The sequence below is a fragment of the Bradyrhizobium sp. USDA 4454 genome (genome assembly GCF_054822705.1).
Genome location: NZ_JBTRCN010000001.1, coordinates 2158597 through 2386155, shown reverse-complemented (window position 1 = coordinate 2386155; position 227559 = coordinate 2158597). Strand labels below are relative to the sequence as shown.

Genomic DNA, 227559 nt, shown 5'->3' with positions numbered 1-227559 from the left:
CGTCCATCTTGGGGCCCGGCAACACCAGCTTGGCGCCGACCATAGGGGCCGCATGCGTGAACCCCCACGCTCCATTCGCATGAAACATTGGGGTCATCGGCAGAATGGTATCGCGCGCGGTAAAGCCCATCGAATACGCGCCGGTAATGGACAGGCAATGTAGGATGTCAGAACGGTGCGAGTATAACACCCCCTTCGGATTGCCCGTCGTTCCCGATGTATAGAACAGCGATGAGGCGGACAATTCATCGAACACCGGCCACTCAAGCTCCTCCTGGCCAGCGTCGATGAAATCCTCATAACAAAGCAGGGACGGCAGCGTCGACGTCTTCGGCATGTCCGCGCGTGCGACCATCAACACGACAGCATCGAGGGTCGGCAGCCCCGGCGCAATCGTCTCGACCAATGGCAGGAAGCTGGCATCCAGGAACAAGACCTTATCCGCCGCATGATTGACAATGTAGGAGATCTGCGCCGGAGCAAGCCGCGGATTGATTGCATGCCACACTGAACCAAGGCCGGTGACACCGTGCTCCAGCTCGAAATGACGAAACGTGTTCCACGCCAGAGTGGCTACGCGGTCGCCCGGGCAAACGCCATGGCGCCGTAGCGCGTCAGCGAGCTTCCTTGTCCGCCGCGCCGCTTCACCGTAGCCGTAACGGTGGATGGGTCCCTCCACCGTTCGCGAAACGATCTCCGTATCCGCGTGATACCGATCAGCAAATTTCAGTAGTGAGGAAATGAGAAGCGGCTGATTCTGCATCAAACCTTTCACGATATCCCTCCTTCGGCTTGCTCGTGGAGCTCAACTAATCAGAAGACGCATCCAATGGTTCGCTGAACAGATCCCACTCCGTTCCAGTCCAACGCTGCAGACGCAACTGGGTATAGTTCATGTTGACCGCTTCGGAGGTGTTGATCTTGATACCGGGCAAAATAGTCGGCAGCTCTACGTCCCGGAAATGCTTCGCCTGCTTGATGATGTTTTCTCGGGACAGGTCATCTCCGCACTGCCGGATAAGCTTCTCGAGCAGCATGCCCTGCGTGTAACCAAACAGGTAGTTGTTCTCGGTGATGTCAACACCAGGCATGTATTTTTCGATGAACGCGAGATAGTTCTTCATGCCCTCGTCAGTCGCCCATCGCGCATCTACGGGGTCCTTGGTGACTGTCCCGACGACAACGCCGGTCGAGACGTCAAGGCCAGCCGGCTTCAGCGAAGCACCGACCGAACTCGAAGGATAGTTCAGAACTATTAGCGGCTTCCAATTGATCTCATGAGCTTTCCGTATCGCCTGGGCGGCAAATTTCGGCGTCCCGGCAACCAGAAGAGCGCCAGCGCCTGAGCTCTTGAGGCTGACAATCTGCGAGTCCACGGTCGGTTCGGAAATCTCGTAGGAGACCGCAATGACTTTCTTGTCGAAATCGCTTCCCATGAACTGCCTGAAGGCATTCACGTAATCTTTTCCGAGATCGTCATTCTGGAAGAGAATCGCGTATTTTGCATCGGGAAGCGCTTTGGTCAGATACTTCGCGTAGATCTTGCCTTCGGTTTCGAAGCTCACGAGACTTGTGGTCGTCAGCGGAAAGTTTGCGACTTCCGTAAACTTGCTCGAGCCCGAAACAATACCGATAGCCGGCACCCCCTTGCTCTTGAGGTACTTGGCGGTCGCCGTATTCCCCGGCGTCCCAAGCTGGCTGAACATGAATGCTACTTCGTCGCTCTCGACAAGCTTGCGCGCGTGCTCGACCGCCTTTGGCGGGCTGTAGGCATCGTCATACGCGATGTAATTGATCTTCCGCCCGCTGATTCCGCCGCGATCATTGACTGATTGCACGTAGGCCAGGATACCCCGTCCGACCAGGCCGATCGCCGACGCGGGCCCGCTGAACGGGAATATGCCACCAACCCTGATTTCCTTCGCTGTTACGCCCGGGGTTTCGGCAGCAAGCGACGATGTCACCAACGCAACAGTGAGCGCACATGCAGCAGCAAATGTCCTGAGCATCGAGTTTCCTCCGCCTTGTGATCTGGTGGCACCGCCCCTGGCGTTGGCATGAAACCTACAGTTCTATTTTTGAACTTGTCAAGTTATCCATAGCCCGTAAAGTCTTACTTTTGGTTGGCCAAAATCGTCACTTTCCCTATGTTCACGCTCATTTCTAAACTCAGTGACGACCTTTCCTGCAGGAATCGTGGCCCGTAAATTTACATTCTTTTTTTGAACTTACCGGCGCGAATGCCATCTTTGCAGGCACTAACGTGAGCCAAACTCGGCCTTCCCATCGTGTTTCAGGACAGTCACGATGGCTGCAGCCAACAGAGGCAGCACGGACAAGAACAGCAATCCTGCGACTGCACTCCCGGTCCCTTCCTTGATCCAACCAATCAGGTAAGGTCCGCCAAATCCGGCCAGGCTTCCGATGGAATTGATGAGCGCAAGCCCTCCTGCGGCAGCCGCTCCGGTCAGCAGCGCTGAGGGGAGCGTCCAGAAAAGGCCAAACGCTGCAAATCCCGCCATCGACGCGACGATGAGAGCAAACATCGTGACGACAAGGCTGCCGCCATAGGCCGATACGGCCAAACCTCCCGCTGAAACGAGAAGTGCCAGGACGATGTGCCAAATCCGTTCACGCTTGCGGTCAGACCTCGCTCCCCAGAAGATCATCGCAAGTCCACCGAAGGCGAACGGCAACGCGGTCACAAAGCCGGTCTGCAGGTTGGAAAGGCCAAAGCCCTTGACGATCTGCGGTAGCCAGAACTGGACACCATAAAGCCCGGCCAGGAGGCCGAAATAAACCAACCCCAATGCGATGACTCGGGGCGAGCGAAGCGCCTGACCCAAAGAGTATTTGTGAGTGGTTTCGACCGACGCACGCTCATTTGCCAGCCGCCCCTCGAGCCAAGCCTTTTGCTGCGGCGAGAGCCATCCTGCGTCTGCCGGTCGATCGTCGAGATAGAGCAATGACACGATCCCGATGGCAACGGAGGGGATACCTTCCGTGATGAAGAGCCATTGCCAGCCCTTGAGGCCCAGGAAGCCATTCAGTTCGAGCAGCAAGCCGCAGAGTGGACCGCCGATGGCCGCCGAGAGCGGCGCACCAAGGATGAAGGACGACATCACCCTTGCCCGATATTCAGCCGGGAACCAGTAAGTGAGGTAGAGAATAATTCCAGGAAAAAAGCCCGCTTCCGCGAGTCCGAGCAGAAACCGGGTCACGTAGAAGCTCGTTGGCCCGGTCACAAATGCCATGCCGGCGGAGATGATACCCCACAGGATCATGATACGCGCAATCCAGCGCCTCGCTCCGAACCGATGGAGCGCCAGATTGCTCGGAATCTCCAGAATGAAGTAGCCGAAAAAGAAGATGCCCGCACCCCAGGCGTATACAAGCGGCGAGAACGAGAGATCGGCATTCATCGTCAGCGCCGCAAAGCTGACATTCACCCGGTCAAGCACACAGAAGAAGTACGCGATGACCAGAATAGGGATCAGTCGATACGAAATCTTCGCGATCGTCGCCTGCTCGGTATCCGCAGCTCCTGAAGACAGGCGCGCGTAGTCGTTAATTGCCCCGCTCACGTTACCCCCCAATTTCGCTTAGATTTATGTTTTGTGCATCAAACGGAACGACGGGTTCTGCCCGTCAGTCCCGGAAGTTATGACCGGCCTCGTCTAGTTGCCGGACGAGCGCGGCGTAGGTGTCCTCACCAAATCCGCTTGCCTTGTCGAACCCTTTTGCAACCGCCGACTGGGCTTGTCGAGCGGTCTTGGCCAATACGCTTTCCGCCAAAGGACGCAGCTCCGTCCCCATCCTCATCGTGTTGACCTGCACTTCGCAGGCGCGTTGCAACTGATACATACGAAAGAAGGCGGCTGCGGCGGTCTCTCCGCATGTGAGAAGACCGTGGTGACGCAGTATCATGTAGTTCTTGTCTCCGAGCGAGCTTACCAGCCGCTCGCGCTCACCAAGATCGATCGAGATGCCTTCGAAATCGTGATAGGCGACCTGGCCGTGAAGCTGTGCGCCGTAGAAATTATGCGGGGATAGTCCATCTTGCGAGCAAGCCACCGTCACACCTTCGGTCGTATGCGTATGCACGATGAAATGAGCATCCTCGCGTGCCATGTGGATCGCCGAATGGATGGTGAAACCAGGCGCGTTGACGCGAGCGTTGCTACCGTCAGCGACCCGACCGTCGACGTCAATTTTGACGAGGTTCGACGCCGTGATCTCGCTGTACATCAGGCCGAACTGGTTGATGAGAAAACGCCGTTCCGGCCCTTCGACACGCGCTGTGATGTGATTGTAGATGAGTTCCGTCCAGCCGAACATGTGGCAGATGCGATAGAACGCTGCGAGGTCCACGCGCGCCTTGTGTTCGGCTGGCAATTGGTCGAACGCGACGGAGGCTCTCGTAAGTTGGGTGGCATGGTTGGTCATGATCCGCTCCCTTGCGTCTTCGTCAGTCCAGAAAATCTGGCTGCTCTTTCAGGACCCGTGCATACAAGGACTGAAATTGGAACCAGCCACTGAACGGCGTGCCGACGATCCCGAAGGCCTGCTCCGCCGCCTGTTCCGAGATCATCTTGAGCGGCTGCCCAGTCCGTGCCGCGGCGGCTTCTGCGAGGAGCTGAACCTGACAGGATCGCTCCATGGTGATGAACCACCACGCTGCTTCATCCACGGTCGCGCCAACGGTCAGCAAACCATGATTCTGCAGGATCGCCGCCTTTCGAGACCCAAGCGATTCCGCGATCCGCTGCCCTTCATCGAGTTCGAGCGCGACGCCGCCGTAGTCATCGTAAAGCGCATGATCATTGTAGAAGGCGCAAACATCCTGCGAGATCGGATCAAGCGTGCGGCCCAACGCCGCAAACGCGCGTCCGTAGGTGGAATGCGCATGCGCGGCGCCGACCGAGTCCGGCCGAGCAGCATGAACCCGCGAGTGGATCGCAAAGGCGGCGGCGTTCACCGGGCGTCCCCCTTCCACGACCTTTCCGGTGTGGTCGACTCTGATGAGATCGGACACCTTGATGAGGCTGAAATGCAATCCGAAGGGATTGACCCAGAAAGTATCCGTAAACTCTGGATCGCGCGCCGTGATGTGCCCGACGACACCCTCGTCGAAGCCGAACTTCGAGAACAAGCGAAATGCGCCCGCCAACCGCTGCTTGCGATGGATACGCTCCTCGCTCACGGATGCGAAGACCGGTGGCTGCGGCAGCCCCGTGTACATTTTCTTTGCATCGGCAGTGACGGCCTCGTTCCTCTGAATCACGTTCATCTTTTGCTCCCTTGAGTGCTGGTGGTGATTTACCTGAAAGGATTTTCGCGCGCGCTCGCTCGGTTAGCGTTGGCGCCTGCCGGATAGAACACTCACGATCGTTTCACGACGATGATTTTGCGACCGCAGACGGCCTGCGGCATCAACTTGGTGCCATCCTCCCTTCATGCAACTGCATGGTCTGCCTGATATCTTGCGATCGGCTGCGTTGCTTGTTTCGATCTTTGATGCGAGCATGAAGAGGCGTCCAAGACGCGGCAATTGAATTCCATTGAGGCCAGCTGAACAGAATTCACATGCAACGCCTTCGATCATCGCTGCCACCACTTTCCACGCTTCGCGCCTTTGAAGCCGCTGTCCGGCTCGGCACCTTCAAGGCTGCCGCAGAGGATTTGCGCCTCACACAATCGGCGATCAGTCACCAGATTCACGCGCTGGAAACGCACTTTCGGCGCAAGCTGTTTCTTCGCGTCGGAAACAAGCTGCTATTGACGAAAGACGGCGAGGCGTACGGCGCCTCCATACAGAAAGCATTTTCGGAAATGAGCCGTGCCGGGGAAGGACTGCTTGGCAAGAGCGGGAGCGACATTGTGCGTGTGAGCGCATCGCCCAGTTTCGCTGCCTTTGCGGCTCTGCCGCACATTGAGAAGCTGAAGAGCATGAACGGCTCTCTTGATGTACGGCTAGAAGCTCGAAATACAAACGTCGATTTCGGTGCCGAGAGCATCGATGCCGCAATCCAAGTAGGTCCTCCCTCAGATCGCCAATTGAGCGGCCACCGCATATTCCGCTCTAGGCTCGCTCCATTGGCTCACCCCGAGCTCTGTGATCGGCACGGGCCGATCAAAACGGAACACGATATCGCTAGATTGCCGTTAATCGAGCTCAACAATATTCCCGGGCTCTGGACACACTGGTTTAGACGGGTCGATCCTTCAATCGGCGTACCTGACCTTGTTCTGTCCAGCGATAGCCTACTCGCGGCACTTCAAATGGCGGAGTCCGGCGTGGGTGCCGTACTGGCGCCGCTGCCGCTGGTTGCGCCCCTTGTGTCTTCCAAGCGCCTGAAAATGCTCGTCAAACCGCGGACGTTGCCGGAAGCACCCGATTTTCACCTTGTCTATCGAGCTGAGGACGCGACGACGGCTCGCATCAAATCGATCAAGCGGTGGATTGAGGAGGTCGCTGCGACGCTCGAGCGTCAGTCCGTTTCGTGCGATCGAGCTTGAAACCTTGGCGGGCGGCATGACGGCTTGCGGCTCGATCGCGACGTTTGCCGTTTGCGGAAGGCCGTGGGCTTGACGCCTCGGGCAACCTTTCTGCATGATGGTCGTCATGTCACCAGTTGCGGAATGGCGGCGATGCGATCAATTGACACCGGAACGGACGAACTGCTGTGCGGAATCGATGATCGAGTGGCGGTCATCACCCTAAATCGTCCAGCCGCCCGGAACTCGTTATCCGATCAGCTGACGCCGGCTCTGCGCCGCATGATCAAGGAGTGCGGTGATGACGACACCGTCGGATCCATCCTGATCACCGGTGCCGGCACCGCATTTTGTTCCGGTGGTGACGTGAAGGGCATGGGCAACAGCGCGCCAAAAGCGGATGTCTCCTTCGAAGATCGCGTCGCTAATCTTCGAGTTCGGCAGCGCACACTGACTGGCGCGCTCATCGCCGTACGCAAGCCGACGATTGCGGCTCTCCCCGGACCCGCGGCCGGCGCAGGTATGGCTATTGCTCTCGCTTGCGATATCCGGATCGCGGCAGGGTCGGCCATCATGTCGACAGGGTATGCCCGCATCGGGCTCACGGGAGACTATGGTATTGCCTGGCTCCTGACCCGCCTTGTGGGGCCGGCACGTGCGCGCGAACTGATGTTCTTGTCGGAACGGCTCGACGCAAAACGATGCGAGACCCTCGGTCTCTTCAACATGGTGGTGGCAGACGGTGAACTTCGCAAGGCAGCTCATGAGCTTGCTCGACAGCTCGCTCATGGTCCAACATCCGCCTTTGGCCGGATGAAGGATAATCTCGACTACGCTATGAACTCGGACTTCCTGAGCTCAATGGACCACGAAGCGGAGAACATGGTACTGGCGGCGCGGACGAATGATCACAGAGAAGCTGTTCGCGCGTTTGTAGAGAAGCGCAAGCCTACATTCTCCGGCACCTGACGCAGGTCAGCCTAACTTCCAAAAACTCTTAAGGCCGATAGCTAAAGCGAGGTGGCCCCAGCTCCGCAGCGAGCTTTGACGACGCAATCCCGAGCCATTCAATCAGACGGGCACGTGTCTCGCGTGGATGGATGATGTCGTGCACGGAAAACGCTTCCGCCTGCCGAAACGGAGATTGCAGGGAGGCGAATTGATCCTCCAGTTCAGCCCGCTTAGCCGCGGCGTCGGGCGCCGACTCGATCTCGCGTTTGAATGCAATCGCTACACCGCCCTCAACGGGTAGGGCGCCGCTTTCTGCCGATGGCCAGGACAACTGATATGTTCCGGATGGCCGGTGCGCATAAGCCCCAAGGCCCATCGCTTTGCGGATCACTACCGACGCCCAAGGGACGGTAGACAGAGCGACGGCCGCAAGCGCTGCGGCGCCATACCGAATCGTTGCTGCGGCTTCCGCCTCGGGGCCAATCATGAAGCCAGGCTCGTCGACGAGTGTAACGACCGGCAGATGAAAAAGCTGGCACAGGTCGACGAAACGCCGAAGCTTCTGTGCGCCTGCTGCCGTCAGCGACCCCGCGTTTTGACGCGCGTCGTTAGCAAAAACGCCGACGGACTGGCCCGCCAACCGAGCAAATCCGGTGACCTGCCCGGGGCCGAAACGGCGGCCCATTTCAAAGAACGACAGATGATCGAATATCCCCTCGATGATTTTTCGTACATCGTAGGTGCGACGGCGGTTAGCAGGGACGATGCTCTCGAGACCTTCGCTCGCTTTTGCGGATGGCTCCTGCGACGGCAGCTTCGGCGCCAACTCCCAGACATTTTGGGGCAAGTATGAGAGAAATCTACGAATGGTATCGAAGGCGGCCTGCTCGTCCTCGACGATATCGTCGACGAGTCCGCTGCGTGCGTGGACATCCGGCCCACCGAGTTCTTCCTTGGTGAGTTTGATTCCAAGTGCGCGCTCCACCAACGCCGGACCGCCGGACATGATCTGCGATGAACGTGTCATCAGAGTATAGTGCGAGCCAGCAAGTCGGCCAGCCGGGAGACCGGCGACGGCGCCGACTGCGGCACTGACGACCGGCACCGTGCCGAGACAGCGGGCGATCGATTCAAATCGGTTCGCAGCGTAAACAGGCTCTGGAAGCGTGCGCGCGTTCTTTCCCCCGCTGCCTGTGATGCTGGCACCGGAGCCTTCATGCAGCCTCACCAACGGCAGCCGATAGTGCAGGGCCAGCTCCTCAGTGTAGATGCTCTTGCGTAGGCCGGCCGGATTTGGCGATCCTGCCCCCATCGTAAAGTCTTCACCGCCAACGACGCAGTGACGATTGTTGATGCGCCCGACGCCGAGCACAAAGTTCGCCGGTGTGAAAACGAGCTTGCCCTTCTCGTCGACTTCGCCGGCTCCTGCGATCGGGCCAACTTCGCTAAAGGAGCCGGGGTCGACAACACCGAGGACGCGCTCCCGAATTGTGAGCTTGCCCCTGTCATGCTGCCTGCGAACCGCTTCCTCTCCACCCTGCAGCTTGGCAAGGCGGCGCCGTTCATCGATTTCTGCCGCCCTCTCCTGCCATGGCACATCACGCGTCATGGGAGCCTTCCTCCGAGGCAATTTCGATTGAAAGGACCGGATCGCCCTCGGAAACCATCACATCCGGCTGGCAGAACGCGCCGACAACGACCCCACTGACAGGGCTGGTCAACGGGATTTCCATCTTCATGGCTTCGACCACCGCGACTTCCTGCCCGGCCTCGACCTTGTCGCCAACACCAACGCCCATGCTGACAATTCGGCCTGAGAGTTCAGCGACAATTCTAGTCTCTACCATAAGCGTCGACCTTAGTCAGTTTCGAAATAGAACTAACAGCTTGGGTCACTGCTGTCAAAGCCGAACCCGAAGTGCTCTATTGCCAATGCGTATCGATGCCGCGAGCTTCTTCAACAGCATGCGAGCAGGCTCGAGACGGCGGTAGTGGCGCCGCGTGTCCGCTGTCCTGTCGCCCCATGCCTCATGCGTCCGCTCCGTTCTGGAACAGCGAGGTAAGCCGTTGCCTCGCTTTCCTGTCGAGAGTTATATTTGCCGGCAAATCAACTGTCCGAACCAGAGATGCGCTCAAAACGCTCTATTCCCCGAACGAATGACTATCACCATGGCGATTTGCGCAACGCTCTCATTGCCGCGGGCCGGCGAGCGCTCCAGGATGTCAGCCCTCAAGACCTTAGCCTGCGGTATCTCGCAAGGGTCGTTGGCGTCTCAGAGGCTGCACCGTCGCGCCATTTTGCCGGAATAGACGCCCTCCTTGCTGCGATTGCAGCTGGCGGTTTCAGGGAACTGGCGGCGCTGCGCGTCGGCATCCAAGGCTCAGGCGACGATGTGATGTCGAAGGCGTATCGGATGATGCGCGTCTATGTCGAATTCGCCAGGCGCCACAAAGGACTGTTCGGACTTATGATCGGTCCACGGATCGTGTCGCGCACCGCTCATCCGGAGCTCTCCGCGGAGGCGAGCAAATCGTTCCAGCTATTCGCGGAGGCAATCGAAGTGCTAGCGATTGAAAATGGCTGGAAGCCAGATCAACTTAACCTGATAGCCCATGCCGCGTGGAGCATGGAGCATGGTCTCGCAACGCTGACCATCTCGGACCGCGTTCCACGCGCCGATAGGCCGATATCGGTCGAGCCGATGATAGACTTCGCGATCGCGGCATTCCTTGGTGCTGTTACGGCTGGCCCCACTCACCTCAACGCGGTGCTAACCCAACTACCCAAACCGGTCGAACGGACGAAACTTGAGACGAAGCCCGAGCTCGCTTTGCGCTCCCAAGACGAGCGAATGATTTCTTCGACCAAGGCCTCTCCGAAAGGGCACCGGTCCTGATTGGCATGCGGCTAAGGTGACGACCGAACCTAACCGTTGCGCGAAGTTCGCGACGCCGGCGACTGACATGGTGCAGTTCGACGTCGCAAACCGTCACTGGGCTTTGACCCGATCAGACCGAAGTGCTTTGAGACGCCAAAGGCAAAGCTCGGATACGGTACGGATATTTACTCGATTTGGGCCTCCGTCGGCCGTCTCATCCACCTCTCTTGCTAGCCGTGGTCACTGCCTTTGACCACCGGCCACGAGCATGTTCGCCGCGACGCATTGATCGATCTGCTCTCGCGTAAATCCTAGCTGACTGAGAATGTCCGCGTTGTGCTCGCCCTGGAAAGCAGGCGGTGACGTTTCGTCCGGGACGCTCTCGGAGAAATGCCAGGGATGTCCTGGCAAGCGGTACACTCCGCCCGCCCGATCCGGGACCTCGCGGATCGCTCCCCAGTACTGGGCCCATTCGGTTTCAGAGAGCTCCTTCAGGGAGCGAACGACACCGACCGCGATCTTGGCCTCGTCGAGCTGTGCATCCAGAGACTCGAGATCCGGAAATCCATTGATCCAAGACTGGATGATGGCGTGTAGAGCGTCATAATTTGCCCGGCGTCGCTCAGCCGTACAAAAGCGTTCGTCTTGCGCCAGATCGGGGCGACGCATGGCGCGTAGATAGTTCGGGAATGTCATGCTCCCGACGATGCTTTGAGCCGCAACAAAACGTTGACCGGTGGGTCCGACAAACTGCGGCCCGTCGGTGGCTCCCAGAACAGCTGGCTCTGCCCCCGTGTCGGCCTCGACGAGGTCGACATGCGCCCGCTCATTTACCGCCAACAGCACCGCCGCCATGGCAATATCGATGGACTGTCCCCGGCCTGTCCGCTCCCGATGCTGCAGCGCCGCCAGAACGGCGATCACACCCTGCATCCCGGCATACACGTCAGCGTGGGACAATGGATCGGCAAGCGTGCGCCCAAGATCGCCTCCGAAGTGCCGCTGGGTATTTTGCGTAAAGCCGGACTCGGCTTGGACCGTTGGCGCGTAGGCCATACGAGACTTCCAGGGTCCACCTTGCCCATAGCCGGTGATCGAGACATAGATGAGCCGCTGATTGGTTTTTGACAGCTCGTTGTAGTCGAGTCCAAAGAATCGCAGCGTTTCAGCGCGAAAGTTCTCGACCACAATGTCGGCTTCGTCGCACAGCTTTCGGACGATATCGACCGCCCCGGGCACGTTGAGATCGATGCTGAGATTGCGTTTGCCGATGTTCTGTTGGGCATAGTAGCCCGACATACCGTCCTTAAACGGAAAGGCCGCACGAGACACGTCCGGACGCGGCGGCTCAATCTTGATCACGTCCGCGCCAAGGTCAGCCAGCGTGCGCGCACACAGCGGCCCCGCCAGAACACGCGAGAAGTCGACGACCTTAAGTCCTTGCAAGGGTCCGGGCATGTCACTTCCCCTCGAACACAGCGAACCCAGGACCCTTCGTGCGGAACGAGTCGAGGCCTGTACGCAGGTCTTGCGACGCCCAGATGGGCTTTTGGATTTCCCACATCATCTGGTCCGCAGCATCGACGCCTTGGTTTGTCGCAACGCTGACAAGACGTTTAGTGGCTGCGTGCGCAACGGTGGGCCCATGAGCCAACTCCTGAGCGATGGTCAGGGCCGTGCTCTCGAGCTGGTCATCGGGAACGACACGATTAATCAATCCCCATCGTTCAAGCGTTGCGGCGTCGTAGCGATGGCCAAGCAAAGCCATTTCCTTCGCGCGCACGGCACCGACACGCTGCACTTGGCGTTGAATGCCGCCGAGGAGCGGATGCACGCCAAGAGCAACTTCGACAGAACCAAGCTTGGCCGACGCAGCAACAACGGAGATGTCACATGCCAAGACCAGTTCGAGCCCGCCACCAAGGCAAGCTCCGTGAACAGCGGCCACGATCGGCACCGGGAGTTGCTCGAAGCCACGCAGCAAGATCAGAGGATCCATCGCCGCACGCCCTTCATTAGCGATCCGCTCGTCCCACAAACTGACGTCGGCACCGGCGCAAAAATGTCGAAGTCCGCTCTTGAGCAAAATCGCGCGACTGCCCGCTTCCACCGCTCCTTCGAATGCGGTCAGGAGCGCGCGGTACAACGTCGGGCCACTGAGGTTATACGGGCGATGAACCATCGTCACGACGGCAACATTGCCGTGACGCTCGACGGCCACGATCTTATCATCCGCCTGACCGCTCTGATGTCCTTCCGCTTCCATCTAGAATGCTCCCAATTTCTGATCACCAATCATGTCGGCTCGTCGTTGTAGTGAACGAACAGCACATGCTATCGAGCTCAGGCCACCGCTCTTGGCGCGGCACCGAGCCGCATGCGATTCTGGCTTTTTGATCATTCCAACCTGATGTCCCGCGCCGAGACGACGTCCTTCCATCGCTCGGCATCCCTGCGAATTATCCCAGCAAAAGCCTCGGGGCTGCTCGTCCTTGATTCAGCACCAAGATCGACCAAACGGGCCATATCCGGATTTTTTGCTGCCCGGCTGATGCTCTCGCCGACCGTCGAAATGACCTCGCTAGGAACTCCTCGACGCGCGAAGAATCCCCACCATCCCGGAAAGGAAAGCTCGCTGACGCCCAGCTCTCCGAACGTCGGTACATCTGGGTACGTTTTCACACGATCGGATCCCACCGACGCAATAGCCTTGACTGCGCCGGCACTCACCAGTGGGAGCGCGGCAACAGCATCTGCAAACAGCGCCTGGACGTGGCCGCCGACGAGATCGTTAAGCGCCGGCGCAGAACCCCTGTAAGGTACGTGCTGAACTTGAATCTTCGCGGATTGGCTCAATACTTCTTGCTGCAAATGAGAGATGCTGCCAGTGCCGTAGGACCCGAATGAGATCGAACCGGGCGCGGCCCTCGCGCGCTCCACGAACTGTTGATACGTCTCAGCCCCCAGGATCGGCGACACGACGAGAACACTTGATCCTATCGCGGCCAAACTCACCGGTTGAAAGTCTTTGAATGGATCGTACGGCACCCGAAACAGCTGTTGGAGCGCGTTGGACGAATTGTCGAAAAGTAGCGTCGATCCATCGGTGGGCCCATTGAGCAGCGCCTGGTAAGCCGGAATCGATCTACCACCCGGCTTGTTGACGACAATCACCGGCACATGAAGGATTGCTGCGATGGCGCTCGCGTACAATCGCGCAATCGCGTCCGTGCCGCCGCCGGCGGCGTACGGTACATAGATTTCAATCTGTTTGGGCGCCCAAGCTCCGCGAGCCGAAAGCCCACCTGATGGCGCAAGCCCCACGAAAGTCGCCGATCCAAAGATCAGTTGCCGCCTACTGAGCATTTTCGATCCCTGATGCTTGCAAGAACGTGCCGGCCGTCAGCCTTCGGAGGCGGGGCTCTTCGACGATCCGGTCAACTTAAGTTCTCAGTGTTAACATGTCAATACTTGTGACCGGCTGCGAGGTATTGGCTTGGGACTGCATGTACTTGAGACCGCACGAAGAGATTGGATAGTCTTGGATTATCGAGGCCGGAAAACGGATCGCGATCGAGGTCGCCATCCATCGCAGTGCACTATTGGCCCGTGAGGACCCCCAAATACTTGTTCAACGTACTGCGATAGTGTGGCGCGGGTTGCGCATTGCCAAGATTGGGTGCCATCGCTCTTCGCGCCGACAAATACGCCTCCCAAAGGGCCTCATCGTGAAGCGAGGGCAAACTGACCGTTTCACGCCGGTCGAAGCCGACCAATGCGGCGTCGACCAGTCCTCAACTCCCATGGCAACGGGAATCTCGTCAACAGTGCGGCCGGAGCGCTCCCAAATCCCGGCCCGTGTCGCGGCCGGCAAGACGGCTTGCAGGTAGATTCCCTTTGGTCCCAACTCCACATTAAGCGCCTCGGACATAGCGAAGACGAAGGCCTTGGTCGCACCGTATAAGCCCAACTGAACTTCCGGCGCCAACCCGGCAACGGAACCTATATTGATAATCGCTCCCTCGCCTCGCTTTAAGAAACTGAGGAATTACAGCTCCCGTGAGTCGAGTGACGGCGGTGACATTGAGGTCAATCAACTTCTCCCACGCGTTCAAGTCTGCCGTCATATACGTCCCATGCGTCACCGCGCCGGCGTTGTTGATCAAGACGCCGATCTTGGATCCCATGACAATCTGTTCTCGACAATCCCGCGATCCTCATTCTTCGTGAGATCCGCCTGAAAAACGTCCACCTGCACTGCGGTTTCGGACCGGAGGCGACTGGCGAGCGTGTTCAGCCGATCCAAATCGCGCGCAACGAGAACGAGTGCGTATCCCCGTCGTGCGAAGCGGTCAGCGTAAGCGGCTCCGATGCCAGTAGAAGCGCCGGCGATAAGTACGGTCCTGCCTCTTGGCATCTAATTTCTCCCAATTCAGCCTTGTGCGCACACCGCAGTCGTTAGAGGCAACGCGCGATCCCCACCTGAGAGCGAGTTCTCCGCCGATCGCATGAGCGTGACGTTCAGACCGATGCTGAATGGCTCGCGAGAATTTCGGGGCAACCAGGGTACACTAAGAATCAATTTTCACGCGGTATCGACAAGCGGGATGCACACCGTGCGCGACGAGACGCTTGATGCTTGATCGCATCAAGCGGCTGCACCATCGTGTTACGGTCGGCGATACGCAGCGTCGGTCTCCATGTCCGGCTTCACGGTCTGCTGTCGTCCGAGCTACTCTGGAAAGGGACAAATCAATCCCGACAAGGTGCCGAAGTCGATAAGAGGATGCCCAACCTTCTGACTGCTTCCTCGAAGCTCGATCCGGTCCCCGTCAAGCAAATAGCCACGTGTTGAACCGTCTGTCAGCTGAATCTTGCTGGTACCGCCTTTGGTCAATTCGACCAGACAGCCGGCGCTGTCATCGGTTGCCCCGGAAACAGTCCCGGAACCATAAAGGTCTGCGACCCTTACCGACGCTCCATTGGCGGTAAGGTGCGCAAGTTGCTGGGCTCCGTCCCAGTACATCTCCTTGAAATTTGTTCGGCTTATCGTTTGAGGCGCGAGCTTTTGCTCCCGCATGGCAGCCGTCTCAATCGCAATCTCGAGCGAGATATCAAACGAGTACTTGCCGTCATGATCTAGATAATTAACGGTCGGCCGTTCATACTCAGGATCCCGTTCGACACGATACTCCTTCAGCGCCTCGAGCGGGACGACCCAGCTTCCCATTTGCGTACAAAACGACTTTGCGAGGAATGGACCGAGCGGAGTGCTCTCCCACCGCTGCAGATCTCGCGCGCTCCAGTCGTTGAGCAGAACGAGACCAAAGACGTAGTCTTCAAATTCGGAAACCTGCACCGGCCGCCCGCGATCTGAGGCGCGGCCGATCACAAACCCTACTTCCAATTCAATATCGAGCGCCTGGGTCGCTGTATAAATTGCCCCTTCGGGGGTCGATATTTGCCCCTTGGGACGAAATATGGGCTGGTCCGTGCCGACAATCGTCCCCGTCCGGCTATGGTAGCCAACCGGCATCGACTTCCAGTTGGGATGCAGTTCGCCGCGCAAAAGTTGCATCGTGCGCACCGCATGGTGGTAGCTAGAATAGAAGTCGACGAAATCGCCGGGCGCGACCGGATTCACATTCTTCAAGGTGCTACGATCGAGCAGACACAGCTCCACAGTAGCGCGCTCGCTGCCTTCGACTGACGATAGCAGCTGGCTGATCCTGGCGCGGACCGCCTTGTGCTTCTTGGCGCCGAGCGTCAGAAACGAGTTGAGCGTTCTCTGCGACCACACTCCCGCCGAAATGTCGAGGCCGTCGAGTACTCCGCGTCGCGCAATTTCCGCGAGATCGAGCGCGTATGCACCGATTGCCACACAGACTCGAAAATCGTTCAGTCCGACTTGGGCGATACCATAAGGTAGGTTCGCCAGGGAAAAACCAGAGTCATCGGCACCCGGAACCCATGATCGTCCTGTCATGACAGCCTCTCCTCACATTGCTCTTAAGAAAACGATCGCTTATGCTCGCCGGCTCTACGTGAAGCTCCGATCGGCCGCGCCGTTTCCCCAAAAACTCGTCGAAATCCCCGTGAGCAGGACATTGACGCGTTTGCGCCAAGAACCGTCCTCTCAAGTAGCCAGGCCATCGACTTTTTTTTGCGAGAAGCCAAACGTGAGCCGGCGGAGCGGCAGGACCCAAATCAGGCCCCGCCCGTTTGCGCAGAGGGAACGACCAGCGCGCCAGCGGCGACCAGCTTGTTGACCTCCTCGTTGGTGAATCCAAGCTCCGCGCACACTTCGCGATTGTGTTCGCCACGCAGAGCCGGATCACCAATCGGGGTGAGCTCATCCTCTGAGAAATGCCAAGGGCGGCCCGGCAGGCGGTAGGTACCGCCGTTACGGTCGGACACTTCCTGCACGCCACCCCAGTAAGTGGACCACTCGCTTGTTGCCAAGTCTCCCAGGGAGCGAATCTCCCCCATCGCGATCTTTGCTTCATCGAACTGGGCATCAAGCGCGGCCATGTCGGCGAAGGTCAGCATCCAGGTCTGGATGATCTCATGCAGCGCACTCAGGTTAGCTTTCCGCATCGCGGCCGTCGCAAACCGCGGATCGTCGGCCAGATCCGCCCGGCGCATCGCGCGCAAGTAGTTCGGGAAAGTCAAGGACCAGACCATGCTGGTCGCAACGGTGAACCTCTCTCCTCCCGGCCCGTTGAAGAAGGGACATTCGGTCGCTCCGAGGATTGCGGGTTCATCGCCAAGATCGAAATCACCAAGGTCAATGTGTGCACGCTCGTTGATCGCGATCAAGGTCGCCGCCATCGCCACGTCGATATATTGCCCCCTGCCCGACTTTTCGCGACTTTGCAGGGCCGCGAGGATCGCGATAGTCGCCTGCAATCCAGTATAAACGTCCGCGTGCGAGAGGCTGTCCGTCTGCTCGAAACCGAGATTCTCGCCATAGTGCCGCAGGCTGTTCGATGTAAACCCGCTCTCCGCCTGGACGGTCGGAGCATAGGCCATCCGGCTACGCCACGGCCCTCCTTGTCCATAGCCCGTGATGGAGGCGTAGATGACTCGTGGATTGCGCGCCGCGATCGTTTCGTAGTCAAGTCCGAACGACGCCAGTGTACCCGCCCGGAAATTCTCGACAATCACGTCAGCCGTATCACATAGTCGTAGCGCAATTTCACGGCCTTCAGCTACGTTCAAATCAATGCTGATGTTGCGCTTGCCGGAATTCTGTTGGGCATAGTAGCCGGACATGCCCTGCTTGGATGGATGCGCAAACCGGGAAACGTCCGGCCTAGGCGGCTCGATTTTGATCACCTCAGCACCGAGGTCCAAGAGAGTCCGCGCACAGAGCGGTCCCGCCAGCACGCGTGAAAAGTCGACAACACGAATTTTTGACAAAGGCCCGGTCATGTCTCAGCGCCCCTTGAATTTGGCAAGACCAGGGCCATTCTGCCGGAACGACGCCAGTCCAGTCTTGAGATCCTCTGACGCCCAGATCGGCTCCTGCAACTTGTCCATCGCCTCGTCGGCCGCCCGCACCCCTTCGTTAGCAGCAATGTACGCGACATACTTTGTCGCCGCGTGAGCGACCGTCGGGCCATTGGCCAATTCTTCGGCAATCGTCATTGTTGTCTTCTCGAGCGCCTCATCGGGCACCACGTGGTTGATCAACCCCCAGCGCTCGAGCGTGACCGCATCGTATCGTCGACCGAGCATCGACATCTCCTTGGCTCGCGCGATACCGACCCGCTGCACCTGCCGCTGGATGCCGCCCATCAGCGGATGAAGACCAAGCGCAGACTCTACCGAACCAATCTTCGCGGAACTCGCTGCAATAATGTAATCGCAGACTAGCGCGAGCTCTACGCCGCCCCCGAGACACACACCGTGAACGCTTGCAACGATTGGAATGGGCAGGAGCTCCACCTCCTTGAGGAAATCGACTCTCGACCAGCCGTCAGGACTTGCGGTCCCACTGCTGCCTTGCTGCAGGCGAGCTCCGAAGAGGGTCAGGTCGGCACCAGCCGAGAAGTGGCGCAACCCGCTTCTCAACACGATTGCTCGACTTCCTGCCTTCTGGGCGTCTTTGAGCGCCGCCTGGAGCGGGATCATCAGAGTCGGCCCGATCAAATTGTAGGGCTTGTAAACCATCGTAATGACCGTGACCGGTCCACGCTGCTCCGTGATAATGGGCGTCTCATCGGCCATTGGGCCCTCCTCTGGAGTTTTGCAGGCTTGTTCATAACGTCCCGCTGCGGACGGGCTCTCCTGCAACTTCCCAAGACCTAGCACGTGAGTTGCAATTTGCAAGCCACAAAGTTTGCCGGCGTTTGGGCGATTTCAGACATCTCGCAGTCTCCCGAGCACTGAGCAAGCCGCCAACCCCAAGTGAAGATTTCTCGGCGGAACAACATCACCGACGATCCAATCAACGCCTGATGCGTTCTCGAGCGATTCATCATTGAGGTGTGTCGGTCAGCAGTCTCACTCTCTCTCCCGAAAAAGGGACCGGCTGCCATGGCAGCCGGTCCAAGTGATCCAAGCCGAGGAGGAACGTCATGTCTCGTCTTGGACGGGAGATCAGATCACTGAGTCCTCTTTGCCCTGCCGATCATCAACGGAAACGGTCGGTATTTTTCGTCAGTGCATGTGCAGTCCGCCATGCGCTGGGTGCACATGTCATGAAGCAAGCTCGAGCAGCGCGCGCTTCGTCTCCGTCTTGATCAGACTCGCCCGGTATGCGGCGGGCGCATAATGGTCAGACAGGCATTCGGTGCTCTCACTCAACAAGCGTACGGCTTTTTCGACATTATCTCGAGTGAGCGCCTTTCCAATCAAGACGTCCGTTGCCGCACGGCCTTCGAAGGCATGGCTTGCGGCGCCGGTGATACCGATAGATGCATCCGCAACCCGCCCGCCGCTGAGATAGAGGCCGACGGCGATCCCCAGAACGGCATATCCGCTCGCGGGGTGACGAATTTTTCGGTAAGTAAACCGCATGCCGGCCAACGGTCGCGGAACGACGATCGCGGTCAGCATTTCGGTTGGCTTGAGCGCGGTCGAGAACATATCCACGAAGAAATCGCGGGCCGCCACGTGCCTTATGCCATTGCCCACCAGCTCGAGTTCGGCTTTCAGCGCAATCACTACTGCCGGCCAGTCGGCCGCCGGATCTGCATTGGCGAGCGAGCCGCCGATCGTGCCGCGGTTGCGCACCTGCGGATCGGCAATGCGATTGGCAGCCCGCGAGAATAGCGGCACAGCCTCGCGAAGCTCATTGGAGGCGAGGAGCTCGGCGTGCCGAGTTAGCGCGCCGATCCGAACAACCCGATCGCCGATCTCGATTCCTCGAAGCTCGGCAATACCGCCGATATCAACCAGGCGAGCGGGAGTAGCCAGCCTGAGCTTCAGAGCTGGAATCAGCGTATGGCCACCAGCCAGCAACTTGGTACCATCCGGGTCTCCGTGCAGGAGATCAATCGCCTCCGCGAGCGAGCTAGCACGGATGTAGTCGAAGCCCGCCGGAATCATTGACGCACTCCTTTGCGCGCGCTCTGCACCGCGGCCCAAATGCGGGGCGGCGTCAGCGGCATATCGAGATGGGTGATGCCCAAGGGCGAGAGGGCGTCGAGTACGGCGTGGACCATGCAGGGCGGGGCGCCGATCGCGCCGCTCTCGCCCACACCCTTGACGCCAATCGGATTGGTGGGCGAAGACGTTTCTTGGAACAGAGACGTGACGTTCGGTACATGCTCTGCGCGCGGAACCGCGTAGTCGAGCAGCGAACCGGTCAGAAGCTGGCCGCTGTCTTGTTCGTAGCTGACCCCTTCATAGAGGGCTTGGGCAATGCCCTGCACCACTCCCCCATGAATCTGGCCCGCGGCCAGCCGCGGATTGACCAGCGTGCCCGAGTCGTCGACCGCGACGTAGTCGAGGATATCGACGATCCCTGTCTCCGGATCGACCTCGACATAGGCGAGATGGACGCCAGAGGGCGACCCCATGCCTACGGGATCGTAGAACTCTGTTTCGTCCAGACCCGGCGCCAGGCCCTCGGGAAGCTGATGGCCGACATAGGCCATGCGCGCCACTGTTGCAAAGGTAACCGGTGCGATATCAGTACCCGGAATGCTGAAAACGCCGGCGGAGTAGGCAATGTCCTTTTCGTCGGCCTCCAGCATGCCAGCCGCGATTTTCTTTGCCTTGTCGACAATACGCTTCGAGCAGACGTAAACGCTCGATCCGCCCACAGCCATCGATCGCGAATTAAAGGTGCCATGGCCGGCTTGCACCTGTCGTGTGTCGCCTTGCACAACATCGATGTTCTCGATCGGGATCTGCAGCATGTCGGCCGCGATCTGCGACAGCGACGTCAGGTGGCCGTGCCCCTGGCTCATCGAACCCGAATAAATCGTGGCGCGTCCACTGGAGTCGATTGCGACCCGCGCACTTTCCCATCCGCCACGATCGAAGCCACTCCTCGCCAGCCATCGCGAAGGCGCTACCGCGCACATATGGGTATAAGCCGCAAGGCCGATGCCGCGGTAGACGCCGTCGCGGCGCAGGGTCTCGCATTCCTTGCGACGCCCTTCATAGTCGAACGCCGCGAGCGCCCGATCGAGCAGGCCCTGATAGTTGCCGCTGTCGAACAGCGTGGCCATGCTGCCATAAGGCCGATAGGGGAAGTCGGAAGGCTGGATGAAGTTTTTTCGTCTTATCTCGACCTGATCCATCCCGAGATGACGCGCGACCGCATCGATGGCCCGCTCGGCGATGTAGGTGCCCTCAGGGCGACCATATCCGCGGTAGGCGTCCACTGGCACAGTATTGGTAATAACGGCGCGCGAGGTCGCCTCGTAGTTTGGAATCTTGTAGCTCCCGGTACCGTAGTTCACCGTGTTCACGGTCGGTCCGCCGGTCGCCATGTTCGAAAGATATGCGCCAACGTTGCCGAGCGTATCGACCTTCATGCCCAGAATCGTGCCGTCATTCCGAATCGCGATCTCGATGGTCTCAACATGTGCACGACCGTGGCTGGTCGACTGGTGGCTCTCCGAGCGGCTCTCCCACCATTTCACGGGGACACCAAGCTCGCGGGCCAGGTAGGGGCAGAGGAGATCTTCCGGATAGAGGTGCATCTTTGCGCCGAAGCCGCCTCCAATATCGGGGGCAACGACACGCAGGCGATGTTCAGGGATACTGAGCGTCTCGGCAATCCAGCGTCGGTGCATGTGCGGCACCTGGCTGCCGATGTAGACCGTCAACGTTCCGTCGGCTTCCGGATCGGCAATGATCGACCGCGTCTCCAAGCATGTCGGAATCAGACGGTTATTGACGACGCGCAGGCGAATGACCTGATCGGCCTCGGCCGCTGCCTTCGGATAGTCTCCCCCGCCGACTTTGTAGATGGTCGTAACGTTGCCTGGCACGTTGTCGTGGAGCTGAGGCGCTCCGTGGCAGACCGCCGCCTCCTCTCCGGTCACCGCGGGCAACACTCCGTAATCAATCTCGATCAGGCCTGCGGCGTCATAGGCTTCGGCCAACGTCTCCGCCACGACCAGAGCCACGCACTCGCCGACGAAGCGAACACGATCGATAGCGACGACGGACCGATATGGCACCTTCGAGCCAGGAAGGACCCAGTTCGGCACAATCGGGCCGACCTTCCCGTCAAGATCCCGGCCCGATAGGATCAGACGGACGCCGGGCGCGACCCTTGCCGCTTCAAAGTCGACGCTCTTGATATCTGCATGTGCGTGCGGGGAACGCACGACCACCATGTGAAGCATTCCCGGCAGCCTGATGTCGTCGACGTATCGGCCCTTGCCGGTCAGCAGCTTGACATCCTCGCGACGCTTCAAGGGCTGGCCGACATAACGGAGCAGGGTCGCGTTATTCATGACTGTGTCTCTTTCGCGACGAGGGATTCGACGGCTCGCACAATGTTATGGTAACCGGTGCACCGGCAGATGTTCCCGGCGAGGCCATGCCTGATGTCCCGCTCGCTTGGATCGGAATGGTCCTTGAGCAACTGACGTACGCTCATCACCATCCCAGGCGTGCAGAAACCGCACTGCAGGGCGTGATGCTCGTGGAACGCGGCCTGCACTGGGTGCAACCTGCCGCCGGGCTCGGCAAGACCCTCGATCGTCGTGATCGACGAACCATCGGCCATTACTGCCAGCACCGTGCAGGATTTCACGGCACATCCATCGAGCTCGATCGTACAGGCGCCACACTGCGAGGTGTCGCAGCCGACATGTGTGCCAGTGAGACGAAGGTCTTCCCGGATCAAGTGGACCAGCAGCTTCCGCGCCTCAACTGTCGCCGTCCTGTGCGCACCGTTGACCGTGAGCGTCACAGCGTGATTCTTCTCTGCTTCGCGCATGCGCTCTCCTTGCTAGCAATGCTCAAGTGTCGCGCGTCCAGTCACAACCGACCGTGAGCTGCGACGGCCCGGACAAGCGTCTTCCTCATTTACTCTAATTATGAGAGTAAATAGATTGCAAGTGGTTTGTCGAATTGCCGCGCTAAATCGCCAAAGGCTTGCAAAAGCAACAGCGCCGGCAATTGCCTTGCTCGCACCGATAAGGACGGGGTTCGCGCGCGACAACAGACGGATGCCAAGACTAGGAAAATGAAACCAGCCCGCTTGCCCGCGGGCAGGCAGCACCGAGGAGATTGCGAAATCCTGCTCAAGCTGCCCGTTATTGCATGGTGATCAGACACGCCGCGAAACGCACCAACGATGCAAACGCGCATCCGTCGCGCACGGCTTGCCGAGCCGCCGACCAGTCGTCCGCTGCTAGGAAACTATACTCGGGGTTCGTGGCCTCGCCGGCGCCGAACCCGAATTCCCAACCATCGTCGCTGGCCTTGACTTTTAGTGTAATTACACCTATATTGCGCACATGGAAAGAGTGAAACTAAGCGCTGCAGAGTTCTCAGCCGCTTGTGTATGCCTCGGCGTGCAACGAGCCGCACGGAGCATCGCGCGACGCTATGATGAAGCGTTACGATCGACGGGCCTTACTTCGGGACAGTTCACTATCTTGTCGTCCCTCCTCAGGGACGAGCCAACCCCGATCGGTTCGCTTGCCGATGCGCTTGGGCTCGATCGGACAACCTTGAATCGCAATCTTCGGCCCCTCGAGTCGGAACATCTCGTATCGACCGTGCCGGATCCGGCGGATGGCCGCGTACGCCGCATTATATTGACCTCGGCGGGACGCAAACGGGTCGAAGCGGCAATTCCGCTGTGGCGGAGCGTTCAATCCGATAGCAACGACCGCCTCGGCAAAACTGGATGGCAGACCCTGAGGCCCCCTTCTTAGCCGTCTAGGTTAAGGATTGCCTTGAAGCCCTGGGTTCGTAGCCACACACTTTTCAGTGTAACTACACATATCGGAGAAGCAACATGCAAAGGATGACAAGAACAGTCGACTTAAAACTCGGAACCATTACCCTGATCGTCTCTCTGGCGACGTGGGGACTTGCGGTTGCCGCTACTGCATACGCTGGGCTCTTTCAAACCATGACGCCCATCTATTATGGTCCGCTGGTCGCGGTCGGCATTGTGACTCCCTTTGCAATCTACGCCCTGACGCCGGCAGTACGACGGTACTTCGAAAACGTCGGCGTCTATCCTCTTACCGTTTTGCACACTTGGCGCATCCCCGCCTCGCTCTTGTTCTTCTGGTACGGCTTCCAAAACCAGCTCCCACCCGCGTTCTGGATTCTGGCCGGTGTTGGTGACTTCCTGGCTGGCGCGAAGGCATTGCCGTTGCTGAAGGGCCCAGCGAACGATGACACCTATTTCCGGATCCATCGTTTCGGCTTCGCCGATTTCGTCGTGGCAGTCGGAACCGGGCTCCTTTTTACCGTCCTCAATGATCCGCGAATGGTGACAATCCGCGAGCTACCGATGGTCCTCATCCCCCTTTACGGCGTCGGCATATCGGGGGCATCCCATCTCATCGCTTTCGACTTGCTCCGCCGGCGGCGCAACGCGGCGGCTCAAGATCAAGCGGTAAGGATTCATGCAGCCGAGTAGTCGCACATTCGATCGTCGAAACTTGCTGGTCAAGGGCAGAGCAATCGCTCTGCCCTTTGCTTTGAGCTTGGCAGCTCAATTGAGGCCGGACCAGACTGCATGACTGGCTGCACTTTCGCTTCGAACATAGTGACTGTGAAGCGGATAGCCTCGCCTTGAACACCGCCGCGCCTGATGTTCTGACCCTGCCCAGGTCTACAACTCAAACCTCACCGCCAACCATCGATAATCCCCTGCTCCTGTAAGAGGACACAAATGTCGAAGTAACCATCGATGAGACGAGTTGTCGCGCAGCAATAAACTATTGTCGCCCTGTCTTTGGCTTGCATTATGCAAGTGAACGGCGTAGAGGCGTTATTAGTACTCTCACCAGAGGAGGAACGATTGCGCACGACAACAATCAAGATTGCGCCGCTCGCGTTGGGAATCATTTGGTTGGTCGGAAGTTGGGACGCGGGCTTGGCCGCGGAGAAGAAGTATGACCCCGGTGCATCCGACACCGAGATCAAGATCGGCAACATTATGCCCTACAGCGGCCCCGCTTCCACCTGGGGAGAGATGGGGAAGATCGAGTCAGCCTATTTTGAAAAGATCAACGCTGAAGGCGGGGTCAACGGTCGCAAAATCAAATTCATTAGCTATGACGATGCCTACAGCCCGCCAAAAACCGTGGAGCAGGCGCGTCGACTGGTCGAAAACGATCAGATTCTGTTGCTCTTCAGCCCATTCGGTGTTCCAACCAACACCGCAATACACAAATACATGAACGGCAAGAAGATTCCGCAGCTGTTTATCGGCGGTGGCGGCTCGAAGTGGAACGATCCCAAGAAGTTTCCGTGGACGATGGGGTTTCAGCCATCCTTCGTGGACGAGGGCAAAGCCTATGCACGGTACGTGGCGAACGCTCATCCGGATGGCAAGATTGCAGTACTTTACCAACACGATGATTATGGCAAGGACGTCTTAGCTGGATTGAAGCTTGGGCTCGGCGCCAAGGCGACGATGATTGTTGCCGAAGCAAGTTACGAAGTAACCGAGCCAACGATTGACTCGCAGGTCGTAAGGCTGAAGGCGAGCGGCGCAGACATTTTCATGAATTTTGCCGGACCCAAGTTTGCCGCGCAGGCAATTCGAAAAATTGCCGAACTCAACTGGAAGCCGGTGCATATCGTCAATATCCCCTCTTCTCAAATTGGCAGTGTCATGAAGCCGGCCGGGCTCGAAATTTCGCAGGGGCTTATCAGTGGCGGATTCGTCAAAGACGCCACCGATCCCGGCATGGCAGATGACCAGGGAGTAAAGAACTATCTGGCCTTCATCAAGCAATACTACCCGGGTGCCGACGTGACCGCAGGAACAAACGCGCTGGGTTATATCCTGGCACAGGTCATGGTTCACGTCCTGAAAGCAGCAGGTGATGACCTTACGCGTGAGAACATCATGCGTGAGGCTGCCAACATCAAGGATCTCGAAGTCGACATGCTGCTGCCTGGCATCAAGGTCAACACACGACCGGATGAATTTGCGCCCGTGAGATCCGTTCAACTCCGGAAACTCGTCGGCGACCGCTGGGTGCCCTTTGGACCGGTGATCGAAGCTGTCGATGAAAAGTGACGCCTGAACTGATAGATGGCCTTCGGAAAGGCCACCGTGATAGCTTGTACGGGTGAATCGGCGTTAGCATCTAGCCGAGGCACTTAGAACGGTGCTAAATGAGCGAGCCCAGTCAGCCTAGGCGACACCACGACAACAGAGGGCGCTGCGAGATCGAATATGGAGCGGAATGACAAGGCCAACAAGCTATGCTCGGTCGCGCGTGCCATGGAGGTGGTCGGAGACCGATGGTCTATTCTGCTGCTCCGCGAAGCCTACTATGGCGTGACAAGATTTGACGAATTCCAGCTCTACATTGGCGTCGCCACGAATATCCTAAGCACGCGGCTGAAAAAGTTTGTTGATCTTGGCGTCATGGAGCGCAAGGGATTGCCTGAACATTCGCGGCGCTACGAGTACGTGTTGACCGACATGGGGCGCGATTTCTTCCGAACCTATCTCGCTTTAAAGAAATGGGGCGACGATTGGCTGACTGATGGAGCGGGACCGCAAGTCGTGTTTCAAGATCGAAGCGGAAAGGAGGTCGTCAGTCCCGGCGTATTGGACGCGCACGGCAAGCCATTGCAACTGGAGGATATCGAAGTCGTCGCCGGCCCCGACGCTGTCGCATTCAACCGCAAGAGGTTCGGTAAGGGCGTTCCTCTCGGTGGCGGCAAGATTGACGCCGCCGGAGCCGCGGTCACACGGACTCAAAGTCCATCGACGCGAAGAAAAGCCTAGTCGGAAAAGCGGATTCGGTCGCTCGGGTTACGCCTGGCAGCGTTCCATCAGTTGGGAACGTGTACCGCTCCTGAGTGGTTCAGCTTCCCTTACTGGCTTTGTTTGTCCAATCCCTCGCTTAGCATGGCGCTTCGAATCGATGCAAGTGCCGCTAAGCCCGCGCATTTGGGGTCCCCACGCGCATTCATGCGACGTGATCCATAGCCTCCCGCCCTAACTTCCAGACGAAGTAGCAAAATCGCAGCGACGGCCGGCGGAGCGCTATCGCAATGCGTGGCTTACAACGTCGCGCGGTCTTCTAGTCCGCAGCTTGCGGCCCCGCAGTTCGACGTCCTTCACCGGGACCCACACGTCGAACATCGCGCCGGCATCGCCCATCTCGTTCGACGTGACCGCTTATGGTCCGGAAGGACCATGAGGTCTTCGAAAACTTACTTCGTCGAGACCAACTTTAGACCGGGCAAACTATCGGTTCGACTGGAAGCCGACATCGCTTCACACTTTTTTCAACTTGCAAATTGCAAGTTATATGGTAAAGTCAGCATCAGAGAACCCGCTCGGCAATCAAACGGTTCGGAAAAGACCACTCATGGGAGGCCCTTGCTGGCCTTGAACAAAAGGGCGGATGCAAGGTGACGCCGAATTCGCAGGCAAAATTGACGCGATTGTCTTGGCAGTGCGGATAAGCGTTTGTCGGGCGAGCCATCGCCAATGATGACGGCCCCCGCAGCACACTCAGCCTCGCTCCGAACGCGCGATAAGCGTGGAAGTCCAAAGGGACTGGCCCGATGCGAACGCGCGCACTGCTGATCTAGGTGGAAATTTACCAGGCCGCGGGCAAAATCGAAGAGGCTGATTTGCATCCGAAAATACTTGAAATTCGAGATCTGACGGTCCAGTTCGGGGGAGTGGTCGCGCTAGACGGCGTGAGCTTCGACATGGACCCAGCAACGATACTAGGACTCATCGGTCCTAACGGCGCCGGAAAGACTACTCTCTTCAACTGCCTCAGCCGTCTTTACAATCCAGACTCCGGAGACGTTTTATTCCAGCAGACTTCAATCCTCCAAATGGCATCCCACCGCATGGTGGAGGCCGGCATTGGACGGACATTTCAGAACCTCGCGCTCTTCGGCAGTCTCTCGGTGATAGACAATGTGCGGATCGGCACTCATTCGCGCTTTAGCGGCAGCTTCCTGAGTGATGCTTTCTATTTTCCGTCCACCGGTCGCAATGAGAAGTCCGCGGAACGGATTGCCCGAGAGGTCATCGATTATCTTGGGCTGGGACCCGTTGCGAAGCGACGCGTTTCTGACCTTCCCTTTGGAACGCAGAAACGTGTCGAACTCGCCCGCTCCCTCGCGAGCAATCCAAAGCTACTCTTGCTCGACGAACCCGCCTGTGGCCTCAACCATGAGGAAGTACAAGAATTGTCCTCGGTGATCCTCCAAATCCGGCGTGACCGGGGCATTGCCATCCTTCTCGTCGAACATCACATGGCCCTGGTGATGTCGATATCCGACAAGGTCGTAGCGCTGAACTTCGGGAAGAAGATCGGCGAAGGCACACCAGCCGAAATACGTTCTCATCCTGAAGTGATCGCCGCCTATCTTGGAGCAGAAGCGCCATGACGAAGCTGCTGCACATCAGAGAATTGAAGGCATTCTACGGTAGCACGGCCGCTCTGCATGGCATTTCGTTCGACGTGCAACAAGGGAGTGTAACCGCACTGCTGGGCGCTAATGGGGCCGGCAAGACCACCACGCTCCGTGCAATTTCCGGAATGGTCAAGCGTTCCGGAGAGATCGTGCTTGAAGAGCGGTCGCTCATGGACGCCCAGACCGAAGACATTGCTCGGCTCGGAGTCGCACACGTACCCAGCGGGCGCGGCACCTTCGAGAAGCAGAGCGTCGAAAACAATTTGAAGCTCGGTGCGATCTCGCGTCATGACAAGGGCGGCATCGCCGCAGACATCGAGATGGTCTACGGCTACTTTCCGATTCTGAAGCAACGACGGAACCAGCAGGCTGGCCTTCTGTCCGGTGGCCAGCAGCAAATGCTGGCAGTAGGACGCGCACTTATGCTGAGGCCGAAGTTGCTGCTGCTTGACGAGCCATCTTTTGGCATTGCACCAATCGTCGTAAGGGAGATCTTCGAAATTTTTAGGCGCCTGAATCGGGAATTGCGCACGAGTATCCTGCTCGTCGAGCAGAACGCGTCGATTGCACTGCAATTGGCCGATCACGCCTATCTGATTGAAACCGGGCGAATTGTATTCTCCGGGACCTCGGCTGATATCCGCAACAACGAGCAGCTGCGTCGCTCCTATCTCGGCCACTAGGATTCAACCATGGAATTGCTCAGACAACAGATAGCAACGGGTATCGCAACTGGCGCCATTTATGCGCTCCTGGCCCTCGCTCTCGTCATGATCTATCAGGCGATCGGCCATATAAACTTCGCTCAGGGCGAAATGGCCACGTTCTCGACGTTCGTCGCCTGGCAGTTGATGCAGTGGGAACTTCCATATTGGACGGCGGTTACCGGAGCGGTGGTCATTTCGTTCGGTGGCGGCATCTTGGTCAACCGCCTCGTCTTCAAGCCGGTTCGTTCCGCGCCGGTCCTGACCCAGATCGTCATGTTCGTTGGCGTTCTCGCGGTGCTCAACAGCGCTGCTGGCTTTATTTGGGATTTCTCGAGCAAATCGTTCCCTCCTCCGTTTGGCGTCGGCCCGCTCCTGGGAACTCGCATTTTGAGCACGCATCAAGCGACGATTCTCGGCGCGACGTTTCTGCTGTTGGTGTCGCTTTACATGTTCTTTCGTTACACGCGCGTCGGCTTAGCGATGCAATCGGCCACTGAAAACCCGGCCTCAGCCAAGCTTGTCGGAATACGCGTCGAGCGGATGATCGCACTCGGGTGGGGAATGGCCGCCGCGATCGGTGCCTTGGCCGGAATGCTAATCGCTCCCGTTGTTTTCCTCGAGCCCAACATGATGCTTGGCATGTTGCTCTATGGATTTGCCGCCGCCGTTCTGGGAGGCTTGTCGAGCCCGGGCGGCGCAGTGCTGGGTGGGTTCATCGTCGGGATCATTGAAAACCTAGCCGGAACTTATGTCCCAGCTGTCGGAGGTGAATTGAAGCTGACCATCGCCCTCGTCATCATTATCGGGGTCTTGGCATTCAGACCGGCCGGCCTTTTCGGCGCGACGCACACGGAACGGGTCTGAGCATGGTCGAACTCGATACAACCTCGAGCCTCCCCCGTACGCCGCTCGCTCTTTCAGCCGATCGGCGTCGCAATCGGCTAGTTGCCGTCGCTATTGCGACGCTTACCGCTTCGATCGCTCTGCCGTTTGTCCTCGGCCAGTTCTTCATCTTCCAGGTAACGATGGTCTTGATTTATGCCATCGCTATTCTCGGGTTGAACCTGTTGACCTGGCTTCAATGGTCAGCTTTCTCTCGGACACGGGGCTTTCTATGCGATCGGTGCCTACACGGCGGCGATTCTGATGGGTAGCTACGACGTCGCCTATTTCTGGACGCTTCCCGTAGCGGCGGTCGTCTGCTTTGTGTTCGGTTTCCTGTTTGGTCTACCGGCATTACGGCTCGACCGCTCCTATCTGGCGCTCGCAACGTTTGCATTGTCTGTCGCTACGCCACAGATTCTGAAGTTCTCGCTGCTGGAGCACTGGACCGGCGGGGTACAGGGCTTGGTGATAAACAAGCCGGATGCTCCGTTCAACCTGCCATTGTCTCAGGATCAGTGGCTCTATTTCTTTACCCTAGCGGTCACGACCCTCATGTACGTTTTCGCAATCAACCTGATCCGAACCCGGAGCGGGCGCGCGATTATGGCAATCCGCGACAATCCGTTGGCGGCTCGTTCCATGGGGATCAACAATTCGATTTATAAGGCCTCAACATTCGGCGTTAGCGGACTTTACACAGGAGTCGCGGGTGCGCTGGGCGCAATAGTCGTTCAGTTCGTAGCTCCAGACAGCTTCACGGTCAGTTTGTCGATAGCGCTTCTGGTCGGGCTGGTCGTTGGAGGAGTCGGATGGCTACCGGGAGCGTTCTTCGGCGCAGGATTCATTCTCTTCGTGCCAAACGCTGCAGACCAGATCTCGAAGGGACTCTCGGGTGCTGCCTACGGTCTGATGTTGATTGTTTTGATGCTCGTCATGCCTGGCGGCTTTGCAGGAGCGATCCGGCTCGCCTCCTTAGCTTTGAAAAAAGCGTCCGGCATAGGTGCGTTTAAAGCTAAAAAGGCCGCAGGTGTGCCCCCTATGACAAATGCTTGATGCAACCGCGCTTGGTTCGAACGGGCGTTCCGGATTTTCGATTCGCATACTTGCAGCTCTTTCAGGATGTCATCATTATGCTCACCCTGATAGGCGGGCGTGCCGGGTCGCGGCAACTGCGACTGGCTGAAGATCCATGGATTACCCGGCATACGCGCCGTGCCGCCGTCGCGATCATCGACGTCTACGATCGCATTTCAGTCCCTGACCCAATTGGACTTTGCGAACTCGTTGACGGTTCGTACACGGCCGACGGCGAGACCCGCTTCGCTTACCTGCGCCTGGAATTGTTCGAGGCTGTCGAAAGTTGCACGCGGCGCCCGTGCCTCCGCCAAGAGTGGCGCCAGATTTTGACGACGCAGCTGGCGGTAGCGTAGCGGGGATCAGTTAAAAGGTCGCTTCGGCGCATCATCGCACAATAGCGGGTAAACATTGGTGGATAAATTGGACTTCCTGTAATAGTGAGCCTCGCACCATCGGCCATCTCGAACATGTGAGATTCGTTGGCCGAAAGCGCAATCGTTCGCCGTCGTTGTCGATCTCACGACAGCAAGGCCCCAGCGCGCTCGTTGACTGACGGCATTGTGGCGGCCATCGACACGTCGATATGCTGGCCTTCACCGGTTCGGTTGCGGTGTTGTAGGGCAGCCAGTACAGTGATGACACCCTGCAACCCCGTATACAGGTCTGCGTGGCTTGAGGAATCGCCACGCGGCTCAGTCAGTGCTTCACCGAAGTGATCCTGAACGATTGCGGTCAAGCCGGTCTCAGCCTGTCCGGTCGGTCCGAAGGCCGGACGGTTTCGCCAAGAATTGGTCTGGCGGTATCCGCTAAGGGAGACGTAGATGATTCCAGGATTGATTGCCCTGACATCCTCATAGCCGAAGTGGAAGCACGCAAGTGTTCCGGGCCGGAAATTCTCGACGATGGACATTGGCGTCGCGGCAAAGCTGAGTAACAATCTCACGCGCTTCCGCATAACTCAGATCGAGGCTGAGATTTTCTCTTTCCGGCATTCTGCTGCACATAATAGAGGCCGATGCCATTGACGCAAGGCAGGCCGACACGCAAGAGAATATGCGAATGGATCAGGTCGTAGAACGTGTCGGTTTTGCGGACGCTGCCAGGTTTCGCAAAGCCTTTAGAAAGTGGACGAACCGCTCCCCGGCCGATTTCCGCCAGTCGAATTGCTAAAGCGGCACCAGTGCCTCAATCAGCCAAAAGAGCGAGTACGACGTGGACAGCAACAGCAGAGCTGCCAACATGGTCAGAAACTGCCCCTGCCGCACTTCGTTCGAGTCTAGCCCTGGCGAAGCAAGGACCCCGTAGATGAGCGCAGTACGACATTCCATGGTGTCCCCCGATATTTAATGGTTTGCTCCGGCGATTGAGAGATCTGCGGATTCAATTCTGCCAGCGCATGATCCGAATGAGCGACAGCCCCCCGCCTGCTCTCGCGTCGGATTTTGGCTAGGCAACGCAACGTGAAGATGTCGCGCGATCAGCGACTCGCGTCTGATGCGCTAATCTATGCCTCCACCAAAGGCACAGCGCGCTGACAGAGGCGTCCTCAGGCGATTGGAAGCAACCGTAGTCCCAAATGCCGCAAAGGGGTGGTCTAACCGCCCCTTTGCTACATCCAGAGCGCGCCGACTGCCCAGTGCTCACTTGCTTGCGTGTTCGGGCTTATTTCCAAGCCATTGCATGAACTCGGCGACATGCTGATACCAAAGATCGGGGCGGGTCATTGTGTAGTGGCCAGGCGACCTCGCCGTTCCGGGCTGAACCACGTACCGGCCGTGTTCGAGCTGAGGCACCGTCTTTTGGAGCACTTGCAGAATGTCGGGATTGAATTCGTCGTCCGAAAAATTGAGCGCAAAGAGTTTCGTCTTGATTTTGGAGAGCTCAGGTTCAGGATCGTAGCTGAACGACGATTTGAGAGAATAGAGTATGTTGTTAGCGTCGACATGCTCGGCCGCAACAAGATTGGTCGCAAGGAATTTGTCTGCGCCAGCGCCGTCGGGAATCGCCTGCTGGAGACTTGATGCGCTATCAATCATCAGCCTCAGCACGCTGTAGCCCAGAATCCAGCTGCGCGGTGCTTGCGTATACTCCCCGTTTTTCCATTCTGGATCTGATCGAATTGAGTCGATCACCATGCGTCGCCACAGGAGGTTACGACCAGATACCTTGATCGGCAACGAAACGATCGGCATGACACCGTCCATCATGTCCGGATACGCTTCAGCCCATTGCCACGCGTTCATCCCTCCCATGGACAAGCCAACAATGGCATGCAGATGCTTGAGGCCTAGCGTCTCGGTCACCACCTTGTGCTGCAGGTCGACGATATCGCCATAATCGTAGTTGGGAAATTTGGCCTTCAGGCCGTCACTCGGCTGGCTCGATTGTCCGTGACCCACGCTGTCGGGAACGATGAGGTAGTAGCGGCTCGAGTCGAGCGGACGGCCCGGATCGAACAAAGCTTTCGCAAAAGTTGGGCTCACGAGCGCGCGACTGTCCGCCCCCGTCCAATGAAGAACGAGGACGGCATTATCGACTTCGCCCTTGTCATTACGGTGGGGCTTACCGAGAGTCGCATAGTGAATTTTCAGGCGGTCCAGCTTCTCTCCGTTGCGAAATTTGTAATTGTCAAACCAAGCATCGGCCTGCACAGCAGCCGTGTTGCTCCCTTGGTCCCAGGGTGCACTCTGGGTGTTACCGGCTGCTGACGTCGGTGACGGCTGTGACTGGGCGAATGCGCCAGGAGCCATCGATCCGGTCAGAAGAAACCCGAGTAGAACGCCGGTCGCGGCGCGAACATACTGAGACTTCATGCTAATTCCTCTTTGGTTGGTGATGACTTGGGATGTCTTCTCGCGCTTTTCTGATCGACGCCGCCGTGGCTGGCGCCGCGGGCCTCTTCGAAGGCAAAACTTCTGATCTGCACTCCTCCCTCAAACTTGACGACACGCCCGTAACGGACAGCAGATGCGAAAAGCACGCGCGATCGGTCTGCCCCCGTGACAACGGCCACACTCCCTGCTTCACTCACGATCTACCCCGCCGAGGGTTGCCCGCGCAGCACGTAACTACTATTATAAGAGTTATCAAGCCCGCAGGTTTAGCCAGATCGCTTCGGCCGCGAGACGGCCGAACCCGATGCAGTGATGGATCTCAGCAAAATGCGATCAAAGAGCTTTGAAGGAATGACGTGCTCGATGGCGAGCGTTATGGGTGCAATGGGTGACCGGTGGGGCGCGCTGATCATGCGCGATCTCTTTCTCGGACTCACCCGCTATGACGAACTACATCGTTCGACGGAAGCGACCCACGCAACGCTATCCGACCGCCTCAAGGCATTGGAGCAGAACGGTTTAATCGAGAGACGGCTTTATCAGTCGCGTCCCGATCGGTACGAGTATCTCCTCACAGCACGAGGCAGGGACATCGGCCTTGTTGTGCTGGCAATGATCCAGGTTGGCGATAAGTGGAATCTGGCAGAGCTCGACGGCCCGCCGCTTCGCATCGTCGATGGCAATACCGGGCACCGGGTCAGAGTCGCGCTCGTTGACGCCAAGACGGGCGAGCAGGTCAATCCCAAAAACGTGATGTTCGAAATCGGTCCCGGTGCGGACGATCTCACCAAATGGCGCACGACGCGGCGAACGAGAGAGACAGGTCCTGACAAGCCACGCGCTGCTGGTCGGCGCACGACTACATCAGCGTCGCAAAGGCGCTCACACGGCTAGGCCGTCTACAGATTGCTCGGCCGCGATTTATACGCCGTCGGCCATGGTCAAGACCGCAGTCTGGATGGCGCTCGAGCTGAAAGACGGGGGCCTTCACGGCTGCTCGCGCCTGATGCCAAGGGAGGCTGCATCTGCCGCAGCATCCGAAGCGGCATGCGTCGGCGAGTTAAGCTCGCGCGGTGAGAACGTCGCACTCAGGGCCGAGCATCGGCCTCCTCCCGCGGTGATCTCGAAGGACCTTGTCAGCCGCGAACGGCATCGAAAGATCACACGAGTTAACTTGCAAATACCAGCCGTTGGTTGATAGTGAGTTGTTTTTTAGTAGTTACTATCTCTATCAAAGCAACGACAAAACCTTCTAGCTGACGGGCCAAAGAGATGGGATCATGGAAGCCTTGGAGTGCGGGTCTCGTCGCGATACTCGCGGCGGCGGGATATGCCTGGCGCACAGGTATCATTGCATTGGACGGCAAAGCAGGTGGCGGAGCCATCACGCCGGCGTCGCGGCCAGTGCCGGTGACGACTGGCCTAGTTCGCGAAGATGACTTTGCGCTCTCTCGCACCGGCCTCGGCACCGTCCAGGCGTTCAATACAGTAACCGTGAGAGTTCGGGTCGACGGAGAACTCCAAAAGATTGCGTTCCAGGAAGGCCAGGATGTGCAGGTCGGCGATGTTCTCGCCGAGATTGATCCTCGGCCTTATCAGGCACAACTCAAGCAGGCGGAGGCCGACAAGGCGCGCGACGAAGCTCTGCTCGCCAACGCCAGACTCGATTTGGATCGGTACAGTTCGCTCGTCGTCAAGGAGTTTGCGACACGACAAAGTGTCGATACCCAGAAGGCGCTGGTCGCACAATATGAGGCTTCGATCGCTCGCGACCGGGCCGTGATCGATAACGCTCAGGTACAGCTTGGTTATACGACGATCGTTTCTCCGCTCAGGGGACGCACCGGCATACGTCTGATTGATCAGGGCAACATTGTGCATGCAACCGATGCAACCGGCTTAGTCGTCATTACCCAGATATCGCCCATCAGCGTCATCTTCACGTTGCCGCAACAATATCTGCCCGAGGTGCTCGAGGCGAGCCGCCGGCAGACGTTGACCGTCTCGGCTTATGCCCAGGATGACCGCACCAAGCTTTCGGACGGACAGCTCACGCTGATTGACAATCAAATCGATCAGGCAACAGGCACGATGCGGCTGAAAGCAACCTTCGAGAATCAAAATGGTGCGCTTTGGCCCGGCCAGTTCGTAAGCTCGCGGCTGACGGTTGGCTCCGGGCGCGGCGCGGTCGTTCCGGATTCCGCGGTGCAGTCGGGACCGAACGGAAACTATGTCTTCGTCGTCAAACAGGACTCGACGGTCGACCTGCGGCCTATTCGCGTGGCGGCAAGCCGCAACGGTCAGGCGCTCATTGCCGAGGGCATCAAGCCCGGCGAGACGGTCGTGACGGACGGGCAATATAGGCTTCGGCCTGGCAGCCATGTGATTTCAGGGGGACCGACGGCGGGTCAGCGAACGGCGTCAACGGCACAGGGGCGGGAATGATGAATATCTCAGGACCGTTCATCAAACGACCGGTTGCGACTGCGCTCATGATGACCGGCCTTGCGCTGGTCGGGCTGGTAGCCTACCTGCTGCTGCCCGTCGCGCCGTTACCTCAGGTGGATTTTCCGACCATCCAGGTCACAGCGCAATTGCCGGGCACGAGCCCTGAGACCATGGCTTCATCGGTAGCCAGCCCCCTCGAGCGGCAACTGGCACAAATGTCAGGCGTCGCTCAGCTCACCTCGATCAGTGGAATCGGCATTTCTTTGATCTCGATCCAGTTCGAGCTTTCGCGCAACATCGACGCGGCGGGTCAGGACGTTCAGGCTGCGATCAATGCCGCGGCGGGTCAACTTCCGAAAAACCTGCCAAGCCCGCCGACCTATCGCAAAACGAATCCCTCGGATCCGCCGGTCATGGTCCTGGCTCTGACGTCCGACAGCCTCCCGCTCACAACCGTCAACGACTATTCCGATAACATCTTTGCGCAGCAGCTGTCACTGGTCGATGGCGTGGGAACCGTGTTGATCGCCGGTGCGCAGAAGCCAGCAGTGCGCGTCGAAGCAAACCCGATCGAGCTCGCGGGCCGCGGACTCAGCCTCGAAGACGTCAGATCCGCCATCGCCTCCGCGACTCTCAACGCCCCGAAAGGAACGCTTAACGGCGACCGCCAAGGCTATACGCTGGAAAACAATGACCAGCTACTGAGCGCGGCCAGCTATCGTCCTGTAATTGTCGCATGGCGCAACGGGTCCGCCGTGCGGGTCGGAGACGTCGCTACAGTGGTCGACGGCGCCGAGGATATCCGCGGATCCGGCACCTACAATGATAAGCGGGCGATCATCCTGATCGTGCAGCGGCAGCCCGGCGCAAACGTCATCGACACCGTCGAACATATCAAGGCGGCTATTCCACGCCTCAAGGCGTCGATCCCGGCGGCAATCGACGTGAGCATCGTCACCGATCGTACTCAGACAATCCGCGCATCGGTTGAGGACGTTCAATTTACCCTGATGCTGACCATCGCGCTGGTCGTGATGGTCATCTTTCTGTTTCTCAGGAACGTGTGGGCCACGGTTATTCCTGGGATCACCGTGCCTCTATCCCTGATCGGCACGTTCGCCGTGATGTACCTGGTCGGATACAGCCTGGATAATCTCTCACTTATGGCGCTTACGATCGCAACAGGTTTCGTCGTCGACGACGCCATCGTGATGGTGGAAAACGTCGCTCGCTATCTCGAGCAAGGACACTCACCGCTCGAAGCAGCTCTCAAGGGTTCACGCGAGATAGGATTCACAATTATCTCAATCAGTCTGTCTCTAATCGCCGTCTTCCTCCCCATCTTGCTTATGGGCGGCATCATCGGTCGCCTGTTTCGCGAATTCGCCGTGACCGTCAGTGTTGCGATCCTGGTGTCGACAGTTGTCTCATTGACGCTGACACCAATGATGTGTGCGCAATTGCTGCGCAATGAAAGGGACGAGAAGCATGGTCGTCTCTATCGGCTAAGCGAAAAAGTCTTTGACGCGGCGCTGGCGGCGTATGAGGCGGGCTTGCGCTGGGTTCTCCGTCACCGAGCAATCACGCTGGGCTCGACAATCGTCACCATAATGCTCACTTGCTACCTTTACGTGGTGATTCCGAAGGGATTCTTTCCGCAGCAAGATACCGGTCTCATCGTTGCGGTATCGGAATCCTCGCAAGATGTCTCATATGCCGCCATGAACGAACGCCAAGCGGCGCTGGTCCGTATTGTCCTGGAAGATCCGGGTGTAGATGGCGTCATCTCGGCCGTCGGTGTCGGCGGCGTAAACCAGACCATAAATAATGGCCGCATGTTCATTAATCTCAAACCGCGCGATCTCCGTGACGCCAGTGCAAACCAGATCATCGACCGCTTGCGGCCGAAGCTGGCTCAGGTGAAGGGAATCCTGCTGTTCATGCAAGCTTCTCAAGACATCAATGTCGGTGGCCGCGCGAGCCGGACGCAGTACCAGTTCACACTACAGGACAGCGACCTTGACGAACTCGATCATTGGGCTCCTGAACTTTTGCGCGCCCTTCAACACATTCCATTGCTACGTGACGTCGCGACTGATCAGCAAATCGCCGGGCCTACGCTTCGACTGGAGATCAACCGCGACACTGCATCTCGGCTCGGTGTCGCAACACAGGCGATAGACGATACGCTTTACGACGCGTTTGGGCAGCGCAAGATTGCGCAATTTTTTACCCAGCAAAACAGTTACTGGGTAGTCCTTGAGGTGGACCCTCGTTTCCAACTCGACCCCAATGCGCTCGACCTGATATACGTGCCATCGGCAACCGGGAAACAGGTACCTTTGAGTGCTCTGGTCGAACAGCGGCGCACGGTGCGATCGCTTTCAGTCAGCCACCAAGGCCAGTTTCCGGCAATCACCCTCTCCTTCAATCTCGCCGCTGGCGTTGCTTTGGGAGAGGCTGTTGAGGCGATAGAGAAGGTGAAACGCGACCTCGGGGCACCGGCAACATTAATCAGCACCTTCCAAGGCAACGCCCAGGCCTTTCAGGACTCGCTCCGTACCCAACCGTTGCTGATCCTGGCCGCCCTGATCGCGGTGTACATCATCCTCGGGGCCCTCTATGAGAGCCTGATTCACCCGATTACAATTCTGTCGACCATTCCGTCCGCTGGCGTCGGCGCGCTTCTGATTCTGATGGCTTTCAACTATGAGCTCAGCGTCATTGCCTTGATCGGAATCATTCTGCTGATCGGCATCGTCAAGAAGAACGCGATTATGATGATAGACTTCGCCATCCAGGCCGAAAAGGCCGAAGCGATTTCTCCTGAAACCGCAATCTATCAGGCTGCGGTGAAGCGTTTCCGTCCCATCATGATGACGACATTTGCCGCCCTATTTGGCGCGATACCCCTGGCGCTCGGTCATGGTACCGGTTCAGAAATCCGTCAACCGCTCGGCTACGCGATCGTCGGCGGGCTGCTCCTGTCGCAATTCCTGACGCTCTATACGACCCCAGTCGTCTACCTCTATCTTCACCGATTCACACGCAGAAGGACGTCAGGGCGCGCCGAGCTCGCCGGGCAACTGACGATTGCCGCCGAATGATCCTCGCCAGTGGCGGAAGACGGTGCAGACCGCGGTTGTGGCCGTCCGTTCGTGCCTATTGAAAGGCCGCAGATGCGTTCTCCCCCGCCGCAGCCGAAGTGCGAGCCCCCACAAAGCGGATTACGCTGATTTCGCTCTCCCGACCGGCCGGCGTTTTAGTGCCTCTGTCGCCTGGCCGAGCAGCCTGAAGCATTCCTCATGCTGCAAGCCTTTGTTGAGTCCAGCGCCGAGATGGCGAACGCCCCAGCGGGCAAGCGCCAATACAGCCACGCCGAGTTCACGTCCTTGATCCGTCAGCTCATAGGCAGCTCGGGGAGGGTGATCAGAGTAGAACTGCCGACGCACCAAGCCGTGGGCCTCGAGTGTCTTGAGGCGGCTTGAAAGCACGTTAGGAGCAATCCCGGGAAGACGCTCCTGAAAGTCCTGAAAGCGCATGGCGCCGGCGAGGAGGTCGCGCACCAGCAGCAACGTCCACCGAGAACCGACGATGTCGAGCGTTCGAGCAATGGGACACGATTGGCCGAGGCTAGTCTTTGCCATCTCGAGCTTTCTTCCTTCAGCGATGCTAGTAACTTGCCAGCGAATAGCTCCTACATAAGCCAATTCAGCTTCGCTAGAAAGGGCTGCAGAGCAGGGAAGCCCAAGGCACCCAGGCCGGAGCGACGCGCTCATTCGCCTACTCTGCTCGGGTTCCCGATTGCGTAGTTGAACGGGCCCCGCGACCTTGCCCGCGTTTGCCCCCAAAGCTGACGTTGTCGATCCTTGGCGGAGACGAAGCCCGCATCGATCGTAGTCTGGGAGGATTTGCGGCCGCGCGCTGCGCTTTCGACGGCGTTCAACGAAGCCCCGAGCCGGGTGTGACCGCGACCGAGACGGCTTCGTGATGGGCGAAGGTGCAGGCATCCTTGTCATTGAGGGTCTCGAACACGCCCTCAAACGCGGCGCAATGCCTCTCGCCGAGATCGTGGGCTATGGCACGACGGCGGACGCCCGTCACATCACCTCTGGGCCCGAAGATGGAAATGGCGCCAAGCGGGCAATGAAGACAGCGTTGCGTCAGGCAGAGCTGCAGTCCAGTGACGTGCAGCATCTTAAGGCCCATTCGACATCAACGCCGGTTGGCGACATTTCAGAGCTAGAAGCGATCAAGGCTGTCTTTGGCCGCGAACCAAGTCAGCAACGGGGCATTTGCTCGGAGCGGCTGGCGGCCTTGAGGCGATCTTGCACAGTCCCGGCGCTGCGCGATCAGATACCGCCGACACTCAACCTGGACAACCGCGCCCCCGCGGCGCAAGGCGTTGACCTCGCGGGGAGCGTTTCGCGTCAGATAGCCATTGAATATGGCATGTCCAATGGCTTTGGATTTGGGGGCGTTAATGCCAGCATTATCTTTCGACGCTGGACGTGAGACAGCCCCGCCAGCTACTGATCATTTTCGACTGGAATCCAAACCCCGCGACCGGTCTATTCTTCTGAGCGGGCCTTAACATATCGATTGATGAGATTCTCAATCGTTTCCTGGGTTCTCGACCAAGCGGGCGTGGCTTTCTCAAGCCTACTTTTACCGCGCTTGTTCAATTTCAGGACCTTTTCTCGCGCGTCGCCCCTGCGCGAAGTTACATCAATCCATCCCGCTTCGATGAGCAACTTGACGTTTCGCGACACTGTCGTTTGATCCAAGGCGAGCTCGTCGGCTAGTTCCCTCACCGTTGCTTTGCCGAGGCGAGCAAGCTCCCTCAGCGTCGAGAACTGAGTGATACGTAGTTGCTGAGGGCGAAGCGCTTCGTCGTATACTTTCGTGAAAAGGTTTGAAGCCCTCCGCAACTGCGTACAATAACAATCTGTATACATTTTCTTCATGAGAAGTCCTTGGCGGGCATGCGCCTTCTGGACAGCCGTCTGGCGCAACCGCGCAACATGCGGAGGCAACCCCATCCGCCAGCTCATAGCTGGCACACATTCGTTCGGCTATGTGAAAACAGCAACGTCCCGACTGCCTCCGCGTCAGCATGCCATGCTCACTCGATGGCATCCAGAAGCCAATTGCAAGATCTGGAAGCTCATTGGAGGCTTTACCGTGCGTTTAAGCGCAGCAAAATGGGAGGTGTGCGGCGTGCCTTCGCCGTCGCGTGGCTCCAAACGCTCGCTATCAGCAACTCTGCGCCCCGTTAGCCGGAGCGATTACCACCGTTCGTCTACGGCGCGGACCGCGTTCACATTTCATCATCACTTGACCGCTGCAGCATTGAGCTATCAAGCCTCCTATTGCCGCGCCGAAGATATTCCGATCTGGATCTTTGAAGGCTCGAGTTGCGTTTCAAGGAGCGCAACCCGACGCTCAAGATCGCTGCGTGGATCAAAGTTCAGTGCTTCATCAAACCTCAGAATGCCTTGCCATAGCCGCCGAAGGAAGCTCGCGTCCTGCGACGCTTGAGTCTTACTCGAATTTGCCATCTGCTTTCCCTTCGATTCTGGGCGAACGCCCCGGGCTCAATATTTCTGGGACTATGCCCGGCTTGTAGTTCTGCCCAGAGACTCTCGCGATCAAAACTCCTCGCCTCTATTATGTTTGGACTACTGCGGACTTCACTTCGCTCCCAAGGCCGCGACGCAGCAGGTCAAACGCCATGATGTGGCTCGCACCCGAAATGCCGACGCCATAGAACGGGATTAGCGCCATCGGCAGCGTCTCGATGCCAGACATGCGCGGGTCGTCGAGAAGAAAGAACGTCAACCCCGTGCCGACTGCCACGATGAAATCAGCGAACCCAAAGATGTGAAACGCCAGGTACCGATTGCGGGTCTTAGGCAGCAACATAACTCCGAGGGCCATCAGCCCCGCGATGAGGTCACCCCACCCAGCATTCCGAACGAAGGTTTCGGGGAGGAGATTCAGTGCCCCGTACCAGAAAAACACCAGCGCGGCCGCTATGCGCCAGACATGAAACGCTGTGAGCGACTGCAAACCGATCGCTTCAATGTAACCGCGGAAAGCACTCGATGTTGCATAGACAATCACAGGCACCACGACGCCCAAGGCAATAACGGCGGCGAGGATGACCGGGTAGACGCCTTGATAAACTCCAGTCTCGGCGGCGACGATGACGGCCAACCCCCAGACGACCAACACACTAAGCAGGGCGACCTTCGCCCGGCGTTGGCGGATCTCAATCTCCCGATCCATGCTACCTCTCTCCATTTTATGTGTAGTTACACTTTGTCAAAGTGCGCGGTCCGTCGCTGAGGAGTGACATCATGATGTTCCATCTGTGTGCACCACCTTCGATGCCTTGGTACGGAACCGATACCGATTGGACCGCGACCGCGACGGTCACTTAGCTCTTATAATAAGAGTTGCTACTCAAAAGCGCAAGTGGCATGTTGGCTCGATGGCGGAGGAAGCGTGAGCCTCGATCACCCGTCGGAGGTACGACCAGCAACCTAGCCGATAGCGAGGAATAACTTGACAGTTTGTTCTAACGGTTCGAGCACGATCCGGACTTCCGAAAATGACTCGGAGTCTCCTGGATCAACAGCCCGATGAGCATGGATAGCAGCTGGGCATTTTGAATGATCCGGCCGGTAGCGCTCGTTGCCAAGCGTTTAGCCAAAAGGTAAGTAGCGCCGACGGCTCACGGCACGCTGATGACAGCGCCTGAAAGACGCCGGGCCATCGTTACCACGTCTGTGAAAATCACCGTCGTACCTCACCTCCTTTGACAGCTTCGCGACGATTATATCGGAGATATCGAGGTCTTTTAATCAGCTCCACTTATGGCAAGCACAGTCCGTCATACCCGCCGGAACGAGCAAAGCGGACGCAGTGCGCAGCTCAGCCTTTCTTCACGTGACAACTGGGGCAGCCGGCCGCGCGCGCCTCAGCAACTGGCGAAGCGAAAGTGCATGCAAGACGAAGGAACTGGGGACGGTGAAGGCTGGAATGATGGCTGAGGGATAGGTGAAATTTGTCAGGTTGGGATGATCGAGGGCAAGACGCTGAAGCGGCCCAGGCGATGTAAGGGCGCCTAAGGTGACTGCCAGTATCAGGTCTCCGATACCGAAGAGATTCCAAAGCAGGGCTGCCCGCGCGCTGCCCGGCCGGCCACTGGCCAACGACGCGGCCACCGGAAGAGCCATCAGTCCCGTGATGACGTCACCGGTGCCGGCAGGCAACGCGAAGGCGCCCGGCACGGCTCCCGACGCCCAACCCACTAAGAAAGTAGCACCGACCACTCGATAGAACTGAATGCCGATCAGCCAGGTGAGAGGCATGGCATCGAGCAGCGTCCCGATCCGGCGTGAACGCCATAACAGCGTGACAGCAATCGAAGTCGGAACGACAATCATCAGGAGCAGCAACGGAATTGGAACTGCGCCAGGTCGAAGCAGGCCGTTGGCCACAATCACCCATGCACTCGCATGCCAAAGCGTTAGCGGGACTGCGATCGCCAGCCAGGCCTGCATCCGCTCCGCCCCGGTCAGGGACGTGCGGGCAAGTCCTGCCCAGGCTCCGCCAAGTAGCAAGAGATGTACCACGATACGCGCGATGATGAGGGACAGACCCGAGCGCTGAAATTCCGGCGCAGCGATAATGGCCACGAGCCAGAGACTCGCGGCGACTGCACTGCCGGCAAATGCGAGCATTGGGCTGTTGCTGGACATACCGGTGTTGTTTGGCGTCACTGTCAGACCTTCTTGTTGGTCGAAATCGATCATTTGTTGTCACGGCAAACCCCGTACCGATCAGGTCCGGTAGCCGCGCTGGTTAGACGCAGAAGAATCGCCGCGGCGCGCATCTATTACTCTTATAACAAGAGTCAATGGCAAGCTTGTCAATTGATTTGTGCGCTGGGGAATAGATATAGCCTGCGCCCTCATTCGACCGGCGATGCTTCGGCCCCGCAGCGTGCCCCGTCGGTGACGGCGGCGTGTCTGCTCTCCACTTCGGAGGGAATTTGGACGGGATTCGATCGGTGAGGTGTACGGCGCTGGCGCTTGAGTTCAAGACGAGAATACGAGGATTAGAATCAATTAGCGATGGGCAGCTCGATTGGTCGCTCTAGAAGCGCCGGCGCAGCTCTGGGCACCGTATTCAAGCGACATTCATTGTTTTCAAGAACCACATTGAATTCGGCATTGTATGAACCTAGTATAGCTCTTATTATCAGAGCCTCTAGGTACGCTAGGCCCTGACTGCGATCGGCGTCAACGGCATGACGGTGAGTGAGGGGAAGGACTATGGCCGCCAGACATTAAACTGATCTCGCAAAGGAAAGGGGTCATGCGCTCGAAGAGTTTCGAGGGAATGGTATGCCCGATCGTTGGCGTCATGGCGGCGATCGGCGACCGGTGGGGCTTGCTAATTCTGCGCGACCTCGTCTTCGGTCTCAGCCAATACGAGGATTTCCGACAATCGTCCGGCGTGACAACGCAACACTAAGTGACCGGCTGAAACACCTGGAAGCCAATGGCCTCATTGAACGACGGCGCTATCAGGTAAATCCCGAACGATTTGAATACTCTTTGACTAAGAGGGGCTGGCAGATCGCGCCTGCAATGCCCGTCCTCGCTCAGATCGGGGACAGTCTTGACGTCTCGGGCGCTTCAGGGCCGCCATTGAGATTTGTGAATCAACGAACCGGTGCCGACGCAGGCTGGAGTTTTATCGATCTCGACACAGGTGAACAGTTGAAAGCCTTGGACATTGCCATCAAAGAAGGTCCCGGCGCAGACGATCTCGTCCGTTGGCGGTTGTCCCGCGCCGAGAGCCGAGAAAAAACGACGAGTAGTCATCTCTTGAATGCCGCACCCAATCTGCCCTCCCGGACCAGGTCCTAGCGATGCAACTGCTCCCTGACGCGCTCGAGGATCTCCTTCGACAACGGACTACCCGACGTAATGCGCGCCAGTGTCATCGCACCGATCATCGTGGACAGCGCGCCGATTGCGTCTCCCCGCGCCTTCGAACTTACTTCGCCTGACGCGAGGACAGTCAAGAGCTCCTCGAGAGCCGCGGTCGCTGCCGCTTTGGTCTCATCGCCCGAGCGAGCCAATTCGCTCCCTAGCGCGGCGAAGGGACAAATCGGAGTTGGCGCGTCGCGATGGGCGGTAGATAGATAGACGTCAACTGCGGCATTGATGCTCCCCTTCGCCATATTCCGCGTGATCGCGGCGATAATCTTGTCGCCGGCGTTGGAGAGTGCCTCGGCGACGAGTTGCTCCTTATTGCGAAAATGTCGGTAGAAGCCGCCGTGCGTGAGCCCAGCGGCCTGCATTACGTCAGCCAGACTTGTTTCCGCGATTCCCGTTCTTCGGATGTAGTCCGCGGCTGTTGCCACGATCCCTTCCCTGGTCTCTGCCGCTTCCTTTTTCGACTTTCTCAACGATTCAACCCCTGCCCGTCACGGCCGGCAAAGGCCTTGACAGCTTAGATTACAATCGACATCTAATAGATTAGATGTCACTTGACACCTAAAAGTTAGCGCAAAGCGAGTTGCCGTCAATAGGAGGCACCTTTGCGGCCGCTTTAATGCTCCCCATGGAGCGCCAGGGAAGACTAGGCATGAAACAACGAATCCTTGTTACCGGGGCCACCGGCGAGACCGGCCGCTACACAACCGAAGCCTTGATTAAATTGGGCTTCCCGGTTCGTGCGCTCGTGCATAAAGTCGATGAACGTTCGGAAAAACTCCAGGCGACTGGCGCCGAGGTCATCGTCGGAGATCTGCTGGATTTTAATTCAGTTCGCGATGCATTGAAGGGCGTAAAGCGAGCCTATTTCGTCTTTCCGATCAGGCCGGGGCTGATCGACGCCACGGCGTATTTCGCTCAAGCCTCCAAGGAAGCGGAACTCGATGGCATCGTCAACATGTCTCAGATATCGGCCCGCGAAAACTCGAAGAGCCAAGCAGCGCGTGACCACTGGATCGCAGAACGGGTTTTCGATTGGTCCGGCATTCCGGTCAGCCATATCCGGCCGACCTTCTTCGCGCAGTGGCTTACCTATCCCCACAACCGCAAGCACATTCTGGAACGCGGCGCCATCAGCCAGCCGCTCGGCAATGGACGGCACGCCCCCATCGCCGCCGAGGACCAAGCGCGCTTTATTTCCGCAATCCTCGCCGATCCAAAGCCGCACATGGGCAAGACTTACCCGCTGTTTGGACCGGTCGAAATGGATCAAGCCAGCATCGCGGCGACCGTCAGTGAAGTAATTGGACGACCGGTCACCTATGATCCGATTTCAATCGATACCTATCGCCAACGGCTCGAGGCGACGGGGATGATGCCAGCCTTTCTGATTCAGCATCTCTGCGCGGTAGCGCAAGATTATCAGGATGGCATCTTTGCTGGCAGCGACGAAGCTATTGCGCAGGTGACCGGCAAACCGCCCATGACGGTTCAGGAGTTCGTGACTTCCCATATAAGCCTCTTCAACCACAAACCAGGGTAAGAGGCGGCCGATGACGCCGTCAGTGGAATATCTGTTTCGACGGCGAATTGCTATCAGCGGCCAAGGCAATGCTTTATTTCGGAGATCGCCTTGCCCTCCGACAACAATTGGTCGACGGCTTCGGCATCGCATTTAACCTCTTCGTGCGATTTGCATTCACCCCTTCGTCCCTTCAAGCTCACTCGTCCACGATCGCTACGGCCCTGGTCCAGCCATCTCGCCGTTCGTCGTCACCTCCGACGCGTTACGGCCTTTCCGCGTCGGGGCCGCCAAGCGGCCTATAGCGCGCTCATATTTTTCTATTTGAAAGTTCACCCGTACGCTTCAAGTCCGCTTACTTACCTCCGTCGGCAATCTGCACTAACATAGTGATCCCTCACCGCCGGATTCGATCGACCAATAAGGCCCGACGATGCCCATCCTTGATTTTAGCGAATGCAATTGTTTCGCAACCCGCAAGGCCGCGCGACGCCTTACCCAGCTCTATGATACCAAACTTTCCCCCTGTGGCATCAAATCCACGCAACTGATGTTGCTGGCAACGATCGATCGCAAAAGCGATCTCACAGTAAACGATCTCGCGGCGGCTATGGTACTGGATCGCACTACGACTGGTAAAAATTTGAAACCGATGGAGCGCGATGGTTATTTGAGGTCTACCGTCTGCAAGAGCGATAGAAGGAGCCGTACAGTAGCCCTTACCGCCAAGGGCAAGGCACTGCTGACGCGTGCCTATCCTTTGTGGAAATCAGCCCACGAAGAATTTGAGCGAGTGCACGGGTCTGCCTTCGTACTCCGCTACCAACAGATGCTTCGGGAAGTCACCGAAGCATAAGCCCACTAGCGTATACAGACTTCACAGAAGTCGATTTGTGAAATAGGAGCATCTGCTCTTTTCTTTCGAGCGTGGGCGGATTATGGTTTGTTAGACGTATTGGGATGCGGGCGAAAGGAGATCGACCATGGACGTGCAGGATTTTATTAGAGATCAAATTCGCGAGAACAAGGTCGTGCTATTCATGAAGGGAACGCCGTCGTTTCCACAGTGCGGTTTCTCGTCACAGGTCGTACAAATCCTCGATCATCTCGATGCGACCTACACAACCTTTAATGTCTATGACTCGGATGAACTGCGGCAAGGCATTAAGCGATATTCAAACTGGCCTACGATTCCGCAGCTCTATGTGCGTGGCGAGTTCGTCGGCGGATGCGACATTGTGCGCGAAATGTTTGAGGCGGGCGAACTTCAGCAGTTGATCGGCGCAGTTGCCGAAGAGCAGCCTGCGGCCGGCTAACATGACGCGTTATCCAGCCCGATTACGTTTGGTCAACTGAGGACGACTAAGCGCGGCGTCTTTGCATATGCGCTTGTTTCAGTGATACGCGGCAAGAACAGCGCCATCAATCGCTCGGACCGAAATGCTCCGATAATTCACTATGACCGAATCGGCTTGCGCGACCGCTTAGTTAGCGTACTTGCGGCCGCTGGTTATGCTAACGGTCAAATTGACCCGAAGGACCTTGCGGCACTGGACCAGTTTCACTCGCGCGGCTTGGAAGCGACGGTCGATCTCGCTAACGAGCTCGCTCTCGATGCCAATACTGCGGTAATCGATATCGGTTCGGGGTTGGGCGGACCTTCACGCTATCTCGCACATCGATTTGGCTGCAAGGTTCTTGGGATAGATATCAGCGCCTCTTTCGTTGAAGCCGCCACTTACCTCGCATCCCGAACGAACCTGAGCGATCGCGTTTCGTTTCAATTGGGAAATGCGCTTTCACTTTCCTTCCCTGATCGCTTTTTCGACGTCGCCTGGACCCAACATGTCGCAAAGAATATCCGCGACCGCGAACGGTTCTACTCCGAGGCCTTTCGGGTACTCCAGCCCGGCGGCCAGTTCGCGATTTATGACGTAGTAGCCGGAAGCGCTGGTCCCCTTATATTTCCTGTTCCTTGGTCGGCTTCGGAGGAGGGAAGCTTTCTGCTGTCTTCGGACGCGATCAGGCAGTGCTTGATCGGGTGGCTTCACAATCCAAAACTGGAACGATCGAAGCGAAGCCAGCCTGGCGTGGTTCAAAAAGCGCGCCGTCGCCGTGCAGCGCAACGCCCTCGACCACAAATCGACACTTGGGCTTGATATCGTGATGGGAGCGGAGTTTCCGGTCATGTCAGCCAACCTTCTACAGAACTTGGAAGATGGCCGCGCAGGCTTGATCGAGACCGTACTGCGCCGACCGTGATCAATCGCCATGCTGCGTAGGCCGCTCAGTTAGCTATTATCCAGATTGCAGCGGCCGTAGGCGCTGCGCCTGCCCGAGGTCAAGTCCCGCCTCTCCGCCGCTCTCGGCCGGATGGAATTCAGGCAATTAATCGCTTACCTGTCAGCACAGCCCGAGCGAGCGTCTTCTGAAAATTGCTGTGATATGGCAGGATTGGAGGCTATCCTTCCAGCTTATGGAAGAGGATCTGATGGATCGCTTGGATGCGATGTCGACCTTCCTGGCCGTGGTCGAAGCCGGCAGCCTCTCCGATGCAGCAAGGCGGCTGGGAACTCCGCTTGCGACGGTCAGCCGCAAGGTCTCCGAGCTGGAAACACACTTGCACACGAAGTTGTTTAACCGGTCGAGCCGCAGGCTGGTGCTCACCGGAGCAGGCAGCTCCTATCTTACAGCATGCAAGCGCATCCTCGCAGACATTAGTGAAGCCGAACGCGCTGCTTCTGGCGAGTACACGGCGCCGACTGGCGAACTGACCGTGACAGCTCCCGTCGGACTTGGACGCACTCACCTCATCCCAATCCTAGCGGAATTCCTCAAGGCCTATCCGGATATCAAGGCCAGCTTGATCCTTACCGATCGAGTATCAAGCCTATTTCAGGAGCAGATCGACGTTGGACTCCGCGTTGGCCCGCTACCGGACTCCGGCCTGATTGCGATACGAATCGGCACAACGCGTCGTGTGGTTTGTGCCAGTCCTGCCTATCTAGCCGCTCGCGGAACACCTCGCTCGCCGGAGGATCTGACCGCACATGACTGCATCAACTATGCAGGCATCTCCTCGCCCGACGTTTGGACATTCGTCAGAAACAACGTGACGGTTGCCGTGCCGGTTCACGCGCGGCTTCTGGTCGGCACCGCTGAGGCGGCCCGCGACGCAGCGTGTGCAGGTGTCGGAATTACTATCGCTTTTGCGTACCACTTCCAGGCAGCCCTGGAGCGCGGAGCCTTAACAACCCTTCTAGACGAGTTTGAGCCAGCATCCAGACCGGTTAATCTCGTATACACAGCCGACCGGTTTCTGCCAATCAAAGTGCGCGCTTTCCTCGACTTCGCAGCACCGCGGTTAAAGCGAGTCTTCGCGCAGTAGAGAACGCGTTACGCGCTTTTCCCCGATGCAGGTCAACTAAGCGCCTGGGCCATCCTATCCGCCGACCACACAACGCCATCCTGCCAGACGCTGCCTCATCCACTCGGCAAGTTGGGCGCACTCACGAGGCAGGCCCCATGCAGACGTCAGCGAAGTTTGAACTGGTGACGGTCTGCTCGTAGCAACTCGCGGGAGAGGAGAGACTGCAGAGCATCGCGATAGTCCTGATCACGACATTGCCTAGTCGCTGTGGTGGGCACTGGCACCGCTGGCGACATGGTTTGCCCGTACGTTGTGCCGATGCTCAACTAACTGGTCGTCCTGCGGGAAAATGCTGTCGTAAATTGCACGAGCTTCTTGGATCAAACGGATCCGTTCGCGTTCAGCCTTTGGAACAAAGCGGACAATCTCACCCATATTCACCTCCAAAATTGATATGCCGCTTGGGACAAGCGTCGCTTAACGCAAATGGGATGAAAGACCTGCCTCACCAGGAGGCGAAATTGAAAGGAACCTTTCCAAACTGTGGAAGGCTCGAAGGGTGTGCCGTCGATGCTCGATGCCCGGCGTAAAAGGTCGAGACTTGGTGCGCGGACAGCAGCTCTAGCTCCGGCGCGCCGGAGCGCAATCGCGCTTCAGTCAGCGCTCGCTCTTATCGGGATTGCAGCGATTTTAGCGCGGCCACGATGGCGTCGGGCTCGAGCCGGTTGCGATACTCGACGTCGATCGAGGCAAGTGCAACGCAGCCGTCTGGCGCGACAACGTAAGTCGCAGGCACCGGTACCTCCCAGGTCCCGTCGCCATTGACGACTTCCATGGACAAGCCGTTCGATCGGAGTGCCGCCTTCAGCTCCTCGGGCTGCGCCCAGACGAGGCCGAAATCGCGAGCCACCTTGTTTCCGCGATCGCTCAAAACAGGGAACGTCAAAGCGTTCTTTTCAGCTGTGGATAGTGAAGCATCCGGTAACTGTGGCGAGATCGCGACAAGCTCCGCTCCGAGGGAGTGGATTTGCGGGAGGATGGTCTGATAGGCTCGAAGCTGAAGATTACAGTAGACGCACCAGCCGCCGCGATAGAATGTCAAAACGACCGGTCCGGCGGATAGCAGGTTCTTCAGGCCGACGCCCTTCCCCGTTTGATCCGGCAGCTCGAAGCCGGGCGCCCGCATTCCGAGACCCACGGCGTTTTCCATCGCAAAGGTTTCGCGCAACTCCTCGATCTTTCTCGCGTAGAGCGCCGCCCTGCCAGCCGGGGCTGTGCGCTCGAACTGCGCCTTCAATGCATCGAGTTCGTGCTGCAATCCCATTCGCGTTCCTCTAACTCAGGCTGGCAACCCTTCAAATGAGGCGAACCGCGCGCGGTCGAGCACGCCACTTATTTTAGTTCATTCGTTCTAAAATACGAGAGGCAGGCCGGTTGTCAAGGGCGCCTGGGCGCCGGCGAAGGCATGCCAACCACCTCACGCACTTCGATCTTGTCGAAGGGACTGGACAATGGGTCCAGCAGGAGAAGCCCGATCAGGCAATGAATTGTTCCTGCGGTTTCCGCGCGACACGCACGACGAGAGTGCCGGCCTCGCCTGATCGACGGATCGCCCCCCCGGGATCGGCTTGTCTCCGACCCGGGGAGTTCATATGATTGCCGAGGATAGAGAATTTACGTTTGCGAGAGGAAAAGGCGGTGGCGAGACCCCGAGAATTCGACGAGGAGGTCGTTCTGGACGCCGCCATGAATCAGTTTTGGTCCCATGGATATGAGAGGACGTCTGTACGCGACCTTGCGGATCAAATGGGCATCACCGCCGCTAGCCTGTACAACGCGTTTGGCGACAAACGATCATTGTACGTGCTCTCCTTGAAGTACTACCTCGAACGGCGCTCGCGCGAGCGAACAAAGATTTTCGATCGCAGCCCGGCGGTCGATGCGATCGAATCGTACTTTCGCGACGTGGTACGAACGTCAGTCGGCGATAAATCTCAGCGTGGATGCATGCTCGTCAACGCCGCCCTGGAGACGGTACCGGATGACACGGAGTTTCAGGACCTCGTTGCAAGAGAGTTCTCTTCGATCGAATCATCCTTCTTCAGGTGCGTGAAGGCCGGCCAGGCCGATAAGTCGCTGCGCAGCGATATCAAGGCTGTGGAAGCCGCAAAAATGCTTTTGAGCGTGTTGCTGGGACTTCGCGTGCTGGCGCGTACCCGGCCGCACCGATCGATTGTGGAGGCGGCGGCTCGGTCGGCCGTCGACGCCATTCGCGCCTAATCCAGCAACTCGACGCCGACCCGCGGTCGTCTTTGTCTGCGCGGCTTAGCGCAGTTCTCGCAATTGACGGGCTTTCGGCTTGCATATTTTAGTTCGATCGCTCTAGAATGATGGCAACTGGTCTTGGCAATAGGCTTCGGCGTCCCGCGACGCCAGCATGACTGGCTGCCGCAAGGTCAACCGGAGGTCCAAAGCGCATGTCAGAACAACCGTTGCCGAAACAATACGTCGAGGTTCTGGGAAGGACGATGGCCTACTACGCAGGGGGGGAAGGACTCCCGATTCTCTTTTTGCATGGCAATCCCACATCCTCATATCTTTGGCGCGACGTGATCCCGGAACTCGAGGGTTATGGACGTCTCATCGCGCCCGATTTCATTGGTATGGGCGATTCTGATAAGCTGCCTGATGTGCGTCCCGATACCTATACTTTTGCCACCCACCAGGCTCATCTCGATGCCTTCATTGAAGCGGTGATAGGACCTCAGACAAAAATATTGCTTATCGTTCACGATTGGGGATCCGCGCTGGGCTTCCATTGGGCAAATCGGCACCGTGATAAGGTGCAAGGCGTCGTGTACATGGAGGGAATTGTCAGACCGTTCGCGGACTGGAGCGAATGGCCTGAGTCGGTCGTGACGACATTTCAGGGCTTCCGTTCGCCGGAAGGCGAGGAGATGATTCTCGATCGCAACTCGTTTGTCGAACAAGTGCTTCCCGGCGCGGTGCTGCGCAAGCTTTCGGAAACCGAGATGGCGCAATACAGAAAGCCATTTGCGAACAGAGCTGACCGCTGGCCGACGCTCACGTGGCCCCGACAGATTCCGATTGCCGGTGAGCCGGAAGATGTGACCGCTCTTGTGGAGGCTTATTCCAGCTGGATGGCAGATAACAATCTGCCGAAACTCTTTATCAACGCGGAGCCGGGCGCCATCCTTACCGGCGCCGTGCGAGAATTCTGTCGTTGTTGGAAAAATCAGTTGGAACTGACAGTTCCGGGGAGGCATTTCATCCAGGAAGATTCGGGGACGACGATAGGAAAGATGATTAGAAGCTGGATCAGCGCCAATTTACATTCGCTCACATGGTGAAGTCCGCAATGAAAGGCATCAAAGCGCTGGCTGTTGATACCGGGGGCACCGTGTTTGACTGGCACACGACAGCCTAGCGAAAGCCCTGAGCAGCGCGGCCGCCAGGATCAACGTGCCCGTCGATTGCCATGCGGCTGCCAATGATTGGCGACGGCGCTCCCTCGAGCGCGTTGCGGGGGCCGAACATCTGCACCAGAGCATGGCGCGTCGAAGGAGAATCCGTGCCTCAAACCGCGCGGTTTGTTTTCGCGCTGGCGAGATAGGCCGGCCTGGTGGTTGTCCGTTCGAGATACGGGACCGCGCTATCGCAGATTGCTACCCCATAGTCGATCGCCCACGTAAGGCATGTTGTGAGGAGGATGTCTGCCGTCGTGAATTGGTCCCCCATGAGATAGCTTCGTCCATCGCGCAATGCGACATCAACGTTTCGAAGCTGCCCGCGGAAGTACTCACCGGCTTGCTGCACGACTTCCGGCGCATGACCGTAGATGTGCGACAGTCCCTTCACCGTTCCATGCCGTCGCATTACGTATAGGCTGGTCGAATCGAGCTCGGTGACTATGAAGAAGCACCACTCCAACCACTTCGCATAATCGTCGGAATTCAGCGGCATTAGCGGATTCGCGCTGGTCCCGTAGCGACGTGCGAGATAGGCAACGATCGCGGCGCTTTCGCCGATTGTGAGATCCTTGTCCTGGAGTAGAGGAATTTTCTGTCGCGGACTAAGTGCTGTGAATTCGGCGGTCTTGGTTTCGCCCGTGCGCGGTTGGATGGGGCGCATCTCATATTCGAGCCCAAGTTCATGGAGCGCCCAATGCGGACGAATCGTGCGAGACGTGCCGACACCCCACAGGATGATGTTTGGATCCATCTCACCAGGCCTCCACGCTTGGCCGCAGGTCAAGTTCGTGAGTCCACCCGTCGCGGCTCTGCTGTGTGGCGAACCAATAGGCCTCAGCGATCGAGGATGTCCTCGTCAGGCTGTCAGGCTTGATGGCCGCGAGATCCACGCCCGCGGCCTTCATCCGTTCGTGGATGGCCACACTATCGACGCCCGCGTCGATAATGAGGTGCATGACGTGAACGCCTTTCGGCCCAAGTTCACGCGCCATGGCCTGCGCCACCGCTCGCAACCCGAATTTGGCCGCCGAGAACGCGGCAAAGCCCTTGCCGCCGCGCAAACTGGCCGTCGCGCCGGTGAACAGGATCGTGCCGCGCCCACGCGGGACCATATGGCGTGCGGCTTCCCGGCCGACGAGAAATCCGGCGTAGCAGGCGAGCTCCCAGGCCCTGGTAAAGAGCTTCTCGGTGGTTTCGAGCAGCGGCTTGTTCACGTTTGATCCGGCATTGAACAGGCAGACCTCGATCGGTCCCACCTCCTTCTCCACCTTCGCGAACAGTCCTTGCACAGCCTCCTCACTGCGCGCATCGACCGAAAAGGCGTGGAAGTCACAGCCCTCGTTCCTGAGCTCTTCGCCGAGTTGACCCGACTTTGTGGCATCCCGCCTCGCGACGCACACGATGAAGCCGCCCAGCGCGAACCGCTTTGCGACCGCAGCTCCGATTGCGTCGCCCGCGCCTACCAGCAATGCAACTTTTTTCGACTCAGGCATGTTCGCTCTCCTTTATGACAGCAACCCGCACAGCCTTGTCTGCGATCATTTTTTCGATCTCCGCATCGGAATATGCGAGTTCGCAAAGCACCTCGCGGCTGTGTTCGCCGATCCGCGGCGCCGGCCCGCCGATCGCGGACTGATTCAGGGCGAACTGGGCCGCTGGCTTCGGCTGCCGAACGCGGCCGACGCCCGGTTGTTCGAATTCTGTAATGATGCCTCTGGCGACGACCTGTTCGTTCTCTATGATTTCCGACCGGCGCAAGATCGGCGCGCACGGCACGTCAGCCGCGTCAAGTCGCTCGAGCCAGTCCGCCGTGGTGCGCTGGCCGACATATTCCTGCATCTTGTTGATGCGTGCGGTTGCGTTCAACGAGCGAGCGGTAGGTGTCGCAAAGCGTTCGTCCTTGACGAGTTCCGGATCGCCCGAGGCCTTGCAGAACCCTTGCCACTCCGAATCCGAGATCGTGCCGCAAGTCAAGAAGCCGTCGAGCGTCTTGAAGACCAGATCGGGCCGGTCGTTGGGGTCGGCAACGGTTTGCTCCTTACCGACGACAGTGTACTGCATCATCCCCTCGGGCCAAAGGTAGGAGATCATGACATCCAGCATGGCGACGTGGATGTGATCCCCAAGCCCGGACTTTTCCCGCGCATACAGAGCAGCGGCCACGGCCTGCGCGGTCATCACTGCCGTCGTCTTGTCGCAGACGATTGTGCGGATCATCTGCGGCCGATTGGTCACCGGCTGCGACTGAATGTCTGCGAAGCCTGACAGACCCTGAACGATCGGGTCATAGACGCGCTTCTTGACGTAAGGGCCGTGGTCTCCAACCCCGCTGATCGACACGTAGATCAAGCGGGGGTGGCGCTTCCGCAGTTCGTCGACTCCGAAGCCTAGCCGCTCCATCGTTCCAGGGCGGAAGTTCTGCACGAGTACATCCGCTTGAGCGACCAGCCGCGCGAGGATATCCCGCCCGGCATCGGACTTGACGTCGACGGAGAGAGAGCGCTTGCCTCGATTGGAGGAGATGAACAACGCGGAGAATTCGCCCGCCCTGTCAATGGTCGCCCGGCTGCGGCGGGTGATGTCGCCTCCGATCGGCTCGATTTTCAGGACATCGGCTCCCTGATCCGCGAGGAACATCGTCGCAAATGGCCCGGATACCACCCCGGTCAGGTCCAGCACACGAACGCCGTTCAGTGGTCCCGGCATTGAACTCTCCTTTGGTTTCAGAACTCTGTAAGTGTCTTGAATTGTCAAATGCTCAGATACGTGCGGCGCATGGCTTCATCGGAATCCAGCGCCGACATCGTTCCGGCGAATTGAACGCATCCCTGGCTCAGAACGTAGGCCCGGTGAGCGAGCCGCACAGCGAGCCGATAGTTCTGCTCGACCAGCAGAATGGGCGTGCCCTCGTCCCTGATCAGTTCAAGGACGTCCGCCAGATGGTCCACGATCACGGGCGCCAATCCTTCGCTCGGCTCGTCCAGGATAAGAAGATCGGGGCCGGAAAGAAGTGCGCGTCCGATCGCCAGCATCTGTTGCTCGCCGCCTGACAACTGCCCGCCAAGACTGCTGCGCCGTTCCGCGAGCCGCGGAAAGAGCCCGTAGACATAATCCGCCGTCTTTCTAGATTGGCGACCACGCGACGCCCTCACCGCAATGCCGAGGTGCTCATCAACGGTTACCGACGGAAAGATGCCGCGATCTTCCGGAACATAGGCGATGCCTGCCCGAGCGACCCGATAGGTCGGCAATCGCTCGATCCGGCGATCGCGGAAGACCACCTTGCCCTTGCGCGACGGAACAAGGCCGACTATGGCCTTCAGTGTCGTGCTTTTCCCTGCCCCATTGCGGCCGAGAAGCGCCACGCATTCGCGCGAGCTGACGTTGAGCGAAACTCCCTGGACCACATGACTGTCGCCGTAATAAGCATGGAGGTCCTCAACCTTTAACATGGCGGTGCCCCAGGTAAGCCTCGATGACCGCGGAATCCTCCTGAATGTCGCGACGCGTTCCTGTGGCCAGCACTTTGCCGTAGCTGAGCACGGTGATGATGTCGCAGGTCGCGAATACGACATCCATGTCGTGCTCGACCAGCAGGATCGTCAGATCCTTCGGGAGTCTATTGATGAGATCGATTAGCCGGGCCCGTTCTTGCGGCGAAGTTCCGGCCGCGGGTTCGTCCATGAGGAGGATTTTCGGATCCGCACACAGCGCCAGCGCCACCTCGAGCTGCCGCTTTTGCCCGTACGAAAGATCCGTGACCGGTACGTCGAGGATGTCGATCAAGTGCATCCGTTCTGCGGCCTGCCTGGCCTTCTCGAACAGATCGCCGAATTCTCCCTTCGAACGCCAGAAGACGCGGCGGCGAGGATCAAAGGCCTGGCAGGCGACTCTTAGATTCTCCATGACGGTCAGACCTTCGAGCAGCATGTTGCGCTGGAACGAGCGTGCAATGCCGGAGTGGGTTACTTTCTCCGGATCGGTTGCGACGGCCTGCCCGTCAACCAGCACCTCACCGCTGGTCGGTGTCAGCCAGCCGGTGATCAGGTTGAGGAAGGTGGTTTTTCCGGCGCCGTTCGGCCCGATCACGGCGCGCCGTTGCCCAGGCGGCACCGTCACGTTGAGGTTCGAGATGACATCGAGCCCGCCAAACGCCTTGTGCAGATTTCTGACCTCGAGCGTGCTCATGCCTTGCTCCGAAAGGCCGATTTGAATGCCTCAACCACGCCGTTACGAAAGAACGCGACCACCAACATGAAGAAAATGCCGAAGAACAGCATGTACTCAGTGGTAAGGACACTCAGCCCCTGCTTCGCCAGGACGAAGACGGTCGCGCCGACTAGCGGACCAGCCACTGTCGTCGTGCTGCCGATAATGACCATCAGGACACCCTCGCCGCTCAATTGCCAGCTCATCGAGTCCGGATTGATGAAGTAGGTGTATTGAGACTGAAGGATGCCAGCGACGGCGCAGGTGACAGCCGCAACGACGAACGCGCCGACCTTGTAGCTGCTCACCGTGTACCCCATGGCTGCCGCGCGTCTTTCGTTTTCGCGGATGGCGGCCAGGACGCTGCCGAACGGCGAATCCACGATCCGCCACACGGCCGCGACGGCAAGAACGGTGACCACGAGAATGTAATAGTAGAAAACCACCGAGCTATCAGCGTTCAAGCCGAGGAAGCCAAGATCGGGCCGCGGGATGCCCGACATTCCGTCCGAACCGTTGGTCAACCGGAGCTTGATCGCAGCACCGTAGAACATCTGCGAAAACGCAAGCGTAATGAGCAGGAATTCGACGCCGCGGGTGCGCGTGCAGACGACGCCAATTCCAGTTGCCAGCATCGCAACCAGAACCAAGGTCGCAGGGACAGACAGCCACAGTGGCAGCCCCAGCACTGTCGTCCCGATTCCGATGCCGTAGCCTCCGAGACCCAGGAACATTCCCTGCCCCAAGGAGACGAGCCCGGTGGTACCGACGAGCAGATTTATTCCTGAAGCAAATATTCCCGCGATCATGATCTCGATCGCTAGCGTTGTGGCGTAGGGGGTTGACAGCCAAGGAAGCGCCAGCGCCCCCAGAGCAGCCGAAGCGGCCAGCACGAGCGTGGCACGACGGACCTGGACCACGGGAGAGATCTTGTCCGACGCCGTCGTTTGAGCGATCGTGACCTCGTCGCTCATGCCACGCGCTCCACGCTACGGAACATGCCCTGCGGACGGACGATCATGACGCCAATCAGAAGGACGTAGATCGCAAACATCTCGACCTCAGGTAGGTATGCCTGCGACATCGCATTCGTCATCCCGACGATGAGCGACGCATAGAAGGAGCCTCTGAGATTGCCCAGACCGCCAACCACCACAACGACAAAAGTCTCGACGACGATGGTGATACCCATTTGCGAATAGACGCTCGTGAGCGGCGCAGCTATGACGCCGGCCAAGCCGGCCAGTGCGGCTCCAAGGCCGAAAACTGCCGCAAACAGCGCGTTGATGTTCACTCCCAACGCCGTCACCATGGCGCGGTCGTCGACGCCGGCGCGTAGTGTCGCCCCGAGCAGCGTTCGGTCGAAGACGAAGGTCAACCCGGTGGCTACCGCGAGGCCGACGCTGATGATGAATAGCCGGTACACCGGGTAGGATATGCCGAGCAGACTGACGTGGCCCGCCAGCACTGGCGGCGTCGGTACGGCCAGGAAAGCGGACCCGAACAACCATTCAACGGCTCCAGCCGTCGCGAAAAGCAAGCCGAACGTAAGCAGTGCGAGATCAAGATGGGTGGATCGACCACGTTCGGCGAGGGGCTGCAACAGCATCGACTGGAGGACAGCGCCCAGCACAAGCGGCAACAGTGGACCCACCAGCAATGCGAGCCAGAATGAGCCTGTGGCACTTGCAACGACGACGCCGCAATAGGCGCCAAGCGTGAAAAATGCGCCGTGTGCGAGGTTCAGGATGTTCATCAGCCCGAAAATCAAGGTGAGGCCCGCGGCAAGAAGGTACACCAGCATGCTGAGCTGCAGACCATTCAGTACCTGTGTGAGGAAAACCTGCATCTGACTGCGCTTTCACTGAAGCCGGTTCAGAAGGACTTCGTGCATCCCGGCAAATCTTCGGCGCCCGCAAATTCGTCCAGGTACGTTGGCAGGAGATTGCCTGCCGGATCCTTCTTGATCTTCACCACGTAGACTTTCTCAAGCAGCGCGCTATTGGTCGCATTGAAGCGGACCTTTCCCCGTGGTGAGTCGAAGACCAGGCCTCGCATGGTCGCGATGAACTGAGCTTTGTCCGCCGGCATCCTGCCGCCCAGCTTCTCCAGGGTGAGCATGATGGCTTTTCCGTTGTCGTAGCCGAGTTCGGCATTGACTTCAGGATCCTGCTTGAACATCTCGCGGTATCTCGCGACGAACTTTTCGTTCGCCTCGGTCTTGGCGGTTGGCAGGTAGGTGGTGATGAATTGCGGCCCCATGATCAGGTCGCCGAGGGCCGACCAGTTGAGCTGGTCGTATATCCAGTGGTCTCCCACCAGCGGGAGCTTCTCGCGCAAGCCGAAGTCGGCATGTTGCTTGACCAGTTGGACGGCTTCAGCACCGGCGTAGAACGAGTAGATGATTTGCGCGCCCGAATTGCTCGCCTGGGTCAGCGCTGCGCCCCAATCCTTGGTCTTCTGGAAGGGTGTCCAGATTTCCTGAACGACCTTGCCGCCAGCCTCTTGGAACCCACGCTTGAACGCGTCCAGGAAGGAATGTCCGGCGGAGTAATCGGGGCCCATGATAACGGCAGTGTGGATGCCGTGGGTCGCCCAGTACTTGCCCGAATTATACTGAAACCCGTTGGCGCTGAACGATGTGCGGGCCACATACGGGCTGCAGAATTTGGCGGTGATCTCGTCCGCGAAAGTGTTCGCGAGAACCAGCGGCACGCCGGCCTTATCGGCCAACCCCGAAACTGCGATGCCGACGCTTGAGCTGACCACACCCGCTATCAGGTCGACCTTCTCAAGTTGAACCAGGCGATTGAACTGCTGAACGCCCACGTTCGGTGTCAATTCGTCGTCGGCCCGGACCACTTCAATGCGTCGACCACCGGCGCTGTTTCCGTATTCCGCGAGAGCGACCTGGAAGCCTCGGTCAATGCCCTCACTTGGAACCGCATAAACCCCCTTGTACGGAAGCAGGAGGCCGATCTTCAGGGGAGGCAGATCTTCGGCGTGCGCGACCTGCGTCCCCGTGCCGGCGGCAAAAAGCATTGCAGCCGCCAAAATTTTCGTGCGCTTCATCCGTGTCCTCCCGCAGCTCATCTGCCGTGGCGCCCGCCTTCCGCGGATGGGCTGCCACGCCAGAGCTGCTCTACAAGGACACGTGATGCAATACTTCCGTCAGAACGCCGGCATTTGCGAAAAAGCGCCGCAAAGCGACCTGGTGCCTCAGGACAGCTGGCTACGGCGAAATGCCGACGGGGTCATTCCGGTTGCGCGTCGGAAGCTGGTAGAAAAGTGCTGCGAATGGCTGAAACCGGATGCACCGGCAATACTCGTAAGATCTGCGTCCGAGCCTGTCAGCCGCTGTTTGGCGTCCTCGATTCGCAGATTGAGCACGTGACGGTGCGGCGTCGTTCCCGTGCTGACCTGGAAGGCTCGCAGGAAGTGGCGCCTGCTCAACCCGGCAACACCGCTCAAATCGTCCAGCGAAATGGGCTCCGCAAGACGAACTTTGATGTACTCATCCAGTTGTGTCAGAACCCGCGTTGTCAGGCCGCCACGCGACACGATCCTTTCCGGGCCGGCGATCTGGGTGACCCGCGCTAAATGGGCCAGGGCCTGTGCACCCCATCCCTCGGCAAAGAGCTCAAACACATTGTCCGGCGCTAAAGCTTCGCGGCGAAGTTCTTCCAGGCCCTTGGTCAACTGTTCGTGGGCGAAGCCGACCAGCGGACGGTCGATGTTGGCCTTGAGGCGGCCACGCACGAACGCCGGATCGAGAAACACGACGACGTAGTCGAGCGACGGGCCGACATTCCATTGACCTTGGATCTCCATACCGGCTGGAAAGAGCGCGAGATTGGCTCTTTCGCTGAAACGATGGGCGGCATTGCAGCCGTCGATCATACCCCGGAGATTTTCGGCGCCGCGTCGAAACCAGAACAGCGTAACCTCGGGCTGTCGGAAGTGCCACTCCATCCTGGGCCGGCAAACCCGACGCAGAACCTCGATTCTCATCGCATCTGTGGCGGTGATCTTCGACGAAACGAGATCACCTCCCACCATCCGAACGAATGAATTGGAAGCATGAAGCGCGGTCATGCCTTCCTCCCTTCGGCGTCCTTCTTCGGGATCGCTATAGCGACATCAGTTCCAATATAGAATGCACGAAATCACAAACTAATCCAGTGATTTATCGCAATCAACCGGCAATTTGCCATTTCAGACGGACCCCCTCTGACAAATTTGTCTCGTTCCGGCCCTTTTGGCTCGTACACGAATTCAGGGATGGCAGCGCGAGGGTGGCCTGGTCGAGGAAGAAAAAGTCGTGCTCCAGCAGTGGATCGCCTATGGTGATACGACGAGACTCGTTGAATTCGCCGAGGAGATGGCTCGTCTTCGTGTCCGTCTGATTGCGGCGGTCGGCGCGGTGCCTGTGCATAGCGAGAGCTGACCGATTGTATATTCGGTGGCCGCGGAGCCGGCCGGTGTTGACCTTGCTGGCCCTGCAGGCGGTCTTCGAAGCAGAGCATCACCAGCCCCAACTGATAAGGTAATGCCTGCCTTATCAGTTGGCGAACTGGCTCCTTTTGTGACTCAAAGCTTCTTAGTCCGCCAGTTGAAGCCATCCGTTGTTGACCAAATGCAACGACCTAAACGCCGGCAAATCAAACTATTACTTGTTATCGACGCCGACAGGCCTTCGAAACCATTGCCATCGTGCGCGCGGTGGCCCCCTAGCCAGCACGCGTTGCCGGTCTAGTCACCTAGTAGCGACGCGGTGTATTGAACATTTCGATCACCTATCTTGAGCTGGAACGACCGGTCAGTTTGTACCCTGCTCAGCGATGGTTCTAGCGTTCTCGGCGACGAGAGGCGCGTCGGTAACTTTGGCCGGACCGTCGATGCAACGATAAGCAAACCACCGGGCGGAACCGATGAAGCTGTTCTGCCGCGGCAAGGTCTTGAGGCGCGCCGAGTAGTTGGGGCGCGCCGTGCTTTTGTTTGCATGAGTTTTTCGTCGCGACCTTGCTGACCTAGCACTTTCAAGTGCGTACGCTGCTCATCATTAGCCCGCACGGCGATCACCACATATTCCTTGCTTGGGATGAGTTCTCGCGATGTCAAACCCGCGGCAACACATATCTCGCTTCCAATCATAAGATCCTGTGAGGAACCCTCGTAACTAGCTTAATGAAGGATCTGGTCACGTCGTCCAAGTCATATCGCACAGCTGGCTTTCGCATGCTTGCTCCTAGGTTAGAGAAAACACGTTACCTCAGCATTTGAGAGGGGCGACCTTGACGTCCTTCAGGCGCCCGAATCCGCAGCGGCCTTTGCTGGACAACGACGCACTTCAACGAACATCGGCACCGAGTTCACAGAACGAACGATCGCGCTCAATAGATCGACTCAAAAGGACCAGAGACGCAGAGGATCGTCCGACTGAGCAGTGATCGAACTTTTTGTACCTTAGTCCCGCATTCGAAACAGCGCCGATTCACATTTGACGTGAACGCCGAAGCCTACCAATGAAGCGCGCTCCGGGTCAGAGGTCGACAGAATGAGTGATCCGCATTAAGTCAGGTCTGAATCGATAGGCCAGCCCGATTTGGCCCGCTTCTGACCGTGGTCTCGATGTAACGCAATCATTTTTCTCGACTGATAAGCTTTTGCCTAAAAGCTTATCAGTCACGCCTTGGCTTGGCGGCTCCCACTGCATAACTGAGGCGGGAGCTTACCCCTTGAGGAGGAATCTGCCGACGGATCATTAGGGAAGCGCACCTTCTCGTGGGCAGCTGAATTTGTCTCGAACTCCCGCTGGTCGAGACCGAGCAGCGGGTTGGCCTTTGCCGCAGCGATGTAAAGCTAGGCCTTCGAACCCAGGGTCTTCAATACAGCCAGACATTCGGATGTCATCGCCTTCATAATATCGCGAACAGGCCGTTCAGCCTTGATGCTCCCAACAATTTGCCCTGACATGTAACCCATGTAATCCACTGCGTTGGCCCGTTCGAGCCGTTTAAGCGCGGGTGCCACGAGTAACTTTTGTGCTGCCAGCGGCAGTGGCTCTGGCGCGTCGGGCGCGTCCCATGCGTCTGTCCATTTGCTTCGCAAACCACGCAGCGGCTTTCCGGTGTCGTACTTGCGCTGGATCGCGTCCTGCGAGCGTGCCGCGATGAAGCGCTTGCGCATATCCGGAGACAGCTCGCTCTCCGGAGAGCCGAGCCATATCGTGCCACACCACACGCCCTCGGCTCCCAAGGCGAAGGCGGCTGCGAGATGACGGCCGCTGCCGACACCACCCGCAGCAAGCACCGGGATCGGAGCAACTGCTTCGACGACCTCCGGCCAAAGCACCATCGAGGAGATCGTGCCGGTGTGCCCTCCCGCCTCGCTTCCCTGCGCCACGATCAGATCGACGCCCGCCTGCACATGCTTGAGCGCATGCTCGGCGCTACCGGCCATCGCGCCGACCTTGATGCCGCGGCTGTGCAGCCTATCGACGACATAAGCCGGGGGCGCGCCCATCGCGCTCAGCACGAACTTCGCCTGCGGATGGCGAACGACGATCTCCAAAACCTCAAGAACGCCCTCTTCGGTGTGTCCGTGGCCAGGCGCCTTCTCCCGAAGCATTTCCGCTTCAACCTCAGGCGGCAGCGGAGGAATCCCGGCGTCATGCAGAACTTTCTCGACGAAATCCAGATGTGCCTTCGGCAGCGCCTTGAGGCGCTCGGACATTGGCGTGACCTGCCCGACCTTGTTGGCGAACAGGACGTCGATGCAATAGGGGCGACCGCCCGTCTTCTCGTCCATGTCGGTGAGGATGCGTTCGAGCTCGTCCGGCTGATAGTAGCTGGCTGCTAGCGCACCCATGCCACCGGCATTTGTCACCTCGATCGCGACCTCCGGCTTGTGTGTGAAGCCGAAGATCGGGACCTCAATCCCGAACATTTCAGTAATGCGGTTGTGCATCTGCACTCCAGGTGCTCGCGTTGCGGGCTTTGCTCAGGTCTGGCCAAACCTGGGCTTGCGCTTTTCCTTGAACGACATCGTCGCCTCCTTGTGGTCCGCAGTCTCGAACGTCACCTGTTCCAGCGCCATCGATGCCTCCAGCAGCATGTTCACCCGATCCTTCACGATCTGGTTGATCGACAACTTGGTCCAGCGGATCGCCCAGGTCGGCCCGTTGGCGAGTTCGACCGCGATCGCACGAGCCTTCGCGAGTACTTCCGCACGCGGAACGACGTGATTCACCAACCCGATCCGCTCGGCCTCCACGCCCTTCAGCAGTGTGCCGCGGATCAGAAACTCCTTGGCCTTGTTGATGCCGACCAGCAGCGGCCAGATCACCGTGCCGCCGTCGCCGGCGACCAGGCCGACGCGCGAGACGTGGGTATCGCCGATCCGGGCGTCCTCGGCCATGACGGTGACGTCGCAGAGCAACGCGTGCGTCGCCGCAAGGCCGATGGCGTCGCCGTTAATGGCCGCGACGATCGGCTTGTCCAGCTCGAGCTGGCGCGTCACGCCGCGACGGCTGATCATGGGGTCGTGGACCTCACCCTCTTCAAGCACGTCACCGCCGGGCCGTTCGGACATCGCCTTGACGTCCCCACCGACGCTAAAGAACTCCCCGGCGCCGGTCAGCACCACCGCATTGACAGCGTGATCGTCGGCAAGGTCGTCCCAAATCGTCCGCAACTCGCGGATGAGCTTCTGATTGATGGCGTTGCGCGCCTGCGGGCGGTTCAAGGTCACGGTCGCCACCTTGTCGGCGACCTCTACTGTGAGGCATTCGTATTTGGCGTAATGGTTCATGATAATCATCTCCAATCAGGATGTGTATTTGTTGAGCGCTCACGTGGTGGCTTTCTAGCTGCCGTGGCGTCGTTCCGGTTACAGCGCTCGCGCAATCAGTTCCTTCATGACCTCGTTGGAGCCGCCCCAGATCTTTTGAATGCGGCCGTCGCTCCACATCCTCGCGATCGGGTACTCCAGCATGTAACCATAGCCACCGTGCAGCTGCATGCAGTTGTCGATGATCTCGCACTGCTTCTCGGTCGCCCACCATTTCGCCATCGCTGCGGTCTCTGCATCGAGCGTTCCAGCTATCAGCCGGTCAATGCAGGTCTCGACGAAGATGCGCGTGACGGACGCGGCGGTTTTGGCTTCGGCAAGTACCATCCGCGTGTTCTGGAACTCGATCAGACGCTTGCCGAACACCTCCCGCTCCTTCACATAGGCAACGGTTTCAGCTAGCGCCGCTTCGCTCAAAGCGAGGGCCTGCATCGCGATGTTGATGCGCTCCTTGGCGAGTTGCTCCATCAGCTGATAGAAGCCGCGTCCCTCGACTGCCCCAAGCAGATTGTCGACGGGCACGCGCGCATCATCGAAGAAAAGCTCGGCGGTGTCCTGGGCCTTCAGGCCAACCTTGTCGAGCCGGCGTCCGCGCCGGAACCCGGCCGTCCTCCCGGTTTCGATGACCAGGAGGCTGAAGCCGCGAACGCCCTTGCCGTCGGCCGTATCGGTCTTGACGGCGAGACAGATCAGATCCGCCGTGTGGCCGTGCGTGATAAAGGTCTTCTGCCCGTTGACGACATACTCGTTGCCCTCCCGGCGGGCATGGGTCCTGATCGCCCTGACATCGGATCCAGCGCCCGGCTCGCTCATTGCGAGCGCCGCGACCAGATCGCCGCTCGCCATGCGCGGCAGCCATCGGCGCTTCTGCTCCTCGGTGCCATACTGCGTGAGATACGGCGCTAGGATCACATTTTGCAGCGGGATGCTGAAATCGGGAAACGCGATCCGCGCCAACTCCTCTATGATAACGGCCTCGTGCCGGAAGTCGCCACCGCCGCCCCCATACTCCTCCGGCGAACTGGCGCAAAGCAGGCCGAGCGCGCCTGCCCTGCGCCATAGATCGCGGTCAATGTATCCTCTCGCGCGCCAGACGTCGGCATTCGGTGCGACTTGCTCCGCGAGGAAGCGGCGAACAGTCGCACGAAGCAAATCAAGTTCAGCAGTGTCAGGCGTCGCGGTCATGCGCTTCGATCCGGGATCATTGACTGGCGAGCGGGCAGCCGCCTTGATCAAGCGGCCGTACCGCTTTGTCGGCGGGGATCACGGCAATCTGCTTGTAATAATCCCAGGCCCCCTTCGACTCCTTCGGTGACTTCACCTCGAAGAGGTAGAGATCGCGGAGTACGCGGCCATCGGCGCGCAGTCTGGCATTGTGGGACATGAAGTCGTTGATAGGCGTCTCCCGCATCTTCGCCATCACCTTGTCGGGATCCTTGGATCCGACGGCTTTGACCGCTTTTAGATAGTGATTGACGACGCTGTAGGCGCCGGCCTGCACTTGCGTCGGCATTGCCTTCATTCGCTCGTAGAACCGCTTGGCGAATCCCCGGGTCTCGTCGTTCTGATCCCAGTAGAACGCTTCGGCGACGATGATGCCCTGGGAATCCTTTAGACCGACGCCGTGGATTGCGTCGATTGTCGCCATAAGCGCAGCAAGACGCTGGCCCTGTGACTTCAGGCCGAACTCCTCACCCTGCTTGAGAACGGTGGCGAGATCGGCGCCCGCTTCGACGACGCCGATCACTTTCGCCTTGGAGGCCTGCGCCTGCAGCAGGAACGACGAAAAGTCCGTCGCGCCTGTCGGCGTCCGCACTGAGCCGACCACCGTACCGCCACCGGCCTTGACTGCCGCTGACGCGTCGCCTTCAAGGCTCGCGCCGAAAACGGTGTCGTTGGTCAGGAAGAACCATGAGTTCTCGCCGCGGCTGACGAGCCCGCTGGTCGGCCCATGCCCCAGCGAATAGGTGTCGTAGGTCCACTGCGCCACGTAAGGCGAGCATTTCGTGCCGGTTAGTTCCGAACTTGCCGCCGCATTGAACAGCGCGAGCTTCTTTTTGGTCCTGGTCATGTCGGCGATCGCCAAGGCAAGGCCGGAGAACGGCACGTCGATGATCGTGTCGACGTTCTCCTCGTCGTACCACTTCCGCGCGATCGTAACGCCGACGTCGACCTTGAGCTGGAAATCCGCCGAGACGATCTCGACCGGCTTGCCGAGTACAAGCCCGGCATCCTCAGCTGCGAGCTTTGCCGCCTCGACGCTGCCACGCCCGCCGGCAGCGGAATAAACCGACGACTGGTCGCCGAGAACGCCGATCTTGACAGGTGTATCTTCGATGGCCTGCGCGGCCGTCGGCCCTGCGACCAGCAACGCGATGACCCCGATCCCGGTCCACCTCCAAAGCATGCTCACCTCCCCGCTGTTGTTTGATTATTGGGCTTACAGCGCTATGATGGCATAATTTGTCGGACGTTCAACAAAATTATTGTTGCGTTCTTGCTGCACCGCCTTAGGATCGTTCTGGAACTAAAAGAAGCGTGCAAGTCGCTCGACACGGCCTGCTGCGATGGAACGCGCAAGTCGCGCGCTCCATCGATCGACCGCGGCCAGTTGCGGCCTGGTCGGGCTCAACCGGCGGGTCGAACTCGCCTGCAGTGGCCTGGGAGAAAGACGACAGGTGGCCGAAACGATCTTCGAAGCATTTTGCGCGAGTACTGCCGCAGCGCCGGACAACGCCTTCATCTGCGTGCCGGTCGGCACCTCCTTCGCCCCTGATGGAATTGAGTGGACCTATCAGGAGGTCATGCAGCGCGTGGCGAGCTTCACCGAGTGGTACAGGCGCGCCGGATACGGGCTCGGGCATCGCGTCGCTTTGCTCGTCGAGAACAGGCCTGACTATTTTCTTCATTTGCTTGCGCTTAATGCTGTGGGAGCGAGCGTGGTGCCGGTTAATCCCGATCACCGGCACGCCGAACTGCTCTACCAGATGCGGCATAGTGGCGTGGTCCTCGCGCTCGCCCTTCCCCATCACATCGAGCGGCTGGCTGCGGTTGCGGCCGAATTGGCGGGCCAATTCGTCGTCCTCGCCGTGGACAACTTGCCGGAACGGCTGGCCTCGCCGGCACGTCCGGCTGCCGTCGGCACGCTCGATCGAAATACTGAGGCAGGGATCTTCTATACATCCGGCACGACTGGCCGCCCGAAAGGCTGCCTGACCACAAACGACTATTGGCTCTCCGCCGGGGAATGGTTCCTTACTCTCGCAGGAAGTGGTGGCCGCTTTTCGAGCGCACCAGGTCATGATCGCCTGTTCAACCCGATGCCGGTCTTTCACGTCCACGCCGGCGTGGTCGCCCTGATGCCGATGCTGCTGTCGCAGGGATGCGTAATTCGCCCCGAGTATTTTTCTGCGAAACGCTGGTGGAACGAGGTATCAACCAGCCGGGCTACCATTGTGCATTATATCGGAGCTGTCCCACAGGCCCTGGTCGCATTGGACAGGTCGGCGGACGAACGTGCGCATAGTGTCCGATTTGGCTTCGGCGCGGGAATGGAGCCCGCCATTCACCGGGAATTCGAGGAGCGCTTTGGCATTCCTCATCTCGAGGTCTGGGGCATGACCGAGGTTGGACGCTGGACGGCCAACGATCAGGACCCGCGCCCAATCGGCGTTCGGGCAATCGGGCGCGCAGTTGGTCCACTCGAGGCAAGGGTCGTCGACGAATATGACAGCGTCGTTGCGGCAGGAGCGGAAGGCGAGCTCGTCGTCCGGCTGGCCGGCGATAATCCCCGCAAAGGCTTCTTTGCCGGTTATCTCCATGACCAGGCCGCAACAGAGGCCGGCTGGAGCGGAGGCTGGTGGCATTCGGGCGACATTGTTCGTCAGGACGAACACGGGATCATCTATTTCGTCGATCGACGTAAAAACATGATCCGGCGCTCCGGCGAAAATATTGCTGCCACCGAAGTGGAGACCGTACTTTGCCGGCATCCCGCGGTTGATCAGGTTGCGATTCTGGCTGTCCCTGATGAAAGGGCCGGAGAAGAGATCTTTGCCTGTGTCGTCCCGGCCGCGGACCGTACGGGCAACGACGAGCTTGCACACGACATTGCCAACTATTGCCGGGAGCAGCTCGCTTTCTACAAGGCTCCTGGATGGATTCTATTTGTCGATCGAATGCCCGTCACCGCCACGCAAAAGATCAACAAGGCGCAAATCTTCGCACTCGGCCTGGATCCACGGACCCTCACCGGCGCGATCGACCTGCGCGGAACGAAGAAGCGTGGCTAGCGACAGGTTCCTGAGATTGCCGCTTTTCTTGACGGAAAGAATGCGTCGAGAAGGTCGTGACAAGCTGCTTCCCCCTCCGCGGCGGATATCGTCTTTGGGTCGGCAGCCCAGCCGGACCAGAGACCTTCGGTCAGCTGAGTGAGTGTGATCGCAAGACGGTCGGGATTGATTTTGGCGCCCCGGGCATTCGCGGCGCGCTGCATAAGACTAGCCAAGCCACGGCGATAAGGCCGGTTCAGCTTGTGATAAATCTCGGCAAGATCAGGAGACCAACGCGACGTGCTGGCTAAAGCAACCCAGACCAAGACCCTTTCTGGCGTGAACACAGGCGCGCGAAAACTCGCACTGACGATGGCATGCAAGCGGTCCAGAGGATCCCGACCGGCGGCCTCCGCCGCAGCTCTCGTCGCCTGCTCAAAATCCTTGGCCACCTCCCCTACCGCGTGAAGCAACAACGCGTCCTTCCCTGGAAAATAGTGCCCGATCAGACCGCGCGAAAAACCTGCCGCCTCGCAGATGGTTGCCACGGTCACGTCCTTGTAGCCGCGCTCCGCGATCGCCTTCATGACCGCGATCACGAACTCCTGTCGCTTTGCTTCCTGATCGGACGACCCCACCGGGCGTCCCCGCGCCCGTTTTTCCGCCTTCTGCACGCACCGATCTCCTCTTTCGGGTTGACCGCGCACACTAAACCATCGATTTTATTTGGATGTCCATTCAATTTCGAATGCGACCATTCTGCGAGCACTTCGCGCGCTGGCCAGAGCACATTCAAGAAGACGACTGCCCCCTCCTCTACCGGTTACGAGAATGTACTTCGCGGCGGTCGAGGACTCTCATGAATCGGATCCACTATTGGCGTGACGTCACAGCTCTACCTCCGGCTGGCCACTGATGAAGTGAAGCCCATCACGTCGTGATGGGCTAGGTACTCGGTTGGTCGCGAGGTGCTGGAATATGCCGGCTACAGTACAGTACTGTTAACCAGTACTCGTGTTGAGCATCAAACGACAACCCGGCTATCAGTGGCGAACTGGATAGGTCTTGTATGAAACTTTATCAGTCGGCGACCCGACTCCATTTCGCACGATGAGCTCGCCGGCGAGAAATTGGACTGCCAGAGGTTCAAATCCTGGGACGCGCAACAGCTGCCCATGCAGACTTGCGCCGATTGTAATCTCATTGAAATTGTAGAGACTCAGGTTGGGCACCGGTCGGATCTCCCTCCAACATCGGACTTTTCATCTGTAATCGGCGAGCCCTCGGTGCTAGCAACCGGCGCGGTTGTGATGGTGATCCGAGGCTTCTGGGCGCCAACTCGTCGACGCCATCTGATGTTCAGTGCTGACGGACCTCTTGGGCCGTGGTTGTCATTGAGCGAAACGCGCGCGAGAACGTCGTGACCAGGCTGGCCGCCGCGCGCCAATAGTAGCCGAAGTTCAGCGGCCCAACGCGATCGCAGGGGTTGCGTAAGTCATCGCGGCCGCGCAGGATCGGATCCTGCAGCATTTCCATATCGGTGAAGGATTGCACACCGATCAGCCGCTGGCGGCAGACGTAGTTCTGCCGTTGATCATCTGATATGAGGACGAGCGGGTCGATGTCCCACAAGCGCGCGGTGTGGTCGTCCGATGCGGTGACGATGCGTGACCCGTCCGGGCTGAAAACCGCGCTGATCACCCGCCCCGTATGCCCTGACAGCGTGGCGAGCAGTTCGCCAGTCTTGCCGTTCCATAAGCGCGCCGTATGGTCGTAGGATGCTGTGACGATGCGCGACCCATCTGGGCTGAAAGCGGCGCTGTTCATGCGCTCGCCGCGCTCCGACAGCGTGGCGAGCGGCTCGCCGGTCTTGCCGTCCGATAAACACGCGGTGCCGCCGTCGGATGCGGTGACAATGCGCGACCCATCGGGACTGAAGACCGCCATAATCAAGCTGTAGTTCACCAAGATGCCCTGCGCCGACGGCGTGGCCTGCCCCGACAGCGTGGCAAGCATTTTGCCGGTCTTTCCATCCCATAAGCGCGCTGTCGCATCCGAGGATGCGGTGACGACACGCGACCCGTCGGGGTCGAAGGCCGCGCTGCGTACAGGACCCGAATGCCCCGACAGCGTGGCGAGCGGTTCACCAGTCTTGCCGTTCCATAAGCGCGCAGTGTGGTCGTGGGATGCGGTGACGATGCGCAACCCATCGGGGCTGAAGGCCGCGCCGACTACAGAATCCGTATGCCCCAACAGCATGGCCAGCGCCGCGCCGGTCTTGCCGTCCCAGAGGCGCGCGGTATTGTCGGCGGATGCGGTAACGATACGCGCCCCATCTCGGCTGAAGGCCGCACTATGGACGATGCCCGTATGCCCAGACAGCGTGGCCAGCGTTGCGCCGGTCTTGGCATCCCACAAGCGGGCAGTATTGTCGTCGGATGCGGTGAGGACGCGCGACCCGTCGGGGCTGAACACCGCGCTGGTGACGCTGTGCGCATGGCCGGACAAGGCCAATTGAAAGAAACAAAACGTGGCGCCGAAATAAGACAGGTCAACTTGTAGCTCGCCCGATCGAAAAGCGAGAGGAGAGGCCCCTTTGCTCGCCGGCAGGCCAGCCTCGGCCAACCGCAGGGCGCGATCGCAGAAACCCTGTTCAAACGCCTTCCCCGCGGCACTGGCAAATACCGCCGCTTCCCTTTGCGACGTCTGGTAGGACTCCCACATCGCACCGGCGAGGATTGCCATCACCGCGACAAAGGCAACCGTCAGAGCCCGGCGTGCACGGCGCAGGTTGCGCCGTTCTCTCGCCAACCGAACCTGTTCAGCCTTTCGCTCGGCATTCTCGCGTTGTCGGCAGGCCGCGATATAGTCAATTTCGGTCGAAGCCGCATAATGGGCGAAGTCCGCTCGCTGGGTGTAATGTTCCGCGTCCTCCAGCCGTCCGCCAGAATGGTTGAGCCATACAGGATCCTTAGCGTTCGCCGCCCAATCGCGCGCGGCCCGCCGGACGCCGTCGAGGGTAGTCAACGCGGCAGAATCCTCCTCGAGCCAGCCTTGCAGCAAACCCCATTGGCGCAGCAGCGCTTCGTGCGCGGGTTCGATCGTGACTTGGCCGGTGTCCCGCGCCACGTCGGTGGCGAGCAGATGCTGTTCCTTCAACAAGTCGATGAGCGGCCGCGCCTCCTCCGGAATCTCGAAGAGCCGCGCAACGCGCCGGCGCGGGCTGTTGGTATCGTGATCAATGCCGGCCAGCCACGGAATAAAGCCCCGCCGCAACAACGCGAGGCGGACGCGTCGGTCGCGCGGAATCTTGGCATCATTGTCGGCGGTGGCCATGGCACGTTCGACAGCAGCTTCGATCGACCCCTTGATGCGCCCAAGCGCGTCATAATCGGCAAGGGTCAGCCGTCCTCCTACGCCATATTCAAGGAAGAGCCGCTCCATCGTAAAGGAGAGAAGCGGCAGCGCGTCACGGCCACCGCCGGATTCGATGTCAACAAGGAGGGCCTGCGTGAGCGCCGGATCGATTGTGAGGACGTGCGCACTGTCGCGCATCCGCGCAGCGGGTCCCTCGATCACGGTTTGATAGGCGCCGCGTGGCATCGGCGGCAGATCCACAATTATGGGAGCGATACCTTCGAGGTGCCTGGCGTTTTGTAGCTGCTCGTAGGAATCGGAGCGGATCGCAATAAGCATCAAGATATCTGGCGCAGCCGCGAAGAGCAGATGGCGGCAGAGGCGAATCAGGTTGTCGGCCTCCTCAAAGCCCTCCGCGAGAAAGAGCTCCTCGCCTTGGTCGATCGGTAGCACAACGACCGGCGGTCTCTCGCTAGGCTCATGCAGAACTCGTGACGCAGCGGCGCCTTGCGCTGACCGCAACAAGCCGCAGACCGCCGACGGCCCGCTGTCGATCGCCGCCCTGATTTCGGCGCGGGGGAGAGGAACACCGCTCGCTCGCAATGCGCCTTCCAACGCTCGCAGCAATCCGGTTTCACCTGTGATCGCCGCTCGCTGCGGCCTGACCACCGGCAATGGCAGAAAACTACGATCATCACGTTGCAATCGTGGCAGAACCCCGGCCCGCAGGAAGGACGATTTGCCGGCGCCGGAGGCGCCAAGGATGACCAAAAGCCGCGGCGAAGCAGCATCGCGAAGCCCACGCAGCCGGTCCAGCACCTCCACAATCTTCGCGTCGCGGCCAAAGAATATACCGGCATCCTCCGCCTCCAGCGGAGACAGCCCTCGATATGGAGGTCGATCGAGATCATGTTCCGGAGGCCAGGCGAAGAACCTTGGATCTAGACCGGCTCGCTGCAATCCGTTCTTGAGCCGCGTCAGACCTTCCGCCGAGAAGGTGACATGCGCCTCCTGTCCGCTAACCGGCAACGTTGTGCGCAGCATGATGTGATCGCGCCCCGCCGAGAGTTGGACCGACTGCCATGTGCTTCTCAAGTTAGCTGGCAGATCTGCGAGCGGGATCTCTTCGATCAAGACTCCAAATAGACGCTTGTTGAGGCGGTACGCCAGATTGAACTCTTTCAGGCACCAATCGGAATCGAGCCATGCCCGTGAGACTAGAAACAACACTGCCTCGCAGCGACTGGCTGCTTGATTGAGCGCACGCTCCCACCGCTCGCCGGTGGCGATGCCGCGTTCGGAATCAGCGTCGAAAAAAATGTCATCCCAGCCTTCGCCAGCGAGCCAGTCGCGGAGCGCAGCGGCCTCGGCGTTATTCTTGCTCGAATGGCTGAGAAAAATGCGCGACAAGCCGACAGTCCTGAAAACATCCCTCAGGCAGAACTTTATAGGACGCGCGCCCTGTTAGCCAGTCGCGGGGCAGCGCCGCCGTGCCGTTCGGATTTTGCCCGTCCTAACCGGAACGCCGGCATCTGTCTTGAGACTAAGAGCGAGCACAATCTGGATCCATGTCGAATGGGTCAACAGTAAACGGCATCGATCGTTCCGCCACCGCTAGACTGATAAGGTTTGTGCAATTTCCTTATCAGTCGCAAACTGACTCCATTTTGTATGCAAGCTTATCAGCTGTACCAAAAACCGAAGAAGGAAACAGCTTTGTAGGATAAGTGCGCGCAACTATCGATGAGCGCCACAAATATCCCCTTCTAACCGTAGCTCCGCCGAACCTGGCGATAGAAATCGAAAGACAGCAAAGATCCACTACTACTGCTCGGAGTCGCTGCATATCCAAAGCCCGGTCTTTGGATCAAAATGACAGTATCGCTTCGGCGCACCGCTTCTCGTGTCAAAACTGACCATCACCATCTTGCGCTTCTCGTCGCTGCTCAGCCCCCGCAAGGGATGTCGCTTCTCGGTTCGCTTGGTAAAGCCAAGCCGCTTTGCGGCTTGGGGGCTTCGTGGGATTGGATGGGAGTTCCGGGACTTAGGCATCGAATTGCTCCTCCGATCAACGCCAGTCTCACTTCAGCGATTGGCTAACTGCGAGTCCAATCTGTGCGGCAAGATGCGCATTCTCTGCCGAAGTTGAGAGCTCTAGGCTCCGTGCCGTCCTGATCGGCTTGCCGGCATGACTAACCGCAACCTTCGGTTTTGCACTATCCGCTAATGGACCGAACGTTATCGTCAAATCCTGCGTCCGGTCTCGTCCTGCTGTCAGAAACGATCCTGCATTGTTCGCTGTGAATTCGACAAGCTTCCACGCAGGCGTGGCGCTGCCGTTCGATACAATTTCGAACTTGACTTCGTGTTGAATCACGTTCGTGGGGTTCTTGCTGCGTTGATACGCAATGATGTTGGTCGTGTTGGGCAGCAAAGCGGCGTGCAGCCAATCGTAGAGTTTCAAATCGCTAACCACGAACAAGCTTGCTTTGGGTAGATCATCCGTAATGCACGTCAGCTTCGTCGAATTGTAAGCGTCCGCCAGCTCTTGCACCGTGAAGAACATGTTTAGTTTGTCGGTTCGCGTCGCGGTGTTGGAGAGAGTGCCTCCAAATCCCGCCGTAAACGACTGAGAATTGCTCCAATTCTTTATGAAAGAAACCCCCGGGGCCACGCCAGAATTCTCGGCAATATTCAAATTCAATGTAACCTGAACGCCCCAGGTCTGCTCGAACCAATCGAGATGCTGGACAGGAGGTGGCGGCGGAGCCACGCTGCTTGAAATGAAGACCGTGTCCCGGTGCCGGTCTTCCCAAAGCACTCTTTGAACAGCGCGCCGAAGTTCGCAGACCACCTGAGCTGAAATCTGCTCAACCTTGTCGGCGGCATCGTTGGGTGTACCCCAGAATTCTTGAATGTCCGGCACGATTGTGCCGCACCCAGAAACAGCAATTCCGACCAATGCCAAAATCGAACAATTGCTAAGCAGCGATTTCGCAAACATTGAACGCCCCCGTTCAAAAGTCGCAAATGCATTTAGTATCCCCGTCGAGATAACTACGTTGGAACGTAGCCCACAATACCCAGCGTTGCATGATTCAAGAATTAAACCTATATGTTGCATAGAAGTTACATTCAGGCGACAAAATGGCGCTCTCTTCGCGGCCACTAATTGCATTCTTCGGCAAGTCGGATCGAAACACGGCCGGTCTTATTCAAGAGCCGCTCTTGATCGAGGCGCCGGACAACGACAAACATAGCCTCAGCATACGCTGAACGAACGCGCGTCTTTGTAAGAGTTGGGAGCTCCTCCTCGCCCTTCAGGTGCTCAGATTCTTGCGCGCTATCAAATCGAGGAGCGCATTGCGGTCTCGATCTGAGCCGTCCTGATCCCTGTCACCTTCTCTGGCAAAGCCGCTCCATCTCCTCAAAATCTAGCAGCCGCTCTTATTCGATCAGGTAATTGCCGGCGCCGCCGGCACACGTCGCTCGACCTTCTGTAACATCCACCAAGCGCGAACAATCCTTCTCAACACCACCCCAAACGCGAGGACAGCCGTCGCCATGATCCCTACTCTTGCAAGAGCACCGAGGTTCACGGCTTTCCACGCAAGCAACACGACTGTCGAGAGCGGTAACACGATGACCGAGGCCCAGAAGAGGGCCATCGACCAAGCCTCCCGCGAGAGCCCCACCCAGGCAACATCCCACGCCTTGTCACCGGGGACGACCCTTGAGCAGAAGTCTTGCAACACCGCACAAACATAAAACGTTAGCATAAAGATCAACGAGGTGCCGACGTAAGCCAATTCATTCGGCGGAAACTTTAAGAACGACACGTCGATTTTGTCAGCCGACCGGACGCTCTCCTCCTGGAAATGATCGCGCAGGTTCTCGAGCGGCACATCCGACAAATGCCGCGTCCGTTCAGCAAGATCCGGAAAAGCTGCATCAAAATTGCCTATCGTGAGCGCGCGAAGCTCCGACGTGTCTTTCAGTTCCTTCAAAAGGTTGACATCCGTTTTTTCGATCAAGCTCGGAAAGACGTAAGATTCCATCATCATCCAGCGCATTTCGCCGTGATCGGACGGCAAAGCGATCGGCGAGCCGAAATCAACAAAATACGACTTGTCTTGCTTCGCGCCGACGAGCGCCGCAACCGCGCCCTGCCGACCCGTCGCTAGGAGGTCCTGCCGCAGATACCAGTTCAACTGTCTCCCAGAATAACTACCGGTCGGGACGCCCACGCGCGTGAACGTCAGCGGTTTGCCACCGTTCAACGTAATCGCCTGCGGCTCTGGGTGATTGCGGGCGCCAACGCGCCAACCGTCATAAATTTCCAAGGGTTTAGCGACTTGCGTCACATCCTTCAAGGCATCGAAGATCACCCGCGCATGCTTCACGTCTGCAAAATCGAGCGGCGCCAGCTCTTTGTCGAAAAGCGGCTTAGCACCACGTGTCACCGGTGACCCGTCGCTTCGAATATATTGAATCGACGACACGAACCTGAAATGCGTTGGCGCCTCGCCGTTCACCGTGCCGTCTGCTTCACCGAACATCAGCCTGTCGACGCCGCTGACGTCATGAATCCATTGCCCTGCCTTCCAGTTATCCCTTAGCTGCAGCAGCGCGTTGAGTTGAACGTAGGCGCGCCCGGCCGAAGATGGCTCCTGCGACCACAACGCTATAATCGAGATGACGCATGTCAAAACGAGCGTCAGGTGGGCCAACCGCAGGTGCTCAACGAAATTCACGGTGTCCGGCTTGTGTTCATCCGCCATGTTCAACCAAATTGCTTTGGCTCTAAGCAAACCAATAAAATCAACCTTGACGTGTCATAGACGGTTCTGCACTATCTTGCAACGAATGATGTTGCCGCAAACTATGTAGATTTCGAAGGCTACGGCCTGCTGATGGTGGCGACACTTGAACGTCTGCGCCCGTCGATAACGCGAAGGTCGTTCTCGTCCCTCGCAACTGATAAGGTTTGCGACCAAACCTTATCAGTCACGTGTTGGCTGCCTGCGAACACCGTTCTACGCGGTAACGCAACCGGCCAGTGTAGTGCTGTCTCAGAAAGCTATCTCTGCTCGGCTCATGGAGCGCTCGGTGGGTTCGTCAGCCGGCCCAGAACAATCAGCTCACTATCTGACGTTCAGATCCGGCTTGCCTTCAAAGTACGTCGGTTCCTCGCCATCTTTGATCGTGAGTCCTCGACTCCGAAGATACGCGTCACCCAACAACTTAGCTATTTCCTTGATATCTGCGAACACACCGAACTCAGCTCCGCACGCCTTGCATGACGCAATGGATTGATCAGTATGATTATCTGGAAGACTAATCACACCCCCTCCGCATTTCTTGCACCTGAAATCGCAGTTGAATCGCCATGCCGTCGTCCCAGGTTGTTGGATTGCTTCCTTGATTTGAATTGCGACTCGCTCTGAAATGCTTTCTAGCGCCGGCGACAAATTCGGCTGAATTTCAACCGGCGTCGCCGGGGAAGTTGAGGCCGCGAGTGCACGACGAAAGTCAGCAATGGCGTCGGCAAAAGACGCGGCAGCCTGTGCATTTGAGAACATGTAGGCTTCTGACAAGCCTGTCGCACTTTTCAAATTCAGCTGGGCATATAGGACCACCGGTATTTCAGCGTTGTCAGCGTACCGCCGGTCGGGACTGCCGTCCTTGTTCGTATATTGCCAGGTCGAGCCGATCTGCTTTGTATCGGAAGGAATTCTCTCCGTTTCATGGAAACGCACTGGGACGAACGTAAGTTCGACGTCCTGCAAGTCGACCAAAGCAAAGTTCCGATCTGTTTGATAAACGGCTACGAAGCCGGGATACACGAATAGATCGGCGCCATTTGCGTTCTGTAACCGCATGGCGACATACTCGGAATGGATGATTGGCAATTCTGACGTACCGAGCTCAATTGGGCTACGCTCAACGATCTCTGTCGCAACCGACCGTTCTTGGCCGCGGCCCTTCGCTCTATAAGCCGTAATGTCCCACTTTCGCTCCGATTTGGACAAGCCGACGAAAGCCTCACTCGCTCTGGTCCAGGCTGCGTGCGCAGCTCCAGGCAAACTGAACTCGGTGTTAAGCCATAACGTATCCCGCTTCTGCTCCGATTGATCCTTGCGCTGGCCGGCGTCTTGGACTCGCTTATTACTTTCGACGATGTCACGCGCGGCTTGCTCGATCTCTTTCTCGGCTACCGCAATTGCTCCACCCCTGAGAGCGCGAAACCACGACGCCTCCAGGCTCGCAACCCGCAGCTCTGCTCTATCGTGCCGATCTCGAGCCTCAATCGCAGCCCTTTCGGCATTCTCAAGCGACGAAATGGCTTCGTTTAGATCACGCTCAGACGCATCGCGCTGATGTTGTGCGGTTAGAACTAACTCGCGGAACGCCAACAGTCCCGGCGTTGTAATACTCCCCACCGCGTCAGACTGAATGGCCCTCATGTCGGGACGTTCAGCAGGCGCTGGGTGTATCAACTGTTCAGATGGAGCAGAGAGATCGGGTGCTTCGATCGAGTTGCCGGTCCGCGGACCAGACGTTAATGGTTGCCGATACGAAATGCCCGTTCCCGGGATGCCGAGGTTGACCGTTGGTCCGCCACGGCCGCCTAACGTGAGACCTACTCCGGGCACGCCGATCGTTGTCGAAATGCCCGATCCACTGAAATTCAAGCGAACTCCAGGCAGAATGGACATTCGTCTCGTAAACCGGAATGACACGGCTCCCTCCCGTTGCTTGCAAACGCATAGGTCACCCGCGGCACCAAATGCGTGCCGCACAAAAACAGCTCTTGGTTCTCCTCATCCCTCGGAAAGTCCGAACCGGGACAAGGGATCCTAGTATTTAGGAACGCGGTGCGTTCGACAGTCAAAGGGACCGTCCGAGCCGGAGCCCTTTATGGTGGCGTTATAATATCGTCCCATCGACGGCGCCGCTAAGAATGCCTCGAAGGTCGCCGCAGGCAATCTCGCAATACGGGTAGTACACCGACCTTAGTTGCACCACCATGAACTGCTGGGATTGGTCGTAGCAAGCCCGATTGATGAAGCTGCTCCGCGAGACCGCGGTGCAGGCGAAGGGCGCAAGATCCAGCTTGCCGTAATACTTTACATCGATGGTTTCCGCCGCCGCCCAGGTGACGCCAGCGAGAGAAGCGACGATGAGGACGGCAATCCGAAACATGCAGGATATCTACCTCGGGCCAGGACTGCGGGGTTAAAGCTAGGGATGTTTCTCAGTTTTCGAAGCACGATCTTCCGCGGCAATTGCTTCCTTTTCACACATGTAGGCACCGCGCTTCGTAGTGCCGTAGCTTCTCGACCCCGCGAAGTGATAGACTTTCGACGGCAGGTTGACCCACACGACAGTGTCGGACGGACAACGAGCTTTTGCGGAAGCCTCGTCGGCAAACTGCCCGGCTTCCAGCGTTGCATTGTCTCTAGGAGCCGATGGTTGCTGCGCGGGAGACGGAGTGGGTGACGCAGTAGGCGTGGGTGCTGGCCTCTGCTGCGCAGGAGTTGGCGCGGCTTGCGTCGCGGTCGGCGTAGACCGGCTCGGCGGGGGCGCAGCAGGCGCTGGCGTTGGTTCAGGAGCGGTCGCGGTCGGCATGGTTGCGCCAGCCCTGCACTGATCAACGTAGGCCCTTTCCGTGACGCCACGGGCTTGCATGCCCGCCTTGTCGGCTCGCCATTCAGCAATGCATTCCTTAGCGGTCTTCTGGGACAGCGAGTTGCTCGTGGACGGCGCCGCAGGCGCTTGAGGGGTCGCAGCCGTCGGCCTAGGCGGAGGCGCGGACGCTGCTGGCGCCGCACCTGTCCGGCACTGTTCGACGTAGGCTTTCTGGGTCACGCCGCGGGCTTGCATGCCGGCCTTATCCGCGCGCCACTCGGCGATACAGTCTTTCGCGGACTTTGATCCGGCCGCCGCAGCGCGCCCGAGCGCCGGTGACGGCGTCTCTGTCGGTCTAGCAGCCGGCGCAGCGGCGGTTGGCTCTGCCCCGGCCTTGCATTGCTCAACGTAGGATTTCTCAGTTACGCCCCGGGCTTGCATGCCAGCCTTGTCGGCCCGCCACTCCGCGGTGCATTCCTTTGCAGACTTTGCGAGAGCCGGCGCAGTCGAGACGCAGCAAACAAGTACAACCGCTGTGAGGAAACCATTATCGATTTTCATACTCGTTCCCCAGTTCTGTAACCGCTAGTCGGCGAAGGAGGCCAATGGTTGAGAAGTAACCGCGCGTATGCCCCGGCTGAACCGCGGACGCCCGGTCGTGAAGAAGCCGCTGCAGGTACGCTTCTCGTCGCATCGGCCACATTCTTCGACAAAGCCATTCTTCCAGTCCGAAATCGACTGGAGTGCATATGGCCAGACTGACCTTGGAAGGAGACATTTCGGCAGGTTGTAGATCGATACGTTGACGCCGGCGGCACTCAGATGATCGACCGCCTTGGCAATCTCGTCACCATAGTCCACCGGATCTATCCAGAGCATGGCATCGTTTGCTATCGCAAAGCCCGTATTCTCAAGACCCATCAGGGCGACGTGATCGACGAACGGCAGATTGCGGGCAAGCCACCGGCTCGTGTCCTCAATAATTGGCGCGGTCAATGCATGCAGGACGACGCGGATTTCGACCCGTTGGCCCCGGTCCTTCAACTTCAGAATGCCTAGAATTGTTTGGTCGAACGCCCCTTTTGCCTGCACGACATGATCATGGACATGATCGACCGAGGCATAGACCGGAATGGCCGCCGTTAGGTTCGGATGGCCGATATCTCTCCAGGCATCGACAATCTGCGAGTCGGCGAACGCCCGACCGTTGGTCAGTACCTGGATGGCAGTCCTCGGGAGCCTGTCACGGCATTCCTTCAGAACAGCAATGAAATCTTCCCAATCCGACAGGGTCTCGCCGCCGGTGAACGTCAGCGCATGGGTCGCCGGGTCAATGAGTGAAATACTGTTCTTGATTTCACCGAGAATCCACCGGTCATCGACGTCTTTCGGCGGTTGCGAGCACATCAGGCAATAATTGTTGCACCGTTCTGTGACTAGGAGCGAATTGTGCGCCGAACTTCGCCGAAACAGGGTGCGAAATTTTCGCGACGCGTGATCGAACCCGATGACGTCGCCGTCCGCGAGATAGTCATATTTCTGCGAGACCGCTACCGACCGCCCTTTGAACCTCTCAGGTAGGTCGATCGATGCATCGGAAATCACAAAGATAGACGCCCAATCGGCCTCTGTTGCACGCAAGACTTCTTCCGGCGTTTTGACGAGCGCTAAGTCCGTCAAACAGCGTTCGGCGGTGCTATCGATCGAGCGGAGCCTGAGGACAGAACGTGGCTTGTCCGGGGAGAATCCAACGCTCTGCGATGCTGTGCCATAAAGAGGAAGCGTCATGCGGCGGCCCATCGTCGCAAGATGGCAGCATCTTCTGGAGAGCTTTCCAGAATATCCAGCAGCAGGCCCATGATGCCTTTTTGCCGTTCGCAGAACGACGATAGAGGCTTGATCCCCAGGGCGTCTCCCTGTGTGGCGTGATGATAGACCGGGTCCGCCCCGCAGTGGCTCTCATACACGCAAGTCGAACATTCGGGCGCACACTGCGTGAGCGAAGACGATATCGCCGCAATCAGCTTGTCCGACAGGATGAGCGAAGCGTAGCTGTCCTGATCGACGTGACCTAGTCGGAACGCCTCGTCGCCGGTCTCGGCAAGCATCCTGCCTTCGTCCGACGCGAAGACACTGCCATCATAGTTGTAAACTAGTGCACCAAGACCGGCGCCAGCTGGACTTCGCAAGTCGACGTAACCGATTGGGCGGTCCGAGAGCATCCGCGTGAGGAGTAGCGCAGCGTAGAACTCTCGGAACGGAGTGCCCTTCCGATTGATCTCAAGAACCCGGCGCAATCCGCGCTCGTAGAAGGCCAGCCACTTCTGCGCGTCATACTTGGCGAACTGCTTCGTCTTGATGGCAAAGCCAAACGGAGAAAGCGGGCGCAGGAAGATGCCATCGAGCCCCAATTGGAGATACTCGTCGATGATTTCATCAACGCGGTTGAGGCTCGCCTCCGTGGTGGTCATCAGGGCCCCGACGCCCTCGAGACCCAAGACCTCTCTGGCCCGCCGGATTCCCGCAACAGCCAGTTCATGACTGTTTCCGCCAGGCCTAGGACGGTTCTTGTTGTGCAGATCGGCGGGACCGTCGAGGGAGGTCGAGAGCAAGACGTTGTTCGCCTTGCAAAACTCGAGAACGGCATCGTCCAACAACGCCAAATTAGACGCGATGACGAAATCTAGCTTCTTGCCTGATCGCTGCTTCGCGGCCGCAACGATTCTCTTGATCAGCGGAAAATTGAGAAGCGGCTCCCCACCCTGAAATTCGATCTTGATGCGAGCTGCAGGACTGGCGAAAGCAATGTCCAACGCCCGCATTGCGGTTTGATCGCTCATGTCGAAGCGCGAGCGGTCGGTACTTTGACGCGAAACCTGACAGTAGGGACAAGAGTGTTCGCACCGCAGCGTCACAACGAAAATATGCAGCGGCGTCATCTGCTGCAGGAACGACATTCGGCTTCTAAGCCGAGCCGCCAAGAGCTGCCGCTGCGCCTGCTGGTTCGTTCCGGTAATCAGGTGAGACGCATAAGCCTTTTCGTAGAGCCCATCGCCTGGTCGAACTTCAAGGTCGACCAGCCTGTTGAGCTCTTCTTCCGTCAGGCGGACGAAATCGCCAACCATGTTAGCAACGAGATATTGATTTGCCCCCGTGCGCTCGAAATTGAACGGCAACAACGAAAGATCTTCGGTTGCCGCGCTGAAGCTTTCAGGAGGTAGAAACCGCGCCATGGTGCTCCGGCAGGATCTTATCCGGCGTCGTTGTTTTGGTTAGCAGCGAGTGCGCCGAACGCTAACGCGAGGATGACGTTCCGAACGCCTGCTGTTTTCTCGGCAACACGAGCCCGCAAATTCTCGTCGGCTACAAGATATAGAAACCGCTCTCGCAGTTCGTCAGAACTGAGCACGGCTCCCTTTTTCGAATCCGAAGAAGCCAGGTGGCAAACATAACGGTCGCCCAGCCGGTCAACCTGGCAAGTCGCCGTTCCGATCAGACGATAGATAGCTGCATCCAAAGCACCCAGGCTTTGGATGCTTGAATCAAACTCGACAACTACCTCCACCCTAGGCGCTGCAGGGAGCTTAGCGGCTGGAGACATGGGACGCATGGGAAGCATGCGATGCGTGAGAAGCATGCTGCGCAACCACGGTGCCGTCGGCCTGCTTCGTCATCACGAACCCGAGCAGGTCTTCACCTACCTGGTAGTGCCCGTTGGGCTTGAGCTTGGCGGCGGTGTTCTCGGCAACCGCCGCGCTTATATCGTCGACAACTGTTTTCGCCTCAGCGCCCTGAACCGGAATCCCGGTCAGCGATGCAAGCGCAGCGCCCAGCGAAAGCACAATCTTTGATTTCTCAGCCACGTACCCCCCCAATATTGAATTTGCTCAATGAACAGGCATTACTACAACCTCGGAGGGTACGAAGTCCACAGCTCTATTGTCCAGAAATATCTTTTTGGATTAGTCAAAAGTCGCAGGGGCTCGGACCGAAGCTCCCTCGCCAAGCCAGATCTGTGAGCAATCGGGCCGCCGATCAGATCACGAGCACGCCGGCTTTGTCGAGCAAACTCGCCCGGCAGCGCAGTCGAAGCTATAACGTTAAGCTGAAACCGTCGCTTTGACTGTTACGGATGAGCAATGGACAACTTATTTGAAGTGACAATGGGACGTCGGTCTCTTCGGTGGGACGCGATTTGGCGCGTGGTAAGTTGGCTGCTGACGCCAGATGAGGGACACGGTTGCGGGTCGTCCATATTGCGTCCCTTTAGCGAATTTGCCTTCGGTGAAGCAGCGGCCGAGTGCTGGTTACGCTGTGAATACAGACTGCAGCACTTACATCCGCAAAATGGCAAGGAAAAGTGGCCCGATTTGGTGGCACTTATACCATCGCGAGAAAGCACCAAGTTCGTCGCAATAATGGATGACGTTGCGCTGCCTCGTCAGCGGGCAGTCGAAAAATTCGAAAACCTCAAAACGTACTACGCTCTCGGGAAGAGGGAATTTCCTTCCGCGGAAGTAAGAGTGATCGTCGTGACGAATACAAACGACCCCATCCGCATAAGAAAGTCGTGCGACGTTCTTGATCAAGGGCTGCCTGCAGCTGTCTGCCCTGACTGGTGGATCGCGCTTCCGCTAGGTACTTTAGGTGATTGGGTGAGTAATGCTCTTTCGGTTGAGCCGCCGCCCTCGACTAAGAACGCGCTACTATTGCAGGATTTCGTGTCTTGGACGAAGTCGTTGTCCTCTTAGCTTATATTCCTGGCCGGTAGTGTAGTCGCGTGGGAAGCGCATCGAACACATTGAGAACCGAATTATTACAAGCGCGGGACACCTATATCTGTTGATTTGACAAAGGAATTGCCTAGATGAGCGACCATGCTTTGGCGGGAAGCCAGCGTTGGCTACAGATTGCGGTGAACAACAAGCCTGACATTTTGGAAAGCGCGTTGCGGCTAAGTGGTGCCATTGGCCCCACTACTTCAGTTGTTTGGGCATCTCCTCTGCGAGACGACGACTTTCGCGAATACCGCGATATGACCGCCATCACCAAGGCGGGGATTGCCGCCCTCAACATGCCGCTCGCAGAGTTCTGGCCTGCGCGCGGACCGGTTTGGGATGCGGTTGGCGCTACCACCGACCAGATGCCAGTTTTTGTTGAAGCTAAGGCCCATATTCCGGAAGCTGCTTCGCCTGGATCGAAGGCGACACCACAATCATTCAAGCTAATCGAGAACAGCCTTGGTGAAGCGAGGAAGTTTTATGCGCCCAACGCTAAGGCAATCTGGACGAACCTGTTCTACCAATATGCCAATCGGCTCGCGCACCACTATTTTCTGACCCAACTCAACGGCCTTTCAAGCAGGCTTGTATTTCTATACTTCGTGAATGCTGAAGATATGTTGGGGCCGCCGTCTGAACAGGAATGGCACGGCGCTATTCGGCTCATCCACGCGGCTCTCGGGCTACCTAAGGACCTGCGGTCACGCGGCGTTTTTGACGCGTTTGTGGATGTGAAGCGGCTCCGGGATGATACGCAGAGCAAGTAGCCGACGGGCAAGTAACAGTGGCCGGGATGCCATTCCGCCGTGCTAGAAGCCGACTTCGCCGCAGACTTACTCCGTCTGCGACCAAAGCTCATCAGCTAGCTGAGCTCAGGAGAACCGGGATCAAAATAGTCCATGCAGGTCGCCGAAGCTGGCCTTTAATGCATGACTTTCACGGCCCCCTCCAATCTACTGGTTTTCATTTATCAACACCATGCAGCCATGTTTTCGACTCGACGTCTGGCAAATGCGGTCGTCGTAACGGTGGCGTCATCATTATCGGCAACGGCATAATCGAGTCGCCTCCGACGATCAGTGCTTCGCCGTCCCGCAGATTTGCGAGGAAAACAGCGGCAGAACCATCGAGGACGCCGCTCGCATTCACGACGACGGCCTGGTCACGCTCGTTGATCAGACGATGAACGACAAACATGCCTACTTGGCTCAGAACATCTTCGGGAATGTCTCGTGGACGTTGGGTCGCCAACAGACATGTGAGTCCATATTTGCGTCCTTCCTTTGCAATCAGACCAAACGCGTCGAGCTGAACCTTGTTGACGTCATCGCCCACTGTCTTGCTCAGGAACTGATGCGCCTCGTCCAGCGCGACCACAAGCGGCGTCTTATTGAAGGCGCCGTCTCGGGCCATACCGAGAAGGTGCCTGCCAATCGCATTCACGACAAGTTCACGGGTGTGATGCTCGAACGCCAAATACTGCAAGGAGATGCGAAGAACCGACGTGCTGTCGTCCGCCATGAAGGACCTAATAACGTCCGTAAGGTCTTCCATGTAAGCGGGCGGCGAGAATATCGGCGCGAGATGGGGAGAAATGACTGCGCTTTCCACGCGCATGCAAAGCGTGACGCACCCGCTATGAGAAAAGTCGTGGACTGCACCGTAGTGCATTTTACTTGAGCCCATCGGAAGGACGCATTCATTGAGTATTTGCCGGCTCAATTTGGTGATGTCATAATTTGCGGAGGGCTCACGGATTGCAGTGTCGTGCTTCAACAACGCCCTGTTGATGGGTTGCTTCGCTGCGTTCAACTTGATCAGGTAGCCGTCCGCATCCGCCAGCGTCGGTTCGATCTGAACAAGTTTTAGACTGGTAAGCGCGTCTCTCAGTTTCGGCGCCTGCACGCCCGGACTGGGTTGAAGGATCGCAAAAACATCGATCTCACTGAGATGCCGGTAGGGGAATGAAACAAAGCGGCGGAGATCGTCGGCGCCGCTTCTCTGGCCGCCCAGATGGACGTGCTGCGCCATGTCACCCAAGGAGTGATACTCGCCAGTAGGATCGAGCAGAATAACTTTGCCCTTGCGCACAGATATCTGCTCAATGAGCCGCGCCGTCGACCAGCTTTTCCCGCCTCCCGTCGATCCCAGCACGGCACAGTGCCTGCCGAACAGCGAGGCCGGCGATAGCGCGATGCCCGTCTCAGGAGCGCCGCGCAGATGTCCGACGACGATGGGATCCGCGGCTTTGCCCTGCGTCGCAGCGATCACGAACCGCATGAAGTCCGGATGAGCCAGATAGACATAGTCGCCGATACGAGGCACTTCCGCGATGCCGCGGCTCGATTTCGAGAAATTCAGGTCAACGGAGCCTAGCAGCCTGACGACACCGATAGGGTTAGCGACTTCATCGCCTTCCTTCCGCTCTGGCTCAACGCTGAGGCGGTCTCGATCTGGCAGCTGAATCTCGACGATTCGTCCAATAACAGCCGCCGCATAGGATTCGATAACGACGAACTCGCCCACCTGACCGCGCGTAACTCGATGTCCGGCATATTGCGAGGGCGCTACTTCGGTTGCAAAGGGCAGATTGACGCGCACAATCGCCGGCGAGACGAGCGAGACAGAACCCAGATAGCGCGAACGCTCGAACGGATTGGCAAAGCTATTTGCCAAGGGACGCCCCCATTCTCCGGACGCGCTCATTGTGGCGTTCGAGCTCTGTTTCAGCCATCGCATCGGGAATGACCGTGATCAGATCTTCAAACTTCGCAGCGACGAGCGCAATGCGGCCATCGCCGCTATCGATGAGCTCGCTGAAGGCCTGAATGTATTTGTTTCCGCCAGCGGCACTCAGTGACTCAGCGTTGGGATCGGCGATGACGATATTCAAAGCGAGATTGCCTTTGAACGCGCCAAGTATCGGCTCGGCAATATGCTTGTCATTGAATCCGAAGCCAGCGATCAGGAGCGTTGTATTCGGCGCTCTAACGGCAGCCTGAAACGTGCCCATCATTTCGATGTAGGGCTGGCTGAACGCCATCTCGTATTTCGTCGATTGCGGATAGATCAGAAGTGGCGCTTTGGTTCCGATTTTCTTGATAATTTGCCCAGTGTTCTTGTCGAACTCCCAGTCGATAGATCCATGAAGCTTGTGGAGGTGGAATAGGTTCTCAATAAAATCCGATTTTTCCTCGCCCGTCGTCCTGCGCACGACGTCGAACGCGAACTGCGAGGAATCGAAGATAGCCTCGCTCGCAAAGGCAAAGCCGTCCACGACGACGAATGCGGACTTTTGCGCAGCCTGCTCGAAGCAACGGTCATAGTTTGTCGTGAACAGCTTGACGCGTGACCGCCGCGCCGATCGCCGGGCAACGCGTCTTAAAAACGCCTCGTGTTTGGACAAATCGGTGTCGCTGGACAGAAAGTCAACCTTGTCTCTGATGACGCCTTCGGCAACAGCCAACAGATCCGATATTTCCGTTGCTTGCGAACCAAGCAGAAAGTCCGAAGCGACTTTTGCGCGTGAAAGTATGTATTCAAGGTCGCTGTTATCCGAGGGCACATTGGAGAGCGCCAAAAAATGAGACCACCGGCCGCCAGCCGCTTTGTACTTCGTGTCGGCGACATCAAGATCGTCGAACGCCTTCTTTGTGTGAGTAAGAAGGTCGCCCATGGTCGGCGCCAGCCTGCGGGTGCCATCGGTCACGCAAAGCGACGTTCCAAGGCCAGCGAGAATAACTAGATTCTGCGCGCGCACAGCACCGGACATCACGCGTCGAACGTCGGCTAGTCCAGGGTCTTGATCGGTCGGGTTCGTTGCAGAGACATCTATTTCAATCCAGGCGCTTCCCGTCTGGATACTCTTGATCTTCATCATCTGCCCTGGGGGACCCTACAATTTTGCTTGCCGCTAAGACGACAGCTTCAATCTGGAACTGCAACAACGGCGTAACACAATCGCCTGTCATACGGAAGAAGTTGGTACCGTTCTTGTTGCTCAATGCGCTCGCTTTTCGAAGAACCCATGCGTTTGCTGGTATAGCTCGCTTATGCATTGCTGCACTGACTGCGGTGAGACCGGTCAGGCTTGTTTTTTTCCTATCAGCCGCAGCCCGGGCTTCTCGGCAAATCTTGCCCGTACGCATGCTTTCTGGGGATGACACCGCGTGGCCGTTGACCTAGGTACGACCTTCAGTCACAATGGAACGAATAGTGAACAGGATTTCCAGTATGAGCGGCCACGTCCATGAGCCCCATATCGTTTGCCCCAAGTGCAGCAATCAGATTGCGCTGACGAAGTCTATCGCGGCTCCCCTACTCGAGGCTCAGCGACGCGGATTTGAAGAGAAGCTCATTGCGCGGGAGGCCGAGTTCAATCGCAAGGCGGACGAGCTGAGACAGCAACAGGACGAGCTTGCCAAGGCACGAGAGAGCATCGACGAGCAGATCAATCGGCGTCTTGAGGTCGAGCGGAAGCAGGTTGTCGCGGCCGAGGCCAAGAAGGCTCGGGAGCAGGTCGCAGACGATCTGAGTGCGATCAAGCAACGACTTGCGGAAAGCGAGCAGCTCCTAGAAGCGCGCAATGCTAAGCTGGCCGAGGCTCAGCAGGCTCAGGCCGAAGCCCTCCGTAAGCAGCGGGATTTAGACGAAAAAGCGCGCGAGCTGGAGGTCACCATTGAGAAGCGCGTCCAAGCTAGCCAAGCCGAGCTGGTCGCAAAAGCGCGCCAAGATGCAACCAGCGAGCTAAAGTCTCAAGTTTCGCAAAAGGACGCCCAGATCGAATCGCTGGGGAGGACCGTTGAGGAACTGAAGCGCAAGCTCGAACAAGGTTCGCAACAGACTCAGGGCGAAGCCTTTGAGCTCGAGCTTGAGAGCCTTCTCAGAGCCAAATTCCCGCTCGACTTAATTGAGCCCGTCGCAAAGGGCGAGACAGGCGGCGACATAGTTCACACGGTGAATGGTCAGATCGGTGCGGCAGCTGGCATAATTCTCTGGGAGCTCAAGAACACTAAGAATTGGTCGGACGCGTGGCTTCCAAAGCTCCGCGACAACAAACGAGCGGCCAAGGCCGACGTAGCGCTCATTATCTCTACCGCGTTGCCTAAAGGCGTTGAATCCTTTGACCTGGTTGACGGGGTTTACGTGGCCCATCCGCGATGTGCAGTGCCGGTCGCCCTCACGTTACGCCAAGGTCTTTTAGAGGTCGCCAGCGCACGCACAACGCAGGCCGGTCAGCAGTCTAAGGCCGAGCAGGTCTATCAATATCTGACCGGTTCCCGATTCAAGCAGCGAATTGAAGCTATCGTCGAGCGCTTCAAAGACATGCGAGAAGATATCGATAAAGAGCGCAAGTTCATGGTGAAGGCCTGGGCCAAGCGAGAGGCCCAAGTCGGCGCCATGATCGAGTCGACGGTGGGCATGGTGGGCGATCTGCACGGTATTATGGGTCAAGCAATGCCTGAGATCGTCTCGATTGACGAGCCTCCGATGCTGGAGGGTAGAGCCGCTTAGGCGGACCGATCGCAACTCTGGGCGGATTTAGATCTAGCTATTGCGTTCCTCAAGGGTCGCACCTTGTGCGGCTCGAAGAGGTGAACCTTTAAGTCTTACGAAATCCTATTAGCCCGCGAACTAACACCACTCTCCTTGTTTGCGCCTGCGGCCCGGACACGGCGTTGCGCTCCGAACTTTTCGGTCGACCGGATGACGGAGCAATACCGAACCAGGTTTGCATACTCATTTTGACAGTCGATTCGAAACTATGATTACGCTCGAATCGCGCGACCCGAGCTTGTGACGGTCGATGATGCTGCTGTTCGGCAGTCTGGCTCTGTGTCGGCATCCTCCTGGTACGTGAGCTGGCCAAATACGATCAATCATCAAAGATGGATCTCGCTCGTACGAAACTGATAAGCTTTCTCTCAAAAGCTTACTAGTTGCCGCTTACTTCAAGCTGATTGCACGAAGAAACTTCGGCCATTATCGAAAGTGCTCGCGTCGCCTAAAGCAATCACGCTTGTATAGATCTATTCGACCGCGCTCCGTCGTACCATCAGGGCGTTGGCGTTCGACAACGCGCTCAAATACGTAGTCGTTAAACTGGTGACTGGCCGATGCCGGATCGGGGACTGGTGCATTGATCACCTCGCACAGCTCTCGCAAGAACATCGAGTAATTCGAACGCTCTTGACCACCCTCACGATCAGACCATCGTTGTACAAAGGCTTCAGCCGCACCGGCAGACCGTTGCTATCGACCACCGCATGAATTTTGCTCGTTAGGCCACCGCGGGACCATCCCATCGATTGGCGTTGGTTCCTTGTGATGCAGGCCCCGTGCTGATGCACGCGGACAATGGAAGTGTCTATCATCTGAACAGCGGCGTCATGGGCAGCGGCAAGCGCGTCGATGATGCGGCCCCAAACGCCAGCTCGGCGCCAACGGACGAAGCGGTTGTAGCAGGTGGTGTACGGACCAAACATGTCGGGCAGATCGCGCCAAGGTGCTCCAGAGCGCAACACCCAGAAGATGCCATTGAGGACACGACGGTCATTTACCCGAGGAACGCCACGCGGCTTGTTCGGCAGCATAGGCTTTATGGCAAACCATTCATGATCAGCGAGTTCGTAGCGCATGATTCGAGCCCCTCAGTTTGGAAGCTTGAATCACAGCAATCGGGCCCGACGCAACGCTTCTTGGAGCCTAACTTAGGGGATCACGACGCACGTACGACGGCCTAGTGTTGACGGTTTTAACGTCGAGACCCGCTGCCGTGGCAAACGAAGTGACGATTGCGTCGAGTTCGTTGCGCGAGATCAGGTCGTTGATCCTTTCAAAACCCGTGGGTGCGCGTTCTTCGGCGAGCTGCAGGGCCGCTTCCGGCCCGAGGTTTCTGTTGCGCAAGATGAGGTCATTCATCGTGGGCCGGCGCTCGGCATCGTAGCGCGCCAGCGCCCCGGCGACATCTACGGTTTCGATCAACGCCCTGGTCAGCGCCCGCCCATCGAGGATGGCCTGCGAACCAGCCTGGCTGCCGATCGGCTGCATCGGATGGGCCGCATCGCCCAGCAGCGTCACACGGCCAAAGCTCCACTCCGAAACCGGATCGCGATCGACCAGCGGGAACTCATAGATGCTGGGTGACCGCTCGATCAGCGTCGGCAGATCGAGCCAGGGAAACCGCCAGTCGCCGTAGGAGGCGAGCACCTCTTCCTTTTCGACTTGCCGATTCCAATCCTCCCGCGGCGGCACCTCATTAGCCACCGTCATCTGGCAGATCCAGTTGGTTAGCAACTTGCCGTCCGCGGCCTTGCCGATTGGGTAGACGACGATGCGTCGATGGGAGTGCCCGGCGATAACCATGGTCCGGCCGTCGAGGAAAGGCTCGGCTTCGATCGCCGCGCGCCACAAGATTTGCTGCGCGAAGCGGGGCTCGCCCTCGGCCGGATAGAGCTGGCGCCGCACCGCCGAGTGGATGCCGTCGGCCCCGACCAGGATATCGGCCTCATCTGTCAATTCCGATCCGCGATCGCGATCGGTAAAGCGGACCGCGACCTTGTCGCCGCGCTGCTCGAATTTCGAAAACTTCAGTCCGGTTCTGATATTGCTGGCTCCGATGCGCTCGCCCACGGCCCGGAGCAGAAGGAGCTGCAGCTGTCCGCGATGGATAGAAAATTGCGGCCACCGGTATCCGGCGGCTATCCCTCGAGGCTCGCTGTGAATCAGCTGTCCGAACTTGTTGTAGAGGTTGAGTCGCTGTGTGGCAATGCCAACGGCCGAAAGCATTTCGCCAAGTCCAAGCTCGGTCAGCTCGCGCACCGCAGTCGGTTGCAGGTTGATGCCGACGCCAAGCGGCGAGGGATCGCGCACGGCCTCGTAGACTCGAACCGCTATTCCAGCCTGATGCAGGCTGAGCGCAAGGCTCAGCCCGCCGATGCCGCCGCCGGCGACAATGACTTGCAGTTGCTTCATTTCACCGCCGCCACGCGGGGATCACGGACGTTGCGGAAGGTGTCGAACTCGACATTGCGCAACTCGCCATCGACCTTCTCGACCTTACGGATATAGATGTTGTGCACTACTTCGCCGCTGTTCCGATCAATCGACATCTCTCCGCGCGGGCTCTCCCAGCTCATGCCCCTCATCGCCGCAACCAGCATCTTGCCGTCGGCCGAGCCGCCGGTCTTCTTCAACGCCTCATAGACGAGATGCATGCCGTCATAGCCGGAGACCGCCATGAAGTTAGCACGCTCCTTGGTTTCCCGCTGATAGGCCTCAGTGAACGCCTTGTTCAGAGCGGAGGCGTGCGCGGCCGAGTAGAAGTGAGCGGTGACGGTGCCCAGCATGGCATCGCCCATGTTCTGCAAGGCCTCATCGTCGGTGAGATCGCCGGGCCCGACCAGCGTGATGCCGGCCTTATCGAGGCCACGTTCGACGAATTGTCTTGCGAAGACCGCGGCTTGAGTCGAAGGGATGAATACGAATAGGGTCTGTGGCGAGGCTTCCTTGACGCGCTGCAGGAAGGGCGCGAAGTCGGGGCTGCGCAGCGGCACGCGAATCGCTTCCGCGACCTGGCCGCCGGCGGCCTTGTAATTGTTGGTGAAGGTCTCTTCCGCCTCGAGGCCGGGCGCAAACTCGGTCACCAGCGTAACGGCCTTGGTCAGCCCTTTCTTCACCGCCCAGTCCGCCATGATTGCGGAAGATTGCGCTAACGTGCAGCTCGTCCGCACATAGAAGGGCGACTTCTCGACGACCGCCGTCGTGCTTGAAAGCATGATCACCGCCGGTTTCTGCGCTTCTGACAACAACGCGGCGCTCGGCATGAGGTCGGCCGTCAGGCCGCCGCCGATGACGTCGACCTTGTCGTTGACGACGAGCTCCTGGATCAGGCGCTTGCCGGTCTCGCCGGAGGAGGCGTCGTCTCTGACGATCAGCTCGATCCGCTTGCCGGCCACCGTGTCGCCATGCTGCTTGATGTAGAGGCGGGCGCCCGCAATCACCTGCTGGCCTGCCGCCGCGAGCGGGCCGGTCATCGGCATAACCATGCCGATCTTGATGGTGTCCTCCGCGGCCGCGCTAGCCGCGGCGGCCATTGAAATAGCGAGAACGGCAGCTCCGAGCACGCACTTTCCAGGCATCGTTATGCCTCCATGAAGCATCGGCCTCTTTGAATCGGGCGGATCGCAGGTTGAAATCCTGCCGCGATGCGCTGTAGCTTGGAAGTCGAACTTTTGGACATCCGTGTAGCCCGTGGACTAAGGGGGCTGAAATGGACTGGTCGGACCGGATCGGCCGCCGAATCAGGCTGCGCGATCTTCATGTCGTCCTTGCCGTGGCGGAGGCGGGCAGCATGGCCAAGGCTTCGCAAAAGCTCGCGATCTCCCACCCTGTCGTATCCAAGACGATCTCCGATCTCGAACATACGCTTGGCGTAAAATTGTTCGATCGCACATCGCATGGGGTCGATCTGACCGCCTATGGCGAGGCGCTGCTCAAATGCGGCGTGAATGTTTTCGACGAGATGCGGCAGGGCCTCAAGCAGATCGAATTCCTCACCGATCCCTCGTCCGGCGAGCTCTCGGTCGGCTGTCCCGAAATTATGAATGCCAGCATCATGCCGGCGATCACAGAACGCTTGCTGGGGCAACATCCCGGCGTGCAGCTGCGGGTCATCCATGCCGACATCGCGCTGGCGCAATTCAATCTCTTGCGCGAGCGCAAGGTGGATCTTCTGATCGGCCGGATGCCGGAGCCGTTCGTCGAGGACGATCTGGTTTCCGATCCGCTGCTGGAAGAGCCGTTTGTCGCGGTGGCAGGGACGAACAGCCCTTGGGCGCGCCGGCGTCGCGTCGAGCTGGTCGACCTGATGGGGGAATCCTGGGTGCTTCCGCCGCACGACAGTACGCCGGGCGCGATCATCTCGGGGCTGTTTGCGGCCAGCGGATTGAAGCCGCCGCGGCACGCAGTCGCGACGCTTTCTATCCAACTGACCACCTCGCTAATCGCGACCGGCAAGTTCGTCGGCATCCTGCCGAACTCCGTGGCCCGTTTCAGCGCGGCGCGCGTGGGGTTGAAGATCCTGCCGACATGTATTCCGGCCACGCGTTATTCGATCGCGATCATCACGATGAAGAACCGCAGCCCGGGGCCGTTAGCGAAGCTCTTCGTTGAACATGCGGCAGCTGTGGCGAAATCGATGTCGCTGTAGTGCCGAGCCGGTGGTCTTGCGGTCAGAGGCGGACAGCTATCTATTGGTTACTAAGGTCGGCCATTGGCCCATCGCGACATATTGCGCGAACTCAGCCGCTACTGGATCGAAGCGGGCATCGCGTTCGTTCCGTCACGGCGCTGAATTTATGGATACACGGCCTCGTTCTCATGAGGTTAAGCAGGCGTGCCTGATTGAAGCACCGCCTAGAGAACGCCTAGCGCCGCGGCGCTGTCCCGGTCGGCTTGCTTTTGTCGGACAATCGCGAGCTGTTGGCTGCACACAGCAAAATCGCTGGTGTCAGTGCGGATACCGAACTTTTCGCAGAATGCCACGTTTTCAGCAGTTATCTCGCGATCAAGTTGGATTTTTGCCCTGGCGCGCATCGCGGGTGCGGCGACAAGAGCGGCGTACGCACCGAACGCCAGCAGCACCACAATGAATACTGAAAATAGTTGTCGCGGATCTACCCTATCCTTATTGCCGATAGCCTTAGCCTTGACATCGGTCATCGTGGAGTTCCTCTCAAATGGCTTTCAGGACGAAATATTCGCAGTACGGTTTTTTCGTCCCTAAGGACCTAGCCCTATGCGCCAGCGCCCGTTGAGGTTGTTCAAGGTTACGCAGGCATTACGAACTTCCGTAGGCCCGGGCGGGGCATGCTGCTGAGTTAATCCGCGCTTCCTTTGGAATCGGCCGAGCTAACGTAACCGATCGTCGAGTGCGACCTCTGCCTCAATCACGTTAAAATGGCCGGCCGGATAGGTTGCCTTATGGACGAACCCGCTTTGGTAAAGCAGTTGAATGTATTGCTTCTCTGTTCTTTCACGTCCTCCTGGGCCGCGAAGCATATTGAGATCGCTCAAGGCGCACATTTTGTGACCGCCATCAACGCTCGGGATTTCCGGCATCAATCGTTCAACAAGCAACAATGATCCCGCTATTGGCAGGGCCTTGCGGCAATTGCCGAGGATGGTCACGCTCAACTCATCGTTCCAATCATGGATGATGCTCTTCATGATGATGGCATCGCCGATTGGCGGGATCGCGTTGAAGAAATCGCCGGCCAGGAATTTGACGCGATCGCCAACGGCCAGTCCCTTCAAGTGATTGGCCGCCGGCTCGGCGCATCGCGGAAGGTCAAAGATAGTGCCGCAAATGTGCGGATGTTGTATCGCAACGGCTCCCAGAAGCTCGCCTGTGCCCCCACCAATATCCATGAGATGGGCAATCTTGCCAAAATCGTATGCTTGAATGATTGCCGGCGTCACAATACGAGTGATGTCCACCATAGCAGTGTTGAACATCTGAACCTTTTTTGGATCGCGCGCCATCAGATCGAAGCTGTTTTCGACTCCAAGGAGCTGTGCGGAAGTCCTTCCTGTCATGATCGTTTGCAACAGGCCGGTCCATACTTGCGCCAGAAGGTGTCCTTCGAAGATGGTCCACCCCTTCAACGACGGCTCGGCTGTACCATCGAGCAAAGCTCCCAATTCGGTCAATGCATATCGACCCTCCCCGCAAGCAGCACAAATGCCAATTGTCGTGAGTGCCGTGAGCAATCGACTGAGCGCGTCCTTGTTCGCCCCAGTCCGTTCGGCGAGTTCACCAGCGGTTCGCGGTCCGTCGCGCAGAAATTCCGCGAGGCCCAGTTTCGCCGCGACATAGATGATTGCTGTGACACGGTGTGATTGGATAAGGTCCAACAGTTTCCCGTGAGCCGCGGTCATTGCCATGAACTGATCCTTCCAATGAACTACGTGCTTCACGACGGTCCTTGCAAAGTGCCGTAGTTGGCAGGACCAGCAACTGTCAGTCGCCACCGATCTCATCGAGCAACAGCCATCTCGAGCCGTCGAAGCGTGCCATCCTGGCTTTTTTCCATCCAATCCGCGCCGATGGAGAGATGTTGATCGTAACGCCAGGCAGGAACATCGGTAGTTGCAACCCGCGGATGTTGGTCGCCTGATGGATGAGATTCTCGCGAGAGAGATCGTCACCGCAATTCGTCAGTACCTCGACGATCATCTGAGCGGTCGCGTATGCGAAAACCGAATTATCGATATCCTCGTTCGGTGCCCACTCCTTCATGAAGGCGCGAAATTCTTTCATGCCAGTATCGGCGTCCCAGGCCGTGTCTTCCGGCGACTTCAGCCAGAGCGCCGTGACCGCGCCGGTTGATGCGGCAAGACCTGCCGGACGGAGAACCGAGGAAATGCTGCTGACTCCGGACAGCAGTACGTGTTGGACCTTCCACCCAAGCTCGTGCGCCTTGCGGATCGCTTGCGCTGCGAATTTTGGATTGGATGCATGAAACAACGTATCGGCGCCAGAGGCCTTGAGTACCACGATTTGTGAATCGATCGACGGCTCCATGACATCGTAGGCGGCCTCTCCAACGATCATAGTCGAAGCTCTCGATCCCAGAGCAGCCCTGAAGCCAGCCAGAATGCCCTTTCCAAAATCGTCATTCTGATAGATTACGGCAATCTTTGCGCTAGGCTTGGCTCTCAGCAAATACTCTGCGTAAAGCCCGCTCTCGACTGGCTGTGGCATCATGAATGTGGTTGTCCATGGCAAGTTTGTCGGGTCGTCGAGTTTCGGAGTACTTGCTAGGAGAAGGATTTGGGGGACTGCCTTGCTGTTGAGATATTTCGCAACCGCGAGGCTGGTGGGCGTTCCAAACGACCCAACAATCGCAAGAACGCCATCGCCCTCCACAAGTCGCCGCGTCTGCTCCACTGTCTTTGGCGGCGAGAAATGGTCGTCGAGGGACACAAGGGTCACTTTGCGACCGTTGATGCCGCCGGACGCATTGATCATTCTCAAGTACGCCGCTTCGACCCGGCCAAAACTGCTCAGATTCGAGAGAGGTCCGCTGTACGGTATCGTTTGGCCGATCCTGATCTCGGTATCGGTGACGCCTGGACCGTATCGCTTGTCTGCCCCCTCAACCGAGGAAATGCTGAAAATTGAAACACTTAGCGCGACAAAAATAGCCGGACGAATCATGGAGGGCTGCCCTGCATTGACTGCGTTTGGCGGATCGCTTGTCGGATAGGTTTTGCTCTCCCGCGCCGCAGGATGATGCTGTACGATTGCCGCTGCGTCACGAAATTCGGCCGATATTTGGCCGATATTTTCCGAAATGGCTCCGCGAGGCGCTCTTGTTCAAGTCATCGCAGCCTTCGATTGTTGTTGGCGACCGGACGGTCGACTTGGCCCGCGAACTGGTGCTCGACGGACGCGGCGACATCGTGCCGTTGCGTCCTCAAGCTTGGTCGGTGCTGCGGCTCCTCGCGCAACGCGTCGGGCGCCTGGTGCCCAAGAGCGAGATATTGGATGACGTCTGGCCGGACTGCGAGGTCACGGAAGATTCTCTCGTCCAGGCCATCGGCGACATCAGACAAGCGCTGGGAGACGCGGGCCGATTGGCCCTAAGAACATTGCCCCGTCGCGGCTACATGCTGGTCGTACATGAGGAGCCGATCGACAACTCGGTTTCATCCAGCGTTGCGACTTCGTCGAGCCCGGACAATATTGGAGAACCGTCAGCTTCATCTTCGATTTCACGCTTGTCTATCGTTGTTCTCCCGTTCGCAAATATTGGCGGCGATCCTCAGCAAGAGTATTTCGTCGACGGCGTGACCGACAGTCTGACCACCGACCTGTCGCGCATCGCCGGCGCGATCGTCATCGGCCGCAGCACCGCGTTCACCTTCAAGGGAAAAGCGGTGGACGTTAGGGAGATCGGCCGTGAGTTGAATGTCCGTTATGTGCTCGAAGGGTCGGTGCAACGCGGCGGCAACCGCTTTCGCCTGAACGTCCAGTTGACCGACACGGAAACTGGCACCCAGCTATGGGCCGAGCGCTTCGACAAGGCGGCTGCTGACTTGCTGGACATGCAGGATGAGATTGTATCCCGGTTGGCTAACGAGTTGAACGCCGAACTCATCAAAGCCGAAGCGCGACGCGCAGAACGGTCGCCTCGGCCAGACGCCATGGATTTATACTTTCAGGGCAGGGCCATCCTGAACACAGGAATAACCCCTGCGGCTATGGCGCGAGCGAGAGATTTCTTCGTGCGCGCCCTAGCTCTTGATCCCGACAATATTGAAGCAGCGGTTGCCGCGGCTCACGTCGATTTAGCGATGGGTTCAGCCTTCATGACCGATGACGGGCCCGCGCACTTCGGGGCCGCGGAGAGCGCGTTGAACAGCGTGTTGTTGCGTGCGCCCAATCACGCTAGAGCCCACATGCTCCTCGGCGCGGTTCAAATTCGGACAAACCGCGCTGCCAAGGGGATCGCTGAATGTCGGCGGGCGCTAGCGCTCGATCGGAATTTGGCCGATGCACATGGGTTCATCGGGCTTGGAAAGCATGCGCTGGAGCGCGTCGAGGAAGTCGAAGGGCATATTCAAGAGGCGCTGCGATTGTCCCCGCGCGATGCGCGTGCCTTTCTTTGGTTCATGTTTGTCGGGATGGCCAAGTTGACGACCAGCGCAGACCTTGAGGCACTCGATTGGCTTCGCCGGAGCATTGAGGCCAATCCCAATCACGCGCTCTCCCACTTTCACTTGGCTGGCGCGTTGGCCATGATGGGGGAGCTCAAGGAAGCACGATCGAGTGCCGGAGCTGGACTGGCACTTGATCCCAGCTTCACCATTCGTCGATACCGTATCAGCGTCTTCCTGTCCGACAATCCGGCATGGCTTGCCAAGCGAGAGCGGTTCTACGAGGGGATGCGCTTGGCCGGCGTGCCGGAGCAGTAACGCCTTCGCCGCGTAAAATCGGCTTTCAGTGGAACATCGCCGGACGGCCGGAACTGGGTGATCGCGACATGTTGTGCTGCTGCACAAATTTGTTGGTTATCCAGCATCGCACCTCGTCGCTGGATTTATAGGTACACGCCCTAGGCCGGTACAGGGGAACGTTGAAAGATCTTGGGGTTCCAGTCGTACGAAAGCGACTTCTGTTGTGGAAGATCGGAAGCGAGCGCGATATTCGGCGCAGCGATCGCAAGGTTGGGGCGGGTCGCGAATTCGGCCACGTTCGCACCAGCCTTCGTTGGATGTTGCTTCGAGACTTGCCGCACTTGAGGGCAGCTATAAGAATTTCTCTCGGCCCTTCGCTCTGATCTCGGTCTCCAGTTGATGATCGAGCTTGTCGAGGCTTCGCCTCAGAACCTCGACTTCGTGCGAGTCGAGCGCAGCCATGAGCTTACGCTCGACGCGAACAACGAATTTCTCAATTTCCTTGTAAACCTTGCGGCCCTCGGCCGACAATCTAAGGCTGGCGCGCCGTCGATCGGCCTTGTCGAGATCTCGATGAATGAGCCCGCGGCGCACCAGCAAATCAATGGCCCGGGCTACCTTGGAGGCATCCGACGAGGTTAGCGTGGCAAGCTGCGCGGCAGTCAGAGGCTGATGCCTGGAAATGACCGCGAGGCTTCGCCAGGCCGGCATCGTGAGCTCGTAACGTTCTTCATACATGGGGGCGATGAAGCTACCCAGCCGCGAAGCGATGAGACCAAAACGGTATCCGGTCCAATTCTCAAGTGGGAGGATCGTGCTGAGTTTGTTCAAGAAGATTTGCTCGCGATGTTGGGAGTAGAACCATAATGGGTCGTGCCGTACCTCTCAACCCATCAGGCGTTCACAGGCCGCGTCATTGACGCAGGGTCGAATTATTTGCATAATGAAAATAATAACTAATCAAGAAAGCAAGGAGGATCGCTATGTCGAAATCGACTGACGGCCAGGATCTGACGCTGGTTGGCCCAGGCACGGTCATGGGTGAGATGATGCGGCAATACTGGATTCCCGCCGCCCTCTCCTCGGAACTACCGGTCGACGGCGAACCGATGCGCTTGATGCTGCTCGGCGAGAAGCTGATCGCCTTCCGGGACAGCTCCGGCCGAGTTGGCGTGCTGGACCATCAATGTCCACACCGCTGCGCCTCACTGTTCCTTGGCCGCAACGAGCACGACGGCATCCGCTGCGTCTATCACGGCTGGAAATTCGACGTTGAAGGCCGCTGCCTCGAAATGCCGAACGTCCCTCCCCCGCAGGATTTCAAGGAAAAGGTCCGTGCAAAAAGCTACAAAGTGCGCGAATGCGCCGGCCTGATATGGGTCTATATGGGCGCGCGCGCCGAGGCACCGCCAATGCCGATGCTCGAGGCGCTGTTCGTTCCCGAACAGGATCTGACGGTCACCATTTTGCAGCGCGAGGCAAACTGGCTCCAGGGCCTCGAAGGCGACATCGATACGTCGCATTTCGGCTTCCTGCACGCGGGACACATCAACCCCGACGATTTCGAGGAAGGCCATCCAGCCCGGCACACCGTCTCCAACCGTGCACCGGAGTACAAGGTGACCGAGACCGATTGGGGAACGATGTACGGTGCGTTTCGGCCGGAAGCGAACGGTCAGATGCACTGGCGCATGGCGCATTTCTGCCTGCCGTTCTGGACCCAGACACCGAACGCCGATTTCGCCGACCATGTGGTCGCGAAGGCCTGGGTGCCCATGGACGACACCCACACGATGCTGATCTCGATCTATGGCGGCCACGCCAAGGGCGCGACCTACTCGAGCTCGAAGTTGAAATCCGGCGGCGGCATCCCGGGAGCCGACGGTCTCGAGTATCTGCCCAACACCACGGACTGGTTTGGACGCTGGCGTCCGGTCCAGAACATCGGCAATGACTGGCAGATCGACCGCGAGGCTCAGCGCACCAACAAGATCTACACCGGCATCCGCAACATCGTGATGCAGGACCAGGCCGTCACGGAAAGCATGGGACCGATCGTCGATCATACCAAGGAACATCTGGCGCCGAGCGATGTGATGATCTCGCGGACGCGACGGCGCCTGCTCAACGCGGCACGGGCATTCGCCAATGACGGCACCGTGCCGCCCGGCGTCGACGATGCCGAGGTGTTCTTCAACGCGCGCGCAGGATCATACTACGCGGACGCGAAGACCGACTGGCTCGAGGCCTATCAAGACAAGTTGAAGACCGCCATTCGCTGGAGCGCGCCGAACCAGCAGGCGGCGGAGTAGCGCCGATGTCCGCGCCGGATTGGAAAGAGCGCGCGCGCCTCACGCGCCGCGCTGCGGTGTTTGGGCTGACGGCGTCTTCGATCCTACCATCGATCATAACTCCGGCGAGAGCGGACGACCAATGGTCAGCACTCGTCGCCGCGGCAAAGAAGGAAGGCCGGGTGGTGCTCTACAGCGCCTTCGTCGGCCTTGCCGCGCACAAGGAACTCAAGAAGGACTTCGAGTCTACCTATGGAATCACCGTGGACGTTCTCGAAGCCAGGGCGAGCGAGGTCCGGGAACGCATCCGCATCGAGCAGGCGGCAGGGCGCAACGCCGCCGACGTCTCCGAGAACGGGCGGACGACGACCACGCTCCAGATCAAGGAGGAGCGCGTTTTCGAGCCGCACGGTCCGCTCCCCAGTCTCGGCCGTCTCAAGGCGGATTTCCCAAGCGACGGCATGCGGCTGCCGATTTTTGCGATCGTCTACGGCATTCTGGCGAACACCATGCTGGTCAAGCCGGCGGACGAGCCGAAGAGCTGGCTCGACCTGACGGACCCGCGCTGGAAGGGCAAGATTCTCAGCGACGATCTGCGGACGCTGGGCGGCGGCGGCGTGCTCTTCTCGGTCCTGCAGGACCTTTACGGCCGCAGCTTTCACGAAAAGCTAGCCCAGCAGGAACTGAAGTTCAGCAGAGAGATACCCGCCAACGAACGGCGGGTGGCCCGCGGCGAGCTTCCACTCTACATCCCTGACAGCCTGACATCGCTGCTCGAGCTCAAGGGCCTGCCGGTGAAGTTCATCGCACCCAAAGAGGGGCTCCCCTATGTCGGCTACGATCTGGCATTGCTGAAGAATGCGCCTCATCCCAACGCCGCACGGCTGCTGATGGAGCATTATCTCGGCAAGACGATGCAGCAGAACCTTGCGAAGCTCGGCCTGCTGCCGACCACGACCGACGCGCTGACCGGTGTCGATCCGGCGGTGGCGCAACTCGAGACGACCAAGCTTCTCGGCACCACGGATCCCGAACGCATGAACGAGATGCTGTCCCTGGCTCAGCAGATCTATCGCTGAGAGGCATCCCAGCACAGCGGGTTATGAGGCCGTGCTGGCCTGCTCCGGCACCGCCCAGGCCGACCGCTGCGGAACGACGACGGTCACATTGTCGCCGACCGAGAAATCACCGAACGATGGTGCATCGACATTGAGGCGACCGTCACCAGTCTGCACGACGACCGACCGGGTCGGCCCGCGGAAGATCGTGTGCGCGATCTGCCCGGACCACCGAAGCTCATGGTCTCTGCGTGCCGCGTCGGGCGGCGCGATACGGGCGTCTTCGGGACGAACCATCACGGTCACGGCCTGACCTGGCCTGATCTCGCTTGCCGACTCGCACGCTCCACGCCAGCCTTTTCCGACGACGTCGAGCCGCACACGGCGGTCGTCGATCCGTGCGCAGGCCTCGACGCTGGCCTCGAGCAGGTTCGGTGTTCCAAAGAAGGCCGCCACAACCCGGTTTGCGGGGTAGCGGTAGATCTCCTCGGGCGCTCCGATCTGCTGGATCCGGCCGCGATCCATCACGACCACACGGTCGGACAAGGCCATTGCTTCGGCCTGATCATGGGTGACGTACAGGCTCGTCATTCCGAGCCGCTTCTGGATCGACCGGAATTCGTCGCCCATCTGGAGGCGAAGCTTTGCGTCCAGATTGCTGAGCGGCTCGTCGAGCAGCAGCACCTTGGGTTCGAAGACGAGGGCCCGCGCGATCGCCACCCGCTGCTGCTGGCCACCCGACAACGCCGGCGCCGGCCGCTCGGCAAAGCTCGCCATCTCGACCAGGCGCAACGCCTTGCCGACGAGATCGCCGATCTCAGCGGTAGATTTGCGTCTCACGCGCAGCGGGTACGCGACGTTCTCGAAAACCGTCATATGCGGCCAGATCGCGTATGACTGGAACACCATGCCGAGCCTGCGGCGCTCCGAGGGAACGAAGACGCCGCGGCCCGCGTCGCTGACCACCTCGTTGCCGATGCTGATGCGACCGCCGGTATTTTGCTCGAGGCCCGCGACCATCCGCAACGTCGTGGTCTTGCCGCACCCCGACGGTCCCAGCAGGGTCACGAATTCACCCTCACTGACACGCAGATCGACTCCGTCAACCGCAACGAAATCACCGAAGAGGCGGCTCACCTTCTCAAGAACGACATTCGACATGGCATGATCCAGACCCGGTCACATTCCACCGATGCGGCTGTTGATGAACTTGAGTTGAACCCATCGGAAGATGATCACGAGAACCATCATGATGAGCCCGATGACGCTGACCTGCTCGGCATTGCCATTCGCCCACAACTTCAGCAAGACGACCGACAACACCTCGGAGCCGACTGAATAGAGCAGAACGGATGCGCTCAGTTCGCGCATGATGCCGAAGAACACGAGGACCCAGCCGACCGCGAAGGACGGCCACGCCAGCGCAAGAACGATGCGCCTCATCGTCTGCAGCCAGCTTGCGCCGTGCACCCGGGAGCACTCCTCGAGATCGAACGAAAGCTGCGCATATGCGCTCGACATGGCGCGCACCGAAAGCGGCGTCCCGAGCGAGATGTAGGCCAGCAACAGCGCCCAGATCGTGCCGTAGATCGGAATCCCGTGAGGCAAGAGCGCAAACCCCCACAGAAACCCGACGCCAAGGACGATGCCGGGCATCATCCACGGCAGCCAGGCCATCGAATCGATCAGCAGCCGGCCACGCCATTTCGTGCGGACCGAGACATAGGCGACGGCTGCGCCGAGCAACATCGTCAAGGTGGCACCCACGAGGCCCAGCAACATCGTGTTGCTGAACCCGCGCCAGAATTCGCTGCTGCCGAATACTTCCCGATAGTGCTCGAGTGTCAGCATGTCCCACTGATAGAACCCGAAGAACTTGAAGAACGAGCCGATGATGAGTTGGCCGACCGGGAGAACCACCGTCACCACGAAGAATAGAACGCAGAACGCAAAGGTTGCCCATCGCCATGCGCCGAGTCTCATCACCGAAGGCGAATAGCCCTTGCCGGTGATGGTCTGAAAGCTCCGGCCGCGCAACATCCGCCGCTGCAGGAGGACGATCAGGAACAGCAGCGCCATGATGACGAAGCTGACCGCGGTCGCATACTGATATTGCGGCGGCGACCGCTGGTTGATCGAGTCGTAGATATCGGTGGTGATGACCCGAATTCCGGCCGGCGAGCCGAAGAACAGCGGAGATTCGAAGTTCTCGATGCCGCGAATGAAGCTCAGAATGGCCGCGCCGGTCAGCGCCGGCAGCATGAGCTGCAACGTGACCGTACCAAAGGTCCTCAGGCGCGACGCTCCGCACATCGTCGCGGCCTCTTCGAGGCTCGGATCCATCGCGCGGAAGGCGTCGACGATGAGAAGAAACAGGAACGGCACCGAATACTGCATCATGTGCCAGACCACGCCGCCATATGAATAGACGTTGATCGGCGCGGTCTCGGATCCCGTGATCCATTGATAGAGCTGGTTGAGCAACCCGACCTGCGGGTTGCCGAGCATGCCCCATGCCATCGCGGTCAAGATCGGGGGAATGAAGAATGGAAGCGTGATCAGGACTTCCAGCGCGCCTCGGAACGGCGTGTCGGTTCGAGCAAGAATCCAGGCGAGCAAGACGGCCAGGACCACGGAAGGAATGGTCTTCGCCAGTGAAATGCCGACGGTGTTGAGGAGTGTCACCGCGCTCTGCAGCGTGATGACGTCGCGATAGCCATCCAGGTTGAACGTCCCGGCCATCCCCGGTGGCGTCGAATGCAGGCTGCCATAGAGCAGCATTGACAACGGATAGACGGAAAGGAAGGCGAGAATGGCGACGAGCAGAGCGAGCGCCGTCACCCGGCCCGCTGCGGTCGCCTGCAGCCACCGCCCGAGCCCACTCGGGGCGGCCGAGCGCCTCTCGACCAGATCGTCCACGCCCTCTCCGGCTGAAATGCTCATGGCCCTCTCAGGGATAGAGCTTCTTGGCGAGGTCCATCATGGACGAGCGCTCAGCGAGTTTTGCAGGGCCGATGATCTTGGCGTTCACGAACTGCTGCGCGTCCGAATTGGCGCGCTCGGCGGCCGCAGCGTTCACCGGCAGCATCCAGGCATTGGCGTAGAGCAATTGCGCCTCGACGCCGAGGAAGTGGTCGATGAACAAACGCGCGGCATTGGGATGCGGCGCGTTCTTGAGCACCGCGAGATCCATCTCCGCGTAAGGCGCACCCTCCTTCGGAATCACGACCTTCACCGGCAAGCCCTTCAGATCGGACGTGAAGGCAAATATCTGCGGGATATAGATGGCATATTCACCGCGCGCGACGCGGCGGGCGTCGTTTCGCATGTCGCGGCTGAACACCGGCTTCTGCTCGGCGAGCTTCTGGTTGAAGTCACCGCCCATGGTTTTTTCCAGGATGGCGAACATGGTGTTTCCGCTGCCGAGCGGCCGCATATCGTCCGAGAGGATCTTGCCCTTCCATTTGGGATCGTTGAGATCATTCCAGCTGGTCGGAATGTCCTGCTCCTTGACCAGCCGGGTGTTGATGAGGATACCCATCGGCTGCATGAACGCCGGGACGCTGTATTCATTGGCCTTGAACGGCGGCCGCAGATGGGCCGCATTCGGGATCGGCGGCAGTTTCTGCACGAAATCGCCGTTCTTGAGCTGCTCCTCGATCATGGTCGTCGTGACCATTTCCGCGTCACCCAGGAAGCGGCCGGCCGCCTGCTCGGTGCGGATGCGCTCGGCGAGCTCGCTGGCGCGCAGGTCGAGGCTCTCGACCGCAATTCCGTACTTTGCTTCGAACGACTTGAGCACGTCCTTGAAGTAGGGCGCGCCCAGGGCCATGTTGTAAACGACGACCTTGCCTTCCTTCTTGGCGGCCTCGACGACCTTGTCCCAGGAACCGTCCTCGGCATGCGCGGGGCTCAACAGACCGACAAGACAGGCGACAACCGCCGGCATCACTCGCTTGAACAACACGTTACTCCTCCCAAAATCCTTTTATTCGTTATTTGCTTCGCCGGTCCTCAGACCTCCAGGACCACATATTCCTTGTCGATGGTGACCTGGAACGTTTCGGCGCGCAGCTCGCCTTCGATCAGCGCGCCGCCGGGTTCGACCTTCAGTTCGTAACTCCGCACCTTGGTGCGATCAGGCTCGCACCACGACCGCCCGGTGCGCAGATCAAATTCCCAGCCATGCCACGGGCAGCGCAACAACTCGCCACGGCGGCTAAATCGATAGTCGCCCGGACCCGCGGCCTCGACTAGACCGACGATACGCCCCTTGCACAGCGACGCGCCCTCGTGCGGACAACGGTTGCCGACGGCGAAATACTCACCCTCCACATTGAAGATGCCGATCTCGCGTCCATTGACCTCGACCAGCAGGCGCTGACCCGGCGGTATCTGGTCCACGGTCGCAACCACATGCCGCGCCATCAGTCCAGCCTGTAGAACTTGCGGGCGTTCTCAAAGAGAAGCCGCTCGCGCTGGGCTTGCGTGAGGTTGGCGCGAAACGCGTAGCGCGGATCGTCGAAATCCCAATGCGGGTAGTCGGTGGAGAACAGGAGCCGGTCCCAGCCGATCCGGTCGAACAGGTCGATCAATTCGGCTGACGTCGCCGGCTCTTCCATCGGCTGCGTGCTGAACCACACCTGCTCGCGCACATATTCCGACGGCGGCTTCCTCACGTGGGGAACCTCGCCGCGCAGGCGCGCCCAGTGCTTGTCCATGCGCGCATTGAGTGACGGCACCCAACCGAGGCCGCCCTCCATGATGACGACGCGTAGTTCAGGAAAGCGCTCAAGGACGCCTTCGAATACGAGACTGGCCACCACCGCCTGCATGGTCTGGGCAACCGAGTGATGTTCCTCCATGTAGTAGGATGTCCATCCTCCGCCGGTCGACGGATGACCATTGGTGCCGCCGACATGGATCGTGATCGGAAGGTTGTTGCGCACTGCCGCCTCATAGATCGGCCAGTAACGCCGCCGTCCCAGCGGCTCGTCCGTCTTGGGCAGGATCAGGATCTGCGTAAAATTGGGGTCGCCTCCCCTGGCGTCGATCTCGGCGACCGAGGCGACCGTGTCCTCCTGGGCGACCAGCACTGAGGCCCGCAACCGTGGCTCCTGCTTCACCCAGCGTTCGACCTGCCAGGTGTTCATCGCGCGGGTCAATGCGGCGCCGAGGTCGAGATTGCGCTGGCTCCCCGGATTCCAGCGCAGCGGAATCAACATGCCCACCTCGATCCCATTCGGATCGAGGTGCTGCTTCCTCATCAATTCAAGGCTCGATCCCGGCGGTCCGCCCTCCTCCGGATAAGCATCGATCCGCGCAGCGTCGGGCGACATGCGCGGATGCGACAGCGCCTCCGAGAAAGCGTGGCGCAGATGGCTGCCGTAGACCGACAGATGCTCGATCCATCGCCTTTCCAGATAGGGATGCACCTCGGTCCATGACGTCATCGCCGGATGGATATCGCAATCGATGACTTTCAACTTGTAGCTCGCGGCGCGCGGCCGCTCGAGTTCAACAGTGCTCATGGCACAATCTCCATGACCTGATCGGCCTTGGCCAATCGCGAGTAAGTGGCAAGCGCATTTTCACTGGCGATCTTGCGGAAAAGCGCATCAGGGAGCCGACCGGAGAGAACCGCATCCCCGTCGAAATGCCAGTGCGGATAGTCCGTCGAGAACAGGAACAGTTCGTCCGACTTGATGTGATCGGCGAGCCGCATGATGGCCTCGCCATCGTCCGCCGCATCGACCGGCTGGACTGTGAAGCGGACGTTGTTGCGGATGATCTCCGACGGCGTGCGCGTGACCCAGGGCACCTCGGCCCGCACGCCTTTCCAGGTCTTGTCGGCGCGCCAAATGAATCCACTCAACCATGTCAGCCCGGATTCAATGGCGACGACCTTGAGCCGGGGGAATTTCGCGAACACGCCTTCCGATATCAGGCTTTGCAGCTGGCTCTCGAATGCGGCGGATTGCGCCACATAGTCCTCAACATAGTGCGAGGGCCAGCCTACGGCGGTCGGAGCATATCGATAGGCGCTGCCTGCGTGAATTCCGATCGCCAAGCCGAGGCGCTCAGCGCGTTCATAGATCGGCCAGAGATGGCGGCGTCCTAGCGTCGTTTCTCCGGACACCAGCATGAGCACCTGCACGAACCGGAAGTCGTCGACGCGGCGATCAATCTCGGCGACAGCAAGTTCCGCATTATGCGACGGGATCACGATGGAGGCGCGCAGCCGCGGGTCGTGGTTGAGCCAGTGATCCCTGATCCAGTCATTGGTCGCCTGGCAAAACGCAGCCGCCATGTCCTCGCTGTGAAGGACCTGCGCGCCGTAGAGGCAGTTCAGGATACTATACCGCGGTCGAAACCGATCGAGCACATGCTCTCTCATCGCTTTGAGCGAGGAGCCCGGCTTAGTGCCGCCATCGAGTGCCCAGTCGGGGCGACATGATAGCGGCGAGTTCTGCGGATAGCTGGTCAGGCTCAAATTGAGCCGATCTAACGCACGGACGGAGACCATCTCGCGCCAATAGTCGTCTAGATACGGCAGCAGCACACCCATCCCCGGCACAGCGGGGTGGATGTCGCAATCGATCGCGCCGGCATACGAGGCTGCCTGACCGAGATTCGCGACCTGGCCGTTTCCTTCCATAAAGCTCTCCGCCACTTTGTTTGTCTTGGGGATTGGGAGATTGGCCGTTATGTTGATGTGTCAATAAATGTTTTGTCAAGTAATTTGATCTGGATCAATGGTCCGCAAAAATTGAGACTTTGGGCGAAGATTCGAATGAGGAGGTTCCTGGGATGCCCGCGGCCAAGAAGCTCGAGCCTGAGCAAGCGTCGAACGACCGTTCGCGCACTGCCGGAACACTGGCGCGCGAACATTTGGCCGTGCTGGTGTCGACCCTCGGCATGCGTCTTAACAGAGGCGCGACCGCGTATTACCGCGCGTCCTGGAATATCGGCATCGTGGAATGGCGTCTTCTTATGACGCTCAAGAGCATCGATTCCCTTAACGTCAGTGAACTTTCCGACGCTGCCGATATCGACAAGGCTGCAGCGAGTCGCAGCCTCGCTGTCCTCGCGGATCGAGGGCTGATCTCGATCGAGCAAACTCGCTCCCGTGGCAGAGCCGCTTTCGCTAGACTTAGCCGCGAAGGTAAGGATTTTGCAGCTAAAATTACCGAAGCCTCGCGCAACCGCGAGGCGCGGCTATTCAAAGATTTCTCAGCCGCCGATAAACAACAATTGTCACAACTTTTGCATCAGCTCTCCAATGCCTTGGATCAAGCTGATTGGGACCACTAACGGAGCTCAGCAGCGGCAGGCTCAAACGAGCGCAAGCCGACCCGTTACGCCGGCGGACGGAGTCGGTGCGTCGCGCCGCTCACTCTCTTCACCAATGGCTTCTCAAAGAACTTGGAGAACCATATCGCGGCTGTCGCGCTGTACGCCTGCCATTACAATCTCTGCCGTACTCACCGGCAGCACTATCCGTGGTCCCTGCTGTCCCTGCGCTGCCCAGCGAGACACCTCCGGATCTGCGGCGAAAATTCACGGTAGTGCCTGTGTCAGCCATACTCTTTCCTCTCTCGCTAGATTGGACAAGTCGATGGTTGCAATTACTTCTACCGCAACCCTAAAAGAACTACGATAGCGATTTCAATCGCCCCACCTCCGAACAAGCTAGCGAAGCACCCGAGCAACGCCCACGTCTGATATTCAGCGATAATTCTTGCTTCCGCTTCGTAGTATGCACAGCTCTGCTGCAAGAACTTGATCCGCTTTTCGCCAAAACTCCCCATCGAACTGAGGAACGTCTGCGTAGAATTGCTATCCCATCTACCCACTTTTCGCCGTGCACCGTTGATACCCGCCCTAATCGAAAGCGCGGACCCGAAAGCAGTGGAAGTAATAAAAATAATATTCAGCCTGCCATCGGACACTGTCATGCTCGTTCCCTAGCTCCGCTGGAGATTTGGCGCGATCTCCGCGTTGTACTTCTTCGACTTCGATTCGCGACCGCCCGCTGGGACTCGCAAATGAGACGTCGGCAACACCAAACCCCTGGCCCGACGACGAACCGCATCGCCGGTGCAAGTAATCGCTCCCCCATAGTGAGTGGTTACTAAGTCTCTGATTGCGTCCGGTTGGCCGGTGATCGGCGGGCTCACTAGCGTTTGCGTGTTAGGCATAACAACCGCACATCTCATCGAGAACGAAGACCGCGACCATCGTCGGCTTGACGTCGACGTTGGAGGCAATCTCGCGGACCAATGGAAAATTCGCCTTCAGCTCGATTGCTTGCGGTGAGTTGCTTTGGCGATTTCAACATCTCGCAACCGCATACGAAGGTTCCGCCCCGAAAGACCTAGTGGAAAGTTGCAACGCGACACACTGCCGCATCTGGTCACAACCTGGGGTGGCTTGCAATGCCTTCAAAGGATATCGCCGCAAAAAAACTTGTTCGTGGTCTCACAGCACGACCATAGCAAGGATACGAACTTGCAAACGTTCCGCTCGCTACTGCCGCACACTATAAAAGACCCACAACTACGTAGCAGCAGCTACATCAGCCCCAGCGCGCCCAGAACCAATGATCGCCGTCCGTTGACGGGAACACTTTTCTCATTGACCGCTACATGACAGATAGACCGGCCTCGTCGCATCGATCGCGAAACCAATTTCCGAAACCAGCGGCCGTGAATGGCTTGCCCTGCTCGGTCACCAGGAACGTTAAATTCGGGTTCGTCTGCAGATCCAACTCTCGGCGCAGCGAAGGCAGAACAGGAATATCGAAGGGAACGCCAGTCTTCTGACGGCTCATCGAGAGCGTTTCGTCGCGGACGAACTGGCGCCCCATCCTCACGACATCACAACGGGCCTGCCCCGTCGATAGAAGTAGTTCAAGGGCAAGGCGCGCCTTCGTCCCCTGCGCGTGCCGCTTTTCGTATTGTTCGACGTCTGTCGCAGTCCATGGCCGGTGCGGCTTGGACTTCACCTTCACAAGCTTGAGGCCGAGCAGTGGATCAGTCGCTATCATCTCAAGCGAGATGCAATGCTCGACCAAGCCGCGTAGAGCCTTCACCCAATTCTTTGCGGCGGCGGCCGTCTTCTTGTTCAGGATCGTTTGCAGCGCGGTCCTGTGCATCAGCGCGACGCGCTTTTCGCCATGTTCTTCGCGGAAATGCTCCAGAATCGCACGACGGGCTTTTTGTGTGGTTTTTGCGAGTCCGTCCTTGAAGGCCGTCGACTGATAGTAACTCACCAGTGCGGCGTTGACCGTTCCCGGCTTCGTGCGGCTTGCTCCAAGCTGAGGGGCCTCCCAACTGCCGTTGATCGCCTTCTCTCGCGCCTCCATAAATTCTGGGGACCATGGCATTCCTGGTAACGGAACGCGCTTCCGTCCAGGCAGGCGTAGATAATAGCGTGGCTTGCCGTCGTGGTCGGCGAACTCGTGCGTGTATTTCGGGTTGCGCCGTCTCACTTGACGTCGTCCCATTCATTCCCTGACGCGCCCGTAGGATCTGGCTCGCCGGGAAAAAGAATGATCCTGCCGGTGGCGGGGTCGATCTCGACGCGGCGAAGCTTCACGCCAGACTTCACCGCGGCCTTGATAGCCTTGGCAAGGTCACCCTGCTTGAAGCTGTGCGCCCCTCTGGACATTAGACGACCAATCGGGAGGCGGCTGATTTTAGCTGGTTCGGCTTCGAAGCGATTTGCGGCAATCCGTCTGCCACCTGGTCGCACTCGACTTGAGTAGCTGGTCGAACCTCAAGGGCTCCGCTCTCACCTGTCAGACAATCAAAAGAGTGAAGATGATAAGCTTGATGCTCACCAAAAATAACGGTCGGCTCGCCGTCGACGAGGAGCGTGTAAAGTAGGTGACCGGGAAATCTCTCGCTGGCTTTTGCGAAGGCACGCCCCCACCAAAGGGCTTCCAATGCATCCTGCTCCTCCCGCCATTCCGCGAGGCGACTGCATTCCCTCTCGGTGAACAGTTCTAGCCCCGTGTGGGCGCACAATTCTTCGGTTTTCAAATCCATACAAGGCTCCATTGGGCGCTCGGCCGGCCAAGCCACAGCGCACGTGGTTCGCAAATTTCGCGAAACCGAGGCCCAATGAAGGGGTGGATTCCGCGCTATCCCATTGGCCATGGGGCAAATCAATGCATCGATGCTGGGGCAACTTCTCGGGGCTAGGCAATGCCCTTCGAAACCATTCCCCACCCTAAGGGCAATCCAGGTCTGAATTGGGCACCCGTTCCGTCCTTCGTTGCGCTGCCCAAACAGCACCCGCGGGCAAATCAATGAATCAATGCTGGGGCAAATGCAGGTCGCGCATCTATGGGTCGGTATCCAAGTTTTTTACCCCTGCACCACGGAGAAACGTTCACGAAGTGGTGAGACGGCGCAACAGACCCGCCGGCAGCACCGGCGGGCTGAGGCGTCAGCCTTCAGGTCCCCTGAAACGGGTCCTTCATCCCAGCCTGCTCAAGCAAGCCATCATAGTCGCCAATGCCGGACTCCGCTGGATCGCCCTCGAGATCGCGCTTCCCGCCCGCGGCCCATCGCTCCTGACTGTCATTCTGGTCAAGGCTGCCGAGGCTCGGCTCAATATCCGCAGTATCGTGCTCGGCGTCGGGGGCTGCAGGCGCTTCAGTAAAGTACTGCCGGGACGCGTGCGTCTGGTCCACCATGCGGTCGAAGGTCCCAAGGTCCACTTCCCGATCGTCGCCTCCACCTCCCATACCGAGGCCGGGAAACGCCTCCTGGAAGCCGAGCCACGGTTCGTCGTCGTCAGGCTCCCGCTCCATGTGATTGTCGGTGTCGTCGAGAAACCGGATCAGCCGGGCTATCTCGTCCATGGCCTCGCGGCGGAGGCGCCAGATGGTCTTGAATATCCGCTCTGGGGGAATGTCGGTCGGGTGATAAACTGGCCCTTGGTCGGGCACACGCAAAGCTGTGCTATTCTCAGAATCAACCTGAGGCATGGGTAACTCCATGTTTTGGGCTAGGCCCGACGTCGCGCTTCCAACACGACGGCGGGCCGCTTGCTTTTCAAGCCTGAAACCGGTAATACCAAATTATGAAAAAGGCAATACCAAAACGGGTTGGCGGAAAGAGGCCTGGTGCAGGCCGCCCAGCAACGGGCAGAGATCCCGCGCGCACGTTTCGACTCTCCGACGAATTCATGACCGCCGTCGACGCCTGGGCCGCCGCGCAGCCCGACAAGCCCGGCCGCTCCGAGGCCCTCCGCCGACTGGTCGAGATCGGCTTGACGTCCGCTAATGGAGTCCGATCCAAGAGCGAGACCCAGCGCCAGCGCGCTCGCGACATGGCAGACAAAACAATCGACAAAATAGCGGACAGCACCGCCAGCTCGGAGGAGCAAGCCGACCGCAAGCGCCAGCTCGTCAAGGGGCCTGCCGAATTCCAAAAGGTGCGGCGCGACCGGAGCCGTAAATGATCTGCCGAAACGTGCACCCTTCGTGCCTGATAGGATCGAAAGGTGGTACCGTTCGTTGATCTGAAGGAGGTGCAGCAATGATCAACGATCGAGAGCGGAGGATTGCACCGACAGGTGCGGAAAGAGAAGCCCGCAAGCTATTCAGAGCTACGGAAGCAAAGGAGGCCTTGAGCGATTACGCTAAAGCGCAAAAGGCATTCCATGAGAATCGCGAAAGACTAAAGGCGGAGCGTCTGGCCCGGGAAGCAAGTGCAGTGACCGACGAACGGGTGACTAAACTCGCCGAATGCGCGAGAGAGGCACGCCATCAAGCCGCCCTTTTGCCGAAGGGTCCAGTTCGTGATGCATTGCTTAGAAAGGCTGAGCAGTACGAAGCCCGGATTCCGGACGACCCCACGTACAAGACTAGTGAGCCGCGCTGAGGATCTGACGCCGCTTTCGCTGGGTATGCATCAACGGGCAACTAGCGCCGGCCGGTGCCCTGCCCTTTCGTTTGCCGGCTCCTCTTTCCTATTTCTTGTGTGGGTCGGGCAACAGCCATTTGCCCTCGGATTTACTAAGCTAGCGCCACTGGGAATTCAGGGCCCAGCGCTGGGAATATACATGACGCCGCCGGGACAAACCATTTCGGGCCCGGCGGCGTAGTTTCTCTGGGAGGTCTAGGCCCGATTCATTCGAGCGGCAGGGAAAGCGCCGGCAGTGGCTTATTGCCTTGCGGGCAACCCGTTCGCCCCTTGGGAAATGGACTCGGCCCTGAATAATCCGCGGCGGCAGTGCGGGTCATGAATTGGTTGAGGTTGGCGCTGGATGACCACTCCACATAGCCGACTGCAAAGACAGACGCGGCAACGATAACAATACTGAGCGCTGAAGTGGTGGATCCTGCTGATAAGCTTTGGCTGCTGAAATACGGCATCACGAATTCTCCGATACCGATCGCCACCCGTTCCCTGGCTAGACCAACTCGCTATTGGTGGCGTGTGAATTGCCTCACATTTCACGGGCACTTGATTCCGGCCGCGACCCGCCGCAGGCGGGCGGATCGTAGCTCTAAATCAGGCCCGATCGCCGGTGCATGACTGCCATCGGCCGCTATGCGGTGGGCACCGGCGCCAGTCCTGGGGCTGCTCCTTGCTCATCCCGCTCCCCTGCTGCGCGCGCCACCATCAGGGCCGCTGCTCGCTGGCGAACTTCCAGTCTAGACGAATAGCGCATTTTGAGCTTCTCTAGCAGTGGTTGCGCTCGGATCTGCTTTAGCCTTTGCGGTGCTTTCCATGCCTAGATTTGCGATCATGCTGTTGTGTTCTTCATTGATTGGCAGCGCGGCAGTTTCCGAAGCACACGCCCGGGAATTTGGCGGCTATGAGTGCTCTGACGACTGCTCCGGACATGCAGCGGGATATCGCTGGGCAGAAGCGCACAACATTACTTCGGAAACGGATTGTCCCCTCCGTGGTGGCGCCCTTTCATTTTATGAAGGCTGCTTGGTTTACGTCGAGGATCCCGACCGAGGAGCCGATGAGGACGACGACGGCGACGACATAGGCGACTGAGAAGAGCGGCACGTCGACGTTCGAGCGGCGCTTACGAGGCGGCCCTGCGTCGGGTTTGCCAGTCCGAAGCAGCTCGCGTGCGGCACCGGAGCTTGAGCAGGTCGTATTGAGGGAAATCTGAATGAGGCCTTGGATCGGCGGCCTATGCGGCGCACTCGGCGGAGGGATCGGCGCTATGCTGGGAAGAGGCGATCCGCTTGATGCACTGTTAGGTGCAGCGGGAGGATTTCTTGGCGTCTTCTACGCCATGCGGAAGTCGATCAAGCAGAGGCCGCTAACTGAGGCGCCATCAAGGGAAAGAAATGAACAGGTCAATTAAGGGCCGTTTGATCGCCGTGGCCGTGGTTGAGTTGGTAATAGTCGTAATGTGGCTTTTCGGCACTCTCAACCCCGCGATTTTCGCTGTGCTGATGCTTGGCGTGCCTTGCCTGACTCTGACAGTCGCCCTGCCAATCGTGTATTTGATCAGGTCCAATCGTTCTTCAACCGCGAATAAGCCGCCCTCAATGCCAGACTAGGCCGTCGCCCGATGTTTATATCCACATCCCATGGCAAGCTCGGCATCTTCAATGCGAGCGCCCCATCTCCTAGCAGTGCGCTGATCCCTCTCAGAAAAAATTTGCCGTACAGCGCAGCGATGAAGTATCCGCTAATAGTAACGCGCAATAGCAGCGCCGCATAAGGCGCGGTTGTTTGATCAATCATCCGTCGCTCCTCAAAATGCGCGAAGCCAGTCAACTCTGCATCGCGAATTGAAAATGACAACGCCCAAGCGCACTAGGTAGCTTCCGTAAAACTACGGCAACGGGCTCACGTATACAGCTGACTGCGCTCAGCCCAGCGGCCATCAGCATTTGAGATTGCCTCCCTCTATCCCTCACCCTCCTCCCATCGTCTCAAGGAGATAACGTCCATTCGAGTCAGCGTGCTATCGACTTTGATCGGCGCGTCCAATGACCTAAGGCCGAACTTGCCAACCCCATGCTTGTTGGCTTCGCGGTAGTGAGCCCTCACAAACTCCTTGACCCGAGCCTGCACCTGATCCAGCTGCAATGAGCCCTCTAGAATTGCCAGGAAGATGGATTGAATGACGTCGTCCCTGATGTCGTGTGGCAATTGATACGGCACGAGTCGAGCGACGCGCTGATATTCTTGCTGCGCCGGCGTGAGGGTGACCTCGCGATGCGTGACGATATTCGATCGAGGCCGAACGAGTAAAATCTTGGTTGTGTAAAGCCTGTCGAACTCCGGATTGTTCTGTCGAAGTATCTTCAGCTTGTTGAAACCGAAGATCCGGTCAGGAGATCCGTTGCCACAGAATTGAACCGCCCTCTGACCCGCGTTGATCGCGGCCGTCACGCGCTCGACCTGTTCGGTGGTCGGCGGGCTCGGCTCAGCATTGCGCCGCAGTATACAAGTCATGCACCTGCGAAACCCGGTTCTCTTTTCGATATAGAGATTGGTTCCGGACAGGGGATGGCCTGCCTTGCAGTGCATCTGGTTTCGCTTCAGTGCGCCCTTGCGCCTATTTGAGGCCACGAGATTTGCCGCTAAGAGCGGCAGCGCGATCTCCGCATAGGCCGGATGAGAGTCGCAATATGCTTTGAACTTAGCCGTTGGCAAATGATAAGGACGCAACGTGCTGCCGGCTCGAAAGCCTTCGAGCATGCGCGGTGCCTTTTCATCGGTCAGCCCTTTCCGCTGAATAACTCCCTTCGGCGAATGCCACATTGTTTCCCTCCACTTGGCGCAGGACGGCGTCGGGAAACAAGAAGGGTGAGTCGCATCAAATATTTGGGCAGCAAGGGTGACGCTCGTCCGGTGTTCTCCACTGCAAAAAATCGCACGACGTGAACGACCGACGGGTCGGATTAAGCCTTGCGCTCAACTCCCGGCTGATTCAGAATCTCGGAAGTTCTCACCGGGAGCTGGACGATGGCAACCATCGGCACCTTGGCTTTTCTCGCAATAGTCGGCATTCCTGCAGCCTTGTTGATCGCGGCCCGCTTCAACGCACGCGCGGCCTACCGGAAGCAAATGACCGAGAATGCTCTGCGCTCAATGGGCAATTAGGCCCGGCCGCGGCGCTTGCCCATCGCCCGGTGAATTGCGGGTATTGCGGGGACATCAAGTCAGATAAGCATTCCAACCTCCTGAGATCAGCAGAAGGCTCAAGGCTGCGTGGAGGCGCGCCCCCGATGCCGAATCGTGCCGATCAGTGGACTCAGCAGGAAGACGCGATAATCAAGGAGTTTGCTCCAGCTGAAGCGGCGCGGAGGCTGCAAGGTCGATCATGGGGAGCCTGCCGGGCCCGGCGAAGGGCACTCGGTGCCACCACACCGAAGCGTTGGACAGCCGAAGAGGACGCAATCATATGCGCGAACTCGATTGCGCGGGCACTCGAGTTGCTTCCTGGCCGAACGCAAAATGCCGTACAGGGCCGGCGTAGCGCGATGGGCTTCTCCACACAGCCGCAGTGGTGGACGACTGCGGAGGATAGGAAAATTCGTAGACACGCGGCCAAGCCAATTCGGGAATTGGCAAAGCTGTTCAAGAACCGCACGCCCGAAGCAGTGAGGGTCCGGAGAAAGGCACTAGGGTGCAACGCCTATGTAAACTCATGGACTGGCGCCGAACTGGTCAGGCTTCGGAAAATGTGGCCTTCGTGCAAGCGCGCCGATCTGAAAGGTGCATTTCCACGTCATTCTGAAAGTTCGATTCTTCAGCAGGCAAAGCGAATGCAGTTGAAGAAGGACAAGCCAGCATTGCCTGATGATCTGCGACAGCAAATCAGGCGTCGAGCCGAAGAGGACAAAATCAGCATCAAGAAGTTGAGCCGGCAGCTTGGTTGTGGCGAATACTTCGTTGGTCCTCGCCGCAAGTCCAGAGGGGATGACTTCAATAAGATCGCACTTGCCGTTGATTTTTTTGGCGGTCGACTCGTGATCGACTGGCAGGACGAGTGACCTTTCTCGGAAGGAGCGCGCATTAAGACGAATGCCATGTCGTCGGCGCGCATGCCCTCCGACGGGGATTGGGCGTGACATCCGCGCTAACCTAAAGTGCACTGTGCCTGCGGCAATGTCGGCTGGGTCGACACTAGGCTCGATTGGGACGAAGTGGTCAACTTCGCCAAAGGCGTCTCAGGCGGATTATCTTCCCGGGGGTCAGCTGTTCGAACTGACGCGACAAACGATACCCCGCAGACGAGCGCCATCTCTACTTGATCTCGCGCGCCATCGCTGCAAGCACCTGCTCTTTGGTTGCAACCGCATAGACATCGCGCTCGCCCGACAGCTTAACTTCATACCAGCTTAGATCACTCGCGCGCATTACGAACGTGCTGGGGGTCCGAAGTCCAAATTCGTTGCTCATTCCCTGGGGACCGCCGCGCGAGACCCTGAGAACGAAGTCCTTCCCTTTGATTGAGTTGGCCTCCAAGACACTTCCAACGAGGTGCCTGCTCTTCTCGTCGAGCGTAATAACGCTGGCGCCGGTAACTTGCCGCAACGCCAACTCAGAAACGACTAACGGCTCTACGCGATTGGGCGAAAAGCTTCGCCTCATCGCATCATCTTGGTCGAAAGAAGGAGTAGCGGGTGCTGGTAAGCTTTGCGGAACGGATAGCTGAGGCCGCGGCGGAGCCGGCCATACAAACGAGTAGAACGCTGCTCCGCCAACGAAGACCGCGGCTGTCATGCATGACGCGACCAAGTATAACGCTAGACGAGCAGCCGCCCAATTAAGAAGAGCCGACGGTGTAAGCGAGAACCTTGCGGCTGACAGGATCATTTCTCTTCGCCTCGAAGTATCCGAAATGCGTCGATGCGCCCATCGTTCCAAAGAGCACAAAGAAAACACAGTCTATCGCCTGCATAAGCCACGTTAGAGGCACCCGGTCAAAAAGCAACGGGGCAGTTTCGGGCCATAGTTGATGCAAGAGCCTTTCAACCAGGTAAACCATGAATATTGCGACTGCGATAAGCGCGGTGTGCAACAAAAGGGCAATCGCCGCCCGAAAAGAGCGCGTTGCCAAGTTGACCAAGTTTGTCGAGCCCACCGCGCGAATCCGCCCCAATTCGCCATTTAGCTACACCTTCCCGCAACCAGACGTGGAATACAAGGGCAGCACAAGCCTGGTCCGGGGGTACCTCAATTGGTCGCCTCCCTCCGCTTCCGAGATGGTAGCTTCGGCACAAGGGTGCCGATGGCTGGGATTGCCCCGGCCATTTCCACTCCGGTAGCCTCTTGGAATGGACCTCATAGCCAACGCCCATGCCAGATCCCACCGCCGCGACAGCCCGCCTGATGAAGGTCGCCGAGGCGATCGTCCGCGACATGGACCGCCAAGACGTCGCTGAGATGCTGGCTGATGGGGCTTCCAGATCATGGATCTGGCCAAGGTCGTCATTCGGGCCGCCGATGGGGACGTGATTCCGTTCCGGAGGCCGCAGTGACCTCCCCTCCCCGCCGTCAGCGATACCTCAGCCCCCATTCCCCTTGCGGGGCGCCTCGGCGCGCCATTGGCTCCCCGTACACCTACGGGCTTGCCCTCTACCGGAGGTTGCGCTTAGTAGCATGTGGCTGGGGAGGCCTTTTAATGAGAAATTTTGCAATGGTGGCGCTCGCCGCCGCGTTGGGTGGCTGCGCATCGTCAGCCGCGGACATCACACCGAACTACGTTTCGCCCGTTATGTATCAATCTTATACGTGCCAACAGCTCGCGCTCGAAGCGCAGGGCGTATCGGCGCGCGCAGCGGCTCTGTCCGGCGCCCAGGACAGCCAGCGCACAAAGGATACGATCGCGACGACGGCAGCAGTCATCGTCTTCTGGCCCGCGGCCTTCCTGGTCGGCGGCGACAAGCAGACCGCGGCCGAGCTCGGTCAGATGAAGGGACAGATGGTTGCGATCGAACAAGCCTCGATCGCTAAGAAGTGCAACATCCAGTTTCAGAACAAGCCCCCGCCCGGCCCAACCTAGTCCGACCGCGTCATGACAGGTCCGCTCCTCGTCGCTATCGCCATATTGGTCGGCCTTGCGACGCCGGCCGCCGCGGAATGCGGAGAACGTGGCGGCCCCGGTTATCGCGGCCCGAACGGCAAATGCGTCGGCTGGGCCGAGATGGGCCGTGTGTGCGGCACTCCACCGGCAGCACGATGCAAGCCAGAAGCTGTGGCACCGAACGCAGCCGAGGCTGCGGGTCATGGTGCCAAGATCGAAGAGCTGCGCCAGCCACCGAAAAAGTAGGGCTCTGGTACGCCGGCCGAGCTTATCAACACCCACGACACGCTGTAGCCGCGTCCTGTTCCGCGCCTCAACCCATTGATAATTTGCGCGGCGACCCTCGTCCTGCTTTCTGGTCGGCATGGGCTCGAAATCCCGAGAGTACATGTTCGGAGCTACCGTCCGGCATCTGGCCGATCGCGCCAAGGAAGCCCGGCTGACGGCCGACAGCGCGGCCTGCCAGGCATGGAACGCCCGCATGCTCGCCTTCCAGGGTCCGGCCCAACCGTCCCCTGCCCTCGGCGATGCCCTGAACGCCGGCTATCGCTATCTCGAGGTGAAATGCCTCGGCTGCGATACCCATCAGACGGTAGCACTGGATATCGTCCGTCGGCCGAAGTGGACGCCAATCCACGAGCTGGAGCGGTACATGCGGTGCAAAGAGTGCTCGCGCCGGAACGGCCATCCGTTCAAGCGCAGCCACCTGGTTGCATTGCGGACGACGAAGATCTCAACCATGAACCCGCCGTCGACTTGGTGGCCGGGAGAGCGCTAGGGGCAGTGTGGTAAGCTTTTGACTACCCGGAGTATTCCCTGCGTCGTTGGTCGATCCAGTCTCAGGTGCAAGACAAGCCGATGCATGGTAATTAATCTTGACGAGCAGCGGGACCGGAATTGATCGTCTCACAACGACCTGACCACCTAGCCCAAACGGGTGACTACCTTTGCCAATTTGCCGTGATGAGACTTACGCGCCGTCTGTAGATTCAAACATTTGAAAGCAACTGTTTGCGACCGGAGGCAATGTGGCGGGTCCAACATCAGCAGACAACTCAAGCCTAGTTGCTTCGTCCTCGCGTGTTCCGGCCAACACCTTCGTGAATTTAACCGTGACATTGGTCGATGCATTCGGCTTCCCTGTATCGGGTGCTACTGTCTTTCTTTCCGCTTCGCCGTCCGGCAATGCCACAATTCCTTCGTCGGTCATCACCGACTCAAATGGCATGGCTGTTGTAGGCTTCTCGGACAGTGCCAACGGGACCGTAATGGTCACCGCAAGCGTAGACGGCATTTTTCTGACAACCGATGTCAGGTTCGTCGCCCCATTTTACGGTGATAGCACCAACAACAACGTCGCTCCTATAGCCGAGTACGAGACTCTCTACGGCGGCCAAGGCAATGACACCTTGGGAAGCAGCGAGCCCGGCCCCGATTACTGGGACGGAGGTCAGGGCAACGATTACCTGTACACGACCTGGTCTAGCACGGCCTTCGGCACCTTTTACGGAGGTGATGGCAACGACTGGATCCAGGGCGGCAATACCGCCAGCATGTCGTACGAGTATGGCGGTAACGGCGACGATTATGTTCAGGACGGCGGCGCGCTGACGACGCAGACCCACTACATCGACGGTGGTATCGGGCGCGATGCCCTGTATGGCTCGGCCGGCAATGATACGATCTACGGTGGCGACGGCAATGATAGCGGGCCCAACATCACGGCCGCCGGCGCCACTATAGCGCCGGGCCTGTATGGCGGCGCGGGCAACGACGTCATTGCGGGCGACGGCGGAGATGACCTGCTGTTCGGCGGCGACGGCAACGACCAGACGTATGGTGGCGACGGCAATGACACGACTTACGGCGGCAACGGCAACGATACGATGGTCGGCAATGACGGCACCGATCTGCTGGAAGGCGATGCCGGCGACGACTGGATTTACATGAGCGTCGGCAACCTCAGCAACGGCTATGGCGGAACGGGCAATGACGTCCTGATCGCCACCCAGGGCTCCGTGGTGGAGAACGGCGACGACGGCAACGACTTCCTGTTCGGCGCCCAAGGGAACGACTACCTCTACGGCGGCAACGGCGACGACACCATGTATGGCGGTCAAGGCGTCGACGTGCTGCTTGGCGGCGCTGGCAATGACTATTTCGACGGCGGCCAAGGCGTGAATTACTATTTCGGCGGCGGCGGCAGCAACACGTTCGTGTCCAACGATGTGCCAAGCGTCCAGGTGGTTCAAGACTTCAACGCAGCCACCGACGTCGTGGCGCTGAATGGCACAGGCTTCAGCTCGTTCGCCGACATGCTGTCGCACTCCTACCAGAACGGCGCCTACTTCGTGATTCAGGTCGACAGCGACACCGCGGTGTGGCTGAACGGCCAGACGGCAGGCTCGGTAACGGCTGCGAACTTTTCGATTGTGAGTTAGGGATCCGTCTAGGGTGAGCAGCCCTCACAGGTCTGGCTGGCTGCCGGACTACCTCTTCCTGGGTAAGAAACGCTTGCACGCTAACGCGGTTCTCTCCTCGTCAGGATTTTGCACTTCAATCCTGGGGCTAGAGCCAACGCTGCCCGTATGTATTTTAAGCGGGCAGTGTTGTGCCCTGGTCGCGGCCGATCGACACCTCACGAGCAATTTTGCAGAAGTGCGCAGAGGACCGGGCCTAGCTTCGACAAAAGGACCAATCCCGCAATGCTGGGAAAGACTATGAAGATGACGAAAAGGGTCGCGAGTACCAACACCAACGGTTTGATGGTGGGGTTAGGTTGAAGGCGGACAAGTGGCGGCGGACCGCCGGTCACAGTCGCCCCTGTGCCGCCACACACCGCGCACTGAATATTTCCTGTGCCAAAACAAGTGCCGCAAAGTTCGATACCGTCGCCGCCCCGTTTCGGAACCCAACCATGACTGCAATGCGCCCCCGGACACGGCGCCTTTCCTGACCCTCCACACTGGAAGCACATCGCCATAGCGCACTCCTAGGTAGAACCATTCGAATGGACACTAGGCGGGGCGAACGTCAGCGCTTATGAAGTGGCTCACAAGAGGGCCCCTCATAGAAAACAAAGCGCCCCTACGTGACGGACTGCGTTCCAACGCAGCGCAATTGAAACGATCGGCGAAATTCGCCGGTAATATTTAACTACTAGCCTCTCCGCATTCATTTGGGGAGAATTTCAGATGGTTGCTCTTTCGAAGCCCGTAACGGATCTCCGGGCCACCCACCGGCCGATGTCGAGCCTTGCGGTGGTCACTCTATTCAGCCTTTTCGGTTTGGTGCTGTCGATCGCCCTTGCGCGATACGGGATCGACATCGGCGCCGGCCTGTAACGAACATCGCATGGCGCTATGCTGGCAGCGGGACGATTGCCCCGTACCTTTCCGGTACTGGAGCCGCCTGTTGATTGCTAAGTCCAGCGCATGCCCACGTCTTACAGCCACAGAGGCGTTACGTTCAGCGTGACGAGCCGATACGACGATCAATTTGAGATAGTCATTCAGCTCGACGATGAGATCGTACACAGCACCGTGCGCACGAGGTTGCCGGAATTGGCAAAGCGGCGCGCCGAAATGCTCATCAACCGCAAACTGAAAGATAGCCTCAAGCTGGTATGAGCGCTGGACAGCAAGTTGACGGAAATTCAACAATGCAGATGAAGGGCGACCGCCCCTACTCCGACCCCGAGAAAGCCGCCCGCAGGATCATGGAGCACGCCCGCGCGCTTGAGTCGGTCCAGGATGGCCGGATCTACATCGAGAAGATCAACTATCCGATGCTCTACCAGGACAAGGCGACGCCGTCTGAGTACTGGGCCGGACTACAGCATGCGATCGGTCAGGGCTGGCTCGAGTACCACGAGAGCGGAACGTTCGTGAGGATGCTGCAGCCCGGAAAAGACATGTTCGCCTAGCCCGCGCTCTTCGCTATTATCCACCCGATGGAGCGCCGCTTGACCTCTCGCGATTACGCCGCAGAGGCGGCTAAGCACCGCCACGTAGCGGAGGAATACCGCACGCTGTCGTCATGCACGTCAGACGACGGGTTGCGTCGCGCCTATCAAAAGCTTGCGGCCGACTATGACATGCTAGCGGACAATGAGGACCGGGTGGCCAGCAACCTCAAAGGCGTCGTTCACTGAACCGAAGTGGCCTCAGCGCGGGACAAAAGCTAAATGGCCGCGCCGAGCCCCGAGGCTCCTTGCGACTCCGTAATATTACGGGACCGGGACAAAGTGGCACAAACTGCACTTTCGGACCGAGTTCCATCGACGTAGGCTCCCGGTGCGAAACGCTGGAGTAGCTATGGTCAGTGAACTCCTCAGAAGCGTCTGCATCGTCCTTTTCGGGCTTAGTCCCTTTGTGATGATCGGCATCGCGATGTTTGTGCAGTAGGCGCGACCCGGCCCGCACGCACCAACGGGCTCGGTAGCTGGCCCCAGCAGCTTCAAGCCTCCCAGGGTCCAACAGCTGCTGGGGCCGCTCGATCTGCTCGCCTGAAGTCGATGACCGCGTTTCATGTTCTGTCCTCATCACTGGCGATGGGCCGCAATCTGTTTTCGGGGGGCGTCTTGTTTTACTGGGGCATCAGCGAGAGGCCATGAAGACATTTGCAGAAGCCGAAGCCTTGCTTGCGGTAATTGAGCGCAATCTTGACGAAGTCAAATCGAGACGATTGCGCCAGCTAATGCGAGAGGCCGTCGAAGAATATCGGAAACTGATTCAGCACCCACGCAGCTACCATTGAGGCCACCTCAGCTGGCGGCCGGCGGCACCAGCGCCGAAGAAGCGGCCTCAGCGAGGCGCAGCGCTGAGGCCGCGTCGTCACCACGTCGGAGGAATGTTCTGCCGATCAACAGAGCGCCGACGCCTACGATGGCCGCTCCCATCTCGATTAGAGATGGGTCCCTTCGGTTCAATGAATTTCCGATGGTTGCTTGGACTGGGTAAATTCGAGCGCGGTGTTTTATTCATTTTGGAGAAAGCACGTGTCCCCAGAACATGCGACTATTGTGAAATCGACTTGGTCTCAGGTCGTTCCGATCGCTGACCAAGCCGCTACGCTTTTCTATGATCGTCTCTTTGCGCTGGACCCGTCGTTGCGGCCAATGTTTGCAAATGCCGACATGAAGGAACAGCGCAAGAAACTAATCGGAGCCCTTGCCGCTGTTGTGAACGGCCTCGATAACTTTGATCCGATCATTCCTATCCTCGAAAATCTCGGTAGAACTCACAAAAGCTACGGCGTGACCGATCAGCATTATGAGACTGTGGGCGCAGCGCTCTTATGGACCTTAGAGCAAGGCCTCGCTTCCGCATGGACACCCTCGGCTAAGTCGGCATGGGCAGGAGCCTATCAAACGGTTGCCGACGTCATGCGTAAAGCAGCCAAGAACGAACCTCACGGCACATTGGCAAACTGATAGCCGTCACCTAGCGAAAGAGCCGGAGATGCATGCATCTCCGGTGCTGCTCATTCTAGTGGGCTCCATGCGAGACGTCGGCATGTCGCTAATGAGCTAGAACCGGAATTAAGCGCCGGTGATCAGGTCGATTGCGCCTTCGAAGGTTCGACACCATGCGAGTTATCAAGGACCAGTTTCCAGGTGCCGTCCGATTGCTTCCTGACGATATCGGTGTAGGTGCCCGACCAAATCTTCATATCGCCGGTCGGCATCTGAGCCTTAGAGGTCCACTCGCCGATAACAAGGGCCAGATCATTTCCGGCTTCGAGAACTTTGCGAACCTCCACATGAAAGGTAGGTCTTGCAGCAAACGTTTTGCGGTATACTTCACGCAATTCGGCGGCGCCGCGAGCAATGCGCCCCGAAGCTGACACGAAACATCCACTGTCCTCGTAACAGGCAACTGTGGCTTCGATGTCGCCAGCATTGAAGGCTCTCATATAGATGGGGTGAATATCGGCAGCATTGTACGCCTTTTCCATTTGGTGCCTCCGGGGAAATCGTAAGTCGTTCCGCATCGTAGCGAACGATAGCATCTGTTCAGGGTGAAAAGTCGGCCATAGCGCCGAGCGAAGGGGCGTCTGATTACTCTCGAAGAGCCGGCCTTCCGGGTGGTCATGCGGACCGTCAGCTTAGGCCAGACGCAGACATTGGGCGCCTTCCCGGTTGAAATGGGAACGCGAACTACGTGCCCCTGCAAGGAATCAGGTGTACCCATCGCTCGGGTTGAAGGTCGCACCAGCAGCAAAGACGCCGGCACCCGGGACGTAGTTGACCTCAAGTCGGATGCCATCGGGATCTTCGAACAGAACATAATAGTAGCTGGGGGCCCAATTTCCTTCCAGCGGACCGCGAACAATGGTGGCGCCGACCTCGTGGAGAATAGCAGCGCAGCGATCTACGTCTTCTCGGGTGCGCGCGCGTAAACATAGATGATGCAATCCGACCCTCGCTTGGACGAAGCGTTCGCTTGCGTGTTCTGGAGCACAAGGTTCAATGCCAATGGCGGTTCGGCCGCCGACGCAATAGAAGAATTTTTCGGTGTCACAAACCGGGGTCATCCCCATGGCTGGTAGAAGCTTGCCGTAAAAGTCTCGCGCGGCCGAAAAATTAGAGACGGTCAGGATTACGTGAGCCATTCCGTTGATCTCAATCATCATTCGAATCCCTGCTTGGCAGAAAGACTGCTTAGGTAAAATTTTGCAGTCAGGATGATTTCGCCACGTCCATGCACGCCACCAAGCGTATACTAAACCGTTCGAGACGCAAAAATTCTACCGCAGGAGGACCATGTCCGCGTTGGGTCTTGGCCGTGTAAAAACGCACACAACCAGGGTCAAAAGCGGATGTCCTGCGCCCGCGGAGATGTCAGCTAGGCGGGCAGGCTCTGTTAAGCTGCCTCATTAGGTTTATTCATTGGAGAACGGCCGTGGCACAATCCAACCTTGAAGTCTTTCGCTCCATCATTGATCGCGGCTTCGCGCGCGGTGATTTGTCAGTCGCAGACGAGGTCTGCGCGGAGCGGCTGCTTGAGCACCAGTATTTGACAAACTCTGACTTGCCCGGTCCGGCCATCTTGAAATCTCAGATCGAGGGTGCCCGGAGGAGCCTAAAAGACTTCAAGCTTACGTTGGAGGCTTGGGTTGAAACGGAAGATACAGTTTGGGCTCGCTGCAGAGCGACAGGTGTCGATCTAGGTTCGGGCAGGCCGATGGCCATCGACGTGCTCGACATTTGCCGCTTCAACAACGGGAAACTTGTAGAGCACTGGGGCGTACCAGATCGCTTCGCTTTGCTGCACCAGATCGGTGCCCTTCCTCCCCCGCCGAAGTGATCTGAATACTTTGCGTCTGGTAGTTAGATCGGCCTTGGCTCCGACCTCGCTTGGAAGCCGCCCTTGGCGGCCAGACCGGGCGACTTCCGCTTTATGCCGAGCGACCCGCAACCTCAAGCAAAGCCGCCAAGTTCCTATAAACGCAGTTGGGCGCACTTTCGGACGGGAAAAGATCCCGTCAGAGAGGCGCTGCCATGGCCGAGAATTATACCCTTCCATCGTTCGATGACATGCCTGACAGCCAGCAGGCCGCTCAGCCTGCACGGCCGCTCATGTTCGATGAAATTCCGGATTGGCCCGGCAAGGAGTGGGACAATCAATTCCCTCGGGTCGATGCCGCGCCGGTTCAGGCTTCAGGTGAAGACCAGTGGCCCGGTGAGGAATGGGATCGGCAGTTCCCGCGGGCAGACCAGCAATCACCGCGTCCCCAGGCCGAAAGCAAGTTGAAGACGTTTGGTCGCGAGGCAGCGCACGGTGCGTTGCCGGCAGCGGGGGGTGTTGCTGGTGCCGGAGCCGGCGTTGCACTAGGTACGGCGGCAGCGCCATTCCTTGGCCCCTTTGCGCCGGCCGGTCCCATCATCGGCGGACTGCTCGGCATGATCGGCGGCTCCACGACCACCGATAAGGCGCAGTCGATGGCCCTTGACGCTATTGGTTTCAACGATGACGCGCAGCGTGCCGCCAACATCCAGGCAAACCCGAAGACGGCGTTTGTCGGTGGCATTGCTCCGGCCATCGCAACAATGTCTCCAGCAGCTGGCGCCCGGGTCGGTGAACGCGTCCTCGGTGGCGCGCTCATGGGCGGTTTCGAGGCCGGTCAGGAACTCTACAGCGAAGGCGTTGTCGACCCGACGAAGCTGGCGGTCGCAGGCGCAGCTGGCGCAGCGTTTCCGCGCTTCAACCGCGCTGGTGAAGCCCTGTCCGGCGCCGGCGCTCGCGCAGTTGGCCGCGTTGCCGGCCGTCCCAACGTCGACCTCAATCCAGCCGCCCAGCCCGCACAGGACGAGGCGCAGGTTTCGCAGCAGCCCGTGGTAGAGGGCGAGGCCGCGACCGTCCAGACGGCGCCTCCGGCGACCGGCGAAACGGTAGGCAATCCACAATCGAGCCCGGAGCGGTCGGAGCGGGTCTACGGGAAGGATAATGCGCCATCCGAACAGGGAGACATGCTGACCACCGGGGATGTTGATCCGGCAACAGCGGCGGCGTTATTGGATCAACTCGAGGGGAAGCCAGCGCGCCAATCTGCGCCACAGCCAATCCAAGAGCCCGACCAGCCACAGGTAGTCCGTCCCGAGCAACAAGTGGAGGGTGTGCGACTGCCCTCATTTGACGAGATGGCAAGCGCGCCTGAGCCTGCTCGTGATGCCTCGATGCCTGCTCGGGCGAACGATGGCGACAAAGTCCAAGGCGGAGTGGGCGCCGAAGGCCTACCCGACACGCAGACCGACCTGCCAGAGAGCAACTCCAAGTCTCCCCGCGGCCTGATGGACAAGCTCCTGAACGACGAAGGCGGTTGGATCGACCACGGCAAGATTGCCGATGACCTCAAGTCCAAGCTCAAGGGATCGGCTTTTCTCCATTCATTCCTCGAGCCGGGGCGCAAACCGACCAAGAGCTATATCGCTCGCGGTGTGCACGACAACAATCTCAGTCCCCAGGAAGAGTACGCACGCTCCCTTTCGGACGAGCTCTACAAGGTGCGCAAGGCGAAAGAGCAGCACGTCATTGACCTGCAGAAATGGGCTGCGTCACTCCCGCAGGAGCTGAACAACCCAAAGACGCTAGAGCGAATGTATTTCGCGCGCGAGGCCGGCAAGATCGGCCAGTTCGATCCGCATGAACAGGCGCTGTACAATCAGCACCTGAAGCCCTTATTTGACGAAAATGACCGGCTGTTCGATCAGGTTTCGAAGCTTGACCCGGACATGCTCGGGCCCAAAATCAGCGACCACATCTATCGCATCGGAAAAGGCGACTCGCCCGAACGTAACATCCTGAACCCGGGTGAAAGCGCCGATCCGATCGAGGGCACGTATGCGCTGGCCACGCGTCCTCGCGGCACGATGCTGGATCGCAAGTTCGTTGCATTGGAGAGCCCAGAGGGCCGTCGCTATGTCATCTCCCTAAACCATGACGGCTTCACGTTGTGGAACAATGGCAAGCCGATGAAGGTTGTCGACCCCGGCTTTGAATACAAGAACGGTGAAAACTACCAGCTGGGTCACCGCGACTTCACGATGAAGGAAGCCACGACCCCGGAGATCGAAGAGCACGCGCGCATGGCCGGCGGCGGCAATCCCGAATATTATCACAACGCCGCCCTCTCCGCCTCTGCGGCCAATCTCGACCTTGGCGAGATTGCGCGGCATCTGCAGTTCCTGCAGGATCTCAAATCAAACCCCGAATTCCTGAAGCACGCCAAAAAGCCGGGCGAGAAGGCGCCGGACGGCTACGTCGAGACGCGGCTCCAAAACTTCAAGGGCTGGAAGATGGACCCGCAGCTTGCGTATGTCATGGATGACTTCGCCCGCCCCGGCATCAACGAGCCTGCAATCAATAGACTGCGCCAACTGAGCCAGGCTGTGACGCGCGCGATCTTCTGGATGCCGACGGCGCACATCCGCAACGTGGGAGAACACTGGTTTGTGGAGCGAGGCTTCCGATGGGTCCCCGGCACTGGCGGCTATACAAGCCTCGCCCTGGATGGCCTGAAGGCGATCAAGTCCGTCGTCAGGCAGGACGAACTGCAGAAGCAATTGCGTGAGAGCGGAGCCGGCACGATCTACGGCGGTGTGATTTCGCGCAGTGCGCTGGACAATCTGGCCAAGGGATTTGGAGAAGCGGTCGAAAAGAACCCGTCCAAATGGGACCCTATCGCGCGCCAGTTCGGCGTCGGTCCGAGCGATCTCGTGAAGGCTGTTTACAAGGCCTCCAGCCACATCATGTGGGCTGCCAACGACGTGTTCCTGACCCACTCCGTTCTCGAGCACATGCGTGACGGAATGTCGATGCAGGACGCCATCACGAAAGCGGAGCGGCACATCCCGAATTATAGAATTCCAGCCACCATTATGGGCAGCAAGCAGGGAGCGCGAATCTTCTCCCAGATTCTCTCCGAACCTACTTTCATGGTGTTTGGGCGCTACCACTATGGCGTATTCAATTCTTACGCCAACATCGCCAAGGACCTCGTGCGCGGATCCCGCGGCAACAAGCTGGATGCGATCGGCAACCTGTTCGCCATGGGGCTGCTCTCGTTCGCTGTTTACCCGGTTCTGGATAAAGCCGCGCGATGGATCACCGGCAACGACCACGCAAGCGCGGCGCGTCGCGGGCCTCTCGCGATCCCCTACCATCTTTACGAAGCGGACCGGGGCAAGGAAAACCTCACCACAGCAGCGCGCGATACATTCACCCTGTCTCCAGCGCTCTCAACAGCAATGCAACAACTCTCGGGTCTCGACTGGCGCGGGAAGCCAATCATCGAACCGGGAGATGTTGCAAAGGCCGCGCATGGGGACTGGCGTGGCGCCGCTCGAGCCGTTGCGCAGGAGGCAGATTTTTTAGGTCGAGGCCTAGTCTCGCCCTACTCCACGCTGACCAACACCATCAACAAGAACCAAAGCATCGGCGGCGGCGTGCGGGACCAGGCTCTCGATGTCAGAAACCCGAGTCAGGCCGCGATCCGCTACGAACGGCAATTGCCCAGGAAGCTGCAAGAATCGGCGATCAACCGCCAAAGACATCCTGTCGGGCTTGCAGAGCGGCTGGCGAACAAGGTCACTCGGCCGTAGGACAGCGCTCGCAACCCCGGGATCAAGAAGGCAGCTCGCGCCCGCCATCATTCCATGAACGAAGCGCTAGCCCATGAGCCCTTCTGATTCAACAGATCATTTCCTGTCACCTGCACTCGCTGGAGATGACGGGATGACGAAGCTTGGAGAAGACTTCGTCGAAATCGCGGTTGCTGCTGCATAGTCTGCACCGGCAGCGGCGGCATCCTTCTTCTTCTCGTAAAGCAGACCACGTGCGCGATAGGCTTTTGCGTTTTTCGGATCGCACGCGATCCACCTTGTGTAATCAGCGATCGCATCATCGAGGTCACCCTTTAGCGCATACGCCTGGCCGCGAAGCTGGTAGCCGGCCGCGCCGTTAGGAGCGATTGCAATGCTGGCGGTAAAGTCGGCGATCGCAGCGTCGAGACCGTTATTGCGCATAAGTACGATGCCCCGGGTGCGGTACGCATGTTCCAGCCTAGGACTTAGCTCGACCGCCTTGCTCGCATCAGCAATCGCCCGCGTATTATCATTTTTGCTCAAGTAAGAATACGCGCGAAGCTCATAGGCGAGCGCACTATCCGGATTTATAGCAATCCAACGATCGAAGTCGGCAATGGCGCGGTCATAGTATCCCTTCCGCTGATAGGCGGTGGCCCGGGCACGGTAACCTCCAAAGCCACCTTCCGGCTCGATCCCGATCACCGTGTCGAGGTCGGCCAACGCTTCGCTCTGGTGTCCCAGCGCGGCATGGATCTCCTGCCGGACGATATAGGCAACTGAAAATTTTGGATCAAGCGCGATTGCCTTGTCCTCGTCCGCCAACGCACCACGATGATCTCCCATCCTTTCACGCGCAAGACCACGATTGGAATATGCTCGTATGTTCAGGGGATCGATTTCGATAGCTTTCGTGCTGTCAGCAATCGCCCGATCGTAGTCGTCTTTTCTAAGATAGGCCGCGCCCCGTCTCATGTAGGCATTCGCGAAGCTTGGATTGATTTTGATGGCTTCGTTCTCATCATTGATCGCCGCATCGAAATCGTCATTGCGCCAATGGGCGGCTCCGCGGCTGTAATAGATGGCCGCGCGCTCGCCTTGATCCGGCTTACCGCTATCGAGCAGTTGCGTGCAATCGGAAATGACGGCGCGTTCCGATGTATCGTCGGCTGCATTGCAGGAGCTATGGTTCTCGCCGCTCTGAGCCAGCGCCAGCGGTGTGCCAAGTGCAAGCACCACGGCCAGGACAATAATTTTCATATACATCCTCACGGACCCGCTACACGAGCGGCAAGCCAATTGCGGCAATCTAAGGATGAAACACGAAACCCTGCAAGGGGGCTGGGCAGCTATGGGCCAAAGCCGCTCGTGGCGGGTCGAGCTACCCTCCGCGAGCCGAACTGCAGCGAGCTAGGGCTACGAGCCTCAAGCGAAAATAAGATTCCGAGGCGGCCAACGAAGAATGACGGAAATTTGTGCGCGAATGCTGTGAATTGCTTCACAGCGCTCTCGCAGATCAAGCCTACGATGATGCCGCGCAACGAAGCGCAATTCTGAATAGGAAATTGGTCATGGCGATTTCGCACACCATGCCGTCTTCTGTTCGCAGTCATGACGGCTTGATCATTTTTGGCTACATAGCGTTCTCAGTATTGATGCTCGCCACAATCTATTTTGCATCGGGCGGGCCAAGCTTCACAGATGCCGACCTGGCAAACATGGCGATGATGCCGTGATGCGTTTAGCGTCGTGGACGTTCTTGAGTGCGCTTGTCTTGGCCGTAGCCGTTTGGGCCCTACTCGGTCCGCCGGAGGCGGACGCGACAAGCGCGCTTCCCGCGATTTCAAGATTGCGCTGAGTAGAGTGGAAGGAGGCCGCCAGCTGAGGCGACCTCAGTGATAGCGTTTGCGTTGATGCCGGATTTGCTTCCGATACTCTTCGACGGCCTTTCGCACTAGCTGGCGCAGTCGTCTCGATGGGACTTCGTCCAGATCGCGTTCGACTGCTAGTAGCAAGGCTTCGGCTTCTGCAGATGTCTTCATGGCTCGCGATCGCTTTTAAGAAGCCGCGCGCGACCTTGGGCGAGCCTCCACGTTTGAGTGGCCCCAGCAACATTGGGGCCTTTGTAGGGGGAAGGCTCGTTGCTGGGGCCTTCTACCGGCCCGGTGGTGTGTTCGGACCAGGTTCAAATGAGCAATGCGAAGACGGTTACAGCGATAGGACAAAGACCTATTGCGACGTAGCCCACGCGGAGGAGTACTTCTGCCATGACACACCACCTGGCGATCATGCACTCACTTATCCTAAGTTAAGCGGGGAACCTTTCGCGTGCAAAGTGCAGTTTGTGCCACGCTAGGAAATTTATCGCGGACTAGATGAGAATTGGCCGCCAACCTGGAGACGGTCTTACGTCTTCTCGCGTGGGGCGAAGCGATGCACCATTCGGTTGCCGCACCACAGCTCTATTGGTGCAGCCCCGACAAGATGCTCAGCTAAGGTAATTGCGTCTCGGTCGTTTTCGCAGATGAACGCGCGGCCCCCGATGATCTTGCCGTCCGCACTCATGAAGTAGGCGCGATAGTCTGGCATCTCACCGACAGTCTAGCTGCTCCAAATACGCTCCCCGCACTTGCACTCCATGAGACGCACGGTTTCCCCGTTAGCTGAATCGATGAAGGTTCGAACTACTTGAGGCACGTCGGAGCACCTGGGGCAGCGGCTCTGCCAGCTCATGGCTTTGGGGGTTGATTGCGGATCTTGGGTAGGCTGGTCCATGGGCGGTCTCGGCGCGCTCTTGGTACTTAAGTTACAAAGTGAACACTTGTTCCTAAACCGGCGAGCGGGATCCCCTGAACGCATGGAACGTTCCCGGCATGCCGTTCCCCACGGAGACCGCAACCATCGCGGTCCGATCGTCGCACCACCTTGCGGCTTCGTTTACAAATTCGGTTTCGGGGTCCTAGAGATTTTTTGGCCACGTTAAGGGCGCGCGACGGGGGTGCCGTGGACAGGTGTACCCAGGGGGGTCCATCCAGCGCCAACGCGTGAAGCCAAGCGCGGCGTGGGCCGTCGTTTAAATCTCGAAGCGCTGCTGAAAAAATTTTGGATCTTGCACGCGCTCGCGTGCGTCAGCCGGCGTAGTAGCGATGCCCTTCACGAGTGCTCGACGTGGTCATACGCGCGTCACGAACCCGAACGTGCTCCGAAACGCACGGGCGAGCTTGTCTCGTATGACAATGAACCAAGCCCACACCTTTGCAAACCAGTGAAGCTTCAGCAGCTTTGGCTTCACCACCGCGAACAGTCGTTCCACAATGAGTAGACTGGCGGCATACGCTGCGATGATCATCGCTGTGCCGCTGATCCAGTGGCCTTCACCCGCCACCGCTAGAGCGATGAGCTTCAAAGGCTCAACCAGACAGACCGGTACGGCTAACAGCGTGAGTGATTGGTAGGGACCCAGTTTCTCTATGGCTTGCCGCAAGCTAGTCACTCCCAACATACGCATCTCCCCCACATACGCATCCGTCCGCCGAAATTTTTTGCCGCCGGTCGCGCCACAGATCCGCCGACCTAGGTTTATTTTCCGACTCGAGTATGCCTGCAGCCCGGGGGTCCCGTCGCGGCCAAGAGCTGACATGGCCAACAACGGGACCAGCGCGGCCAGTTGACCAAGTGCGGTGCGCGCTTTTGAGGCTGCAACTGTGCTGCTGTGCTTTCGTTCCCGGCCGACCGGAGCAACGCTTTGTCGGGCTCGCAGGTGTCGGCCGTCCGTAGGAACCCGCCGCCAGCGCGCGCGTTTACGCACCCCCATGACCACCATCGACATCATTCGCACTCGCGACGGGACCTATGCCGTCACCCTCAACGACGACGCCGTCGCAGTCGGACTAACCAAAGCCGCCGCGTGGCGCGCGGCGGAGCAGATGGTGATGTCCGACACCGCCGAGGACGCGCTTCTATCACCCCCTCCCGCGTCCCCAGCACCGGCTAGGCCGGTCAGCGAACTCATGGACTACACTGCGGGCGGCGTCGGTCCAGCCCCAGGAGTGTAGCGGCAAAATCCTGGCTCGGATGAGCGAGCAACTTACGGGCCAAGCTCGTCTCGGAAAGGCCGGTGACACTGAGCCCATGGGTGCAAAACCGCTCGAGCCACCACGGCCATCAAGTGCCGCGGACTTATTTGTAAAACTCCTAAGTTTCGCAAGAAATAGCTATCAAGCACAGTCAGCTGGCTTATATTTTGCGAAGGTTACTTGCGAAATTGGAGACGAAAATGGCGACCCTCGGTTACGCTCGCGTCTCGACCCAGGACCAGCACCTGACCGGTCAGCTAGAAGCCCTCAAAGCCGCTGGTGCCGATACCATCTATCGCGAGAAGATCAGCGGCGCCCGCGCCAATCGCCCCCAACTGGCGAAGCTCATGGCCGCTATGAAGGCCGGCGACGTGGTCCTCGTCACCAGCTGGACCGGCTCGGCCGCTCGACCCGCGAACTGCTCGACCTGATCGAGCGTGTCGGCAAGGCCGGCGCGGTCTTCCGTAGTGTCGGAGATCCGCTGTTCGATACCTCATCAGCGCAAGGCCAGCTGCTCGCGACATGCTGGCTGCTATCGCGCAATTCGAGCGCTCACTGATCGCCGAGCGCACTGGTGAAGGCCGCAAACGCGCCATGGCAAACAAGGTCAAGTTTGGCCGCAAGCGAAAACTGTCCGATTGCCAGCGTGAGGAAGCGGTGAAGCGTCGGGCTGCCGGTGAGAGCCTGGCGTCGATCGCATAGTCCTATGCGGTCGATGTCAGCATGATCTCGCGCTTGGCGCCGGGATACCGCGCCCCTTTCGAGGCCGCCGACGCAGACGCCTGAAGTAGACCAGCCATCCATCGCGAGGGGATTCCTGGCAATCGCGTCCTGGCGCGCGGCCCTCGAGGGCGCAGCGCATGTGGCGGTCTCTTCGCCCTCCCCTGCCAGGACAAACAAGGGCGGACGCGCATCACGTTGACATAAGAAAACATGTGCCGAAGGCGAGCAAGCCAAAGGATGCCACGACTACGGCGTCGTACACCGCACATGCAATGTCGATTTCGCGCTCGCTCATCTGGCAATCCTCACGTCGGATTGTTTGCTCCAACTTGATACACCCAGCTTGGGCTCATCCCTCAGCAGCTAAGGGTGGTACCGTAATCACACGGGACTCAACCTCCGCGCCTCAGATTTGAGGGCCGCCTGCCCTCGGCGCGACCACTGCCAGCGGGCCTCGTAAAGGTAAGCGCTACCTGTCCGAGTTAGGTCCCAGGACGATGCGAGGGACGGGCCGCGGGCTCCGCCGTTCGGAATTGAGACCGGCCAAGAGGAATAGAATGAGCATTGCCGGCAGGATGAAAGAGGCCAAGGTGCAAATCGAGGCTGCGGGGCAGTCGCTTGCGCACAATGTCATCGTCCACCCGAAAGGCCTTGGGAAGGCTCCGCGGTCGAGATCAAGGGAGATGGCCGCACTGGTCGGCGAAGGACCTTTCCGGAGGCCCCCATTACAGTTGGTCGTACGCGGCAGCGGGGGAAGGACTCGAACAAGTTTATGGTGCCGGAGCCCGGCCCAACAGTGACTGTCGAAATTGGCCCTGTCCCACGAAGCGAAATCGTCCCCCTCGTCGCACCATCGTTCGGGCGCTTTACAACTTTCGTAACTGGTGGGACGCTTGCTAGTCACCGTCGGCGAACCAACTCCTCCGGATCGACTTTTAGAGCCTTGGCTATCCGCTCAATAACCAAGAGCGATGGATTTCTTTTGCCGCTTTCGACCCCGCTCAAATACGTCTGATGGACCTCGGACAAGCTCGCGAGCTCTTCTTGGCTGAGCTTTCTTGCCCGACGCAATTCTTGAACGTTGAGACCGACTCGATCCTGCAAGCGCATGCAGGACAGCAAGAGAATCTGTGCTGTCTAGCCCATAGACTATGAGTCATAAAATGGTTATCCTTCCCTCCTTCCAGGAAATTGGGCGACCAATGTCAGCAAGTCCGGTTGAGCTGAGCCTCAGTCCCTTCGTCAAATGTGGCCGAGAAATCTCGAAGGTCGGCTATCTCGACGTGTCGACCGGGAGAGTTGTGGCTTCATTGGAGATCCCTCTCGGGCTGATCGAACACGCGGTCCTCGCTAACGTGTCCGTGGAAATAGCTTTGGCAGGCGACGGTAGAATCGCGTCCTCCGTCGCTGGAGAGGCAACCGCATGCTCGTCGGTCGTCAAGACGGTTTCCATTGACCACCTAATCCAGGAGTTCCTGGCTGGCGGCAATCTGCGTCTGGAAGAAACGACACGAGCGGAGCTGAGAACGCTCCTGAATAGGCTTCAAGATTCAGCTCGTGCGGTGCAACGCGCGATCGCGTCGTTCGAACGTTGAGCAAATGAGGCTTGAGAGCGCCCAGTGAGGCTCCGCTATTGTGTTCGACCGAAGGCTCTTTGGCGATCACCGGCCGATGCCGATTTCCGCCAGTGTGACCTTAGCCAGAGCGCTGGCCTTTCGCGAGACAAATCGGCGCGCGAATGCATTTTCATGCCGGACTGCTAAGCGCCGACAGGGGCCGACTCGCCGAGCGTCTGGCGACAGTGTCGCGGTGAGGCCCTTCCTGGTCCCTCCCATATAGCATGATCCTGCAGCGCATGCCCATGAGACGATGCATCAGGACAATGATGATGTGGAACTAATGGCGCGCCGCCGTGTCCAACTACCTCGCCGGCGGGTCCAATGCCTGACGGCGTCGTAATGGAGATAGCGAACATTGATACCGTTGACTCTGTTGTCGCCAGCCAAAGAGCGACACATGCTTGCGAAACAGGCTCATGGTCCGACGCTCCACTGCGGCACACCTTCATTCGACGCTCACAGTAAAGATGTCGAAGACTGCTGACTGCACTCATAGCCCTTCGTTCAACAGCCCAAGCTTCCGTCCAATTCACCATCGACTGCTAGGTGGTCCGCTCGTGGCGCGTGCCACGCGCTCGCGGCCGCGGACGCAATCACCAAGACGCGTCTTGGCCTTGGCTTGGCTCTGGCGACATCGCGGACCGTAACAGCGCTAGCTATTGGATGTGCAGACAACCACTTAGCTGCCCTTTGGCGATAGTACTTTTATCTTGCCCTCCCAATCGCTTGCGTAAGCGTCCGGTTCTCGCACGTCTTTCGAGAATGCCTCGCCGTTCCATATTGGATTTCTCTGCAGCATGGAGAAGCTCGTGGGGCGGAAACAATATGAGAACAGAGCGCGCCGAACCTGGTGGTCGGTGCACATCGAGGCGTGGCGTAAGAGCGGCCTCAGCCGGCGCAGTTATTGCCGTCAGCATCGCTTGGGCCAAGGCACATTTGCACGCTGGCTGAGCGTCCTGGTCGACTTGGAAGCCCTTAAGGTGCAAGCCGAATTGAAGCGTGAGCAGCGTCGTTTACAGCGGCCGCTCAAGCTGTCCAGCGACGCGCGCAGCCGTGCCGTCCAGGCGTTCTGGGCCATGCATGTCGAGGCGATGACGTGGTCCGGAATGAGCGTGCGGGCGTACGCCAAGGCCCATGGACTATCGCGTTTTGCCCTGCAACGTTGGCTCAATCTGATCGAAGCCAACGAGGTGGACATCGACTGGCGAGCGCAGCTTCACCCCAGTGCCCGGGCGCAAATAAGCACTAGTGCTAGCAGCGCTGCTAAGGAGTCCGTCGTCGAAAGCGGCTTGACCGAGGCCCCGGGCGTGGGTCCATCGGGCGACGGACGCAGCAACCGACGCCGCTTCAGCGACGAAGAAAAACTCGCGATCGTACGCGAATCCGAGGCTCCAGGTGCCCGCGCCGCCGAGGTCTGCCGGCGCCATGGCATCGTCACCAGCATGCTGTTCCGATGGCGAGTTCAGTTCGGATTTAGCCGACGCGCGCGGGCGGAATTGGCTCGGGTCGAGGTCGCAAACGGTGCGTCGGACGGTCCTTCGCTCCTCGTGCTTCATGACTTGTTGCAGCCGCCTGACGGCATGGTCGCGGTCGAATTGGCCGATGGTCGGCGCGTCTTCGCGCCCGCTGACGCTGATCTGGACGTCGTCCGTCGACACGTCGCCGAGCGGGAGACGGCTTCATGATGATCGTTCCGGCGGGCGTGAAGGTGCACCTGGCTCTGGGGTACACCGACATGAGAAAGGGCCTCGACGGGCTCGCGACCATCGTCCAGGAAACGCTGAGGAAGGATCCGTTCTCCGGTCATCTGTTTGCCTTCCGAGGCAAGCGGGCGTGCATGCTGAAGATCCTGTTCTGGGATGGCAACGGGCTTTGCCTGTTCACCAAGAAGCTCGATCAAGGCGGCTTTATCTGGCCCAGAATGAGTGATCCAGGCGGCACGGTCACGCTGTCGCCGGCGCAACTGGCGATGCTGATCGAAGGCATCGACTGGCGCACGCCGGAGCGTCGATGGCGGCCAGCCATCGCGGGCTGAGAACGTCAAAACCCCTTCAAATATAGCGAATCTGCTTCATCGAATCAGGCTGTCCGAGTAGAATCGGACATGCAGCTTGATCTCAACAATCTGCCGTCCGACCCAGCGCTTCTGCATCGCCTGGTCCGCGATATTGCCTCGCTGATCGAGCATCGAAACAGTGAGATCGAGCGCCTCCGTCTGATCATCAAACAGCTTCAGCGCGCACAATATGGGCGCCGCTCCGAGCGGCTCGACAGCGATCAGTTCGCGCTTGGACTTGAAGATCTCGACACCGATCTGGCGGTTGCGGAGACAAATCCGGACGCTTTTGCAGCAGCTGTTACGTCTCCGACCTCACCGCCAAAACGCAAGTCATTGCCCGATCATTTGCCGCGCGAAGAGGTCGTTCTCACCACCGGCAGTGAGGTCTGCGCGTGCTGTGGCGGCGCCTTGCATGCCATTGGTGAGAGCGTCAGCGAGATGCTGGATTGGGTACCGGCCGAGCTGCGTGTCATTCGTATCCGCCGTCCGAAATTTGCCTGCCGCGCCTGCGGAACCGTCACCCAGGCCCCTGCTCCCGAACGGCCGATCGCGGGCGGATTGGCCACGCCGGCGCTGCTCGCCCAGGTGCTGGTCAGCAAGTATTGCGACCACACGCGCTTTATCGTCAGGCGCAGATTTTTGCGCGCCATGGTGTTGAACTGGAGCGCTCAACACTGGCCGGCTGGGTCGGCGGCGCCTGCTGGTGGTTCGCGGCTTTGCACGAACGGCTCTGCAAAAACGTGTTCGCTTCCGACCATCTTTTTGCCGATGACACCCCTATCCCGGTGCTCGATCCAGGCCGAGGACGGACGAAAACAGGGCGGTTGTGGGTCTATGCGCGCGACCAGCACGGCTGGGGTGGACCGGCGCCGCCAGCCGCCGTTTATCTGTTCGCGCCGGATCGAAAGGCCGAGCGTCCCGCCTCGCATCTGGCCCATTTTAAGGGCGTTCTGCACGTCGATGGCTACGCCGCCTTCGAGCGGCTGACCGGCAACGGCGACATCATTCTTGTCGCCTGTTGGGCCCATACCAGGCGCAAGTTTTACGAAATTGCCGAGGCTGACGGTGCGCCGTTGGCGCTGGAAGCATTGCGCCGGATCGGCGAAATCTACGCCGTCGAGGCCAGAATCCGCGGTCAATCGCCGATGCATCGACTGGCCGCACGCCGCTCATTATCGAGGTCGCTGGTCGAGAACTTCCGGCTTTGGATCGAAGCGCAACTGCCCTTGCTACCCGGTCGTGCCAAGCTTGCCGAGGCGATGCGTTACGCTCTCTCGCGTTGGAATGGCCTGACGCGCTTCCTGCATGACGGCCGCGTCGAGCTCGATACGAACCCTGTTGAGCGCGCGATCCGCCCCGTCGCGCTCGGTCGCAAGAACCACCTTTTTGCCGGAAGCGATGGCGGCGGCGAGCGCTGGGCGGTGCTCTGTTCGCTCATCGAAACCTGCAAGCTGAATGGCGTCGAACCCTACAGTTACCTTCGCGACGTGCTCACGCGGATGGTCGATGGACATCCCGTCAACCGCCTCGACGAACTGCTGCCGTGGACCTGGAAAGCGGAGAATCCTGTCAAGGGATGAGGCTAGGTGCACGCTCCGGACGCTTACTCGCTTTCTATCTCCGCTTCACCTCACCCCTTCTCGCTTCCTCTCTCTGCCGTAGCGCGTTTCTAGGACCCGGCTGAAATACGGCCCTTTCACTCAATAGCGGACCGCAATTCGAGCTCTGGGAGCACGCGCAGAGACGTCATTCCCCGCTGCGAGACGAACGAAATACCACGCCGCTAGATCGAAAATCAGAGCCAGATCTGCCGCAAATTCCAAGCGATCGATCCAAAATGCTCCGACAAAACCCCTTCCATCAATCGCATTTTTCCCCATGCGAAGACCCTTGTCGGAGCACAAAATGCCCTCCCGCTTCCTTCTCAAAGCGGCGCAACAAACGCAAAAAAGCCCCGCCTCCGAGGAGGCGGGGCCGATGATCCCTGAGGATCAGTCGCCGCTGCGGCGGGACCAGATCAGGCTGAAACCCTCCTCGCCTTCGACCTTGACCAGCGAGGCATAGATCGGGGCCGGGAAGCTCGGATCGTCGAGCTTGACCGAGAGATATTCGCGCTCGCTGTCGCGGACGGTCTTCTTCCAGGCGGCGCCGAACTCGGTCGCGCCCGCGAAGATCCGGTAGTCAGGAGCCTTGTCGTTGTCCTTTTCGGATGCCACGAGCTTGGCCTTGATGTTGAGCGTCAGCGTCTTGATCGAGCCGGTGTAGCCGTTGTCGGAAGCGGTGAAAGTGCCGATGGTCGCCATGATGATCTCCGTCTGTTTTGCTCGGGCCGCGTCCATCGCAGCCTCGATGGCGATCCCTTGCCCGGGGAGCGATCGGCCCGCAGCCCTTGAGCCCGCAGCGCCAGCGGAGGACGGCGAAAGCCTGCTTTTTTGTCTTCCCGCGAGGAATGCCGCCTCCTTCGCGGCAGGGGAAAAAAGCAGGCGTGAGCTGTTGCGGGAAGGCGATCGAGGCGCTTGCCGTCCCCCCGGGCCTGATCAGCCCAATCGTGACTGCGATGGACGCGAGCTCCATGACGGAACTGAAGGAGATTATCATAGCGACGGCCGGCTACGCGGCATTGACAACGGCTACACCGGCTCGCGCAAAGCGATGTCCGCACATCAATGTCAGTGAAGACTGAGCCGGATTGACGCAAGGAAACCCGGCCACATGCTCGCATGGGAAACCGGTCACACTGCCAGACTATTTGTCCGTCCCAATGCGCTCTCGGCAAGCGCGGTGAAGGCACGATCCGTGTTTTCCGGCCCCGATCTGCGCATCGCTGGTGAAGGTCGACGGGTACACGGTACAGCCACCCTGGCTGCAGCAATCGGCGTAGATCAGACGGGTCATCCGCCCCCAATCGGAGGGAGCTCTTGCGTGGGGAGTCGCCGCTTTGCATCCATGGAATCGGCCGCGTACCGTCAGGTGCGCGGCCAAAATTTTTGAGCCCGCCGGGGCCGCCTAAGCGGCCCCGGCGCTGATTTTACTCCGCAGCTTCCGCTCCGAGTTCGTTGCCTTGCGCCTCGCCTTGGAGACCGCCTTGCCCCTGCGGCACGGCCGTTCGCAGCAGCGTCGGCAGCCAGCCGATCGCCGCCAACAGCTGCTCGGCGGCTTGCGCCATGTCGGCCTTCTTCATGTCGGTCAGCCGCTCGGCCGCCTCCCCGCCGACGCCTTCGCGGACCGCCGCCAGGATGTTCGCCTTGGTGACGCGGCCGAGATAACTGCGCACGGTCGGCCTCCAGTAGGCGGTCATGTCGAGGGCCACGGCCTCGGCCAAACGGCGGGCCGCCACCAGCGCGCGCGGCCTCCGGTCGAACGGCAATTTGACCGCATTGACCGTGAGCGCGACGCAATGCGCGAACAGCGCCATGCGGCTGTCGTGGTCGAGCTCGGCCACGAACTCCCACAGTCCGGCGACGTCTCTGGGCATCTGCCGCGCCCAATTGGCATGGCGATCCGACCAACTTTTTCCGGCCGGAGTGTCCTCGATCCCGGCTGCGTGCGCAGCCAGATCGGTCCGCACCGGCTGGATGCCGACCACATGCGCATTCGCTCCGAGATAGAAAATTTGCGCGGCGAGCGCATGGGTAACCGCCACGATGGCAACATCAGGCTGCTCGCTCAAATTGAGCCGCAGCCCCAAGGTCCGGTGCGCGGTCAGATCGCGAACAAGGGAGTCGGATAGCCGTTGGTTCTCGTCCTCCTCGTCGGCCGCGCCTTCGTCGTCCTCGCCATCCGGCGCGCCTTCCTCGCCTTCCCGGTCCGCTTCATCCCGCGCCTCGGCGCCGCTCTCCGGGCCGGTTTCAGCATGGGGTTTCTCGTCCTCCGGGCGGATGAAACCCCGTTCGACCCGCACCGTGCCGTCGTGATTGAGAGCCACGAAGGCGCCACCGCGCGCAACGTCGGCGGCATCGTAAGCCTGCCGCTTTGCCTCCAGTCGCTCGATCTCTGTCTCCAGCTCGCCGAACCGCGCATCCACCTCGTCAGGCAGTTCCTCGGCCGTCTGATGCTGCTCGGTCAGCCGGTCGAACTCGGTCTGAACCGCCTCGAGGGCGGCCTCATCCTCCGCCGAAAGCTCGACCGGATGCGGGTAGACGCGGCGCATGCCATGGGCATGCGGGAAGTCGAGATGGGCTTCCGTCCACTTCCATCCCTCGGCCGCCCGCAAGGTATCCGCCTCGCGGCCGAGCCTTGCGGTCACCAAGAGATCGAGCAGCGAAACGTCTTCCAGATAGCCGCCGCGATCCTCCGTAAAGAGGTCGCGCAGCACCGTGCCGCCCGCCTCCGTATAGGCCTCGAGCCCGACGAAACGCGCGCGTCGATCCGTGGCAGGAACGTGGGTTTCGGTGAGCAGACGGCGGATGGTGGCAGCATCCGGGTCGAAGGGCAGGCGCTCATAGACGGCTTCCTGCCGGGCATGATCATCCGTGATGGCAAATGCCATCAGCTGCTCAAGGGTCAGATCGCCGTCGCGATAGAGCTGCACCAATCTGGGCGAAACCGCGCCGAGCCGCAGGCGTTGCCTCACCACATGCGCGGTAACACCGAAGCGAGCCGCGATCTCCTCCGCACCGAGCCCGCGCTCATCCGCGAGCTTCCGGAATGCGTCGAACTCATCGGCCGGATGCATCCGCTCCCGGGTGACATTCTCGTCCAGGCTGATCTCGTGGGGATCGTTCGCGGTATCGATGACGCAGCGGATCAGCTCGTTTTTCTTGATCTCCTTGCGCTTGACCCGCAGCAACTGAGCCAGCCGACGGCCCTCGCCGATGGTCACACAGAAGAACCCCGTCGCGGCCCCATCGCCGTCGACCTCCGGCTCGACGACCAGATTTTGCAGGATGCCTTTGACGGCGATGCTCGCCGCCAAGGCCTCGATCGCCGCCTCGCTGTGCGGCGTCCTGCGCGCATTCTTCGGCGACTTCTTGAGCTTGCCGAGCGGAATGCGAACCTCTGTTCCATCAGGTATTCCAAACGTTTTGGCCGACATGATCATTCTTCCTTTTGCTTCTATGGGTGCAGGGCGCACTCCGCGCCTGCGCCCCTGCCCGTCGGCGAGACCGGGGGTAGCAAGTGCCAGGGCGACCCGGGCGGAGGGGGATCTCCCGCCCGAAGGGCCGCTTCGCCAGAAGCGGGTCTGCACAAGCGCAGGTCCATTTCGTCTAACGTCGGCAGAGTGAGAACAGCGCGGAAGACCGGGGAGACCGCTCGGGTCGGCGCCGGCGCCAGCCGGCGCGCTACCCTGGCGCGCGCGAGGGGCAGCGCCCCATAGCCTCGACGATGAGAACGCTGCGCAACCCGAAAGAAGTGAAATCAAGCCAAGAGTGACAAGATCAAAGAGGCAGCCGACGACAGGGCAGTGATAGCGACGCGGGCATGCAATGCACGCGGGCACCGAGGCGACTGCGGTCGCGAGACCGGTTAACAAGGCACCCGAGCGCGGGACAGTGATAGCGACGCCGGCATGCAATGACGGCGGGGCCCGCGGGCGAGTGCCTCCGGCGAGCGACACATTATACTCTCTTACTTGCGCGAGGGATCGAAGCCGAGACGCCGTGCGGCCCGGTTGACGAGAGCCCGGTGCGGCGTCAGCTGCACGCGCCAGGCAAAGGCATTATGACATTTGACTGAAACTGGAGCTTGTTACGCGCTTTTGGCAGCCTGTCATTGCTTTGCAATCAAGGACGTCCAGGCAATTTGGTCCCTCTCGGGGAACACCACATGACTTGCGGCAGATACCGCTCCGCGCCGGGCAAGCGAGGATCGATTGAATTCGGAGCCGCAGCTCGCAAACCACTCACGCTCGGCACTCGACGATTCCGATTGCAGCTCAAGGCAATGTGAATGGCTGGACCGAGCTTGACTGCGCATGCGCGATCGTACTCCTGCAGGGCGGCAACTTGACCTCGATACCGCTCCTTGCAGTTGCGCTGGCTGAGGAAAATGCGATCTTCCCGATCGCTTTGGCGCCGCTCCATCACAACTGGATAGAGTCTATGGAGTTTGTTCGGAGCACTATCGGCCAACGCCTGGTGTCGCGTGAAGAGGCCGCCTCGTACTGCGGTCTGTCCGCGAGCACTTTTTCCAGATGGGTGAAAATGGGCAGATTGCCCGCCGCTCTTTCCGGCACGTCTCGCTGGGACTTGAAAGCGATTGACCTCGCGTTAGACTCATTGAGCAGATTGCCGGCGCGAGAAACTTCCGACGTTGCGAGATCTGCCCTCGACGAGTGGAGAGCGAAACGTGCGCGTCAATCTGAAGGGCATACATAAGGTCACGCGACGGCTCGCCAATGGCGAGGTGCGCACCCACTATTACGCCTGGCGTGGCGGCCCGGCGATTACGGAAAAGCCAAACACGCCGGAGTTCTTGCTCGCATACAATGACGCACATGCAAGCCTGAGGCGGCCGCGCGCAGGCACCTTCATGACGATCATTGCGCAGTACAAAGCAGCCTCGGAGTTTACCGGCCTCGCCGCCTCCACGCGCCGCTCGTACCTCTCCTACCTCAAACTCATCGAGAACGAGTTCGGGGACCTGCCGCTCGCTGCGCTCGCCGATCGTCGGGTGCGCGGCGACTTCAAGATCTGGCGGGACTCGTTTGCGGAAACGCCTCGCAAGGCCGACTACGCTTGGACCACGTTGGCGCGGATCATGTCGTTCGCAAAGGATCGCGGCATCATCGCCAGCAATCCGTGCGAGCGTGGCGGCCGCCTCTATGCGGCCGATCGCAAGGACAATATCTGGGGCGAGCAGCAGATCGCGGCCTTGCTCGAGACCGCCAGCGCCGAGATCAGGCTGGCTCTTATGCTGGCTTTGTGGACCGGCCAGCGGCAGGGCGATCTCTTGCGGCTGCCCTGGTCGGCCTATGACGGCTCGCATATCCGGCTGCGCCAGTCGAAGACGGGGCGCCGCATCGCGATGCCGGCGGGCGCTCCGCTCAAGGCCATGCTGGACAAGGCAGGACGGCGAAACCCTCTCATTCTGACCAATTCCTACAGCCGCCCCTGGACGCCCGACGGCTTCCGGACGTCCTGGTCAAAGGCCTGCGACCGGGCTGGGGTCGAAGACCTGACCTTCCATGACCTCAGGGGAACCGCCGTGGTCAGGCTGGCCGTCGCCGGCGCAACGGTGCCGCAAATCGCGACCTTTACTGGTCACAGCCTGAAGGACGTCGAGGCTATTCTCGACGCGCATTACCTGGGCCGTGACATTGAGCTCGCTGAAGCTGCCGTGCTCAAGCTCGAAGCGAGAACAAAACTGTAAACGGCAGTGTAAACGGCGAGAGATCGCAAACTGATCAAGACAGCTAAGTCATTGAAAAGCTTGGTGGGCGCACCAGGGCTCGAACCTGGGACCCGCTGATTAAGAGTCAGCTGCTCTACCAACTGAGCTATGCGCCCGGAACTTGTCCGGAAATGACCCTCGCAAGAGAGGCCGTCGTTTAGCAAAGCGATTCCGCGATGTCCAGCAAGCTCGCGCAAGTTTTCCCGACTTTTACGACGTCGAAAGGCCGCCGGATTCCGACGGCCTTTCATGGACTTGGCGATGCTGTTCGCGGCCAATGCTCAGAGCCGGCCGGAGCGCTCCTGGTCCGGGCCGTCGTCGCGGTCGAAATGATGGTCGCGGCCGCCGCGCTCCCAGCGGTCCATGCCGCGCTCGAGGCGGTGCCGGCGCCAGCCCTCGGCACCGAACCCGCGGCCTTCCATGTGGGTGAGCATGCTCAGCCGGCGCTTCTGATTGTCGTCGAGCGTCTTGTAGAGCGGGTCGGCGGCGTCGGCGATCTTCCTCAGCGAGGTCGCGGTTGCCGCCATGTTGTCGGCGCGCTCGCGCAGACGCGCCACCGGATCATCCGGCTTCCCGGCCTTGTCGGCATCGGCCTTCTCCGCGGCCATCCGCGCATTGGCGCGATCGAGCCGCATTTTGGCGAAGTCGCGCACCGCGGTCTCGACCGGTGGCCACAGCTTCTCCTGATCGGCGTTGAGCTTCAGTCCGGCGTGCACCGCAGCGATGCGCGCGTCGAGGAAGGCGGCGCGGTCCTCGGGGCTCATCCGCATCTGGCCATGGAACCAGGGCCGATGCTGGGCATAGACCGCGGTCGAGCCGGCTATCGTGAGCGCCGCGAGACCGGCGAGCAGAACTTTCTTCATCGAAACCTCCTTTGAAGGTTGCTCGAAGATGATGCCGCCCGCCCTCGCCTTCAACTTACGGATTGGACAGAGAGGCCTCTCTTACCAAGATGTAATCCACATCATTGCCCGTCAGAAATATCCGACGCGCGAGGATTGCGCTTTGGTTCAAATCATTCCCAACAGTCGCGGCAGCCACAGCGAGATCTCCGGCACGTAGGTGATCAGGCCGAGGAACACCAGCATCGCGCACAACCACGGCAAGACGGCGATCGTGATCTCACTGATGCCCATCTTGGCGATACTGCTCGCGATGTAGAGGTTGAGGCCAACCGGCGGATGGCACAGCCCGACCTCGGTGTTGACGATCATCAGGATGCCGAGATGCACCGGATGCACGCCGAGCTTGGTCGCCAGCGGAAACAGGATCGGCGCCATGATCAGCAGGATCGACGACGGGTCCATCACGTTGCCGGCGAGCAGCAGGATGATGTTGACGACCAGCAGGAACATCCACACGGAGAAGTTCTTGTCGATGATCCAGGCCGCCATCTCCTGCGGAATCTGCTCGTGCGTCATCAGGAACGAGAACAGCACCGCATTGGTGATGATGTAGAGCAGCATCGAGCTCATGCTCGCCGCCTGCAGCAGCACCTTCGGCACCTCGGAGAGTTTCAGCTCCTTGTAGACGAACACCGTGATGAAGAAGGCGTAGGTCGCGGCGACCGCGGCAGCCTCCGTCGGCGTGAAGATGCCGCCATAGATGCCGCCGAGCACGATCGCGATCAGCAAGAGACCCCAGATGCTTTCGCGGAACGCGGTCAACTGCTGGGCGATCGTGGCGCGCGGCATCTTCGGGTAGCCGTTGCGCTGCGCGACGAAGAAGGTCACCGCGGCCAGCATCAGCGCGAGCAGCACGCCCGGCACGATGCCGGCCATGAACAGCGCGCCGATCGAGGTGTTGGTGGAGACGCCGTACAGCACCAGGATGATCGAGGGCGGCACCAGGATGCCGAGCGCGCCCGAGGTCGAGATCACGCCGACGCCGAACCGTTTCGGATAGCCGTGATCGACCATCGCCGGCATCATGATCGAGCCGATCGCGACCACGGTGGCGACGCTCGAGCCCGAGATCGCCGCGAACATCGCGCAGGCCGCGACGCCGGCCAAGCCAAGACCGCCGGGCAGATGCCCGACCAGTGAGGTCGTGAACGCGATCATCCGCCGCGCGACGCCGCCGCGGGTCAGGAAGGTGCCCGCCAGGATGAAGAACGGGATCGCCATGATGCCGAAATTGTCGAGACCCGAAAACAGCTTCAGGCCGACGCTCTCGATCGGCACCTCGGTCATGGTGAACAGGAAGGTGAGCACGGTCAGGCCGAGAGAAATCGAGATCGGCATGCCCGTCAGCATCAGGGCGAACAGCAGTCCGAAAATCAATGCGGCGCTCATCACGCTTCTCCAAGCGCGACAGGCGCGGTCTTGCTGGTCTCGACGCCGTCGACATGGGAGGCGTCATGGTGTGGCAGCTCATCGGTCCACCAGTAATTCCAGCATACCTGCAGGAAGCGGAAGCACATCAGATAGGAGCCGAGCGGGATGCAGGCGTAGACGATCCAGCTCGGGATCTCCATGTCCGGCGACACCTGGTCGGTGTGCATCAGCTCGTACACGAACTTGGCACCCATGGTACCGACGATCGCGGTGAACAGCGCGCCGCCGAGCAGGCCGAAGGTGATGGTGCGCTTGCGCCAGTAATCATTGAGGCGGTTGATCAGCACGTCGACGCCGACATGGATGCCGGTGCGCACGCCATAGGCGGCGCCGAACTTCGCCATCCAGATGAACATGTAGATGCAGAGTTCCTGCGACCAGGCGAGGTTGATGCCGAACAAATACGGATAGAGCACGGGAACGTCGACCAGGAAGCGATGCACGACCGTGACGAAGGTCAGGAGCGTCGCGGCCCCCATCAGGCTCGCAATGATGATTTCCTCGAGCCGGTCCAGAATCTTCAGCAGCATTGATCTCCCCTGTCATGGCCTGATGCGGCAACCGGCCACGGCACCGACCGCGGCCTCGCGCGGCCGCGGCGTCCATTCACTTGCATGACGGCTCTCTTTTGAGAGGCCGTCCGGCGCACTCAGTCCACCTCTCCCGCTTGCGGGGGAGGTCGCATTGCATCGAAGATGCAATGCGGGTGAGGGTTCTCTCCACAGCGTGACTCGTGGAGAGAGCCCCCACCCCACCCTCCCCCGCAAGCGGGAGAGGAAGCGCACCGCCTTCGCGGCGGCTATAAGGCCGTCCGCCTCAGTTCATCGGGCTGCGGCCCGTTTCCTTGAGGAATTCGTCGATCAGCGGCTGGCCGACGCGCGAGGCGACGTCCTTGTAGACCGGCATCATCGCCTTGCGCATCGCCTCGTCCTGCTCGGGGGTCAGCGCAATGATCTCGGTCTTGCCGGCCTTCTTGATCTCGGCCAGCGCGTCGTCGTTCTCCTTGGCGGACTGGTTGTTGCCGAACTCGGTGGCTTCCTTCATCGCCTTGGACAACTCGTCGCGGATGTCACCCGGCAGGCCGTCCCAGAATTTCTTGTTCACGACCACGACGTAGCCGATGTAGCCGTGATTGGTGACGGTGGCGTATTTCTGCACCTCATGCATTTTCTGGGTGTAGATGTTCGACCAGGTGTTCTCCTGGCCGTCGACCACGCCGGTCTGCAGTGCCTGGTAGACGTCGGAGAACGCCATCACCTGCGGAATCGCGCCGAGCGCGCGGAACTGTGCCTCCAGCACCTTCGACGACTGGATGCGGAATTTGAGCCCCTTGTAGTCGGCGGGCGCGACCAGCTTCTTGTTGGCGCTCATCTGCTTGAAGCCGTTGTCCCAGTAGGCGAGACCGGTCATGCCCTTGGAATCCAGCTTCTTGAGTAGCTGGGCGCCGAGCGGACCATCGGTCACCTTGCGCAGCGATTTCAGGTCGGGGAGGATGTAGGGCAGATCGAAGACTTCGAATTCCTTGATGCCGATCGGGCCGAACTTCGAGTTCGACGGCGCCAGCATCTGCACCGCGCCGAGTTGCAGTGCCTCGAGCTCTTCCTTGTCCTTGTAAAGCGTCGAGTTCGGATAGACCTCGACCTTCACCTTGCCGCCGGTGTACTTCTCGGCCAGTTCCTTGAACTTGTCGGCCGCCTTGCCCTTTGGCGTATCCGAGGCCACCACGTGGCTGAATTTGAGAACGATCGGCGCCTGCGCGGAGGCCTGTCCGACAAAGCTCAACGCCGCGATCGATGCCGCAGCCAATATGAATTTACGCATGTTTCCTCCCGCGTAATTGCGGAGCACGATTTCCGGCCCCGAGACATCCGGTCGCACCATTACAGAGAAGCAACGGCGATTGCCATTGCCCCTTTAGCAGGGGCCAATGGCGCGATTGCTGCGCTGCAAAAATCCGACGCAACGGTATTTCCTGCGGCTCTTGCGACCGCTCGATGACACTGCCCGCACGCTGTGCCCGGTCATGGCCATGCGGTCAATGCGAGGTTCGGCAATGGCGGATTCGCCGGGCACGAATGCTGACCCCAAACACTGGTCGTCCCGGCGAAGGCCGGGACCCATACGCCGCGGCTTGTGTTGCGAAGGGACTCTTCGTTGTCGTCCTGGCGAAAGCCAGGACCCATAACCTCCGCGTTCGGTGATGAACGGGATCGCGGCCCCAGCGTCGCGCAACAATGCGCATTCGGGGTAATGGGTCCTGGCTTCCGCCATTACGACAATGAGGATGGGTTTCGATTCAATTGCCACACTGTCGGTGTCATCACCCGCGAAAGCGGGTGATCCAGTATTCCAGAGACGGTTGTGCTTGGGCCGAAAGGGCGCGGCGTACTGGATCGCCCGGTCGAGCCGGGCGATGACAGTTGAGGATGGGATACAGCTTCGCATTCTCGCGACATGAATTGCCCGAGTCTTGCTCTTCGTTTCCGCCCTCTCTCTTGCAGAGGGCGCAGGGAAAGCCGGGTGCCGATCGCACCCATGGGCCCCGAGCAAAAGGGTAGAAAGCTCGGGGGTAGGACCACAGGTGTAACCGGAGCAATCCGGCTTTCCCTGCGCGATGGGTTACGGCTTATACGTGCTCTCCCCGGCGAGACTGGGCTTTGTTGTCACCGTCTTCGCAACGCGCAATGCGCAATCGGAAGAGACACCTACCACTAGGGCGTCAGGCCTGCACGACTTCGCCGTCCGCCTCATACGCATTCGTCGACTGCGCAATCGGCGTCCACCGCATCTCGACCCGCGTTCGTGACGACCGCGAAGCGCCCCTCGTGTCGGGTGAGACGGGGAAATTCATACACTGAGTTGCGCTTCGGATAAAGCGAAATATTTTCATCCCCGCCACTTGACGCGTTTTGCTGATTTGCCCGTCGTGTCCAATCGGCAACACTTCTGCAAGCGAACGATGCTCAGTGGCCGCTCAGCACCAGCGTCTTGACCGGCAGCAGCAAGGCCTGGATCCGCAGCAGGAGCGCGTGCACCAGCCCGGTGGCGTCGACGACATGCAAGGCAAAGCCCTTGAGCGCGCCGGTCCTGGGATCAGCGATCGCATCGTGGTTGCTGGTGTAGGCGTTGACGATGCAACTGGAGCCCGGCGTGACGCCTTCGAGACCGCCGGCATAGAGCGGCTCGAGGAATGTCAGGATCGAGCCCGGCTGGCGCAGCGCTTGCGGATCGATCAGTTGCTCGCCGGAGCGGAATTGACCGGCAGCGATGTAGTCCTGCACGCCGGTGACGACGAGCGGAATGATCACCCAGGGCTTCGAGATGCAGGTCGCCTCGGCGATCATGCCGGGCTTCATGACCTGGGCCTCGATCTGGCCAAAGCCGGCCTGCAGCACGCTCCGGCCCGCGCCCTCGGGGATCAATATGCCGGCCGGGCGCATCATCTGATTGACGACGTCGCCGGTCCGCAAGGTGAATTGCTCGACCCGTCCGTCGACGCCGGCACGAATATATGTCTTGTCGAGATCGACCTGCGCCTCCGCCATCGCCGCCTCGGCGCTGGCCTTCTCGGCGGGCAGCAGCGTGGAGACGCGCAGCGCCGCGGTCTCCCGTGCCGCGCTCGCAGCATCGATGCCGGCTTGTCTTTGATCGACGGCGACCTGGAGCTTCTCGATGTCGCGCTGCGGCACGATGCCGGGATTGCGGCGCTGCAGCTCGCTCTTGCTGTCCAGCTCGTCCTTGGCCTGCTGCCAGTGCGACCGGGCCTCGCCGACCTGGGCCTCGGCCTTGACCACGTCGGCCCGCGCGCTTGTCAGGGACGCGTCGACCTCGGCGACTTTCCGCTTCGCGGATTCCAGCGCGGCCTGCTGCTTCGAATTATCGAGCCTGAACAGGACATCGCCCATCTTCACGGGTGCGCTGTAGCCGACATTCACTTCGGCGACGCGGCCGGCCACCTCAGGCAGGATCGGTACGGTACGGAAGTAGATCGCCGCCGAATTGGTGGAGGGATGATAGTAGAAGATCATGGTGATCAGCGCGATGGTCAGCATCAGGCAGCCGGTGATGCCCCATCTGAGCTCGTGCCAGACCGAAAAGAAGGTGATCTCCTTGCCGAAGCGCTTGCCCTGCCGGTAGCGGCGATAGAGATAGTCCGGCAGGATCGTGAACAGGGAGCACAGCAGGAGCTCAAGCATGGCCCTGCCCCTCCTCTGCGGCAGAGCTGGCATCCGGCTCCGGTACCGGCACCGGCCGCGGTGGCGTGGCGTCGGCAATCCGCTCCACCGATCCCGCGATGGTGCGCAGCGGCGTGCTGAAATCCGGCAGGTCGATCATCGCGAGCAGCAAACCGGCGATCCAGAAGATGTGCAGATGGGTGAACAGCGAGATCAGGCCGAGGACGGCGACGATCTCGAACTGCAGCTTCTGCGACTTGTGCGCCATCCGCTCCGGCAGGCTGTGCAGCTTCCAGTACAGCGTGCCCACATACAGGATGGTCGCGACCAGGAAGATGCCCATCACCACCATCAGGGTGTCGGCGCCGTCGGGACCCGGAACGAAGAACGGCAAATGATGCGGTGCCGCCGGATGCATTTGTCCGTTCAAGACTTTCCTCCTCGCCTGAAGGGCGAGGGCCTTTCCATGGCCCTGTGGTATCGTTCCCTAATGCTGGCGCTTAATCAAGAGCCGTAGTTCCACGGACAGGTCAGCCGTCCGCGCTGGATCAGAGCGCAACGGCCGCGTGGATCGCACGGCAATGTCGTGCCAGCGCATCATGCGATGCCACGAATGCCTTCAGCGGCGTTGCGATGTCGTAGAAATAGATGTTGGCAATGAATCCATAGATGCCGGCGTCGATCGAGGTCGGCATGTCGCCATGCACATAGCCTTGCGCCGGGATCAGGCTCGCGAGGGCCGCGAGATCGGCGAGCCCGCGGGCAATCGCGGCGTCGGGCGCGAAGCGGCCGATGCCTTGGTAGTAATAGCGCTGGGCGTTGAACGCCTTGGCCTTCATCAACCCGTCGTCGGTGAGACCCGGGTGCTCGCGCTTGAGCGCATCGCGAAATTGGGGCCAGTAGCGCTCGTCCTGCCAGCGCGAATAGGACATCACCCAATAGAGATCGTCGAGCGTCCGCGTGACGAGCAGATTGGTCGTCCGCTGTGCCGGCGTCAGCGCCGCATCCAGCGTCACGCGATATTTTTCGGTGACATAGCCGAGGATGGTCTCGCTGTCGCCGACGGTGTCATCGCCGTCGACGATATAGGGCAATTGCTGACGCGGCGCCATCGAAGCATCGAAAATGTGTTCGTGCCGGAACGGCACGCCGGCGAGCTTCAGAAAGGCGAACACCTTCAGCCCGTAGCCATTGTTGTCGGCAACGCCGAACAACGGCGGATAGGAATAGAGCGTGAGCATGGCGGCTCCGTCACGTCCCGGCTGGCGACAGGCTACCTCAAGATCGATCGGCTGGAAATGTCGGGCAGGTCACCACCCGCAGGGACGCATGGCTGAGCGCGGCGATTGCCGCGAGCGTGATGCAACGCATGTGTTCTCCCCATTCGCGCCGCTGTGTGCCGCGACGTCGGGCGAGATAAATGATCATGCCTGCAGGGGATGTCGACCCCTTGAGTCTCCTGAGCTTACCCTCGCCCTCGAAGGTCAGAGCCCCGTCCAGGCCATCACGGCTTCGACCGATGCCCAGAGCGTCCATCCGAGCCCGGCCAGGGAAATCAGCGCAGCCGCCATCGCAATGGCCAGCAGCAGGCCGTCTTCCTGCAGATAGGCGATCGCGATCAGCACGACCACCATCCCCGGAATGACGTTGACCAGCGGCAGCGGCCAGCCGGCCGAAAAGGCCAGCAGAAAGACCACCAGCCCGACGAGGCGGTCGATCACATCGCGGCGCGCATCCCAGCGCGGCCGGCTGACCCGCTCGATCGCCTGCAGCATCGGGCGGACAAAGACGGTGAACCGCTTGAAGCGCTTGAAGTCGAACTGCCGCTTCGACACGAAACGCGGAAACGACGGCGCGCTGTGGCCGAGCATCATCTCGACTGCGGGAAACAGCAGCGCCAGCGTCGCAATTGTCGCGATGCCGGGAATGATCACCAAGAGCCCGAGCAGCAGCAGGAGCAGGCCGAACGACCGCTTGTCCAGATTGCTGAGGAGCCATTCGAGGTCGACGGGGCCGTCCGGTGCTTGAGCGACGAGTTCCTCAAGAAGCTGGGACGTGTGGGTGGGCGCCAATGGGGCTCCGGACGAAAGGGACATGGACGCCAAAGTGATCAGACTCGGCGTCGATTGCAACAGCCGCCGAAGCAGACTAGGAAGCATGGGTGACCCACGATTCCGACCAGGCATGGCATGACCATGCGCCGACAAGACCGATTCCGGCCGCGCGCCGCCGCTGGCCGTGGTTCCTGTTGATCGTCATCATCCTGGCCCTTGCGGGCGCAGGCGGCGTCTACGCCTGGCCGCAAATCGCACCGCTGGTCCCGTCGCTCGGCAACGCCGCGGCCGGCGACAAGGCAGCGACCGACAAGGAGGCGCTGCCGGATCTGCTTGCCGCCCAGCAGAAGCTCGAGGATGACATCGGTGCGCTCGGCAAGTCGGTGGCCGACCAGCAGGAGCAGCTGAAGACGATCACCGACCAACTGGCGGCCCTGGCGTCGAAGGTCGAGGCGCTGCAACGTCCCGCCCCGGCTCCCGTGCCACCGGCCGCGGCCGAACAACCGCATGCGCCGGTCGCGCAGGCCGCCCCGAAGTCGCGGAAGCCGTCGGTTCGGGCGCCAAAGCCGTCAGGTCCGATTTCGACCGGCGGCGCGCCGCTGAGCGCCGCCCCGAGCAACAACTGAGCCGCAGGTCCGCGTCAGGGCGACGGAATTGAACTACTCAGCTTGCTCAGTGTCATCACCCGCGCATGCGGGTGATCCAGTATTCCAGAGACGGCTGTGCTCGTGCCGATAGGCCTCGGCGTACTGGGTCGCCCGGTCGAGCCGGGCGACGACAACAGTGGATGAGGACAAAGCTTCACATCCTCTCAGCGGCAGCAGGTCAGCCGCGTGACGGCTCCATGCCCGCCCGCTTGATCGCGGCGAGCAAGCGATCGCTGTCCGATGACAAAAAATCGATCAAGCGCTTAGCCGCTTCCGGCGCCCTGGCGTCGCTGACGATGGCCGCCGTGAAGGTCTGGACCAGCTGGAGATCGACGGGCAGCAGGCCGACCAAGTCGATGCCGGTCTCCTGAACCAGTTCGCTGGTCGGCCCGATCGAGAGATTTGCCTTGCCCGCCCGCAGCGCTTCGGCCGCCTCGGTGCCGCGCGCCTCGAGGGTGAGCCGCACCGCGTCCGGCAAGTTCAGCTTCGGAAAGATCCTGTCGCGGACGAACTGTCCGCTGGTGCTGCTCGGCGCCACTATTTGGCCCGCGTCGATCAAGGCTTTTCGGAGAGCGACGTCACTGCTGATATCAGGTTTGCGATCGCCGGCGCGAACCGCGGCGGCCAGCGGCGCCGTCGCCAGCCCGGCGTCGGAGCCTGGACGAATCCGACCGTCTTCGACCAACGTGCGAAGTCCCTCGCGCGAAAGGATGACGACATCCGCCTCGGTGCCGTGCGCAAGCTGGTGCCGGATGGTTTTCGGACCGGTGCCCTCCGACGCGCCGGATCCGGTTTCCACCTTGATGCCGGTGCTTCGCTCGAATTCGGGCAGCACCTCCCGGTAGACTGCAGCAAAGCCGCCGGAGATGATGACCTTGATCGTCGTCAATGCAGCGGCTCCCCATTCCGTGCCACGACCGCTATTCGGCCGCGGTGCGGATATCGATCTTCTCGGCGCGGACGGCGCAGAACTTGAACTCCGGAATCTTGCCGAACGGATCGAGCGCGGGGTTGGTCAACAAATTCGCCGCCGCCTCTGCGTAGCAGAACGGCATGAAGACCATGTTCTCGGGCACGTCGCGGTCGGCGCGCACCTTGACCTCGACCGCGCCGCGGCGGGTCTCGAGCCGGATGAAGTCGCCGGGCGCGAGCCCCTTCTTGCGCATGTCCTTCGGCGTCATGAACGCGACCGCCTCGGGCTCGATCTGGTCGAGCACCTGGGCGCGGCGCGTCATCGAGCCGGTGTGCCAATGTTCGAGCACACGTCCGGTCGACAGCACCATCGGATACTCGTCGTCGGGCAACTCATCCGGCGGGATCACCTTGGCCGGCACGATCTTGCCGCGGCCGCTCGCGGTCGGGAAGCCGGTGGTGAAGATGATCTCGTTGCCGGGCTTGTCGGGATCGTCGACCGGATAGGTCACCGCGCCCTCGCGCACCAGGCGCTCCCAGGTGATGTTCTTCAGCGACGGCATCAGCTCGGCCATCTCGGTGAAGACCTCGCCCGGCCCGGCATAATTCCACGGCAAGCCCATCCGCTTGCCGATCTCCTGGATGATCCAGAGATCCTGCCGCGCATCGCCCGGCGGCTTGATCACCTCGCGTGCCAGCTGCACGCGGCGGTCGGTGTTGGTGAAGGAGCCGGATTTTTCGGCGAACGCCGAGGCCGGCAGGATGACGTCGGCGTGGAACGCGGTCTCGGTGACGAACAGGTCCTGCACCACGAGATGATCGAGCTTGGCCAGCGCCTCGCGCGCGTGCTGCAAATCCGGGTCGGACATCGCGGGATTCTCGCCCTCGACATACATGCCGTGGATTTCGCCGGCGTGGATCGCGTTCATGATCTCGACCACGGTGAGCCCGCGCACCGGATCCAGCTCCTGCCCCCATAGCCTCTCGAACGCGCCGCGCATGTCGTCGCGGCCGACCGGCTGATAGTCCGGCAGGAACATCGGGATCAGGCCGGCGTCGGAGGCTCCCTGCACGTTGTTCTGCCCGCGCAGCGGATGCAGCCCGGTGCCGGGACGGCCGACCTGGCCGGTGATCAGCGCGAGCGCGATCAAGCAGCGCGCATTGTCGGTGCCGTGGACATGCTGGCTGATGCCCATACCCCAGAAGATGATCGACGACTTGGCCCGCGCGTAAGCACGCGCCACCTCGCGCAGCGTATCCGCGGGAATGCCGCAGACCGCCGACATGCGTTCCGGCGTGAACTCCTGGATCTTGGCCTTGAGGTCGTCATAGCCCTCGGTATAGCCGGCGATGTACTGCTCGTCGGTCAACCCTTCGGTGATGATGGTGTGGATCATCGCGTTCAGCATCGCGACGTCGCTGCCCGGCTTGAAGGCGAGGTGCATGGTGGCATGGCGCGACAGCGCCTGCCGGCGCGGGTCCATCACGTAGAGCTTGGCGCCGCGCTTGGCGGCGTTCTTGATGTAGGTCGCGGCGACCGGATGGTTCACGGTCGGATTGGCGCCGATCACCCAGATCACCTCGGCATCGGCGGCGGCCGCGAACGGCGCCGACACCGCGCCGGAGCTCAGCCCCTCGAACAAGGCCGCGACCGACGAAGCGTGGCACAGCCGCGTGCAGTGATCGACATTGTTGGAGCCGAAGCCGGTGCGCACCAGCTTCTGGAACAGATAGGCTTCCTCGTTGGAGCCCTTGGCCGAGCCGAAGCCTGCGAGCGCCTTGGCGCCCTTCTCGTCGCGGATCTTGCGCAAGCCGGCTGCGGCAAGATCGAGCGCTTCTTCCCAGGTCGCTTCGCGGAAGTGAGTGTAGGGATTGGCCGGATCGACCTGATCGTTGGCGTCCTTCTTGACGCCGGGCAGCCGCACCAGCGGCTTGGTCAGGCGATTGGGGTGATGGATGTAGTCGAAACCGAAGCGGCCCTTGACGCAGAGCCGATTGTGATTGGCGGGACCATCGCGGCCTTCCGCGTAGATCACCTTCTCGTCCTTGACCTCATAGGTGACCTGGCAGCCGACGCCGCAATACGGGCAGAGTGAATCCACTTTCCGGTCGGGATAAGTTACGCGGGTCTGCTTGTCGTCGAGCATCACGGCCGGCATCAGCGCGCCGGTCGGGCAGGCCTGCACGCACTCGCCGCAGGCGACGCAGGTCGATTCGCCCATCGGATCGTCGAAGTCGAACACGATTTTCGCGTCGTGATTACGATAAGCCATGCCGATGACGTCGTTGACCTGCACCTCGCGGCACGCCCGCACGCAGAGGCCGCACTGGATGCAGGCGTCGAGATTGACGCGCATCGCCGGATGGCTGGTGTCGGCGTGCCAACGCTCGGTCGCCGGGAAGCGGCTCTCGGTGACGCCGGTCTTCTCGGCCCAGTGCCAGAATTTCGAATCCGGATCGTGCGAGGTCTCGCGCGCCGGCTGGTCGGCGACGAGCAGCTCCATCACCATCTTCTGCGCCGCGACCGCGCGCTGGCTCGCCGACTTCACCTTCATGCCGACGGAAGGCGTCCGTTTGCACGACGCCGCCAGCACGCGCTCGCCTTCGATCTCGACCATGCAGGCGCGGCAATTGCCGTCGGGCCGATAGTCCGGCGCCGGCGAATAGCAGAGATGCGGGATCTCGGTGCCCTGACGTTTCGCGACCTGCCAGATGGTTTCGCCGGCCCGCGCCTCGACCTGATGGCCGTCGAGCTCGAACTGGATCATCTGCGGCGCGCCACTCGTTCCGCCGACCTTGCCGATCGGCTCGCTGTGCGTGACGGTGACGCGACCATCTGGGGCATTGCTTCCTCCGGCCGCGCCCTTGGCGTCGTGACCGTAACCCTGCGGCGGAGAGTTCTTGTCCTTGCTCATTCAAATCCTCGTCGAAATTCGCCCTGCCTGGTCCGCCTATTCGGCGGCTTGCTGCGGACGAAAGCCGTCCGGAAAATACTTGATCACCGAGGTCAGCGGATTGGACGCTGCCTGACCGAGGCCGCAGATCGATGCGTCGCGCATCGCCTGGCTCAATTGGTCGAGCAGCTCCTTGTTCCAGACCGGCTGCTGCATCAACAGCGCCGCCTTCTCGGTGCCCGCGCGGCAGGGCGTGCATTGCCCGCAGCTCTCGTCCTCGAAGAACTTCATCAGGTTCAGCGCGGCCTCCCTGACGTCATCGGCCTGCGACAGCACGACCACCGCGGCGGAGCCGATGAAGCAGCCGTATTTCTCCAACGTGCCGAAATCGAGCGGGATGTCGTCCATCGACGCCGGCAGGATGCCGCCCGACGCGCCGCCCGGCAGATAGGCTTGCAGGGTGTGGCCATCGACCATGCCGCCGCAGAACTCGTCGATCAGTTGGCGCAGCGTGATGCCGGCCGGCGCGAGCTTGACGCCGGGATTCCTGACGCGTCCCGATACCGAGAAGCTGCGCAGGCCGTGGCGCTCGTTGCGGCCGTGGCTCTTCCACCAGTCGGCGCCCTTCTCGACGATGTCGCGCACCCACCACAAGGTCTCGATGTTGTTGATCAGCGTCGGCAGGCCGAACAGCCCGACCTGGAACGGATAGGGCGGCTTGTGCCGCGGCAGGCCGCGCTTGCCCTCGATCGATTCCAGCAGCGAGGATTCCTCGCCGCAGATATAGGCGCCGGCGCCGCGCCGCAGATGCAGCACAGGGCCACCGGGCGGCAGCTTTGCGATCTCGCGCGCGAGGATCTCGCGGCAGGCCGGGTATTCGTCGCGGATGTAGATGTAGACTTCGGTCGCCTCGACGATTTGGGCGCCGATCAGCATGCCCTCGAGGAAGCGATGCGGATCGGTCTCGAGATAATAGCGGTCCTTGAACGTGCCGGGCTCGCCCTCGTCGCCGTTGACGGCCATCAGCCGCGGACCGGGCTCGCCGAGCACGGCGCGCCATTTGCGGCCGGTCGGAAAACCGGCGCCGCCGAGGCCGCGCAGCGAGGCATCGTCGAGCGCCTTCAGCAGGTCTTCGCGCGGCAGTTCGCCCGAGCGCAGGCGCGTCAGCAGCTGGTAGCCGCCACCGGCGACATAGGCATCGTAGTCGATGTATGACGGAAGGTGCACATGGGTGTCGCCGCTCTTCGCCGCGGCCAGCACGGTGCTGACGGTGGCATGGTCGACGAAGTTGTGGCCGACCTCGGCCGCGGGCGCGGTGTCGCAGCGGCCGACGCACGGCGCGCGCACCACGCGGATGCCGTGACCGGCGCGGGACTGAAGATCCTTCAAGAGCTGTTCGCCGCCGAGCATCGCGCAGGTCAGCGAATCGCAAACCCGCACGGTGAGCGGCGCGATATCCGGCTCGCCTTCCTTCACGATGTCGAAATGCGCGTAGAAGGTCGCGGTCTCGAACACCTCGGCGAAGGACAACTTCATCTCGTCGGCGAGCGCAGCCAGATGCGCCGCCGAGATCTGATGGTATTTGTCCTGGATCAGATGCAGGTACTCGATCAGCATATCGCGCTGTCGCGGCCGGTCCGCGAGCAGCGCCTCGATCTCATGCGCAGCCACCGGGTCGACCTGGCGTCCCTTGGGCGTGGCTTTCGCCCGCTTCCTGCCCTGTCCGGGATGCTCGAACGCGCGGACCTTGTGAACGTCGCCTTGGCTCATGAATCCTCGCCTTGAAACCGCGTCTTGAAACCGCGTCTTGGAACACCGCTTTGATAGCGCCGGTTCAACTCAACTCTATTCGCTGGCATGCCACAGGCAAGCAGATTTAGAACGCCTCTAGCAGCGTCGGGTTGCCGCGCAGGCCATTGTTTATGTTTACCTATCGGGCGATCTGAATTTCAAATCGCGCGATCCGCTCACAGCAGATCGGCGTAGCCGAGAAAGCCGACGGCATCGCCCGGCTCGACCCGCACGACGGCCTCGCCGAGCTCGATCAGCCCGTCCGTCTCGACCAGCGACGACAGCAGCCCTGCCCCTTCGCGGGGAAACTTGGTCGCCTCCAGCGCACCGTCCGCCGCCCGGCGCAGCGAGGCGCGGACATATTCACGCCGCCCGCTCTTCTTCTTGTAGCTGAAAGCCGCCCGCACCGGCATCGGCTGCAAGGGCGTCGGCACCGCGCCCGACAGCGCCAGCACGGTCGGCCGCACGACGTGCACAAAAGTGACGAAGCTCGCCACGGGATTGCCGGGCAATCCGATCAGCGGCGTGCCGTCGATGATGCCCATCGCCACCGGCCGCCCCGGCTTGATCGCCATCCGCCACAGCACCAGCGAACCGGCCTGCTCGATGCCGGCCTTGACGTGGTCCTCTTCCCCGGTCGAGACCCCGCCGGTGGTCAGGATCAGGTCGTAGCGCCGCGCGACCTGCTTCAGCGCATCGGCAAGTTCGGCCCGCTCGTCGCGCAGGATGCCGAGATCGCCGACCTCGCAACCGAGCCGCCGCAACATCGCCATCAGCATGAAGCGGTTGGAATCGAACAGCTGCGCCTCAGTGCGCACGCTCCCGGGCGCCGCCAGCTCGTCGCCGGTGGAGAATACCCCGACGCGCAGCCGCCGCACCACATCGAGCGTGGTCAGCCCGAACGCCGCCGCAACGGCGATGTCCTGCGGGCGCAGGCGCCGGCCCGACGCCAGCGCGACGTGGCCGCGCGCAATATCCTCCCCGGCCGGACGCACATTGGCGCCGGCCTTCAGGCCGGACGGCAAAATCACGCTGCCCACATCGTCGATCCGCACGTCTTCCTGCATGAACACGGTGTCGGTGCCGTCGGGCATCGGCGCCCCGGTGAAGATCCGCACCGCCTGGCCGCGCCGTGCGGGCGCTGCCGGCGCACCCGCCTGCACCCGCCCGGCGACCGGAAACGCGCGCTCGCCGCTCGCCGGCACGTCGGCGCCGGATACCGCGTAACCGTCGACAGCGGAATTCATGAACGGCGGCAGCGGCAGCGGCGCGGCGACGTCGCCGGCCAGGATACGCCCGTCGGCGTCAACCAGTGCAACGGTCTCCGTCTCCCCGACCGGCTTGACGCGCGCGGCGATGATCGCGACGGCTTCGTCGACCGACATCATCGGTCCGCCGAACGCGAAGCAGTCGTCCGAAAGCTGCGCCATGATCTTTCTCAGTTTTCGCCATCGACAAGATTCGTTCGACCCGGATCGCGAACTGCGGCGTTATCCTTCAAGCCGGACCAACCATGACGGTTCCGGCAAGCCGGCGGAGAGTGGCCAGTCGGTCTCCGACCGTGCTTATATCCCCAGCTTCGCCACCATGTGAACCCATCGGGACTGCGACCTGTGACCGCGAAAACCACCGCTCCCATCATTGTTCCTGACCCGGACGATCCGCGCCTGACCGAGCGCGTGGTCGGCGTCGATCAGACCGGCGCGCGGACCGAGATCAAGGTGCCGGTGGAGCGGCCGCTGACGCTGTACCTCAACGCGCAGGAGATCGTCACGATGATGACGATCAACGATTATCCCGAATACCTGGCGCTCGGCTACCTGTTGAACCAGAACATGCTGAAGTACGACGACGTCGTCACCGAGGTCGAATATGACGACGATCTCGAGGTCGTCGTGGTACGCACCGCGCACCACACCAATTTCGAGGCCAAGCTGAAGAAGCGCACGCAGACCTCGGGCTGCGCCCAGGGCACGGCGTTCGGCGACCTGCTCGAAGCCGTCGAGAAGGTCGCGCTGCCGAAGGCCGAGCTGCGCACCTCCTGGCTCTACCGGATGACGCACACCATCAACACGATGCCGTCGCTCTATCTGGAAGCCGGCGCTATCCACGGCTGCGTGCTGTGCAAGGAGGCCACGCCCATCTGCTACACCGAGGATGTCGGCCGCCACAATGCCGTCGACAAGATCGCGGGCTGGATCTATCGCCACAATGTCGATCCGGCCGACAAGATCCTCTACACCACAGGCCGCCTCACCTCGGAGATGGTGATCAAGACGGTGCGGATGGGCATCCCGATCCTGGTGTCCCGCTCCGGCTTCACCGCATGGGGCGTCGATCTGGCGCGGCAGGTCGGGCTGACGCTGGTCGGGCGCGCCCGCGGCAAACGCTTCATCGCGCTGTCGGGTGAGGAGCGGATCGTCTACGACCAGAACCTCGACTATGTCGAAGAGGAATCGATGCGGCACAAGCGCAAGGGCGAGACCGACAATGACTGAGATCCCCGGCGTTTTGCTCGCCGGCGGGCTCGCGCGGCGGATGGGCGGCGGCGACAAGCCGATGCGCATGATCGCCGGCCGCACCATCCTGCAACGGGTGATCGACCGGCTCGCGCCGCAATGCCGCGGGCTGATCATCAACGCCAATGGCGATCCCGCGCGGTTCGCCGCGTTCGGCCTGCCGGTGGTCGCCGACGATGTCGCCGACTATCCGGGTCCCCTCGCCGGCATCCTGGCCGCGCTCGACTGGACCGCCGCCAACCGGCCGGATGCGAAGTGGGTGCTGAGCGCGGCGGGCGACTGTCCGTTCCTGCCGCGCGATCTCGTTACACGCCTGGAGCAGGCGCGCGCGGCCGAGAATGCCGAGCTCGCGGTCGCATCATCCGGCGGGCAGACCCATCCCGTGATCGGTCTCTGGAGCGTGCGCTTGCGGGGTGAATTGCGCCACGCGCTCGTCGAGGAGGACGTGCGCAAGATCGATCGCTGGACCGCGCGCTATCCGCTCGCAACGGTCGCATGGCCGACCGAGCCGCTGGACCCGTTCTTCAATGCCAACACCGTGGAAGACATCGCGGAAGCCGACCGTCTCGCTGCGCTTGATGGCGGCTGAGGCGCCTGTGCGCATTTGAACGCATCGGCCCGACCGGCAACTGCCGATCGCGCGCTGCTGTTGGGATTAATCCAGCGAGGCCCTGCCGCAAGAGCCGGCACAGGCTCCGCCGGTTGCTGGCGATCAATGCCCCGCGGCGATCCTGGTCGGGCCGCAGATGTCGTCCGCGTCGTGGTCGTTGTCGTGGCCGTGATCGCCATCGCAATTGACCGGCGCGAACGAGACGCCGCGGTAGACCATTCCAAATGCGGGCGCCGCGACGACATCGAAGGCTTCATATGCGGGAAGCTGCGTTGCCGCGACCTTGTCGGTGATCGCGACCACCGAATTCGGATCGGCGCCCGGCTCAACCGAACTGCTCACTGTCGACGTCACCGCGAAGATCGTCGCGGTGCCGTCGCGATTGAGGCGGCCGGTGATGTTGCGCAGGCCGCCGGTCGCCGGATCGGTCGGATAGCCGTTCACGTGATAGGTCGCACCGAGGTTCAGACCCTTCTGCAGCGTGTAGGCAAGGCTCCAGCTGCCATTGGCATAAACCCATTTCTGCAGGCCCGCGGTCGTCGACGTGGCCGCGTCCGCCAGAACGCCGTCGCCTTCCTGGGCGACATAAAGCGTCGTCGCATTGGCGAACCAGATGCCGAACGGATAGAAACCATTCGCACCCGAATTCGCCGAGGGATTGTTCGGGAAGCCCGGAAGAATGCTGAACGTCGTCGAGGCAGCGGTATCGCGGGTCGGCAGCACGCCGGCCTGACCAACCTGATAGACCGTGTTGATGCCGTTGCTGCCGCTGCCCTTGGTCACGTAGAGCGTGTTGCCGGAGATCGCGATGCCGCGGAAATTGTTGTCCTTGCCGGATTTGTCGACCGCAAAGCCGAGCTGGGCAACCGAGAAGCCGAACTGGAAGCCGTTCTTGCTGCCGGGCGTTCCCTGCTGCACGCCAACCACGGCATCGGACCCATCGACACCGGGCGTTGCGAGCTGCACGCCGGTGTCGTTGACGACGAGCACCGGCTGGATGCCGCTGCCATTGCCGGCATTGCCGACCGTGAAGTACTGGTCGGCCTGGGTACCATTGACCTTGTTGGCGCGGATCGCACCGCGGCCGTTGTCGCCGCTGTAGACGTTGACCTTGGTCCGGTGCAGCGCGCCGTCGAAACCGAGTTCCGCCACCACGCGCGCATGCATGCCGGTGTCCGGATTGGTAGGATCGACATGGTTCGGCGAATTGGAGTTGGAGATGTCGAGCTGGTTCACCGCGGCGTCATAGCCTATGAAGGTCACGGCCTTGCCGTCGGGCGACAAATGCAGCGACAATTCCGACTTCGAGCTGAAACTGGTCACCGCCACATCCGCCGGAACGGTCAGCGCGCCGATTTCGCGAAGCCTGTGGCCTTCCAGATGGAATTTCTTGATCACCACCGGCGCGGTCACGCCGAAGTTCGAATCAACCGCCACGTTGTTGAAGACGCCCGGATAGCTGCCGTCGGCCACCGCCTTCGCGCCGGTCGGCAGCGTCTGGCCCACGACGACGGTCGACGCCTTGCCGGCATAGACCGCGGTGCTGACCAGCAATTCATGCGGATTGCCGACGCTCTGCGCGAGCGCCGGATGCACCGCAAACAGCAGCACCGGAGGGAGCGCCGTCCCGGCGATCAGGCGCCGGACAAGGACGCGGCAGCTGGTTTGCGCTGTGGCGATCGATTTGAACATGAGCCCCCCATTGTTGAAAATTGCAATGGGTTCGTCATACGGGGCCGATCGCAACATCCTTGTGACAGATCGCCGCACACGTGTTCACGTTATGGAAATCTTGCCACGCGCCGGCCTTGCCGGAGAGACGGGCCTTTCAGGAGAGCGAGTGCTGGCTGGCTCGCCCGCCAACCCGCTCGCCCCGATCCGTCTCGATCGTGCGCAGATAGTCCAGCATCAGGCGGCTGGTTGCGGACAGATGCGCGGCATCGCGGACCACGATCTTCAGCTCGCGCCGACCCCAGTCATCGCGCAGCGGGATCGCGCGAAGGCCCATGCCGGTGCCGATGACCTGGAAAGCGCGATCGGGGATCAGGCCGAGCCCCATATTGGCCTGCACCATGCGGCAGACCGCGTCGAAGCCGGGCACATTGATCCGCAACCGCATGGTCTTGCCGGCTTGGGTCGCCGCATATTGCGAGCGCAGATAGATCGAGCTTGCGGTGTGCAGGCCGATCTGGTCGAAATCGAGCGTCTCGGTGAACGAGAGACCGGGGCGGCCGGCCAGCGGGTGGTCGGCGCGCATCACGACAACCAGATTGTCGTAGCGGTAGTGGAAGGCGTCGAGCGCGCGGCTGTCGGCCTCGGCCGAGCAGATGCCGAGCTCGGCCGCGCCCTCCTCGATGCCGCGCACCACCTGCCCGCTTGGCCGCTCCTGCAGATCGACGCGCAGCAATTCATGCGCCGCGAAGAAGGCCGAGAGATCCTCCGGCAAATACTGCACGATCGCCGAAAGATTGGCGAGCATGCGGACATGGCCGCGCACGCCTTGCGAATATTCCGACAGCTCGACCGCGATCTTCTCGACATTGAGCAGCGTGACCCGGGCGTGATGCAGCAGCGCCTCGCCGGCCGGCGTCAGCGCCATGCCCTTGGCGAGCCGCTTGAACAGCGTGACGCCGAATGCCAGCTCGAAATCGTTCATCCGCTTCGACACGGCAGAGGCCGCGATCCCCTCGCGCAGCGCCGCGCGGGTCAGGTTCTGCTCGTCGCAGACCGCGACGAACAGGCGAAGCGTGGTGAGATCGACCCGGCGGGTCAGCGCGGTCTCGGCCGGCGTGGCAGCGCGTGGAAGGTCGACGGCGACGGAGGAGATCGGCATGGGCGGCGTCCCCGGAAATAGGCGCAGGTTAGCGCCGGGGATGCCGCGGAAGATTCCAAAGCAGTGCGGGATAGGAGGGAATGTTGGGATAGGATTCCAACGATCCACCAGAAAGACAATTTTGATTCCAGGATACGGGGCGTAGGGGTCGAGCGAGGCACGATTGGCCAGGTGAAACGATACTCCCGCAACGTTCAGCGTTAACACGTGGTGTCGGAAGAGATTTAGCTGGCTGGCACAAACTGCCGATATCAAGGTTTTTTATGAAGACGCAAAACTGTTCTCGTCCGGAGAACACCGGTGACAGTTTGTGCCATCACTCTTGGTTTCGGCGCCCCAAATTGGGACCATCGAAATCAGCAATGTAAAGCGGGTTGGCGACGCGTAACCTGCCTGCGATCCGCGCGAGAGGCGGCGGGTTACGGCTGCCCCTAACCCGCCCTACGGATGCGCTCCTTAGTCCGTCACCCTGAGGAGGCCGCGTAGCGGCCGTCTCGAAGGGCGACGGCCCGGCTCGGTGCGCGAGGCGATCGTGACGCGCTGAAGCACGGGGCCGTGCATCCTCGAGACGCCGCTCCGCGGCTCCTCCAGCGACAAAGGCGAAGCCTTTGCGCGGGGATGACGGGTTGAATGAAGGTGCCCAAAACAAAAACGCGGCGCCGGGGCGCCGCGTTTCCGAATGCGTGGTCGAGCGAACGGTCAGCCCGCGGCCTTGGCCGGGAGGTCGTCGCGCTGGCGCTTCATCACGATCTTGTTCAGGGCGCCGAGATAGGCCTTGGCGGACGCGACCAGGGTGTCCGGATCGGCGGCGCGCGCGGTCATCGAGCGGCCCTCATGGGCGAGACGCACCGAGACCTCGGCCTGCGCGTCGGTGCCTTCGGTCACCGCATGGACCTGATACAGCTCGAGCTTGGCCTCGTGCGGCACCAGGCGCTTGATGCAGTTGAACACGGCGTCGACCGGGCCGTTGCCCTCGGCTTCCTCGATCCTGATCTGGCCGTCGACGTCGAGCTTCATGGTCGCGCGCTGCGGGCCATGGGTGCCGGCGATCACGGTCAACGAGGCCAGCTTGATGCGGTCGTGCGCGGCCGCCATCTCCTGGTCGACCAGCGCCTCGATGTCCTCGTCGTAGATGTCCTTCTTGCGGTCGGCCAGCGCCTTCATCCGCGTAAAGGCATCTTCCAGCTGGTTGGCGCCGAGCTTGTAACCCAACTCTTCCAGCTTGTGGATGAAGGCGTGGCGGCCGGAATGCTTGCCAAGCACCAGCGATGACTGCTTCAACCCGACCATCTCCGGCCGCATGATCTCGTAGGTCGAGGCGTCCTTCAGCACGCCGTCCTGATGAATGCCGCTCTCATGGGCGAAGGCGTTGCGGCCGACGATCGCCTTGTTGTACTGCACCGGGAACGAGGTGGCGGCCGACACCACCTTTGAGGCGCGGGTCAGCTGCGTGGTGTCGATCTTGTTCCAGTAGGGAAACTTGTCGTTGCGCACGTTGATCGCCATCACGATCTCTTCCAGCGCGGCGTTGCCGGCGCGCTCGCCGATACCGTTGACGGTGCACTCGACCTGCCGCGCGCCGCCGACGATGCCGGCCAGCGAGTTGGCCACCGCCATGCCGAGGTCGTTGTGGCAATGCACCGAGAAGATCGCCTTGTCGGAGTTCGGCACCCGCTCGATCAGCGTCCGCATGAAGTGGGTGTATTCCTCCGGCACGGTGTAGCCGACGGTGTCGGGGATGTTCACGGTGGTGGCGCCGGCCTTGATCACGGCTTCGACGATCCGGCACAGATAGTCCATCTCGCTGCGGGTGCCGTCCTCGGCCGACCATTCGACGTCGTCGATCTGGTTGCGGGCGCGGGCGACCATCGCGACCGAGGTCTCGATGACTTCCTCCGGGGTCTTGTTCAGCTTCACCCGCATGTGCAGCGGCGAGGTCGCGATCACGGTGTGGACGCGGCCGCGGCGGGCGAACTTCACCGCCTCGGCGCAGCGATCGATGTCGGCCGGATGGGCGCGGGACAGGCCGGCGATCACCGAGTTCTTGGAGCGGCGGGCGATCTCGCTGACCGCCTGGAAGTCGCCTTCCGAGGTGATCGGGAAGCCGGCCTCGATGACGTCGACGCCCATATCATCCAGCAGTTCGGCGACCTCGAGCTTCTCCTCGAAGGTCATGGTGGCGCCGGGGCACTGCTCGCCGTCGCGCAAGGTGGTATCGAAAATGATGACGCGGTCCTTCTCGGACTTATTCGCGGTGGCCATGTCAGAAATTCCTTTAAGCTTTGCGCCCGTCATTTGCTGCTTTGAGCGATTGGTTGGGCGATTATCAGGGTCCGGTGATCTCGTACAAACCCCTGAGTGCCCAGGCGCAGACGCCCAGCCGGCCCTCAGGGGCAGGTAAGAAGCAGGCCGCCAATAAGCAGGGTGGGCATTCCGGCCGGGATCGCGGCGGTAGCCAAGGCCACCTCCCCCGAAATCCCATCAATTTGGCCGCGAATCGACATTGCCAGACCCTGTTGAGCGCCAAAATCCTCGGGCAAAACCATTGACGGTCGGTTGCCGGGACGCGCTTGAGCGCCGTCGTTCTAGACGATTATGGCAAGCCGCCGCAATGGGTAAAGAGGGTCAGGAGAATTGACCTATTGCGGCGCAACCCGCCGATAGCCTCCCCTTTCTCCCGTTCCTCTCGTTCGGTTAGCGTATGGTACCCTGGATTGAAGGATCCTGAGATGCTTGTCAGACGCGTCCTGCCCCATCCAGCGCTACGCGGCGTCATCAGGTCCTTCGGCGAGCGGCGCGGCTCGCTTGGCTCGAGGATCCTGACCTGGCCGCTCGCCGCACGGCCGCACCAGATCATCGACATCCAAATGAAGGAGCCGCTCCGTCTTCGGATCGACGGCGGGTCCTTGCAGACGTCTCCGGAAACGGTGGTGGTTGGGCCACAGGGTTCGCGCCGCACCCAGATACATGTCTCCGGCGACATTCATCTCTTCAACATCCTGCTGCAGCCTTCGGCCCTCCACCGGCTGACCGGCATCGACATGACGCTCTTGGTGAACGAGGGCATCGCTGCGCACGACGTCCTCGGCAGCGATGCCACGAAACTGGACGATGCGGTGCGCCTGGCACCGGACTTTTCGGCGCGCGTCGCCGTGGCCGAGCGTTGGTTCGGCGAGATGCTGGAGCGCAGCGACCCCGAAGACGCGATCGATCGCGCGTCGAAGCTGTTGCTGGGCACGGGCGGAGCGATGCGGATCGATGCCGTCGTGCGGCAGTCCGAACTCAGTGCACGACAGTTCCAGCGCCGCTTCACGACGCAAATCGGTCTGCCGCCTAAGCTCTATGCGCGCACGATTCGTTTCGACAACGCGCTCATGGCGCATCAAAGAGAACGAAATCGGCCCTGGACGCAAATCATCCACGAAGCCGGATATTTCGACCAGGCGCATTTCATCCGCGAATGTCATGCGCTGGTCGACGCCGCGCCTGGCGAGTTCATCGACGACTGGGACAACATTTTCCCGCTCGATGTCCGAAACGTACAATCGTGACGGTATGCTCCATGTCCAGATCGCGTCGCGGACATGGAAAGGCTCCGATCGATGCAGACAACGCGACGACGCTTCCTCAAACTCGCGGCCGCAACAATCGCGGCAACGGACCTCCGCCCGGCGGCGGCTGAAAGCACCCCAAACGTTGCGAACAGCACAGACGGCCTCTTCTATCGCGGCGTTGCGGAATTGCGCGTCATGCTTGACGCGCGGCAGGTCTCTGCGGCGGAGTTGACGGCCTTGGCGATTGCCCGGATCGAGACGCATGACGGTCGGATCAACGCCGTGGTGGTGCGCGATTTCGAGCGGGCGCGAGCCGCCGCGGCGGTAGCGGATGCCGCGCTGGCGCGCGGCGAGCGGCGGCCGCTGCTCGGCATTCCCTTCACAGTGAAGGAATCCTTCAATGTGGCAGGCTTACCGACCAGTTGGGGCCTACCTCAGGGCCGCGACTGGAAACCCGCCGAGGACGCCGTTGCCGTCAGACGCCTCAAATCGGCCGGAGCCGTTCTGCTCGGCAAGACCAACCTCGCGACTGCGATCGCGGACTGGCAAAGCTTCAATCAGATCTACGGCACCACCAACAACCCCCACGAGCCCGAGCTGACTCCGGGCGGCTCCTCCGGAGGATCGGCTGCCGCTTTGGCCGCGGGCTTCGTGCCGCTCGAACTTGGCTCGGACATCTCCGGTTCGATCCGCGTGCCCGCCCATCTCTGCGGCGTGTTCGGACACAAGCCGACGTCCGGGCTCGTCCCGCAGCGCGGACATACGCCGCCCGGGGCTCAGGCAATCGTCGCCGATCTCACGCACGGGCTCGGTGTCTGCGGTCCGCTGGCGCGCAACGCTGCCGACCTCGCCACGGCACTGGATATTCTGGCCGGTCCCGACGAGGCGGAGGCCGTGGCGTATCGCCTGGCGCTGCCGCCACCCCGGCATGAGGCGCTGCGGGACTTCCGCGTGCTGCTGATTGACGATCATCCGCTGCTGCCGGTCGCCGGCGAAATTCGTCAGGCGCTCGATCAACTCGGCCGCCGGCTCGGCAAGGCGGGAACAGCCGTGGCACGCGCAAGCCCGCTGTTACCCGATTTGGCGGAGTCCGCCCGCCTGCACACCCGCCTCGTTCGCAATTTCACCGCGTTCGGCCGGCCACCGGAATTCTTCGTCAAGGCCCGCATCGAAGCCGCGGCGTTGAAGCCGGAGGACGACAGCCTGAAAGCCTGGCGTCTGCGGGCGCCGCTGCTGACGCACCACGAATGGCTGACGAACGAGATCGCGCGGGCTCGCCTGCGCCAGCAATGGGCCGCGCTGTTCCGGCAGTTTGACGTCGTGCTCTGCCCGCCATTTTCCGTCGCCGCCTTCCCGCATGACCACACGCCCGATCAGGAGGACCGCGTGATCGCGATCGACGGGAACACCCATCCCTATCTGTCGCTGATCGTATGGGCGACGCTTGCCACCCCGCCGGGACTACCGGCAACAGCGATGCCGATCGCGCGCACCGCAAGCAGATTGCCGATCGGCGTGCAGATCATCGGCCCCTATCTGGAAGACCGGACGACGCTGACCTTCGCGCGACTGCTGGAGCGCGAATTTGGCGGCTTCGTTCCGCCAAGGGACTTCAGCTAGTCCCTCACCACCGGCCGCGTGACGACGCGCGCAGGCTGGACGGTGAGCGGCCGGAGAGGCGGCAAAGGCGGCGTTGAAACGGCGGACGCTGCCGAAGCTGGCGGAGGGCGATCTCGGTCATCGCATCGTCGGTGGGGGCCCCACGGGTGGTCTCCCGACGGACATCTCTGCGACGCCCGATCGAGATTGCGAAATCGACATTCCCACGATCATCTCGCCTGGGGCTCACCCCTCTCCTCAGCCTCCCCCGCAGGGCGACGGAGCCGCCGAGGGTGCTCTCCTCACGCAACCCCCGTCACGCCTCGCATCGACAATCGACGGCGGGACAAAGCCGCGTGCCACGCGCGTAGCTAAACCTATCCTACACCATACCTCACGGAGGACATCGGCCTGCGACAACCATGGCGGGTACGCTGCCCGGCAAATCAATTTTTGCTCAACACGTTGAATCTAGTCTGCCGTCGCTTCCGCGATGATGGTTAAGGAGATGTTGGGATCATGCCCGCGACGAAAATGGCCGAAGGGCTCAATCAGCGACAAGTCGGCTTCAATCTCTTCCTCGTCGGATTCCTGATCCTGTTCCTCGAACTGGCCTGCATCCGCTGGTTCTCGGCCAAGGTCGTCTTCCTGCAATTCTTCACCAATATCGTGCTGCTGGCGGCGTTCCTCGGCATGTCCTGCGGCTGCCTTGCTGCGCGGCGCACCACCAACTGGCTCGCGCTGTTTCCGGGGTTGGCATTCGTGACCTTCGCCACCGTGGTTTCGATCATGGTGCTGTATTCCTACTGGGGCGAGCTCGCGGTCGATGTCGGCCACCAGGCCTCGCCGCAGGAGGTGTTCTTCGGCACCGAGGTTCGCAACCCCGATCTCGCCAAGTTCGTCGTGCCGATCGAGGCGATCGCCGGCCTGTTCTTCGTGCTGATCGCGCTGATGTTCGTCGGCCCCGGCCAGGTGCTGGGCCGCGCCTTCGACGCATACCCCAACCGCGTTGCCGGCTACTCGCTGAATATCGGCGGCAGCCTTGCGGGCATCGTCGGGTTCTCGCTGCTGTCGTTTGCGCAGGCGCCGCCGGTAGTCTGGTTCGGCATCAGCTGCGCCGGCATCGTCTATCTGCTCTACCAGGACAAGGCGCTGTCGATGCTGCGCCTGGTGATCCTCGTCGTCGTGGTGGGCTTCACCGGCTTCTACGCCGATCAGTCCGAGAACCATGAACTGCGTTGGTCGCCCTATTACGCGGTGGACCTGAACAAATCGAACGGCAACATCACCGTCAACAACATCGGCCATCAGGAGATGATTCCGTTCAGCGAACGTGGCTCGTCCTATTCGCTGATTCACCTGCTGCAGAAGCACAGCGGCGGCGCGCCGTTCAAGGACGTCATGGTGATCGGCGCCGGCTCCGGCAACGACCTCGCGCACGCCTTGCGCTTCGGTGTCGACCGCATCGATGCGGTCGAGATCGATCCCGTGATCCAGAACATCGGCATCCACAACCATCCCGACAAGCCCTACCAGGACCCGCGGGTCGTGCCGCATCTCGACGACGGCCGGCATTTCCTGCGCACCACCGACCGCAAATACGACCTGGTGATCTATGCGCTGGTCGACTCGCTGATCCTGCACAGCGGCTACGCCAACATCCGCCTGGAAAGCTATCTGTTCACCGAGCAGGCGTTCCAGGATGTCCGCCGCGTGCTGAAGCAGGACGGCATCTTCGTGATGTACAATTACTATCGCCAGGGCTGGATTGTGCAGCGCGTCGCTGCGATGGCCAAGCAGGTGTTCGGTTGCGATCCGCTGGTGCTGCCGCTGCCCTACAAGGAAGCCCTGACCTCGTCGGAGGCAGTCGGCTTCACGACCATCATCGCGGGCTGCAATCCGCGCATCTCCACCGCGTTCCGCGACCGCGGCCAGTTCTGGCTGAACAGCGTGCCGCCGGAGAACCTGGCAATCGACGGCTTCGACGCCCCGCAGGACAAGGCAAAGGACAAGGCCGCCGCCAAGCATGGCGACTGGGTGCCGCTGGCGCCGACAAAATTGGTCGTCGACAATGCGGGCGCCAAACAATCGACCAGCGACGACTGGCCGTTCCTCTATGTCAGCGGACGGCTGATCCCCGACCTGACCGTTCGCTCGATGATCCTGCTCGGCGTGCTCGGGCTGGGCCTCGTCTATCTGTTCAAGCCGAAAGGCGCCTGGCGGCCCAACAGCCGGATGTTCTTCCTCGGCGCAGCTTTCATGCTGCTGGAAACCAAGGCAGTGGTGCAGATGGCGCTGCTGTTCGGCAGCACCTGGCTGGTCAACTCGGCGGTGTTTTTCACCGCGCTGGTGCTGATCCTCGCTGCCAATCTCTATGTGATCAAGGTGCCGTCGACCCGGCTGGTGCTGCACTATGCCGGGCTGTTGCTGCTGCTGGCGGTCTCGGTGCTGGTGCCGCTCGACACTTTCCTCAGCGGCGGCATCGTCTGGCGCTACGTGATCCCGTGCGCGCTGGCGCTCGGCCCGATGTTCTTCGCCGGCGTGATCTTCGCCCGCACCTTCCGCGACGAGGCCAATCCCGATCAGGCGTTCGGATCCAACATCGCGGGATCCGTGATCGGCGGCCTCGCCGAATCGTGCTCGACTTTGCTCGGCTTCCGCTACCTCCTGCTCGTCGCGATCGGCTTCTATCTGCTGTCGGCCTGGATGCCGTCACGCAAGGGTTAGCGGCCGCGCCGGGCGAACGGCAGACTGCGCAGGCGCGTAAGGGGCGCACCGACGGCAGGGTTCCCTCCCCCCTTGCGGGTAGGGGAATCGCATATGGCGCTAGCGGGGTGTTGCCAAGCGATTGGAACTGGATTCTTTGGGTGTCTCTCGATTCCCGAGGGAGCCCTGAATGCGCAAGCTCAAGCGCCTGTTTCGACCGCTCAAGGACCCGCGCGCTAGCAACACCCGACATGATCTGGTGGAGATCCTCGTCATCGCCTTGGCGGCGACGCTGGCTGGCGCCAAGACCTGCACCGAGTTCGAGTTCTTTGGCCAAGGCCGCGAGGAGCTGTTGCGGCGCTTCCTGAAGCTCGAGCACGGCATCCCGAGCCACGATACGTTCAGCAATGTCTTCCGTGCTCTGGACCCGAAGGGGCTTGAAGCGGTTTTGCGCAAGTTCAGCAAGAGCTTCGGCGTCAAAGGGGTGGTCAGCATTGACGGCAAGGCGCTGCGCGGAGCCTACACACGAGGTCGGCAGGCCACGCCGCTGCATATGGTCAATGTCTGGGCCGCAGGCACTCGCATGGCGCTGGCTCAGAGAAAGGCTCCCGACCGCAACGAGGTTGCCGGGGCTCTCGAAGTCCTCGCCCTGCTCGATCTGGATGGGGCTCTTGTCACCGCCGATGCCTTGCATTGCCGGCCCGACACCGCGCAGGCCATCCGCGACCGAAAGGGGCACTACGTGTTGGCCATCAAGAGCAATCGTGGCCGGCTGTTCAAGGCCGCCAAGACGCTGGTCGACACAGCCCGAAAGCCCGCGCGAGCGAGTCAACGAAGAGCCACCGCCCACGGCCGCGTCGAGCGCCGACAGGCCCTCGTCGCGCCGGCGCCTCGGTTGGCGAAACAATACGGCTTCCCCGCCATCGCCGCAGTCGGTCGCATCGACAGTTGGCGCGCCAACTCTGGCAAGGCTGTCAAACACACGGTCCGATACTTCCTGGCATCGCGCCTGCTGTCGGCCAAAAAGCTGCTCGAGGCCGTGCGCGCTCATTGGAGCATCGAGAACAACCTGCACTGGGTCCTCGACGTTCTGTTCGACGAGGATGCCTGCCGCAGCCGCAAGGATCACGCTGCGGAAAATCTTGCTCTTATCCGCAAGCTGGCCATCAATGCTCTGCAGGCGACACCCGGCCCCGCGCGCATCAGCCACAAAATGCTCCAAGCCAGGTGGAACAACGACTTCCTTCTCTCGACCCTCGGCCATATGCGATAGCCCTACCCTTGCGGGGGACCTTGCGGGGGAGGGTTAGGGAGAGGGGTACCACATGGGGACTCTCTTGAATTTCACTTCCGACGACGCGCGATCAAATTGCGAAAGCAACGCTCCGCCTCGATGATCTCGCTTGGGGCCACCCCTCTCCCCACCCTCCCCCGCAAGGGACCCGGCAAGGGGGGAGGGAGCCCGACCCGCGTGCTCACCTCACGAAAATCGGCACGAACCGCAAGCACACGAACGCTACTTCTTCATCGGCCCCTTCTCCGCCGCACCCTTGGCTTCCGCCTCCAGCGCTGCGCGGACGCGCTTGAATTCGCTCAGGTCGGCCTTGTCGACCTCGGGGAATTTCAGGTCGAGCCTGTCGAGCGCATTGACGATGGTCGAGCCGATCACGACGCGGGCGAACCATTTGTGATCGGCCGGCACGATGTGCCAGGGCGCCTCCCTCGTCGCGGTGTGATGGATCATGTCCTGATAGGCGGCCTGGTATTTGGCCCACAGCGCGCGCTCGGAAATGTCGGCCATGGAGAACTTCCAGTTCTTGGCCGGCTCCTCGAGCCGGTCGAGGAAGCGCCGGCGCTGCTCCTCCTTGGAGACGTGCAGGAAGAACTTCAGGATCACAGTGCCGTTGCGCGACAGATAGCGCTCGATCGCGGAGATGTCCTCGAAGCGCTCGCGCCAGATGTTCTTGGTCACCAGCTTCTTCGGGATCTTCTGCTTGCCGAGCAGGTCGGCATGCACGCGCACCACCAGGCATTCCTCGTAGTAGGAGCGGTTGAAGATGCCGATGCGGCCGCGCTCCGGCAGCGCGATCATGGCGCGCCACATATAGTCGTGGTCGAGCTCCTTGCTCGACGGCTGCTTGAACGAGGAGACCTCGCAGCCCTGCGGATTGACGCCCTCGAACACGCTCTTGATCGCCGAGTCCTTGCCGGCGGCGTCCATGCCCTGGAAGATCAAGAGCAGCGACCAGCGGTCCTGGGCGTAGAGCTTCTCCTGGAAATCGTTGAGCCGCTTGCGGTTAGCCTCGATGATCTTGCTGCCGGCGTCCTTGTCGATGCCGCCCTTCTCGGCGGTCGGATACGACTTGAGGTGAAATTCGCCCGATCCGTCGAAGCGGAACGGCGCGACGTAGGGCTTCAGTTCATCGGTGAGCGATGGGGACGGTTTGTTGCTCATGGCCTCTCGAGGGCTTGCGTGGCGATTTGATCCGGTCGATCACGCTACCAAGAATGCCCTTGGGCAGGAAGATGATGAACAGCACCAGCAATATGCCGTAGACCAGATTGTCCCAGCCGACCGCCTTGGTGCCGAACGAGATGCGCAGCACCTCGGCCAGCACGATGGTGATGACGGCGCCGACCGTCGGACCCAGCGCGACATAGACGCCGCCGACGATCGCCGCGAACACCATCTGCAGCGACACCGCGATGCCGCTCACGGTGTCGGGCGAGATGAACATCTGGTACTGGCAATACAGCGCGCCCGCGAGCGCGGTCATCAGTGCGCTGATCAGGGTGATCTTGAGCTTCTCGGCGGTGACGTTGACGCCGGCCGCGGCGGCGGCGTCCTCGTCCTCCGAGATCGCCTCCATGGCGTGGCGGATCATGCTGCGGTCGATCGCGCGCCAGATCAGGAGGCCCAAAACCCAGACCGCGAGCGCGATCAGGTACCAGGTGGTCTTGTCGTCGTCGAACTGCAGCGCGAACAGGCCCTTGCCGCTCGGCGCGCGCTGCGGCGTATAGCCGAGCGAGCCGCCAGTATAGTCGCGGGTCGCGGTGATGACCTGCAGCACGATGCCGGACAGCGCCAGCGTCACCAGCACGAAATAATGCCCGGTGATCCGGAAGCGAAAGCAGGGATAGGCCACGATCAGTGCCAACACTCCCGCGGTCGCCATGCTCAGGGGAATGCCGATCCAGGGCGACACGCCGAGGTGATTCCACAACAGCGCGGTGACATAGGCGCCGATGCCCATGAAGCCGCCATGGCCGAGCGAGACCAGGCCGAAGCGGCCCATGATCGACCACGAGGTGTAGGCGAACGACCAGATCAGGATCAGCACCAGCACATGCAGATGATAGGGATCGCGGTGCACGAACGGCAGCGTGACCAGCACGAGCAGCGCAACGATCCAGCCGGCGACCTGCCTGTTCACGAGCGCCTCGCCAAAAGGCCCGCGGGCCGGATGAACATCATGACGATGAAGAAGCCGAACGCCAGCACGTAGCCCCATTCGAGATCGGAGAACAGGCCGCCGAGTGAGATGATCTCGGCGAACACGAAGGCGGCGATGAAGCCGCCGATGAAATTGCCGAGGCCGCCGAGCACGCAGATCAGGAAGGTGATCGGCCCGAACGACAGGCCGACGAACGGATGCACGTCATATTGCAGCACCAAGAGGCAGGCGGCGAGACCGGCGAGCCCGCCGCCGATCGCCGAGGTGACGAGATAGATCCGCTTGGGGTCGACGCCCATCAGCGGCATGATCTGGCGGTCCTGCGCGATGGCGCGGATCGCAGTGCCGGTGAAGGTCCGGGTCAGGAACAGATAGACGCCGATCATGCCGACCAGCGCCGCCACAAACGACAACAGCCGCGCATAACTGAAATTCATCTCGCCGAGCGCCAGCACCGGCAGGCGGATGCCGAGATTGCGGAAGTCGATGCCGAAGGCGACGGTGGCAAAACTCTGCAGGATGAACAGCACGCCGCCGGTGGCGAGCAGCTGGTTGATCGGCGGCGCGGTCAATAGCGGCGCGATGACCAGGAAATGCAGCGCGGCCCCTAACAGCGCCACCAGCAGGATAACGAGCGGCGCGGCGGCCCAATACGGCAAATGGAACATCTGCACGAGGTAGTACATGCCGTACATGCCGATCATCACGAGCTCGGCGTAGCAGATCCAGGTGACGTCGATGACACCGAAAATCAAATTGAGCCCGAGCGCCAACAGCGCCAGCACGCCGCCGAGCAGGATGCCGTTGATGACGGCTTCCAGCAGGTAGATGTCGAAGATGTTGAGGAAGGATTGCATGGCGGTTGTGCCTTAGCCGATGGCGTTGGCTGATTGAACTAGCGGAGCCGTCATCCTGAGGAGCCACGAAGCGGCGTCTCGAAGGATCGACGGCCACCAGCCGGGCCGTTCATCCTTCGAGACGCGCGTGCCGCGCTCCTCAGGATGACGGGAGAATGAGTGAACGCACTTGCCCGCGACTGACATCATCCCCTACACCCCCAAATACGCCTGCTTGATGGTATCGCTCGCCGCGAGCTCCGCGGCCGTGCCGGCGGCGCGGATGCTGCCGGCCTCCAGCAGATAGGCGCGGTCGACCACCCGCAGCACCTGCTGCACGTTCTGCTCGACGATCAAGACCGTCAGCCCCGAGGCGCGGATGCGCTTGACGAGTTCGAACACCTGCTGCACCACGACCGGCGCGAGTCCGGCCGACGGCTCGTCGAGCAGCAGCAGTTTCGGATTCGACATCAGCGCGCGGCCGATCGCGCACATCTGCTGCTCGCCGCCCGACATGGTGCCGGCCATCTGGTGCTGGCGCTCCTTCATGCGCGGAAACAGCTCGAACACGAACTCCAGCCGCTCGGCGTAATGCGCGCGGGCGGCGGGCATGTAGGCGCCCATCTTCAGATTGTCGGCGACCGTGAGTCGCGGAAACAGCCGGCGATTTTCCGGCACATGCGCGATGCCGAGGCTGACGATACGATGCGGCGGCGTCGCGACGACGTCGCTGCCTTCCATCGCAATCGTACCCCGGATCGGCCGGATCAGCCCGGAGATCACCCGCATCAGCGTGGTCTTGCCGGCGCCGTTCGGGCCGATCACGCCGACCGCCTCGCCCGCCTTGACGTCGAGGCTGACATCGAACAGCGCCTGGAAGCTGCCATAGCCCGCGTCGACCGATTTCAGTTCCAGCATGCCGCTCATGCCCCGATCCGGCGGCGCGCTTGCGCGGCGGCCGCCGCCGCAAGGCTGGCGTCCGCATCGGTGCCGAGATAGACCTCGATCACCCGTGGATTGCCGGCGACATCGGCCGGCAGGCCTTCGGCGATCTTCTCGCCGTGATCGAGCACCATGACGCGATCGACCACGCGCATCAAGACGCCCATGATGTGCTCGACCCAGATGATAGTGACGCCGAGCTCGTCGCGGATCCGCCGCAGCATGTCGGCAGCCTGGTCCATCTCGGCCTCGTCGAGCCCGCCGAGGCTCTCATCGGCCAGCAAGAGCTTTGGCCCGGTGGCAAGTGCCTTTGCCAGTTCAAGCTTCTTCAAGCCGGCGGCGCCGAGGCCCTCGACGCTGGAGTGACGATCGGTCGGCAGCCCGACCATCGCCAGCGCGCGCTCGGCCGCCTCCTCGGCCTTGGCGCGGCTGTGGCGACCCTGGCCGTAGAAGCCCGCGAGAACGACGTTCTCGAAAATGCTCAGCCGATGGAACGGCCGCGGAATCTGGAAAGTGCGGCCGATGCCGCCCACGATGATCCGGTGCGGGGCAAGGCCCGCGATCTCGCGGCCGTCGAACAGGATCGAGCCCTCGGTCGGCGGCAGCGTGCCCGACAGCATGTTGAAGATCGTGCTCTTGCCCGACCCGTTCGGCCCGATCAGGCCGAGAATCTCGCCCTGCTCGACGCGGAACGACACGTTGTTGACGGCGCGAAAGCCGCCAAACCGCTTGACCAGGCCTTCCACGGCGAGCACGGCAGTCCCTTTCGCGAGCGAGCTATTTGTAGCTGTAGGTGGTGCCGGCCGGCAGCGGCAGCTCGGTCTCGCGCTGCATCTGGCTCTTCGGCCACACCACATAGGATTTATCGTCGATATATTGCAGCACCACCGGGAACGAGCGCGCGTTCTGCCCGGCGTATTGCTCGCCCTCACCGTAGAACTTCACGCCGTAGCCGAGCATGGTGCCGCCCTCGGGTATGTCGGTGTCGAGGGCGGCCTTGCGCAGCGCATCCGGATCGACGCCGCCATATGTCTTGATCGCGCGCGGCAACACGTCGTCGAGGAAGACATAGGCGTTGGCCGCGCCGATGCCGACATGAGCGGAGCGGATCGGCACGCCGGGCTTCAACCGGTCGAACTCCTCGCCGACCATCTTGATGACCGGCGGCAGCTTCGGATCCATGCCCTTTTGATTGGCGAGCCAGATCGAGATCGGGTCGGTGTTGAACAGATAGTTGGCGTCGGCGCCGAGACCTTCCTTCAGCTTCTCATAGACGCCATAGCCCGCACCGTGGCCGACGATGGCGCCGAACTTCAATCCCTGCTCGCGCGCCTGGCGGAACAGCAGGGTAATGTCCGGATTGTAGCCGGTGTGGAAGATGACGTCGGGCTTGGCGCGCTTCAGCTTGGTGACCAGCGCCGACAAATCCGGCGCGGTCGCCGAATAGCCCTCCTTGAGCACAATGTTGAAGCCGGCCTTCTTCGCGCCGGCCTCATTGCCCTTGGCGACGTCGACGCCATAGGCGCCGTCCTCATGGATGATGGCGACGCGGAGATCCTTCGGCTCCTTGCCGAACTTGGACATGGAGTATTGCGCGATGAAGTCGGTCGTCATCATGCCGTACTGGTTGCCGGCGGCCTGCGGACGGAACACGTATTTGTAGTTCTTGCCGTCGAACACGCCGGAGGAAATGCAGGTCGTGATCCACATGAACTTCTTCATCTGCTCGACCCGCGCCGACACCGGCACGCATTGCGCCGAGGAGAAGAAGCCCATCACCATGTCGACCTTTTCCTGCTCGAGCAGGCGGACGGCCTCGTTGATGGCGATATCAGGCTTGCTCTGCGCGTCGGCATAGACCGCCTCGACCTTGTAACCCTCGACGCCGGTCTTGGCGTAATGGTCGAGCATGATCTTGACGCCGGTATATTGCAGCTCGGAGCCGCCGCCGGCCAGCGGGCCGGTCAGATCGAAGATCACGCCGATCTTGATCTTCTTGTCCTCCGCCTGCGCGGCATCGGCCGCGCCGAGCGCCGCAAGCGCGACAGACAGACCCGCGAGCCAGCGGGCAACCCTCCTGACCGGCATGAATCCCTCCCCAGAGATTGTGCACTGCATTTTTGTTGTCGTGCCGCCTATCACAGGGGGCGCGGCCGGTGATGTCAAGCACGATGGCTGCGTCGCCACGGCGCAGGCTTGCGCAAAGTTTCGGCGGCCGACGCCGGGGCGCCCAGCCAGAGGGAAACGCAGGCGGACCTCAACTCTTCACGGGCTGCAGCTGCCAGAGCGTCGTGTAGTTCATGATCGGCCGCTCGAACGTCCCTCCTTTGGCGACAAATGGTTTCGCCGAATCCAGCATCGGCTGATATCGGTCGAGCTGCTTCGCCGCCTCCAGATCGGTCCACAGGCTGATGTTCGAGAGCGACGAGGTCTCCTCATCCGCACCGACATAGAAAGCAATCAATCCACGCATCACCTCGATGCCGGGACGAAGCACCTTCTCGGTCTCGATCATCATTTGCCGCATCTCGGCAAATTTGCCCGGCGGGCATCGAAGAATCGAGGTTCGAACGACTGGCTGCATTGGAATGCCCCTCTTTCACGCGGCAGAATCAGATGTCGAATGGTCGACTGCAACCATAGCGTAACGCCGTGTTTGGTGTCGCTGACTTCGAGATGGAAGCGGTCGATGCCGGCCGATCCCGGTAACCGCCGCAAAGGTCCAGAAGGCGGCCGCTTACAAGCAAGCACGCTTACGACAACTGCGTCTCGATGAACGCGGTGACGAAGCGCGGCATCGCGTCAGTGAGGTCGGCGCGGCTGCGCACCAGATGGATGCCGGCGAGTTCGGGATTGTCCTGCCGTGCGAGATTGGCCTCGATCCGGGCACGCAGCGCATCGCCTGGCATATCGACGCGCAGGATCTGCATCATCGCCAGCGCAACGCCGGTGTAGATGCAGTGCCAGTCATGATCGGCATGGCAATCCGCTGCGGTGAGCCCGGTCTCCTCCTCGAGCTCGCGCATCACGCTGCCGGCGATATCGACCGTGTCGCCCCTGATATCGTCGAGATCGGGCGTGCCTGACGGAAAATAGATCCGTCCGGCATTCGCGGTCTGCGCGCCCATCACCCCGCAGACGAAGGCGCCGTCGCTCGAGAGCAGCGCGCCCATGCCGAAGCCGTTGAAGATCTCCTTGTCCGGGAATCCCCAGTCGCGCCAGGCGAGGAAGCTCGCGAAATCGGTCTCGAAATAGCTCGCGCTGAGCCGCTCGCCGGCAAACACAGGGTCGCGCCCAAGCAGGACGCGGCCGTTCCACAGGTTCGGGTTCAGCCGCTGCTGCTCGGCGAAATGCGCATCGATCTCGGCGCGCCGCTGGTCGGCGAACGGCCAGGGCCGTCGCTGCAAGGCGAGGTCGAGCGCGGTGACGCGGCAAATGAGCGGAGACTGCATGTGGCTCATTTGGGCATGATCTCCGCGCAAACGCCATGCGTTTGTCGCGCGCAAAACCGATTCACACTTTTGCGGATCATGCCCTAATTCGCACTTCCGGTCGTCTTCCTGGCCTGCTCGACGAACTTGTTGGTGTAGGTCTTGGTGACGTCGATGCCGGCTTTCGCCACCTCGGGCGAGCCTTCGCTGAACACCGCGAGCACGGCTTCGGCGCCCTTGGGATCCATCTTGCCGGTCTCAGAGAACATCGGGATCGTGTTCTTCAGCGCGGCGAGATATTGCTCCTTGTTCTTGCCGACGAGGTCTTCCGGCATCTTCGCCATGATGTCCTCGGCGGAATGCGAATGGATCCAGGCCAGCGTCGCCATGATCGCATTGGTCAGCGCCTGCACCTCCTTTTCGTGGCCGTTGACCCAGGCCGCGGTCGAATAGAGCGCGCCGCCCGGATATTCGCCGCCGAACACCGCGAGCGTGTCGTGCTGGGTGCGGGTGTCGCTGAGGATCTTGAGGTCGGCGTGGCTGCCTTGCAGCACGGTGACGGAGGGATCGAGCATCACCGCGGCATCGATCTGGCCCTGCTCCATCGCGGCCACCGCGGTGGCGCCGAGGCCGACACCGATCACGGCGGTACCGGCCGGATCGAGGCCGTTCTTCTTCAACAGATACTTCAGGAAGAAGTCGGTCGAGGAGCCCGGCGCGCTGACACCGACCTTCTTGCCGGCGAGATCCTTGATCGCGTTGATCTCGCCGGTGTGCTTCGGCGACACCACCAGCACCAGGCCGGGGTAGCGGTCGTAGATCACGAAGGCCTGCATCTCCTGCTTCTTGGCCGCGATATTGACGCAGTGGTCGAAATAGCCCGAGACGACGTCGGCGCTGCCGCCGAGCACCGCTTTCAGCGCGTCCGAGCCGCCCTTGAGGTCGACCAGTTCGACCGCAAGCCCGGCCTTGTCATATTCGCCAAGTTGCTTGGCCAGCACGGTGGGCAGATAGCACAGGCAGGCGCCGCCCCCGACCGCGATGGTGATCTTGCTTTGCGCCGCGGCAAGGCCCGTGGACAGGGTCAGCGCCAGCAGCGTTCCGGCAAGCTTGCCAAGCCATTTGTTCATGACGTCCTCCGATCGAATTGACCGGCAAGATAGAGGAGCCGGCATGGCTTGAGAAGGCGACTTTCCGATTGTAGCGAGCGGCCTTCCCACGCCGCGTCCTGGCGAAAGCCAGGACCTATAACCACCGAGTTCGATTGAGAGTGCGATAGTGGCCCCAGCGTCGCACAACAGCAAGCGATTGGGGTAATGGGTCCTGGCTTTCGCCAGGACGACACTGAATACATTCACTCTCTCAGGATGACTGAGCCGGCCTCGTCACGCGCGTGCGCGTTGCCCAAGCATTACGCGAGGCGGTCACTTCGGCGGCAGTTCCACCGCATGATCACCGGCAGATAATTCGCTTGCCTCGCCCGCCTGCTCGAACCATAATATGATGGTCGTCATTTTATCGAGAGCGGAACCATGAGCCTGGACGATCATCCCACGGTCAGGGCCGTGCGGGCGCGCAGCAGTCAGCCTGCCCACAATGTCCCGGTTTCGTCGGAACTGATCAAGCAGATCGCGCGCAATTGCGGCGCCGACGATGTCGGCATCATCGAATTCGAACGCGCCGCGATCGCGCCGCAGCGGGACTTCATCCGCAAGGTCTACGGCCGGACCCGTTCCCTGCTCGCGATCGCCTGCCACATGAACCGCGAGCCGGTGCGCTCGCCGTCGCGCTCGGTCGCCAACGAGGAATTCCACTCGACCTACGATCACGTCAACGAAACCGCCCGCGCCATCGTTCGCGCGCTCGATGAACACGGCATCCCGGCCTGCAACTCGGTCGCCGCCTTCCCGATGGAGATGGACCTGCCGCGGATCATGATGGTCCAGCACAAGCCGATCGCGGTCGAGGCCGGGCTCGGGCGGATGGGAATCCATCGCAGTGTCATCCACCCGAAGTTCGGCAGCTTCGTGCTGCTCGGCACCATCCTGCTCGGCTGCGAGGTCGACGCTCACGACCAGCCGATCGACTATAATCCCTGCCTGGAGTGCAAATTGTGCGTTGCCGCCTGCCCGGTCGGCGCCATCAAGCCGGACGGCGGCTTCGATTTCCTGTCCTGCCACACCCATAATTATCACGATTTTCTCGGCAACTTCGCGCAATGGGTCGAGAAGGTCGCGGATGCAAAGGACGCCAGGGATTATCGCGCCCGCGTGCCGCGCACCGAGACGATGAACATCTGGCAATCGCTGTCGTTCAAGCCGGGCTACAAGGCGGCCTATTGCATCTCGGCCTGTCCGGCCGGTGAAGACGTGATCGGGCCGTTCCTCAGCGATCGCGACGGTCATTTCGCCGATGTGGTGCAACCGCTGATCGACAAGGACGAGTTCGTCTATGTGCTCCCGGACACCGACGCCGAGGATACGGTGACGCGGCGGTTTCCGCACAAGAAGGTCCAGCAGGTCACATCCGGCCGTCATACCGGCAGCATCCAGGCCTACATCTTCTCGCTCTCGCTCGGATTCCAGCGCGGTCGGGCACGCGGCCTCGACCTCGTGACCCATCTGCGTTTCACCGGGGCCAGCGCGCTCGACATGACGGTCACGATCAAGGGCAAGGAGCTGCAAGTCGTGCCGGGACGACACGTTGGCGAGGCGGCGCTGACCGTCACCGCCGACACCCAGGCATGGCTGCGCGTGCAGAATCGCGACCTTGAGCTCGCCGACGCGCTTGCATCAGGGCTGGTGAGCTGCAGCGACGAGAAGCTGTTCGCGGCTTATATGCGGTGCTTCCCGCTCTGAGCCGGATGCGTCGCCGCGTAGGGCGGGTTAGGCGCAGCCGTAACCCGCCGCCGGTCGCGCGAGACCGAAGATGGCGGGTTACGCCTTCCGCCTTCGCTCGTTGAGCTATCGCGGACGTAGTCGGCTAACCCGCCCTACGCATCCTGTCGCGCGGCTTCCTATTGTGCGGAATCAACCAGCTGTTCGAGATCGGCGATCAGCCCTGGTCCGGTCGGCTGCCATCCAAGCTTCCTGCGCGTCTGCTCGCTGGAAGCCGCCATGTCGGATCCCGCGAACGTGCCGAGCCAACCGAAAAAGGCCTGTGCTTCCTGCGGGGCGATCGATTTAACCGGCAGCTTCAGGCGCCGTCCGATCGTTTCGGCAATATCGCGCATCGAGACCCCCTCCTCCGCGACGGCGTGATACTTTGCGTTCGGCTCGGCCTTTTCGATGGCCAGCCGGTAGAGACGCGCCACGTCGAGAACATGCGCCGCCGGCCAGCGATTTTGCCCGTCGCCGAGATAGGCGCACGCGCCTTTTTCGCGGTACACCGCGATCAAGGGGGTGATGAGACCCTGCCTGAGAGGGTCGTGGACCTGGGGAAGGCGCATCGCCGACGCGCGGACGCCCTTCAGCGACAGGGCCGTCTGTTCCGACACGCGAGGGAATGGGAAATCCGGCGGTATCGTTTGGTCCTCAGTCGCGACCTGGCCGGGCTTGGCCAATCCCGCCAAGCCCCCGGTTACGATCAGTGGCCTGTCCGATCCGGCAAGAACCGAACCCAGGGCTTCGATGGCGCGGCGGTCGATCTCGCAGCTCTTCGCGAAATTGGACCAGTCGTGAACGAAGCCCAGGTGAATGACAGCATCCGAAGCGGCTGCTCCCTTGCGCAGGCCATCAAGGTCCTCAAGCGAGCCGCGAAGAACCTCCGCTCCGAGGGCAGCGATCGCACTCGCCCCCTCGTCCGATCGGGCCAGGCCAAGAACCTGATGTCCGGCGGCGATCAGCTCCTTGACGACGGGAGTGCCGATAAATCCGGTCGCTCCGGTGACAAATACACGCATCAGCAAGTCTCCATGGTTTTGCTGACGACAAATCTGCGGCGCTGCGCTATCGTGGTAAAGTAGTGACGTTATCATGGTATAATAGCTAACAGGATGAGCGAACCGCTCGCGCATGAAAACCTGCTCGGCGCTTACCTGAAGGACCGCCGCAGCAAGCTCGATCCGGCCGTGTTCGGCTTTCCGCCGGAGCGGCGGCGCACGCCGGGCTTGCGCCGCGAGGAAGTGGCACAGCGCGCCAACATTTCCGCGACCTGGTACACGTGGCTCGAACAGGGCCGTGGCGGCGCGCCGTCGGCCGACGTGCTCGACCGCATCGCGCGTGCGCTGATGCTGACCGAAGTCGAACGCGAGCATCTGTTCCTGCTCGGCCTCGGCCGCACGCCCGAGGTGCGCTACCAGAAAAACGACGGCGTGACGCCGCGGCTGCAACGCGTGCTCGACGCGCTGGAGCCGCGCCCTGCCGTGATCAGGACCGCGATATGGGACGTCGTCGCCTGGAATCGGGCGGCGCCTGTGATGCTGACGGACTACGGATCGCTGCCGCCGCGCGAGCGCAACGTGCTGCGCTTCATGTTCCTCAATCCGCGCTGCCGCGCCGTGCAACACGACTGGGCCAGCGTGGCGCGCTTCGTGGTCGGCGCCTTCAGGGTCGACGCGGCGCGCGCCGGAGCTGCCGCCGAGGTACAGCCGTTCGTCGACGAGCTCTGTCGGCTGAGCCCGGAATTCGCGGCGCTGTGGCGCGACAACGACGTGCGCACCCATGGCGAGGCCGTCAAGCAGCTCCGGCACCCGATCCTGGGTCCGGTCAAGTTCGAATATTCGGTGTTCGCGGTCGACGGTCGTTCCGACCTCAGCATGATCGTCTACAATCCGATCGACCCCGGAGTGACGGAAAAGATCCGAGCCCTGATCAACGCGGCGCCGGCAGCCGATGGCAGATGATGATGGCTTCCGTCATCATGCGACCTTTCCGTGCGCAATGAACCGTTAACCTAACCATCGTTTCGCTGCCTTTCGTGCGATCGTCCCCGCGCCGAGTGTCGGCCATGGCGTCGCCGAATGCGACGCGCGCGGCGTTCTCTGCATTTTTAACGAATGAGGGTATGCAACCTTAAGGCGCGGATGCGATGCAGCTTCCACGCAGCGGGGTAACGACGTGTGACCAATCAAGTCATCGAGACACGGGCCTTGTGGCTTGTCATCGCCATCATCGCCATGATCGACCTGGTGTGGCTGCGCACGTCGGGAATGTCGGTCGCGCTCCCGCCTGCCAAGGCGGTCATGTTCGCGATCGTCGCGTCGCTCGCGCTGGTCTACGTCCGCTTCAGGCCCGATCGACGCATCGCCGAACTCGCGATCGCATGCGCACAACTGATCGCCTTCACGGCGATCGCCGCGGTGTTGAGCTATCTGACGGTCACCTCGAATTTCCCGTTGATCGATCGCCAGCTCGCCGCGATCGACGCCGCGTTGTATCTGGACTGGCCGGCCTATTTCGATTGGGTCGACAAACACCTCGCGATCAAGAGCATCCTCGAGACCGTGTACGATAGCTGCCTGGCACAGACCGCGGTGCTGCTGGTGTCGCTGAGTGCGTGCGACCGGTTCGAACAGATGCGCGAGTTCGTCTGGCTCTTCATGATGGCGCTGCTGGTCGCGATTCCGATCTCGTGGAGCTTCCCCGCCGCCAGCGCCTGGGTTCAGTTTGACGTCGTCGCCCGCGCCGACGCCTATCACCTGGCCGATTTCAACGCGCTTCGCGCCGGTCAGATGACGCGCATCCCGCTGGCGGAGGTGAACGGTCTGATCACCTTTCCATCCTTCCATACGGCGCTGGCCGTCATCCTGATCTACGCCAGCAGGGGCATGAAGCTGCTATTCCCCGTGTTCCTCGTGCTGAACCTGCTGGTGATCGCCTCGACGCCGACCATCGGCGGCCACTATTTCATCGACGTGATCGCGGGTGCAGCCCTCGTCCCGTGCCTGATCGGCCTGCGCCGGACGTCGTGGCGGACATTGTTCGCGCGCCGGGCCGCCTCGCCATCCTACCAGGTCGAATATGTCCGGGCTGATCAGCGCCGCCGCTGAAGCCTGATCCGGCTTGTTGTCTGAGCATGAACTTTCTCGGAAAACCGCTTCGCACTTTTCCGGATCATGCTCTAGTCCCGCGCCGCCGCCGTCGGCCGCCAGACCAGCAGCCGTTTCTCCACAACCGTCACGCCCATGTCGATCAGGATGACGAAGGCCGACAGCACGAACATGCCGGCGAACACGCCGGCGACGTCGAACACGCCTTCGGCCTGCTGGATCAGATAGCCGAGGCCGGCCGCCGAACCGAGATACTCGCCGACGACAGCGCCGACCACCGCAAAGCCGACCGAGGTGTGCAGCGACGAGAACATCCAGGACAGCGCCGACGGCCAGTAGACGTGGCGCATCAGCTGCCGCTCGTTCATGCCGAGCATGCGGCCATTGTCGAGCACCGTGGTCGGCACCTCCTTGACGCCCTGATAGACGTTAAAGAACACGATGAAGAACACCAGCGTCACGCCGAGCGCGACCTTGGACCAGACGCCGAGCCCGAACCACAGCGCGAAGATCGGCGCCAGCACCACGCGCGGCAGCGCGTTGACCATCTTCACATAGGGATCGAACACCGCGGCGACGCGCGGCTGCCGCGCGAACCAGAAGCCGACCAGGATGCCGCCGGCCGAGCCGATCACGAAGGCCAGGATCGACTCCCACAGCGTGATCGCCAGATGCTTCCAGATCACCCCGCTCGAGAACCATTTGACGATCTGGCTGAAGACGTCGACCGGATTGGAGAAGAAGAACGGCGGCAGCAGCACCTTGCCGAACACCGGCACGGTGGAGAAGAACTGCCACAAGGCCAGCGTGACGACGGCGACGAGAATTTGAAGAGAGAGCAGCGTGACGCGCGACATCAGGCGGCCCCCGCCTGCGTCGACTGCACATAGCCTTTCATCACCTCGTCCTTCAGCACGCCCCAGATATCGCGGTGCAGGGCGTGGAAATCCTTCTCCATCCTGATCTCGGCGATGTCTCGCGGCCGCGGCAGCGTGATGCGCCAGTCGCCTATGATGCGCGCGGACGGACCGGCCGACATGATCACGACGCGGTCGGCCAGCGCGATCGCCTCCTCGAGATCGTGGGTGACGAACAGCACCGCCTTGCGGTCGGCGGTCCACAAGTCCAGCAGCAGATTGCCCATGATCTGCCGGGTCTGGGCATCCAGCGGACCGAACGGTTCGTCCATCAGCAGAATCTTCGGATCGCGGATCAGGACTTGCGCGAGCGCCACACGCTTGCGCTGGCCGCCCGACAGCATGTGCGGATAGCGGCCGACGAACGCGCCGAGCCCGACCGCGACAAGCCATTTTTGCGCGCGAGCGAGCGCCTCGGTGCGCGGCGTGCCCCTGATCTCGAGCCCGATCGCGACATTGTCGATCGCGGTCTTCCACGGAAACAGAGCATCGGCCTGGAACAGGTAGCCGGCGTCGCGGTTGAGGCCGCCGAGCGGCTTGTCGAAGATCCGCGCCGATCCGGCCGCGGGTTTCAGCAGCCCCGCGGTGACGTTGAGCAGCGTCGACTTTCCGCATCCGGTCGGACCGACAATGGCGACGAACTCGCCATGCGCGACCGCAAGATTGGCCTGCTCCACCGCGGTATAGACCCGTCCATCCGCCAACCGAAACGCCACCGTCGCATCGTCAAGCGCGACCGCCGTCGGCTCCGTCATCGCCACGCATTCCTCCCCGAATTTTCGGAAATGGCTTAGCGGTTCGGGCCGGCAAGTTCAACGCAGGAAGATGGCGCAGACGGGCGAGCGCTATGATTGGCTGTTCACCCACGACGCCTTGCGCGTGCCGGCCCGACGGCCGGCAATCGACGCGCCTCGCGCACCCGCGTCAGTGAGCACGGTGGCGATGCACCCGGCGCTTCTGAGATGGCGGCGGCGCGAAAAACGGATTGACCGAGCACATCGCGGCGCGGCCCGACGCGCTCACCTGGCACTGCGGGATCGAGGTGAAGCTGCAATCGATGTAGTTTCCGGCCCTGCCTTGAAAGACCTGCATGCACACCGGATAGTTCGGGTCATAGGCCTGCCCGGAGGCAGGTCCGGTCAGGGCGACCGCAAATGCAGCGATCGCGAGCAGCTTCAGGCGCATTGGTCTCTCCTCGGCATTGCAAGCTTTCTTCACAACTGCCGGAGTTAGTCAACAGCCCGGACGATGCGACGGCCATGCGGACGATCACAGGCACGCGATGCACGAGACACTAGTCGGCGGACTGGCGTTGTCTTTGCTTCCGCTCCCTGGGCGGCTTTTTCGGACCCTTGTAGAATGGATTGACCGAGCATGTCGCCGCGCGGCCCGAGGCCGTTGCCTGGCATTGCGGAAGCGACGTGTAGCTGCAATCGATGTATTCCGGCGTCAGCCGGCCGCCATAGACTTCCAGGCACACCGGATAGTTCGGATCGTACATCTGTGCGGCAGCGGGCCCGGCGATGCCGACACCGATCGCGGCGACGATGAAGACTGTCAAGCGCATCGCGTTCTCCTCAAGCCTGAGCCCCAGAGCCTTTCCCGTTCCGATCGGAACCGGGCTCTGGACTCTTGTATTGACGCGTTTTCTTCACGCGAACCGGTATCCACTTCGCCCGAAAACGCTTTAGCCGCGCTTCTATCGCTGTTCGTCGGCCGGCTTGCCGTCGCCTTCACCGAGACAACGGATCATGAAGGCCGTCGTGTCCCGCGGCAGCACCTGCGCGGCGCGCGCCTTGAGGCGGCATTCGAGCTGTGCGATCTGGCGCGCCCGTTGCCGTTCGGACGGCAGCGTCGATTGCCGCAACCGGCGTAACGTCATCGGCGAACCGTCCGACTCGAAGCTCAGCTCGTATTTCTTGCCGTTCTGGTCGGTGGCGGCGCAGGTGATGGTGGACACCTGCCGCGTGATGAAGCTGCCGACCTGACGGCAGGAGCCCGTTGACATCTCGACCAGCGGCACCGGCAGGCCGTCGACGCGCGGGCGGTCACTCGACTTCAGCAACATCCGGTCGACCGCTAGTTCGAACAGATTGTCCTGGGTGCGCTCGGTGCTCTCGCCGGAGAATGAGACGATGTGGCTCTTGTCGGCGGGATCGTCGAGCACCACGGTGAATTCGGAACGGCCGCGCTGGGTGTGGAAATAGGCGACCGCCTTGCAGCTATAGCTACGGCCCGCAACGGTGACGTTGCGGCAGCTGCCGGACATCAGCGCATACAGGTCGACGTCGTAGACCGGACCGGCGGCCCCCGCGAGCGCGGGCCAGCAGACGAAGGCAGCCGCAATCAAATGAGCGAAACGGGAGATCATGCTGAAACGGTCGAAGACACGGTCGAATGGAAGGTTCATGGCGCAAGGTCGCCGATTTCCACCGACTGTGCAACGAGGAAGCAGGCCGAAATGTGGAGGCCCCGGGATTGACCGGGGAACACAGCACAAGCTGTGCGGAAAGGCCGCGGCCCGGCCGTCCTGCGTCAGATCTGCGGGCCGGACAACGTCACCTCGCGCTCGGCGCGGAACACGTTGCTGTAGAGATTTGCGATCCACTGGCGGCCGCTTGCCGTCATGTTCAGGCAGTCGATGGCGCCCTGGATGTGCGGCGCAACCATGTTCCAGTAGAATTGCGGATAGCGGTCGACGATATCGGCCGGCGATTCATAACCGAGCTGGCGATTGATGCCGACTTCCTCGAACTCGTGATAGAGCGCGTTGGCCTTCCTGATGTAGTTGGGATCGCCGAGCTGCCCGATGAAATCGGCCGCGCGGACGATCGCCGCCTCGTCGTCGTATTGCTGGCCTTCGGGCGCCGGAAACCGCGTGCCCTCGATGTTGCGCGCGACACGCTCGCGATCGAGCGGAAGCACGGCCTCGAGCCTGTCGAGCACATACAGCTTCGAGCGATCGACATGGTACGGCATCAGGCCGGCATCGGACGAGCCGCGCGGCAGCACTACCTTGTTGCCGGCGGCATCGATGACGTACCCATCCGGTCCGTCGCCTTTCAGCAGGCCGCGCACATAGCCGATGTCGTGAGTGAGGCACGCGATGATGGTGTGGGTGTAATCCTCGGCGGTGACGTGGGTGTGCAGCGCGCGGCCGCGGATGATGTCGTGCCCGGCGAGCGTCACCAGCATCGTATGCTCGACATTGTGGTAAAGTGCGTCGCTGTTGCCGATGCATTCCAGCGCGATCCGCGCCGCGGCCGGCAGCAGTTCGCCGAAGCGTGCCTGCGAAGCCCCGAAGGTGCGGCTGACATGCGTGGCGAAAAACTTCTCCAAAGCACCAGCCGCCAACTCAGGTAACGTCATCATCGATGCAGCCCCCGACCGCGCAACGTTCCTCGTTCGCCCCCGATCTCACGCCGTAGTTGGGCAACAAGTATAGCGTATCTGCCGACGTGCGGCTACGCGCTGACGAACGCAGCGAATCAGTCCGGCGGTCCTTCCCCGGTGTTGCGGGCGGCGTGCCCAGCCAGTCGATAGTGGCATGAACCGTGCATGAACCGCCTCAGACCGGGTTAATTCTACGGATAAAGACCATCATGCTTGTTACGCTCGTCGCCGTCCTCTGCAATGCTCAGCTCTGCATGGAAAAGGTCGTCACCAACAGCGACCAATCAGGCATCACCATGGGCGCCTGCGCCGTAAATGCCCAAATCGGCATCGCCGACTGGCTCGCCAAGGGCCCGTATCACGATTGGCGCCTGCAAAGTTACAAGTGCATCATGGGCAAATACGTCCCCAAGAACGAAGTGTGATGTGTGCTCACAGCCCCGAGAGGGGCTGATCCACTTCAAGGGTCCGACTGGAGCAGCCCGCGAAACCACGTGATGCAGGCGCGTGCACTTCGAGTCAAAGTCCATTTTATGGGCTATCACTGTCGTTCACGATCGTGAGACTGAGGTCGCCCTGGAATGCCTGCAACGCCGCTGATTGCCTACGCGCATGTCGGCAAGAGTTTTGACAACGGTCGCGTGGTGGCGGTCGACGATGTCTCGCTCGACGTGGCCGAGGGCGAATTCCTCGCGGTTGTCGGCGGCTCGGGGTCCGGCAAGACGACGCTGCTCAGGCTCGCCAACCGCCTGATCGAAGCCGACTGCGGCCAGATCGCCGTCGAGGGCGAGGATGTCAGCCGCATCGACCCGATCCAGCTGCGCCGCCGCATCGGCTATGTCTTCCAGAGCGGCGGGTTATTCCCGCATCTTTCCGTCGCCGGCAATATCGGCATCACGCCGACGCTGCTCGGCTGGCCGCAAGCGGAGATCTCGGCGCGCGTCGACGAGCTGCTCGATCTGGTGCGGCTCGACCGCGCGCAATATCGCGACCGTCTGCCGCACGAGCTCTCCGGCGGCCAGCGCCAACGCGTCGGCGTCGCGCGTGCGCTGGCCGCGAAGCCGCGAATCGTGCTGATGGACGAGCCGTTCGGCGCGCTCGATCCGCTGACCCGCGACGCGCTCGGCGACGATTATCGCGCGCTGCACCGCAAACTTGGCCTGACCACAATCATGATCACCCACGACATGACCGAGGCGTTGCTGCTGGCCGATCGTGTCGCGGTCATGCATGGCGGCCGGCTGCTGGCCCAGGGCACGCCGGCGGACCTCTCGGCCAGCACCGATGGCTATGTCGGCGAGCTCATGCGCACGCCGCGACGACAGGCGGAACGGCTCGGTGCATTGCTGCCGCGGGACGGCACCGCATGAGCCCGTTCGCAGATCCACGCTGGAGCGAGGCGCTTTCCCATCTGGCCGACTATCTGGGCAGTCATGTGCGGGTCAGTGTCACTGCGCTGGCGCTCGGGCTTCTCGTCAGCCTGCCGCTCGCCATCATCGCCCGCAACCGGCCGGTGCTGCGCACGACGCTGCTCGGGCTCGCCAGCGTCGTGCAGACCGTGCCCGGTCTCGCGCTGCTCGCGCTGTTCTATCCACTGCTGCTGGCGCTTGCAGCGCTGACCGCGGCGTGGCTCGGCTTCAGCTTCTCCGCCTTCGGCTTCCTCCCCGCGGTGCTGGCGCTCGCGCTCTATTCGATGCTGCCGGTGCTGCGCAACACCATCACCGGCCTGTCGGGCGTCGATCCCGCCGTGCTGGAGGCCGCCCAAGGCGTCGGCATGACGCCGCGGCAATCGCTCACCATGGTCGAGCTGCCGCTGGCACTGCCGGTGATGATGGCGGGGATCCGCACCGCCGCGGTGTGGGTGATCGGCACCGCGACGCTGTCGACGCCGATCGGCCAGACCAGCCTCGGTAACTATATCTTCGCAGGCCTGCAGACCCAGAACTGGGTGTTCGTGCTGTTCGGCTGCTTTGCCGCCGCGGTTCTCGCACTTGTCGTCGACCAGTTGCTGGCGCTGATCGAGAATGGCCTGCGCAGTCGCAGCCGGATCCGGACCGCGCTCGGCGGGCTCGGCATTGCCGCCCTGATCGGCGCGACGCTGGTGCCCGCACTCGCGCGTCCGCATGCGCGCTATGTGGTCGGTGCCAAGACCTTCACCGAGCAATATGTGCTTTCGGCGCTGATGGCGCAGCGGCTGCAAGCGGCCGGGCTGTCGGCCACGACCCGCGCCGGCCTCGGCTCCAACGTGATCTTCGACGCGCTCGCGTCAGGCGATATCGACGTCTATGTCGACTATTCCGGCACGCTGTGGGCCAACCAGCTCCACCACACCGACATCAGGCCCCGTGCCGAGCTGCTGGGTGAACTGAAGACGACGCTCGCGAGGCAGAACATCACGCTGTTCGGCGAGCTCGGCTTCGAGAATGCCTATGCGCTGGTGATGCCGAAGAAGCGCGCTGAATCGCTCGGCATCCATTCGATCGCCGATCTGGCAGCGCATGCCACGACGATGTCGATCGCAGGAGATTACGAGTTTTTCTCGCGCCCGGAATGGGCCAGCCTTCAGAAGGCCTATGGACTGACCTTCCGCGCCCAGCGTCAGATGCAGCCGGATTTCATGTACGCGGCGGTCGCCTCCGGCGAGGTCGACGTCATCGCGGGCTACACCAGCGACGGGCTGATCGCGAAATTCGACCTGGTCGCGCTCGAGGACAACAGGCACGCCATCCCGCCCTATGACGCGATCGTGCTGCTGTCGCCGCAGCGGCGAGATGACGAGGCGCTGAAGTCTGCGCTGCGGCCGCTGCTCGGCAGGATCGACATCGCCGGGATGCGCGAGACCAACCTGCGCGCATCGGGCAATGATGCATCGTCCTCGCCGGACGCCGTCGCGCGCTGGCTGTGGGAGAAGATCGGGGGAAAATCGTAGGATGGGTAGAGCGCAGCGAAACCCATCATCTCGCCTCGGGTAACAAATGATGGGTTTCGCTGCGCTCTACCCATCCTACAATCATCGGGATGATCGCGCCTACAATCCCTTGATGATCCCCGCGTCGATCAACAGGCGGTTGAAGCGGCGCGCTTCGGCGCCGTCCTTGCAGGAATAGAACGCGCCGTTGCAGCGAAGCATGATGGCCTTCTGCTCCTCGAACGAGGGATCGAGCGGAATGCCGGCGGCCTCCTGGATCACCAGCGGCAGGTAGGCGGCATCGATCGTGTTCATCACCGCCGGGCTCTTCACCGGTTCGAAGTTGACGGCGTCGATCGCGTAATAGGTCGCGTAGTAACGCGGATCGTAATCCATCAGCTTCTTGCCGATGCCGGCCTCGTCGAGCTCGGGGTCGAGCAGCTGCGGCGAGAATTCCGGCTGGTGATCGCCGTAGCGCACGATCAGGAACGGCTGCGCCGGAAACTTCTTCTTCAGCGCCGCGACAAAGCCGGCATAGTCGTTGGCGCTCATCGCCTGCCGGCGCAGATATTCATCGACCGACGGCGTGTTGCCCGGCCGCTTCCATGCCGGCAGCAGGTGGGGACGGAACTTGGTCTCCCACGGAAAATGGTTGGCGGCGAGATAGACGAAGGTGAACAGCGGCGCGCCCGACGTCTTCTGCTCCGCCATCAGCTTCAGCGCCTTGTCGTAGAAGAAGCTGTCGGGCTCGACGTCCTTGGCATGCAGATCATGCGCGTCGTAGAATTGCTGGATGCCGGTCGTGATCTGGAAATTGCGCGCGCTCATGAAGGCGCCGAACGCCGGATACAGCGAAAGCGTCTCATAGCCGCAGCGGCGCAGCGCCAGCGGCAGGCCGCGCGCGACCCGGCCGGATGCGATGCGGGTGACGAAATAGGAGAACCGGCCGAACGAGCGCGAGGACAATCCCGCCAGCACGTTGTATTCGGTGAACCAGCTCGGCCCGCCATTGCTCTCGGCGAGGAATTTGCGCTCGATCCCGTCATAGGACTTGAACTGGCTGCCATAGCCCGGCGGCACCTTGACGCCGGATGCGGCGCGGATGTCGAAGCTCGATTCATCATGGATCATGATGATGTTCGGCCGCCGGCCGGCAGGATGGCAGGCATCGACCAGCGGCATCTTGAGCTGGTCGCTCGCGCTCGGATCCGACTCCATGAAGCCATAGGTGACGAAGTCGGACACTGCGGTCACGCCGGAGCGCGCGAATTTCGACAGATAGCCGTCGTCGTAATAGCCGCGCCAGGCTTCATCCGGCCAGGCGAAGGCATAGCCCGAGAGCGCCGCGGTGCAGGCAAGGCACGCCGCCGCGGCCGGCAGGCGGCGGATGCGGAATGGATCGAGCCACCATAGCGCGTACATCAGAGGCAGCGTGACGAGACCGGCGCCTATGATCGACCAGCGCAGGTTCGGGAAGATCGTGAGCAGGAACGCTGCGGTGTCGCGGTCGATCACCATCAGGTCGACGAAGTTCGCGGTCATCTGCACCACGTCGTGCTTGAAGCGCGACAGCAGCACCAGCACCACGACCAGCGTCAGCGACAGCGCGCCCGACAGCGCCGGCCGGCGCAGCAATGCGATGAACAGGAAGTTGAGGATTCCCCAGGTCAGCAGGAAGCAGAGCCGCGAGCCGAAATCGGTCTCGGTCCGCAGCATCAGGATCAGCGCGCCGAGATGCGGCGCGGCGACCGCCATCAACCGCCAGATTCCGATCGCGGCGAGACCGCCGGCGAGCGCGGCAACCGAGGAGTTTTGCTGAGGCGCGGGCGCCATGGGCGGGACGCAATACGACCCGGCGCAATACCACGGCCTTGACTGGCAACGGCCAGGAGGCACACGGCACAGCCGGTGTCTGCACCATGTCACAAAATCGTAATTGAATCGTCATGAACGCGCAATGAATTTGCCCGCGCCGGCATGCCGCGACGAGCCGTGCGCCGTTAGACCTTGGCCGCAGGCGCCGCGGGCCTTGCGATGCCCGCGATGAAGAGGTCGACGATGTCGGCGGCCATCCGCTCGACCTCGGCTTCGCCGACGCCCCAGCGCGGCAGATGGCCGTCGATGTGCATCCGGGCGAAACCATAGACCAGCGCGCGGCCGGCGATCTGGACCTGCTTCAGGTCGCGCGCCGCGAGCTGGCCGGCTGAAAAGGCCTCCGCCAGCGTGCGCTCGGTCAAGCCGATCAACTCGGCATTGTCGCTGGAGACGCCGGCCGAGCGGTCGTGGTCGAACAAGCGGCGGCTGGAGATGATCTCGAAATGGGTCGGGTTCTTCATCGCCCAGCGCAGATAGGCGATTCCGAGGCAGCGGAAGCGGCCGAGCGGATCGCCGGCCGGCGCATCGGCCAGCGCGGTCTCGATCTCCGCGCGGAAGCGGCGCTGCGCCTCCTCGGCCACCGCGTTCATCAGGGCATCCCGGCTCGGGAAGTGCCGGAACGGGGCGCCGGGCGAGACCCCGGCGCGGCGGGCGGCCTCGCGCACGCTGACCGCCGCCGGCCCGCCCTCGCCGACCAGCTGCATCGCCGCGTCGATCAGGACCCGCCGGAGGTCGCCATGGTGATAGGGCCTGGCCGCCGCCGTGCGCGACGCGGCGCGACGCGGCTTGGCCGGACGGGTGGACTGCGGTTTGGCGGGGCGGCGCATCGGCCCTGCTCTAGCATCACCCCCTTGTGAATGTAAGCGCCGATTACACGGATTGCCGCATCGACGATCGACATGTAACTGGTGATTACATTCTCGAAGGAGGCCGGATATGTCGATGCGTCGCACCTGGTTCGAAGGCTGGCGGCTGTTCGGCCTGCTCACGCTGACCCTGATCGGGCTTTCGCTTGGGATCGCGGGGATGCGGCAGTTCGAGGCCGAGGGCGTGCGGATGGTGATCCGCTTCACGGCCCGTACCTCGCTGCTGTTCTTCTGCCTCGCCTTCTCCGCCGCGGCGCTGGCGCGGCTCTGGCCGAACGCCTGGACGCACTGGCAGCGCCGCAACCGCCGCTACCTCGGCGTCAGCTTCGCCGCCTCGCACGCCATCCACGCGGTCGCCATCACCGCGTTCGCAATGCTCGATTCGCATGGCTTCGCTGCCGCGACCTCGGTTGCCTCGTACATCTTCGGCGGCATCGGCTATCTCGCGATCATCGCGATGACCGCGACCTCGTTCGATCGCACGGCCGCGCTGCTGGGACCGCGCGCCTGGCACAGGCTGCATCTGATCGGCGGCTATTATCTGCTGCTGCAGTTCATGGTCTCGTTCGGCAAGCGGATTCCCGAGATGCCGCTTTACGCGCTGTTCCTCGTGCCGCTCGCCGCGGTGTTCACGCTCAGGATGATCAGCATGGCCGCACGGCCCGCACCGCAGCAGGCACGGGCGAGCTAGGATCAGGCCACCTTACACGAGATGAAACTTGCGGCCGAGCCGGCGATGCACCGACAGCACCGCGCGATCGACGTCGCTGATCAGGCTGTCGCCGAGCACGACATTCGGAATCTCCCAGTTGCGCCCGATCCGCGCATCGGGCAGCGCGGCGACCGCGGGCACGCGCGCGGTCTCGCAGCCGGGTTGGGCGCGCAGCGCCTCATCGGCGAGTTGGGTCAGTTCGTCCTGGCTCTTTCCGTCAGTCATGACCCCGGTCCTGACTCCGGAAGATGGCTCACTGATGGCCGAGATTCTCCAGTTCCCTGGCCCGGGCCTCGGTCATGCTGCGCATGCATTCGCCGGCATCGAGCCGCGCGATGGTGCCCCTCGCCGAGGTCGTAATACAGGCAGTCGGCGTCGCGGTACCGCGACTGGCCTTTCCGATCCATGCGGGATATTTCATGTGCTGGAGGGACCATGCGCCGCGCCCTGACGCCTGTGATCATTCTGGCCGCGTTCGGCCTGCTCGTCGGCGGACTATTCCGCCATACCTTCGATCAACCCAACGAGGCGTCGGTCGCGAACTATCTGCGCAGCGCCGTCGAGGGCGCCGCCATCACCCTGATCCTCTGGGGCTCGCATCTTTATCTCGTCTCGCATGGCAGCTGGTTGCGGCAGCGGCCGCTCATTGTCGAGCTGGTTGCGCGCTCCGTCATCCTCGCCGTCATCGTCGCGGTTGCCGCGATTGTGCTGGAGGTCGTGCTCAACGGACATGGGCTCGAGGCGAACTGGTTTCGTGATACGTTCTTCAAGATCATCGGCGTCGCGCTGCTGCTCTCGATTCCTATCACGACGATCTACGAGCTGGTTCGGATGATCGGCGGGCGAACGCTGCTCAATGTCGTGCTCGGACGCTATCGCCAGCCGGTGCGCGAGCAGCGCGTGCTGCTGTTTCTCGACCTGGTCGGCTCGACCACGCTGGCGGAACAGATGGGCGAGCTGCGCGTGCAGGAGCTGTTGACGCGCTTCTTCTCCGACATCGACGACGCGATCGTGGCGCATGGCGGCGAGGTCCATGCCTATGTCGGCGACGAAGTCATCGTGACCTGGCCGGTCAGCAACGGCCGGCCGTCGCGCTGGCTCGACTGCGTGTTCGCGATCGAGGACCGCCTCGCCAAGCGCGCCGATTATTATCGCAAGCAGTTCGGCGTCGCGCCTGCATTCCGGGCGGGAATGCATGCCGGTCCGGTGGTCGTCGCCGAATGCGGCGACTCGCGGCGGCAGATTGCCTATTTCGGCGACACCGTGAACGTCACGGCGCGACTGCAGGCGCATTGCAAGGAGGCTGGCCGGCCGCTGCTGGTCTCGGGCGAGCTGCTTCGCCTGCTGCCGGCGGAGCCGGACTTTGTCATCGAGCCGCTCGGCGCGACGCACTTGCGCGGCCGCGCCGCGCCGATCGACATCTTCGCCGTCGCGCGGCGCGCATTGCCCTAAACGATCGCTTAAAGTGCGCTTGTCTCCATGGCTGCATCGAACGCGCAAATTGAATCGGATCCGGTGGCGGTCCGTTAAGGATGGCGATGGACCCGTATTTGCACCGGGTTCCACCTTAACGCAGGTGTAAGATCACGATCGATATCCTGCAGGCTGTTGTTATCAAACAAAACAAGGTTGCCCATCGATGGCGCAACAGGCGTCACAATCGATTATTGCCGAACTCGAGGATGCGGTCCGCGACGGGACGTCGGCCAAGCGCGTGCAGACGCTGCGGCAGGTCACCGATCTGTTCCTGAACGACGGCGACCGTCTCAACGATGAACAGGTCAAGGTGTTCGACGACGTGCTCTGCCTGCTCGTCGCGCGCGTCGAGACACGTGCGCGGGCCGAGCTCAGCAAGCGGCTCGCGCCGCTCGACTATGCGCCGTTTGATGTGATTCACCATCTCGCCTGGGACGACGACATCAGCGTCGCCGGCGAGGTGCTGACCCACTCCAGCCGCCTGTCAAACGCCGCACTACGCGAGATTGCCAGCAGCAAGGGCCAGGACCATCTGTTCGCGATCTCCGCTCGGGAAAACCTGCCGTCACTCGTCACCGACGTGATCATCGATCGCGGCGAGGACAAGGTAATCCGGCGCCTGGCCAAGAACGCCGGCGCACAATTCTCTGACAAAGGTTATTCCACGATCGTCGCGCGCGCCGAGGGCGACGACGAGCTGGTCGAGATCCTCGGGTTGCGCATCGACATTCCGGCCAAGCTGCTGCGCGACCTGCTGCTGCGCGCCAAGGAGACCGTGCGCGCCCGCCTGCTCGCAATCGCCTCGCCCCGGGCGCGCGAGGAGATCAGCCAGGTGCTGAACGACATCGCCCAGGAAGAGGCCGCAGCGCCACGCCGCAACTACGGCATCGCCGAAGAGCTGGTCAAGCTGATGAAGCAGCTCAACGAGCTCGACGACGCGGCTGTCTACAAATTTGCCGAGGCCGGAAAGTTCGACGAGGTCACGGTTTCGCTTGCCGTCCTCAACGACATGCCGATCGGGATGATCGAGCGCCTGATGCTCGGGCTGCGTTCCGACCTGCTGCTGATCCCGTGCCGCTCGGCGCGGCTGAACTGGCCGACCGTCGAGACCATCCTGCGCAACCGGCCGCTGCCGCACGCCATCGACCACACGACGTTGGAGATCGCGCATCGCGATTACCGGCGGCTGTCGCTGGAGACCGCGCAGCGCACGGTGCGGTTCTGGCAGCTCCACAACAGGATCGAGAAGCAGCCGATGGCAGCCGGTTAGGCGCTACGTTGTGCTTGTGACAAAGAAAAAAGGGTGGGCAATGCGCCCACCCTTTTTCGTTGATGCGTAGGGTGGGTTAGCCGGAGGCGTAACCCACCGCGTCTCCGCGGAACGAAGTGGTGGGTTACGCTTCGCTAACCAACCCTACCAGACCGCGCTTAGTTCTTGCTCTTGTCGACCAGCGCGCCCTTCTTGATCCAGGGCATCATGTCGCGCAGCTTGGCGCCGACTTCCTCGATCGGATGGGCCGCGAGCTTGGCACGGGTCGCCTTGAACGAGGTCTGGTTGACCTTGTTTTCGAGCATCCAGTCGCGGGCGAACTTGCCGCCCTGGATGTCGGCCAGCACGCGCTTCATCTCCGCCTTGGTCTCGGCCGTGACGATGCGCGGACCGGTGACGTACTCGCCGTACTCGGCGGTGTTGGAGATCGAGTAGTTCATGTTGGCGATGCCGCCTTCATAGATCAGGTCGACGATCAGCTTCACTTCGTGCAGGCACTCGAAATAGGCCATCTCGGGCGCGTAGCCGGCCTCGACCAGCGTCTCGTAGCCGCCCTTGATCAGCTCGACCAGGCCGCCGCAGAGCACCACCTGCTCGCCGAACAGGTCGGTCTCGCACTCTTCCTTGAAGGTGGTCTCGATGATGCCGGCGCGGCCGCCGCCGATCGCCGAGGCGTAGCTGAGGCCGAGGTCATGGGCGTTGCCCGACGAATCCTTGGCGATCGCGATCAGGCAGGGCACGCCGCCGCCGCGCTGGTACTCCGAGCGCACGGTGTGGCCGGGGCCCTTCGGCGCGATCATCAGCACGTCGAGGTCGGCGCGCGGATCGAGCAGGTTGAAGTGCACGTTGAGGCCGTGGGCGAAGACCAGCGCCGCGCCCTTCTTCATGTTGTCGTGCAGGTGCTCGCGATAGATGTCGCCCTGCAATTCGTCCGGGGTCAGCATCATGACGAGGTCGGCCCACTTGGCGGCCTCGGCGACTTCCATCACCTTGAAGCCGGCGTTCTCGGCCTTCTTGGCCGAGGCCGAACCCTTGCGCAGGGCGATCGCCACGTCCTTGACGCCGGAATCCTTCAGGTTGAGCGCATGGGCGTGGCCCTGGCTGCCGTAGCCGACGATGGCGACCTTCTTGCCCTTGATCAGGTTCAGGTCGGCATCGCGATCGTAGTAAACTCGCATCGTGGTTTCCTCGTTTGAAGGGGCCAAAATCGGCCGATGAATCAGGCTTTCGGAAGGTCAGAACCACCGGACGCCCGCGAATTTCCGGCGTTGTCTAGAGCATTTTCCCGCTCAGGGGAAACCCTCATCTCGCATGGCGCGGTGCGGCATCATGCGTCCATGAAGACCGGGTAGAGCGAGGCCTGCAGCAGGATGGCCATGACGACGTTGGTGGCACGGATCGCCCGGGGCGAGTCAGGACCGGCCGCAGGGCGGTGCCGAACAGGGCCCAGACGATGCAGGACACCGTTCCCAGCATCAGGCTGAGGCCGACCTGGATCGCGATGTTCCAGGGAAAGGCGGCAATCGCCGCTGGCATTGATCCACTGGAACATGGTGGCGCCCCAAAGACGGCGAACACGACAAAGGCGAGCAGCAGCGAATTCGACATGGTGCCCTCACGCGACCTTCGGCAGCGCTTTTGGCCGCTTCGACAGCAGCATCACGGCAATGCCGGCGATCACAGCGACCATGCCGGCGAGCCGCAGCGGCCCGAATCTCTCACCGAACACGATGCTGGAGGCGGCGGAGCCGACGAACGGCACCAATAGCGCGAACGGCACCACCTGCGCCGCGGGATAATCCCTGAGCAGCCGGCCCCACAGCCAATAGGCGATGCTGGTCGAGATGCCGCCGAGACAGAGCACGCAGATCAGCCCGGTCAGCGACATGTGGCTCAGCGCCTGCCAGGTCGGCTGCGGCCCGTTGCTGATCAGGGTCAGCACCGCGAGCGGCACCGCGGCGGACAGGCACAGCCAGGCGAACAGGTCGAACATCGGCGCGGCGTGCGCCTGCCGCAGCAACAGATTGCCGATCGCGAAGCTGATCGGACAGATCATCAGAATGGCGAAGGCCGAGACGCTGAAATCGTAACCGACCGTGCCGCAGATCATCAGCAAACCGAGCGCGGCGATCGCGACCCCGATCGCCTGCGTCCGCGTCGGCATCTCGCCGAATGCGATCGCCGCGAACGCGATGGTGAACAGCGCCTGGCTCTGCACGACCACGCTGGAGAGGCCGACCGGCACGCCATGCGCGATCGCGAAGGCCTGCGCGAGGAACTGGCCGAGGAACAGCGTGAAGCTGATGGCGATCAGCAGCGGCCAGGAGATGCCGGGCTTGCGCAGGAACAGACACGGCAGCGCGGCGATGCCAAAGCGCAGCGTCGTCATCAGCTCCGGCGAGAACTCGTCGAGCGCGATCCGGCTCGCGACGAACGCAAGTCCCCAGATCACCGCGACCATGACGGCGATGCCAACATCGGCCGGCTTCATCGTTGTTCTTCTTTGCTTCCGTTTCGCTGTCGGTCGGGGCGGTCGAGGACTAGATTTGCTCGTCCGGCTTTGGTTTGCGCAGCAGATAGGTGCCGTGCAGTGGCGCGTGATAGTCGGCGGCGACCAGCGTGAAGCCGGTCTCGGTGAGCATCCGCTCCATCACCCAGCCGAAGGTCGAGTATTCGTCGCGCATGTGGGTCATCACGCTTTCGCGCTCGAAATCGTGATTCTTGATCGAGAAATCGGCCCAGCCCTCGACGTCGCGATCGACGCCGTCGGGCATGCTGACGAACACCATGTCGCGCAGATAGAAATTCGCGCCAGGCTTCAGCGCGTTGAAGATCCGCGACAACGCCACGGCTTTCCAAAAATCCGGCAGATGGTGCAGCGTAAACTCGCTGACGATCAGATCATAGGAACTCGGTTGATAGGCAAAGGACAGCAAGCCGGCCGGCTGGGTCCGGATTTTCGCCTTGCGGTCGCGCGCGTAGATTTCGGCAAGCCCGATCATTGCTGGCGAGATGTCGATAGCGTCGACCTCGGCACCCATCAGCGCCGCCTCGGTCGCCAGCACGCCGTTGCCGCAGCCGATATCGGCGATCCGCCAGCCCGGCTTGACGCCGAGCATGCTCAGCGCCTGACGGGCACGGACATCGCTATCCTCGCTGACGTCATAGATCGAGGCCACCGCGGTATCGAGACCGACCCGCCGCCGTTGCGTGTAGTACCAGTCGCGCGCCAACATGACTCACATCCCTTCCGGCCCACGCGTGATCGCGGCCACCCCGGTTCGTGACACCTCGACCAGGCCCAGCGGGCGCATCAGGTCGATGAACTGACTGATCTTGGACGAATTGCCTGTGATCTCGAACACGAAGCTCTCGGTCGTGGCGTCGATCACCCGGGCGCGAAACGCATCCGCCAGCCGCAGCGCCTCGACGCGGTGATCGCCGCCGCCCCTGACCTTGACCATTGCAAGCTCGCGCTCGATCGAGCTGCCGGTCAGCGTCATGTCGACGACGCGGTAGACCGGGATCATGCGATCGAGCTGGTGCTTGATCTGCTGGATCACCATCGGCGTGCCTGTCGTGACGATCGTAATCCGCGACAGATGTTTCTGGCTCTCGGTCTCCGAGACGGTGAGACTTTCGATGTTGTAGCCGCGGCCGGAGAACAGCCCGATCACGCGCGCGAGCACACCGGGTTCGTTCTGCACGAGCACGGACAGCGTGTGCGTCTCGTTGGGATCGTGACGTTCTTCGAGGAAGTAGGCGGATGCGGGCTGGTTCATGATCGTCCCCTTACATTCTTTTCACGCCACCGCCCGCTGGGCGGCCGGCGCAGCATCCGTCCCAATCCAGGTCCGGAACAGATCGAAATCGATATTGCCGCCGCTCAGGATCAGGCCGACCCGCTTGCCGGCGAGCCTGTTCTTCTCCTGCAGTGCGGCCGCGAGCGCCGCAGCACCTGCGCCCTCGGCGAGATTGTGGGTGTCGGTCCAATAGGCCCGGATCGCCTGGGCGACCTCGTCGTCGGTGACCTGCACGATGCGCGAGGCGCCCTTCTCAATCAGCGCGAACGCGTCCGCATCCGGAATCCGCGTCGCCATGCCATCGGCCAGCGTGTTGCTGGCCGCGGTGGTCACGATCTTGCCGGCCGCAAACGACAGGGCGTAGGACGGCGCCTCGGTCGACTGCACGCCGACGATCTCGGTCTTCAGTCCGAGCAGGTCGCGCGCCATGATGCAGCCGCAGATCCCGGAGCCCTGCCCGATCGGCACATAGAGAATGTCGAGGTCGGGCGCAGACCGGAACAGCTCGAGCGCGTAGGTCGCAACGCCCAGCACAAGGTCGAGGTGGAACGACGGCACCATGTGCAGGCCGGCGAACTGGGCGCGGCGCTCGGCCTCTTCGCGTGCGGCCTGGAAGTCCTCGCCATGCTCGACGAGCTCGGCGCCGAACGCGTGCATGGCGCGGTTCTTCTCGACCGAATTGCCACGCGGCACGTAGATCACAACCGGCACGCCGTGACGCCCGGCCGCAAAGGCCAGGCTCTGGCCGTGATTGCCGCGCGTCGCCGAGATGATGCCGGGCACGTCGGGCCGCTCGCGCTTCAACCGCTCGAGATAGACCAGGCCGCCGCGCACCTTGAAGGCGCCGGTCGGCGTGTGGTTCTCATGCTTGACCACGACCTCGGTGCCGAGCCGCTCGGCCAGCAACGGCCAGGCATACGCCGGCGTCGCCGGCACCGCAGTGCCGACGATCCTGTGCGCGCGCTCGAGCCCGTTGAGGTCAAACATGTTGGTTTCCAGTCGCTCTGCTTTCTGTCTTGTCATCCCCGCGAAAGCGGGCATCCAGTATTCCAGAGACGTCCGATAGTAACCGAGATGCCGCGGCGTACTGGATCGCCCGGTCAAGCCGGGCGATGACAATGGAATTTGTGTCCGCCATCATCACACCAGCGCCTTGCCGCCGGAGAACGCCTTCGCGGTGGCCTCGTCGGTGGCCTCTTCCGGCAGCAGCATCTCGTTATGCGCCTTGCCCGACGGGATCATCGGGAAGCAGTTCTCCAGCGCGGCAACGCGGCAGTCGAACAGCACCGGGCGCTTGATCGAGATCATCTCCTTGATCGCGCCGTCGAGATCGGACGGCTTGGTCGCCTGCAGCCCGACGCAGCCATAGGCGTCGGCGAGCTTGACGAAGTCCGGCAGCGCCTCCGAGTACGAATGCGACAGGCGGTTGCCGTGCAAGAGCTGCTGCCACTGCCGCACCATGCCCATGTACTGGTTGTTCAGGATGAAGATCTTGATCGGCAGCTCGAACTGGACCGCCGTCGACATTTCCTGGATCGTCATCTGCACCGAGGCGTCGCCGGCGATGTCGATCACCAGGCTGTCCGGATGCGCCACCTGGACGCCGACCGCGGCAGGCAGGCCGTAGCCCATGGTGCCGAGCCCGCCCGAGGTCATCCAGCGGTGCGGCTCCTCGAAGCCGAAGAACTGCGCGGCCCACATCTGGTGCTGACCGACCTCGGTCGTGATGTAGGTGTCCTTGCCGCGGGTCAGCTCGAACAGGCGCTGGATCGCGTATTGCGGCAGGATGATATCGTTGTTCTTGCGGTAGGACAGCGAATTGCGCGCGCGCCATTGCGCGATCTGCTGCCACCACGTCTTGATGTCCGGCTTCTTCGCCTCCGCCTTGAACACCTGCAGCAAGTCGCCGAGCACATTGCCGCAGTCGCCGATGATCGGCACGTCGACTCGGATGTTCTTGTTGATCGAGGACGGATCGATGTCGATGTGGATCTTCTTCGAGCCCGGCGAGAATGCGTCGGTGCGGCCGGTGATCCGGTCGTCGAAGCGCGCGCCGACGCACAACATGACGTCGCAATCATGCATCGTCATGTTGGCCTCGTAGGTGCCGTGCATGCCCAGCATGCCGAGCCAGTTCGGCCCCGACGCCGGATAGGCGCCGAGCCCCATCAGGGTCGAGGTGATCGGGAAGCCGGTCGCCTCCACCAGTTGGCGCAGCAGCTGCGAGGCCTCGGGACCGGAATTGATCACGCCGCCGCCGGAATAGATCACCGGACGTTTTGCACTGGCGAGCAGCGCCACCGCCTTGCGGATCTGGGTCGCATCGCCCTTCACGCGCGGCGTGTAGGAGATGTGCACGTCCGACTTGCGCGGCGGATGATAGGTGCCGGTGGCGAACTGCACGTCCTTCGGCACGTCGACCACGACCGGGCCGGGCCGGCCGGTGGTGGCGACATAGAAGGCCTCGTGCAGCACTCTGGCGAGGTCGTTGACGTCGCGCACCAGCCAGTTGTGCTTGGTGGCCGGCCGGGTGATGCCGACGGTGTCGCATTCCTGGAAGGCGTCGTTGCCGATCAGATGGGTCGGCACCTGGCCGGTGATGCAGACCAGCGGGATCGAATCCATCAGCGCGTCGGTCAGCGGCGTCACCATGTTGGTGGCGCCGGGGCCCGAGGTCACCAGCACCACGCCGGGCTTGCCGGTCGAGCGGGCGTAGCCTTCGGCGGCATGGCCGGCGCCCTGCTCGTGGCGGACCAGGATGTGCTCGACCTCGCTCTGCTGGAAAATCTCGTCGTAGATCGGAAGCACCGCACCGCCGGGATAGCCGAAGACATGCTGCACGCCGTGATCGATGAGCGCGCGCACGATCATCGCGGCGCCGGTCATCTGATTGGGATCGTGGCTTTTGTCGGTCATGGTTCGCTCCGGATGCGCTTGTTTTTGCGCGGCTTTTTCAGTTCTCGTCAGTTCGGCTTCGGGCAATAAAAAGGGGCCCCAGAGGCCCCATGCACACCGCCCGAATGTGGATGGCCGCTAGCCATCCCCGGCGGTGTGCCTGGGTACGACGGCGATAAGCAGTTTGGTAATAATGTTGCGCACGAGGTGACCCAGTCTTCCCAAAGGTTGCGCGAACATAGCGGCCAAAGCCCGAATGTCAAGGCAAGGCAAGCACTTTCGCGATTTACGCACTGTACCGGGGTTCCGCCCGTTCGGCGAGTGGTTTTGCGCGATGAAACGCGCATGGCAGACGGCGTGCGGCGGCATCGGGGCGCCCGGCCAGCCCTCGTAGCCCGGATGAAGCGCAGCGAAATCCGGGGACCTTGCCGCGGAGACGCTGGCCCCGGATTACGCTTCGCTCCATCCGGGCTACGCGATCTTGCTTTGCAGCCACTCCCTCGCCGCTTCCGGCGCCACCCATTCGAATTCCGGAAGCTGGTGGCGAAACCAGGTGAACTGGCGCTTGGCGTAGTGCCGGGTGTCGGCCCGGCCGATCTCGGCGGCCTCCTTCCGGCTGATCTCGCCCGTCAGGTGCCGGATCAGCGCCGGCACGCCATGGGCTTTCATCGCCGGCAGCAGCGGATCGAGCCCGCGCGCGGCGAGCGCCGCGACCTCGTCAAGCGCACCGCCATCGAGCATCGTGTCGAACCGGGCGTCGATCCGGGCATAGAGCTGGCCGCGCTCCGGCGCGAGAAAGAGCGCATGGAATTCGCTCTGCGGCAGCAGCGGCGGCAGGCCCTCACGGTGCCAGTCCGGCAACGGGCGGCCGGTGGCCTCGACGACCTCGAGCGCGCGCGCGACGCGGGTGCGGTCGCGCGGCTTCAGCCGTTCGGCCGACACCGGATCGCGCGCGGCAAGCTCGGCATGCAGCGCCTCGACGCCGTGCCGCTCCAGCCTTGCGCGGACACCGTCGCGCACAGCGGCGGGGATCGGCGGCACCGCCGAGAGGCCGCGCGTCAGTGTCTTGAAATACAGGCCGGAGCCGCCGATGAAGATCGGCAGGCGCTTGTCCGCACGTGCCTCGCCGAGCACCCTGGTCGCATCCGCCACCCAGGCGCCGGCCGAGAAATTCACGCCGGCGTCGACATGGCCGTAGAGCCGGTGCGGAACCAGCGCTTCCTCGCTTGCGGTCGGCCGCGCCGTGATGATGCGGAGGTCGCGATAGACCTGCATCGAGTCGGTGTTGATCACGACCCCGCCGGTCCGCTGCGCAAGCGCGAGCGCCAGGGCCGACTTGCCGCTGGCGGTCGGCCCTGCGATAAGCACTGCCTTGTCCAACAATCCCGAATGCGCCTGCATGTCCCTCGTTGCCACGCTGATCTGCAATCCTGCAAGCCCCGCACTCGACTCCAGCATCGTCGACGGTGCGCGGGCCGTGCTGCCCTCACCCGGCCCGGCGCAGTGGCTGTTCAACGAGGTCGCCGTCGACATCCCGTTCGAGAGCCAGAATTCCAGCGGCGAGGCCAGCCGAGACGACATCAAGGCGATCGAAGCGCGGCTGCGCCAGGCCCGCGGCGACCTGCCGATCGACATTGTCGTGCAGCCTCGGATCGGCCGGCGCAAGAAGCTTTTTCTGGCCGACATGGATTCCACCATGATCGGCCAGGAGTGCATCGACGAGCTCGCCGACTTCGCCGGGCTCAGGTCCCATGTCGCCGCCATCACCGAACGCGCGATGCGCGGCGAAATCGAGTTCGAACCGGCGCTGCGCGAGCGCGTGGCGCTGCTCAAGGGCCTGCCGGTCAGCATCGTCGACGAGGTGCTGAACCAGCGCATCACGCTGACGCCGGGCGGCCGCGAGCTGGTCATGACCATGCGTGCGCACGGCGCCTACACCTGCCTGATTTCCGGCGGCTTCACCCTGTTCACCCAGGTGGTCGCGGCAAAAGTCGGTTTCCAGGAGAACCGTGCCAACCAGCTGCTGGTCGAGAACGGCGAGCTGACCGGCGACGTGGTCGAGCCGATCCTCGGCGGCGCCACCAAGCTCGCCACCCTGATCGAGCTCACCGAATCCTTCGACCTCGACGATATCGACACGCTGGTGGTGGGCGACGGCGCCAACGATCTCGGCATGATCCAGGCCGCAGGCCTCGGCGTCGCCTATCACGCCAAGCCGGCGGTCGCAGCCGCCGCCGCGGTCCGGATCGACCACGGCGATCTCACCGCGCTGCTGTATGCGCAGGGCTATCGGCGGGATGAGTTCGTGGCGGGGTGATCCTTGGGTGTCGTCCCGGCGAAAGCCGGGACCCATAACCACCGACGTCAGTTATTCAGAAAAGCCGTCGACCACTTCCTCACTCATTACGGCCGCGGCGTATGGGTCCCGGCTTTCGCCGGGACGACCACTTACTGCACACCCAACGCGACGAAACGCAATTCGCCGTCGCCGTTGGAGACCAGCAGCAGCACGGACTTCTTGCCGTCCTTCTTCAGCTGGTCGACGCGCTTCTTGATGTCGGCGGCGCTGGCCACCGCCTCCTGCGCCACCTCGACGATGACGTCGCCGGCCGATAGCCGCTTCTCGGCGGCGTCGGAAGCGCTATCGACGCCGGTGACGACGACGCCCTTCACGCTGTCCTTGATCTTGTACTTGGTGCGCAGGTCCTTGCTCAGCGACGCCAGGTCGAGGCCGAGCGCCTTCTGGGTCACCGGCTTCTCGGCGGTGTCGTCCTTCGGCTTGGCGTTGGCCTGCTGAACCTTGTCGGTGTCCTCGAGCCGGCCGAGCGTGACCTTGCGGGTCTCCTCATTGCCCTTGCGGATGATGACGACGTCGACTTCCTTGCCGACCGCGGTGTCGGCGACTATGCGCGACAGGTCCTTCGGGTCCTTGACGTCCTTGCCGTCGAACTTAACGACGACGTCGCCGGGCTCGATGCCGGCCGGCTTGGCCGGCCCCTTGTCGTCGATGCCGGCAACCAGTGCGCCGCGCGCCGGCTTGATGTTGAGGCTGTCGGCAATCTCGTCGGTGACCTGCTGGATGCGCACACCGAGCCAGCCGCGGCGCAGCTCGCCGAACTTCTGCAACTGGTCGACGACACCGGCCACCGTCTTCGACGGCACCGCGAAACCGAGGCCGATCGAGCCGCCGGTCGGAGAGATGATCAGCGTGTTGACGCCGATCACCTCGCCGTCGAGGTTGAACAGCGGACCGCCGGAGTTGCCGCGATTGATCGCGGCGTCGGTCTGGATGTAGCTGTCATACGGGCCCTGGCTGATGTCGCGGTTCTTGGCCGAGACGATGCCCGCGGTCACCGTGCCGCCGAGGCTGAACGGGTTGCCAATCGCGACCACCCAGTCGCCGAGGCGGATCTTGTCGCTGTCGCCGAACTTGACCGCGACGAGCGGCTTCGGCGGCTTGAACTTCAGCACCGCGAGGTCGGTCTTCTTGTCGACGCCGACCAGCTCGGCCTTGATCTTGGTGCCGTCGTTGAGAATGACGTTGATCTCGTCGGCGTCGGCGATGACATGGTTGTTGGTGACCACGATCCCCGCGGTGTCGACGATGAAGCCCGAGCCGAGCGAGTTGGTCTTGCGCGGCTGGAACTCGCCGCTCTTGTCGCCGCCCTTGCCGGGCGGCCCGCGGCGGTTCTTGAAGAAGTCGTCGAAGAATTCCTCGAACGGCGAGCCCGGCGGCAGCTGCGGCATCGTCCGGTCCTTGGCCTCGATGGTCTGCGAGGTCGAGATATTGACGACGGCGTCGATCACCTTCTCGGCGATGTCGGCGATGCCCTCGGGTCCGCGCGCGAACGCCGGCACGGAGCTCAGCATGCTCGCAGCACCGATCGAGATCGCGGCCCCCATCATGCGGAGGCGGCGGCTCAGGGCTGGTCTGGCAGCGATCATGTCGGAGTTTCTCCAGGCAACGGGTTCAAACTAGCTGGTTATAGAGTGCGCCCGAACGGGCATATGGCGCAAGCATCTCAGCCGGGCATTTCGGCGAAAAACCGACGGCGCGAGGCTCACGATTATGTTCATTCCGGCGCGATGGAACAGGCAATGTTCAGCGCCGCACCACCCAGATCAGGATCAGCCCCGCGACCGCCGAGCCGATGCCGACGATGCGCAGGATGTTGTCGGGTGTGGCGAGCGCGCTCTTCATCGCCCGGCGCATCCAGGCAGGGCTTGCCGCGAACAGGATGCCTTCGAGCACGAACAGGATTCCCAGACCGATGAGGAAGTCGCCGAACGCTATTGACCTCATCGGATGGCAACCTCCCCGCACGATGTTGTTGTTCTTGAAACGGCAGCGACGCGTTGTCCGCGTCGCTGCCAGGCCGTGATGTTCAAGCCGTGATGTTCAAGTCGCTACGTTCACGTCGCGATGTTACTGTTTCGCCGCGGCGGCCGCCTCAGGCGGCCTGCCGCTGGCACTGCCGAAGTATTTGAAGAATTCCGAGTCCGGCCGCAACAGGAAACGCGTGTCGTTGGGCTTGAGGCCGTTCTCATAGGCCGTCATCGAGCGATAGAACGCGAAGAAGTCCTTGTCCTTGCCATATGCCTCGGCGAACAGACGGTTGCGCTCGGCGTCACCCGCCCCGCGGGTCTGGTCCGCGGCCGAATTCGCCTCGGCGACGATCACGGTCGCTTCGCGGTCGGCCCTGGAGCGGATCTCCTGCGCCTTCTGATCGCCTTGCGCGCGGAACTCGGCCGCCTCGCGCTCGCGCTCGGTCTTCATCCGGTTGTAGACCGCCTGGCTGTTCTGCTCCGGCAGGTCGGCGCGGCGGATCCGGACGTCGACGACCTCGATGCCGTAGCCGTCGGCCTCCTTGTCGAGCTGCTCGCGAATCCGCAGCATCAGCTTCTCGCGATCGTCGCGCACCACCGTGATGAAGCTGACCTCGCCGAGCACGCGGCGGAGCGCGGCGTTGAGCAGCGTGGTCAGCTGCAGATTGGCGGCCTGGATCGAGCCGACGCTGGTGTAGTAGCGCAGCGCGTTCTTGATGCGATAGCGCGCGAAGGCGTCGACCACGAGCCGCTTCTGGTCCGAGGCGATCACTTCCTGCGACGGGTTCTCCAGATCGAGAATACGCTTGTCGACGTTGATCACCGAATTCCACGGCGCCTTGAAGTGCAGGCCGGGGTCAGTGACGATGTCGACCGGCTCGCCGAACCGCAGCACGATGGTCTGCTCGGTCTGCTGCACGGTGAATACCGAGCTGTAGCCGACGGCGAGCACGATGAAGAGCAGGATCAGGGAGACAATTCCGGTGACAGGGGACCTCATCGGGTGGCTCCCTGCTGGCCGGTGGTGGCCGGTGCGGCCGGCGGACGCTTCGTCGTCAGTTCTCCGAGCGGAAGATAGGGCACGATGTTCTGGCCCTGGCCGCCGTCGTAAACCAGCTTCTCGGAGCCGCCGAGCACTTTTTCCATGGTCTCCAGATAGATGCGCTCGCGCGTCACGTCGGGTGCCTTCTTGTACTCTTCATAGACCTTGAGGAAGCGTGCGCTCTGGCCCTTGGCCTCGGCGACCGCCTGCTCCTTGTAGCCCTCGGCGGCCTGCTGGATCTGCGCGGCGCGCCCGCGTGCTCCCGGCACGATGCTGTTGGCGTAGGTCTGCGCCTCGTTCTGCTTGCGCTCGAGATCGGCGCGCGCCGCCTGCACGTCCCGGAATGCATCGATCACCTGCGCCGGCGGATCGACCTTCTGCATCTGCACCTGCGTGATCTGAATACCGGCGTTGTAGGTATCGAGCGTCCTCTGCATCAGCTCCTGGACGTTCTGCTCGGTGACGTTGCGCGCCCCGGTCAGGATCGGCTGGATCTGCGAACGGCCGATCACCTCGCGCATCGCGCTCTCGGCAACCGCCTTCACGGTGCCTTCCGGATTCTGGATGTTGAACAGATAGGCGCCGGCTCCGCCCGGCTTGATGCGCCACAGCACGGTGAAATCGACATCGACGATGTTTTCGTCGCCGGTCAGCATCAGGCTTTCTTCCGGCACGTCGCGCATGCTGCGGCCACGGCGGGCGGGATCATCGATCAGGGTCATGCCGATCGAGATCGTGTTGACGCGCAGCGCCTTCGGCAGCAGCACCGTTTCGATCGGATACGGCAGATGATAGCGCAGGCCCGGCTGCGCATCGCGGACATACTTGCCGAACCGCAGCACGACGCCGAGCTCCTCGGACTGGACGCGGAAGATGCCGGTCGCGAACCAGATCGCCAGCGCGGCGACCAGCACCAGCGCGATGCCCATGCCGCTGAAATGTCCGCCGGGCAGCCACTGCTGCAGCCGGTCCTGGCCGCGCCGCAGCAGATCCTCAAGATCCGGCGGCCTCGGCCCGGCTGACTGCGGACCCGTGCCCCACGGCCCTTTCGGACCCGAGCCCCACGGCCCGCCGCCCTGATTTTTCCACGGCATCAAACATCTCCTCGGCAAGTCCGGGCGGGACGCCCGGGCTCGAATGTCCGGCCCGGTTATAGGGGACCGCTCAGGCCCTTACAACGCAAGCTTCCTGGCCGGACGAGCTATGCGCCGGGGCATAATTGTCAATGCAAACATTGGTTAACGTTGGCTGCGCCGACGATATGTCACATAGGAGAAGTCGACACTGTCGTCCGGGCCTGCCGGATTCCGCACGCGCGCGACCTCCTCCCACACCTCGGTGTCGATCTTGTCGAACCGAGTATCGCCGTCCGGCCGGGCGTGCACCTCGGTGATCTCCAGGCGATCGGCGATGCCCATCCATTGCGCATAGATTTCCGCGCCACCGATGATTGCAATTTCAGTGGCGAAACGCCGCAGCGCGTCACCAAGCGCAATTGCGTGCGCGTTCTCGAACGAATTGGTAACGATGGCGCCGCGCGCACGGTAGTTCGGATCGCGCGTTACCACGATGTTGGTCCGCCCCGGCAGCGGTCTGGGCAGGGATTCGAACGTCTTGCGTCCCATCACGACTGGCTTGTTCAGCGTGATCGCCTTCAGGCGCCGCAGGTCGGATTTCAGCCGCCACGGAATGGCGTTGTCCTTCCCGATCACGCCGTTCTCGGCGACCGCGACGACGAGCACGATCTCCATCAGCGCGCCCCTTCCGCGAGCGCCGACAACGCCGAACCGGAGACGCGGCAAATCGTCCACTCGTCCATCATCTCGGCACCCAGCGATTTGTAGAAGGCGATCGACGGTGCGTTCCAGTCCAGTACCGCCCATTGCAGGCGCGACCAGCCGTTGGCGAGACATTGCCTGGCCAGATGCACCAGCAGTGCCTTGCCGATGCCCTTGCCACGCAGTGCCGGGCGCACGAATAGGTCTTCGAGATAGATGCCGTGGCGGCCGGCGAAGGTCGAGAAATTCACGAACCAGACCGCGAAGCCGGCCGGCTCGCCGTTCCATTCCGCGATGTCGCAAAAGAGCCGCGTGTTGGCGCCGAACAGCGCCTCGGCGATATCGGCCTCGCTGGCATGGACCTCGTGCAGGAGCTTTTCGTAGTCGGCGAGCTCGCGGACCAGCGAGAACACCAGTCCGGCCTCATCGGGCCGCGCGCGGCGGATCAACAGCGACATCAGACCGCGACTTCGGCCTTGATGTGCGGATGCGGGTCGTAGCCTTCGAGTTTGAAGTCCTCGTAGCGGAACGCGAAGATATCCTTCACGGCAGGGTTGATCGCCATCGTCGGCAGCGGCCGCGTCGGCCGCGTCAATTGCAGGCGCGCCTGCTCGAGATGGTTCGAGTAGAGATGCGCATCACCGAGCGAGTGCACGAAGTCGCCGGGCTTCAGTCCGGTGACCTGCGCGACCATCATGGTCAGGAGCGCATAAGAGGCGATGTTGAAGGGCACGCCGAGGAAGACGTCGGCCGAGCGCTGATAGAGCTGGCAAGAGAGCTTGCCGTTCGCGACATAGAACTGGAACAGGCAGTGGCACGGCGGCAGCGCCATCTTGTCGACCTCGGCGGGATTCCAGGCGCTGACGATCAGCCGCCTCGAATCCGGGTTGCGCTTGATCATTTCGATCACGTTCGAAATCTGGTCGATGCTGCGGCCGTCGGGTGCGGGCCAGGAGCGCCATTGCGAGCCGTAGACCGGGCCGAGATCGCCATTGGCGTCGGCCCATTCGTCCCAGATCGTGACGCCGTTGTCGTTGAGATATTTGATGTTGGTGTCGCCGGCGAGGAACCAGAGCAGCTCGTGCACGATCGCCTTCAGCGGCAGCCGCTTGGTGGTCAGCATCGGGAAGCCGGCCGAGAGGTTGAAGCGCATCTGATGGCCGAAGATCGACAGCGTGCCGGTGCCGGTGCGGTCGTGCTTCTCCGCGCCGTCGGCGAGGATGCGTTCGAGCAGGTCGTGATACTGGTTCATGACAGGTTCTTGGCGGTCTTTTCGGAGCTTCAAGAGAACGGCGAATGTAGCGGCGAGGGCCGCCGGTCGGCACGCTGATTCGGCCGAACGGACCGATTATACCCTGAAAAATGAACACTCCCCCGGCAAACGACAAGGGGCGGAACTGGCGTTCCGCCCCTGCCCTATCCATTTGATCGTGCTGAATTAACTTGCCGGCTTCAGCACCGGGGTCCACTTCGCGATCTCGTTCTTGACGAGGGTTGCGAGCGCCTCCGGGGTCCGGCTGGCGGGCGCCGGAATCACGCTGCCGAGCTCGAGCAGGCGCTTGCGGACCTTGTCGTCGTCGAGCGCCTTGATCGCTGCGGCATTCAGCGTGGCGATGATGGCGGGCGAAGTTCCCTTCGGCGCGAAGATCGCGTTCCAGGCCTGGGCCTGGAACGCCGGCAGGCCGGCTTCCGTCGTCGTCGGCACGTCCGGCAGCGACGGATTGCGCTCGAGGGTCGCGACCGCATAGGCCTTGATGGTGCCGGCGTTGATCTGCGGCACCGCGTTGACGATCTGGTCGCACATGTAATCGACCTGGCCGGCGACCAGCGCGTTCATCGCAGGTCCCGTGCCGTTGAAGGGCACGCCGACCGGCTTGATGTCGAGGATCGAGTTCAACAGCTCGCAGGAGGCGTGCGAGACCGAGCCGATGCCGGCATGCGCGGCGTTGACCTTCTCGGCATTGGCCTTCACATAGGCGACGAACTCCTTGAGATCCTTCGGCGGGAAATCCTTGCGGGCCAGGATCAGGATCGGCGTTCCGGCGAGCAGCGCGACCGGCTCGAAATCCTTTTCAGGGTGATAGGCAAGCTTGGGATAGAGCGGCACGGACGCCGCGTGCGTGCCCATGTGCCCGGTGACCAGCGTGTAGCCGTCATTGGCGGCGCGTGCGGCGCGCGTCGTCGCCGTGGTGCCACCGGCGCCGACCACGTTCTCGATGACGATGCTCTGGCCGAGCGTTTGCGCCATATGCGCGGTGACGATGCGCGAGATGACGTCGGTCGGACCGCCGGCTGCGAACGGCACGATCATGGTGATGGTGCGGGTCGGATAATTCTGCGCGGATGCCGGCACGGCGAATGCACCGAGCGCGGCAAATGCCGAAAGGCATGCGCCCGCAAGCGAGCGAATGGACATCATCTCGATTCCTCCCGGGAACGTTTGACCAATAAAAATGCCGGCCAAATCGGCCGGCATTTTCTTTCATGAGACGACATCGAGTGTCGATTCGACTTCCGCCTGCGGCGCGCCGACGCAGGGCCGGCGCTTCTTGTTTGAGCATGATCTATCCGGAAAACCGCTTCACACTTTTCCGGATCATGCTCTAGCCCTCGGACTCCACGAACACTTCGTCGCGCTTCGCACGCAAGGTCGGCAACACGGCAAGCACCAGCAGGCCGGCCGCGATCGCCAGCAGCACCGCCGACAGCGGCCGCGAGATGAACACGCTCCAGTCGCCGCGCGAGATCAGCAGCGCGCGACGCAGGTTCTCCTCCATCAGCGGGCCGAGCACCATGCCGAGCAGCAGCGGCGCCGGCTCGAAATCGTGCTTGATCAGCCAGTAGCCGACGAGACCGAATGCGCCGGCGAGGACGACATCGACCGGCGCGTTGTTCACCGAGTAGATGCCGATCGCGCAGAACACCACGATTGAGGGGAACATCAGCCGGTACGGCACGCGCAGCAGACGCACCCAGATGCCGACCAGCGGCAGATTGATGATGATCAGCATCAAATTGCCGATCCACATCGAGGCGATCATGCCCCAGACCAGGTCGGGCTGCTTCTGCATCACCTGCGGGCCCGGCACGATGCCATGAATGGTCATCGCGCCGACCATCAGCGCCATCACCGCATTCGGCGGGATGCCGAGCGTGAGCAGCGGGATGAACGAGGTCTGCGCCGCGGCGTTGTTGGCGCTCTCCGGCGCCGCCACGCCCTCGATCGCGCCGCGGCCGAACCGCGATGGGTTTTTCGCCAGCTTCTTCTCCAGCGTGTAGGCCGCGAACGACGCGATCACGGCGCCGCCGCCCGGCAGAATGCCGAGGATGGAGCCAAGCACGGTGCCGCGCAGGATTGCTGGCGTGGAGTCCGCCAGATCCTTCCTGGTCGGCATCAGGCCGGTGATCTTCTGCTGCACCAGATTGCGGTCCATCTCCGCGCCATGGTCGAGGTTGCGGATGATCTCCGCGAATCCGAACACGCCCATCGCCACGGTGGCAAAGCCGAGACCGTCGGCAAGCTCGGGGATGTTGAAGGCCATCCGCGAGGCGCCGGTCTCGATGTCGGAGCCGACCATCGACAGCAGCAGGCCGAACACGATCATCGCAATCGCCTTCAGCACCGAGCCCTTGGCGAGCACCACGGCGAAGATCAAGCCGAGCACCATCAGCGAGAAATATTCGGCCGGGCCGAACGCCAGCGCGAGCTTGGTCAGCGGCGCCCCGAGCACGGCGATCAGCACGGTCGCGACGCAGCCGGCGAAGAACGAGCCGATCGCGGCAATCGCGAGCGCCGGACCGGCGCGGCCCTGCCTGGCCATCTGGTGGCCATCGAGCGCCGTCACCACCGAGGTCGCCTCACCGGGAATGTTGACCAGGATCGAGGTGGTCGACCCGCCATATTGCGCACCGTAATAGATGCCGGCCAGCATGATCAGCGCACCGACCGGCGGCAGGCCGAAGGTGATCGGCAGCAGCATGGCGACGGTGGCGATGGTGCCGATGCCCGGCAGCACGCCGACCAGCGTCCCGACCAATGCGCCGATCAGGCACATCAGAAGGTTGATCGGCGAGAAGGCGACCGCAAAACCGTGGGCGAGATTGGCAAACAATTCCATCACGCCCTCACTGAATCAGGAAACGCGGGAACATCGGCATCGGGAGTCCCAGCACATAAGGAAACAGCAGCGCGCAGCCGATTGTCAGGCAGGCACCGACAATGATCGCCTCGATCCATTTGGTCTCGTGCGAGCCGAGCGCTGCGATCAGGAAGGCGGCAAAGGCGGAGACCACGAGCCCGAGCGGGCGGATCGCCACCGCGAAGAACACGATGGCCGCGGACACGAACAACGGGCCGCGCCAGGAATAGGCCGAGATCGCAGGACCGTCCTTGAGAACGCCCATCAGCGCGACGGCGCCGCCGAGCAACAGCAGCAGCACGGCAAACATCCGCGGCGCAGTCCCGGCGCCGAACGAAAATCCGTGCATGCCTTGCAGATCGCTCGAAGCCCACAACGCAAACAGCGCGACCGCCACCATGGCGAGCCCGCCGATGAAGTCCTGCGGACCGCGTATCCATTCCGGCAAGATCGATTTGACCGGCGCCTCGCTCGGCGTATCGCTCATGACTTCGCTTCCCCCGTCAGGGCTGTCCCGCCCGTTTTGATTGAATGGCTTGGCTTGTGATGCGTTGACCACAAGCCTTGCTAGCGATTTTCGTCAGACAACGCCAGCGAAACCCAAGAGACGTCCGGCAAGCAACATCCACAAGGGATTGATCCGCGCGGCAAAAGCAAGCGCGGCTGCGACAATAATCGCGATCCAACTTTGGTCTGATGTCCGCGCCACGATCAGGCCGGAGGCGGCCATCAGGCCGATCGACAGCGGAACCAGTGCCGCCTCAATCACCGCCGGCCGGCGCGCGTCGCGCGAACGATCGAGGGAACGGCTCACATAATAGGCAAGCACGGCGTCGGCCCGCACATCGCGACCGTCGCCGCCAAGGCCCCAGCGACGCCTGCGACAGAATAGCCTATCGGCGTCACGATCAGCATGTTCGGTCCCGGCGAGCTGCGAGATCGCGAACACGTCGGCGAATTGCTTGTCGGTCAGCCAGTGATGCACGTCGACGGCGGCGCGGTGCATTTCGAGGATCGCCGAATTGGCGCCGCCGACCGCAAACAGCGACATCAGGCCGAAGGTCCAGATCAGCGCCGCGATCGGGTTGGACTCCGAACTCATGCCGGCACCCTACGGGGTGTCAGGACCGTGATCGCGAGGCGGAGCGGGATCGCCACCAGCAGCACGATCTGGAGCGGCCATCGGATCAGGCCGATCGCGACAGCGGTGCTGCTCGACGATCGACCGCCGGGCCCAGACCAGGACCCGGCCAAAGCCGGCCAGCGACAATCCTGGCAAAGGCCAGGAACAGCTCGAACAGGCCGGGCTGGTGGGGCGGCGATGGGTCGGAGGCATCCGGCGCCGGGGCGGCATCCGGCGGGGATTCCGGGGGCATGGCAGAATCGAGGACGCCGCCCGGAGGGGAACCACCACAATTTGGTGTGCTTTCACAGCAGAAAGGGCCTGAATCGGCTCTGTTTTTCTACGGCTTTGCCACTATATTGGGGGTGCCGGTTCGCCGGCTATGGAAATAAATGACCGTCGCAATAAACCATTCGGACCCGGGGGCGGTACCCGGCGCCTCCACCAAAACCCACCTCAAACCCCTGTTTCGGTGGCTTTTGGCGGGGGCGAAATAGGATCGACGAGGGCGTAAAGGGCGTGTTTTTTCTCGGTATGGTTCCGCCGTTATCGGGCTAATGCAATAGTTGCCAACGACAACTTTGCTCCGGTTGCTCAGGCTGCGTAACGCAGTTTGAAAGACCATCTTAAAGTCCTAGCGGGTTAAGCTCCGCTAGGCGGGGTTCGGAGGCACCTGGCAACAGAAGCCTCCACTTTATATTTCCCAATCGGGCATCCGCCCGTATTTCAGCCACCGGCCCTGCTGATTTCCGGCTCCCGGCGGGGTAGCATATGGCCAAAAGGGGCGAGTCGGTTCGACCGGCGCGGCCTCATCGTTATTTCGAAGCGACAGGATCACCATGGCCACCGATCACATCCGATATGACGTGCTGGCGCGCGATGCGCTGCGCGGGGTGCTGCGCCGGGTGCTGTCCGACGCCGCCGAACATGGCCTGCCCGGTGAGCACCATTTCTACATCACGTTCCTGTCGCACGGCGACGGCGTGAAGCTGTCGCCCCGGCTGCTCGCGCAATATCCGGAAGAGATGACCATCATCCTGCAGCACCAGTTCTGGGATCTGGTGGTGACCGAGGATCGCTTCGAGGTCGGCCTGTCGTTCGGCGGGATTCCGGAGCGGCTGACCGTGCCCTTTGCCGCGGTGACCCGCTTCCTCGATCCGTCCGCGCCGTTCGATCTGCGCTTCGACGTTTCGGACGCGCTGTCCGAGGAAGCCCCTCCCGCAACGGCGCCGGCCGCTCCCCTGCCCGCACCCGCCGCCCGCGCCACTGTCGAGTCTGAGACGGCCGAGACCGAGCAGGAGCCCGACAAGCCCAGCGAAGGCGCCGAGGTCGTGCGGCTCGACCGCTTCCGCAAGAAGTGATCTGAGCGCAGATCATTCCGTGACCTTGTAGGATGTTGGTGAAGACCGGGATGACAGATCGTCATCCCGGACTATCTTTCTGCATGAACGTGCTTTCGCGCAGACGCTTTCGCGTCGCCGCGCCGGACTGCCCGGCGCCAGGCCGGGCCACGTTCTGATGACGCAACGGAGAGCATCCATGGCTCAATCGACGACAGCATCCAACGCCGCCACCCGCAGCGAGACCGACAGCTTCGGCCCGATCGACGTTCCCGCCGATCGCTACTGGGGCGCGCAGACCGAGCGCTCGCGGCAGAATTTCAAGATCGGCCGCGACCGGATGCCGATCGCGATCGTCCACGCGCTTGCCATGGTGAAGCTCGCGGCCGCCGAGACCAATCGCGAGCTCGGCCAGCTCGATGCGCGCCGCGCCGACGCCATTGTCAGCGCCGCGAAGGAAGTGATCGACGGCAAGCTCGACGATCATTTTCCGCTGGTCGTCTATCAGACCGGCTCCGGCACGCAGACCAACATGAACGTCAACGAGGTGATCGCCAACCGCGCCAACCAGATGCTCGGCGGCGAGCTCGGCGCCAAGCAGCCGATCCATCCGAACGATCATGTCAACATGAGTCAGTCCTCGAACGACTCGTTTCCGACCGCGATGCACATCGCGGCCGCCAGCCGCATCATCGCCGACCTTATCCCAGCGCTCACCGAGCTGCATCAGGCGTTGCATCAGAAGCAGGAGGCGTTCGCCAGGATCGTGAAGATCGGACGCACGCATACCCAGGACGCGACACCGCTGACGCTCGGCCAGGAATTCTCCGGTTACGCCGCGCAGGTCGAGAGCGGCATCGCGCGGCTGCACGTCGCGGTGAAGGAGCTGTTTCCGCTGGCGCAGGGCGGGACCGCCGTCGGCACCGGCCTCAACTCGAAGCCGGAATTCGCCAATGCCTTCGCCAAGCATGTCGCGGAGATCACCAGGCTGCCGTTCACCAGCGCGGCAAACAAGTTCGAGGCGCTGGCCTCCAACGACGCCTATGTGCTGGTGCACGGCGCGGTCAATTCGGTGGCGACCGGGCTGTTCAAGATCGCCAACGACATCCGCTTCCTCGGCTCCGGCCCGCGCTCCGGTCTCGGCGAATTGATCCTGCCCGAGAACGAGCCGGGCTCGTCGATCATGCCAGGCAAGGTCAACCCGACCCAGTGCGAAGCCATGACCATGGTCTGTTGCCAGGTGTTCGGCAATCAGACCACGATCACCGTCGCCGGCAGCCAGGGCCATTTCGAGCTCAACGTGTATAAGCCGATTTTGGCATATTG

The 227559-nt window shown here is 60.9% G+C and carries 202 protein-coding genes, 1 tRNA gene, 1 other RNA gene and 11 pseudogenes (2 of these 215 cut by a window edge); 78 read left to right on the top strand and 137 right to left on the bottom strand.

Translation table 11 applies throughout. The features are described from left to right. From ACVIW0_RS10785 to ACVIW0_RS10765, 5 genes are all read right to left on the bottom strand, one after another. On the bottom strand, positions 1–775 hold the beginning of the coding sequence (locus ACVIW0_RS10785; RefSeq protein ID WP_461352304.1) for a long-chain-fatty-acid--CoA ligase. Its footprint begins 845 nt before the window's first position; the window shows 775 of its 1620 coding nt (coding positions 1–775); the start codon lies at positions 773–775; its stop codon lies beyond the left edge, outside the window. 34 nt (positions 776–809) lie between these two features. Beyond that, complete coding sequence (locus ACVIW0_RS10780; RefSeq protein WP_461352303.1) at positions 810–2009, bottom strand: ABC transporter substrate-binding protein; 1200 nt, start codon at positions 2007–2009, stop codon at positions 810–812. Positions 2010–2258: 249 nt separating this feature from the next. Continuing rightward, positions 2259–3584, bottom strand: a complete 1326-nt coding sequence (locus ACVIW0_RS10775) for an MFS transporter (RefSeq protein WP_461352302.1) — start codon at positions 3582–3584, stop codon at positions 2259–2261. Positions 3585–3648: 64 nt separating this feature from the next. Further along, positions 3649–4446, bottom strand: coding sequence for a class II aldolase/adducin family protein (locus tag ACVIW0_RS10770; RefSeq protein WP_461352301.1), 798 nt, complete (start codon positions 4444–4446; stop codon positions 3649–3651). Between the two features lie 22 nt (positions 4447–4468). Beyond that, a complete protein-coding gene (locus ACVIW0_RS10765; protein WP_461352300.1) occupies positions 4469–5290 on the bottom strand; it encodes a class II aldolase/adducin family protein in 822 nt (273 codons plus the stop codon). A gap of 296 nt (positions 5291–5586) precedes the next feature. Between ACVIW0_RS10765 and ACVIW0_RS10760 the strand changes: the two genes are divergently transcribed. Then, on the top strand, positions 5587–6519 hold the full coding sequence (locus tag ACVIW0_RS10760; protein ID WP_461352299.1) for a LysR substrate-binding domain-containing protein: 933 nt from the start codon (positions 5587–5589) through the stop codon (positions 6517–6519). A gap of 123 nt (positions 6520–6642) precedes the next feature. Continuing rightward, a complete protein-coding gene (locus ACVIW0_RS10755) occupies positions 6643–7467 on the top strand; it encodes an enoyl-CoA hydratase-related protein (RefSeq protein ID WP_461352298.1) in 825 nt (274 codons plus the stop codon). 28 nt (positions 7468–7495) lie between these two features. Here ACVIW0_RS10755 and ACVIW0_RS10750 read toward each other — a convergent pair whose 3' ends face one another. Together ACVIW0_RS10750 and ACVIW0_RS10745 are read right to left on the bottom strand one after the other, a co-directional pair. Then, on the bottom strand, positions 7496–9058 hold the full coding sequence (locus tag ACVIW0_RS10750) for an acyl-CoA carboxylase subunit beta (RefSeq protein WP_461352297.1): 1563 nt from the start codon (positions 9056–9058) through the stop codon (positions 7496–7498). Further along, positions 9048–9296, bottom strand: coding sequence for an acyl-CoA carboxylase biotin carboxyl carrier protein subunit (locus ACVIW0_RS10745; RefSeq protein WP_461352296.1), 249 nt, complete (start codon positions 9294–9296; stop codon positions 9048–9050). The genes ACVIW0_RS10750 and ACVIW0_RS10745 overlap by 11 nt, the downstream gene beginning before the upstream one ends. A gap of 249 nt (positions 9297–9545) precedes the next feature. Here ACVIW0_RS10745 and ACVIW0_RS10740 point away from each other — a divergent pair, with 249 nt between their 5' ends. Continuing rightward, on the top strand, positions 9546–10346 hold the full coding sequence (locus ACVIW0_RS10740) for a TetR/AcrR family transcriptional regulator (RefSeq protein ID WP_461352295.1): 801 nt from the start codon (positions 9546–9548) through the stop codon (positions 10344–10346). Between the two features lie 222 nt (positions 10347–10568). On the opposite strand, the gene ACVIW0_RS10735 is transcribed toward ACVIW0_RS10740, so the two are convergent. The 10 genes and pseudogenes from ACVIW0_RS10735 to ACVIW0_RS10690 form a co-directional block, all read right to left on the bottom strand. Beyond that, entirely contained in the window at positions 10569–11786 is a 1218-nt protein-coding gene (locus ACVIW0_RS10735) for a CaiB/BaiF CoA transferase family protein (protein ID WP_461352294.1), read from the bottom strand. Between the two features lies 1 nt (position 11787). Next, positions 11788–12594 carry an enoyl-CoA hydratase/isomerase family protein gene (locus ACVIW0_RS10730; RefSeq protein ID WP_461352293.1) on the bottom strand — a complete coding sequence of 269 codons (807 nt, stop codon included), beginning with the start codon at positions 12592–12594 and terminating at the stop codon, positions 11788–11790. Between the two features lie 131 nt (positions 12595–12725). After that, entirely contained in the window at positions 12726–13694 is a 969-nt protein-coding gene (locus ACVIW0_RS10725; RefSeq protein WP_461352292.1) for a Bug family tripartite tricarboxylate transporter substrate binding protein, read from the bottom strand. 233 nt (positions 13695–13927) lie between these two features. After that, positions 13928–14745, bottom strand: a pseudogene (locus ACVIW0_RS10720) (SDR family NAD(P)-dependent oxidoreductase). A 315-nt stretch (positions 14746–15060) separates the two neighbouring features. Next, on the bottom strand, positions 15061–16314 hold the full coding sequence (gene fahA / locus ACVIW0_RS10715; protein ID WP_461352291.1) for a fumarylacetoacetase: 1254 nt from the start codon (positions 16312–16314) through the stop codon (positions 15061–15063). 221 nt (positions 16315–16535) lie between these two features. Continuing rightward, positions 16536–17762 (bottom strand): CaiB/BaiF CoA transferase family protein, encoded by a 1227-nt coding sequence (locus ACVIW0_RS10710; RefSeq protein ID WP_461352290.1) that lies wholly within the window; start codon positions 17760–17762, stop codon positions 16536–16538. A 3-nt stretch (positions 17763–17765) separates the two neighbouring features. Continuing rightward, positions 17766–18560, bottom strand: coding sequence for an enoyl-CoA hydratase/isomerase family protein (locus ACVIW0_RS10705; RefSeq protein ID WP_461352289.1), 795 nt, complete (start codon positions 18558–18560; stop codon positions 17766–17768). Positions 18561–19031: 471 nt separating this feature from the next. After that, positions 19032–19883 carry an FAD binding domain-containing protein gene (locus ACVIW0_RS10700; protein WP_461352288.1) on the bottom strand — a complete coding sequence of 284 codons (852 nt, stop codon included), beginning with the start codon at positions 19881–19883 and terminating at the stop codon, positions 19032–19034. Beyond that, positions 19880–22252 carry a xanthine dehydrogenase family protein molybdopterin-binding subunit gene (locus ACVIW0_RS10695; RefSeq protein WP_461352287.1) on the bottom strand — a complete coding sequence of 791 codons (2373 nt, stop codon included), beginning with the start codon at positions 22250–22252 and terminating at the stop codon, positions 19880–19882. Before ACVIW0_RS10695 ends, ACVIW0_RS10700 begins: the two co-directional genes overlap by 4 nt. Further along, on the bottom strand, positions 22249–22740 hold the full coding sequence (locus tag ACVIW0_RS10690) for a (2Fe-2S)-binding protein (RefSeq protein WP_461352286.1): 492 nt from the start codon (positions 22738–22740) through the stop codon (positions 22249–22251). Before ACVIW0_RS10690 ends, ACVIW0_RS10695 begins: the two co-directional genes overlap by 4 nt. 523 nt (positions 22741–23263) lie before the next feature. On the opposite strand from ACVIW0_RS10690, the gene ACVIW0_RS10685 reads away from it, so the two are divergent. The 9 genes and pseudogenes from ACVIW0_RS10685 (at position 23264) to ACVIW0_RS10645 (ending at position 31419) form a co-directional block, all read left to right on the top strand. Further along, positions 23264–23686 carry a MarR family winged helix-turn-helix transcriptional regulator gene (locus tag ACVIW0_RS10685; RefSeq protein ID WP_461352285.1) on the top strand — a complete coding sequence of 141 codons (423 nt, stop codon included), beginning with the start codon at positions 23264–23266 and terminating at the stop codon, positions 23684–23686. Positions 23687–23769: 83 nt separating this feature from the next. Continuing rightward, on the top strand, positions 23770–24405 hold the full coding sequence (locus tag ACVIW0_RS10680) for a permease (protein ID WP_461352284.1): 636 nt from the start codon (positions 23770–23772) through the stop codon (positions 24403–24405). Between the two features lie 384 nt (positions 24406–24789). Beyond that, positions 24790–26019: an ABC transporter substrate-binding protein gene (locus tag ACVIW0_RS10675; protein ID WP_461352283.1), complete on the top strand. Its 1230-nt coding sequence runs from the start codon at positions 24790–24792 to the stop codon at positions 26017–26019. Between the two features lie 159 nt (positions 26020–26178). Further along, positions 26179–26739 carry a winged helix-turn-helix transcriptional regulator gene (locus tag ACVIW0_RS10670; RefSeq protein ID WP_461352282.1) on the top strand — a complete coding sequence of 187 codons (561 nt, stop codon included), beginning with the start codon at positions 26179–26181 and terminating at the stop codon, positions 26737–26739. 815 nt (positions 26740–27554) lie between these two features. Further along, entirely contained in the window at positions 27555–28370 is an 816-nt protein-coding gene (locus tag ACVIW0_RS10665) for an ABC transporter ATP-binding protein (protein WP_461352281.1), read from the top strand. Next, positions 28367–29080: an ABC transporter ATP-binding protein gene (locus tag ACVIW0_RS10660; protein ID WP_461352280.1), complete on the top strand. Its 714-nt coding sequence runs from the start codon at positions 28367–28369 to the stop codon at positions 29078–29080. The genes ACVIW0_RS10665 and ACVIW0_RS10660 overlap by 4 nt, the downstream gene beginning before the upstream one ends. A gap of 9 nt (positions 29081–29089) precedes the next feature. Then, on the top strand, positions 29090–29968 hold the full coding sequence (locus ACVIW0_RS10655) for a branched-chain amino acid ABC transporter permease (RefSeq protein WP_461352279.1): 879 nt from the start codon (positions 29090–29092) through the stop codon (positions 29966–29968). A 2-nt stretch (positions 29969–29970) separates the two neighbouring features. Continuing rightward, positions 29971–31042, top strand: a pseudogene (locus ACVIW0_RS10650) (branched-chain amino acid ABC transporter permease). A 50-nt stretch (positions 31043–31092) separates the two neighbouring features. After that, positions 31093–31419, top strand: a complete 327-nt coding sequence (locus ACVIW0_RS10645; RefSeq protein WP_461352278.1) for a hypothetical protein — start codon at positions 31093–31095, stop codon at positions 31417–31419. Positions 31420–31583: 164 nt separating this feature from the next. On the opposite strand, the gene ACVIW0_RS10640 is transcribed toward ACVIW0_RS10645, so the two are convergent. Beyond that, positions 31584–31976, bottom strand: coding sequence for a CoA transferase (locus ACVIW0_RS10640; protein WP_461352277.1), 393 nt, complete (start codon positions 31974–31976; stop codon positions 31584–31586). 143 nt (positions 31977–32119) lie between these two features. On the opposite strand from ACVIW0_RS10640, the gene ACVIW0_RS10635 reads away from it, so the two are divergent. Next, positions 32120–32236 carry a helix-turn-helix domain-containing protein gene (locus tag ACVIW0_RS10635; protein ID WP_461352276.1) on the top strand — a complete coding sequence of 39 codons (117 nt, stop codon included), beginning with the start codon at positions 32120–32122 and terminating at the stop codon, positions 32234–32236. Between the two features lie 470 nt (positions 32237–32706). Here ACVIW0_RS10635 and ACVIW0_RS10630 read toward each other — a convergent pair whose 3' ends face one another. Further along, on the bottom strand, positions 32707–33879 hold the full coding sequence (locus tag ACVIW0_RS10630; RefSeq protein ID WP_461352275.1) for an alpha/beta fold hydrolase: 1173 nt from the start codon (positions 33877–33879) through the stop codon (positions 32707–32709). Positions 33880–34212: 333 nt separating this feature from the next. On the opposite strand from ACVIW0_RS10630, the gene ACVIW0_RS10625 reads away from it, so the two are divergent. The 3 genes from ACVIW0_RS10625 (at position 34213) to ACVIW0_RS10615 (ending at position 39455) form a co-directional block, all read left to right on the top strand. Then, entirely contained in the window at positions 34213–34794 is a 582-nt protein-coding gene (locus tag ACVIW0_RS10625) for a winged helix-turn-helix transcriptional regulator (protein ID WP_461352274.1), read from the top strand. Positions 34795–35172: 378 nt separating this feature from the next. Then, positions 35173–36345, top strand: coding sequence for an efflux RND transporter periplasmic adaptor subunit (locus ACVIW0_RS10620; RefSeq protein WP_461352273.1), 1173 nt, complete (start codon positions 35173–35175; stop codon positions 36343–36345). After that, positions 36345–39455 (top strand): multidrug efflux RND transporter permease subunit, encoded by a 3111-nt coding sequence (locus ACVIW0_RS10615; RefSeq protein WP_461357293.1) that lies wholly within the window; start codon positions 36345–36347, stop codon positions 39453–39455. Before ACVIW0_RS10620 ends, ACVIW0_RS10615 begins: the two co-directional genes overlap by 1 nt. A 120-nt stretch (positions 39456–39575) precedes the next feature. Here the strand turns inward: ACVIW0_RS10615 and ACVIW0_RS10610 are convergent, their stop codons facing one another. Continuing rightward, positions 39576–39995, bottom strand: a complete 420-nt coding sequence (locus tag ACVIW0_RS10610) for a winged helix-turn-helix transcriptional regulator (RefSeq protein WP_461352272.1) — start codon at positions 39993–39995, stop codon at positions 39576–39578. 212 nt (positions 39996–40207) lie between these two features. Between ACVIW0_RS10610 and ACVIW0_RS10605 the strand changes: the two are divergent. Next, a pseudogene (locus ACVIW0_RS10605) lies at positions 40208–40863 on the top strand (beta-ketoacyl synthase N-terminal-like domain-containing protein); the annotation flags it as partial. Between the two features lie 56 nt (positions 40864–40919). Here the strand turns inward: ACVIW0_RS10605 and ACVIW0_RS10600 are convergent. The 3 genes from ACVIW0_RS10600 to ACVIW0_RS10590 form a co-directional block, all read right to left on the bottom strand. Continuing rightward, complete coding sequence (locus tag ACVIW0_RS10600; protein WP_461352271.1) at positions 40920–41315, bottom strand: MarR family winged helix-turn-helix transcriptional regulator; 396 nt, start codon at positions 41313–41315, stop codon at positions 40920–40922. A gap of 703 nt (positions 41316–42018) precedes the next feature. Beyond that, positions 42019–42639, bottom strand: a complete 621-nt coding sequence (locus ACVIW0_RS10595) for a permease (protein WP_461352270.1) — start codon at positions 42637–42639, stop codon at positions 42019–42021. Positions 42640–43298: 659 nt separating this feature from the next. Continuing rightward, complete coding sequence (locus tag ACVIW0_RS10590) at positions 43299–44171, bottom strand: hypothetical protein (RefSeq protein WP_461352269.1); 873 nt, start codon at positions 44169–44171, stop codon at positions 43299–43301. 565 nt (positions 44172–44736) lie between these two features. Between ACVIW0_RS10590 and ACVIW0_RS10585 the strand changes: the two genes are divergently transcribed. Then, positions 44737–44895 (top strand): winged helix-turn-helix transcriptional regulator, encoded by a 159-nt coding sequence (locus ACVIW0_RS10585; RefSeq protein WP_461357558.1) that lies wholly within the window; start codon positions 44737–44739, stop codon positions 44893–44895. Beyond that, positions 44850–44978, top strand: a pseudogene (locus tag ACVIW0_RS10580) (winged helix-turn-helix transcriptional regulator); the annotation flags it as partial. The gene ACVIW0_RS10585 and the pseudogene ACVIW0_RS10580, both read left to right, overlap by 46 nt. 81 nt (positions 44979–45059) lie before the next feature. On the opposite strand, the gene ACVIW0_RS10575 reads toward ACVIW0_RS10580, so the two are convergent. Together ACVIW0_RS10575 and ACVIW0_RS10570 are read right to left on the bottom strand one after the other, a co-directional pair. Beyond that, positions 45060–45248 (bottom strand): hypothetical protein, encoded by a 189-nt coding sequence (locus ACVIW0_RS10575; RefSeq protein WP_461357557.1) that lies wholly within the window; start codon positions 45246–45248, stop codon positions 45060–45062. Between the two features lie 41 nt (positions 45249–45289). Beyond that, the gene (locus ACVIW0_RS10570) at positions 45290–45838 is read right to left on the bottom strand and encodes a TetR/AcrR family transcriptional regulator (protein ID WP_461352268.1); all 549 of its coding nucleotides are present in this window, start codon (positions 45836–45838) and stop codon (positions 45290–45292) included. Between the two features lie 179 nt (positions 45839–46017). On the opposite strand from ACVIW0_RS10570, the gene ACVIW0_RS10565 reads away from it, so the two are divergent. From ACVIW0_RS10565 to ACVIW0_RS10545, 5 genes are all read left to right on the top strand, one after another. Then, complete coding sequence (locus ACVIW0_RS10565) at positions 46018–46908, top strand: NmrA family NAD(P)-binding protein (protein ID WP_461352267.1); 891 nt, start codon at positions 46018–46020, stop codon at positions 46906–46908. Positions 46909–47320: 412 nt separating this feature from the next. After that, positions 47321–47743 (top strand): MarR family winged helix-turn-helix transcriptional regulator, encoded by a 423-nt coding sequence (locus tag ACVIW0_RS10560; RefSeq protein WP_461352266.1) that lies wholly within the window; start codon positions 47321–47323, stop codon positions 47741–47743. Positions 47744–47870: 127 nt separating this feature from the next. Then, complete coding sequence (gene grxD, locus ACVIW0_RS10555) at positions 47871–48203, top strand: Grx4 family monothiol glutaredoxin (RefSeq protein ID WP_461352265.1); 333 nt, start codon at positions 47871–47873, stop codon at positions 48201–48203. Positions 48204–48284: 81 nt separating this feature from the next. Further along, the gene (locus tag ACVIW0_RS10550) at positions 48285–49046 is read left to right on the top strand and encodes a class I SAM-dependent methyltransferase (protein WP_461352264.1); all 762 of its coding nucleotides are present in this window, start codon (positions 48285–48287) and stop codon (positions 49044–49046) included. 332 nt (positions 49047–49378) lie between these two features. After that, positions 49379–50275 carry a LysR family transcriptional regulator gene (locus ACVIW0_RS10545; RefSeq protein ID WP_461352263.1) on the top strand — a complete coding sequence of 299 codons (897 nt, stop codon included), beginning with the start codon at positions 49379–49381 and terminating at the stop codon, positions 50273–50275. Positions 50276–50515: 240 nt separating this feature from the next. Here ACVIW0_RS10545 and ACVIW0_RS10540 read toward each other — a convergent pair whose 3' ends face one another. Beyond that, the gene (locus tag ACVIW0_RS10540; RefSeq protein ID WP_461352262.1) at positions 50516–50692 is read right to left on the bottom strand and encodes a hypothetical protein; all 177 of its coding nucleotides are present in this window, start codon (positions 50690–50692) and stop codon (positions 50516–50518) included. A gap of 235 nt (positions 50693–50927) precedes the next feature. Continuing rightward, the gene (locus tag ACVIW0_RS10535; protein WP_461352261.1) at positions 50928–51581 is read right to left on the bottom strand and encodes a peroxiredoxin-like family protein; all 654 of its coding nucleotides are present in this window, start codon (positions 51579–51581) and stop codon (positions 50928–50930) included. A 422-nt stretch (positions 51582–52003) separates the two neighbouring features. Here ACVIW0_RS10535 and ACVIW0_RS10530 point away from each other — a divergent pair, with 422 nt between their 5' ends. Together ACVIW0_RS10530 and ACVIW0_RS10525 are read left to right on the top strand one after the other, a co-directional pair. Further along, on the top strand, positions 52004–52537 hold the full coding sequence (locus tag ACVIW0_RS10530; RefSeq protein WP_461352260.1) for a TetR/AcrR family transcriptional regulator: 534 nt from the start codon (positions 52004–52006) through the stop codon (positions 52535–52537). Positions 52538–52734: 197 nt separating this feature from the next. Further along, the gene (locus tag ACVIW0_RS10525; RefSeq protein WP_461352259.1) at positions 52735–53628 is read left to right on the top strand and encodes a haloalkane dehalogenase; all 894 of its coding nucleotides are present in this window, start codon (positions 52735–52737) and stop codon (positions 53626–53628) included. Between the two features lie 226 nt (positions 53629–53854). Here the strand turns inward: ACVIW0_RS10525 and ACVIW0_RS10520 are convergent, their stop codons facing one another. From ACVIW0_RS10520 to ACVIW0_RS10460, 13 genes are all read right to left on the bottom strand, one after another. After that, positions 53855–54499: a glutathione S-transferase family protein gene (locus tag ACVIW0_RS10520; protein ID WP_461352258.1), complete on the bottom strand. Its 645-nt coding sequence runs from the start codon at positions 54497–54499 to the stop codon at positions 53855–53857. A gap of 1 nt (position 54500) precedes the next feature. Then, complete coding sequence (locus ACVIW0_RS10515) at positions 54501–55241, bottom strand: SDR family NAD(P)-dependent oxidoreductase (RefSeq protein WP_461352257.1); 741 nt, start codon at positions 55239–55241, stop codon at positions 54501–54503. Beyond that, positions 55234–56454: a CaiB/BaiF CoA transferase family protein gene (locus ACVIW0_RS10510; protein WP_461352256.1), complete on the bottom strand. Its 1221-nt coding sequence runs from the start codon at positions 56452–56454 to the stop codon at positions 55234–55236. Before ACVIW0_RS10510 ends, ACVIW0_RS10515 begins: the two co-directional genes overlap by 8 nt. A gap of 44 nt (positions 56455–56498) precedes the next feature. Then, positions 56499–57200, bottom strand: coding sequence for an ABC transporter ATP-binding protein (locus tag ACVIW0_RS10505; RefSeq protein ID WP_461352255.1), 702 nt, complete (start codon positions 57198–57200; stop codon positions 56499–56501). After that, positions 57187–57936, bottom strand: coding sequence for an ABC transporter ATP-binding protein (locus ACVIW0_RS10500; protein WP_461352254.1), 750 nt, complete (start codon positions 57934–57936; stop codon positions 57187–57189). The genes ACVIW0_RS10505 and ACVIW0_RS10500 overlap by 14 nt, the downstream gene beginning before the upstream one ends. Next, positions 57933–58931, bottom strand: coding sequence for a branched-chain amino acid ABC transporter permease (locus ACVIW0_RS10495; RefSeq protein WP_461352253.1), 999 nt, complete (start codon positions 58929–58931; stop codon positions 57933–57935). Before ACVIW0_RS10495 ends, ACVIW0_RS10500 begins: the two co-directional genes overlap by 4 nt. After that, positions 58928–59806 carry a branched-chain amino acid ABC transporter permease gene (locus ACVIW0_RS10490; protein ID WP_461352252.1) on the bottom strand — a complete coding sequence of 293 codons (879 nt, stop codon included), beginning with the start codon at positions 59804–59806 and terminating at the stop codon, positions 58928–58930. The genes ACVIW0_RS10495 and ACVIW0_RS10490 overlap by 4 nt, the downstream gene beginning before the upstream one ends. 26 nt (positions 59807–59832) lie before the next feature. Next, positions 59833–61029: an ABC transporter substrate-binding protein gene (locus tag ACVIW0_RS10485; RefSeq protein WP_461352251.1), complete on the bottom strand. Its 1197-nt coding sequence runs from the start codon at positions 61027–61029 to the stop codon at positions 59833–59835. A 147-nt stretch (positions 61030–61176) separates the two neighbouring features. Beyond that, positions 61177–62052 carry a helix-turn-helix domain-containing protein gene (locus ACVIW0_RS10480; RefSeq protein WP_461352250.1) on the bottom strand — a complete coding sequence of 292 codons (876 nt, stop codon included), beginning with the start codon at positions 62050–62052 and terminating at the stop codon, positions 61177–61179. A 1767-nt stretch (positions 62053–63819) separates the two neighbouring features. Beyond that, positions 63820–64926, bottom strand: coding sequence for an NAD(P)H-dependent flavin oxidoreductase (locus tag ACVIW0_RS10475; protein ID WP_461352249.1), 1107 nt, complete (start codon positions 64924–64926; stop codon positions 63820–63822). A gap of 33 nt (positions 64927–64959) precedes the next feature. Continuing rightward, on the bottom strand, positions 64960–65769 hold the full coding sequence (locus tag ACVIW0_RS10470) for an enoyl-CoA hydratase/isomerase family protein (RefSeq protein WP_461352248.1): 810 nt from the start codon (positions 65767–65769) through the stop codon (positions 64960–64962). A gap of 78 nt (positions 65770–65847) precedes the next feature. Then, entirely contained in the window at positions 65848–66993 is a 1146-nt protein-coding gene (locus ACVIW0_RS10465; RefSeq protein ID WP_461352247.1) for an acyl-CoA dehydrogenase family protein, read from the bottom strand. A 16-nt stretch (positions 66994–67009) separates the two neighbouring features. Further along, a complete protein-coding gene (locus ACVIW0_RS10460; RefSeq protein WP_461352246.1) occupies positions 67010–68215 on the bottom strand; it encodes an ABC transporter substrate-binding protein in 1206 nt (401 codons plus the stop codon). Between the two features lie 271 nt (positions 68216–68486). On the opposite strand from ACVIW0_RS10460, the gene ACVIW0_RS10455 reads away from it, so the two are divergent. Continuing rightward, on the top strand, positions 68487–70100 hold the full coding sequence (locus ACVIW0_RS10455) for an AMP-binding protein (protein WP_461352245.1): 1614 nt from the start codon (positions 68487–68489) through the stop codon (positions 70098–70100). Here the strand turns inward: ACVIW0_RS10455 and ACVIW0_RS10450 are convergent. From ACVIW0_RS10450 to hxsA2, 11 genes are all read right to left on the bottom strand, one after another. Further along, positions 70097–70753 (bottom strand): TetR family transcriptional regulator C-terminal domain-containing protein, encoded by a 657-nt coding sequence (locus ACVIW0_RS10450; RefSeq protein WP_461352244.1) that lies wholly within the window; start codon positions 70751–70753, stop codon positions 70097–70099. The two genes, ACVIW0_RS10455 and ACVIW0_RS10450, sit on opposite strands and share 4 nt — an antisense overlap. Positions 70754–71438: 685 nt before the next feature. Then, a complete protein-coding gene (locus tag ACVIW0_RS10445; protein WP_461352243.1) occupies positions 71439–74846 on the bottom strand; it encodes an nSTAND1 domain-containing NTPase in 3408 nt (1135 codons plus the stop codon). Positions 74847–75516: 670 nt separating this feature from the next. Beyond that, complete coding sequence (locus ACVIW0_RS10440) at positions 75517–76440, bottom strand: hypothetical protein (protein WP_461352242.1); 924 nt, start codon at positions 76438–76440, stop codon at positions 75517–75519. A 451-nt stretch (positions 76441–76891) separates the two neighbouring features. Then, positions 76892–78217: a hypothetical protein gene (locus tag ACVIW0_RS10435; protein ID WP_461352241.1), complete on the bottom strand. Its 1326-nt coding sequence runs from the start codon at positions 78215–78217 to the stop codon at positions 76892–76894. Between the two features lie 363 nt (positions 78218–78580). Continuing rightward, positions 78581–80179 (bottom strand): DUF4236 domain-containing protein, encoded by a 1599-nt coding sequence (locus ACVIW0_RS10430; protein ID WP_461352240.1) that lies wholly within the window; start codon positions 80177–80179, stop codon positions 78581–78583. Between the two features lie 117 nt (positions 80180–80296). After that, complete coding sequence (locus ACVIW0_RS10425; RefSeq protein ID WP_461352239.1) at positions 80297–80425, bottom strand: KTSC domain-containing protein; 129 nt, start codon at positions 80423–80425, stop codon at positions 80297–80299. Then, positions 80367–80642 carry a hypothetical protein gene (locus tag ACVIW0_RS10420; RefSeq protein ID WP_461357556.1) on the bottom strand — a complete coding sequence of 92 codons (276 nt, stop codon included), beginning with the start codon at positions 80640–80642 and terminating at the stop codon, positions 80367–80369. Before ACVIW0_RS10420 ends, ACVIW0_RS10425 begins: the two co-directional genes overlap by 59 nt. A gap of 1011 nt (positions 80643–81653) precedes the next feature. After that, positions 81654–82856: a His-Xaa-Ser system radical SAM maturase HxsC gene (gene hxsC / locus ACVIW0_RS10415; RefSeq protein WP_461352238.1), complete on the bottom strand. Its 1203-nt coding sequence runs from the start codon at positions 82854–82856 to the stop codon at positions 81654–81656. Continuing rightward, entirely contained in the window at positions 82853–84301 is a 1449-nt protein-coding gene (gene hxsB, locus ACVIW0_RS10410) for a His-Xaa-Ser system radical SAM maturase HxsB (RefSeq protein ID WP_461352237.1), read from the bottom strand. The genes hxsC and hxsB overlap by 4 nt, the downstream gene beginning before the upstream one ends. Positions 84302–84318: 17 nt before the next feature. After that, complete coding sequence (locus ACVIW0_RS10405; protein ID WP_461352236.1) at positions 84319–84633, bottom strand: hypothetical protein; 315 nt, start codon at positions 84631–84633, stop codon at positions 84319–84321. A gap of 19 nt (positions 84634–84652) precedes the next feature. Further along, the gene (hxsA2, locus tag ACVIW0_RS10400; RefSeq protein ID WP_461352235.1) at positions 84653–84931 is read right to left on the bottom strand and encodes a His-Xaa-Ser repeat protein HxsA2; all 279 of its coding nucleotides are present in this window, start codon (positions 84929–84931) and stop codon (positions 84653–84655) included. 1004 nt (positions 84932–85935) lie between these two features. Between hxsA2 and ACVIW0_RS10395 the strand changes: the two genes are divergently transcribed. Continuing rightward, on the top strand, positions 85936–86616 hold the full coding sequence (locus ACVIW0_RS10395; protein ID WP_461352234.1) for a hypothetical protein: 681 nt from the start codon (positions 85936–85938) through the stop codon (positions 86614–86616). Positions 86617–86812: 196 nt separating this feature from the next. On the opposite strand, the gene ACVIW0_RS10390 is transcribed toward ACVIW0_RS10395, so the two are convergent. Beyond that, complete coding sequence (locus ACVIW0_RS10390) at positions 86813–88525, bottom strand: ATP-binding protein (RefSeq protein ID WP_461352233.1); 1713 nt, start codon at positions 88523–88525, stop codon at positions 86813–86815. Next, positions 88515–89729, bottom strand: a complete 1215-nt coding sequence (locus ACVIW0_RS10385; protein WP_461352232.1) for an SIR2 family protein — start codon at positions 89727–89729, stop codon at positions 88515–88517. Before ACVIW0_RS10385 ends, ACVIW0_RS10390 begins: the two co-directional genes overlap by 11 nt. A 353-nt stretch (positions 89730–90082) precedes the next feature. Between ACVIW0_RS10385 and ACVIW0_RS10380 the strand changes: the two genes are divergently transcribed. Beyond that, on the top strand, positions 90083–91363 hold the full coding sequence (locus tag ACVIW0_RS10380) for a DUF2130 domain-containing protein (RefSeq protein WP_461352231.1): 1281 nt from the start codon (positions 90083–90085) through the stop codon (positions 91361–91363). Between the two features lie 468 nt (positions 91364–91831). Here the strand turns inward: ACVIW0_RS10380 and ACVIW0_RS10375 are convergent. The 4 genes and pseudogenes from ACVIW0_RS10375 to ACVIW0_RS10360 all read right to left on the bottom strand — a co-directional run. Continuing rightward, positions 91832–92023: pseudogene (locus tag ACVIW0_RS10375) on the bottom strand (hypothetical protein); the annotation flags it as partial. Between the two features lie 56 nt (positions 92024–92079). Next, positions 92080–92487: pseudogene (locus tag ACVIW0_RS10370) on the bottom strand (IS5 family transposase); the annotation flags it as partial. A 67-nt stretch (positions 92488–92554) separates the two neighbouring features. After that, positions 92555–93823, bottom strand: coding sequence for a flavin-dependent oxidoreductase (locus ACVIW0_RS10365; protein ID WP_461352230.1), 1269 nt, complete (start codon positions 93821–93823; stop codon positions 92555–92557). Further along, complete coding sequence (locus ACVIW0_RS10360; protein ID WP_461352229.1) at positions 93820–94944, bottom strand: ABC transporter substrate-binding protein; 1125 nt, start codon at positions 94942–94944, stop codon at positions 93820–93822. Before ACVIW0_RS10360 ends, ACVIW0_RS10365 begins: the two co-directional genes overlap by 4 nt. Positions 94945–95120: 176 nt before the next feature. Here ACVIW0_RS10360 and ACVIW0_RS10355 point away from each other — a divergent pair, with 176 nt between their 5' ends. Then, positions 95121–96059 (top strand): LysR family transcriptional regulator, encoded by a 939-nt coding sequence (locus tag ACVIW0_RS10355; RefSeq protein ID WP_461352228.1) that lies wholly within the window; start codon positions 95121–95123, stop codon positions 96057–96059. Between the two features lie 206 nt (positions 96060–96265). Here ACVIW0_RS10355 and ACVIW0_RS10350 read toward each other — a convergent pair whose 3' ends face one another. The 3 genes from ACVIW0_RS10350 to ACVIW0_RS10340 all read right to left on the bottom strand — a co-directional run bounded on the left by ACVIW0_RS10350 (position 96266) and on the right by ACVIW0_RS10340 (position 99071). Continuing rightward, positions 96266–96571 carry a hypothetical protein gene (locus ACVIW0_RS10350; protein WP_461352227.1) on the bottom strand — a complete coding sequence of 102 codons (306 nt, stop codon included), beginning with the start codon at positions 96569–96571 and terminating at the stop codon, positions 96266–96268. Positions 96572–96760: 189 nt separating this feature from the next. Then, entirely contained in the window at positions 96761–97795 is a 1035-nt protein-coding gene (locus ACVIW0_RS10345) for a methyltransferase (protein WP_461352226.1), read from the bottom strand. 76 nt (positions 97796–97871) lie between these two features. Next, positions 97872–99071: an ABC transporter substrate-binding protein gene (locus ACVIW0_RS10340; RefSeq protein ID WP_461352225.1), complete on the bottom strand. Its 1200-nt coding sequence runs from the start codon at positions 99069–99071 to the stop codon at positions 97872–97874. Positions 99072–99226: 155 nt separating this feature from the next. Between ACVIW0_RS10340 and ACVIW0_RS10335 the strand changes: the two genes are divergently transcribed. Beyond that, positions 99227–100831 (top strand): winged helix-turn-helix domain-containing protein, encoded by a 1605-nt coding sequence (locus tag ACVIW0_RS10335; protein ID WP_461352224.1) that lies wholly within the window; start codon positions 99227–99229, stop codon positions 100829–100831. A gap of 333 nt (positions 100832–101164) precedes the next feature. Here the strand turns inward: ACVIW0_RS10335 and ACVIW0_RS10330 are convergent, their stop codons facing one another. Next, positions 101165–101644: a MarR family winged helix-turn-helix transcriptional regulator gene (locus ACVIW0_RS10330; RefSeq protein ID WP_461352223.1), complete on the bottom strand. Its 480-nt coding sequence runs from the start codon at positions 101642–101644 to the stop codon at positions 101165–101167. A 152-nt stretch (positions 101645–101796) separates the two neighbouring features. On the opposite strand from ACVIW0_RS10330, the gene ACVIW0_RS10325 reads away from it, so the two are divergent. Both ACVIW0_RS10325 and ACVIW0_RS10320 read left to right on the top strand, forming a co-directional pair. Then, positions 101797–103125 carry a Rieske 2Fe-2S domain-containing protein gene (locus ACVIW0_RS10325; RefSeq protein WP_461352222.1) on the top strand — a complete coding sequence of 443 codons (1329 nt, stop codon included), beginning with the start codon at positions 101797–101799 and terminating at the stop codon, positions 103123–103125. 5 nt (positions 103126–103130) lie between these two features. After that, complete coding sequence (locus tag ACVIW0_RS10320; RefSeq protein WP_461352221.1) at positions 103131–104183, top strand: ABC transporter substrate-binding protein; 1053 nt, start codon at positions 103131–103133, stop codon at positions 104181–104183. Between the two features lie 21 nt (positions 104184–104204). Here the strand turns inward: ACVIW0_RS10320 and ACVIW0_RS10315 are convergent, their stop codons facing one another. Genes ACVIW0_RS10315 through ACVIW0_RS10290 form a run of 6 tightly spaced genes read right to left on the bottom strand, consistent with a single transcriptional unit; the run spans position 104205 to position 110820 of the window. Next, the gene (locus tag ACVIW0_RS10315) at positions 104205–105323 is read right to left on the bottom strand and encodes an ABC transporter ATP-binding protein (protein WP_461352220.1); all 1119 of its coding nucleotides are present in this window, start codon (positions 105321–105323) and stop codon (positions 104205–104207) included. An 18-nt stretch (positions 105324–105341) separates the two neighbouring features. Beyond that, positions 105342–107105, bottom strand: coding sequence for an ABC transporter permease (locus ACVIW0_RS10310; protein WP_461352219.1), 1764 nt, complete (start codon positions 107103–107105; stop codon positions 105342–105344). A gap of 7 nt (positions 107106–107112) precedes the next feature. Continuing rightward, a complete protein-coding gene (locus ACVIW0_RS10305; RefSeq protein WP_461352218.1) occupies positions 107113–108129 on the bottom strand; it encodes an ABC transporter substrate-binding protein in 1017 nt (338 codons plus the stop codon). A 47-nt stretch (positions 108130–108176) separates the two neighbouring features. Next, a complete protein-coding gene (locus ACVIW0_RS10300) occupies positions 108177–108590 on the bottom strand; it encodes a Rieske (2Fe-2S) protein (protein ID WP_461352217.1) in 414 nt (137 codons plus the stop codon). Then, positions 108590–109693, bottom strand: a complete 1104-nt coding sequence (locus ACVIW0_RS10295) for an amidohydrolase family protein (RefSeq protein WP_461352216.1) — start codon at positions 109691–109693, stop codon at positions 108590–108592. The genes ACVIW0_RS10300 and ACVIW0_RS10295 overlap by 1 nt, the downstream gene beginning before the upstream one ends. After that, positions 109690–110820: an amidohydrolase family protein gene (locus tag ACVIW0_RS10290; RefSeq protein ID WP_461352215.1), complete on the bottom strand. Its 1131-nt coding sequence runs from the start codon at positions 110818–110820 to the stop codon at positions 109690–109692. The genes ACVIW0_RS10295 and ACVIW0_RS10290 overlap by 4 nt, the downstream gene beginning before the upstream one ends. Before the next feature lie 152 nt (positions 110821–110972). Between ACVIW0_RS10290 and ACVIW0_RS10285 the strand changes: the two genes are divergently transcribed. After that, positions 110973–111476 (top strand): MarR family transcriptional regulator, encoded by a 504-nt coding sequence (locus ACVIW0_RS10285; RefSeq protein WP_461352214.1) that lies wholly within the window; start codon positions 110973–110975, stop codon positions 111474–111476. Between the two features lie 1330 nt (positions 111477–112806). Here ACVIW0_RS10285 and ACVIW0_RS10280 read toward each other — a convergent pair. The 3 genes from ACVIW0_RS10280 to ACVIW0_RS10270 form a co-directional block, all read right to left on the bottom strand. Further along, the gene (locus ACVIW0_RS10280) at positions 112807–113655 is read right to left on the bottom strand and encodes a tyrosine-type recombinase/integrase (protein WP_461352213.1); all 849 of its coding nucleotides are present in this window, start codon (positions 113653–113655) and stop codon (positions 112807–112809) included. A 178-nt stretch (positions 113656–113833) separates the two neighbouring features. Further along, complete coding sequence (locus ACVIW0_RS10275) at positions 113834–114214, bottom strand: hypothetical protein (RefSeq protein WP_461352212.1); 381 nt, start codon at positions 114212–114214, stop codon at positions 113834–113836. A gap of 410 nt (positions 114215–114624) precedes the next feature. Next, positions 114625–115161: a hypothetical protein gene (locus ACVIW0_RS10270; protein ID WP_461352211.1), complete on the bottom strand. Its 537-nt coding sequence runs from the start codon at positions 115159–115161 to the stop codon at positions 114625–114627. Between the two features lie 200 nt (positions 115162–115361). Between ACVIW0_RS10270 and ACVIW0_RS10265 the strand changes: the two genes are divergently transcribed. Both ACVIW0_RS10265 and ACVIW0_RS10260 read left to right on the top strand, forming a co-directional pair. Then, positions 115362–115637: a hypothetical protein gene (locus tag ACVIW0_RS10265; protein WP_461352210.1), complete on the top strand. Its 276-nt coding sequence runs from the start codon at positions 115362–115364 to the stop codon at positions 115635–115637. Between the two features lie 77 nt (positions 115638–115714). Continuing rightward, positions 115715–116059 carry a hypothetical protein gene (locus tag ACVIW0_RS10260; protein WP_461352209.1) on the top strand — a complete coding sequence of 115 codons (345 nt, stop codon included), beginning with the start codon at positions 115715–115717 and terminating at the stop codon, positions 116057–116059. A 248-nt stretch (positions 116060–116307) separates the two neighbouring features. Here ACVIW0_RS10260 and ACVIW0_RS10255 read toward each other — a convergent pair whose 3' ends face one another. Continuing rightward, a complete protein-coding gene (locus tag ACVIW0_RS10255; protein ID WP_461352208.1) occupies positions 116308–116553 on the bottom strand; it encodes a hypothetical protein in 246 nt (81 codons plus the stop codon). A 358-nt stretch (positions 116554–116911) separates the two neighbouring features. On the opposite strand from ACVIW0_RS10255, the gene ACVIW0_RS10250 reads away from it, so the two are divergent. After that, on the top strand, positions 116912–117190 hold the full coding sequence (locus ACVIW0_RS10250; RefSeq protein ID WP_461352207.1) for a hypothetical protein: 279 nt from the start codon (positions 116912–116914) through the stop codon (positions 117188–117190). A 465-nt stretch (positions 117191–117655) separates the two neighbouring features. Here the strand turns inward: ACVIW0_RS10250 and ACVIW0_RS10245 are convergent, their stop codons facing one another. Together ACVIW0_RS10245 and ACVIW0_RS10240 are read right to left on the bottom strand one after the other, a co-directional pair. Beyond that, positions 117656–117895 carry a hypothetical protein gene (locus ACVIW0_RS10245; protein WP_461352206.1) on the bottom strand — a complete coding sequence of 80 codons (240 nt, stop codon included), beginning with the start codon at positions 117893–117895 and terminating at the stop codon, positions 117656–117658. A 165-nt stretch (positions 117896–118060) separates the two neighbouring features. Beyond that, positions 118061–118921 carry a hypothetical protein gene (locus ACVIW0_RS10240; protein WP_461352205.1) on the bottom strand — a complete coding sequence of 287 codons (861 nt, stop codon included), beginning with the start codon at positions 118919–118921 and terminating at the stop codon, positions 118061–118063. 204 nt (positions 118922–119125) lie between these two features. Here ACVIW0_RS10240 and ACVIW0_RS10235 point away from each other — a divergent pair, with 204 nt between their 5' ends. Both ACVIW0_RS10235 and ACVIW0_RS10230 read left to right on the top strand, forming a co-directional pair. Continuing rightward, positions 119126–119263 carry a hypothetical protein gene (locus ACVIW0_RS10235; protein ID WP_461352204.1) on the top strand — a complete coding sequence of 46 codons (138 nt, stop codon included), beginning with the start codon at positions 119126–119128 and terminating at the stop codon, positions 119261–119263. 125 nt (positions 119264–119388) lie between these two features. Continuing rightward, entirely contained in the window at positions 119389–120156 is a 768-nt protein-coding gene (locus ACVIW0_RS10230; RefSeq protein WP_461352203.1) for a hypothetical protein, read from the top strand. A gap of 253 nt (positions 120157–120409) precedes the next feature. On the opposite strand, the gene ACVIW0_RS10225 is transcribed toward ACVIW0_RS10230, so the two are convergent. Next, positions 120410–120757: a hypothetical protein gene (locus ACVIW0_RS10225; RefSeq protein ID WP_461352202.1), complete on the bottom strand. Its 348-nt coding sequence runs from the start codon at positions 120755–120757 to the stop codon at positions 120410–120412. Between the two features lie 1033 nt (positions 120758–121790). Here ACVIW0_RS10225 and ACVIW0_RS10220 point away from each other — a divergent pair. The 9 genes from ACVIW0_RS10220 (at position 121791) to ACVIW0_RS10180 (ending at position 127626) form a co-directional block, all read left to right on the top strand. Continuing rightward, positions 121791–122171 (top strand): hypothetical protein, encoded by a 381-nt coding sequence (locus tag ACVIW0_RS10220; RefSeq protein ID WP_461352201.1) that lies wholly within the window; start codon positions 121791–121793, stop codon positions 122169–122171. A 385-nt stretch (positions 122172–122556) separates the two neighbouring features. Next, on the top strand, positions 122557–122970 hold the full coding sequence (locus tag ACVIW0_RS10215; protein ID WP_461352200.1) for a hypothetical protein: 414 nt from the start codon (positions 122557–122559) through the stop codon (positions 122968–122970). A gap of 250 nt (positions 122971–123220) precedes the next feature. After that, complete coding sequence (locus tag ACVIW0_RS10210) at positions 123221–124633, top strand: Ig-like domain-containing protein (RefSeq protein WP_461352199.1); 1413 nt, start codon at positions 123221–123223, stop codon at positions 124631–124633. A gap of 753 nt (positions 124634–125386) precedes the next feature. Continuing rightward, positions 125387–125536, top strand: a complete 150-nt coding sequence (locus tag ACVIW0_RS10205; protein WP_461334778.1) for a hypothetical protein — start codon at positions 125387–125389, stop codon at positions 125534–125536. Positions 125537–125626: 90 nt separating this feature from the next. After that, positions 125627–125821, top strand: a complete 195-nt coding sequence (locus ACVIW0_RS10200) for a hypothetical protein (protein ID WP_461352198.1) — start codon at positions 125627–125629, stop codon at positions 125819–125821. A gap of 32 nt (positions 125822–125853) precedes the next feature. Beyond that, the gene (locus tag ACVIW0_RS10195) at positions 125854–126117 is read left to right on the top strand and encodes a hypothetical protein (protein ID WP_461352197.1); all 264 of its coding nucleotides are present in this window, start codon (positions 125854–125856) and stop codon (positions 126115–126117) included. A gap of 39 nt (positions 126118–126156) precedes the next feature. Beyond that, a complete protein-coding gene (locus ACVIW0_RS10190) occupies positions 126157–126345 on the top strand; it encodes a hypothetical protein (protein WP_461352196.1) in 189 nt (62 codons plus the stop codon). Positions 126346–126803: 458 nt separating this feature from the next. After that, a complete protein-coding gene (locus tag ACVIW0_RS10185; protein ID WP_461352195.1) occupies positions 126804–126950 on the top strand; it encodes a hypothetical protein in 147 nt (48 codons plus the stop codon). A gap of 241 nt (positions 126951–127191) precedes the next feature. Next, the gene (locus ACVIW0_RS10180) at positions 127192–127626 is read left to right on the top strand and encodes a globin family protein (RefSeq protein WP_461352194.1); all 435 of its coding nucleotides are present in this window, start codon (positions 127192–127194) and stop codon (positions 127624–127626) included. A gap of 122 nt (positions 127627–127748) precedes the next feature. On the opposite strand, the gene ACVIW0_RS10175 is transcribed toward ACVIW0_RS10180, so the two are convergent. Together ACVIW0_RS10175 and ACVIW0_RS10170 are read right to left on the bottom strand one after the other, a co-directional pair. Next, positions 127749–128150 carry a YybH family protein gene (locus ACVIW0_RS10175; protein WP_461352193.1) on the bottom strand — a complete coding sequence of 134 codons (402 nt, stop codon included), beginning with the start codon at positions 128148–128150 and terminating at the stop codon, positions 127749–127751. A 222-nt stretch (positions 128151–128372) separates the two neighbouring features. Beyond that, positions 128373–128825 (bottom strand): VOC family protein, encoded by a 453-nt coding sequence (locus ACVIW0_RS10170; RefSeq protein WP_461352192.1) that lies wholly within the window; start codon positions 128823–128825, stop codon positions 128373–128375. A 272-nt stretch (positions 128826–129097) separates the two neighbouring features. On the opposite strand from ACVIW0_RS10170, the gene ACVIW0_RS10165 reads away from it, so the two are divergent. Together ACVIW0_RS10165 and ACVIW0_RS10160 are read left to right on the top strand one after the other, a co-directional pair. Beyond that, a complete protein-coding gene (locus ACVIW0_RS10165) occupies positions 129098–129502 on the top strand; it encodes an ester cyclase (protein WP_461352191.1) in 405 nt (134 codons plus the stop codon). A gap of 194 nt (positions 129503–129696) precedes the next feature. Beyond that, positions 129697–133296 (top strand): hypothetical protein, encoded by a 3600-nt coding sequence (locus ACVIW0_RS10160; RefSeq protein ID WP_461352190.1) that lies wholly within the window; start codon positions 129697–129699, stop codon positions 133294–133296. 96 nt (positions 133297–133392) lie between these two features. Here ACVIW0_RS10160 and ACVIW0_RS10155 read toward each other — a convergent pair whose 3' ends face one another. Continuing rightward, entirely contained in the window at positions 133393–134538 is a 1146-nt protein-coding gene (locus ACVIW0_RS10155) for a tetratricopeptide repeat protein (protein WP_461352189.1), read from the bottom strand. Between the two features lie 311 nt (positions 134539–134849). On the opposite strand from ACVIW0_RS10155, the gene ACVIW0_RS10150 reads away from it, so the two are divergent. Beyond that, positions 134850–135014 (top strand): hypothetical protein, encoded by a 165-nt coding sequence (locus ACVIW0_RS10150; protein ID WP_461352188.1) that lies wholly within the window; start codon positions 134850–134852, stop codon positions 135012–135014. 1436 nt (positions 135015–136450) lie between these two features. Here the strand turns inward: ACVIW0_RS10150 and ACVIW0_RS10145 are convergent. After that, positions 136451–137110 (bottom strand): hypothetical protein, encoded by a 660-nt coding sequence (locus ACVIW0_RS10145; protein ID WP_461352187.1) that lies wholly within the window; start codon positions 137108–137110, stop codon positions 136451–136453. Positions 137111–137554: 444 nt separating this feature from the next. On the opposite strand from ACVIW0_RS10145, the pseudogene ACVIW0_RS10140 reads away from it, so the two are divergent. Beyond that, a pseudogene (locus ACVIW0_RS10140) lies at positions 137555–138056 on the top strand (recombinase family protein). 921 nt (positions 138057–138977) lie between these two features. On the opposite strand, the gene ACVIW0_RS10135 reads toward ACVIW0_RS10140, so the two are convergent. Then, a complete protein-coding gene (locus tag ACVIW0_RS10135; protein ID WP_461352186.1) occupies positions 138978–139187 on the bottom strand; it encodes a helix-turn-helix domain-containing protein in 210 nt (69 codons plus the stop codon). A 92-nt stretch (positions 139188–139279) separates the two neighbouring features. On the opposite strand from ACVIW0_RS10135, the gene ACVIW0_RS10130 reads away from it, so the two are divergent. The 4 genes and pseudogenes from ACVIW0_RS10130 to tnpC all read left to right on the top strand — a co-directional run bounded on the left by ACVIW0_RS10130 (position 139280) and on the right by tnpC (position 143335). After that, on the top strand, positions 139280–139672 hold the full coding sequence (locus ACVIW0_RS10130) for a hypothetical protein (RefSeq protein WP_461352185.1): 393 nt from the start codon (positions 139280–139282) through the stop codon (positions 139670–139672). An 821-nt stretch (positions 139673–140493) separates the two neighbouring features. Continuing rightward, the gene (tnpA, locus tag ACVIW0_RS10125; RefSeq protein ID WP_461352184.1) at positions 140494–141381 is read left to right on the top strand and encodes an IS66 family insertion sequence element accessory protein TnpA; all 888 of its coding nucleotides are present in this window, start codon (positions 140494–140496) and stop codon (positions 141379–141381) included. After that, entirely contained in the window at positions 141378–141731 is a 354-nt protein-coding gene (tnpB, locus tag ACVIW0_RS10120; RefSeq protein WP_453963431.1) for an IS66 family insertion sequence element accessory protein TnpB, read from the top strand. The genes tnpA and tnpB overlap by 4 nt, the downstream gene beginning before the upstream one ends. 69 nt (positions 141732–141800) lie before the next feature. Further along, positions 141801–143335: pseudogene (tnpC, locus tag ACVIW0_RS10115) on the top strand (IS66 family transposase). Positions 143336–143746: 411 nt separating this feature from the next. On the opposite strand, the gene ACVIW0_RS10110 reads toward tnpC, so the two are convergent. Together ACVIW0_RS10110 and ACVIW0_RS10105 are read right to left on the bottom strand one after the other, a co-directional pair. Then, the gene (locus ACVIW0_RS10110) at positions 143747–144058 is read right to left on the bottom strand and encodes a DUF736 domain-containing protein (RefSeq protein WP_461352183.1); all 312 of its coding nucleotides are present in this window, start codon (positions 144056–144058) and stop codon (positions 143747–143749) included. Between the two features lie 725 nt (positions 144059–144783). Further along, on the bottom strand, positions 144784–146796 hold the full coding sequence (locus ACVIW0_RS10105) for a ParB/RepB/Spo0J family partition protein (protein WP_461352182.1): 2013 nt from the start codon (positions 146794–146796) through the stop codon (positions 144784–144786). A gap of 1247 nt (positions 146797–148043) precedes the next feature. Here ACVIW0_RS10105 and ACVIW0_RS10100 point away from each other — a divergent pair. Then, complete coding sequence (locus tag ACVIW0_RS10100; protein ID WP_461352181.1) at positions 148044–149066, top strand: tyrosine-type recombinase/integrase; 1023 nt, start codon at positions 148044–148046, stop codon at positions 149064–149066. A gap of 61 nt (positions 149067–149127) precedes the next feature. On the opposite strand, the gene ACVIW0_RS10095 is transcribed toward ACVIW0_RS10100, so the two are convergent. The 9 genes from ACVIW0_RS10095 to ACVIW0_RS10055 form a co-directional block, all read right to left on the bottom strand. Then, a tRNA-Lys gene (locus ACVIW0_RS10095) sits at positions 149128–149203 on the bottom strand. A 165-nt stretch (positions 149204–149368) separates the two neighbouring features. Beyond that, positions 149369–149950 (bottom strand): Spy/CpxP family protein refolding chaperone, encoded by a 582-nt coding sequence (locus tag ACVIW0_RS10090; RefSeq protein ID WP_461352180.1) that lies wholly within the window; start codon positions 149948–149950, stop codon positions 149369–149371. Between the two features lie 147 nt (positions 149951–150097). Then, positions 150098–151381, bottom strand: a complete 1284-nt coding sequence (locus ACVIW0_RS10085) for a TRAP transporter large permease (RefSeq protein WP_461352179.1) — start codon at positions 151379–151381, stop codon at positions 150098–150100. Then, positions 151381–151953 carry a TRAP transporter small permease gene (locus ACVIW0_RS10080; RefSeq protein WP_461352178.1) on the bottom strand — a complete coding sequence of 191 codons (573 nt, stop codon included), beginning with the start codon at positions 151951–151953 and terminating at the stop codon, positions 151381–151383. The genes ACVIW0_RS10085 and ACVIW0_RS10080 overlap by 1 nt, the downstream gene beginning before the upstream one ends. A 286-nt stretch (positions 151954–152239) precedes the next feature. Further along, positions 152240–153244, bottom strand: a complete 1005-nt coding sequence (locus ACVIW0_RS10075; RefSeq protein ID WP_461352177.1) for a TRAP transporter substrate-binding protein — start codon at positions 153242–153244, stop codon at positions 152240–152242. Between the two features lie 1142 nt (positions 153245–154386). Next, positions 154387–155619: an HlyD family secretion protein gene (locus tag ACVIW0_RS10070; RefSeq protein WP_461352176.1), complete on the bottom strand. Its 1233-nt coding sequence runs from the start codon at positions 155617–155619 to the stop codon at positions 154387–154389. After that, complete coding sequence (locus tag ACVIW0_RS10065) at positions 155612–156028, bottom strand: hypothetical protein (RefSeq protein WP_461352175.1); 417 nt, start codon at positions 156026–156028, stop codon at positions 155612–155614. The genes ACVIW0_RS10070 and ACVIW0_RS10065 overlap by 8 nt, the downstream gene beginning before the upstream one ends. Before the next feature lie 118 nt (positions 156029–156146). Beyond that, entirely contained in the window at positions 156147–156839 is a 693-nt protein-coding gene (locus ACVIW0_RS10060; protein WP_461352174.1) for a glutathione S-transferase family protein, read from the bottom strand. Positions 156840–157082: 243 nt separating this feature from the next. Then, positions 157083–157670: an exopolysaccharide biosynthesis protein gene (locus ACVIW0_RS10055; protein WP_461352173.1), complete on the bottom strand. Its 588-nt coding sequence runs from the start codon at positions 157668–157670 to the stop codon at positions 157083–157085. 89 nt (positions 157671–157759) lie between these two features. Between ACVIW0_RS10055 and ACVIW0_RS10050 the strand changes: the two genes are divergently transcribed. Further along, the gene (locus ACVIW0_RS10050; protein WP_461352172.1) at positions 157760–158278 is read left to right on the top strand and encodes a hypothetical protein; all 519 of its coding nucleotides are present in this window, start codon (positions 157760–157762) and stop codon (positions 158276–158278) included. Positions 158279–158477: 199 nt separating this feature from the next. Here ACVIW0_RS10050 and ACVIW0_RS10045 read toward each other — a convergent pair whose 3' ends face one another. From ACVIW0_RS10045 to ACVIW0_RS10030, 4 genes are all read right to left on the bottom strand, one after another. Beyond that, on the bottom strand, positions 158478–159188 hold the full coding sequence (locus ACVIW0_RS10045; RefSeq protein WP_461352171.1) for a substrate-binding domain-containing protein: 711 nt from the start codon (positions 159186–159188) through the stop codon (positions 158478–158480). Between the two features lie 31 nt (positions 159189–159219). Continuing rightward, a complete protein-coding gene (gene fdhF / locus ACVIW0_RS10040) occupies positions 159220–161979 on the bottom strand; it encodes a formate dehydrogenase subunit alpha (protein WP_461357292.1) in 2760 nt (919 codons plus the stop codon). Between the two features lie 183 nt (positions 161980–162162). Further along, positions 162163–163875, bottom strand: a complete 1713-nt coding sequence (locus ACVIW0_RS10035) for an NAD(P)H-dependent oxidoreductase subunit E (protein ID WP_461352170.1) — start codon at positions 163873–163875, stop codon at positions 162163–162165. Between the two features lie 197 nt (positions 163876–164072). Continuing rightward, entirely contained in the window at positions 164073–165326 is a 1254-nt protein-coding gene (locus tag ACVIW0_RS10030; protein ID WP_461352169.1) for a molybdopterin molybdotransferase MoeA, read from the bottom strand. Here ACVIW0_RS10030 and ACVIW0_RS10025 point away from each other — a divergent pair. Genes ACVIW0_RS10025 through mobA form a run of 3 tightly spaced genes read left to right on the top strand, consistent with a single transcriptional unit; the run spans position 165325 to position 167004 of the window. Further along, positions 165325–165489 carry a hypothetical protein gene (locus tag ACVIW0_RS10025; protein WP_461352168.1) on the top strand — a complete coding sequence of 55 codons (165 nt, stop codon included), beginning with the start codon at positions 165325–165327 and terminating at the stop codon, positions 165487–165489. The two genes, ACVIW0_RS10030 and ACVIW0_RS10025, sit on opposite strands and share 2 nt — an antisense overlap. Before the next feature lie 20 nt (positions 165490–165509). Continuing rightward, a complete protein-coding gene (locus tag ACVIW0_RS10020) occupies positions 165510–166394 on the top strand; it encodes a formate dehydrogenase accessory sulfurtransferase FdhD (RefSeq protein ID WP_461352167.1) in 885 nt (294 codons plus the stop codon). Continuing rightward, the gene (mobA, locus tag ACVIW0_RS10015; protein ID WP_461352166.1) at positions 166387–167004 is read left to right on the top strand and encodes a molybdenum cofactor guanylyltransferase MobA; all 618 of its coding nucleotides are present in this window, start codon (positions 166387–166389) and stop codon (positions 167002–167004) included. Before ACVIW0_RS10020 ends, mobA begins: the two co-directional genes overlap by 8 nt. A gap of 123 nt (positions 167005–167127) precedes the next feature. On the opposite strand, the gene ACVIW0_RS10010 is transcribed toward mobA, so the two are convergent. The 3 genes from ACVIW0_RS10010 to ACVIW0_RS10000 form a co-directional block, all read right to left on the bottom strand. Next, positions 167128–168717 carry a hypothetical protein gene (locus ACVIW0_RS10010; RefSeq protein WP_461352165.1) on the bottom strand — a complete coding sequence of 530 codons (1590 nt, stop codon included), beginning with the start codon at positions 168715–168717 and terminating at the stop codon, positions 167128–167130. A gap of 136 nt (positions 168718–168853) precedes the next feature. Beyond that, entirely contained in the window at positions 168854–169858 is a 1005-nt protein-coding gene (locus ACVIW0_RS10005; RefSeq protein WP_461352164.1) for a LysR family transcriptional regulator, read from the bottom strand. Between the two features lie 699 nt (positions 169859–170557). Next, a complete protein-coding gene (locus ACVIW0_RS10000; protein WP_461352163.1) occupies positions 170558–172120 on the bottom strand; it encodes a 2-isopropylmalate synthase in 1563 nt (520 codons plus the stop codon). Positions 172121–172587: 467 nt separating this feature from the next. On the opposite strand from ACVIW0_RS10000, the gene ACVIW0_RS09995 reads away from it, so the two are divergent. From ACVIW0_RS09995 to ACVIW0_RS09980, 4 genes are all read left to right on the top strand, one after another. Further along, positions 172588–173409: a helix-turn-helix domain-containing protein gene (locus ACVIW0_RS09995; RefSeq protein WP_461352162.1), complete on the top strand. Its 822-nt coding sequence runs from the start codon at positions 172588–172590 to the stop codon at positions 173407–173409. Positions 173410–173442: 33 nt separating this feature from the next. Further along, the gene (locus ACVIW0_RS09990) at positions 173443–175032 is read left to right on the top strand and encodes an amidase (RefSeq protein ID WP_461352161.1); all 1590 of its coding nucleotides are present in this window, start codon (positions 173443–173445) and stop codon (positions 175030–175032) included. Positions 175033–175530: 498 nt separating this feature from the next. Beyond that, on the top strand, positions 175531–177738 hold the full coding sequence (locus ACVIW0_RS09985) for a spermine/spermidine synthase domain-containing protein (protein ID WP_461352160.1): 2208 nt from the start codon (positions 175531–175533) through the stop codon (positions 177736–177738). 169 nt (positions 177739–177907) lie between these two features. Next, positions 177908–178990 carry an ISAs1 family transposase gene (locus ACVIW0_RS09980; RefSeq protein WP_461351070.1) on the top strand — a complete coding sequence of 361 codons (1083 nt, stop codon included), beginning with the start codon at positions 177908–177910 and terminating at the stop codon, positions 178988–178990. A 243-nt stretch (positions 178991–179233) separates the two neighbouring features. Here the strand turns inward: ACVIW0_RS09980 and ACVIW0_RS09975 are convergent, their stop codons facing one another. The 9 genes from ACVIW0_RS09975 to ACVIW0_RS09935 form a co-directional block, all read right to left on the bottom strand. Further along, positions 179234–180172, bottom strand: coding sequence for a polyphosphate kinase 2 family protein (locus tag ACVIW0_RS09975; RefSeq protein ID WP_461352159.1), 939 nt, complete (start codon positions 180170–180172; stop codon positions 179234–179236). After that, positions 180138–181151, bottom strand: coding sequence for a branched-chain amino acid ABC transporter permease (locus ACVIW0_RS09970; RefSeq protein WP_461352158.1), 1014 nt, complete (start codon positions 181149–181151; stop codon positions 180138–180140). Before ACVIW0_RS09970 ends, ACVIW0_RS09975 begins: the two co-directional genes overlap by 35 nt. Continuing rightward, a complete protein-coding gene (locus ACVIW0_RS09965) occupies positions 181148–182029 on the bottom strand; it encodes a branched-chain amino acid ABC transporter permease (protein WP_461352157.1) in 882 nt (293 codons plus the stop codon). The genes ACVIW0_RS09970 and ACVIW0_RS09965 overlap by 4 nt, the downstream gene beginning before the upstream one ends. A gap of 192 nt (positions 182030–182221) precedes the next feature. Next, a complete protein-coding gene (locus ACVIW0_RS09960; protein ID WP_461357291.1) occupies positions 182222–182926 on the bottom strand; it encodes an ABC transporter ATP-binding protein in 705 nt (234 codons plus the stop codon). Positions 182927–182931: 5 nt separating this feature from the next. After that, a complete protein-coding gene (locus ACVIW0_RS09955; RefSeq protein WP_461352156.1) occupies positions 182932–183705 on the bottom strand; it encodes an ABC transporter ATP-binding protein in 774 nt (257 codons plus the stop codon). A 22-nt stretch (positions 183706–183727) separates the two neighbouring features. Further along, positions 183728–185038, bottom strand: coding sequence for an ABC transporter substrate-binding protein (locus tag ACVIW0_RS09950; protein WP_461352155.1), 1311 nt, complete (start codon positions 185036–185038; stop codon positions 183728–183730). Positions 185039–185207: 169 nt separating this feature from the next. Beyond that, the gene (locus tag ACVIW0_RS09945; protein ID WP_461352154.1) at positions 185208–185468 is read right to left on the bottom strand and encodes a hypothetical protein; all 261 of its coding nucleotides are present in this window, start codon (positions 185466–185468) and stop codon (positions 185208–185210) included. A 235-nt stretch (positions 185469–185703) separates the two neighbouring features. Continuing rightward, positions 185704–186402, bottom strand: coding sequence for an NUDIX hydrolase (locus ACVIW0_RS09940; RefSeq protein ID WP_461352153.1), 699 nt, complete (start codon positions 186400–186402; stop codon positions 185704–185706). Between the two features lie 83 nt (positions 186403–186485). Beyond that, positions 186486–187511: an ABC transporter substrate-binding protein gene (locus ACVIW0_RS09935; protein WP_461352152.1), complete on the bottom strand. Its 1026-nt coding sequence runs from the start codon at positions 187509–187511 to the stop codon at positions 186486–186488. A gap of 402 nt (positions 187512–187913) precedes the next feature. Between ACVIW0_RS09935 and ACVIW0_RS09930 the strand changes: the two genes are divergently transcribed. Then, complete coding sequence (locus ACVIW0_RS09930) at positions 187914–189239, top strand: 4Fe-4S binding protein (protein ID WP_461352151.1); 1326 nt, start codon at positions 187914–187916, stop codon at positions 189237–189239. 158 nt (positions 189240–189397) lie between these two features. Here ACVIW0_RS09930 and ACVIW0_RS09925 read toward each other — a convergent pair whose 3' ends face one another. Next, positions 189398–190282 (bottom strand): SDR family oxidoreductase, encoded by an 885-nt coding sequence (locus ACVIW0_RS09925; RefSeq protein ID WP_461352150.1) that lies wholly within the window; start codon positions 190280–190282, stop codon positions 189398–189400. Between the two features lie 93 nt (positions 190283–190375). Here ACVIW0_RS09925 and ACVIW0_RS09920 point away from each other — a divergent pair, with 93 nt between their 5' ends. Both ACVIW0_RS09920 and ACVIW0_RS09915 read left to right on the top strand, forming a co-directional pair. Further along, positions 190376–191224, top strand: a complete 849-nt coding sequence (locus ACVIW0_RS09920) for a helix-turn-helix transcriptional regulator (RefSeq protein ID WP_461352149.1) — start codon at positions 190376–190378, stop codon at positions 191222–191224. Between the two features lie 216 nt (positions 191225–191440). Continuing rightward, positions 191441–192370 (top strand): phosphatase PAP2 family protein, encoded by a 930-nt coding sequence (locus tag ACVIW0_RS09915; protein ID WP_461352148.1) that lies wholly within the window; start codon positions 191441–191443, stop codon positions 192368–192370. Between the two features lie 71 nt (positions 192371–192441). Here ACVIW0_RS09915 and ACVIW0_RS09910 read toward each other — a convergent pair whose 3' ends face one another. From ACVIW0_RS09910 to ACVIW0_RS09885, 6 genes are all read right to left on the bottom strand, one after another. Further along, entirely contained in the window at positions 192442–193227 is a 786-nt protein-coding gene (locus ACVIW0_RS09910; RefSeq protein ID WP_461352147.1) for an ABC transporter permease, read from the bottom strand. After that, on the bottom strand, positions 193227–194042 hold the full coding sequence (locus tag ACVIW0_RS09905) for an ABC transporter ATP-binding protein (protein ID WP_461352146.1): 816 nt from the start codon (positions 194040–194042) through the stop codon (positions 193227–193229). The genes ACVIW0_RS09910 and ACVIW0_RS09905 overlap by 1 nt, the downstream gene beginning before the upstream one ends. Positions 194043–194211: 169 nt before the next feature. After that, positions 194212–194472, bottom strand: a complete 261-nt coding sequence (locus ACVIW0_RS09900) for a DUF3551 domain-containing protein (RefSeq protein ID WP_461352145.1) — start codon at positions 194470–194472, stop codon at positions 194212–194214. A 109-nt stretch (positions 194473–194581) separates the two neighbouring features. After that, complete coding sequence (locus ACVIW0_RS09895; RefSeq protein WP_461352144.1) at positions 194582–194854, bottom strand: DUF3551 domain-containing protein; 273 nt, start codon at positions 194852–194854, stop codon at positions 194582–194584. Between the two features lie 132 nt (positions 194855–194986). Further along, complete coding sequence (locus tag ACVIW0_RS09890) at positions 194987–195697, bottom strand: hypothetical protein (protein WP_461352143.1); 711 nt, start codon at positions 195695–195697, stop codon at positions 194987–194989. 125 nt (positions 195698–195822) lie between these two features. Further along, on the bottom strand, positions 195823–196659 hold the full coding sequence (locus ACVIW0_RS09885) for a metal-dependent phosphohydrolase (RefSeq protein ID WP_461352142.1): 837 nt from the start codon (positions 196657–196659) through the stop codon (positions 195823–195825). Between the two features lie 230 nt (positions 196660–196889). On the opposite strand from ACVIW0_RS09885, the gene ACVIW0_RS09880 reads away from it, so the two are divergent. The 3 genes from ACVIW0_RS09880 to ACVIW0_RS09870 all read left to right on the top strand — a co-directional run bounded on the left by ACVIW0_RS09880 (position 196890) and on the right by ACVIW0_RS09870 (position 199609). Further along, positions 196890–197105: a hypothetical protein gene (locus ACVIW0_RS09880; protein ID WP_461352141.1), complete on the top strand. Its 216-nt coding sequence runs from the start codon at positions 196890–196892 to the stop codon at positions 197103–197105. 156 nt (positions 197106–197261) lie between these two features. Continuing rightward, positions 197262–198050, top strand: coding sequence for an ATP-binding cassette domain-containing protein (locus tag ACVIW0_RS09875; RefSeq protein ID WP_461352140.1), 789 nt, complete (start codon positions 197262–197264; stop codon positions 198048–198050). After that, a complete protein-coding gene (locus ACVIW0_RS09870) occupies positions 198047–199609 on the top strand; it encodes an ABC transporter permease/substrate-binding protein (protein WP_461352139.1) in 1563 nt (520 codons plus the stop codon). The genes ACVIW0_RS09875 and ACVIW0_RS09870 overlap by 4 nt, the downstream gene beginning before the upstream one ends. A 99-nt stretch (positions 199610–199708) precedes the next feature. On the opposite strand, the gene ACVIW0_RS09865 is transcribed toward ACVIW0_RS09870, so the two are convergent. Both ACVIW0_RS09865 and ACVIW0_RS09860 read right to left on the bottom strand, forming a co-directional pair. Further along, on the bottom strand, positions 199709–201421 hold the full coding sequence (locus ACVIW0_RS09865) for a sulfatase-like hydrolase/transferase (protein ID WP_461352138.1): 1713 nt from the start codon (positions 201419–201421) through the stop codon (positions 199709–199711). A 167-nt stretch (positions 201422–201588) separates the two neighbouring features. After that, a complete protein-coding gene (locus ACVIW0_RS09860) occupies positions 201589–202290 on the bottom strand; it encodes a TetR/AcrR family transcriptional regulator (protein WP_461352137.1) in 702 nt (233 codons plus the stop codon). Positions 202291–202399: 109 nt separating this feature from the next. Between ACVIW0_RS09860 and ACVIW0_RS09855 the strand changes: the two genes are divergently transcribed. Then, positions 202400–203020, top strand: coding sequence for a hypothetical protein (locus ACVIW0_RS09855; RefSeq protein WP_461352136.1), 621 nt, complete (start codon positions 202400–202402; stop codon positions 203018–203020). 12 nt (positions 203021–203032) lie between these two features. Here ACVIW0_RS09855 and ACVIW0_RS09850 read toward each other — a convergent pair whose 3' ends face one another. Further along, positions 203033–203266: a hypothetical protein gene (locus ACVIW0_RS09850; protein WP_461352135.1), complete on the bottom strand. Its 234-nt coding sequence runs from the start codon at positions 203264–203266 to the stop codon at positions 203033–203035. 28 nt (positions 203267–203294) lie between these two features. Continuing rightward, entirely contained in the window at positions 203295–203462 is a 168-nt protein-coding gene (locus tag ACVIW0_RS09845) for a hypothetical protein (protein ID WP_461352134.1), read from the bottom strand. A 14-nt stretch (positions 203463–203476) separates the two neighbouring features. Between ACVIW0_RS09845 and ACVIW0_RS09840 the strand changes: the two genes are divergently transcribed. Further along, complete coding sequence (locus tag ACVIW0_RS09840) at positions 203477–204493, top strand: adenylate/guanylate cyclase domain-containing protein (RefSeq protein WP_461352133.1); 1017 nt, start codon at positions 203477–203479, stop codon at positions 204491–204493. A 187-nt stretch (positions 204494–204680) separates the two neighbouring features. Beyond that, complete coding sequence (locus ACVIW0_RS09835; protein ID WP_461352132.1) at positions 204681–205787, top strand: DUF2336 domain-containing protein; 1107 nt, start codon at positions 204681–204683, stop codon at positions 205785–205787. 158 nt (positions 205788–205945) lie between these two features. Here ACVIW0_RS09835 and ilvC read toward each other — a convergent pair whose 3' ends face one another. The 8 genes and pseudogenes from ilvC to miaA form a co-directional block, all read right to left on the bottom strand. After that, positions 205946–206965 (bottom strand): ketol-acid reductoisomerase, encoded by a 1020-nt coding sequence (ilvC, locus tag ACVIW0_RS09830; protein WP_050401884.1) that lies wholly within the window; start codon positions 206963–206965, stop codon positions 205946–205948. Between the two features lie 149 nt (positions 206966–207114). Further along, positions 207115–207351, bottom strand: a pseudogene (locus ACVIW0_RS09825) (LysE family translocator); the annotation flags it as partial. A gap of 51 nt (positions 207352–207402) precedes the next feature. After that, positions 207403–208278: an EamA family transporter gene (locus ACVIW0_RS09820; protein WP_461352131.1), complete on the bottom strand. Its 876-nt coding sequence runs from the start codon at positions 208276–208278 to the stop codon at positions 207403–207405. Between the two features lie 49 nt (positions 208279–208327). Next, on the bottom strand, positions 208328–209023 hold the full coding sequence (locus ACVIW0_RS09815; protein WP_461352130.1) for a class I SAM-dependent methyltransferase: 696 nt from the start codon (positions 209021–209023) through the stop codon (positions 208328–208330). A gap of 3 nt (positions 209024–209026) precedes the next feature. Beyond that, a complete protein-coding gene (ilvN, locus tag ACVIW0_RS09810) occupies positions 209027–209569 on the bottom strand; it encodes an acetolactate synthase small subunit (RefSeq protein ID WP_016841057.1) in 543 nt (180 codons plus the stop codon). Positions 209570–209590: 21 nt separating this feature from the next. Then, complete coding sequence (locus tag ACVIW0_RS09805; RefSeq protein WP_461352129.1) at positions 209591–210577, bottom strand: threonine dehydratase; 987 nt, start codon at positions 210575–210577, stop codon at positions 209591–209593. Between the two features lie 153 nt (positions 210578–210730). Beyond that, positions 210731–212506: an acetolactate synthase 3 large subunit gene (locus ACVIW0_RS09800; RefSeq protein ID WP_461352128.1), complete on the bottom strand. Its 1776-nt coding sequence runs from the start codon at positions 212504–212506 to the stop codon at positions 210731–210733. 450 nt (positions 212507–212956) lie between these two features. Further along, a complete protein-coding gene (gene miaA, locus ACVIW0_RS09795) occupies positions 212957–213886 on the bottom strand; it encodes a tRNA (adenosine(37)-N6)-dimethylallyltransferase MiaA (RefSeq protein WP_461357290.1) in 930 nt (309 codons plus the stop codon). Here miaA and serB point away from each other — a divergent pair. Next, entirely contained in the window at positions 213885–214802 is a 918-nt protein-coding gene (serB, locus tag ACVIW0_RS09790) for a phosphoserine phosphatase SerB (RefSeq protein WP_461352127.1), read from the top strand. The genes miaA and serB overlap by 2 nt on opposite strands. Positions 214803–214933: 131 nt before the next feature. On the opposite strand, the gene ACVIW0_RS09785 is transcribed toward serB, so the two are convergent. The 12 genes and pseudogenes from ACVIW0_RS09785 to ACVIW0_RS09730 form a co-directional block, all read right to left on the bottom strand. Then, positions 214934–216430, bottom strand: a complete 1497-nt coding sequence (locus ACVIW0_RS09785; RefSeq protein ID WP_461352126.1) for a Do family serine endopeptidase — start codon at positions 216428–216430, stop codon at positions 214934–214936. Between the two features lie 157 nt (positions 216431–216587). Further along, positions 216588–216788: a DUF2065 domain-containing protein gene (locus ACVIW0_RS09780; RefSeq protein WP_050628416.1), complete on the bottom strand. Its 201-nt coding sequence runs from the start codon at positions 216786–216788 to the stop codon at positions 216588–216590. 123 nt (positions 216789–216911) lie between these two features. Next, positions 216912–217811: a protease modulator HflC gene (gene hflC / locus ACVIW0_RS09775; protein WP_461352125.1), complete on the bottom strand. Its 900-nt coding sequence runs from the start codon at positions 217809–217811 to the stop codon at positions 216912–216914. Then, on the bottom strand, positions 217808–218947 hold the full coding sequence (gene hflK, locus ACVIW0_RS09770) for an FtsH protease activity modulator HflK (RefSeq protein WP_461352124.1): 1140 nt from the start codon (positions 218945–218947) through the stop codon (positions 217808–217810). The genes hflC and hflK overlap by 4 nt, the downstream gene beginning before the upstream one ends. A 144-nt stretch (positions 218948–219091) precedes the next feature. Continuing rightward, positions 219092–219604, bottom strand: a complete 513-nt coding sequence (locus ACVIW0_RS09765) for a dihydrofolate reductase (RefSeq protein ID WP_461352123.1) — start codon at positions 219602–219604, stop codon at positions 219092–219094. Then, positions 219604–220089 (bottom strand): GNAT family N-acetyltransferase, encoded by a 486-nt coding sequence (locus ACVIW0_RS09760; protein WP_461352122.1) that lies wholly within the window; start codon positions 220087–220089, stop codon positions 219604–219606. Before ACVIW0_RS09760 ends, ACVIW0_RS09765 begins: the two co-directional genes overlap by 1 nt. After that, positions 220089–220883 (bottom strand): thymidylate synthase, encoded by a 795-nt coding sequence (locus ACVIW0_RS09755; RefSeq protein WP_461352121.1) that lies wholly within the window; start codon positions 220881–220883, stop codon positions 220089–220091. The genes ACVIW0_RS09760 and ACVIW0_RS09755 overlap by 1 nt, the downstream gene beginning before the upstream one ends. A 186-nt stretch (positions 220884–221069) precedes the next feature. Next, the gene (locus ACVIW0_RS09750) at positions 221070–222050 is read right to left on the bottom strand and encodes a tripartite tricarboxylate transporter substrate binding protein BugD (RefSeq protein WP_461352120.1); all 981 of its coding nucleotides are present in this window, start codon (positions 222048–222050) and stop codon (positions 221070–221072) included. Positions 222051–222234: 184 nt separating this feature from the next. Next, on the bottom strand, positions 222235–223749 hold the full coding sequence (locus ACVIW0_RS09745) for a tripartite tricarboxylate transporter permease (RefSeq protein ID WP_461352119.1): 1515 nt from the start codon (positions 223747–223749) through the stop codon (positions 222235–222237). 7 nt (positions 223750–223756) lie between these two features. Then, the gene (locus tag ACVIW0_RS09740) at positions 223757–224257 is read right to left on the bottom strand and encodes a tripartite tricarboxylate transporter TctB family protein (RefSeq protein ID WP_461352118.1); all 501 of its coding nucleotides are present in this window, start codon (positions 224255–224257) and stop codon (positions 223757–223759) included. A gap of 93 nt (positions 224258–224350) precedes the next feature. Further along, positions 224351–224872 (bottom strand): annotated as a pseudogene (locus ACVIW0_RS09735) (chromate transporter). A gap of 102 nt (positions 224873–224974) precedes the next feature. After that, positions 224975–225146 (bottom strand): annotated as a pseudogene (locus tag ACVIW0_RS09730) (chromate transporter); the annotation flags it as partial. A 76-nt stretch (positions 225147–225222) separates the two neighbouring features. Between ACVIW0_RS09730 and ssrA the strand changes: the two are divergent. The 3 genes from ssrA to fumC all read left to right on the top strand — a co-directional run. Beyond that, positions 225223–225587, top strand: a transfer-messenger RNA (tmRNA) gene (gene ssrA / locus ACVIW0_RS09725). Positions 225588–225732: 145 nt separating this feature from the next. Continuing rightward, the gene (locus tag ACVIW0_RS09720) at positions 225733–226254 is read left to right on the top strand and encodes an SspB family protein (protein ID WP_461352117.1); all 522 of its coding nucleotides are present in this window, start codon (positions 225733–225735) and stop codon (positions 226252–226254) included. A 178-nt stretch (positions 226255–226432) separates the two neighbouring features. After that, positions 226433–227559 carry the 5' portion of a class II fumarate hydratase gene (fumC, locus tag ACVIW0_RS09715; RefSeq protein ID WP_461352116.1) on the top strand. 289 nt of this gene lie beyond the right edge of the window, so only the first 1127 of its 1416 coding nucleotides appear in the window; it begins with the start codon at positions 226433–226435; its stop codon lies off the right edge, out of view.

What these genes read in the sequence shown, in the direction of transcription:
- ACVIW0_RS10350 (WP_461352227.1), bottom strand. Translation starts at nt 96,571, where the DNA reads ATGACCGATGTCAAGGCTAAGGCTATCGGCAATAAGGATAGGGTAGAT.
- ACVIW0_RS10600 (WP_461352271.1), bottom strand. Translation starts at nt 41,315, where the DNA reads ATGAAGAAAATGTATACAGATTGTTATTGTACGCAGTTGCGGAGGGCT.
- ACVIW0_RS10735 (WP_461352294.1), bottom strand. Translation starts at nt 11,786, where the DNA reads ATGCCCGGACCCTTGCAAGGACTTAAGGTCGTCGACTTCTCGCGTGTT.
- ACVIW0_RS10760 (WP_461352299.1), top strand. Translation starts at nt 5,587, where the DNA reads ATGCAACGCCTTCGATCATCGCTGCCACCACTTTCCACGCTTCGCGCC.
- ACVIW0_RS10595 (WP_461352270.1), bottom strand. Translation starts at nt 42,639, where the DNA reads ATGGATCGGGAGATTGAGATCCGCCAACGCCGGGCGAAGGTCGCCCTG.
- ACVIW0_RS09815 (WP_461352130.1), bottom strand. Translation starts at nt 209,023, where the DNA reads ATGTTGGCGCGCGACTGGTACTACACGCAACGGCGGCGGGTCGGTCTC.
- hxsB (WP_461352237.1), bottom strand. Translation starts at nt 84,301, where the DNA reads ATGGCGCGGTTTCTACCTCCTGAAAGCTTCAGCGCGGCAACCGAAGAT.
- ACVIW0_RS09745 (WP_461352119.1), bottom strand. Translation starts at nt 223,749, where the DNA reads ATGGAATTGTTTGCCAATCTCGCCCACGGTTTTGCGGTCGCCTTCTCG.
- ACVIW0_RS10730 (WP_461352293.1), bottom strand. Translation starts at nt 12,594, where the DNA reads ATGGAAGCGGAAGGACATCAGAGCGGTCAGGCGGATGATAAGATCGTG.
- ACVIW0_RS10340 (WP_461352225.1), bottom strand. Translation starts at nt 99,071, where the DNA reads ATGATTCGTCCGGCTATTTTTGTCGCGCTAAGTGTTTCAATTTTCAGC.
- ilvN (WP_016841057.1), bottom strand. Translation starts at nt 209,569, where the DNA reads ATGAACCAGCCCGCATCCGCCTACTTCCTCGAAGAACGTCACGATCCC.
- ACVIW0_RS10750 (WP_461352297.1), bottom strand. Translation starts at nt 9,058, where the DNA reads ATGACGCGTGATGTGCCATGGCAGGAGAGGGCGGCAGAAATCGATGAA.
- ACVIW0_RS10615 (WP_461357293.1), top strand. Translation starts at nt 36,345, where the DNA reads ATGAATATCTCAGGACCGTTCATCAAACGACCGGTTGCGACTGCGCTC.
- ACVIW0_RS10270 (WP_461352211.1), bottom strand. Translation starts at nt 115,161, where the DNA reads ATGCCTCAGGTTGATTCTGAGAATAGCACAGCTTTGCGTGTGCCCGAC.
- ACVIW0_RS10515 (WP_461352257.1), bottom strand. Translation starts at nt 55,241, where the DNA reads ATGCCTGAGTCGAAAAAAGTTGCATTGCTGGTAGGCGCGGGCGACGCA.
- ACVIW0_RS10215 (WP_461352200.1), top strand. Translation starts at nt 122,557, where the DNA reads ATGGGCTCGAAATCCCGAGAGTACATGTTCGGAGCTACCGTCCGGCAT.
- ACVIW0_RS09860 (WP_461352137.1), bottom strand. Translation starts at nt 202,290, where the DNA reads ATGCGCCGCCCCGCCAAACCGCAGTCCACCCGTCCGGCCAAGCCGCGT.
- ACVIW0_RS10035 (WP_461352170.1), bottom strand. Translation starts at nt 163,875, where the DNA reads ATGAGCCAAGGCGACGTTCACAAGGTCCGCGCGTTCGAGCATCCCGGA.
- ACVIW0_RS10320 (WP_461352221.1), top strand. Translation starts at nt 103,131, where the DNA reads ATGTCCGCGCCGGATTGGAAAGAGCGCGCGCGCCTCACGCGCCGCGCT.
- ACVIW0_RS09905 (WP_461352146.1), bottom strand. Translation starts at nt 194,042, where the DNA reads ATGACGGAGCCGACGGCGGTCGCGCTTGACGATGCGACGGTGGCGTTT.
- ACVIW0_RS10505 (WP_461352255.1), bottom strand. Translation starts at nt 57,200, where the DNA reads ATGTTAAAGGTTGAGGACCTCCATGCTTATTACGGCGACAGTCATGTG.
- ACVIW0_RS10530 (WP_461352260.1), top strand. Translation starts at nt 52,004, where the DNA reads ATGAATCAGTTTTGGTCCCATGGATATGAGAGGACGTCTGTACGCGAC.
- ACVIW0_RS09800 (WP_461352128.1), bottom strand. Translation starts at nt 212,506, where the DNA reads ATGACCGACAAAAGCCACGATCCCAATCAGATGACCGGCGCCGCGATG.
- ACVIW0_RS09760 (WP_461352122.1), bottom strand. Translation starts at nt 220,089, where the DNA reads ATGTCGCTGTTGATCCGCCGCGCGCGGCCCGATGAGGCCGGACTGGTG.
- ACVIW0_RS09835 (WP_461352132.1), top strand. Translation starts at nt 204,681, where the DNA reads ATGGCGCAACAGGCGTCACAATCGATTATTGCCGAACTCGAGGATGCG.
- fahA (WP_461352291.1), bottom strand. Translation starts at nt 16,314, where the DNA reads ATGACAGGACGATCATGGGTTCCGGGTGCCGATGACTCTGGTTTTTCC.
- ACVIW0_RS10285 (WP_461352214.1), top strand. Translation starts at nt 110,973, where the DNA reads ATGCCCGCGGCCAAGAAGCTCGAGCCTGAGCAAGCGTCGAACGACCGT.
- ACVIW0_RS10725 (WP_461352292.1), bottom strand. Translation starts at nt 13,694, where the DNA reads ATGCTCAGTAGGCGGCAACTGATCTTTGGATCGGCGACTTTCGTGGGG.
- ACVIW0_RS10485 (WP_461352251.1), bottom strand. Translation starts at nt 61,029, where the DNA reads ATGAAGCGCACGAAAATTTTGGCGGCTGCAATGCTTTTTGCCGCCGGC.
- ACVIW0_RS10610 (WP_461352272.1), bottom strand. Translation starts at nt 39,995, where the DNA reads ATGGCAAAGACTAGCCTCGGCCAATCGTGTCCCATTGCTCGAACGCTC.
- ACVIW0_RS10105 (WP_461352182.1), bottom strand. Translation starts at nt 146,796, where the DNA reads ATGATCATGTCGGCCAAAACGTTTGGAATACCTGATGGAACAGAGGTT.
- ACVIW0_RS10420 (WP_461357556.1), bottom strand. Translation starts at nt 80,642, where the DNA reads ATGTTTCGGATTGCCGTCCTCATCGTCGCTTCTCTCGCTGGCGTCACC.
- ACVIW0_RS10575 (WP_461357557.1), bottom strand. Translation starts at nt 45,248, where the DNA reads ATGACTACTCGTCGTTTTTTCTCGGCTCTCGGCGCGGGACAACCGCCA.
- ACVIW0_RS09755 (WP_461352121.1), bottom strand. Translation starts at nt 220,883, where the DNA reads ATGAACCAGTATCACGACCTGCTCGAACGCATCCTCGCCGACGGCGCG.
- ACVIW0_RS10090 (WP_461352180.1), bottom strand. Translation starts at nt 149,950, where the DNA reads ATGAAGAAAGTTCTGCTCGCCGGTCTCGCGGCGCTCACGATAGCCGGC.
- ACVIW0_RS10710 (WP_461352290.1), bottom strand. Translation starts at nt 17,762, where the DNA reads ATGACCGGGCCTTTGTCAAAAATTCGTGTTGTCGACTTTTCACGCGTG.
- ACVIW0_RS09870 (WP_461352139.1), top strand. Translation starts at nt 198,047, where the DNA reads ATGAGCCCGTTCGCAGATCCACGCTGGAGCGAGGCGCTTTCCCATCTG.
- ACVIW0_RS10150 (WP_461352188.1), top strand. Translation starts at nt 134,850, where the DNA reads ATGGCGATTTCGCACACCATGCCGTCTTCTGTTCGCAGTCATGACGGC.
- ACVIW0_RS10780 (WP_461352303.1), bottom strand. Translation starts at nt 2,009, where the DNA reads ATGCTCAGGACATTTGCTGCTGCATGTGCGCTCACTGTTGCGTTGGTG.
- ACVIW0_RS10680 (WP_461352284.1), top strand. Translation starts at nt 23,770, where the DNA reads ATGCAAAGGATGACAAGAACAGTCGACTTAAAACTCGGAACCATTACC.
- ACVIW0_RS10300 (WP_461352217.1), bottom strand. Translation starts at nt 108,590, where the DNA reads ATGGCGCGGCATGTGGTTGCGACCGTGGACCAGATACCGCCGGGTCAG.
- ACVIW0_RS10060 (WP_461352174.1), bottom strand. Translation starts at nt 156,839, where the DNA reads ATGCTCACGCTCTATTCCTATCCGCCGTTGTTCGGCGTTGCCGACAAC.
- ACVIW0_RS10540 (WP_461352262.1), bottom strand. Translation starts at nt 50,692, where the DNA reads ATGGGTGAGATTGTCCGCTTTGTTCCAAAGGCTGAACGCGAACGGATC.
- fdhF (WP_461357292.1), bottom strand. Translation starts at nt 161,979, where the DNA reads ATGATCCAGTTCGAGCTCGACGGCCATCAGGTCGAGGCGCGGGCCGGC.
- ACVIW0_RS10660 (WP_461352280.1), top strand. Translation starts at nt 28,367, where the DNA reads ATGACGAAGCTGCTGCACATCAGAGAATTGAAGGCATTCTACGGTAGC.
- serB (WP_461352127.1), top strand. Translation starts at nt 213,885, where the DNA reads ATGTCCCTCGTTGCCACGCTGATCTGCAATCCTGCAAGCCCCGCACTC.
- ACVIW0_RS10085 (WP_461352179.1), bottom strand. Translation starts at nt 151,381, where the DNA reads ATGAGCGCCGCATTGATTTTCGGACTGCTGTTCGCCCTGATGCTGACG.
- ACVIW0_RS10635 (WP_461352276.1), top strand. Translation starts at nt 32,120, where the DNA reads ATGCGAATGGATCAGGTCGTAGAACGTGTCGGTTTTGCGGACGCTGCC.
- ACVIW0_RS09785 (WP_461352126.1), bottom strand. Translation starts at nt 216,430, where the DNA reads ATGATCGCTGCCAGACCAGCCCTGAGCCGCCGCCTCCGCATGATGGGG.
- ACVIW0_RS09925 (WP_461352150.1), bottom strand. Translation starts at nt 190,282, where the DNA reads ATGCGTGTATTTGTCACCGGAGCGACCGGATTTATCGGCACTCCCGTC.
- tnpA (WP_461352184.1), top strand. Translation starts at nt 140,494, where the DNA reads ATGGAGAAGCTCGTGGGGCGGAAACAATATGAGAACAGAGCGCGCCGA.
- ACVIW0_RS10705 (WP_461352289.1), bottom strand. Translation starts at nt 18,560, where the DNA reads ATGGCCGATGAGACGCCCATTATCACGGAGCAGCGTGGACCGGTCACG.
- ACVIW0_RS10360 (WP_461352229.1), bottom strand. Translation starts at nt 94,944, where the DNA reads ATGGCCGCCGCGGCTAGCGCGGCCGCGGAGGACACCATCAAGATCGGC.
- ACVIW0_RS10655 (WP_461352279.1), top strand. Translation starts at nt 29,090, where the DNA reads ATGGAATTGCTCAGACAACAGATAGCAACGGGTATCGCAACTGGCGCC.
- ACVIW0_RS10510 (WP_461352256.1), bottom strand. Translation starts at nt 56,454, where the DNA reads ATGCCGGGACCACTGAACGGCGTTCGTGTGCTGGACCTGACCGGGGTG.
- ACVIW0_RS10630 (WP_461352275.1), bottom strand. Translation starts at nt 33,879, where the DNA reads ATGAAGTCTCAGTATGTTCGCGCCGCGACCGGCGTTCTACTCGGGTTT.
- ACVIW0_RS10765 (WP_461352300.1), bottom strand. Translation starts at nt 5,290, where the DNA reads ATGAACGTGATTCAGAGGAACGAGGCCGTCACTGCCGATGCAAAGAAA.
- ACVIW0_RS10005 (WP_461352164.1), bottom strand. Translation starts at nt 169,858, where the DNA reads ATGCCGATCTCCTCCGTCGCCGTCGACCTTCCACGCGCTGCCACGCCG.
- ACVIW0_RS09885 (WP_461352142.1), bottom strand. Translation starts at nt 196,659, where the DNA reads ATGATGACGTTACCTGAGTTGGCGGCTGGTGCTTTGGAGAAGTTTTTC.
- ACVIW0_RS09720 (WP_461352117.1), top strand. Translation starts at nt 225,733, where the DNA reads ATGGCCACCGATCACATCCGATATGACGTGCTGGCGCGCGATGCGCTG.
- ACVIW0_RS10230 (WP_461352203.1), top strand. Translation starts at nt 119,389, where the DNA reads ATGCCGAATCGTGCCGATCAGTGGACTCAGCAGGAAGACGCGATAATC.
- ACVIW0_RS10565 (WP_461352267.1), top strand. Translation starts at nt 46,018, where the DNA reads ATGAAACAACGAATCCTTGTTACCGGGGCCACCGGCGAGACCGGCCGC.
- ACVIW0_RS10620 (WP_461352273.1), top strand. Translation starts at nt 35,173, where the DNA reads ATGGGATCATGGAAGCCTTGGAGTGCGGGTCTCGTCGCGATACTCGCG.
- ACVIW0_RS10130 (WP_461352185.1), top strand. Translation starts at nt 139,280, where the DNA reads ATGTCAGCAAGTCCGGTTGAGCTGAGCCTCAGTCCCTTCGTCAAATGT.
- ACVIW0_RS09980 (WP_461351070.1), top strand. Translation starts at nt 177,908, where the DNA reads ATGCGCAAGCTCAAGCGCCTGTTTCGACCGCTCAAGGACCCGCGCGCT.
- ACVIW0_RS10245 (WP_461352206.1), bottom strand. Translation starts at nt 117,895, where the DNA reads ATGATTGATCAAACAACCGCGCCTTATGCGGCGCTGCTATTGCGCGTT.
- ACVIW0_RS10220 (WP_461352201.1), top strand. Translation starts at nt 121,791, where the DNA reads ATGAGAAATTTTGCAATGGTGGCGCTCGCCGCCGCGTTGGGTGGCTGC.
- ACVIW0_RS10070 (WP_461352176.1), bottom strand. Translation starts at nt 155,619, where the DNA reads ATGCTTGAGCTCCTGCTGTGCTCCCTGTTCACGATCCTGCCGGACTAT.
- ACVIW0_RS10395 (WP_461352234.1), top strand. Translation starts at nt 85,936, where the DNA reads ATGAGCGACCATGCTTTGGCGGGAAGCCAGCGTTGGCTACAGATTGCG.
- ACVIW0_RS10770 (WP_461352301.1), bottom strand. Translation starts at nt 4,446, where the DNA reads ATGACCAACCATGCCACCCAACTTACGAGAGCCTCCGTCGCGTTCGAC.
- ACVIW0_RS09910 (WP_461352147.1), bottom strand. Translation starts at nt 193,227, where the DNA reads ATGTCGCGCGTCACGCTGCTCTCTCTTCAAATTCTCGTCGCCGTCGTC.
- ACVIW0_RS10135 (WP_461352186.1), bottom strand. Translation starts at nt 139,187, where the DNA reads ATGCGCTTGCAGGATCGAGTCGGTCTCAACGTTCAAGAATTGCGTCGG.
- ACVIW0_RS10185 (WP_461352195.1), top strand. Translation starts at nt 126,804, where the DNA reads ATGAAGACATTTGCAGAAGCCGAAGCCTTGCTTGCGGTAATTGAGCGC.
- tnpB (WP_453963431.1), top strand. Translation starts at nt 141,378, where the DNA reads ATGATGATCGTTCCGGCGGGCGTGAAGGTGCACCTGGCTCTGGGGTAC.
- ACVIW0_RS10345 (WP_461352226.1), bottom strand. Translation starts at nt 97,795, where the DNA reads ATGGCAATGACCGCGGCTCACGGGAAACTGTTGGACCTTATCCAATCA.
- ACVIW0_RS10385 (WP_461352232.1), bottom strand. Translation starts at nt 89,729, where the DNA reads ATGATGAAGATCAAGAGTATCCAGACGGGAAGCGCCTGGATTGAAATA.
- ACVIW0_RS09845 (WP_461352134.1), bottom strand. Translation starts at nt 203,462, where the DNA reads ATGAAATATCCCGCATGGATCGGAAAGGCCAGTCGCGGTACCGCGACG.
- ACVIW0_RS10625 (WP_461352274.1), top strand. Translation starts at nt 34,213, where the DNA reads ATGGATCTCAGCAAAATGCGATCAAAGAGCTTTGAAGGAATGACGTGC.
- ACVIW0_RS10075 (WP_461352177.1), bottom strand. Translation starts at nt 153,244, where the DNA reads ATGCGTAAATTCATATTGGCTGCGGCATCGATCGCGGCGTTGAGCTTT.
- ACVIW0_RS09975 (WP_461352159.1), bottom strand. Translation starts at nt 180,172, where the DNA reads ATGAGCAACAAACCGTCCCCATCGCTCACCGATGAACTGAAGCCCTAC.
- ACVIW0_RS09940 (WP_461352153.1), bottom strand. Translation starts at nt 186,402, where the DNA reads ATGCAGTCTCCGCTCATTTGCCGCGTCACCGCGCTCGACCTCGCCTTG.
- hflK (WP_461352124.1), bottom strand. Translation starts at nt 218,947, where the DNA reads ATGCCGTGGAAAAATCAGGGCGGCGGGCCGTGGGGCTCGGGTCCGAAA.
- ACVIW0_RS09960 (WP_461357291.1), bottom strand. Translation starts at nt 182,926, where the DNA reads ATGCTGGAACTGAAATCGGTCGACGCGGGCTATGGCAGCTTCCAGGCG.
- ACVIW0_RS10435 (WP_461352241.1), bottom strand. Translation starts at nt 78,217, where the DNA reads ATGGCGGATGAACACAAGCCGGACACCGTGAATTTCGTTGAGCACCTG.
- ACVIW0_RS09765 (WP_461352123.1), bottom strand. Translation starts at nt 219,604, where the DNA reads ATGGAGATCGTGCTCGTCGTCGCGGTCGCCGAGAACGGCGTGATCGGG.
- ACVIW0_RS10265 (WP_461352210.1), top strand. Translation starts at nt 115,362, where the DNA reads ATGACCGCCGTCGACGCCTGGGCCGCCGCGCAGCCCGACAAGCCCGGC.
- ACVIW0_RS10160 (WP_461352190.1), top strand. Translation starts at nt 129,697, where the DNA reads ATGGCCGAGAATTATACCCTTCCATCGTTCGATGACATGCCTGACAGC.
- ACVIW0_RS10690 (WP_461352286.1), bottom strand. Translation starts at nt 22,740, where the DNA reads ATGCGCGAAGCAGAGAAGAATCACGCTGTGACGCTCACGGTCAACGGT.
- ACVIW0_RS09875 (WP_461352140.1), top strand. Translation starts at nt 197,262, where the DNA reads ATGCCTGCAACGCCGCTGATTGCCTACGCGCATGTCGGCAAGAGTTTT.
- ACVIW0_RS10460 (WP_461352246.1), bottom strand. Translation starts at nt 68,215, where the DNA reads ATGCTTTGGAGGTGGACCGGGATCGGGGTCATCGCGTTGCTGGTCGCA.
- ACVIW0_RS10170 (WP_461352192.1), bottom strand. Translation starts at nt 128,825, where the DNA reads ATGATTGAGATCAACGGAATGGCTCACGTAATCCTGACCGTCTCTAAT.
- ACVIW0_RS09950 (WP_461352155.1), bottom strand. Translation starts at nt 185,038, where the DNA reads ATGCCGGTCAGGAGGGTTGCCCGCTGGCTCGCGGGTCTGTCTGTCGCG.
- ACVIW0_RS10535 (WP_461352261.1), bottom strand. Translation starts at nt 51,581, where the DNA reads ATGGGATTGCAGCACGAACTCGATGCATTGAAGGCGCAGTTCGAGCGC.
- ACVIW0_RS09855 (WP_461352136.1), top strand. Translation starts at nt 202,400, where the DNA reads ATGTCGATGCGTCGCACCTGGTTCGAAGGCTGGCGGCTGTTCGGCCTG.
- ACVIW0_RS10440 (WP_461352242.1), bottom strand. Translation starts at nt 76,440, where the DNA reads ATGTTTGCGAAATCGCTGCTTAGCAATTGTTCGATTTTGGCATTGGTC.
- ACVIW0_RS10010 (WP_461352165.1), bottom strand. Translation starts at nt 168,717, where the DNA reads ATGTTCAAATCGATCGCCACAGCGCAAACCAGCTGCCGCGTCCTTGTC.
- ACVIW0_RS10310 (WP_461352219.1), bottom strand. Translation starts at nt 107,105, where the DNA reads ATGAGCATTTCAGCCGGAGAGGGCGTGGACGATCTGGTCGAGAGGCGC.
- ACVIW0_RS09850 (WP_461352135.1), bottom strand. Translation starts at nt 203,266, where the DNA reads ATGACTGACGGAAAGAGCCAGGACGAACTGACCCAACTCGCCGATGAG.
- ACVIW0_RS09750 (WP_461352120.1), bottom strand. Translation starts at nt 222,050, where the DNA reads ATGATGTCCATTCGCTCGCTTGCGGGCGCATGCCTTTCGGCATTTGCC.
- ACVIW0_RS10110 (WP_461352183.1), bottom strand. Translation starts at nt 144,058, where the DNA reads ATGGCGACCATCGGCACTTTCACCGCTTCCGACAACGGCTACACCGGC.
- ACVIW0_RS10145 (WP_461352187.1), bottom strand. Translation starts at nt 137,110, where the DNA reads ATGATGTCGATGGTGGTCATGGGGGTGCGTAAACGCGCGCGCTGGCGG.
- ACVIW0_RS10490 (WP_461352252.1), bottom strand. Translation starts at nt 59,806, where the DNA reads ATGCAGGTTTTCCTCACACAGGTACTGAATGGTCTGCAGCTCAGCATG.
- ACVIW0_RS10175 (WP_461352193.1), bottom strand. Translation starts at nt 128,150, where the DNA reads ATGGAAAAGGCGTACAATGCTGCCGATATTCACCCCATCTATATGAGA.
- ACVIW0_RS10640 (WP_461352277.1), bottom strand. Translation starts at nt 31,976, where the DNA reads ATGTCCATCGTCGAGAATTTCCGGCCCGGAACACTTGCGTGCTTCCAC.
- ACVIW0_RS10365 (WP_461352230.1), bottom strand. Translation starts at nt 93,823, where the DNA reads ATGAAGCAACTGCAAGTCATTGTCGCCGGCGGCGGCATCGGCGGGCTG.
- ACVIW0_RS10465 (WP_461352247.1), bottom strand. Translation starts at nt 66,993, where the DNA reads ATGACCGCGACGCCTGACACTGCTGAACTTGATTTGCTTCGTGCGACT.
- ACVIW0_RS09965 (WP_461352157.1), bottom strand. Translation starts at nt 182,029, where the DNA reads ATGCAATCCTTCCTCAACATCTTCGACATCTACCTGCTGGAAGCCGTC.
- ACVIW0_RS10080 (WP_461352178.1), bottom strand. Translation starts at nt 151,953, where the DNA reads ATGCTGCTGAAGATTCTGGACCGGCTCGAGGAAATCATCATTGCGAGC.
- ACVIW0_RS09945 (WP_461352154.1), bottom strand. Translation starts at nt 185,468, where the DNA reads ATGATGATCGAGACCGAGAAGGTGCTTCGTCCCGGCATCGAGGTGATG.
- ACVIW0_RS09935 (WP_461352152.1), bottom strand. Translation starts at nt 187,511, where the DNA reads ATGAACAAATGGCTTGGCAAGCTTGCCGGAACGCTGCTGGCGCTGACC.
- ACVIW0_RS10200 (WP_461352198.1), top strand. Translation starts at nt 125,627, where the DNA reads ATGCCCACGTCTTACAGCCACAGAGGCGTTACGTTCAGCGTGACGAGC.
- ACVIW0_RS09880 (WP_461352141.1), top strand. Translation starts at nt 196,890, where the DNA reads ATGCTTGTTACGCTCGTCGCCGTCCTCTGCAATGCTCAGCTCTGCATG.
- ACVIW0_RS09900 (WP_461352145.1), bottom strand. Translation starts at nt 194,472, where the DNA reads ATGCGCCTGAAGCTGCTCGCGATCGCTGCATTTGCGGTCGCCCTGACC.
- ACVIW0_RS09780 (WP_050628416.1), bottom strand. Translation starts at nt 216,788, where the DNA reads ATGAGGTCAATAGCGTTCGGCGACTTCCTCATCGGTCTGGGAATCCTG.
- ACVIW0_RS10495 (WP_461352253.1), bottom strand. Translation starts at nt 58,931, where the DNA reads ATGAGCGACGAGGTCACGATCGCTCAAACGACGGCGTCGGACAAGATC.
- ACVIW0_RS10225 (WP_461352202.1), bottom strand. Translation starts at nt 120,757, where the DNA reads ATGAGGCGAAGCTTTTCGCCCAATCGCGTAGAGCCGTTAGTCGTTTCT.
- ACVIW0_RS10685 (WP_461352285.1), top strand. Translation starts at nt 23,264, where the DNA reads ATGGAAAGAGTGAAACTAAGCGCTGCAGAGTTCTCAGCCGCTTGTGTA.
- ACVIW0_RS10235 (WP_461352204.1), top strand. Translation starts at nt 119,126, where the DNA reads ATGGCAACCATCGGCACCTTGGCTTTTCTCGCAATAGTCGGCATTCCT.
- ACVIW0_RS09990 (WP_461352161.1), top strand. Translation starts at nt 173,443, where the DNA reads ATGGAAAGGCTCCGATCGATGCAGACAACGCGACGACGCTTCCTCAAA.
- ACVIW0_RS09740 (WP_461352118.1), bottom strand. Translation starts at nt 224,257, where the DNA reads ATGAGCGATACGCCGAGCGAGGCGCCGGTCAAATCGATCTTGCCGGAA.
- ACVIW0_RS10560 (WP_461352266.1), top strand. Translation starts at nt 47,321, where the DNA reads ATGCCCATCCTTGATTTTAGCGAATGCAATTGTTTCGCAACCCGCAAG.
- ACVIW0_RS10470 (WP_461352248.1), bottom strand. Translation starts at nt 65,769, where the DNA reads ATGAACCATTACGCCAAATACGAATGCCTCACAGTAGAGGTCGCCGAC.
- ACVIW0_RS10695 (WP_461352287.1), bottom strand. Translation starts at nt 22,252, where the DNA reads ATGAATAACGCGACCCTGCTCCGTTATGTCGGCCAGCCCTTGAAGCGT.
- ACVIW0_RS10670 (WP_461352282.1), top strand. Translation starts at nt 26,179, where the DNA reads ATGGAGCGGAATGACAAGGCCAACAAGCTATGCTCGGTCGCGCGTGCC.
- ACVIW0_RS09865 (WP_461352138.1), bottom strand. Translation starts at nt 201,421, where the DNA reads ATGGCGCCCGCGCCTCAGCAAAACTCCTCGGTTGCCGCGCTCGCCGGC.
- ACVIW0_RS09985 (WP_461352160.1), top strand. Translation starts at nt 175,531, where the DNA reads ATGCCCGCGACGAAAATGGCCGAAGGGCTCAATCAGCGACAAGTCGGC.
- ACVIW0_RS10290 (WP_461352215.1), bottom strand. Translation starts at nt 110,820, where the DNA reads ATGGAAGGAAACGGCCAGGTCGCGAATCTCGGTCAGGCAGCCTCGTAT.
- ilvC (WP_050401884.1), bottom strand. Translation starts at nt 206,965, where the DNA reads ATGCGAGTTTACTACGATCGCGATGCCGACCTGAACCTGATCAAGGGC.
- ACVIW0_RS10500 (WP_461352254.1), bottom strand. Translation starts at nt 57,936, where the DNA reads ATGAGCACGCTCGAGGTCAGAAATCTGCACAAGGCGTTTGGCGGGCTC.
- ACVIW0_RS10380 (WP_461352231.1), top strand. Translation starts at nt 90,083, where the DNA reads ATGAGCGGCCACGTCCATGAGCCCCATATCGTTTGCCCCAAGTGCAGC.
- ACVIW0_RS10480 (WP_461352250.1), bottom strand. Translation starts at nt 62,052, where the DNA reads ATGACCGCGCTTCATGCTTCCAATTCATTCGTTCGGATGGTGGGAGGT.
- hxsC (WP_461352238.1), bottom strand. Translation starts at nt 82,856, where the DNA reads ATGACGCTTCCTCTTTATGGCACAGCATCGCAGAGCGTTGGATTCTCC.
- ACVIW0_RS10315 (WP_461352220.1), bottom strand. Translation starts at nt 105,323, where the DNA reads ATGTCGAATGTCGTTCTTGAGAAGGTGAGCCGCCTCTTCGGTGATTTC.
- ACVIW0_RS09895 (WP_461352144.1), bottom strand. Translation starts at nt 194,854, where the DNA reads ATGCGCTTGACAGTCTTCATCGTCGCCGCGATCGGTGTCGGCATCGCC.
- ACVIW0_RS10745 (WP_461352296.1), bottom strand. Translation starts at nt 9,296, where the DNA reads ATGGTAGAGACTAGAATTGTCGCTGAACTCTCAGGCCGAATTGTCAGC.
- ACVIW0_RS10155 (WP_461352189.1), bottom strand. Translation starts at nt 134,538, where the DNA reads ATGAAAATTATTGTCCTGGCCGTGGTGCTTGCACTTGGCACACCGCTG.
- miaA (WP_461357290.1), bottom strand. Translation starts at nt 213,886, where the DNA reads ATGCAGGCGCATTCGGGATTGTTGGACAAGGCAGTGCTTATCGCAGGG.
- grxD (WP_461352265.1), top strand. Translation starts at nt 47,871, where the DNA reads ATGGACGTGCAGGATTTTATTAGAGATCAAATTCGCGAGAACAAGGTC.
- ACVIW0_RS10525 (WP_461352259.1), top strand. Translation starts at nt 52,735, where the DNA reads ATGTCAGAACAACCGTTGCCGAAACAATACGTCGAGGTTCTGGGAAGG.
- ACVIW0_RS10590 (WP_461352269.1), bottom strand. Translation starts at nt 44,171, where the DNA reads ATGATCGATTTCGACCAACAAGAAGGTCTGACAGTGACGCCAAACAAC.
- ACVIW0_RS09840 (WP_461352133.1), top strand. Translation starts at nt 203,477, where the DNA reads ATGCGCCGCGCCCTGACGCCTGTGATCATTCTGGCCGCGTTCGGCCTG.
- hflC (WP_461352125.1), bottom strand. Translation starts at nt 217,811, where the DNA reads ATGAGGTCCCCTGTCACCGGAATTGTCTCCCTGATCCTGCTCTTCATC.
- ACVIW0_RS10355 (WP_461352228.1), top strand. Translation starts at nt 95,121, where the DNA reads ATGGACTGGTCGGACCGGATCGGCCGCCGAATCAGGCTGCGCGATCTT.
- ACVIW0_RS09805 (WP_461352129.1), bottom strand. Translation starts at nt 210,577, where the DNA reads ATGTTTGACCTCAACGGGCTCGAGCGCGCGCACAGGATCGTCGGCACT.
- ACVIW0_RS10255 (WP_461352208.1), bottom strand. Translation starts at nt 116,553, where the DNA reads ATGCCGTATTTCAGCAGCCAAAGCTTATCAGCAGGATCCACCACTTCA.
- ACVIW0_RS10585 (WP_461357558.1), top strand. Translation starts at nt 44,737, where the DNA reads ATGCGCTCGAAGAGTTTCGAGGGAATGGTATGCCCGATCGTTGGCGTC.
- ACVIW0_RS09920 (WP_461352149.1), top strand. Translation starts at nt 190,376, where the DNA reads ATGAGCGAACCGCTCGCGCATGAAAACCTGCTCGGCGCTTACCTGAAG.
- ACVIW0_RS10195 (WP_461352197.1), top strand. Translation starts at nt 125,854, where the DNA reads ATGCAGATGAAGGGCGACCGCCCCTACTCCGACCCCGAGAAAGCCGCC.
- ACVIW0_RS10260 (WP_461352209.1), top strand. Translation starts at nt 115,715, where the DNA reads ATGATCAACGATCGAGAGCGGAGGATTGCACCGACAGGTGCGGAAAGA.
- ACVIW0_RS10295 (WP_461352216.1), bottom strand. Translation starts at nt 109,693, where the DNA reads ATGAGCACTGTTGAACTCGAGCGGCCGCGCGCCGCGAGCTACAAGTTG.
- ACVIW0_RS10240 (WP_461352205.1), bottom strand. Translation starts at nt 118,921, where the DNA reads ATGTGGCATTCGCCGAAGGGAGTTATTCAGCGGAAAGGGCTGACCGAT.
- ACVIW0_RS10205 (WP_461334778.1), top strand. Translation starts at nt 125,387, where the DNA reads ATGGTTGCTCTTTCGAAGCCCGTAACGGATCTCCGGGCCACCCACCGG.
- ACVIW0_RS10755 (WP_461352298.1), top strand. Translation starts at nt 6,643, where the DNA reads ATGGCGGCGATGCGATCAATTGACACCGGAACGGACGAACTGCTGTGC.
- ACVIW0_RS10545 (WP_461352263.1), top strand. Translation starts at nt 49,379, where the DNA reads ATGGATCGCTTGGATGCGATGTCGACCTTCCTGGCCGTGGTCGAAGCC.
- ACVIW0_RS10250 (WP_461352207.1), top strand. Translation starts at nt 116,912, where the DNA reads ATGCCTAGATTTGCGATCATGCTGTTGTGTTCTTCATTGATTGGCAGC.
- ACVIW0_RS10025 (WP_461352168.1), top strand. Translation starts at nt 165,325, where the DNA reads ATGATCTTTCTCAGTTTTCGCCATCGACAAGATTCGTTCGACCCGGAT.
- ACVIW0_RS09995 (WP_461352162.1), top strand. Translation starts at nt 172,588, where the DNA reads ATGCTTGTCAGACGCGTCCTGCCCCATCCAGCGCTACGCGGCGTCATC.
- ACVIW0_RS09930 (WP_461352151.1), top strand. Translation starts at nt 187,914, where the DNA reads ATGAGCCTGGACGATCATCCCACGGTCAGGGCCGTGCGGGCGCGCAGC.
- ACVIW0_RS09820 (WP_461352131.1), bottom strand. Translation starts at nt 208,278, where the DNA reads ATGAAGCCGGCCGATGTTGGCATCGCCGTCATGGTCGCGGTGATCTGG.
- ACVIW0_RS10325 (WP_461352222.1), top strand. Translation starts at nt 101,797, where the DNA reads ATGTCGAAATCGACTGACGGCCAGGATCTGACGCTGGTTGGCCCAGGC.
- ACVIW0_RS10275 (WP_461352212.1), bottom strand. Translation starts at nt 114,214, where the DNA reads ATGGATTTGAAAACCGAAGAATTGTGCGCCCACACGGGGCTAGAACTG.
- mobA (WP_461352166.1), top strand. Translation starts at nt 166,387, where the DNA reads ATGACTGAGATCCCCGGCGTTTTGCTCGCCGGCGGGCTCGCGCGGCGG.
- ACVIW0_RS10700 (WP_461352288.1), bottom strand. Translation starts at nt 19,883, where the DNA reads ATGATTCCGGCGGGCTTCGACTACATCCGTGCTAGCTCGCTCGCGGAG.
- ACVIW0_RS09890 (WP_461352143.1), bottom strand. Translation starts at nt 195,697, where the DNA reads ATGAACCTTCCATTCGACCGTGTCTTCGACCGTTTCAGCATGATCTCC.
- ACVIW0_RS10030 (WP_461352169.1), bottom strand. Translation starts at nt 165,326, where the DNA reads ATGGCGCAGCTTTCGGACGACTGCTTCGCGTTCGGCGGACCGATGATG.
- ACVIW0_RS10000 (WP_461352163.1), bottom strand. Translation starts at nt 172,120, where the DNA reads ATGGCCACCGCGAATAAGTCCGAGAAGGACCGCGTCATCATTTTCGAT.
- ACVIW0_RS10520 (WP_461352258.1), bottom strand. Translation starts at nt 54,499, where the DNA reads ATGGATCCAAACATCATCCTGTGGGGTGTCGGCACGTCTCGCACGATT.
- ACVIW0_RS10475 (WP_461352249.1), bottom strand. Translation starts at nt 64,926, where the DNA reads ATGCACAACCGCATTACTGAAATGTTCGGGATTGAGGTCCCGATCTTC.